Annotated in this window: 184 protein-coding genes, 2 tRNA genes and 1 riboswitch (2 of these 187 only partly in view); of the genes, 58 read left to right on the top strand and 128 right to left on the bottom strand. The window is 52.0% G+C overall.

Features of this window, described 5'->3' with window-relative positions; translation table 11 throughout:
- A protein-coding gene (locus tag ACJJIB_RS03165; RefSeq protein WP_444887849.1) for an alkaline phosphatase D family protein crosses the window boundary here: on the top strand, positions 1-465 show its final stretch. The gene continues 1,197 nt to the left of window position 1, outside the view; the window shows 465 of its 1,662 coding nt (coding positions 1,198-1,662); the start codon falls outside the window, past its left edge; the stop codon is at positions 463-465.
- A gap of 66 nt (positions 466-531) precedes the next feature.
- Here ACJJIB_RS03165 and ACJJIB_RS03160 read toward each other — a convergent pair whose 3' ends face one another.
- Both ACJJIB_RS03160 and epmB read right to left on the bottom strand, forming a co-directional pair.
- Positions 532-2,619 (bottom strand): EAL domain-containing protein, encoded by a 2,088-nt coding sequence (locus tag ACJJIB_RS03160; RefSeq protein WP_444887848.1) that lies wholly within the window; start codon positions 2,617-2,619, stop codon positions 532-534.
- A gap of 312 nt (positions 2,620-2,931) precedes the next feature.
- On the bottom strand, positions 2,932-3,954 hold the full coding sequence (epmB, locus tag ACJJIB_RS03155) for an EF-P beta-lysylation protein EpmB (protein ID WP_444888897.1): 1,023 nt from the start codon (positions 3,952-3,954) through the stop codon (positions 2,932-2,934).
- A 722-nt stretch (positions 3,955-4,676) separates the two neighbouring features.
- On the opposite strand from epmB, the gene ACJJIB_RS03150 reads away from it, so the two are divergent.
- The 4 genes from ACJJIB_RS03150 to epmA all read left to right on the top strand — a co-directional run bounded on the left by ACJJIB_RS03150 (position 4,677) and on the right by epmA (position 8,267).
- Entirely contained in the window at positions 4,677-5,387 is a 711-nt protein-coding gene (locus ACJJIB_RS03150; protein WP_444883566.1) for an iron-containing redox enzyme family protein, read from the top strand.
- 173 nt (positions 5,388-5,560) lie between these two features.
- Positions 5,561-6,355: an aldolase gene (locus ACJJIB_RS03145; protein ID WP_444883565.1), complete on the top strand. Its 795-nt coding sequence runs from the start codon at positions 5,561-5,563 to the stop codon at positions 6,353-6,355.
- Positions 6,356-6,688: 333 nt separating this feature from the next.
- A complete protein-coding gene (gene efp / locus ACJJIB_RS03140) occupies positions 6,689-7,261 on the top strand; it encodes an elongation factor P (protein WP_252084272.1) in 573 nt (190 codons plus the stop codon).
- A 52-nt stretch (positions 7,262-7,313) separates the two neighbouring features.
- The gene (gene epmA / locus ACJJIB_RS03135) at positions 7,314-8,267 is read left to right on the top strand and encodes an EF-P lysine aminoacylase EpmA (RefSeq protein ID WP_444887847.1); all 954 of its coding nucleotides are present in this window, start codon (positions 7,314-7,316) and stop codon (positions 8,265-8,267) included.
- Between the two features lie 41 nt (positions 8,268-8,308).
- On the opposite strand, the gene ACJJIB_RS03130 is transcribed toward epmA, so the two are convergent.
- From ACJJIB_RS03130 to ACJJIB_RS03080, 11 genes are all read right to left on the bottom strand, one after another.
- Positions 8,309-9,103 (bottom strand): GNAT family N-acetyltransferase, encoded by a 795-nt coding sequence (locus tag ACJJIB_RS03130; protein ID WP_444887846.1) that lies wholly within the window; start codon positions 9,101-9,103, stop codon positions 8,309-8,311.
- Positions 9,104-9,176: 73 nt separating this feature from the next.
- Positions 9,177-10,004, bottom strand: coding sequence for a serine O-acetyltransferase (gene cysE / locus ACJJIB_RS03125; protein ID WP_444887845.1), 828 nt, complete (start codon positions 10,002-10,004; stop codon positions 9,177-9,179).
- A gap of 1 nt (position 10,005) precedes the next feature.
- Positions 10,006-10,992, bottom strand: coding sequence for an SrkA family protein kinase (locus tag ACJJIB_RS03120; protein WP_444887844.1), 987 nt, complete (start codon positions 10,990-10,992; stop codon positions 10,006-10,008).
- 160 nt (positions 10,993-11,152) lie between these two features.
- Positions 11,153-11,635 carry an ankyrin repeat domain-containing protein gene (locus ACJJIB_RS03115; protein ID WP_444883560.1) on the bottom strand — a complete coding sequence of 161 codons (483 nt, stop codon included), beginning with the start codon at positions 11,633-11,635 and terminating at the stop codon, positions 11,153-11,155.
- Positions 11,636-11,690: 55 nt separating this feature from the next.
- The gene (locus tag ACJJIB_RS03110; RefSeq protein ID WP_444887843.1) at positions 11,691-13,190 is read right to left on the bottom strand and encodes a catalase; all 1,500 of its coding nucleotides are present in this window, start codon (positions 13,188-13,190) and stop codon (positions 11,691-11,693) included.
- A 134-nt stretch (positions 13,191-13,324) separates the two neighbouring features.
- Positions 13,325-13,723 carry a DUF6632 domain-containing protein gene (locus ACJJIB_RS03105; RefSeq protein WP_252084265.1) on the bottom strand — a complete coding sequence of 133 codons (399 nt, stop codon included), beginning with the start codon at positions 13,721-13,723 and terminating at the stop codon, positions 13,325-13,327.
- A gap of 39 nt (positions 13,724-13,762) precedes the next feature.
- On the bottom strand, positions 13,763-14,140 hold the full coding sequence (locus ACJJIB_RS03100) for a VOC family protein (RefSeq protein WP_444887842.1): 378 nt from the start codon (positions 14,138-14,140) through the stop codon (positions 13,763-13,765).
- Positions 14,141-14,333: 193 nt separating this feature from the next.
- Positions 14,334-14,750, bottom strand: coding sequence for a RipA family octameric membrane protein (locus ACJJIB_RS03095; protein ID WP_444887841.1), 417 nt, complete (start codon positions 14,748-14,750; stop codon positions 14,334-14,336).
- A 143-nt stretch (positions 14,751-14,893) separates the two neighbouring features.
- Positions 14,894-16,831, bottom strand: a complete 1,938-nt coding sequence (gene acs, locus ACJJIB_RS03090) for an acetate--CoA ligase (protein WP_444887840.1) — start codon at positions 16,829-16,831, stop codon at positions 14,894-14,896.
- 260 nt (positions 16,832-17,091) lie between these two features.
- The gene (locus ACJJIB_RS03085) at positions 17,092-17,457 is read right to left on the bottom strand and encodes a cupin domain-containing protein (protein ID WP_444887839.1); all 366 of its coding nucleotides are present in this window, start codon (positions 17,455-17,457) and stop codon (positions 17,092-17,094) included.
- A 45-nt stretch (positions 17,458-17,502) separates the two neighbouring features.
- Complete coding sequence (locus ACJJIB_RS03080) at positions 17,503-17,997, bottom strand: 2-thiouracil desulfurase family protein (protein ID WP_444887838.1); 495 nt, start codon at positions 17,995-17,997, stop codon at positions 17,503-17,505.
- Positions 17,998-18,170: 173 nt separating this feature from the next.
- On the opposite strand from ACJJIB_RS03080, the gene ACJJIB_RS03075 reads away from it, so the two are divergent.
- Entirely contained in the window at positions 18,171-19,088 is a 918-nt protein-coding gene (locus ACJJIB_RS03075; protein ID WP_444887837.1) for a polysaccharide deacetylase family protein, read from the top strand.
- A 44-nt stretch (positions 19,089-19,132) separates the two neighbouring features.
- Here the strand turns inward: ACJJIB_RS03075 and panD are convergent, their stop codons facing one another.
- Both panD and panC read right to left on the bottom strand, forming a co-directional pair.
- On the bottom strand, positions 19,133-19,519 hold the full coding sequence (gene panD / locus ACJJIB_RS03070) for an aspartate 1-decarboxylase (protein WP_252084259.1): 387 nt from the start codon (positions 19,517-19,519) through the stop codon (positions 19,133-19,135).
- Positions 19,520-19,532: 13 nt separating this feature from the next.
- The gene (panC, locus tag ACJJIB_RS03065; protein WP_444888896.1) at positions 19,533-20,381 is read right to left on the bottom strand and encodes a pantoate--beta-alanine ligase; all 849 of its coding nucleotides are present in this window, start codon (positions 20,379-20,381) and stop codon (positions 19,533-19,535) included.
- A gap of 304 nt (positions 20,382-20,685) precedes the next feature.
- On the opposite strand from panC, the gene ACJJIB_RS03060 reads away from it, so the two are divergent.
- From ACJJIB_RS03060 to ACJJIB_RS03035, 6 genes are all read left to right on the top strand, one after another.
- Positions 20,686-21,372 (top strand): DUF6515 family protein, encoded by a 687-nt coding sequence (locus ACJJIB_RS03060; RefSeq protein ID WP_444883554.1) that lies wholly within the window; start codon positions 20,686-20,688, stop codon positions 21,370-21,372.
- A 232-nt stretch (positions 21,373-21,604) separates the two neighbouring features.
- Positions 21,605-23,527, top strand: coding sequence for a biosynthetic arginine decarboxylase (gene speA / locus ACJJIB_RS03055; protein WP_444888895.1), 1,923 nt, complete (start codon positions 21,605-21,607; stop codon positions 23,525-23,527).
- 70 nt (positions 23,528-23,597) lie between these two features.
- Positions 23,598-24,791, top strand: a complete 1,194-nt coding sequence (locus ACJJIB_RS03050) for a saccharopine dehydrogenase family protein (RefSeq protein ID WP_444887836.1) — start codon at positions 23,598-23,600, stop codon at positions 24,789-24,791.
- Between the two features lie 72 nt (positions 24,792-24,863).
- Positions 24,864-26,057 (top strand): carboxynorspermidine decarboxylase, encoded by a 1,194-nt coding sequence (nspC, locus tag ACJJIB_RS03045; RefSeq protein WP_444887835.1) that lies wholly within the window; start codon positions 24,864-24,866, stop codon positions 26,055-26,057.
- A 61-nt stretch (positions 26,058-26,118) separates the two neighbouring features.
- Positions 26,119-26,991 carry an agmatinase gene (speB, locus tag ACJJIB_RS03040; RefSeq protein WP_444887834.1) on the top strand — a complete coding sequence of 291 codons (873 nt, stop codon included), beginning with the start codon at positions 26,119-26,121 and terminating at the stop codon, positions 26,989-26,991.
- A 109-nt stretch (positions 26,992-27,100) separates the two neighbouring features.
- A complete protein-coding gene (locus ACJJIB_RS03035; protein ID WP_444887833.1) occupies positions 27,101-27,805 on the top strand; it encodes a DUF6515 family protein in 705 nt (234 codons plus the stop codon).
- On the opposite strand, the gene ACJJIB_RS03030 is transcribed toward ACJJIB_RS03035, so the two are convergent.
- The 6 genes from ACJJIB_RS03030 to rpsF all read right to left on the bottom strand — a co-directional run bounded on the left by ACJJIB_RS03030 (position 27,795) and on the right by rpsF (position 32,563).
- Positions 27,795-28,886 (bottom strand): winged helix-turn-helix domain-containing protein, encoded by a 1,092-nt coding sequence (locus tag ACJJIB_RS03030; RefSeq protein WP_444887832.1) that lies wholly within the window; start codon positions 28,884-28,886, stop codon positions 27,795-27,797. The genes ACJJIB_RS03035 and ACJJIB_RS03030 overlap by 11 nt on opposite strands.
- Before the next feature lie 69 nt (positions 28,887-28,955).
- Entirely contained in the window at positions 28,956-30,398 is a 1,443-nt protein-coding gene (dnaB, locus tag ACJJIB_RS03025) for a replicative DNA helicase (RefSeq protein WP_444887831.1), read from the bottom strand.
- Between the two features lie 108 nt (positions 30,399-30,506).
- Positions 30,507-30,953, bottom strand: a complete 447-nt coding sequence (gene rplI, locus ACJJIB_RS03020; protein ID WP_152450807.1) for a 50S ribosomal protein L9 — start codon at positions 30,951-30,953, stop codon at positions 30,507-30,509.
- A 37-nt stretch (positions 30,954-30,990) separates the two neighbouring features.
- Complete coding sequence (locus ACJJIB_RS03015) at positions 30,991-31,833, bottom strand: hypothetical protein (protein WP_252084251.1); 843 nt, start codon at positions 31,831-31,833, stop codon at positions 30,991-30,993.
- Between the two features lie 43 nt (positions 31,834-31,876).
- Positions 31,877-32,107 carry a 30S ribosomal protein S18 gene (rpsR, locus tag ACJJIB_RS03010; RefSeq protein ID WP_108731487.1) on the bottom strand — a complete coding sequence of 77 codons (231 nt, stop codon included), beginning with the start codon at positions 32,105-32,107 and terminating at the stop codon, positions 31,877-31,879.
- Between the two features lie 12 nt (positions 32,108-32,119).
- Positions 32,120-32,563, bottom strand: a complete 444-nt coding sequence (rpsF, locus tag ACJJIB_RS03005; RefSeq protein ID WP_252084250.1) for a 30S ribosomal protein S6 — start codon at positions 32,561-32,563, stop codon at positions 32,120-32,122.
- A 338-nt stretch (positions 32,564-32,901) separates the two neighbouring features.
- Here rpsF and ACJJIB_RS03000 point away from each other — a divergent pair, with 338 nt between their 5' ends.
- Both ACJJIB_RS03000 and ACJJIB_RS02995 read left to right on the top strand, forming a co-directional pair.
- A complete protein-coding gene (locus ACJJIB_RS03000) occupies positions 32,902-33,732 on the top strand; it encodes an alpha/beta fold hydrolase (RefSeq protein ID WP_444887830.1) in 831 nt (276 codons plus the stop codon).
- Positions 33,733-33,962: 230 nt separating this feature from the next.
- The gene (locus ACJJIB_RS02995) at positions 33,963-34,769 is read left to right on the top strand and encodes an isocitrate lyase/PEP mutase family protein (protein ID WP_444887829.1); all 807 of its coding nucleotides are present in this window, start codon (positions 33,963-33,965) and stop codon (positions 34,767-34,769) included.
- Between the two features lie 114 nt (positions 34,770-34,883).
- Here ACJJIB_RS02995 and ACJJIB_RS02990 read toward each other — a convergent pair whose 3' ends face one another.
- The 6 genes from ACJJIB_RS02990 to rnr form a co-directional block, all read right to left on the bottom strand.
- On the bottom strand, positions 34,884-36,194 hold the full coding sequence (locus ACJJIB_RS02990) for a tetratricopeptide repeat protein (protein ID WP_444887828.1): 1,311 nt from the start codon (positions 36,192-36,194) through the stop codon (positions 34,884-34,886).
- Positions 36,195-36,245: 51 nt separating this feature from the next.
- Positions 36,246-36,791, bottom strand: a complete 546-nt coding sequence (locus tag ACJJIB_RS02985; protein WP_444887827.1) for a hypothetical protein — start codon at positions 36,789-36,791, stop codon at positions 36,246-36,248.
- Between the two features lie 60 nt (positions 36,792-36,851).
- Entirely contained in the window at positions 36,852-37,424 is a 573-nt protein-coding gene (locus tag ACJJIB_RS02980) for a hypothetical protein (protein WP_444887826.1), read from the bottom strand.
- A gap of 18 nt (positions 37,425-37,442) precedes the next feature.
- Entirely contained in the window at positions 37,443-37,997 is a 555-nt protein-coding gene (locus tag ACJJIB_RS02975) for an RNA polymerase sigma factor (RefSeq protein ID WP_444887825.1), read from the bottom strand.
- A 227-nt stretch (positions 37,998-38,224) separates the two neighbouring features.
- Positions 38,225-38,980, bottom strand: a complete 756-nt coding sequence (gene rlmB, locus ACJJIB_RS02970) for a 23S rRNA (guanosine(2251)-2'-O)-methyltransferase RlmB (protein ID WP_444887824.1) — start codon at positions 38,978-38,980, stop codon at positions 38,225-38,227.
- 12 nt (positions 38,981-38,992) lie between these two features.
- Positions 38,993-41,722 carry a ribonuclease R gene (rnr, locus tag ACJJIB_RS02965; RefSeq protein ID WP_444887823.1) on the bottom strand — a complete coding sequence of 910 codons (2,730 nt, stop codon included), beginning with the start codon at positions 41,720-41,722 and terminating at the stop codon, positions 38,993-38,995.
- A 242-nt stretch (positions 41,723-41,964) separates the two neighbouring features.
- Between rnr and ACJJIB_RS02960 the strand changes: the two genes are divergently transcribed.
- Positions 41,965-42,051: transfer RNA gene (locus ACJJIB_RS02960), tRNA-Leu, on the top strand.
- Between the two features lie 155 nt (positions 42,052-42,206).
- Here ACJJIB_RS02960 and ACJJIB_RS02955 read toward each other — a convergent pair.
- From ACJJIB_RS02955 to ACJJIB_RS02945, 3 genes are all read right to left on the bottom strand, one after another.
- On the bottom strand, positions 42,207-64,244 hold the full coding sequence (locus tag ACJJIB_RS02955; protein WP_444887822.1) for a filamentous hemagglutinin N-terminal domain-containing protein: 22,038 nt from the start codon (positions 64,242-64,244) through the stop codon (positions 42,207-42,209).
- 59 nt (positions 64,245-64,303) lie between these two features.
- Positions 64,304-66,289, bottom strand: coding sequence for a ShlB/FhaC/HecB family hemolysin secretion/activation protein (locus ACJJIB_RS02950; protein WP_444887821.1), 1,986 nt, complete (start codon positions 66,287-66,289; stop codon positions 64,304-64,306).
- 73 nt (positions 66,290-66,362) lie between these two features.
- Positions 66,363-68,981 (bottom strand): bifunctional serine/threonine-protein kinase/formylglycine-generating enzyme family protein, encoded by a 2,619-nt coding sequence (locus ACJJIB_RS02945; RefSeq protein ID WP_444887820.1) that lies wholly within the window; start codon positions 68,979-68,981, stop codon positions 66,363-66,365.
- A 591-nt stretch (positions 68,982-69,572) separates the two neighbouring features.
- On the opposite strand from ACJJIB_RS02945, the gene ACJJIB_RS02940 reads away from it, so the two are divergent.
- From ACJJIB_RS02940 to ACJJIB_RS02915, 6 genes are all read left to right on the top strand, one after another.
- Positions 69,573-70,061, top strand: coding sequence for an Hcp family type VI secretion system effector (locus tag ACJJIB_RS02940; RefSeq protein WP_252084237.1), 489 nt, complete (start codon positions 69,573-69,575; stop codon positions 70,059-70,061).
- 156 nt (positions 70,062-70,217) lie between these two features.
- Positions 70,218-72,125 (top strand): type VI secretion system Vgr family protein, encoded by a 1,908-nt coding sequence (locus tag ACJJIB_RS02935; protein WP_444887819.1) that lies wholly within the window; start codon positions 70,218-70,220, stop codon positions 72,123-72,125.
- Between the two features lie 16 nt (positions 72,126-72,141).
- Positions 72,142-72,720, top strand: a complete 579-nt coding sequence (locus tag ACJJIB_RS02930) for a DUF6931 family protein (protein WP_444887818.1) — start codon at positions 72,142-72,144, stop codon at positions 72,718-72,720.
- A 3-nt stretch (positions 72,721-72,723) separates the two neighbouring features.
- Positions 72,724-73,017 carry a PAAR domain-containing contractile injection system baseplate protein gene (locus tag ACJJIB_RS02925; protein WP_444887817.1) on the top strand — a complete coding sequence of 98 codons (294 nt, stop codon included), beginning with the start codon at positions 72,724-72,726 and terminating at the stop codon, positions 73,015-73,017.
- 463 nt (positions 73,018-73,480) lie between these two features.
- A complete protein-coding gene (locus ACJJIB_RS02920; RefSeq protein ID WP_444887816.1) occupies positions 73,481-73,963 on the top strand; it encodes a DUF6795 domain-containing protein in 483 nt (160 codons plus the stop codon).
- Positions 73,964-73,981: 18 nt separating this feature from the next.
- Positions 73,982-75,136, top strand: coding sequence for a lipase family protein (locus ACJJIB_RS02915; RefSeq protein WP_444887815.1), 1,155 nt, complete (start codon positions 73,982-73,984; stop codon positions 75,134-75,136).
- 95 nt (positions 75,137-75,231) lie between these two features.
- On the opposite strand, the gene tssH is transcribed toward ACJJIB_RS02915, so the two are convergent.
- From tssH to ACJJIB_RS02825, 18 genes are all read right to left on the bottom strand, one after another.
- The gene (gene tssH, locus ACJJIB_RS02910; protein WP_444887814.1) at positions 75,232-77,895 is read right to left on the bottom strand and encodes a type VI secretion system ATPase TssH; all 2,664 of its coding nucleotides are present in this window, start codon (positions 77,893-77,895) and stop codon (positions 75,232-75,234) included.
- A 39-nt stretch (positions 77,896-77,934) separates the two neighbouring features.
- Entirely contained in the window at positions 77,935-78,960 is a 1,026-nt protein-coding gene (tssG, locus tag ACJJIB_RS02905) for a type VI secretion system baseplate subunit TssG (protein WP_444887813.1), read from the bottom strand.
- A gap of 68 nt (positions 78,961-79,028) precedes the next feature.
- Positions 79,029-80,858: a type VI secretion system baseplate subunit TssF gene (tssF, locus tag ACJJIB_RS02900; protein WP_444887812.1), complete on the bottom strand. Its 1,830-nt coding sequence runs from the start codon at positions 80,856-80,858 to the stop codon at positions 79,029-79,031.
- Positions 80,858-81,331, bottom strand: a complete 474-nt coding sequence (tssE, locus tag ACJJIB_RS02895; protein ID WP_252084230.1) for a type VI secretion system baseplate subunit TssE — start codon at positions 81,329-81,331, stop codon at positions 80,858-80,860. The genes tssF and tssE overlap by 1 nt, the downstream gene beginning before the upstream one ends.
- 4 nt (positions 81,332-81,335) lie before the next feature.
- Positions 81,336-82,850 (bottom strand): type VI secretion system contractile sheath large subunit, encoded by a 1,515-nt coding sequence (gene tssC / locus ACJJIB_RS02890; protein ID WP_444887811.1) that lies wholly within the window; start codon positions 82,848-82,850, stop codon positions 81,336-81,338.
- A gap of 105 nt (positions 82,851-82,955) precedes the next feature.
- Positions 82,956-84,443 carry a type VI secretion system contractile sheath large subunit gene (gene tssC, locus ACJJIB_RS02885; RefSeq protein ID WP_252084228.1) on the bottom strand — a complete coding sequence of 496 codons (1,488 nt, stop codon included), beginning with the start codon at positions 84,441-84,443 and terminating at the stop codon, positions 82,956-82,958.
- Positions 84,440-84,961 carry a type VI secretion system contractile sheath small subunit gene (tssB, locus tag ACJJIB_RS02880; protein WP_252084227.1) on the bottom strand — a complete coding sequence of 174 codons (522 nt, stop codon included), beginning with the start codon at positions 84,959-84,961 and terminating at the stop codon, positions 84,440-84,442. Before tssB ends, tssC (ACJJIB_RS02885) begins: the two co-directional genes overlap by 4 nt.
- A gap of 44 nt (positions 84,962-85,005) precedes the next feature.
- Entirely contained in the window at positions 85,006-86,301 is a 1,296-nt protein-coding gene (gene tssA, locus ACJJIB_RS02875) for a type VI secretion system protein TssA (RefSeq protein WP_444883478.1), read from the bottom strand.
- 186 nt (positions 86,302-86,487) lie between these two features.
- Complete coding sequence (locus ACJJIB_RS02870; RefSeq protein ID WP_444887810.1) at positions 86,488-87,270, bottom strand: hypothetical protein; 783 nt, start codon at positions 87,268-87,270, stop codon at positions 86,488-86,490.
- Positions 87,271-87,482: 212 nt separating this feature from the next.
- Complete coding sequence (locus ACJJIB_RS02865; RefSeq protein ID WP_444887809.1) at positions 87,483-88,211, bottom strand: SapC family protein; 729 nt, start codon at positions 88,209-88,211, stop codon at positions 87,483-87,485.
- A 24-nt stretch (positions 88,212-88,235) separates the two neighbouring features.
- Positions 88,236-88,907 carry a type VI secretion system-associated protein TagF gene (gene tagF, locus ACJJIB_RS02860; protein WP_444887808.1) on the bottom strand — a complete coding sequence of 224 codons (672 nt, stop codon included), beginning with the start codon at positions 88,905-88,907 and terminating at the stop codon, positions 88,236-88,238.
- A gap of 15 nt (positions 88,908-88,922) precedes the next feature.
- Entirely contained in the window at positions 88,923-92,462 is a 3,540-nt protein-coding gene (gene tssM, locus ACJJIB_RS02855) for a type VI secretion system membrane subunit TssM (protein WP_444887807.1), read from the bottom strand.
- Between the two features lie 53 nt (positions 92,463-92,515).
- Complete coding sequence (icmH, locus tag ACJJIB_RS02850) at positions 92,516-93,382, bottom strand: type IVB secretion system protein IcmH/DotU (protein WP_252084221.1); 867 nt, start codon at positions 93,380-93,382, stop codon at positions 92,516-92,518.
- Position 93,383: 1 nt separating this feature from the next.
- A complete protein-coding gene (tssK, locus tag ACJJIB_RS02845; protein WP_444883473.1) occupies positions 93,384-94,721 on the bottom strand; it encodes a type VI secretion system baseplate subunit TssK in 1,338 nt (445 codons plus the stop codon).
- Between the two features lie 66 nt (positions 94,722-94,787).
- Entirely contained in the window at positions 94,788-95,405 is a 618-nt protein-coding gene (gene tssJ / locus ACJJIB_RS02840; RefSeq protein WP_444887806.1) for a type VI secretion system lipoprotein TssJ, read from the bottom strand.
- Positions 95,406-95,428: 23 nt separating this feature from the next.
- Positions 95,429-97,207, bottom strand: a complete 1,779-nt coding sequence (tagH, locus tag ACJJIB_RS02835; protein WP_444887805.1) for a type VI secretion system-associated FHA domain protein TagH — start codon at positions 97,205-97,207, stop codon at positions 95,429-95,431.
- A gap of 133 nt (positions 97,208-97,340) precedes the next feature.
- Entirely contained in the window at positions 97,341-98,840 is a 1,500-nt protein-coding gene (locus ACJJIB_RS02830; RefSeq protein WP_444883470.1) for a type VI secretion system contractile sheath domain-containing protein, read from the bottom strand.
- A gap of 70 nt (positions 98,841-98,910) precedes the next feature.
- Positions 98,911-99,630 (bottom strand): transposase, encoded by a 720-nt coding sequence (locus ACJJIB_RS02825; protein ID WP_252084216.1) that lies wholly within the window; start codon positions 99,628-99,630, stop codon positions 98,911-98,913.
- A gap of 190 nt (positions 99,631-99,820) precedes the next feature.
- Here ACJJIB_RS02825 and ACJJIB_RS02820 point away from each other — a divergent pair, with 190 nt between their 5' ends.
- From ACJJIB_RS02820 to ACJJIB_RS02810, 3 genes are all read left to right on the top strand, one after another.
- Entirely contained in the window at positions 99,821-100,684 is an 864-nt protein-coding gene (locus ACJJIB_RS02820) for a Stp1/IreP family PP2C-type Ser/Thr phosphatase (RefSeq protein WP_252084215.1), read from the top strand.
- A gap of 23 nt (positions 100,685-100,707) precedes the next feature.
- Positions 100,708-103,788 (top strand): DUF6531 domain-containing protein, encoded by a 3,081-nt coding sequence (locus ACJJIB_RS02815; RefSeq protein WP_444887804.1) that lies wholly within the window; start codon positions 100,708-100,710, stop codon positions 103,786-103,788.
- A gap of 82 nt (positions 103,789-103,870) precedes the next feature.
- Positions 103,871-104,893, top strand: coding sequence for a succinylglutamate desuccinylase/aspartoacylase family protein (locus ACJJIB_RS02810; protein ID WP_444887803.1), 1,023 nt, complete (start codon positions 103,871-103,873; stop codon positions 104,891-104,893).
- A 7-nt stretch (positions 104,894-104,900) separates the two neighbouring features.
- Here the strand turns inward: ACJJIB_RS02810 and ACJJIB_RS02805 are convergent, their stop codons facing one another.
- The 13 genes from ACJJIB_RS02805 to ACJJIB_RS02745 form a co-directional block, all read right to left on the bottom strand.
- Positions 104,901-106,121: a lytic murein transglycosylase gene (locus ACJJIB_RS02805; protein ID WP_444887802.1), complete on the bottom strand. Its 1,221-nt coding sequence runs from the start codon at positions 106,119-106,121 to the stop codon at positions 104,901-104,903.
- Between the two features lie 170 nt (positions 106,122-106,291).
- On the bottom strand, positions 106,292-106,945 hold the full coding sequence (gene trhA / locus ACJJIB_RS02800) for a PAQR family membrane homeostasis protein TrhA (RefSeq protein WP_252084211.1): 654 nt from the start codon (positions 106,943-106,945) through the stop codon (positions 106,292-106,294).
- 142 nt (positions 106,946-107,087) lie between these two features.
- On the bottom strand, positions 107,088-108,410 hold the full coding sequence (locus ACJJIB_RS02795) for an adenylosuccinate synthase (RefSeq protein ID WP_444887801.1): 1,323 nt from the start codon (positions 108,408-108,410) through the stop codon (positions 107,088-107,090).
- Positions 108,411-108,537: 127 nt separating this feature from the next.
- Positions 108,538-109,731 carry an ATP phosphoribosyltransferase regulatory subunit gene (locus tag ACJJIB_RS02790; RefSeq protein ID WP_444887800.1) on the bottom strand — a complete coding sequence of 398 codons (1,194 nt, stop codon included), beginning with the start codon at positions 109,729-109,731 and terminating at the stop codon, positions 108,538-108,540.
- Between the two features lie 188 nt (positions 109,732-109,919).
- On the bottom strand, positions 109,920-110,792 hold the full coding sequence (gene hflC, locus ACJJIB_RS02785) for a protease modulator HflC (RefSeq protein WP_252084208.1): 873 nt from the start codon (positions 110,790-110,792) through the stop codon (positions 109,920-109,922).
- An 11-nt stretch (positions 110,793-110,803) separates the two neighbouring features.
- On the bottom strand, positions 110,804-111,946 hold the full coding sequence (hflK, locus tag ACJJIB_RS02780) for an FtsH protease activity modulator HflK (RefSeq protein ID WP_444887799.1): 1,143 nt from the start codon (positions 111,944-111,946) through the stop codon (positions 110,804-110,806).
- 145 nt (positions 111,947-112,091) lie between these two features.
- The gene (hflX, locus tag ACJJIB_RS02775; RefSeq protein WP_444887798.1) at positions 112,092-113,423 is read right to left on the bottom strand and encodes a ribosome rescue GTPase HflX; all 1,332 of its coding nucleotides are present in this window, start codon (positions 113,421-113,423) and stop codon (positions 112,092-112,094) included.
- Between the two features lie 136 nt (positions 113,424-113,559).
- On the bottom strand, positions 113,560-113,844 hold the full coding sequence (gene hfq, locus ACJJIB_RS02770) for an RNA chaperone Hfq (protein ID WP_020413623.1): 285 nt from the start codon (positions 113,842-113,844) through the stop codon (positions 113,560-113,562).
- A gap of 191 nt (positions 113,845-114,035) precedes the next feature.
- Positions 114,036-114,959 (bottom strand): tRNA (adenosine(37)-N6)-dimethylallyltransferase MiaA, encoded by a 924-nt coding sequence (miaA, locus tag ACJJIB_RS02765; RefSeq protein ID WP_444888894.1) that lies wholly within the window; start codon positions 114,957-114,959, stop codon positions 114,036-114,038.
- A 70-nt stretch (positions 114,960-115,029) separates the two neighbouring features.
- Positions 115,030-116,925: a DNA mismatch repair endonuclease MutL gene (gene mutL, locus ACJJIB_RS02760; protein WP_444887797.1), complete on the bottom strand. Its 1,896-nt coding sequence runs from the start codon at positions 116,923-116,925 to the stop codon at positions 115,030-115,032.
- A gap of 54 nt (positions 116,926-116,979) precedes the next feature.
- Entirely contained in the window at positions 116,980-118,290 is a 1,311-nt protein-coding gene (locus tag ACJJIB_RS02755; protein WP_444887796.1) for an N-acetylmuramoyl-L-alanine amidase, read from the bottom strand.
- A 56-nt stretch (positions 118,291-118,346) separates the two neighbouring features.
- Positions 118,347-118,835, bottom strand: coding sequence for a tRNA (adenosine(37)-N6)-threonylcarbamoyltransferase complex ATPase subunit type 1 TsaE (tsaE, locus tag ACJJIB_RS02750; protein WP_444887795.1), 489 nt, complete (start codon positions 118,833-118,835; stop codon positions 118,347-118,349).
- Between the two features lie 2 nt (positions 118,836-118,837).
- Positions 118,838-120,319: an NAD(P)H-hydrate dehydratase gene (locus tag ACJJIB_RS02745; RefSeq protein ID WP_444887794.1), complete on the bottom strand. Its 1,482-nt coding sequence runs from the start codon at positions 120,317-120,319 to the stop codon at positions 118,838-118,840.
- A gap of 134 nt (positions 120,320-120,453) precedes the next feature.
- On the opposite strand from ACJJIB_RS02745, the gene queG reads away from it, so the two are divergent.
- Positions 120,454-121,557 carry a tRNA epoxyqueuosine(34) reductase QueG gene (queG, locus tag ACJJIB_RS02740; protein WP_252084201.1) on the top strand — a complete coding sequence of 368 codons (1,104 nt, stop codon included), beginning with the start codon at positions 120,454-120,456 and terminating at the stop codon, positions 121,555-121,557.
- Positions 121,558-121,638: 81 nt separating this feature from the next.
- Here the strand turns inward: queG and orn are convergent, their stop codons facing one another.
- Positions 121,639-122,181 (bottom strand): oligoribonuclease, encoded by a 543-nt coding sequence (orn, locus tag ACJJIB_RS02735; protein ID WP_444883459.1) that lies wholly within the window; start codon positions 122,179-122,181, stop codon positions 121,639-121,641.
- Positions 122,182-122,267: 86 nt separating this feature from the next.
- Here orn and rsgA point away from each other — a divergent pair, with 86 nt between their 5' ends.
- The 3 genes from rsgA to asd are packed head-to-tail and all read left to right on the top strand — an operon-like array spanning position 122,268 to position 124,989.
- Complete coding sequence (gene rsgA, locus ACJJIB_RS02730; protein ID WP_444887793.1) at positions 122,268-123,308, top strand: small ribosomal subunit biogenesis GTPase RsgA; 1,041 nt, start codon at positions 122,268-122,270, stop codon at positions 123,306-123,308.
- On the top strand, positions 123,305-124,099 hold the full coding sequence (locus ACJJIB_RS02725; protein ID WP_444883457.1) for a sulfurtransferase: 795 nt from the start codon (positions 123,305-123,307) through the stop codon (positions 124,097-124,099). The genes rsgA and ACJJIB_RS02725 overlap by 4 nt, the downstream gene beginning before the upstream one ends.
- Positions 124,100-124,125: 26 nt before the next feature.
- Positions 124,126-124,989 carry an archaetidylserine decarboxylase gene (gene asd, locus ACJJIB_RS02720; protein WP_444887792.1) on the top strand — a complete coding sequence of 288 codons (864 nt, stop codon included), beginning with the start codon at positions 124,126-124,128 and terminating at the stop codon, positions 124,987-124,989.
- 54 nt (positions 124,990-125,043) lie between these two features.
- On the opposite strand, the gene ACJJIB_RS02715 is transcribed toward asd, so the two are convergent.
- The 11 genes from ACJJIB_RS02715 to ACJJIB_RS02665 all read right to left on the bottom strand — a co-directional run bounded on the left by ACJJIB_RS02715 (position 125,044) and on the right by ACJJIB_RS02665 (position 140,746).
- On the bottom strand, positions 125,044-126,399 hold the full coding sequence (locus ACJJIB_RS02715; protein ID WP_444887791.1) for a cyclic di-GMP phosphodiesterase: 1,356 nt from the start codon (positions 126,397-126,399) through the stop codon (positions 125,044-125,046).
- Between the two features lie 172 nt (positions 126,400-126,571).
- A complete protein-coding gene (gene hemE / locus ACJJIB_RS02710) occupies positions 126,572-127,651 on the bottom strand; it encodes a uroporphyrinogen decarboxylase (RefSeq protein WP_444887790.1) in 1,080 nt (359 codons plus the stop codon).
- Positions 127,652-127,810: 159 nt separating this feature from the next.
- Complete coding sequence (locus ACJJIB_RS02705) at positions 127,811-129,229, bottom strand: glutamate synthase small subunit GltD family protein (RefSeq protein ID WP_444883453.1); 1,419 nt, start codon at positions 129,227-129,229, stop codon at positions 127,811-127,813.
- A gap of 20 nt (positions 129,230-129,249) precedes the next feature.
- Complete coding sequence (gene gltB, locus ACJJIB_RS02700) at positions 129,250-133,698, bottom strand: glutamate synthase large subunit (protein WP_444883452.1); 4,449 nt, start codon at positions 133,696-133,698, stop codon at positions 129,250-129,252.
- Between the two features lie 344 nt (positions 133,699-134,042).
- Complete coding sequence (aroB, locus tag ACJJIB_RS02695) at positions 134,043-135,128, bottom strand: 3-dehydroquinate synthase (RefSeq protein ID WP_252084192.1); 1,086 nt, start codon at positions 135,126-135,128, stop codon at positions 134,043-134,045.
- Positions 135,129-135,207: 79 nt separating this feature from the next.
- Positions 135,208-135,729 (bottom strand): shikimate kinase AroK, encoded by a 522-nt coding sequence (gene aroK / locus ACJJIB_RS02690; RefSeq protein ID WP_252085944.1) that lies wholly within the window; start codon positions 135,727-135,729, stop codon positions 135,208-135,210.
- Complete coding sequence (locus tag ACJJIB_RS02685; protein ID WP_252084191.1) at positions 135,729-137,918, bottom strand: type IV pilus secretin PilQ; 2,190 nt, start codon at positions 137,916-137,918, stop codon at positions 135,729-135,731. The genes aroK and ACJJIB_RS02685 overlap by 1 nt, the downstream gene beginning before the upstream one ends.
- The gene (locus ACJJIB_RS02680; protein ID WP_252085943.1) at positions 137,918-138,361 is read right to left on the bottom strand and encodes a pilus assembly protein PilP; all 444 of its coding nucleotides are present in this window, start codon (positions 138,359-138,361) and stop codon (positions 137,918-137,920) included. Before ACJJIB_RS02680 ends, ACJJIB_RS02685 begins: the two co-directional genes overlap by 1 nt.
- A gap of 83 nt (positions 138,362-138,444) precedes the next feature.
- The gene (locus tag ACJJIB_RS02675; RefSeq protein WP_252084190.1) at positions 138,445-139,065 is read right to left on the bottom strand and encodes a type IV pilus inner membrane component PilO; all 621 of its coding nucleotides are present in this window, start codon (positions 139,063-139,065) and stop codon (positions 138,445-138,447) included.
- A 12-nt stretch (positions 139,066-139,077) separates the two neighbouring features.
- On the bottom strand, positions 139,078-139,668 hold the full coding sequence (locus tag ACJJIB_RS02670) for a PilN domain-containing protein (RefSeq protein ID WP_252084189.1): 591 nt from the start codon (positions 139,666-139,668) through the stop codon (positions 139,078-139,080).
- Between the two features lies 1 nt (position 139,669).
- Complete coding sequence (locus ACJJIB_RS02665; protein ID WP_252084188.1) at positions 139,670-140,746, bottom strand: pilus assembly protein PilM; 1,077 nt, start codon at positions 140,744-140,746, stop codon at positions 139,670-139,672.
- Between the two features lie 147 nt (positions 140,747-140,893).
- Between ACJJIB_RS02665 and ACJJIB_RS02660 the strand changes: the two genes are divergently transcribed.
- Positions 140,894-143,578 (top strand): penicillin-binding protein 1A, encoded by a 2,685-nt coding sequence (locus ACJJIB_RS02660; protein WP_444887789.1) that lies wholly within the window; start codon positions 140,894-140,896, stop codon positions 143,576-143,578.
- Between the two features lie 140 nt (positions 143,579-143,718).
- Here ACJJIB_RS02660 and ACJJIB_RS02655 read toward each other — a convergent pair whose 3' ends face one another.
- From ACJJIB_RS02655 to pilG, 6 genes are all read right to left on the bottom strand, one after another.
- Complete coding sequence (locus ACJJIB_RS02655) at positions 143,719-144,201, bottom strand: chemotaxis protein CheW (protein WP_444887788.1); 483 nt, start codon at positions 144,199-144,201, stop codon at positions 143,719-143,721.
- Positions 144,202-144,243: 42 nt separating this feature from the next.
- Entirely contained in the window at positions 144,244-150,660 is a 6,417-nt protein-coding gene (locus ACJJIB_RS02650; RefSeq protein WP_444888893.1) for a hybrid sensor histidine kinase/response regulator, read from the bottom strand.
- Positions 150,661-150,819: 159 nt separating this feature from the next.
- Positions 150,820-152,961, bottom strand: a complete 2,142-nt coding sequence (locus ACJJIB_RS02645; RefSeq protein ID WP_252084184.1) for a methyl-accepting chemotaxis protein — start codon at positions 152,959-152,961, stop codon at positions 150,820-150,822.
- Between the two features lie 160 nt (positions 152,962-153,121).
- A complete protein-coding gene (locus ACJJIB_RS02640; RefSeq protein ID WP_444883443.1) occupies positions 153,122-153,661 on the bottom strand; it encodes a chemotaxis protein CheW in 540 nt (179 codons plus the stop codon).
- 16 nt (positions 153,662-153,677) lie between these two features.
- Positions 153,678-154,040: a twitching motility response regulator PilH gene (gene pilH / locus ACJJIB_RS02635; RefSeq protein ID WP_252084182.1), complete on the bottom strand. Its 363-nt coding sequence runs from the start codon at positions 154,038-154,040 to the stop codon at positions 153,678-153,680.
- Positions 154,041-154,275: 235 nt separating this feature from the next.
- On the bottom strand, positions 154,276-154,671 hold the full coding sequence (pilG, locus tag ACJJIB_RS02630) for a twitching motility response regulator PilG (RefSeq protein ID WP_020413651.1): 396 nt from the start codon (positions 154,669-154,671) through the stop codon (positions 154,276-154,278).
- A gap of 354 nt (positions 154,672-155,025) precedes the next feature.
- Here pilG and gshB point away from each other — a divergent pair, with 354 nt between their 5' ends.
- The 9 genes from gshB to ACJJIB_RS02585 all read left to right on the top strand — a co-directional run bounded on the left by gshB (position 155,026) and on the right by ACJJIB_RS02585 (position 163,750).
- Positions 155,026-155,982: a glutathione synthase gene (gshB, locus tag ACJJIB_RS02625; RefSeq protein ID WP_444888892.1), complete on the top strand. Its 957-nt coding sequence runs from the start codon at positions 155,026-155,028 to the stop codon at positions 155,980-155,982.
- A 100-nt stretch (positions 155,983-156,082) separates the two neighbouring features.
- Positions 156,083-156,991: an energy transducer TonB gene (locus ACJJIB_RS02620; protein ID WP_444887787.1), complete on the top strand. Its 909-nt coding sequence runs from the start codon at positions 156,083-156,085 to the stop codon at positions 156,989-156,991.
- Positions 156,992-157,026: 35 nt separating this feature from the next.
- Complete coding sequence (locus ACJJIB_RS02615; RefSeq protein ID WP_252084180.1) at positions 157,027-157,611, top strand: YqgE/AlgH family protein; 585 nt, start codon at positions 157,027-157,029, stop codon at positions 157,609-157,611.
- Positions 157,612-157,670: 59 nt separating this feature from the next.
- Entirely contained in the window at positions 157,671-158,093 is a 423-nt protein-coding gene (gene ruvX, locus ACJJIB_RS02610) for a Holliday junction resolvase RuvX (protein ID WP_444887786.1), read from the top strand.
- A gap of 89 nt (positions 158,094-158,182) precedes the next feature.
- On the top strand, positions 158,183-159,100 hold the full coding sequence (gene hemC, locus ACJJIB_RS02605; protein ID WP_444887785.1) for a hydroxymethylbilane synthase: 918 nt from the start codon (positions 158,183-158,185) through the stop codon (positions 159,098-159,100).
- Between the two features lie 17 nt (positions 159,101-159,117).
- Positions 159,118-159,888: a uroporphyrinogen-III synthase gene (locus ACJJIB_RS02600; RefSeq protein ID WP_444887784.1), complete on the top strand. Its 771-nt coding sequence runs from the start codon at positions 159,118-159,120 to the stop codon at positions 159,886-159,888.
- Positions 159,889-160,007: 119 nt separating this feature from the next.
- A complete protein-coding gene (locus tag ACJJIB_RS02595; protein ID WP_444887783.1) occupies positions 160,008-161,366 on the top strand; it encodes a uroporphyrinogen-III C-methyltransferase in 1,359 nt (452 codons plus the stop codon).
- Positions 161,363-162,613, top strand: a complete 1,251-nt coding sequence (locus ACJJIB_RS02590) for a heme biosynthesis HemY N-terminal domain-containing protein (RefSeq protein ID WP_444883436.1) — start codon at positions 161,363-161,365, stop codon at positions 162,611-162,613. The genes ACJJIB_RS02595 and ACJJIB_RS02590 overlap by 4 nt, the downstream gene beginning before the upstream one ends.
- 96 nt (positions 162,614-162,709) lie before the next feature.
- Positions 162,710-163,750, top strand: a complete 1,041-nt coding sequence (locus ACJJIB_RS02585; RefSeq protein WP_252084174.1) for an alpha/beta fold hydrolase — start codon at positions 162,710-162,712, stop codon at positions 163,748-163,750.
- Positions 163,751-164,038: 288 nt separating this feature from the next.
- On the opposite strand, the gene ACJJIB_RS02580 is transcribed toward ACJJIB_RS02585, so the two are convergent.
- The 15 genes from ACJJIB_RS02580 to proC all read right to left on the bottom strand — a co-directional run bounded on the left by ACJJIB_RS02580 (position 164,039) and on the right by proC (position 179,024).
- Entirely contained in the window at positions 164,039-164,368 is a 330-nt protein-coding gene (locus tag ACJJIB_RS02580) for a hypothetical protein (RefSeq protein ID WP_252084173.1), read from the bottom strand.
- 287 nt (positions 164,369-164,655) lie between these two features.
- Positions 164,656-165,168 (bottom strand): hypothetical protein, encoded by a 513-nt coding sequence (locus tag ACJJIB_RS02575; protein WP_444887782.1) that lies wholly within the window; start codon positions 165,166-165,168, stop codon positions 164,656-164,658.
- Between the two features lie 140 nt (positions 165,169-165,308).
- A complete protein-coding gene (locus ACJJIB_RS02570; protein WP_444887781.1) occupies positions 165,309-166,529 on the bottom strand; it encodes a serine hydrolase domain-containing protein in 1,221 nt (406 codons plus the stop codon).
- Between the two features lie 179 nt (positions 166,530-166,708).
- Entirely contained in the window at positions 166,709-168,175 is a 1,467-nt protein-coding gene (gene ubiD, locus ACJJIB_RS02565) for a 4-hydroxy-3-polyprenylbenzoate decarboxylase (protein WP_252084170.1), read from the bottom strand.
- A gap of 155 nt (positions 168,176-168,330) precedes the next feature.
- Positions 168,331-168,600, bottom strand: coding sequence for an RNA-binding regulator (rbp, locus tag ACJJIB_RS02560; protein WP_020413665.1), 270 nt, complete (start codon positions 168,598-168,600; stop codon positions 168,331-168,333).
- Between the two features lie 269 nt (positions 168,601-168,869).
- Positions 168,870-170,129 (bottom strand): transcription termination factor Rho, encoded by a 1,260-nt coding sequence (rho, locus tag ACJJIB_RS02555; protein ID WP_108731406.1) that lies wholly within the window; start codon positions 170,127-170,129, stop codon positions 168,870-168,872.
- A 372-nt stretch (positions 170,130-170,501) separates the two neighbouring features.
- Positions 170,502-170,831: a thioredoxin TrxA gene (gene trxA / locus ACJJIB_RS02550; RefSeq protein WP_252084169.1), complete on the bottom strand. Its 330-nt coding sequence runs from the start codon at positions 170,829-170,831 to the stop codon at positions 170,502-170,504.
- A 144-nt stretch (positions 170,832-170,975) separates the two neighbouring features.
- Positions 170,976-172,190: a radical SAM family heme chaperone HemW gene (hemW, locus tag ACJJIB_RS02545; protein ID WP_444887780.1), complete on the bottom strand. Its 1,215-nt coding sequence runs from the start codon at positions 172,188-172,190 to the stop codon at positions 170,976-170,978.
- Entirely contained in the window at positions 172,180-172,800 is a 621-nt protein-coding gene (gene rdgB / locus ACJJIB_RS02540; RefSeq protein ID WP_444887779.1) for an RdgB/HAM1 family non-canonical purine NTP pyrophosphatase, read from the bottom strand. The genes hemW and rdgB overlap by 11 nt, the downstream gene beginning before the upstream one ends.
- Positions 172,801-172,930: 130 nt before the next feature.
- Entirely contained in the window at positions 172,931-173,374 is a 444-nt protein-coding gene (locus ACJJIB_RS02535; RefSeq protein WP_444883429.1) for a DUF4426 domain-containing protein, read from the bottom strand.
- 136 nt (positions 173,375-173,510) lie between these two features.
- Positions 173,511-174,101: a methionine biosynthesis protein MetW gene (gene metW, locus ACJJIB_RS02530; RefSeq protein ID WP_252084166.1), complete on the bottom strand. Its 591-nt coding sequence runs from the start codon at positions 174,099-174,101 to the stop codon at positions 173,511-173,513.
- Positions 174,092-175,297: a homoserine O-succinyltransferase MetX gene (gene metX / locus ACJJIB_RS02525; protein WP_444887778.1), complete on the bottom strand. Its 1,206-nt coding sequence runs from the start codon at positions 175,295-175,297 to the stop codon at positions 174,092-174,094. Before metX ends, metW begins: the two co-directional genes overlap by 10 nt.
- Before the next feature lie 103 nt (positions 175,298-175,400).
- On the bottom strand, positions 175,401-177,368 hold the full coding sequence (locus tag ACJJIB_RS02520; protein WP_444887777.1) for a dynamin family protein: 1,968 nt from the start codon (positions 177,366-177,368) through the stop codon (positions 175,401-175,403).
- A gap of 150 nt (positions 177,369-177,518) precedes the next feature.
- The gene (locus tag ACJJIB_RS02515; RefSeq protein ID WP_252084163.1) at positions 177,519-178,127 is read right to left on the bottom strand and encodes a YggT family protein; all 609 of its coding nucleotides are present in this window, start codon (positions 178,125-178,127) and stop codon (positions 177,519-177,521) included.
- A gap of 63 nt (positions 178,128-178,190) precedes the next feature.
- Entirely contained in the window at positions 178,191-179,024 is an 834-nt protein-coding gene (proC, locus tag ACJJIB_RS02510; RefSeq protein ID WP_444887776.1) for a pyrroline-5-carboxylate reductase, read from the bottom strand.
- Positions 179,025-179,166: 142 nt separating this feature from the next.
- Between proC and ACJJIB_RS02505 the strand changes: the two genes are divergently transcribed.
- A complete protein-coding gene (locus ACJJIB_RS02505; protein ID WP_444887775.1) occupies positions 179,167-181,170 on the top strand; it encodes a S9 family peptidase in 2,004 nt (667 codons plus the stop codon).
- Positions 181,171-181,229: 59 nt separating this feature from the next.
- On the opposite strand, the gene ACJJIB_RS02500 is transcribed toward ACJJIB_RS02505, so the two are convergent.
- Both ACJJIB_RS02500 and ACJJIB_RS02495 read right to left on the bottom strand, forming a co-directional pair.
- The gene (locus ACJJIB_RS02500) at positions 181,230-181,514 is read right to left on the bottom strand and encodes a hypothetical protein (protein ID WP_252084160.1); all 285 of its coding nucleotides are present in this window, start codon (positions 181,512-181,514) and stop codon (positions 181,230-181,232) included.
- 72 nt (positions 181,515-181,586) lie between these two features.
- On the bottom strand, positions 181,587-182,291 hold the full coding sequence (locus tag ACJJIB_RS02495; RefSeq protein WP_444887774.1) for a YggS family pyridoxal phosphate-dependent enzyme: 705 nt from the start codon (positions 182,289-182,291) through the stop codon (positions 181,587-181,589).
- A 69-nt stretch (positions 182,292-182,360) separates the two neighbouring features.
- On the opposite strand from ACJJIB_RS02495, the gene ACJJIB_RS02490 reads away from it, so the two are divergent.
- The 4 genes from ACJJIB_RS02490 (at position 182,361) to ACJJIB_RS02475 (ending at position 186,211) form a co-directional block, all read left to right on the top strand.
- Positions 182,361-183,395: a type IV pilus twitching motility protein PilT gene (locus tag ACJJIB_RS02490; protein ID WP_252084158.1), complete on the top strand. Its 1,035-nt coding sequence runs from the start codon at positions 182,361-182,363 to the stop codon at positions 183,393-183,395.
- Positions 183,396-183,442: 47 nt separating this feature from the next.
- On the top strand, positions 183,443-184,594 hold the full coding sequence (locus ACJJIB_RS02485) for a PilT/PilU family type 4a pilus ATPase (RefSeq protein WP_152450611.1): 1,152 nt from the start codon (positions 183,443-183,445) through the stop codon (positions 184,592-184,594).
- Positions 184,595-184,841: 247 nt separating this feature from the next.
- Positions 184,842-185,591 (top strand): SDR family oxidoreductase, encoded by a 750-nt coding sequence (locus tag ACJJIB_RS02480; RefSeq protein ID WP_444887773.1) that lies wholly within the window; start codon positions 184,842-184,844, stop codon positions 185,589-185,591.
- A gap of 11 nt (positions 185,592-185,602) precedes the next feature.
- The gene (locus ACJJIB_RS02475) at positions 185,603-186,211 is read left to right on the top strand and encodes a LysE family translocator (RefSeq protein ID WP_444887772.1); all 609 of its coding nucleotides are present in this window, start codon (positions 185,603-185,605) and stop codon (positions 186,209-186,211) included.
- 3 nt (positions 186,212-186,214) lie between these two features.
- Here ACJJIB_RS02475 and ACJJIB_RS02470 read toward each other — a convergent pair whose 3' ends face one another.
- Together ACJJIB_RS02470 and ACJJIB_RS02465 are read right to left on the bottom strand one after the other, a co-directional pair.
- On the bottom strand, positions 186,215-186,955 hold the full coding sequence (locus tag ACJJIB_RS02470; protein WP_444887771.1) for a LytR/AlgR family response regulator transcription factor: 741 nt from the start codon (positions 186,953-186,955) through the stop codon (positions 186,215-186,217).
- Positions 186,952-188,109, bottom strand: a complete 1,158-nt coding sequence (locus ACJJIB_RS02465; protein WP_444887770.1) for a sensor histidine kinase — start codon at positions 188,107-188,109, stop codon at positions 186,952-186,954. Before ACJJIB_RS02465 ends, ACJJIB_RS02470 begins: the two co-directional genes overlap by 4 nt.
- Before the next feature lie 89 nt (positions 188,110-188,198).
- On the opposite strand from ACJJIB_RS02465, the gene argH reads away from it, so the two are divergent.
- Positions 188,199-189,617: an argininosuccinate lyase gene (gene argH, locus ACJJIB_RS02460; protein ID WP_444887769.1), complete on the top strand. Its 1,419-nt coding sequence runs from the start codon at positions 188,199-188,201 to the stop codon at positions 189,615-189,617.
- A 75-nt stretch (positions 189,618-189,692) separates the two neighbouring features.
- On the opposite strand, the gene cyaY is transcribed toward argH, so the two are convergent.
- On the bottom strand, positions 189,693-190,019 hold the full coding sequence (gene cyaY / locus ACJJIB_RS02455) for an iron donor protein CyaY (protein ID WP_444887768.1): 327 nt from the start codon (positions 190,017-190,019) through the stop codon (positions 189,693-189,695).
- Between the two features lie 105 nt (positions 190,020-190,124).
- Between cyaY and lptM the strand changes: the two genes are divergently transcribed.
- The 4 genes from lptM to ACJJIB_RS02435 all read left to right on the top strand — a co-directional run bounded on the left by lptM (position 190,125) and on the right by ACJJIB_RS02435 (position 193,472).
- Entirely contained in the window at positions 190,125-190,445 is a 321-nt protein-coding gene (lptM, locus tag ACJJIB_RS02450) for an LPS translocon maturation chaperone LptM (RefSeq protein WP_252084151.1), read from the top strand.
- On the top strand, positions 190,442-191,695 hold the full coding sequence (lysA, locus tag ACJJIB_RS02445; RefSeq protein WP_444887767.1) for a diaminopimelate decarboxylase: 1,254 nt from the start codon (positions 190,442-190,444) through the stop codon (positions 191,693-191,695). The genes lptM and lysA overlap by 4 nt, the downstream gene beginning before the upstream one ends.
- Before the next feature lie 125 nt (positions 191,696-191,820).
- On the top strand, positions 191,821-192,651 hold the full coding sequence (gene dapF / locus ACJJIB_RS02440; RefSeq protein WP_444883415.1) for a diaminopimelate epimerase: 831 nt from the start codon (positions 191,821-191,823) through the stop codon (positions 192,649-192,651).
- Positions 192,652-192,734: 83 nt separating this feature from the next.
- Entirely contained in the window at positions 192,735-193,472 is a 738-nt protein-coding gene (locus ACJJIB_RS02435; protein WP_252084148.1) for a DUF484 family protein, read from the top strand.
- A 77-nt stretch (positions 193,473-193,549) separates the two neighbouring features.
- Here the strand turns inward: ACJJIB_RS02435 and ACJJIB_RS02430 are convergent, their stop codons facing one another.
- From ACJJIB_RS02430 to ACJJIB_RS02410, 5 genes are all read right to left on the bottom strand, one after another.
- Positions 193,550-193,774, bottom strand: coding sequence for a hypothetical protein (locus ACJJIB_RS02430; RefSeq protein ID WP_252084147.1), 225 nt, complete (start codon positions 193,772-193,774; stop codon positions 193,550-193,552).
- A gap of 371 nt (positions 193,775-194,145) precedes the next feature.
- Positions 194,146-194,484 (bottom strand): P-II family nitrogen regulator, encoded by a 339-nt coding sequence (locus tag ACJJIB_RS02425; RefSeq protein WP_152450594.1) that lies wholly within the window; start codon positions 194,482-194,484, stop codon positions 194,146-194,148.
- Positions 194,485-194,570: 86 nt separating this feature from the next.
- Positions 194,571-195,830 (bottom strand): ammonium transporter AmtB, encoded by a 1,260-nt coding sequence (gene amtB, locus ACJJIB_RS02420; protein WP_444887766.1) that lies wholly within the window; start codon positions 195,828-195,830, stop codon positions 194,571-194,573.
- Between the two features lie 54 nt (positions 195,831-195,884).
- The gene (locus ACJJIB_RS02415; protein ID WP_252084145.1) at positions 195,885-196,223 is read right to left on the bottom strand and encodes a P-II family nitrogen regulator; all 339 of its coding nucleotides are present in this window, start codon (positions 196,221-196,223) and stop codon (positions 195,885-195,887) included.
- 49 nt (positions 196,224-196,272) lie between these two features.
- Positions 196,273-197,028 (bottom strand): TorF family putative porin, encoded by a 756-nt coding sequence (locus ACJJIB_RS02410; protein ID WP_444887765.1) that lies wholly within the window; start codon positions 197,026-197,028, stop codon positions 196,273-196,275.
- 422 nt (positions 197,029-197,450) lie between these two features.
- Between ACJJIB_RS02410 and ACJJIB_RS02405 the strand changes: the two genes are divergently transcribed.
- From ACJJIB_RS02405 to ACJJIB_RS20940, 5 genes are all read left to right on the top strand, one after another.
- Positions 197,451-197,693 (top strand): accessory factor UbiK family protein, encoded by a 243-nt coding sequence (locus ACJJIB_RS02405; RefSeq protein WP_252084143.1) that lies wholly within the window; start codon positions 197,451-197,453, stop codon positions 197,691-197,693.
- 34 nt (positions 197,694-197,727) lie between these two features.
- Complete coding sequence (locus ACJJIB_RS02400; protein ID WP_444887764.1) at positions 197,728-199,224, top strand: YifB family Mg chelatase-like AAA ATPase; 1,497 nt, start codon at positions 197,728-197,730, stop codon at positions 199,222-199,224.
- Positions 199,225-199,373: 149 nt separating this feature from the next.
- Positions 199,374-199,661, top strand: coding sequence for a putative quinol monooxygenase (locus ACJJIB_RS02395; RefSeq protein WP_444887763.1), 288 nt, complete (start codon positions 199,374-199,376; stop codon positions 199,659-199,661).
- Positions 199,661-200,104 carry a MarR family winged helix-turn-helix transcriptional regulator gene (locus ACJJIB_RS02390; RefSeq protein WP_444887762.1) on the top strand — a complete coding sequence of 148 codons (444 nt, stop codon included), beginning with the start codon at positions 199,661-199,663 and terminating at the stop codon, positions 200,102-200,104. The genes ACJJIB_RS02395 and ACJJIB_RS02390 overlap by 1 nt, the downstream gene beginning before the upstream one ends.
- Complete coding sequence (locus ACJJIB_RS20940; RefSeq protein ID WP_507011916.1) at positions 200,101-200,298, top strand: putative antibiotic biosynthesis monooxygenase; 198 nt, start codon at positions 200,101-200,103, stop codon at positions 200,296-200,298. Before ACJJIB_RS02390 ends, ACJJIB_RS20940 begins: the two co-directional genes overlap by 4 nt.
- Before the next feature lie 118 nt (positions 200,299-200,416).
- Here ACJJIB_RS20940 and ACJJIB_RS02385 read toward each other — a convergent pair whose 3' ends face one another.
- From ACJJIB_RS02385 to ACJJIB_RS02345, 9 genes are all read right to left on the bottom strand, one after another.
- Positions 200,417-201,700: an amidohydrolase family protein gene (locus ACJJIB_RS02385; protein WP_444887761.1), complete on the bottom strand. Its 1,284-nt coding sequence runs from the start codon at positions 201,698-201,700 to the stop codon at positions 200,417-200,419.
- A 94-nt stretch (positions 201,701-201,794) separates the two neighbouring features.
- Entirely contained in the window at positions 201,795-202,643 is an 849-nt protein-coding gene (gene bla / locus ACJJIB_RS02380; RefSeq protein ID WP_444888891.1) for a subclass B3 metallo-beta-lactamase, read from the bottom strand.
- Between the two features lie 5 nt (positions 202,644-202,648).
- On the bottom strand, positions 202,649-203,617 hold the full coding sequence (locus tag ACJJIB_RS02375) for an alpha/beta hydrolase family protein (protein ID WP_444887760.1): 969 nt from the start codon (positions 203,615-203,617) through the stop codon (positions 202,649-202,651).
- A gap of 98 nt (positions 203,618-203,715) precedes the next feature.
- A complete protein-coding gene (locus tag ACJJIB_RS02370) occupies positions 203,716-204,312 on the bottom strand; it encodes a GNAT family N-acetyltransferase (protein WP_444887759.1) in 597 nt (198 codons plus the stop codon).
- A gap of 449 nt (positions 204,313-204,761) precedes the next feature.
- Positions 204,762-205,331: a GNAT family N-acetyltransferase gene (locus ACJJIB_RS02365; RefSeq protein WP_444887758.1), complete on the bottom strand. Its 570-nt coding sequence runs from the start codon at positions 205,329-205,331 to the stop codon at positions 204,762-204,764.
- 30 nt (positions 205,332-205,361) lie between these two features.
- Positions 205,362-205,847, bottom strand: a complete 486-nt coding sequence (locus tag ACJJIB_RS02360; protein WP_444887757.1) for a GNAT family N-acetyltransferase — start codon at positions 205,845-205,847, stop codon at positions 205,362-205,364.
- Between the two features lie 17 nt (positions 205,848-205,864).
- A complete protein-coding gene (locus tag ACJJIB_RS02355) occupies positions 205,865-206,317 on the bottom strand; it encodes a YaiI/YqxD family protein (protein ID WP_152450565.1) in 453 nt (150 codons plus the stop codon).
- Complete coding sequence (locus ACJJIB_RS02350; protein WP_444887756.1) at positions 206,314-206,583, bottom strand: DUF3565 domain-containing protein; 270 nt, start codon at positions 206,581-206,583, stop codon at positions 206,314-206,316. Before ACJJIB_RS02350 ends, ACJJIB_RS02355 begins: the two co-directional genes overlap by 4 nt.
- A gap of 270 nt (positions 206,584-206,853) precedes the next feature.
- Complete coding sequence (locus ACJJIB_RS02345; RefSeq protein ID WP_444887755.1) at positions 206,854-207,660, bottom strand: hypothetical protein; 807 nt, start codon at positions 207,658-207,660, stop codon at positions 206,854-206,856.
- Between the two features lie 692 nt (positions 207,661-208,352).
- On the opposite strand from ACJJIB_RS02345, the gene rep reads away from it, so the two are divergent.
- Complete coding sequence (gene rep / locus ACJJIB_RS02340; protein WP_444887754.1) at positions 208,353-210,386, top strand: DNA helicase Rep; 2,034 nt, start codon at positions 208,353-208,355, stop codon at positions 210,384-210,386.
- Positions 210,387-210,563: 177 nt separating this feature from the next.
- On the opposite strand, the gene ACJJIB_RS02335 is transcribed toward rep, so the two are convergent.
- Entirely contained in the window at positions 210,564-212,519 is a 1,956-nt protein-coding gene (locus ACJJIB_RS02335) for a hypothetical protein (protein ID WP_444887753.1), read from the bottom strand.
- Between the two features lie 326 nt (positions 212,520-212,845).
- Entirely contained in the window at positions 212,846-213,262 is a 417-nt protein-coding gene (locus ACJJIB_RS02330; protein WP_444887752.1) for a c-type cytochrome, read from the bottom strand.
- 187 nt (positions 213,263-213,449) lie between these two features.
- On the opposite strand from ACJJIB_RS02330, the gene ACJJIB_RS02325 reads away from it, so the two are divergent.
- Positions 213,450-213,526 (top strand) — tRNA-Arg (locus ACJJIB_RS02325).
- Between the two features lie 733 nt (positions 213,527-214,259).
- Here the strand turns inward: ACJJIB_RS02325 and moeA are convergent.
- Together moeA and narL are read right to left on the bottom strand one after the other, a co-directional pair.
- Entirely contained in the window at positions 214,260-215,501 is a 1,242-nt protein-coding gene (gene moeA, locus ACJJIB_RS02320; protein WP_444883398.1) for a molybdopterin molybdotransferase MoeA, read from the bottom strand.
- A gap of 45 nt (positions 215,502-215,546) precedes the next feature.
- Positions 215,547-216,212: a two-component system response regulator NarL gene (narL, locus tag ACJJIB_RS02315; protein WP_252084129.1), complete on the bottom strand. Its 666-nt coding sequence runs from the start codon at positions 216,210-216,212 to the stop codon at positions 215,547-215,549.
- Positions 216,213-216,407: 195 nt separating this feature from the next.
- On the opposite strand from narL, the gene ACJJIB_RS02310 reads away from it, so the two are divergent.
- Entirely contained in the window at positions 216,408-218,021 is a 1,614-nt protein-coding gene (locus ACJJIB_RS02310; RefSeq protein WP_444887751.1) for an MFS transporter, read from the top strand.
- A 174-nt stretch (positions 218,022-218,195) separates the two neighbouring features.
- Here ACJJIB_RS02310 and ACJJIB_RS02305 read toward each other — a convergent pair whose 3' ends face one another.
- From ACJJIB_RS02305 to ACJJIB_RS02255, 11 genes are all read right to left on the bottom strand, one after another.
- Complete coding sequence (locus tag ACJJIB_RS02305) at positions 218,196-219,314, bottom strand: ATP-binding cassette domain-containing protein (protein ID WP_444887750.1); 1,119 nt, start codon at positions 219,312-219,314, stop codon at positions 218,196-218,198.
- On the bottom strand, positions 219,314-220,036 hold the full coding sequence (gene modB / locus ACJJIB_RS02300) for a molybdate ABC transporter permease subunit (RefSeq protein WP_444887749.1): 723 nt from the start codon (positions 220,034-220,036) through the stop codon (positions 219,314-219,316). The genes ACJJIB_RS02305 and modB overlap by 1 nt, the downstream gene beginning before the upstream one ends.
- Complete coding sequence (modA, locus tag ACJJIB_RS02295; RefSeq protein WP_444887748.1) at positions 220,033-220,815, bottom strand: molybdate ABC transporter substrate-binding protein; 783 nt, start codon at positions 220,813-220,815, stop codon at positions 220,033-220,035. The genes modB and modA overlap by 4 nt, the downstream gene beginning before the upstream one ends.
- Positions 220,800-221,279, bottom strand: a complete 480-nt coding sequence (moaE, locus tag ACJJIB_RS02290; protein ID WP_444887747.1) for a molybdopterin synthase catalytic subunit MoaE — start codon at positions 221,277-221,279, stop codon at positions 220,800-220,802. The genes modA and moaE overlap by 16 nt, the downstream gene beginning before the upstream one ends.
- A gap of 10 nt (positions 221,280-221,289) precedes the next feature.
- Positions 221,290-221,535, bottom strand: coding sequence for a molybdopterin converting factor subunit 1 (moaD, locus tag ACJJIB_RS02285; protein ID WP_444887746.1), 246 nt, complete (start codon positions 221,533-221,535; stop codon positions 221,290-221,292).
- Positions 221,536-221,556: 21 nt separating this feature from the next.
- Positions 221,557-222,048: a cyclic pyranopterin monophosphate synthase MoaC gene (gene moaC, locus ACJJIB_RS02280; protein ID WP_444887745.1), complete on the bottom strand. Its 492-nt coding sequence runs from the start codon at positions 222,046-222,048 to the stop codon at positions 221,557-221,559.
- A 3-nt stretch (positions 222,049-222,051) separates the two neighbouring features.
- Complete coding sequence (gene moaB, locus ACJJIB_RS02275; RefSeq protein ID WP_444887744.1) at positions 222,052-222,594, bottom strand: molybdenum cofactor biosynthesis protein B; 543 nt, start codon at positions 222,592-222,594, stop codon at positions 222,052-222,054.
- A 2-nt stretch (positions 222,595-222,596) separates the two neighbouring features.
- The gene (gene mobA / locus ACJJIB_RS02270; RefSeq protein WP_444887743.1) at positions 222,597-223,196 is read right to left on the bottom strand and encodes a molybdenum cofactor guanylyltransferase; all 600 of its coding nucleotides are present in this window, start codon (positions 223,194-223,196) and stop codon (positions 222,597-222,599) included.
- A gap of 4 nt (positions 223,197-223,200) precedes the next feature.
- Positions 223,201-224,178 carry a GTP 3',8-cyclase MoaA gene (gene moaA, locus ACJJIB_RS02265; protein WP_444887742.1) on the bottom strand — a complete coding sequence of 326 codons (978 nt, stop codon included), beginning with the start codon at positions 224,176-224,178 and terminating at the stop codon, positions 223,201-223,203.
- A riboswitch (molybdenum cofactor riboswitch) is annotated at positions 224,167-224,317 on the bottom strand. (Overlaps the previous gene by 12 nt.)
- A gap of 217 nt (positions 224,318-224,534) precedes the next feature.
- Complete coding sequence (locus ACJJIB_RS02260; RefSeq protein ID WP_444887741.1) at positions 224,535-225,758, bottom strand: alginate export family protein; 1,224 nt, start codon at positions 225,756-225,758, stop codon at positions 224,535-224,537.
- A 141-nt stretch (positions 225,759-225,899) separates the two neighbouring features.
- A complete protein-coding gene (locus ACJJIB_RS02255) occupies positions 225,900-227,201 on the bottom strand; it encodes an MFS transporter (RefSeq protein WP_444887740.1) in 1,302 nt (433 codons plus the stop codon).
- Between the two features lie 408 nt (positions 227,202-227,609).
- Here ACJJIB_RS02255 and ACJJIB_RS02250 point away from each other — a divergent pair, with 408 nt between their 5' ends.
- A complete protein-coding gene (locus ACJJIB_RS02250) occupies positions 227,610-229,085 on the top strand; it encodes a NarK family nitrate/nitrite MFS transporter (RefSeq protein WP_444887739.1) in 1,476 nt (491 codons plus the stop codon).
- 101 nt (positions 229,086-229,186) lie between these two features.
- A protein-coding gene (locus tag ACJJIB_RS02245) for a bifunctional protein-serine/threonine kinase/phosphatase (protein WP_444887738.1) crosses the window boundary here: on the top strand, positions 229,187-230,686 show its 5' portion. It continues 273 nt past the right edge of the window; the window shows 1,500 of its 1,773 coding nt (coding positions 1-1,500); the start codon lies at positions 229,187-229,189; the stop codon falls past the right edge of the window.

Raw genomic sequence — 230,686 nt, 5'->3', positions numbered from 1 at the left:
ACCGGAGATATCCACAGTTCCTGGGCCTGGGACCTGGCCAGCAATCCATTCAATATTCTCGAGTACGGCCGCCTAACCGGCCGCGGTGCCCTGGGCGGCGAGTTTGTCACCCCGGGAGTGACCTCCAGCTTCCTGGACAAGTCCCATTTAACTGATGTAGCCGCCATCGCCATGGATGGACTGATTCCTCATCTGAAGTGGGTTGACGTAACCCAGCGCGGCTACCTGCTGATGGATGTATCCCACTCTCGCACCAAAGCCCACTGGTACCATGTGGATACTGTCACCAGTAAGAGTTACAACACCAACCTGGCGCGAATCTATAAGCAAAAGGCCGGCGCCAACCACATACAAAGAGCCTGGAGTGAGAGTAATGCTCCCGCTGAAGTGCCTGCACCGGCTCCAGGCTATGCCACTCTGGCGCGCAACGCCATTGCCGCCCTGCGCAGCCGCTATCAGGTTTAAGCGGCATAAAAAAACCGCGCGGCCCACCGAGCCGCGCGGGTTTTCTCTCGCCAATTAAGAGCCGGATCAATCCAGGCTAAAGTCGAAATTCATCTCATCTGCCGGAGCCTGCACATAGTAACCCTGGATATAGTCAGTGCCGGTTTGCCAAAGAGTGGGCAACATGCTGGCCTGCTCGATATGGGGCACGATCACCTTGGTATTCGCCTCACCCAGGCGCTGTACCAACCCTGCAAGGGTATCGCTGCTCTCGCCCTCGTCCTGCACTTCGCGCACAAATGACGGGTCGATCTTGGCGATATCCACCTTCACATGTTCCAGTGCCTTAAACGGGTTCAGGCCGGTACCGAAGTGACAGACTGAAACACGACAGCCGATCTGCTGTACCTGGGTAGTGAAGTCCCGCGCAGCGTGTAAGTTGCTGGTGATATCCTCCTGGCGCAACTGAAATACCACCGAAGCGGGTATCAACTTGGCGGCCTTGAAGGCCACCCCCAGCCAGGCCGGCAGGCTGTTGTCGAGTAGTGAAGCGGTAGTGAGATGCAACAACAGCGACACCTCCTTGCCCTCGGCCCTGGCGGCGGCCGCGGCCTTGATCGCGGTAAGGATCACCCAGCGATCCATCTTTGCCGACAGCCCCGCATCACCCAGATCCTGCAGAAAAGCCAGCGGCGCCAGTTCCTCTTTTTCATCAAGCATACGCACTAAAACCTCGTACATCTGCTCGCCGGTGCCCTGCAAACTCAGGATCGGCTGGTACAGTAGCTTGAGGTTGCCCGCTTCCAGCGCCTGCACCACACGGGCGCGGTGATAGGTACCGGCATCGGCACTGTTTTCGGTATCCGGCTCATAAAGGGCAAAAGCACCGCCCTGAGCGTCTTCGCCGAGGGCCCGTTTATGGGCCGTTTGTGCCTGCTCCAGCACTTGCTGGGAGCCACTGGAAGCCTCGCTCAGTAATGAAATCCCAATCGAGGCGGTCACCTGCTGGGTCTTGCCGGCGGCATCGAAAATGGTGTCAGCAATTCGCTTGAGTATGTCTTTAGCGCGCAGCTCGATACTATCCGGCGTTGTATCGGAACTCAGCAGGCAGAAACTGTCATCACTGTAACGTGCCAGGGTGTCACCGCTGCGCTGGCAGCCCTGTAATAATTCTGCCATGGCTTTCTGCAGTGCGTCGGCACCAGCCACACCCACAACTTTTTGCACCTCCTCAGCAAAGCGATCCACCTGAATAAACATTAAGCCACCGGTGCGATGTGAATCCGCCGAAGCCTTGATGGTGGAGTCCAGTAGCTGCAAAAAATGCTGGCGGTTATATAGGCCAGTGAGAGGGTCGCGATTTTTAATATCGCTGAGCTGAGCTTCCAGCTGTTCAGTATCGCCGCGACGACTGGCAATGCGCACTTGCAAACAGCGCTCATCCTCGTAAGTCGTACTGAGTACCTCTGCACGGGTGGGCAGTGGATCGCCGCTCACAGTTCTGGCAGTAAACTGCCACTCCTTGGCTTCAACTTCATTGTTGTCGATAGCGCAGCGCTTGAGAAATTCCCGTGCGCCCTCCTGCTCATTTTCCGCCAACATATCGATCAGCGGTTGGTATTCGATATCCTCACCAGTTTCATAGCCGAAACGCTCGGCAAAGGAATCGTTGGCATATACCAGTAGGCCGTCGGAGACATAGGCTATGGCATCTTTGGAGCTGTCGAGTAATTCTTTAGCCCGCTTGAGTGTGGCGTGATAGCGACGGTCGTGTAGCCGCGCCTGGCGGCGGTTTTCGAGAGCCGACATCTCGCGCTGGATCACCAACAATAGGTGTTGATCTTCATCCACCGTCACCACGTCCCTGGCGCCCAGTTTCAGCCCTTCAACTACCGGCTGAGAGCCACTGCGCTCACTCAGCAGAATCACCGGAATATCTTTTTGCAGTTTACTGATAGTGCGTAGAGTTACTGCAGGAGGAACCTGAGTACTACCTTCTGAGGCGATCACTAGGTCCCAGGTTTTATCTTGCAGCAAGCGGGTAAAAACCGCTTCATTAGCGACATGCTGGGCACGATTGGGCCTGCCTGCATTGTGCAACATGCTCACCAGGCGCTGTGCCTCTGAAGGCATATCGTGAATCAGAAGGAGTCGGATAGTGTCGTTGCTATTCATTATTTGCTCTATTTATTCAGGGCAGCGCACCGCAACCCCATGCGGTAGTTTAGGGGGCCCCTGTGGTGGCATACAAGAGCACATCTGGGTGGTACGCGTGATTCAAGTCACACTATTCTTCCTGCCAAAAACAAGCCCGAGAGTATTTTTTTGCGAAATAAGTAATCACTCAGCAGGCCGGCAGCTGCTTTTCTGGCCCGCGGGCTGTGCGGCGCAATTGATCGGCAGCCACTCTATAGATAGGCTCTGCCGTGTATTTAGCACAGATCAATTTGGCGCCATTTTTCTATCCTCTACGCCTCAGGATTTTTATTAATCGACGTTAGAAGGTTTGACGCAAGCCTCTATTGGCGACTTGGAAGCGACACCCGGCACTTCTCGCACCAGCTTCGGCACCAAATAACCCGGAAGGCGCCGGCGCAATTGCTCAACGATTTCCACTGCCACGCTATCACTCACTTCGAAGTGGGCCGCACCGTTAACCCTGTCCAACTGATGTAGGTAATAGGGCAACACACTCGCATCAAACAGAGTTTCGCTGAGGGCCTCCAGGGCTTCGCAGCTATCATTGACACCGCGCAGCAGCACCGCTTGATTTAACAGAGTCACTCCCGCTTCGCGTAGTCTGAGCAGGGCCCCACGCACCTCAGCATCAATTTCGTTAGCGTGATTACAGTGCAAAACCAGCACTGGCTTCAGGCGCGACTGGCTGAACCAGGACAGCATCTCATCAGTAATGCGGCTCGGCGCCACAATGGGTACACGACTGTGCACGCGCAATTTATTTAGATGGGGGATCTGTGCCAGCTCACCGGCGAGCCAACCGAGTTGGCGATCATTCAATACCAGTGGATCACCACCGCTCAAAATCACCTCGCGCAACTCTGTGTGTGCGCGCACATAATCAAGCGCTGCAGACCACTGTTTGCGATTCAAATGATTATCGCCATAGGGAAATTCCCGGCGAAAGCAGTAACGACAATTTACCGCGCACTGTCCCGCTGTAATAAACAGCAGGCGACCGTGATATTTATGTACCACCCCCGGCAGTGGATTCGCCTCAGCTTCTTTTAGCGGGTCTGCACTATAACCCGCTACTACTTCCAACTCTGCAGCGCCGGGCAAAACCTGCAACAACAGCGGATCATTTGGATCGGCAGGGCGTATACGACGGAGAAACGGGCGCGGTACCCGCAAGGCAAACTTGTCATTGGCCCGTTGCGCCCAAGGCAGCTGCGCCGGGTCAAGCTGCAGCAACCGGATCAACTCTTCGGGATCAGTGATCAGGTCTGAAAGTTCATCCTGCCAGCGGCGGGCTTCGGAGATGTCGATCATTTCGCTGTCGACGGCTGGGGATTTCACCATAGGAATACGCACGGAAGGGAGCAACACTAAAGAAGCCATTGTACCAGAAGCTGCCCCCAGCACAGACGCTCCAGGTATTCGGCCTACAAAGCCTGATAGCGGTACCCAAAAGGTGGAAAACTGCCGATCAAAGTTACCGAGCCAAAACCAATAAAACCATACAGTCACAATGGCTTTAAAGCCAATTAATATCGGGTTCAGTCAGGCCCACACCCTGACTTTCAGTAACAAGGAGTGTAAACCAAGCCTGTGCAAAATATTTTTTTTCTCACAATTATTCAACTTTGTCACATAAACAACGAAAAAAAATCGACAAAAAAATAAACGCCACACTGACCTTGAGATTAGAAAATCTCAATATCGCCCTTTCAACATAGGCGCACAGCCTGCGCTGCAAGCGAAGTAACGACTTCACTACCACCAAAGTAAAAAATCACTCCGAATCAATAAAAGTTGTTACTAACAAAAAAATAACTACCAGCATAAAAATATTACTACTCATACAAATTTCCTTAGGAAAATCTTCACAATTCCCCCATTCACAACAGGGTTAATACGGTGTTAATTTAACCAAAGACAAAGCGATAACAACCTTGTCTTTCTTGAATTCAGTGCACTCGAATTTCAATAAAAAAATAAACCGGACATCTTCCTCGTCCAATAAAAATGGAATTACATAAAGGAATAATTCGATGGAAATGCAGCTTGAATTACTTGAGGCAAATAAAGATTTACTGATTGAGCAAACTCGTGCTCACCCATTCCTCAAGCGCTGCCGCGATGGCTCTATAACCATGGAAGAGCTGAAAATTTTCCTGGTCCAACAGGGAATTTACAGCAGCTACTTCGTGCGTTACCTGTGTGCGATGATGGCCAACCTCCCCAGTAATCAAGAAGTACATGAGCTGGCTGAAAACCTGATGGAAGAACTGGGTTTGGAACCCGACAGCCCCAAGCCCCACGCTGAGATTTACCGCGAGACTCTCGAGCATTTTGGTCTGAGCTTGGAAAATGCAGAAATTCTGCCGGGCACCCAGCATCTGATCGACACTATGTTCCAACACTGCCGCGACCTGCGTGCCAGCTCGGGACTGGGCGCACTATGCCTGGGCGCAGAGGCACTGGTACCGGACCTTTATAGCGATATCGTAGCCGGCTTCCGCGCCCGCGGCGTGGCAGACGAACAGTTAACTTTCTTTCTGCTGCATATCGAATGCGACGACGGCCATGCTGAAACCATCCGCGATATTATGGTCGATATCGGCAGTAAAGATGCCTCCCAGCTTGATGTCATGCTCGATGCGGGACGCCGTCTGGTGCAGGCCCGCCAACAGTTCTTCGATTCTATCGAAACTGCCTACCGCACCTCGAACCAGAGTCAGCCCCAAGCGATCCCCGCCTAAACCGTGTTTGCCCGGCCATTTATTGTGGCTGGGCACAATACAGGGATGTATTTACCACAGTGAAACCACTGTGCTTGCTATAAAAAATTAAAAAGATTGAACGGCACTTTCCCAGAGTTCCACCGCGCACGGCGACCGGTGAACATTCTGTGCCGTAAATATTGGAGTTAAAAATGGCTGAAACACTATCAATGAATAAAAGCGAGCTGATTGAGCGCGCCAGCGAATCCATGAAGCAGCATCTAGGCGTGCCCGATTGGACTCTGCGTGAAAAACTTGCGCTCACCTGCCGTATTCTTTTTGCCCACGGACACGACTCCGGTCTGGCCGGACAGATCACTGCCCGAGCAGAAACACCAGGAAATTATTACACCCAGCGCCTGGGCCTGGGCTTTGATGAAATTACCGCGTCCAATTTGCTGGAAGTGAACGAAGATCTCGAAGTCCTTTCCGGCGACGGCATGGCCAACCCTGCCAACCGCTTCCATACTTGGATTTACCGTGCACGTCCGGATGTTAAGTGCATAGTGCACAGCCATCCAATTCATATCTCTGCACTGTCCATGCTGGAGCGCCCACTGAAAATTTCCCACATGGACGCCTGCATGCTGTACGACGACATCGCCTTCCTCAAGGAGTGGCCAGGCGTGCCGGTGGGCAACAGCGAGGGCGAGTTGATTGCTGAAGCGATCGGTGACAAGCGCGCTATTCTGCTCGCCCATCACGGCCTGATCATTGCCTGTCGCTCCGTCGAGGAAGCCTGCTCCATGGCCCTCCAGTGCGAGCGCGCCGCCCAGTTGCAAATGCTGGCGGAGTCCTCTGGCACCATTCAGGATATAAAACCGGAACTCGGCCGCGAAGCCCACGACTGGATCCTGCAGGAAAAACGCAGTCAGGCTACCTTCGCTTACTATGCCAGACGCCTGCTGCGAGATATCGACAAAAGCAGCGATAATCCGCTTGGCTAATACACAGCCACCGCTACTTTTTTCAGTCCGCGGGCCCAACACCTGCGGGCTCGCAAGCAGCTCCAGCCAAGATCTGTACAAGCGGCCATAACAACTCTTCAAATCGCCGCACGGAGTCGTTCAAGCCGCCGCCCTCCTGTATAATCTCGCCCCAACATTTCAGGGCCGCAGGTAAAGTCTCTGCGCCGCGGCCTAACGAGTCGCCTGCAGCTACCATTTTTGGCGGGAGCGCACGGGATTCCCAGGGCTGGAGCGGGCCGCGGCCGGGCTTTTGTGAGGGGAAAACTCGTTAAAAATCATAGAGATACATGACTTATAAGGGCTCTAATTGCTATGGCTAATTACTCTACCAACGAATTCAAGGGCGGCCTCAAGGTAATGCTCGACGGCGATCCCTGCTCGATTGTAGAAAACGAGTTCGTCAAACCTGGCAAGGGCCAGGCATTCAACCGCGTTAAACTGCGCAACCTGAAAACCGGCCGAGTTTGGGAGCGCACCTTCCGCTCCGGCGAAAGCTTGGAAGGCGCAGATGTTATGGACCGCGAGATGGAATACCTCTACAACGATGGAGAGTTCTTCCACTTTATGGAGCCCGAAACCTTCGAACAGCACCAGGCCAGCACCGACGCAGTGGGCGACGCATCCAAATGGCTGAAAGAGCAGGATATCTGCACTGTAACCCTGTACAACGGTTCTCCGCTGGCAGTCACTCCGCCCAACCACGTCATTCTGGAAATCACTGACACCGATCCCGGCCTGCGCGGCGATACCGCCCAGGGCGGCACCAAGCCGGCTACCCTGGCTACCGGCGCTGTGGTTAAAGTGCCGTTGTTCCTGGAAATCGGCGAGACCATCAAAGTAGATACCCGCACCGGTGAATACCTGGGCCGCGCCAAAGAAGATTAATTTCCCACCTCTCGCGGGCGGCCACCGGCCGTCCGCCGCCTGAGCCAATCCCATGACCTCTAACCTCTGGCGTCCTAGCGCCACCATTGAAGCCCTGCGCCATCGCGCCGCGTTACTGGCTGAAATTCGCCAATTTTTTACTGTCCGCAAGGTGCTGGAAACCGAAGTGCCAGTGCTTTCACGCCGCGCTACCAGCGACCCACATATCGATTCCATTCCCACCCAATGCGGTGGTGACAACGCCTACCTAGCCACCAGCCCAGAGTTTGGGCTGAAGCGCTTGCTGGCCGCCGGTTTCGGCGACTGCTACTACCTGGGCAAGGCGTTTCGCCAAGGTGAAGCAGGCAGCCGCCACAACCCGGAATTCACCATGTTGGAATGGTATCGCTGCGGCTGGGATGATCGACGCCTGATGGACGAAGTGGCCGATCTACTAAGCGAAGTACTAGAAATCCAACAAGTGCAGTTACTCAGCTATCGGGAGTTGTTCCAGCGCGAATTACAGCTGGACCCCCATAACGCCAGCGATAGTGACTTACACCGCTGTGTCGAGCAGGAGATGGACCTGGCCTTCAGCCCCGCTGATCGCAGCGAATGTCTGGACTTGCTGATGAGCCATCGCCTGGAGCCCACCATGGGTGAGGGTATTACGCTGCTGTACGACTTCCCCGCAGACCAAGCGGCGCTTGCCAAGGTGCTTCCCGACGAAGGTGGCACCCCAGTGGCAAGGCGCTTCGAAGCCTATGTGGGCGGACTGGAGCTAGCCAACGGTTATTGGGAATTGACCGATAGTGCGGAACAGCTGCGCCGTTTCCAAGTGGACCATGCCTATCGCCAAAAGCACGGCCTCAATCTCTATCCCTATGAGGAGCGATTAGTGGAGGCATTGCGGGCGGGGATGCCGGAGTGTGCCGGTGTGGCACTTGGTGTGGATCGTTTATTGATGTTGGCCGGTGGTTACAAAACCATCGAAGAAGTGATCGCCTTTCCTATTGAACGCGCTTGACCCTCGTTAGACTCTATAGAACAACAAACTGATCAGCCCCCTCAAGGCGTGTAAACATAGCGCGCCACCTCGCCCACAGCAAAAAAGCCGCAATCCAATGGCAACTGCTGACGTTCCGCAGGTACCAGCGCCACTAGACTGCGGTGATGACTGCTCTGAGCCTGCTCCAGCAGATAGTGAAACAGAGCCCGACCAATCCCCTGCCCTCGGTAGTCTTGCAGAGTCACCAGATCGTAGAGTCCCAGAGCATCAGCGGAGGCAAACAGGCAGCCCGCCGCCACCGGAGTATCCTGCAACCGTGCCAAAAAGAACCTGAGCCGCGCTCGGCGCTGTTCGGGAATCTCCGCCAGTGCCGTGTAAAATTTTTTTAGCTCCGCGGCTTCCAGGGCACTGCCGCACTCCGCCGCCTGTACTTCTGCATATTCGGGCAGAGCCTCTTTTTTTACCGGGGACAACACCAACCCATCCACTTTCTGTGCGGCCCCCTGCACTGCCAGGCGTTCAATCTCTGCGGCCATCGCCACCTGCGATTGCTTGCGCTGTAATCCCAGCTGCGCCAGAGCCTCGTCATCGAGCGGCTTGGAGGCGCTGTGCCACAAGGTAAATGCGCTGTGGCGCTCGGCAAAATAGTCCAGCGCGAAGCGCTGCAGTATGCGTGGCTGCATCACTGTATTGGAAACCGCCTGGTTGAGGCGGCCCGATAAAAGACCAGTATCACTGCGCACAATACCGGTGATCTCTTTGGTGTGATTGGGATTGAGCAAAGCCGCGCAATAACTGGCGTGAGCCTCTAGATTGCGGCAGACAAGGTTTTTGGCGCTGAGACTGTATTTCATGGGTACAAGGATAGTTCCGTTTATCCAACTCCCTAAAGAACGAAAAACCCCGCACAAGGCGGGGTTGCGATCACTACTTTTCCACTTGCGAAAGCGCACACTGATCCATAGACATTGCCGGCTGGGCACAAGTCGCCGGCCCCACCACTTTGGCCGGCACACCGGCCACCAGGGTTTTTGCCGGTACCGGCTTTAAGACCACACTGCCAGAGGCCACCTGGGCGCATTCGCCCACTTCAATATTGCCCAGTACCTTGCTGCCGGCGCCAATCAAAACCCCACAGCGAATCTTGGGGTGGCGGTCGCCACTCTCCTTACCGGTCCCCCCCAGGGTTACCGACTGCATGATGGAAACATTGTCCTCCACTACCGCAGTCTCACCAATCACAATACCGGTAGCGTGGTCCAGCAGGATACCCTCCCCCACTTTTGCCGCGGGGTGAATATCCACACTGAACACCACCGAGACCCGGTGCTGTAAAAACATGGCCAACGAACGGCGCTGCTGCCGCCACAACCAATGCGCCACCCGGTGCACCTGCAGGGCGTGAAACCCTTTGAAGTAGAGGAAGGGCTCGTGCATGGAATTGCAGGCGGAATCCCGTAGATAAGTGGCATTCAGATCCGCGCGCGCCGCACGACCTATTTCCGGGTCGGCCGCCAGGGCTTCATCGATCACCTCGCGGATCAGCAATGCCGGCGCCACGGCATTGTCCAACTTGTTGGCCAGGTGAAAACTGAGGGCCGCCTCCAGGGAGCTGTGATTGAGAATAGTGGCGTGCAGAAAACTGGCCAGGATCGGTTCGCGTTCGACCTGCTGTGCCACTTCGATGCGAATTCGCTCCCATAGTAAATCCGAATTTGTCTCGGTGCATGAGGCATTCACAGTGGACTCTTCCATATCAAACCGCTCCCAGTGTCAGAGGTGGCTCCAGTAGTGCCGATTGCTGCTCGCGCAGTGCCAGTATATGTTCCGCCCAATAACGAGGCGTGTTAAACCAGGGAAATGCCTGGGGAAAAGCCGGATCCTGCCAGCGGCGCGCCAGCCAGGCAGCGTGGTGCATCTGGCGCAAACAGCGCAATGGTTCCACCAGCTGCAACTGCTGGGGATCAAAACTATAGAAGGTTTCATAACCTTCGAGTACCGCATCAAGGTAGGCGGTTTGCTCGGCGCGATTGCCAGAGATCAGCATCCAGATATCCTGGATGGCCGGGCCCATCAGGCAGTCATCCAGATCCACAAACCAGGGCGTCTCATCGCGCCACAGGAAGTTACCACTGTGACAGTCACCGTGCAGACGCAGTAAGTCCCAATCGCGCTCAAACAACGGGGCGACCTGTTCAATAATATGCCCGGTTACCGAGGCGTAGGCCTCACGGTTTTCCCGCGGTAAAAAATCACCGCCCAGGATAAATTCGCGGCTATCAACGGCAAAGTGCTTTAGAGTCAGAGTCGGGCGATGAATAAAGGGCTTAGCGCCACCCACTGCGTGGATACGCCCGAGCATAGTGCCCACCTGCTCCAGATGATCGAAATTATCCAGCTCCAGCTGGCGCCCCCCGCGGCGGGGAAACAAGGCAAAGCGAAAGCCTGCCGACTCCAGCAGGGTATGCCCATCAAACTGCATCGGCGCCACCACCGGAATCTCCGCTTCGGCCAATTCCAGAGTGAAACGATGCTCTTCCTGAATCTGCTCATCACTCCAGCGGCCGGGGCGGTAAAATTTGGCGATCAATGGCTCCGCGCCCTCAATGCCCACTTGGTAGACCCGGTTTTCATAACTGTTTAAGGGAAAAATGCGCGCATCGGAAATCAGCCCGGTGCTCTCGACACAGTCAATCACCACGTCCGGCGTAAGGGCTTCATAGGGATGGTGGCTCTGGGTCATAGCGGGTACCAACTGAATATCGGTTGGCTATGCTAACGCGCTCGCGGGGGCGGGGACAAACACAGAATAGCCCCGCAGCTTTAGCGACACCCAAAGAGGCTGCAGAAGGGGAAGTGGCGTGCAATAGCACTAACCAGAACCACTCTCTGAATTGCAGTGACTAACCGCCACTTGACCGCTGTTGCTGCAATAGCTGAACCATTTGGTCACGACCAAAGACCTCGGCAAAATCCTCTGCCGAATGGCCGGCCCTATTGACCTGTTGCGAATCACAGTCCTGCTTTAACAAGGTTCTTGCCAAGGCAAACTCACCACGAAAAATTGCCGCCATCAACGCGGTATTGCCGCGACGATCCTGTGCACAGGCGTCCGCACCCCTTTGCAACAAATAATCCACAGCTTCCCTGCGGCCGTTATAGGTGGCAATCATCAGTGCCGTATAGCCTTTTGAATTGCGGGTATTTAGGGGAAATCCGGCTTGCGAGAATTCACGCAGCACCTCGGTATCACCAATCCTGGCAGCGGCAAAAAAATACTGGGAGAGTTCGGTAAAGTCAGAGTCATTTTTTTCCGGCTCCACTGCCTGAGCCATTAGAGTTAGCCCCTGGGCGAGAAAGACGATTGCAAATAGAATTGATCTCATGAGTTCACCTAAACATTTTGGTGGGCGGCAACTGCCGCCCACCAATGGGTCAATATTACTGGGCCAGTTTTTTCACTCGGCTCAGGTTGCCACCAACCGCTTTGGTCAGGCGCTGGCCATAGTCTTTATCGGCGTGGTAGAAATAGCTCAGCATAATGTGTTTGGTGTTGTCATCGCGCACCTTACCCAGATCACCAGCTAGGTTTTCTATCAGGTTCTGACGCTCTTTCAAACTCAAGCTGCGATAGAAAACACCGGCCTGGGCAAATGGCAGTTTCTTCTCAATCGCCTTTTGCTGGGTACTGCCAGTGAGCAGCTTATTGCTGTACAGGCCTTTGGGATCTTCGCTGCGGGCATCAATACGGCTCGGCTGATAGTTCACATCGGAAGTCTGCTGCCCGTAATTTGCGGCTCCATCTTGGTTCCAGTTATTCACTACTGCGCGGGGACGATTGATCGGCAGCTGCTGATGATTCGCCCCCAAGCGATACATTTGAGTATCGGAGTAGGAGAAAACACGGCCCTGCAGCAGACGGTCTTCAGACGGTTCAATGCCGGGCACAATATTGGCTGGCGCAAATGCGGCTTGCTCAGTTTCCTGGAAAAAATTAGTGGGCACACGGTTGAGCGTCATGGTGCCGACTTTGGTTTCCTCCACATCCAGCCACATTTTAGTCGCGTCGAGTGGGTTGTAATTAAAGCCATCAAGCTGAGAAGGTTTCAGTACCTTGATATACAAATCCCACTGGGGGTAGTCGCCTTTCTCAATGGCCGCGTACATATCTCGCGTCGCATGACTGAAATCTTTCGACTGGATTTCCGCCGCTTCCTCCGCACTTAGGTTTTTAATACCCTGGCGGGTTTTCCAGTGGAATTTCACATAATGTACTTCGCCCTTATCATTGATAAGTTTATAGGCGTGCACACCCCAACCATCCATTTGACGCAAGTTTGCCGGGGTGCCGTAGTCAGAATAAACCCAGCTGAGCATATGGGTGGCTTCTGGTACATGGCTAAAGAAATCGAAAAAGCGATTCGGATCCTGCTGATTGGTTACCGGAGAGGGTTTCAGGGAATGCACCATATCCGGAAATTTAATCGCATCGCGAATAAAAAATACCGGCAGATTATTGCCTACGAGATCCCAGTTGCCCTCATCGGTATAAAACTTGGTGGCGAAGCCACGGGGATCGCGCAGAGTCTCCGGCGAACCTTTGGAATGAATTACGGTTGAGAAGCGCACGAAAACTGGTGTCTTGCTACCGGGCTCAAATACCACCGCTCGGGTCAGGTCACCAATATCCTTTGTAGCGACAAATTCACCGTGTACTCCTGTGCCGCGCGCATGTACAACCCGCTCTGGAATACGCTCGCGGGCAAAGCGCTGTAATTTCTGGATCAGGTGCACATCCTGCAGCAAATTCCCACCATTTTCTCCCGCAGTTTGTGAGTTCTGATTGTCACCTATCGGTGCGCCATTATCGCGAGTTAATGTCTCAGCATTGGCACCGCCTATCAGGCCGATAGTTAATGCAAATAAAGGAAGATATTTCATCGGCAAGTCCGTCCCTAAAATTGTTTCTATTACAGGGACAGAGCTTATAAGCGAGTATATTTAGTGGGAAATTAGACCTTATTATCGTTCTTATAGTTGGGATTAATAAGCTGCACTGACTATAAAATTCCCCCTCAAGTTTTATCACTTTTTTTAAAGTGACGCTTTGGCATCAGATACCAAAGCACAATTGCCACCAAAAAAAGCGCAGGAATATCTCCCAACAAATTCGCTCGCTCAGTGCGATCGTACAATGCCTGAAACAGCATAATGGTGGCATGCACCAAGCTGGACCAAACGGTAAACCAAATTAAGCTGGCATTGGCTGCGGGATCTTTTGCCGCGCGAATAAGAAAAACACCCAAAGTTGCATAGATCCCCATAATCATCTGCTCATATTCCGGCTGTCGTGGGGTCCACCCCCACCCAGATGGCCAAACCCACATCATCATCGGATAAATAGCAAATATAAAGATCAGGCCTACGACTACCAGTGCAATAGGTAGGTACTTGGCGCGGACAGCATCATCCATAACAAAGTCTCTATTTTATTAGCTAAGCAACTGCCTGAATTATTCCTGCAAATCGCCGGGCAAATGACAAACCACCTCAAGATTGTTGCCATCCGGGTCTAATACATAGGCTGCGTAGTAATCCGGGTGATACTCTTCATAGATATCCGGTACACCATTATCGGTACCACCCGCTGCCAATGCGGCTCGATAGAAATCACGCACCACCTCACGTTCCTCGGCCCGAAAGGCAATATGAAGCTGAGAGCTGCTGACTTCCTCGCCGCGAATCCAAAATTCCGGCTTATCCGCCCAACCAAAACCAGCTGAATTATCAAACTCCATCACCAGTTCATACCCCAAACACGCCAGGGCCTGGCGATAAAATTCACGGGAGCGAGTAAAATCTTCGACCGGTATTCTGATGTGATCCAACATTGATTTACTTTCCCTTTCTTAGGCTGGCTTCACCGCCAATCTGCAAGATAGTCCAGGGAAGGGAGTTAGACCTTGCTTGGAATGGAATCGTGACGGGCTTTACTGCGTGAAAAGAACCATTACAGTGTCGAGGCTGATGACAACCCAGCAAATTCTGTCGCCAAGTTGCCATGCCAAAATTTGAGGGGTCGGGTTAAGGAGTGATATACCAGTGATACAACCCATATGCTGCCACACCAAATCCAAAGATAAGCTGGCCGACCAAAAGTACTCGATAGGCAAAGGTGTAACGCGCAATTTCCCCACGGCGGATAGCGTCATTGGAAAAAATTCTGGCCTCTTCGGGATACTGTTTCTCGAGATTTTGCAGGGCGGGTACCGCTAACCTAAGTAGCTCGCGGCTGCGTACATCCATCAACCAAAATACCGTTACCAGGATCATCACAAAACCACCGAGCAGGGCCAATATAAGCGGGTGAAAATTTTTCTCCACCGCAGTAAAAATCCCACCCTCCACAAACATGGTCAGTACAACAAAAAAATTAAAAACCTTGAGGCGCTGGTCAGCTGCAAAGCGATAGTGCTCACAAAGGTACTTTACCTGCTCCAAACTCTTTCTCCTTGAGTCAATTTACTGGCCTTGAACCACCGCGCGATGGCACCGATAAGAGCAAAAAAGCCGGGCGATGCCCGGCTTTTCTACAGTCCCCAACAGCCGCGCCGCCAGGGAATAGTACTTGCGCTAAATTCAGGTCAGCGATTTTCGCGATGTGCCAGTAGATCGTCAACTACTGCAGGGTCCGCCAGGGTGGAGGTATCTCCAAGGTTATCCAACTCATTACAGGCTATCTTGCGCAGAATACGCCGCATAATTTTTCCCGAGCGGGTTTTAGGCAGGCCCGGCGCCCATTGAATAACATCAGGCTTGGCAATAGGCCCTATCTCTTTGGAGCAGAGTTCAATTAACGCCTGCCGCAAGGCTTCACTGGGTTCCCGCCCTGATTTCAGGGTAACAAACGCATAGATACCCTGCCCCTTAATATCATGTGGATAACCCACCACCGCGGCCTCTGCGGTGTCCGGGTGCAATACCAGAGCACTCTCGATCTCAGCGGTGCCTAGGCGGTGGCCGGAAACATTCAACACATCGTCGATACGCCCAGTGATCCAGTAGTAACCATCCGCATCCCTGCGCGCACCATCGCCAGTAAAGTAATAACCGGGATAAGTGGAAAAGTAGGTATCGATCATACGTTGGCGATCGCCATATACTCCGCGAATCATCGAGGGCCAGCTTTTTTTAATCGCCAGAGCACCCTCTCCTGCTCCTTCGATTTCTTTGCCGTCCCCATCCAACAACACCGGCTGCACACCAAAGAAAGGCTTTGTGGCAGAACCCGGTTTAAGCGCCATAGCACCGGGTAGCGGTGTGATCATATGAGCGCCGGTTTCCGTCTGCCACCAGGTATCCACAATAGGGCAGCGCTCATCACCGACTACCTTGTAATACCACTCCCAGGCCTCTGGATTAATTGGCTCACCCACTGTCCCCAATAGTCGCAAGGAGCTGCGTTCTGTACTGGTGACAAACGCATCCCCCGCTCCCATTAGTGCACGGATCGCTGTAGGCGCAGTGTAAAAGCTGTTGACCTGATGTTTATCCACAACCTGCCAAAAACGTGAGGCATCCGGATAGGTGGGCACGCCTTCAAACATTAACGTGGTGGCTCCGGCAGCCAGGGGACCGTAAACGATATAGCTGTGGCCGGTAACCCAACCGACATCTGCGGTACACCAGAAAACCTCACCCTCGCGGTAATCGAACACATACTTGAAAGTCATGGTGGCCATCAGCAGGTAGCCTGCTGTGGTATGCAGTACACCCTTGGGCTTGCCGGTGGAACCGGAGGTGTAAAGGATAAATAGTGGGTCCTCGGCGTTGACGATTTCCGGTTTACATTCGCCATCCATTTCCGCAATGGAATCCGCATACCAGATATCGCGCTTACTATCCCAGTCCACCGGAGCACCGATATGTTTCACCACAATGGCCGTGTGTACGTTGGGACACTCGGACAGGGCCTTGTCCACATTGGCTTTGAGAGGGATATGCTTACCCCCTCGAATCGCTTCATCGGCGGTAATCACCAAGCGACAATCAGAGTCGAGTATGCGATCCCTTAGCGAAACCGGCGAGAAACCGCCAAACACCACCGAGTGCACCGCACCAATACGGGCACAGGCGAGCATGGCATAGGCCGCCTCGGGAATCATGGGCATATAAATGCAAACCCGATCTCCTTTCTTCACTCCACGAGACTTCAACAGGTTCGCCAGGCGGCACACATTGTCATACAGAGTGCGATAGGTAATCGCCACACTATCGGCAGGGTCGTCTCCCTCCCACAAAATGGCGGTTTGCTCACTGCGGCTAGCTAAGTGTCTGTCGATGCAATTCACCGTGACATTGAGTTGACCATCGGCAAACCAAGCCGTATGCCCTCGGTGCATATCCTCCTCCAGCACCTGGGTAAAAGATTTTTCCCACTGCAGAAAATCCTTGGCCTGCTGAGCCCAGAATGCCTCTGGATCTTGCACCGATTGTCGATACATTTTTTCGTAGTCTTCAGCGCCAATCAGAGCATTGGCGGCAAACTTGGCAGGTATGGGGCGGGTATGCACATCTGACATCATCTTCTCCCTTATTATTAGCGTGGCACTTTGGCCTAGAGAAATCTGAATTTATTGGGTCTTATTCGACTCACTTTATAGCATTGCCTGGGTGAAACAATCCCCCCACCGCTGGCAGAGTTGAAAAGTAGGAAACGTTCACACGGTACAAGAAAATTCGCCCATTCCTCACCCACCGGGGACGGCTAAAACAACAAGGGGCCAGAGGGTTGACTAACAACAGAAAATTATCGATTAAGCCCTAGGCAATTTACCGGATATTAAATCCAGATATTATTATCCGCGGTCAGTTCACCTCCGGCATCACCAGTATTCACAACGCCTCTGGGCTCAACCAGTAAAATCTCGCACTCCTGTTCAGCCCTTGGCTTGTGCTCCACGCCTTTGGGCACCACAGTCATCTCCCCAGGGCCCAAACAGATAGTATTATCGCGAAACTCAATTTCCATTTGTCCTGAAACAACGATAAAAACCTCATCCGTATCGGGGTGATCATGCCAGGTAAACTCTCCTTGTATCTTTACCAGCTTGAACTGGTAATCATTCATCTCCGCGATGACCTTAGGAGACCAATGGTCCGAGAACTTTGCTAGCTTTTCTCTAAAATTAATGACTTTATAGCGCATTTCTAATCCTTTCCTCCTAAGCAAGAAAGCACTTACTAATTAAAACTATATCGAACGTGAGGTCTCAACTAAGTCTCTGAGGCTTCCAACAGTATGCTGACTAAAAACCAACAACCCCGATTCACTTAGACGGGCAGCCACTATTCCAATCCCTTTTTTCTTCACTCCTGAAAAACTGCCATCGTAAATAAATTTCGAACCACAGGATGAGCTGTTTTCTGTAAGCACCGCAAACTTGATATCCTGATTTCGACACAAGCTCAGGGCTACGTCCGCTCCCCATATCAATTGATCTGTCAGATCCTTATGATCAATTCCTATAACTCTGGCCGTGCCCGCTAAAACCTCAGATCCACTACCGCCGAAAATCTCTGCCGGAGCCCTGGGTATAGGCAATCCGGCTGCAACTTCCGGACACAGAGGAACGATATCCTGGGTTTCTATAAGCCAATCAAAATCGTTGTTATGGACCCCAACATCACTACCGTTATAACGCACGGCACACCCCAGGAGACAAGCACTCACTAGTATTTTGTTCATATACACCTGCGGTCAAAATGTACACAATAGAAAATAATGCTTAAAGATCACTTAGATTACACGAGCATAAAGGTTGCCCAGCAAGTAAATTAAGATAGAAAGCCGGAAAAGTAAGACAAATAAATCCAGGTTAAGCAAAGGCCCCCTAAACAAATCCATTAGAGAAATAAATCATGCTGCGCTCTATACCGATTTTGATTATCAGCCTGTTAACAATCCCTGTAGCTAATGCCAAACAATTGGCGATTACGCTTGACGATGCCCCCCGCAAAGCCGATGGCTACTTTGACGGACCAACTCGAGCAAAAACACTAATTGAGAACCTGGAAAAGCACAAAATTGGACAAGTAGCCTTCTTTGCCACCACGCAATCACTGAATCAGGAAGGCCTAGAGAGAATAGGCACATACAACAAGGCCGGGCATATTATTGGCAATCACACCCATAGCCATCCCAACTTTCTTGAGACAGAGCTATCCGTCTATCAGTCGGATTTTTTACAAGCCCATCATCTACTGCAACAATTTGACAATTTTAAACCCTATTTCCGCTTTCCCTACCTGCGCGAGGGAGAAACTATCGAAAAACGGGATGGCATGCGAAATCTATTACAGAAAAATAATTACCAAAATGCCTATATCACCTTAAATAATTACGACTGGTATATCGAAGAGCTTTTCCAAGCGGCAGTGAAAGTCGGGAAACCGGTTGATATGGAGAGACTCTCAAAGTTTTATGTCGACGTACTTATGGCGAGTATTAATTACTACGACGATATGGCAAGCAAATATCTTGGGCGTTCACCCAAGCACGTCCTACTGTTACACGAAATGGACATTACGGCGTTGTTTATTGGCGATTTAGCTCGTCGCCTGCAGCGGGAAGGCTGGGAAATAATTTCTTTGCAGGAGGCCTATCAAGATCCCATCGCCAAATACCAACTCGACCAACCGATTAAATACAATCCTGGCAGAATCGGCGAAATCGCCCTTGCTAAAGGGCAAAAGAAAAATCTCTGGCATTACACCCTGGATGAGTCCTACCTGGAAAAGAGATTCAATCAGGAAGTGTTATTGATGTCTAATCACTAAATGGCAGGGGTGCTACAGGGCACAAAGCCCTGTAACGGAGAGAATCAGGCTTCAGCGAGCTGAACCGGAATGGTATTAGTGCTGCGCTCTACCTTGTTGCTTTCATCCAGGTAGACCAGCTTGGGCTTGTGGCTATCGGCCTCTGCCTCTGTCATCTGGGCATAGGAAGCGATAATAATACGATCGCCAACTTGTACACGGCGGGCAGCGGCACCATTCATGGAGATAATACCCGAGCCGCGCTCGGCCAGAATCACATAGGTGTGAAAGCGCTCACCGTTGCTCACGTTGTAAATATCGATTTTTTCGAATTCGCGCAGACCGGCCAGCTCTACCAGATCTTCATCAATTGCGCAGGAGCCGTCATACCAGAGTTCGGCCTGGGTCACCGCGGCCATATGCAGTTTGCACTTCAACATTTCAATTTGCATGGTTGGATGCCCCTCAGAGTTCCAGGGATACGTTGTCGATCAGGCGCGCGGCACTGGTGTACATCGCCCCCAGAATCGTAATTTGTTTATCGTCATCAGCTGCCGGCTGTAAGTCCTTGCTGTAACAGATGGAGAAATAGTCGACGCGGAAGCCAGTGTCTTCGATACGCTGGCGCGCCTCTTTTTCCAGGTCGGCAAAATCCCGGCGCCCACCCACGATTTCATCTTTAACCCAATTCAGTGACTGGTTGAGCACCGCCACCTTGGGGCGCTCATCTGCAGTGATATAGCCATTGCGCGAGCTCAGAGCCAGACCGTCGCTCTCGCGGTGAACCGGCGCAGCAACGATTTCCACCGGAATACACAGATCCTCGGCCATACGGCGAATCACCGCCAATTGCTGAAAATCCTTGATGCCAAATACAGCCTTGTCCGGCTGCACAATATTAAACAGCTTGGAGACTACCGTCGTCACCCCTTCAAAGTGACCGGGGCGACTCGCGCCACAGAGCACATCGGTCATGGCCGGGCAAACCACGCGGGTCTGCTGGTCCATACCGTTGGGATAAATCTCGTTCTCATCCGGGTGGAACAAGAAATCGCACTCGGCTTCGCGCAACCGGGCCATATCCCGCTCCATAGTGCGCGGATATTTGTCCCAATCCTCATTCAGGCCAAACTGCAGGCGGTTGACGAAGATCGATACCACTACTAGGTCGCAGTGCTGCTGGGCCAACTTGACCAGCTCGATATGGGCGTCGTGCAGATTGCCCATGGTGGGCACGAAGCCCACGGTCTTGCCGTCTGCTCGGGCTTTGGCCAGCGCCTCGCGCAGGCTGGCTACGTGGTGGAAGACTTGCATCTCTCTACCGCTCACTATGTATCAGCGCGGCATCATACTCGCTGAGACGAGGCGTCTCAACTTAGCAAAAGTGCCGCTATCCCCAGGTTTTCCCCACGACATCTCTGATAGCTCACAGACTACTGTCTAGGTCATATCAGCCGGATTCCAAGTCACTTACAAATTATCCCACCACACCTCCCCCGCCTCAGATTATCGAGCAGAGTTCAGGAAGTGTTCATACCCGCCAGGGCAAACTGCCCGCCAAGATCCACAAACGACTTTAAACGACATCAAAGAGCCATCCGTGCTCGGGAGCGCTGCCATGAGACACCTCACTACTGCCATCGCCGCCGCGGGCCTATTGCTCCTGGCAACCCCTGCCATATCCGAAGTACATAGGGGACACCAGCGGGCAATGGACCAGGATCACCACGGACAGGGAAGAGCCCATCGCGAGCAGCGTCACATGGAACGCGACAGACATCATAATCGCAAGCACGAGAGAGAACATCGTAGAGAAGAGCGCAGACAGCGCAAGGAAGCACGCAGAGAGCGTAGAGAGGAGCGCAGACATCGCCGAGAAGTCCGCCACGCATACAAAGATGGTTACTCCGATGGCTATAGCCGCGGCCACCGCACAGGCCACCGGCACGAGCACCGCGCGGTGCACAGACCCCATTATCGCCGTGGCCACCATGGGCATCGTCCTCGCTGGCGCCCAGCACATTACGGCTACGGCTACAGCTGGCGCCACCTACCGCAAAATTTTGTCAGTATCAGCATCGGCGCCACCGGCTTCTACTATAGCGAAGGTATTTTCTACCGCCCGGCTTCTCACGGCTATGTGGTAACCCGCCCGCCCCACGGCGCCATCGTGCATAGCTTACCGGCCTCGGCCCTGACAGTGGTTGTCGGTGGTTACAACTACTACGTAGCCTACGACACCTATTACCGCTGGGATGACCGACGACGCGGCTACCGCGTTGTGCCCAATCCCGGACTGTTTTAACCGCCCTATTCCATCCCCCCAAGCTTCAGCGGTCTTCGGACCGCTTTTTTATTTCGCGGCTAAATTTCCACAACAATTCCTCATCGTAAAGCGCGCTGAAGCCAGAAAAAAACCGAATAAATATTTAGTTTTTTACAGGGAAAAAAATCAACGTTTTTTTATCTATAGTTATTGCTTTCCAGCACTGCTGGGCCCAAGATTCGCGCCCGCCACAGATCAACGGAAAGGCGCCATGAAACAGCAACAAGTAAAAAACTGGACCTGCGACGATTCTGCCGAACTTTACGGCATCCGCAACTGGGGCGCCGGCTATTTCGATTTAAATCAAGACGGTGAAGTTTCGGTCCTGGTCGAGGGTCCCAACGGGGAATCCCAAAGTGTCTCTCTGATGGAGATCGCCCGCGGCGCCACCGAGCGCGGCCTGGGCATGCCCTTACTACTGCGCATTGAAAATCTGCTCGATGCACAGATCGCCCGCATTAATGAATCCTTTGCCCGCGCCATCGAAGACTGTGGCTACGGCAATGTTTTTCGCGGGGTCTTCCCGATCAAAGTCAACCAGCAATGCCAGGTGATCGAGGAGATCGCCAGCGCCGGCCGCCGTTTTAACCACGGCCTGGAGGCTGGCAGCAAGGCGGAGCTGATCGCTGCACTGTCCATTCTGGACAACACCGAATCTCTGATCATCTGTAACGGCTACAAGGACGAGGAATTTATCAACCTCGGCCTGCAGGCGCAGCGCCTGGGTGTACAGATTTTCTTCGTGGTAGAAACGCCCTCGGAAGTGGAAACCATCATCCGCTGCGCAGAGCGCGAGCAGGTGCGCCCCAATATCGGCGCGCGGGTGAAACTCGCCTCCAAGGTCGGCGGCTACTGGAACGCCACCAGTGGCGACCGCAGCATTTTCGGCCTGGGCAGTAACGACCTGATTGCCATGGTTGACCAGCTGCGCAGCCACAATATGCTCGACTGCCTCAAGCTGCTGCACTACCACCTGGGCTCGCAGGTACCGAATATTCGCGATATTCGCACCGGAGTGCTGGAAGCTTGCCGCTACTACGCCGATCTGGTGGAAGAAGGCGCTCCCATGGGCTATCTGGACTTGGGCGGTGGCCTGGCGGTGGACTACGACGGCACCAAGACCAACTACACCCACTCCAAGAACTATTCCCTCGACGAGTACTGCGTGGATGTCGTGGAAGCCATTATGGGGACTCTCGACAGTGAAGGGGTTGCCCACCCGGTGATTATCACCGAGTCCGGCCGCGCTACCGTGGCCTACTCCTCCGTGCTTTTGTTCGATGTGCTCGACACCACCCGCTTCGAACCGGTGGAACTGGAGCACACCAAGATCAGCGATAGCGACCACCAGATGTTGCTCAATCTGCAGGATGCGGTGAGTAGTATCACCCCCAAAAACCTGCAGGAGAGCTACAACGACGCCCTTTATTATCGCGACGAAGTGCGCTCTTTGTACCTGCACGGCCAGGTGAGCCTGCGCGAGCGCGCCAATGCGGAGAACCTGTTCCTGCAGGGTGCCCAGGAAATTCGCGCACTCCTCGACGAAGCCGAAGTAATACCCGCTGACCTGCAGGCCCTGCCAGAGGTGCTGTCGGATATCTACTACGCCAATGTGAGCGTCTTCCAGTCGATCCCGGATATGTGGGCCATCGACCAGGTATTCCCGCTACTGCCGATCCATCGCCTGGATGAGGCGCCGACCCGCTCGGGTATCATCGCCGACATCACTTGCGACTGCGACGGGAAGATCGACCGCTTTATCGGTCGCGAGAAGGAGCAGAAAACCCTGCCCCTGCACGAACTGAAAGACGGCGAGGACTATATCCTCGGCACCTTCCTGGTGGGGGCCTACCAGGAAACTCTGGGCGATTTGCACAACCTGTTTGGCGATACCAACGTGGTGAGTGTACGTATCCAGGAGGACGGCAGTATTGACTTCAGCCATGAGATTCACGGCGACAGTATTTCCGACGTGCTGAGTTACGTAGAATATCAACCCAAAGAACTGTTCGAGCGTTTCCGCCGCCTGGCGGAGCGCGCTGTGAAACAGGGGTTGATCACCGCTGCCCAGCGCAAGCAGATTCTGCATACCTATACCGCCAGCATGAGCGGTTACACCTACTTCGAAAAGTAAGTTTAAAAAATAAGGCGGCAAGCCTTTAAGAAGATAGCGGCGGCCAAAGCCGCAGACTAAGGAGATCTTTATGGCCAACGTACTGATCATCGGCGCCGGCGGCGTCGGCCAGGTAGTTGCGCATAAGTGCGCACAAGTTCCTGAAGTATTTGAAAACATCACCCTCGCTAGCCGCACCAAGAGCAAGTGCGACAAGATCGCGGAGATGTTGCCGCGGAAAATTGATACCGCCGAAGTCGATGCGGATAACGTACCCGAACTGGTCAAGCTGATCGAAAAAGTGAAGCCGGACATGATCATCAATGTGGCCCTGCCCTACCAGGACCTGCACATCATGGATGCCTGCCTGGAAACCGGCGTGCACTACCTGGACACCGCCAACTACGAGCCGCCGGAAGAGGCCAAGTTCGAGTACAAGTGGCAGTGGGCCTACCAGGAGAAGTTCGAGAAAGCCGGCCTGATGGCCCTGCTCGGCAGCGGTTTTGACCCCGGTGTGACCAGCGTATTTACCGCCTACGCCAAGAAGCACCACTTCGATCGTATCCACACCCTGGATATTCTCGACTGCAACGCCGGCGACCACGGCCTGCCTTTCGCCACCAACTTCAACCCGGAAATCAATATCCGCGAGATTACCGCCAACGGCCGCTATTGGGAAAATGGCCAGTGGGTAACCACCAAGCCGATGGAAGAGAAGCGTGTCTTCAACTTCCCCGAAGGCATCGGCGACAAAGACATCTACCTGCTGTACCACGAAGAGCTGGAGTCCCTGTCCAAGCACTTCCCTGAAATCGAGCGCGCGCGCTTCTGGATGACTTTTGGTGAAAGCTACCTGAAGCATCTCGAAGTACTGCAAAACGTCGGTATGACCGGCATCGAACCGGTGCAGTTCCAAGGCCAGGAAATTGTGCCCATTCAGTTCCTCAAGGCGATGCTGCCAGACCCCGCCAGCCTGGGCCCGCTGACCAAAGGCAAGACCTGCATCGGCAACATTATCCGCGGCAGCAAAGACGGCGAAGAGAAGATCTACTACGTCTATAACACCTGCGATCACCAGGATTGCTACAAAGAGGTACAGTCCCAAGCCATCTCCTACACCACTGGAGTACCGGCAATGATCGGCGCCAAGATGATGCTGGAAGGCAAGTGGATGAAGCCCGGCGTGTGGAACATGGAGCAGATGGACCCGGATCCCTTTATGGACGACCTGAACAAGTACGGCCTGCCCTGGCAGGAAACCTGGTTGGATAAGCCCTTCCAGTAATTCCGCACTTTTCCATACCCTTCGGGATGGGCCCCGGCGCCCATCCCGCGCAGCAGGATAAAGAAGCTCCCTATGGATCTCACTCCCCGCCTAGACTACTTCGGACACTTTGACCCCTACCGCGTACCCTCTCCCTGTTTCGTGGTCGATGAAATCGCCTTGCGCGACAACCTGGCACTACTGGCCGATGTGCAGAAACGCAGTGGCGCCAAAGTATTGGCCGCATTGAAAGCGTTCTCCATGTTCAGCACCGGTCCAATTGTTGCTGAATATCTGTCGGGCACCTGTGCCAGTGGCCTATTTGAAGCGAAACTCGGCTTTGAAGAGTACGGCGGGCGCGATCAGGGCAAGGAAGTCCATGTTTTCAGTGCCGGCTATAAAGAAGATGAACTACGCGAAATTCTGCAGTTCGCCCACCACGTGATCTTCAACTCCTTTTCCCAGTGGAAACGCTACCGGGAACTATGCCTGGATATGCAGAAGCAGCGCCCGGAGCTGCGCTTCGGCCTGCGAATCAATCCCGAGCACTCCGAAGGCCACACCGACCTCTACGACCCCTGCGCGCCCTGCTCACGGCTCGGTATCGTGCGTTCACTGTTTGACGATGAGTCGCTGGAGGGCATTAGCGGCCTGCACTTCCACACCTTGTGCGAACAGGACTTTAAACCTCTGGAGCGCACCATCGCTGCCGTGGAAGAGAGATTTGGCGACCTGATCCCGCAGATGGAGTGGATCAATTTTGGCGGTGGCCACCATATCACCCGCCGCGATTACCAGGTCGACGAGCTGATTGCCGCCGTGCGCAATTTTTCTGAAAAATATGATGTGCAGGTTTACCTGGAGCCCGGTGAGGCCATTTCCCTGTTCGCTGGTATCCTGGTGACAGAAGTGGTGGATACCGCCTGGAATGGTCAGAACCAGGCCATACTCGACGCCTCCGCCACCTGCCATATGCCGGATGTTCTGGAGATGCCCTACCGCCCGGGAATCACCGGTGCCGCGCGCCCCGGCGAGCTGCCCCACACCTACCGCCTGGGCGGGCAGAGCTGTCTGGCCGGGGACAGCATTGGCGAATACAGCTTCCACAACCCCCTCAAGGTAGGTGAGCGCTTGGTATTCGAGGAGATGGCTTACTACACCATGGTGAAAACCAACACCTTCAATGGCATCCCCCTGCCCTCCATCGCCCTGTGGAACTCAGAGACCGACGACCTGAAAATCATCAAGAGCTTTGGTTACGACGACTTCAAAGAGCGCCTCTCCTGATAGCCCCAACAAGATAGTGATGCGGCGGGCAGTACAATCCCCGCCGCCAGAGGATACGTAGATGCAGCCAGAAAACGATTACCCGATCTTCCTGGGCTCCGAAATTGAGCAACCCAAGCCCGAGGACGCCTTCTTTCATATCATCCCCATCCCCTATGAGGAGACTGTTTCCTACGGTGGCGGCACTGGCAAGGGCCCGGCCTCCATCCTCGAGGCCTCCTGGCAGCTGGAAACTTTCGACAACTTCTCCTCACCCTGCGAGCTAGGTATCTACACCCGCCCGCCGGTTGAAATGGGTGGTGCCGCAGAACAGGTAATGGACAATATCGCCGCAGCGACCCAAGAGGTGCTGGCACTGGGTAAGATGCCCGTGGGCATCGGCGGCGAACACTCGGTGACCTGGGGTATTATCAAAGGCCTGCTGGATGCCGGTGAAACCGACTTCGGTGTGGTTCAGATCGACGCCCATGCCGACCTGCGCGACCGCTATGAAGGCCACAAGCACAGTCACGCCAGCGTGATGCGCCTGGTGGTAGAGGCCGGTGTGCCCCTGTTCCAGCTGGGGATTCGCGCCTACTGCGAAGAAGAGATGCTGGCGCGCAAGGATTACAACGTCGGCTATCTGGACGCCCATCAGCTAGTGCCCAACAACGTGCAGGAATTCCAGCTGCCGGAAAACTTCCCCAAGAAAGTCTTCTTTACTCTGGATGTAGATGGCATGGACCCCTCGGTGTTTCCCTCTACCGGCACTCCAGTACCCGGCGGTCTGGGCTGGTACCAGACCCTCAACCTGTTCGAATCCGTGGCGCGCCAACGCCAGATTATCGGTTTTGACGTACTGGAATTCGCACCGATTGACGGCTTCCACGCCTATGATTTTGCCGCTGCCCAGCTAATGTACAAGCTGATGGGGATTATTCAGCGCAACCGCTGAGGCAGCCTCGCTTTCCAGCACTTTGACAATTCTTAACCAATTAACCTGTCATTGCTGTCAGATTAAGGGTTAGTATGTCGATGTGAGTAATCACTTCGCTGGAGAGACCGTGAATAAGCTGAATATCGTTCTTGGCGCCAGTGCCTTCATTGCACTGGCGGCTTTTGCCTTTAGTCCATCTGCAGACGCCCGTGGCTACGATCGCTGGGGGGAGCACCGCCATCATCATCGCCACGGTCACTACCATGGCGGCAGCCGCATTTCCATTGGCTTTGTCGCCCCGATACTACCCACCAATCATGTACGGGTTGCCGTTGGCGGGCGTCCCTATTACTACCACGGCGGACACTTCTACCGTCATGGCCCAAGGGGTTACGTCGTCGTGAATGCGCCGCTGGGCGCTTCAGTGGTAACACTGCCAAGCCGAGCCGTGCCGGTACAAGTGGGCGGTGTCACTTACTACCAGTATGCCGATGCCTATTACCAGTGGGTACCGGCTACCCGCACTTATGTGGTAGTAGCGCCTCCAGCATCGGTAGCGGTCGTTCCAGCTCCGGCACCAGTGGTTACGGTTCCAGCACCAGTCGCTGCAACTCCGGCGCCTGCACAAGCTCCAACCACGGCACCGGCGACAGTCCCCGCAACACCAGATCCTGGCCCAGAAGGTTTCCAGCCCGGTCAGGTCTTAGAGACGCTGCCCAAAGGCTACACGGCTGAAGTGATCAATGGTATCCAGTACTACCGCTATGGCGGCAACTACTTCATGCCGACCCAACGCGATGGCCAGGAAGTCTATGTGGTGGTCAAGCTGTAAGCGCCGCCGCACTTTCCAGCCCGTGAAAGCGGGCGAACTGACCCAAGGCCCGGTGAAAGCTCGCCTCCAGCGAGACACCGGGCTTTTCCAACCAGTGCAGAGTCTCGATACGCAGTGCTCCCGCATCCCGATCGGCCTTCAAGTCCACCAACCCCACAAAACGATCGCCGTATAAAATCGGCAGACAGAAGTAGCCATAGCGGCGCTTGGCTGCAGGGACATAGCACTCCAACTGGTAATCAAATTCAAATAGCCGGCTCAGGCGCTTGCGCTGTAGTATTAGTGGATCGAAAGGCGATAACAGCCGCACCTTGCGCGCTGGCCGCGCCGAACTCAGCTCCAGCTGCTCTGTCAGCATCAATTCTTTGCCATGAGAAGTCAGCTCACCAGTGGCAAGCATATTTTCGATGGCCCGTTGAATCAGGGGCTTGTCTTCACGACGTAGATAGGCGACTTCCTCAGGGCGGCCAATGCCCTGGCAGCCGAGAAAAGTGCGTACCAGGTGACTGCCGTATTCCAGTTCGGTAGCGGCGCTGATCGACGTATTTGCCGGCAATACCCGCTCTGGGAGATCAAAGACCTTTTGAAAACCCACTCGGTGGCTGACCATCAGCTCACCCTCGTGAAATAGCTGCTCCAGCGCTTTCTTTTCATCGGACCACTCCCACCAACCGCTTTTGGTGCGTACGAAATCACTGGCCCGCAATGGTCCCTCAGCGCCTACCCGATCCAGCACATAGCGGCACAGTTTGGCATTCTTCTCATACCAGTGGCGCTGCCCAGAGCGGATACGATCCATACGCACCCGAGCATAGGGGTAGTGTTCCATCGACATATAGGCGGCAGCGTGGGACCAGTATTCAAAAATTTCGCGGCGCTGTTCTGCTTCGGCTAAGTCTGGCTCACGGTAACGGGGCAGACGGTTGTACAGCTGGTGGTGGTGCGCACGGGTAATGCGCTGGATGGCATCCAGTTGCAGCGCGCCGAGATGCGCTATTAAGGCGGGGAGCCCCTCCTTCCAGGGGCTGTGGATAAACTGACGCTCCAGCACCAGTGCGCGGACCTGTTGCTCTGACAACATGGTGTCACCCTCCTTGTATTTGCTGAGCAGCAGTTACCAGTCAGGTTTCAGAGACTGGCACCTAGCGATCTACTCGCCCTGATAATATTCCGGTGCCAGGTTATCGAAGCGCGTATATTTACCGATAAATGCCGCGCGACAGGTGCCTATCTCACCGTTACGCTGTTTGCCGATAATCAGCTCTGCCAGCCCCTTATCCGGGCTGTCCTCGTTGTAGTACTCATCGCGATAGATAAACAAAATCACGTCGGCATCCTGCTCGATCGCCCCGGATTCCCGCAGGTCCGAGTTCATCGGCCGCTTATTGGGGCGCTGCTCCACACCGCGGTTGAGCTGCGACAGGGCGACTACCGGGCAGTCGTACTCTTTCGCCAATGCCTTGAGAGAGCGCGAGATTTCGGAAATTTCCTGGGTGCGGCCCTCGGTAGAGCCCTTCACCTGCATCAGCTGCAGGTAGTCCACCATAATCATCGCCGGCAGGCTCTTGGCCTCAGCATCTTCACGACTTATACGCGGATTTTCGCGCATCAACTTATTGGTGTGATCGCGCACGGTGCGCTTTGTGCGCGCGCGCACCTCACTGGGGCTGAGCGCAGGCGTATCGTCGATATACAGGGCTTTGCCCTTCATTTTTTGTACGGCGCTGGAGAGTTTGGGCCAATCCTCTTCCTGCAGCTTGCCGTTGCGGATACGGCCCTGGTCGATACGACCGATTGAAGACAACATCCGCATTACCAGGCTGTCAGACGGCATTTCCATACTGAAAACCAGGGTCGGGCGCTCCTGACTGAGCATGGCACTCTCGATAAAATTCAGTGCCAGCGCGGTCTTGCCCATGGAAGGACGCGCGGCGAGGATTACCAGCTCGCCCGGCTGCCAGCCGGAGGTGCGCTGATCCAATTCGGTCAGGCCGGTACTGAGGCCGGTGATATCGCCTTCAGTTTTAAACAGCTCATCGATGCGCTCGACGGTTTTCTTCAGCAGGCTATCCACACCAACGAAACCGCCCTCTTTGGCGCGTCCCTCGGCAATTTCCGCCACACGGCGCTCAGCCATCTGCAGCAGATCGGCGGAGGCCAGGCCTCCGGGATTGAAACTGGTGCGGCTGATTTCACCGGCGGCGGCAATCAGCTGGCGCAACATGGAGCGCTCGCGCACTATCTTGGCATAGGCGACAATATTCGCCGCAGAGGGAGTGTTCTCGGCCAGTTCCGCCAGATAGGCCGGACCGCCCACCTCGCCGAGGAGGTCGCGACTGGCGAGGCCTTCGGCGAGAGTAACGATATCCAGCGGCTGCTCACCATTGCTCAGCTCGCCCATTACCGCGAAGATCTTGCGGTGGCTGGCGGTAAAGAAGTCCTCTTCACTCAGCTGCTCGGCAACCGCATCGATGCGGCCCGGATCCAGCATCAGGCCCCCCAGCACCGATTGCTCCGCCTCTACCGAGTGTGGCAGCGGTGAACTCTCTTCACTGTGGATTTCTTCTTCGGGGGTAGCGTATTCGTCGATCATGGGACTTTACTGGATACCAGAAACAAAACAGGCGCTGACCCGGTAGGGTACAGCGCCCGATTGTAGCGCGGCTGGCGCCTGTGGCACCAACTGCTTGTCGGCAAAACCTTACTCGGCTTCGATAACGACTTTAACTACAGCAGTCACGTCGGAGTGCAGCTGTACGTCTACTTCGTACTCGCCCACTTCGCGAAGAGCGCCTTCCGGCAGCTTCACTTCAGCCTTGGCTACTTCAACACCGCCAGCAGTGATTGCGTCTGCGATATCGCGAGTGCCGATAGAACCGAACAGTTTGCCTTCGTCACCAGCGTTGGCAGCAATGGTTACAACCAGGTCGGCCAGCTTGGTAGCGCGGCTCTCAGCTTCTGCCATTTTGGCAGCTGCAGCGGCTTCCAGTTCAGCGCGCTTGGCTTCGAACTCAGCAACATTGGCTGCGGTAGCCGGAATTGCCTTACCAGTCGGCAGCAGGAAGTTGCGGCCGAAACCGGCTTTAACTTCAACGCGATCACCCACGTTGCCCAGTTTGCCTACTTTATCGAGCAGAATAACTTCCATCTCGGTTTCCTCAATTTCTGTATTGTGCAGAGCGCGCCTACTTTGCGGAGCGCCCGCGAATATCTATCCAGCTATCTACCAGAGCCAAACCACACAGGAATCCAGCCAGGGGCAAGCCACCAATCACCAGCATCACGTACATCGCCACCAGGGGACCAATCCCCCAACCGCGACTGGCGACCAGCCAGTGAATAAGGGCGATACCTGCAACCACCATGGGGAAGGCAATCACTGCACCCCAGAAGGCGTAACCCGGGGTCACCAGGCTCACCACCCACAGCAGCATACTCAGTGCCGCCAGCCATACCGGCATACGCAACTGATGAAACTCCTGGCGGAAACCGCCGGGGTTATACAGTAGCGCCTGCCAGTAGCGCCCCAGAACCAAAGCCAGTGTGGCGCTCATCGCCGATATCAGGCTCAGATATCCAGTGATCTGCAATTCGCCTGAGAACACCTGCTTCAGTTCTTCCATCGGAACCGTATTGGGCTGCTCTGCCGCTCTTTCGAGCGCTTGCATAAAGCCCTGGAGCAAACCGCCGCTGAAGGCAGAGGTGAGCAAAATACCCACCGCCGAGGCCGCTGTTACAGTGAACAATGCGGCGACCCATGAACGGCTACTGCGCAGTGCCACGGCGCCGCAGAACACTGCGGCAAAGTGGCCGGCGGAAATACCGGTCACCAGTGGTGGTACATGACCGCTCATGCCCATAACAACGATCGGCAACAGTGCCCAGGCCAAAACCATCAGGCCTTCACTGCTGCCGCGGCGCAAACTCACTAGAGCGAGGATTGCCGGGCTTATCAGCGGTATCCCCACCATAGTGAGGATCACCGCCCGCACGCGCCCGCGCATAATAAACTCAGCTACGGCGCGCATAGTTAGATAGCTTCTCTATTAATGAGTCTAAGCAAACTGCGGCTTAGGCTTCGTGGCTGTCCGTGTACGGCAGCAGGGCCAGGTAACGCGCGCGCTTGACCGCAGAGGCCAGCTGACGCTGATACTTGGCTTTGGTACCGGTGATACGGCTTGGAACAATCTTGCCAGTCTCAGAGATGTAGGCTTTCAGGGTATCGAGATCTTTGTAGTCGATACGCTTAACACCTTCGGCGGTGAAACGGCAGAACTTGCGACGACGGAAAAAACGTGCCATCTGATAATCCCCTTACTCTTCGCTTTCAGCATTATCGGAAGAAGCTTCTGCGGCGTCAGAAGAGGACTGCTCTTCTTCAGCGCGCTCGCGACGCTCGGTGCGCTCTGCACGGGCAGCTTTGCGCTCACGGCTTTCTTTTTCCGCTTTCATGATCGGGCTCTCGTCGGTGATCGCCTCGTCTTCACGGATTACCAGATTACGGATAACCGCATCGTTGTAACGGAAGTTGGTGGTCAGCTCCTCCAGAGCTTCTTCGGTGCACTCAACATTCATCAGAATGTAGTGGGCTTTGTGGATCTTGTTGATCGGGTAAGCCAGACGGCGACGGCCCCAGTCTTCCAGACGGTGTACTTCACCGCCAGTGTCCTTGATGGCAGCGGTATAACGCTCCACCATGCCGGGTACCTGCTCGCTCTGGTCCGGGTGAACCAGGAATACAATTTCGTAATGACGCATTTTAGCTCCTTACGGGTTAATCAGCCTTCCGGACAGTCCGGTAAGGCAAGGAGTACAACGGGCGCGGATAGACCGAGCCCATTGCGGGCGGCGTATTCTAGGCAGTTGCGGGATTGCTTGCAAGTTGATCAATTATTTGTGGGCTGTGTCTTCTCCAGCTCGGGGACAAGTGAACTAATTATTCCAACTGTTCCCTCAGAGACCACCCGTTCCACCCTGGGCCTTAGCCCAGCGAACCCCTGCCTTTGTGTAGATTCAGCCACTGAACTGCGCGTTCTGGTCATGGGTTTGTGGCGGCGAGCTGGCATATAGTGCCTCCCTCTGTAGGGAGAAGTACCATGCCCCAAGAAACGCACAACCTTAGCTTTGGCGCCTTCCAGGTGCCCGTCACCACCGTTCGCAACGGCGAAGGCCCACTAGTCCTGGTGATTCCCGCCATGGGCGTTCCCGCCAATCGCTACCATCTTTTGTTGAAGGAATTACAGCGACTCGGCTACAGCACCGCCATCACCGAACTGCCGGGAACCGGCGAAAGCCTGCCGAGACCTAACCGCAATGCCGACTACGGCTACGATGACCTGGTATTTGCCTTTATCCCGCAACTACTGGCACTGCTGGAAGAGTCCTTCCCCGCAGGCCCGGCCCTGATTCTCGGCCACAGTATCGGCGGCCAAACTAGCACTCTGGCGGCCCGTGCCGGCCTGACCGGCAATGCCAGGGTTGTCACCATCGCCTCCGGCCATGTAGACCACCGCAGCTGGAGCGGACTGCACAGGTACGCCATTTTACTTTTTGCCTCAATAGTGAGTGTCACCTCGAGTCTGCTCGGCTATTTCCCTGGCGCACGCATGGGTTTTGGCTGGCGTGAAGCGCGCAAACTGATGAAAGACTGGGCCCGCTCTATTTTCAGTGGGCGCTTCGCTCCAGAAAAACGCTTTGGAAAACACAAGCCCAACAACCAACCCACTCTTCATATCGCCCTGGCCGGCGATCCCTTTGCACCAGTAAAGGCTGCGCGCAAACTGGCTGCTATCGTAGATGGCGAGACCCGTGAGATGGCCGCCACCTATCCGAAAGGCAACCCCCACCTAAGCTGGATAAAAAATCCACGCCCGATTATCGCCGAGGTGGACAACTGGTTGACTCAGCACCCGGCCGGCTCTTACTGAGTGGATACAGGTCTTGGCGCCATCCAAAGTATGGCGCCAAGGCAGCGGATATCTTCAAGTGCTCAACCCCTAGTTTTCTACTAATCCTTTTAATTTCTGCCGCAGTAATACCCCCATATACAGTAACGTCTACTCTGTTCACTTCCGTTTTTGGCCAGAAGTTAGAAAAGGCTCGAAGTAATTTTCTACCCCAATTACTCGATCAATAAATCGTCGCATGGGGAAATTTAATGGCCATTAATTACTTCGAACAATTCAACGCTTTGCATGAAGGCAGCCGACTCTTAGTCCTTCCAAATATCTGGGATGCCGCTAGCGCACAGCTCTGCCAAGCAGCCGGCGCTCCCGCCTTAGCTACCAGTAGCGCCGCTGTGGCCTGGTCACTGGGTTATGCCGATGGCAGCAGCATGCCAATATCGGAACACCTGAGCGCCATTAAGCGCATTTTGCGGGTTTCCCGTGTCCCGATATCCATTGATATTGAGGATGGCTACAGCTCTGATCCCAGGCAGGTCGCCGAGCTAGTTAAAACTTTATGTGATCTCGGCATAGTCGGTATCAATATCGAAGATGGCAGGGAAAGCCCACAACTACTGTGTGAAAAAATCCTGGCTATTCGCTCCACGTTAAAGGCGCGACCCTTTTTTATTAATGCGCGAACCGATATTTACCTGAACAGTACGGAGAACAGCCAGGATTCACTGAAACAGGTGATGCAAAGGTTGTCCGATTATCAGGATGCCGGTGCCAGCGGAGGATTTATTCCTGGTTTAACCTCCCTGGCGGACGCACAAAAGCTAACACAAGAAATCAGTATGCCACTCAATTTAATGCTGCTAGCCGGTATGGAAGAGCCCGCCCATTTCTGGAGAGCCGGAATTCGTAGGCTAAGCTGGGGACCTGCTTTATTTCAATCGAGTTATGCGCTTTATAGCAACATGGCCACTAAGTTATTCCAAGGAAAACATCCAAAACAAATCTTTGAACACAGTTTGGACTATAACTATCTAAATAACCTGGGCGCCAATATCCAATAAAAAAGATCAATAATCTCGAAAAGGAATAACTTAAACTTCTCAATACCCATTATAAATTTACAGATGCGCTTGGGGGAGCCATCCTTGCCCCCAAGCGATTTAATAGTTCAGCTATCAAAAATTATAACCGACCCCTAAACTATATTCACTTTTGTCGTAAGTATAGAATTCCCGATTCTCCTCATTTTCAATATATTGGTACTTCCCATTAACATGGAGATTAGGGGTAATACGAAGCTTTGCTCCTAACCAGGATCTTATTCGATCAGATTCTCTAAAATAGAGATCCACATCACCTTGGCTATCGGTAATACGATTGCTCTCGTTATAGAGGCTACTGCGATACTCCACCCCTGTGGAGATATTCCATCTTGGTGAAGGTATCCAAACCAGGGTGCCTCCAAGAGTATGACGAGCCGGTGAGTAGCTATAATAATCCCCCTCTGCTTTCTCCTGCCCTTCACGATCGTTGTAATCGAATCGATAAAACAACTTCGCCTCGGTCGAAAATAATGAACGCTGCCAACTCAAGTCAAAGTACTGGCGCCAGCCATCCAAATAAGCATAATCATCGCCACCAAAGTAGTAACCTGGACTATAGGAAAAAACAATTCTGGAGCGCCCCCAATTCCCTGAAACTTTACCCAACAGCCGTGCTTGCTGTGTGACAGGCTCCCCCCCCAAGGTCACCATTTCGACGGCAAATCCCATCTCTGCAGTCCAACCAAACAGGCGGCGATCATGGAATAATCCCGCCCTGGCGCTGGCTAGATCGAGATTGTCATATTCCTTGTATTTGCGCCCAAATCCGTAACCTTGCACCCGCCAGCCACTCCCAGCAGTTCCCTTGAGGCGGTATTGACCCCAGGCAAACAACTCGGCGTAATTGTCATCCCCAATCGAGGCCTCTTCCAGTAGTTCATTTTGCAACGCATAGGCATTGTCATCATTGCCCACCGTCAGGCTGACAGTGGCCAGCCAGGGTTTCTCACGCTCGCCGCGATGATCCTCTGCCAATAAGCGCAGACGGCGCGCAGCCATGTCCCGCAGCTTTTCTGTAGCCGCCCCTGCTCGCACAATACGGTAATGTTTAAGTGCGACCAATTCTCGATCACTTCGCTCTGCGGCAATGGCCAAGTTATAACGGGCCAAATCCTTCCAGCGGGCATTATTCAGGAGGCCGAGAAAATATATCGTGGCCTCCGAATAACGCTCTAGTTTCATCAAGGTAACGCCAATGTTATACCTGAGCTTTGCAGAGTTATTGCCAGACTCACGCTCAATTTCAAAGTACTTAAGCGCCCTACGGTATTTTCCCTGCTTGAAAGCCTCCGTAGCCTCACTGAAGAACTCTGCAGCTATTGATACTGGTGATATCAACACCAACAGCGTAATTAGCACTATTCCGATTCGCCCATTTCGCACTGTGGATTACCTCTAAACATTCCCTGTCATAATTTTTGCAATGCCAATTAATTAGGCATCTGGCCCATCGGGTAAATTGTCCTGAGCCTGCTCAAACATTCCATCAAGCTCCAGAGAAATCTGGTCGCGAATATCCGCAGGTAGACTAGAAAGAATATCCTGCATCACTTGCTCGATAACGCCTTGTATATCTGCACCGTTCATCGCACTCTTAACGGCCTCTTCGATACTTTCCCTGGCAACTTCAGCGGTGCGCAGAGCTTCCTCCCTGGCCGCTTCTGCTGAGAGACGCGCATTGACAATCAACTCCTGGTGGCGTGTGAGGGCCTCACGCATCCTTGCTTCAATTTCCTCACTATGTTCAGCACCCTGCCCAGTAGCCGCTACTGCTTCCATTACCGCCGCGATGGTTTCCTCAGCCACCTCCTGCATATCCGGCGGAAGCTCTATGTTGTTCACCACATCTTGCGCATCCTGCCCCTCCTCAACCACAGTGAGAGTGACATCCAGGTCTTCTGGTGCCTCCTGCGCGAATAAAGGGCCGCTATACATAACTGCTGCAGCGACACCCGCCGCCAATAATCCCTGTTTCCACATCGCTTGGTTACCTCTAGGTTGTGACAAAAATTGCTATCGAACCCTACATTGCGGCCGGCTTCACAAGTGCGTTAATCGTTGACGCAGTCGCTTGCTCACCCCACCGTATTCCACTTCGATCAATATCTCCCCCGTGCTATTTTCACCGAGGATTTTCACCGGCAACGACAAGCGATTACTTCCTGCAGCAATATCCGTTTGCCATTGCAACACCTGACTGCTCGCATAACCATCAAGTTGCATGTTTTTCGGTAAGACGACCCTGATTAGTGCCCCCGGCATCCGGCGACTGCTGTGCAGTAAAAGGTGCACTGGCCGCCTGATAGTGCCTTCGGCATCTTGCTGCGTATAACCAGCCCAAACATTCATCGGGGTATCTTTTAAAAATGTCAGTATCACTCCCAATGTCACGACCACGAAAAAACCCGCAGCTACAGCCAACTGTCCCACTCGCCGATATTCGTCAAAAAATAACTTTGATAAAGAAGGCGATTGACTGCTTTCCTGCCCAGTGAAGACAGACTTTAAGATACGCTCTTCCAAGTCATCGCCAGGGTTCTCAACCGGCAGGGCGCGGAGCTGGTGACGTAACAACATCTCACTGGAAAAATCTTCAGCGTCATATTTCAGCATTGGCTTTTCCTCTGATTACTAACACGGATGACCCTCGCTAATAGTTCCCTCACTGAGCAATTTTTTTAATTTTTTATGTGCGCGATGTAGACTTGATTTCACCGTGCCCACACTTATGCCCAAAATATCTGCCACCTCTAGTAGGGAGTACCCCTCTACATCGTGCAGCAATACCGTATCGCGCCAGTTGACCTCTAGTTTCGATAGTGCCTGCAGTAAAATGCACTGCATTTCCACCTGAGAAGAAAGTCCCTTCTCTGGCGTGCCGCTTGCCACCGTCTCCCAATCAACCTCTTCATCAATGGGGGAGCTTCGGCGTCGGCGGTAGAGGTCCACATAGCGGTGATAGAGCACCTTGATTAACCAGGGACCTAAGCGCTGAATTTTTTCCAATGCTACAGATCGCGTCAGCAGGCTTGCCAAAACATCCTGTACCAGGTCCTCAGCCTCCTCGCGATTCCCTGTCCAGCGAAAGGCCATACGATAAAGTTGGCGAATATGTGGATGTATCAACTCAGCAAAACGAGCATTACGCGATCGTCGTCGCAGTAATTTTTGGGGCCAGGCGTACAAACCGCTACTCCCGGATATCAAAGGAAAGTTACCCGCAAATTTTTCACCTGCGGCGTGAAATAGAAAGCTGCACAGTAAAATTGCTGTGTGACAGTGGAAAAAATCTAGCAGTGAATAGTAGAAATAGAGGGGAAAAAGAGGTTTGCGTGTGAAGCGCTACGCCGAGATGCTGCAAGTCCCGGTATCAGTAATCACCAGGACTTACAGATCAAAAAAAAAGGAATAAATCAGGCGCTGCGCTGGCGCACCGCTTCAAATAGACAAACACCGGTGGCAACAGACACATTCAGGCTGCTGACTTCACCGGCCATAGGAATTTTAATTAAATGATCACAGTGCTCCCGGGTTAATCGGCGCAGGCCACTGCCTTCGGCACCCATCACTAAAGCCATAGGACCCGTCAACTGAGACTGGTAGACATCCTGGGTAGCCTCTCCTGCCGCACCAAAAATCCACACTCCAGCCTGCTGTAACTGCTGTAGGGTACGTGCGAGGTTGGTCACCGTAACAAAGGGTAAAACCTCAGCCGCACCACAGGCCACCTTGCGGGCTGTCGGGGTTAAACCTGCGGATTTATCCTTGGGAGCAATCACCGCGTGTACACCGGCAGCCTCCGCTGAGCGCAAGCAGGCACCCAAATTATGGGGATCGGTCACGCCATCCAGGACCAAGAGAAATGGCGACTCACCTTTCTGGTCCAGCTTTTCGAGCATGCCAAACAGAAATTTCTCATCCAGAACCTGGGTTTTACTCGCACAAAGAGCGATTACCCCCTGGTGATTAGCGCCCTCTTCCACCTTATCATCCAGAGTGCGACGGTCGACAAAACGCAGTGCGATATCATTTTTTTCCGCCTGCTGAATAATTTTTTGCAAGCGCTGGTCTTTGCGCCCACGCAATAGCATCAACTCCTGCACATTTTGTGGGGAACCCTTTAACAAAGCCTGCACCGCGTGCAGGCCATATACCAATTCTTGGCTCAACTTATGCCTCGATCACTTTTTCTTTTTACTGGTAGAAGAAGCTTTCTTCTTCTTTTTAACTTTGCCGCTACGCGTTTTGGCCTTTTCTGCTTTCTGTGCAGCCTTGCGCGCAGCTACCGCTGGGCGTTTACCGCCTTTGCGCGTGGGAGTGCGCTTGCTTCCGCGACGCTTTGCCGGCGCCTCAGTTTTTTGCTTGTCGGCATCCTCGCTTGATTTTTTCTTGCTCGTACTGGGCTTATCCTTCGTCAGCTCTCCCACAGGTACCGCTTCTTTGGAGCCGACCTTACGTTTGCGAATAGGCGCTACTTCCGCTGAGGTTTCTGCGCGCTTTCCCCAGGGGCTGGCATGTAATTTACGGCTGCTGTCTTTTTTCTGCTTGCTGCGTCGCTCCCGCTCCAATTGATGCTCTACAGCCATTTCCATCGCGCGGGCACTGACCTTAGTCGTTTCTTTCTTAGCACGGGAGGCCTTTTGACGCGGCACCAATTCCTCGAGAATAAAGTCTACTTTGCGCTCTTCAAGATCGACCCGCGCCACCTGAACGCTAACTGAGTCACCTAGATGGTAGCGTTTGCCACTGCGTTCGCCGATTAAACGCTGGTGCGCCTGCTCAAAGCGGTAATAATCTTTTGGCAGCGCGGTCACGTGGATCAACCCCTCAACAAAAAGATCATTGAGCTCGACAAATAAGCCAAACCCCGTTACCGCACTAATTACGCCGGAATAAACTTCACCCACATGATCCTGCAAATATTCGCACTTGAGCCAGCTAACCACATCACGGGTAGCATCGTCTGCACGGCGTTCAGTCATGGAACACTGTTCGCCGAGCTGTAACATCGCCGGCATATCGTAGGGCAGTATCTGCTGTCGATCGATGGGCCTGGCACCCGGCACGCTGTATACCTTCTGCACCACTGCCACTTCATTGGCACTACCGTTGCGAATTAGCCAGCGCAGGGCACGGTGCAACAGCAAATCGGGATAGCGGCGAATGGGTGAGGTGAAATGGGCATAGGCGCGATAATCCAAGCCAAAGTGGCCGCGATTTTCCGGTTGATAGACCGCCTGATTCATGGAACGCAGTAACATCACTTGAATTATATGGGCATCCGCACGGCCCTCGACCTGCTCCAGTAACGCCTGAAAATCCGCGGGCTGTGGCTCCGAGCCACCGGGCAGTCGCAATCCCAGCTCACCAAGGTACTCGCGCAAGTTGCTGAGTTTTTCTTCTTTCGGGGCATCGTGCACGCGATAGAGAGCCGGTAATTCCGACAGCTCCATTAAATCCGCCGCACAAACATTGGCCGCCAACATACACTCTTCGATCAGTTTGTGCGCATCATTGCGAGTAACCGGCACTATGCGCTCAATTTTGCGTTCGCTGTCAAACAGAATACGGGTTTCGGTGGTTTCAAAATCTATCGCCCCACGCCGATCGCGAGCACTGCGCAACGCCAGGTACAAATCGTGCAAATTATCCAGATGTGGAACCAGTGCGGCGAACTGCTTACGCAGACCACTATCGCGATTGTCCCGTTCTTCTAATACCTGCCCTACCTGGGTATAAGTCAGACGCGCATGACTGCGCATCAAACCTTCAAAGAAACGGTAATCGGTAATTTCACCGCTGCGATCAATGTGCATCTCGCACACCATACAAAGGCGGTCGACCTCCGGATTTAATGAGCAGAGCCCATTAGACAATTTCTCCGGCAGCATAGGCACGACAAAGTCGGGAAAATAAACCGAGTTGCCACGGCTGTGGGCCTCCTCATCGAGTACCGAGCCGGGGCGCACATAGTGAGAGACATCGGCAATGGCTACCAGCAGCTTCCAACTATTGTCGGGCAAAAGCTCACAGTAAACTGCATCATCAAAATCGCGGGCATCCTCACCATCAATAGTGACCAGGGGTAATTGGCGCAAGTCAACCCGCGCTTTTTTATCCTCTTCCAGCACTTCATCGGCAATGGCATCCACTTCCTCCTGTAAGGCCGCGGGCCAGATATGGGGGATGCCATAGTTGCGGATCGCGACATCGATCTCCATCCCCGGTGCCAAATGGTCGCCGAGCACTTCCAGCACTTCCCCCTGGGGTACGCGGTCACGCCCAGGTTGTGTGACAATTTTTACCACGACATATTGGCCGTGTTCGGCACCGGCGGCATCTTCTGCCGCTACCATCACATCGAGGTTCACGCGGGGGTTATCGGGCCGCACAAAACAGATACCATTTTCCCGGTAAAGGCGCCCAGCCAGCTGTTCGGTATTGTGCTTAATTACCCGAACCACGGCACCTTCACGCTTGCCGCGAAAGCCGCCGGGAGTCTCCCGCACCAGCACCTCATCGCCGTCAAAGACTTTGCGCATTTGTCGATGGGACAAAAATAAATCGCCGTCACCATCCGTGGGCACAACGAAACCAAAACCGTCGCGGTGGCCAATCACGCGGCCACGAACCAGGCTCATTTTGTCCAGTACGCCAAAATCACCAGAGCGATTGCTGGCAATCTGGCCATCTCGGGACATGGCGATTAGACGCCGGCGCACCCCTTCACGCCGGTCCTCATCTTCTAATTCAAGAAGGTCGGCAACAAATTCCCAGGGCACCGGTTCCGCCTGCTGCTCCAAAAGTTGCAGCAAATATTCTCGGCTGGGGATAGGCTTTTCATATTTTTCCGCCTCTCGCTGGGCATGAGGGTCAGCGTTGAGGGGGCCTGAAGTATTTTTGTGTGTCAAAACAGCATCCGTTGTTGAGATAACCGCCCATTGAGGCGGCTTCCGGAGGTTATCCGGTCAAAGGCAGGCGGCGGAGGTAGAGAGTTTTTGTTCAATGTTTCGCCGCTGTTGAACGCATTATAAGCGATTTCAGCACATTTCCAGACCTTTGGGTAAAATGTTGAAATAAGCGCTAAGAAACCGTTGACACTCCCCCTGCAGATCTCTATAGTTCGCGTCCTCAACGGAGCACACGTTGATTTGCCCAGGTGGCGGAATTGGTAGACGCGCTAGCTTCAGGTGCTAGTGACCTAACGGTCGTGGAGGTTCAAGTCCTCTCCTGGGCACCAATTCCAAAAAGGCTGACTCGAAAGAGTCGGCCTTTTTTCGTTGCGGCTTATGTAAATCTTACCCACGAAAAGTCCCCAGATATTTCCAATACAAACGCCCATAAAAAAACCGGCCACTGGGGCCGGTTCGGTATTTTAAAGTCTTCTAGGGGTCATCAGCCCCCTGAATTAATGGAGGCCAAGGTCTCCTGCTCACGGTAGTCGACAGTAACATCCTGGCTCTCTTCCAGCCTGGCGTCGAATTCCGGATCTTCCTCATCGGTTCCGGAAAGTCCTGCTGCAGGTAACAACTCACCGGATCTCAAACGCATTTCCGGGGAATTCACCGCATCCACTCCACTACTGTAAGGTTTCACCGCACTGAAAATCGCCGGGTCAACCTGGGTGAAGTCCTCAACACCATTTTGGATTGCGGAGCGCAATCCCTGGGATGCCTGAGCACCAGCGATAGACTGCAGCTCGTCACCCTTACTAGTGAAGTTAGGCACCTGCCCAATAAATTCAGGCTCGTAATAGGAGACAGAAACAATTGCCACATTGGTAAGCGCATCCATACGCAGCGGCACCAACTCGCTACCGATAATACTCCAGAGCTGAGTATCGGTACCCAGAGTGATATTGCCCGCTGTGATATGCGTATCGCCGTAGGTTTCAGCGGTGAGCATACCAAAGCCCTCACTCGCCAACTGAACGTTACCGCGACCGGCATTGATTTCATCAATCAGTAGGTTGTCTTTCGCCAGCACCGTAATATCGACATCCGGCCCGGAAGTAGAGATAGCAAGGACATCGACATCGGACTCAATGTTGACATCTCCGCTGACCACCAAATCTGCACGCTTAGCTTTGAGGCTACCGCCAATAGTACCCGTGGCACTGCTAAGTACATTAATATCCCCTGATCCATCGTAACCGAGACGCATACCACTGCCAGCAAATCGCAAACCTACGCCGCTTTTGTTAAAGCTGCCGGAATTAACACCGCCATTTTCAAAATCAAAAGCAAAGTCTGTTTCCAAAGTGAGATTACTGGAAGTGTTATCAAGGAACTCAAAATCAGAGAAGCTAAAGTTGCCTACTTTGTTGCCAGAGGATTTCACCTGCCAGGTATCACCAGCAAGGTTGTACTGGAAGGAATCACTTCCGCTGCCACCAGAGAGTGCTACTGTGTCAGAGCTATTCTCATTCACTTCCACGTAGTCATCCCCCTCTCCCAGGGAAATACTATCGATGGTGGTTGCAGAGAGTATGACCGTGTCATTACCTGCACCGGTATCTATTGAAGCAAGCTCACCGCCATTTAAATTAAAAGTATCCTGGCCACTACCCGCATTTATCGCTTCAATACCGCTAAACACAAGCTTTTTGTTATTGCCGCTTACGGTACTCTGCGCATCGTTAATATCCCAAACCGCATCGATATTGGCCCCCTGGATAGTATCGTTTCCACTACCCGCACTCAGGCTCTCCAGATCCGCAAAAGTGACCCCGGCAACTGTCATGCTGTTGAGGCTATCGAAGACATAGTTACTGCCGATGTCCTGGCCAATATATGTACCCACGCCCTGGACCATCTCAAGATTATCAAACAGAACAGTCAGGCCATTCACCCTGGCTTGAGCCGCTCCGTTTTCTAGGGAGCTGCCATTACTGGAAGATGTCCAGCTAGCGCCACTACCGGCTGCATTAACAGTGTCCTCACCCTCACCAGTATCCACACTTTCAAGCCCGGTAAAGAGAATGCCCGCAGCAGTAATATCACCATTGGAAGCCAGGACAAAGGTATCCTTGCCAGAGGTACCTATAAGATGGTCAGTACCTCCCTCACTGCTGACTTTAGTAATGCCTGTAAATGCTATTCCGGCCGTGGCGATTCCAGACTCAGTTAGGGCTAAGACATCATCAGCGTCAGTACCGTATAACTGTGCATTATTAGTTTCTACATGATCAATACCGCTAAATTGAACACCATTCACCTCAAGGGCATTTGCAGTACCAGCTAACTGCCAACTTCCCGCATCGCTCTGAATCGTATCGCTATCATCGTTACCACTTCCCGCAGAAACGCTGGCAACAGACGAGAACTCAATACCCCGCGCTTTGAGCGATTTCCCAGTTTTGGCAAGTTCGAAAGTGTCTGCCTGATTATTTGTTGATGCGTCCAGCGACACGTTGTCTGCATCAACCTGCTCAATGCCCTCAAAGCTCACACCTGCAACAGCAAGAGCACCGCGGCCTAATCCCAATACCCAGGTTTCTCCAGCTATATCACTTGTAGCCACAATAGTGTCTGAGCCTTCGCCTGCATCCACAGAATCAAGTTCCATAAATGTCATGTTGTCGACTCGCACTATGGCATCCGCTCCGGACTTACTTAAGGAGAAAGTGTCCGTATGTTCTCCACCCACCAGCGTGCTGATGCCGCCGCTGATAAACTCGGCGTTCTGGATGGTGATCGCGCCGTGCTCTACTTCATTCTCATTGTCGGTCAGGGCCCAACCTTGGCCCGCCTGGCCGATCACGGTGTCATCACCACCGGCGGCGGCGACCGTGCTGAGGCCGGCGAACTGCATATTGTCCACCTTCACCAACTGACCCTGGCTGCCGCCGTCGAGGAAGGTGTAGGTGTCAGCGAAGTCTCCCCCCATCAGGGTGCTGATGCCGCCGCTGATAAACTCGGCGTTCTGGATGGTGATCGCGCCGTGCTCTACTTCATTCTCATTGTCGGTCAGGGCCCAACCTTGGCCCGCCTGACCGATCACGGTGTCATCACCACCGGCGGCGGCGACCGTGCTGAGGCCGGCGAACTGCATATTGTCCACCTTCACCAACTGACCCTGGCTGCCGCCGTCGAGGAAGGTGTAGGTGTCAGCGAAGTCTCCCCCCATCAGGGTGCTGATGCCGCCGCTGATAAACTCGGCGTTCTGGATGGTGATCGCGCCATGCTCTACTTCATTCTCATTGTCGGTCAGGGCCCAACCTTGGCCCGCCTGACCGATCACGGTGTCATCACCACCGGCGGCGGCGACCGTGCTGAGGCCGGCGAACTGCATATTGTCCACCTTCACCAACTGACCCTGGCTGCCGCCGTCGAGGAAGGTGTAGGTGTCAGCGAAGTCTCCCCCCATCAGGGTGCTGATGCCGCCGCTGATAAACTCGGCGTTCTGGATGGTGATCGCGCCGTGCTCTACTTCATTCTCATTGTCGGTCAGGGCCCAACCTTGGCCCGCCTGGCCGATCACGGTGTCATCACCACCGGCGGCGGCGACCGTGCTGAGGCCGGCGAACTGCATATTGTCCACCTTCACCAACTGACCCTGGCTGCCGCCGTCGAGGAAGGTGTAGGTGTCAGCGAAGTCTCCCCCCATCAGGGTGCTGATGCCGCCGCTGATAAACTCGGCGTTCTGGATGGTGATCGCGCCGTGCTCTACTTCATTCTCATTGTCGGTCAGGGCCCAACCTTGGCCCGCCTGGCCGATCACGGTGTCATCACCACCGGCGGCGGCGACCGTGCTGAGGCCGGCGAACTGCATATTGTCCACCTTCACCAACTGACCCTGGCTGCCGCCGTCGAGGAAGGTGTAGGTGTCAGCGAAGTCTCCCCCCATCAGGGTGCTGATGCCGCCGCTGATAAACTCGGCGTTCTGGATGGTGATCGCGCCGTGCTCTACTTCATTCTCATTGTCGGTCAGGGCCCAACCTTGGCCCGCCTGGCCGATCACGGTGTCATCACCACCGGCGGCGGCGACCGTGCTGAGGCCGGCGAACTGCATATTGTCCACCTTCACCAACTGACCCTGGCTGCCGCCGTCGAGGAAGGTGTAGGTGTCAGCGAAGTCTCCCCCCATCAGGGTGCTGATGCCGCCGCTGATAAACTCGGCGTTCTGGATGGTGATCGCGCCGTGCTCTACTTCATTCTCATTGTCGGTCAGGGCCCAACCTTGGCCCGCCTGACCGATCACGGTGTCATCACCACCGGCGGCGGCGACCGTGCTGAGGCCGGCGAACTGCATATTGTCCACCTTCACCAACTGACCCTGGCTGCCGCCGTCGAGGAAGGTGTAGGTGTCAGCGAAGTCTCCCCCCATCAGGGTGCTGATGCCGCCGCTGATAAACTCGGCGTTCTGGATGGTGATCGCGCCGTGCTCTACTTCATTCTCATTGTCGGTCAGGGCCCAACCTTGGCCCGCCTGACCGATCACGGTGTCATCACCACCGGCGGCGGCGACCGTGCTGAGGCCGGCGAACTGCATATTGTCCACCTTCACCAACTGACCCTGGCTGCCGCCGTCGAGGAAGGTGTAGGTGTCAGCGAAGTCTCCCCCCATCAGGGTGCTGATGCCGCCGCTGATAAACTCGGCGTTCTGGATGGTGATTATGCCGTGCTCTACTTCATTCTCATTGTCGGTCAGGGCCCAACCTTGGCCCGCCTGACCGATCACGGTGTCATCACCACCGGCGGCGGCGACCGTGCTGAGGCCGGCAAACTGCATATTGTCCACCTTCACCAACTGACCCTGGCTGCCGCCGTCGAGGAAGGTGTAGGTGTCAGCGAAGTCTCCCCCCATCAGGGTGCTGATGCCGCCGCTGATAAACTCGGCGTTCTGGATGGTGATCGCGCCGTGCTCTACTTCATTCTCATTGTCGGTCAGGGCCCAACCTTGGCCCGCCTGACCGATCACGGTGTCATCACCACCGGCGGCGGCGACCGTGCTGAGGCCGGCGAACTGCATATTGTCCACCTTCACCAACTGACCCTGGCTGCCGCCGTCGAGGAAGGTGTAGGTGTCAGCGAAGTCTCCCCCCATCAGGGTGCTGATGCCGCCGCTGATAAACTCGGCGTTCTGGATGGTGATTATGCCGTGCTCTACTTCATTCTCATTGTCGGTCAGGGCCCAACCTTGGCCCGCCTGACCGATCACGGTGTCATCACCACCGGCGGCGGCGACCGTGCTGAGGCCGGCAAACTGCATATTGTCCACCTTCACCAACTGACCCTGGCTGCCGCCGTCGAGGAAGGTGTAGGTGTCAGCGAAGTCTCCCCCCATCAGGGTGCTGATGCCGCCGCTGATAAACTCGGCGTTCTGGATGGTGATCGCGCCGTGCTCTACTTCATTCTCATTGTCGGTCAGGGCCCAACCTTGGCCCGCCTGACCGATCACGGTGTCATCACCACCGGCGGCGGCGACCGTGCTGAGGCCGGCGAACTGCATATTGTCCACCTTCACCAACTGACCCTGGCTGCCGCCGTCGAGGAAGGTGTAGGTGTCAGCGAAGTCTCCCCCCATCAGGGTGCTGATGCCGCCGCTGATAAACTCGGCGTTCTGGATGGTGATCGCGCCGTGCTCTACTTCATTCTCATTGTCGGTCAGGGCCCAACCTTGGCCCGCCTGGCCAATCACGGTGTCATCACCACCGGCGGCGGCGACCGTGCTGAGGCCGGCGAACTGCATATTGTCCACCTTCACCAACTGACCCTGGCTACCGCCGTCGAGGAAGGTGTAGGTGTCAGCGAAGTCTCCCCCCATCAGGGTGCTGATGCCGCCGCTGATAAACTCGGCGTTCTGGATGGTGATCGCGCCATGCTCTACTTCATTCTCATTGTCGGTCAGGGCCCAACCTTGGCCCGCCTGACCGATCACGGTGTCATCACCACCGGCGGCGGCGACCGTGCTGAGGCCGGCGAACTGCATATTGTCCACCTTCACCAACTGACCCTGGCTGCCGCCGTCGAGGAAGGTGTAGGTGTCAGCGAAGTCTCCCCCCATCAGGGTGCTGATGCCGCCGCTGATAAACTCGGCGTTCTGGATGGTGATCGCGCCATGCTCTACTTCATTCTCATTGTCGGTCAGGGCCCAACCTTGGCCCGCCTGGCCGATCACGGTGTCATCACCACCGGCGGCGGCGACCGTGCTGAGGCCGGCGAACTGCATATTGTCCACCTTCACCAACTGACCCTGGCTGCCGCCGTCGAGGAAGGTGTAGGTGTCAGCGAAGTCTCCCCCCATCAGGGTGCTGATGCCGCCGCTGATAAACTCGGCGTTCTGGATGGTGATCGCGCCGTGCTCTACTTCATTCTCATTGTCGGTCAGGGCCCAACCTTGGCCCGCCTGGCCGATCACGGTGTCATCACCACCGGCGGCGGCGACCGTGCTGAGGCCGGCGAACTGCATATTGTCCACCTTCACCAACTGACCCTGGCTGCCGCCGTCGAGGAAGGTGTAGGTGTCAGCGAAGTCTCCCCCCATCAGGGTGCTGATGCCGCCGCTGATAAACTCGGCGTTCTGGATGGTGATCGCGCCATGCTCTACTTCATTCTCATTGTCGGTCAGGGCCCAACCTTGGCCCGCCTGACCGATCACGGTGTCATCACCACCGGCGGCGGCGACCGTGCTGAGGCCGGCGAACTGCATATTGTCCACCTTCACCAACTGACCCTGGCTGCCGCCGTCGAGGAAGGTGTAGGTGTCAGCGAAGTCTCCCCCCATCAGGGTGCTGATGCCGCCGCTGATAAACTCGGCGTTCTGGATGGTGATCGCGCCATGCTCTACTTCATTCTCATTGTCGGTCAGGGCCCAACCTTGGCCCGCCTGACCGATCACGGTGTCATCACCACCGGCGGCGGCGACCGTGCTGAGGCCGGCGAACTGCATATTGTCCACCTTCACCAACTGACCCTGGCTGCCGCCGTCGAGGAAGGTGTAGGTGTCAGCGAAGTCTCCCCCCATCAGGGTGCTGATGCCGCCGCTGATAAACTCGGCGTTCTGGATGGTGATCGCGCCGTGCTCTACTTCATTCTCATTGTCGGTCAGGGCCCAACCTTGGCCCGCCTGGCCGATCACGGTGTCATCACCACCGGCGGCGGCGACCGTGCTGAGGCCGGCGAACTGCATATTGTCCACCTTCACCAACTGACCCTGGCTGCCGCCGTCGAGGAAGGTGTAGGTGTCAGCGAAGTCTCCCCCCATCAGGGTGCTGATGCCGCCGCTGATAAACTCGGCGTTCTGGATGGTGATCGCGCCGTGCTCTACTTCATTCTCATTGTCGGTCAGGGCCCAACCTTGGCCCGCCTGACCGATCACGGTGTCATCACCACCGGCGGCGGCGACCGTGCTGAGGCCGGCGAACTGCATATTGTCCACCTTCACCAACTGACCCTGGCTGCCGCCGTCGAGGAAGGTGTAGGTGTCAGCGAAGTCTCCCCCCATCAGGGTGCTGATGCCGCCGCTGATAAACTCGGCGTTCTGGATGGTGATCGCGCCGTGCTCTACTTCATTCTCATTGTCGGTCAGGGCCCAACCTTGGCCCGCCTGGCCAATCACGGTGTCATCACCACCGGCGGCGGCGACCGTGCTGAGGCCGGCGAACTGCATATTGTCCACCTTCACCAACTGACCCTGGCTGCCGCCGTCGAGGAAGGTGTAGGTGTCAGCGAAGTCTCCCCCCATCAGGGTGCTGATGCCGCCGCTGATAAACTCGGCGTTCTGGATGGTGATTGTGCCGTGCTCTACTTCATTCTCATTGTCGGTCAGGGCCCAACCTTGGCCCGCCTGACCGATCACGGTGTCATCACCACCGGCGGCGGCGACCGTGCTGAGACCGGCAAACTGCATATTGTCCACCTTCACCAACTGACCCTGGCTGCCGCCGTCGAGGAAGGTGTAGGTGTCAGCGAAGTCTCCCCCCATCAGGGTGCTGATGCCGCCGCTGATAAACTCGGCGTTCTGGATGGTGATCGCGCCATGCTCTACTTCATTCTCATTGTCGGTCAGGGCCCAACCTTGGCCCGCCTGGCCAATCACGGTGTCACCTCCATCACCGGCGGCGACAGTGCTGAGACCGGCGAACTGCATATCGTCCACCTTCACTAACTGCCCTTGGCTGCCGCCGTCTAGGAAGGTGTAGGTGTCAGCAAAGCCTTCTTTGCCCGTCAGCGTGCTACCGCCTCCACTAATTAAATTCGCATTTTTTATAATAATTCCTGCATGACTTACTTCATTATCATTAGCAGTCAAAGCCCAGCCTAAATTTGAGTACCCTTCTAAACCTGCATTCTTTGCAATTAAGTAAGAGACATCAAAAAATGTAATGCCATTATTCGTCGCAGTGTTAGCGTTATTAATTATCCAGTTGTGGCCAAGTAAACCAGTTACAGTTCTTGCATAGCCATTTGTTTTAACACTTGTTACACCAGTGAAATTAAATTCATATCCAGGATTTTGCGAATCAGTATCAGATGAAACCAACCCATCCCCTAATACATAAAAATCTCCTTCTTGGGACGCCCCAATAACAATGCTACTGGAGATAATGTCACTGAGATTAACGAATTGGATCCCGTTGATTTTTCCATTTTCTAGATTTGCCTCATCGACGGATAAGGTGTCCTGGCCTCCCAATGCATCAACAATTGTCACCCCAGTAAAATCGATCGCTGAGGCAACAACAAGGTTGTCATTTCCGTTTTCAATTATGCTGAAAGCATCAACATTATCGGTGCCATAGAGAGTTGTCGTGTAAGCGTCTTCAATATCCTGGAAAAGTAACCCCTGAGAGTAAAGACGTAACTCTCCAGCAATACCTGTTAGCTCCAGACCATTAGAGTAATTTTCGGCATCTACATAATCATCGCCGCCCAAAGCATTGACAGACTCAAGACCAGTAAACGTTAAGCCATTAACCTGTAGCTCAGCACTGTCATTAAAAGTAAATATTTCTTTATCATTGGTGCCTAGTAAAATATCCGATGTATTAACACCAGCATGTGCTCCGGCTTCCACTCGGGTAAGCCCATTGAAGTGCATTCCATCAACTTGGATCGCCGTTGTGCTATCAGCATTTTTTACAATTTGGTAGCTATCATTGCTATTGGACGCACCCTGCAGTATTCCATTGCCGCCACTGAATATATCAGCATCATTGATGATGACATCGGCATGCTCTACCTGGTTATCACTCGCTGTGAGCGCCCAGTTTCTATTGTTAACACTACTGTTAATCGTGTCTGTAAAAGAGCTTGAGTCCCCAGCGCTTAAAATATCAATACCGGTAAAGGCCATGCCTTTAGTATCAATCTGGGTCTTTTGCTGTCCATTATCTGTGTAAGCAGAAAGCGTAAAGATTTCATCTTGGTCATTTCTACCAACCAGCTCACCAATATCTGCCTGGATAGTTTCTACATTACTGAAGGCAATGTTGTAGCCTGTGACCTCTTTATTTCCGGATCCCAAAATCCACTGGCTGCCGGTTTGCCCAGTACCGTCAATAATACTGTCTGTACCCGCACCGGTATTGAGGCTTGCAATACCGGTAAAGGCTATCTCATTGGCTTTGAAGGCCTTGTCTCCAGTAATTTCGATCGTATCGTCCGAATCTGAGCCGACAAGATTTTCGCCACCCGCACCCGCAATCTCAATCTGTTTAAATAAGATATTGCTGGTAATCAGTTCTTTTGCGATTCCGGTGAGCGCAACCGTTTCTCCAGCCTTTGCATTCACGGTGTCGGCAATATTAGTATCGTTGCCGGCTAATACAGAGCTCACATCCGAGAACTGGATGCCTTTGCTGCGCAGCTTATTATCACCCTCAACGGTGAAGGTGTCTGCACCCGTGGTGCCGGTTAAAATTCCTGTATTAGTAACCGCATCAATGCCACTGAAGTTGATGTCATAGCTGCTACCATTAGGATCGATGGTTACACCAAAGGCATTATTACCTTGAAGAGTAACTGCACCGGTTGCATCTACCGTGTCCGTATAATTAGTATCATCCGTATTCGCATTCACATTGCGAATACCTTTAAAGATCATGGAGTCAACGGTGATATCGCCTGTCAGGGAAAGCTGATAGCTATCTCCGTTATCAGCGGCACCAACGAGGGTGTTATTACCACCCGTCAGACTGCGCATTCCTGCAAAAGTAATGCCTGAGTGCTTAACTTCATTATCCGCAGAAACGAGTTCCCACTGGTCGCTGGTCTCAGAGGTAACAGCTCCACTAGAGCCAGTATCAACAATACGATCAACACTGGAGAAGGTGATCGCTTTAGCGAAAACTTTGTTGGTATCTTTTACCGTATAAGCGATATCCGCACCCAGCAGATTACTCGCTACCGCTTCATTAATACCGGATATCGTAATATCGATAATGTTGCCATCGGTAAAATCTGCTTTTACGTTGTTGTCATCTAGCAAAAGAAGATTGCCACTAATAGCACTGGCATCTAGTGACGCAGTACCGTTACCCTCAATTGTGGTAAATCCAGTAAAGCGAATAGCATCAGCATCAATACGTCCATCACTAGTCAGGGCAAATTCATTATCATCGTTCTTACTTTCCAGTGTGCCCTGATTATCTGAAGCGGTGACTTTTTCTATATTGGTAAAGGTAATTCCGCTGCTTGTGGCTTCTTTATCTGTATTCGAGAGACTCCATGTACTGTTGGCTACAAGCGTGCTAACAGTATCACTACCCTCGCCGGTATCAATCGTTTTATTGAAGCCAGTAAAGTCAATACTATTGGCTGTGATTTTGTCAGCGGTACTGGCAATGATAAAGCTGTCATCTATAGCCGATCCGACAATCTTGCCGTTTGAGTTGTTAATAAAAGCGACCTGTTCAATATCTTTGAACAGGATATTGGCATTGCGCAGCTCTTCTTGATTTCCAGTGAGATTTACATCAGTTTCTGTATTCAGTTGATCAGAAATGCCATCATTACTTGTGCCTCCGGCATTAACTTCTTCAATACCGGTGAAGCTGATACCGTAAGTATGTAGTTCGCCACTAAGGAAACCAAACGTATCGGCCTCGTCGGTACCGATCAAAATATCTGTTGTGTTAACATCAGCATGTGCTCCGGCTTCCACTCGGGTAAGCCCATTAAAGTGCATCCCATCAACTTGGATCGCCGTTGTGCTATCAGCATTTTTTACAATTTGGTAGCTATCATTGCTATTGGACGCACCCTGCAGTATTCCATTGCCGCCACTGAATATATCAGCATCGTTGATAATGACATCGGCATGCTCTACCTGGTTATCACTCGCTGTGAGCGCCCAGTTTCTATTGTTAACACTACTGTTAATCGTGTCTGTAAAAGAGCTTGAGTCCCCAGCGCTTAAAATATCAATACCGGTAAAGGCCATGCCTTTAGTATCAATCTGGGTCTTTTGCTGTCCATTATCTGTGTAAGCAGAAAGCGTAAAGATTTCATCTTGGTCATTTCTACCAACCAGCTCACCAATATCTGCCTGGATAGTTTCTACATTACTGAAGGCAATGTTGTAGCCTGTGACCTCTTTATTTCCGGATCCCAAAATCCACTGGCTGCCGGTTTGCCCAGTACCGTCAATAATACTGTCTGTACCCGCACCGGTATTGAGGCTTGCAATACCGGTAAAGGCTATCTCATTGGCTTTGAAGGCCTTGTCTCCAGTAATTTCGATCGTATCGTCCGAATCTGAGCCGACAAGATTTTCGCCACCCGCACCCGCAATCTCAATCTGTTTAAATAAGATATTGCTGGTAATCAGTTCTTTTGCGATTCCGGTGAGCGCAACCGTTTCTCCAGCCTTTGCATTCACGGTGTCGGCAATATTAGTATCGTTGCCGGCTAATACAGAGCTCACATCCGAGAACTGGATGCCTTTGCTGTGCAGCTTATTATCACCCTCAACGGTGAAGGTGTCTGCACCCGTGGTGCCGGTTAAAATCCCTGTATTAGTAACCGCATCAATGCCACTGAAGTTGATGTCATAGCTGCTACCATTAGGATCGATGGTTACACCAAAGGCATTATTACCTTGAAGAGTAACTGCACCGGTTGCATCTACCGTGTCCGTATAATTAGTATCATCCGTATTCGCATTCACATTGCGAATACCTTTAAAGATCATGGAGTCAACGGTGATATCGCCTGTCAGGGAAAGCTGATAGCTATCTCCGTTATCAGCGGCACCAACGAGGGTGTTATTACCACCCGTCAGACTGCGCATTCCTGCAAAAGTAATGCCTGAGTGCTTAACTTCATTATCCGCAGAAACGAGTTCCCACTGGTCGCTGGTCTCAGAGGTAACAGCTCCACTAGAGCCAGTATCAACAATACGATCAACACTGGAGAAGGTGATCGCTTTAGCGAAAACTTTGTTGGTATCTTTTACCGTATAAGCGATATCCGCACCCAGCAGATTACTCGCTACCGCTTCATTAATACCGGATATCGTAATATCGATAATGTTGCCATCGGTAAAATCTGCTTTTACGTTGTTGTCATCTAGCAAAAGAAGATTGCCACTAATAGCACTGGCATCTAGTGACGCAGTACCGTTACCCTCAATTGTGGTAAATCCAGTAAAGCGAATAGCATCAGCATCAATACGTCCATCACTAGTCAGGGCAAATTCATTATCATCGTTCTTACTTTCCAGTGTGCCCTGATTATCTGAAGCGGTGACTTTTTCTATATTGGTAAAGGTAATTCCGCTGCTTGTGGCTTCTTTATCTGTATTCGAGAGACTCCATGTACTGTTGGCTACAAGCGTGCTAACAGTATCACTACCCTCGCCGGTATCAATCGTTTTATTGAAGCCAGTAAAGTCAATACTATTGGCTGTGATTTTGTCAGCGGTACTGGCAATGATAAAGCTGTCATCTATAGCCGATCCGACAATCTTGCCGTTTGAGTTGTTAATAAAAGCGACCTGTTCAATATCTTTGAACAGGATATTGGCATTGCGCAGCTCTTCTTGATTTCCAGTGAGATTTACATCAGTTTCTGTATTCAGTTGATCAGAAATGCCATCATTACTTGTGCCTCCGGCATTAACTTCTTCAATACCGGTGAAGCTGATACCGTAAGTATGTAGTTCGCCACTAAGGAAACCAAACGTATCGGCCTCGTCGGTACCGATCAAAATATCTGTTGTGTTAACATCAGCATGTGCTCCGGCTTCCACTCGGGTAAGCCCATTAAAGTGCATCCCATCAACTTGGATCGCCGTTGTGCTATCAGCATTTTTTACAATTTGGTAGCTATCATTGCTATTGGACGCACCCTGCAGTATTCCATTGCCGCCACTGAATATATCAGCATCATTGATGATGACATCGGCATGCTCTACCTGATTATCACTCGCTGTGAGCGCCCAGTTTCTATTGTTAACACTACTGTTAATCGTGTCTGTAAAAGAGCTTGAGTCCCCAGCGCTTAAAATATCAATACCGGTAAAGGCCATGCCTTTAGTATCAATCTGGGTCTTTTGCTGTCCATTATCTGTGTAAGCAGAAAGCGTAAAGATTTCATCTTGGTCATTTCTACCAACCAGCTCACCAATATCTGCCTGGATAGTTTCTACATTACTGAAGGCAATGTTGTAGCCTGTGACCTCTTTATTTCCGGATCCCAAAATCCACTGGCTGCCGGTTTGCCCAGTACCGTCAATAATACTGTCTGTACCCGCACCGGTATTGAGGCTTGCAATACCGGTAAAGGCTATCTCATTGGCTTTGAAGGCCTTGTCTCCAGTAATTTCGATCGTATCGTCCGAATCTGAGCCGACAAGATTTTCGCCACCCGCACCCGCAATCTCAATCTGTTTAAATAAGATATTGCTGGTAATCAGTTCTTTTGCGATTCCGGTGAGCGCAACCGTTTCTCCAGCCTTTGCATTCACGGTGTCGGCAATATTAGTATCGTTGCCGGCTAATACAGAGCTCACATCCGAGAACTGGATGCCTTTGCTGCGCAGCTTATTATCACCCTCAACGGTGAAGGTGTCTGCACCCGTGGTGCCGGTTAAAATTCCTGTATTAGTAACCGCATCAATGCCACTGAAGTTGATGTCATAGCTGCTACCATTAGGATCGATGGTTACACCAAAGGCATTATTACCTTGAAGAGTAACTGCACCGGTTGCATCTACCGTGTCCGTATAATTAGTATCATCCGTATTCGCATTCACATTGCGAATACCTTTAAAGATCATGGAGTCAACGGTGATATCGCCTGTCAGGGAAAGCTGATAGCTATCTCCGTTATCAGCGGCACCAACGAGGGTGTTATTACCACCCGTCAGACTGCGCATTCCTGCAAAAGTAATGCCTGAGTGCTTAACTTCATTATCCGCAGAAACGAGTTCCCACTGGTCGCTGGTCTCAGAGGTAACAGCTCCACTAGAGCCAGTATCAACAATACGATCAACACCGGAGAAGGTGATCGCTTTAGCGAAAACTTTGTTGGTATCTTTTACTGTATAAGCGATATCCGCACCCAGCAGATTACTCGCTACCGCTTCATTAATACCGGATATCGTAATATCGATAATGTTGCCATCGGTAAAATCTGCTTTTACGTTGTTGTCATCTAGCAAAAGAAGATTGCCACTAATAGCACTGGCATCTAGTGACGCAGTACCGTTACCCTCAATTGTGGTAAATCCAGTAAAGCGAATAGCATCAGCATCAATACGTCCATCACTAGTCAGGGCAAATTCATTATCATCGTTCTTACTTTCCAGTGTGCCCTGATTATCTGAAGCGGTGACTTTTTCTATATTGGTAAAGGTAATTCCGCTGCTTGTGGCTTCTTTATCTGTATTCGAGAGACTCCATGTACTGTTGGCTACAAGCGTGCTAACAGTATCACTACCCTCGCCGGTATCAATCGTTTTATTGAAGCCAGTAAAGTCGATATTATTAGCCGTGAGCTTGTCACCGGTACTGGCTATGATAAAGCTGTCATCTATAGCCGATCCGACAATCTTGCCGTTCGAGTTGTTAATAAAGGCGACCTGTTCAATATCTTTGAACAGGATATTGGCATTGCGCAGCTCTTCTTGATTTCCGGTGAGATTTACATCAGTTTCTGTATTCAGTTGATCAGAAATTCCATCATTACTTGTGCCTCCGGCATTAACTTCTTCAATACCGGTGAAGCTGATACCGTAAGTATGTAGTTCGCCACTAAGGAAACCAAACGTATCGGCCTCGTCGGTACCGATCAAAATATCTGTTGTGTTAACACCAGCATGTGCTCCGGCTTCCACTCGGGTAAGCCCATTGAAGTGCATTCCATCAACTTGGATCGCCGTTGTGCTATCAGCATTTTTTACAATTTGGTAGCTATCATTGCTATTAGACGCACCCTGCAGTATTCCATTGCCGCCACTGAATATATCAGCATCATTGATGATGACATCGGCATGCTCTACCTGATTATCACTCGCTGTGAGCGCCCAGTTTCTATTGTTAACACTACTGTTAATCGTGTCTGTAAAAGAGCTTGAGTCCCCAGCGCTTAAAATATCAATACCGGTAAAGGCCATGCCTTTAGTATCAATCTGGGTCTTTTGCTGTCCATTATCTGTGTAAGCAGAAAGCGTAAAGATTTCATCTTGGTCATTTCTACCAACCAGCTCACCAATATCTGCCTGGATAGTTTCTACATTACTGAAGGCAATGTTGTAGCCTGTGACCTCTTTATTTCCGGATCCCAAAATCCACTGGCTGCCGGTTTGCCCAGTACCGTCAATAATACTGTCTGTACCCGCACCGGTATTGAGGCTTGCAATACCGGTAAAGGCTATCTCATTGGCTTTGAAGGCCTTGTCTCCAGTAATTTCGATCGTATCGTCCGAATCTGAGCCGACAAGATTTTCGCCACCCGCACCCGCAATCTCAATCTGTTTAAATAAGATATTGCTGGTAATCAGTTCTTTTGCGATTCCGGTGAGCGCAACCGTTTCTCCAGCCTTTGCATTCACGGTGTCGGCAATATTAGTATCGTTGCCGGCTAATACAGAGCTCACATCCGAGAACTGGATGCCTTTGCTGTGCAGCTTATTATCACCCTCAACGGTGAAGGTGTCTGCACCCGTGGTGCCGGTTAAAATCCCTGTATTAGTAACCGCATCAATGCCACTGAAGTTGATGTCATAGCTGCTACCATTAGGATCGATGGTTACACCAAAGGCATTATTACCTTGAAGAGTAACTGCACCGGTTGCATCTACCGTGTCCGTATAATTAGTATCATCCGTATTCGCATTCACATTGCGAATACCTTTAAAGATCATGGAGTCAACGGTGATATCGCCTGTCAGGGAAAGCTGATAGCTATCTCCGTTATCAGCGGCACCAACGAGGGTGTTATTACCACCCGTCAGACTGCGCATTCCTGCAAAAGTAATGCCTGAGTGCTTAACTTCATTATCCGCAGAAACGAGTTCCCACTGGTCGCTGGTCTCAGAGGTAACAGCTCCACTAGAGCCAGTATCAACAATACGATCAACACTGGAGAAGGTGATCGCTTTAGCGAAAACTTTGTTGGTATCTTTTACCGTATAAGCGATATCCGCACCCAGCAGATTACTCGCTACCGCTTCATTAATACCGGATATCGTAATATCGATAATGTTGCCATCGGTAAAATCTGCTTTTACGTTGTTGTCATCTAGCAAAAGAAGATTGCCACTAATAGCACTGGCATCTAGTGACGCAGTACCGTTACCCTCAATTGTGGTAAATCCAGTAAAGCGAATAGCATCAGCATCAATACGTCCATCACTAGTCAGGGCAAATTCATTATCATCGTTCTTACTTTCCAGTGTGCCCTGATTATCTGAAGCGGTGACTTTTTCTATATTGGTAAAGGTAATTCCGCTGCTTGTGGCTTCTTTATCTGTATTCGAGAGACTCCATGTACTGTTGGCTACAAGCGTGCTAACAGTATCACTACCCTCGCCGGTATCAATCGTTTTATTGAAGCCAGTAAAGTCAATACTATTGGCTGTGATTTTGTCAGCGGTACTGGCAATGATAAAGCTGTCATCTATAGCCGATCCGACAATCTTGCCGTTTGAGTTGTTAATAAAAGCGACCTGTTCAATATCTTTGAACAGGATATTGGCATTGCGCAGCTCTTCTTGATTTCCAGTGAGATTTACATCAGTTTCTGTATTCAGTTGATCAGAAATGCCATCATTACTTGTGCCTCCGGCATTAACTTCTTCAATACCGGTGAAGCTGATACCGTAAGTATGTAGTTCGCCACTAAGGAAACCAAACGTATCGGCCTCGTCGGTACCGATCAAAATATCTGTTGTGTTAACATCAGCATGTGCTCCGGCTTCCACTCGGGTAAGCTCATTGAAGTGCATTCCATCAACTTGGATCGCCGTTGTGCTATCAGCATTTTTTACAATTTGGTAGCTATCATTGCTATTAGACGCACCCTGCAGTATTCCATTGCCGCCACTGAATATATCAGCATCATTGATGATGACATCGGCATGCTCTACCTGATTATCACTCGCTGTGAGCGCCCAGTTTCTATTGTTAACACTACTGTTAATCGTGTCTGTAAAAGAGCTTGAGTCCCCAGCGCTTAAAATATCAATACCGGTAAAGGCCATGCCTTTAGTATCAATCTGGGTCTTTTGCTGTCCATTATCTGTATAAGCAGAAAGCGTAAAGATTTCATCTTGGTCATTTCTACCAACCAGCTCACCAATATCTGCCTGGATAGTTTCTACATTACTGAAGGCAATGTTGTAGCCTGTGACCTCTTTATTTCCGGATCCCAAAATCCACTGGCTGCCGGTTTGCCCAGTACCGTCAATAATACTGTCTGTACCCGCACCGGTATTGAGGCTTGCAATACCGGTAAAGGCTATCTCATTGGCTTTGAAGGCCTTGTCTCCAGTAATTTCGATCGTATCGTCCGAATCTGAGCCGACAAGATTTTCGCCACCCGCACCCGCAATCTCAATCTGTTTAAATAAGATATTGCTGGTAATCAGTTCTTTTGCGATTCCGGTGAGCGCAACCGTTTCTCCAGCCTTTGCATTCACGGTGTCGGCAATATTAGTATCGTTGCCGGCTAATACAGAGCTCACATCCGAGAACTGGATGCCTTTGCTGCGCAGCTTATTATCACCCTCAACGGTGAAGGTGTCTGCACCCGTGGTGCCGGTTAAAATCCCTGTATTAGTAACCGCATCAATGCCACTGAAGTTGATGTCATAGCTGCTACCATTAGGATCGATGGTTACACCAAAGGCATTATTACCTTGAAGAGTAACTGCACCGGTTGCATCTACCGTGTCCGTATAATTAGTATCATCCGTATTCGCATTCACATTGCGAATACCTTTAAAGATCATGGAGTCAACGGTGATATCGCCTGTCAGGGAAAGCTGATAGCTATCTCCGTTATCAGCGGCACCAACGAGGGTGTTATTACCACCCGTCAGACTACGCATTCCTGCAAAAGTAATGCCTGAGTGCTTAACTTCATTATCCGCAGAAACGAGTTCCCACTGGTCGCTGGTCTCAGAGGTAACAGCTCCACTAGAGCCAGTATCAACAATACGATCAACACCGGAGAAGGTGATCGCTTTAGCGAAAACTTTGTTGGTATCTTTTACTGTATAAGCGATATCCGCACCCAGCAGATTACTCGCTACCGCTTCATTAATACCGGATATCGTAATATCGATAATGTTGCCATCAGTAAAATCTGCTTTTACGTTGTTGTCATCTAGCAAAAGAAGATTGCCACTAATAGCACTAGCATCTAGTGACGCAGTACCGTTACCCTCAATTGTGGTAAATCCAGTAAAGCGAATAGCATCAGCATCAATACGTCCATCACTAGTCAGGGCAAATTCATTATCATCGTTCTTACTTTCCAGTGTGCCCTGATTATCTGAAGCGGTGACTTTTTCTATATTGGTAAAGGTAATTCCGCTGCTTGTGGCTTCTTTATCTGTATTCGAGAGACTCCATGTACTGTTGGCTACAAGCGTACTAACGGTGTCAGTGCCCTCGCCGGTATCAATCGTTTTATTGAAGCCAGTAAAGTCGATATTATTAGCCGTGAGCTTGTCACCGGTACTGGCTATGATAAAGCTGTCATCTATAGCCGATCCGACAATCTTGCCGTTCGAGTTGTTAATAAAGGCGACCTGTTCAATATCTTTGAACAGGATATTGGCATTGCGCAGCTCTTCTTGATTTCCGGTGAGATTTACATCAGTTTCTGTATTCAGTTGATCAGAAATTCCATCATTACTTGTGCCTCCGGCATTAACTTCTTCAATACCGGTGAAGCTGATACCGTAAGTATGTAGTTCGCCACTAAGGAAACCAAACGTATCGGCCTCGTCGGTACCGATCAAAATATCTGTTGTGTTAACACCAGCATGTGCTCCGGCTTCCACTCGGGTAAGCTCATTGAAGTGCATTCCATCAACTTGGATCGCCGTTGTGCTATCAGCATTTTTTACAATTTGGTAGCTATCATTGCTATTAGACGCACCCTGCAGTATTCCATTGCCGCCACTGAATATATCAGCATCGTTGATAATGACATCGGCATGCTCTACCTGGTTATCACTTGTTGTGAGCGCCCAGTTTCTATTGTTAACACTACTGTTAATCGTGTCTGTAAAAGAGCTTGAGTCCCCAGCGCTTAAAATATCAATACCGGTAAAGGCCATGCCTTTAGTATCAATCTGGGTCTTTTGCTGTCCATCATCTGTGTAAGCAGAAAGCGTAAAGATTTCATCTTGGTCATTTCTACCAACCAGCTCACCAATATCTGCCTGGATAGTTTCTACATTACTGAAGGCAATGTTGTAGCCTGTGACCTCTTTATTTCCGGATCCCAAAATCCACTGGCTGCCGGTTTGCCCAGTACCGTCAATAATACTGTCTGTACCCGCACCGGTATTGAGGCTTGCAATACCGGTAAAGGCTATCTCATTGGCTTTGAAGGCCTTGTCTCCAGTAATTTCGATCGTATCGTCCGAATCTGAGCCGACAAGATTTTCGCCACCCGCACCCGCAATCTCAATCTGTTTAAATAAGATATTGCTGGTAATCAGTTCTTTTGCGATTCCGGTGAGCGCAACCGTTTCTCCAGCCTTTGCATGTATCGTATCTTCACCAGCACCGGTATTAAGAGTTTCGATGCTAGAAAAGGACAATTTTAGATGATTTACATTGGTCTCATCAGGGTTTGTTGAGGTTGATACCAGATCAAATGCATTATTCCCAGTGATGAATACTTCATCTTGCCAATCACTAAGAACAAATATATCAGAACCACTGCCACCTAAAACGTTGAAAGTAGCTTGCGATGCACCATCAAAATAAATCTTACCAAGATAATTAGTTGAGCCCTCACCTTTTTGACCAACCTTTAATTCGAAGCTACCCCCTTCAAAAGCACCCTGATCATCTAAAGTATCTGAAAAATTTATCTTGCCGTAATTATTAAAAGAGCCACCAGCAGATAAATTAATCTTATTAGCAACTATTTCTGCTGCCTTATCTCCATCCAGATTATTTTCGATATCCCCTTGAGCTATAATCTGAATGTTCTCAGCAGTTATGGAACCAAAATAACTATCATTCAATACGGCCGATGCGGCATTAATGAAACTACCATCTGTTGCCACAGAAAAGTTTACTAGGCCTTGAATAGTTCCGTTATTAATTACATCTGTTTTGGCAAGGATAGAGAGGCTACCAGCTCCACCAGCATTTACAGTTGCATCTTGGTGTATCATTACTCCAGCATGGGAATCTAGAGTTAATGTAGTATTACTGCTCCAACTCAAGTTATTTCGAATACGTATTCCATAAGTAAAATCACCAGAATAACTTTCATTACCACTATTCCAAGCAGCATTTGCAGTATTATCGGAAGTTGTTTTTACAGTTACACTATTATTAGTTAAAGCGTCCTGTAATGTACCCACACTCATGCAGTTACTTATGCAATCAGGAACATCCTCTGAACTATCATCTAGGATATCGAACCAACCTGGATCTAATAGCCATTCTCCTGTAATTCCTTTGCCATGGCTTAATGTAGAAACATACATGCCATCTTCACCAAGGTTAAGATAAACCTTACCTGAAGTTTCGACAAAACCACCATCACCACCTTGCTTACCTGACTCGGCTAAAATAGTTCCGGCAAAATTCGTAGTGTGGTCGGCCCAAACAATAACCTCACCACCATCGCTTTCGCCTAAACCACTCGCGTCAATATGAGCATCTTCAGTGACTGTTGTTTTTTTGGCATTACGAATCCGGGAATTTTTTCCTTGATAATCTCCACCGATTAATGCTTCACCACCTGCCGCCGTGCCACGGGCATCTATGGTGCCGCTGACCAGCACTTCATCGCCGAGAACCATGGCCTGACCGCCCCGGCCAGCGCTACCACGAACATCAATCGCACCACTGTGTTCTGCAGTATCACCCTCGAGCACCACCTGACCGCCCGTGGAACCAGCGGCTTGTAACGCGCCACTATTGATGACACTGGAACCCGAACCAAATAAACGGATTTTGCCTCCGCTGGTGTCGATTCCCTGGGCTTTAATCGTGCCTTCGTTATTTACTGCAGCAGTAAATAAGTCACCAGATACACTCGCTTCCAGGAGAACCTGGGCACCATCGATATTACCTTTATTTAAAACAGCGCTATCAACACCGAGGTCGTTTTCCATCACCTCTTTAGTGACTTGCACACCGATCATGCCGTCGGCATCGAAGGTAAGGATCGCTTCATCTGCAGCGGCCAAACTGACCAGCTCTGCACTAATCAGACCTGACGAGGCGTTGGTGACCTGTTTACCTACCAATACAGCACTGGCTGCATTGATAACACCTTTGTTGACAACAAAGCCCGCGGAGCCGTCCTCCCCCTTAAAGGTAAAGTTGCCATTCATAAAATCCTCTGGGCTCATATCGAGCCCAGAGGCGGTAATGGCACCAACATTAATAGTGGCACTTTCGGTAAAGAGTACCCCGCGCGGGTTTACTAGAATAACGTGGCCATTGGCTTCAATGGAGCCATGAATCGTACTAGCACTTTGATCCAAAATTCGGTTGAGTACGACTGAGGAGGTATTTGGCTGAAGAAACTTAACCAACTCTTCAGCACTTAGATTAAAAGAATCCCAATCTATCGAGAGCAGATCGGTATTTTGATCGATTGTGGTGGTCGTACCATTCACATCGATTGTGCCACTACCACCGGTTACCACACCGCCTTCCGGGCCTGCATGCGTCAGAGGGCTTAGTAAGCCTGCAAACATGCCAGCATACGCTAAGCGGGATACCTTGATTGCAGAAGTCAGTTTTTTCAGTTCAAGAGTATTTTTTTTGGCTTTCATACCGGTACCTTGCATAGAGCGGTCAGGTCAGCTTCAGCTATCGATGATATTCTGAATTATTAGTTATAAAAAATGGAAAAATCGGCATAGACCATAGGCTGATCTATATCTTCACCAGTACCTTCGATGGAAGAGGCTTTTTCAATAGGCCAACCGACTGATACTTTGCTGGAGAAGATTTCATTCCAGGTAAACTTAAACAGCAGACCACCTCCGGCAAGCCTGGCCCAGTCATCCTCTTTCCCTGATTTATAGTTATTCACAATGCCGTAACCCACATCGGCAAATAACGCAATTTGCATCATATCGTTTAGGCGCTGACCAAATAAGATAGGGTTCACCACTTCGGGGAAACTGGGATACCATTCGGCAGATAAAAGTCCGGCCCTATCAGCAGAAAAGTCTCGTACATCAAAGGCTCTAACTCCATTAGCCCCCCCCAAGGACATCTGCTCAAACGCAGGCAGGGGATTATCGCTTTGCTGTATACGGCTTTTAATTATTAGGCGAGACTGATCATTAGTGAACGGCATCGGCAAAAATAGTAGTGAGCTACTATTTAAAGACACTTTGGTAAAATGGTCACCGCGCGCTGCTTGCAATTTACCTTCAAGTTCCCTTTGATGCTCCCCATATTGAATATTGGTACTCAATATATTAAGCATGGAAATAGCACCACTGGAGAGGTGGTCCATGTAAAAACCTAGTTCACCGCCGTATACATGATCTCCAGGCTCATCAAATTTGGTAATTGCACGTAGATTGGACTTTTTATCAGTGAGTCCAAAAGAGCCCGTCAAGTTGAAACCCCTAGAACGACGAAATTTATGATCCACTGTAAGCGCGTAACTGGTATTGTCACCATGAATATCGAGCACATTTACAGGGTTATCTGGATCCTCAACATCACGCAATACAAAGTCATTGTAATCTGCTGTTAACTCAAGCCTAGTGCGCGGTCCAAATAGTGGAAGGCTGTATCTTAACTGGCCAAGATCAGAACCGAAGTCCGAATCAAAATCGGAAACATTAGTCGATTTCAAATAGCCAATGGTAAGTGCATCTCCAATACCCAAAGGGTTTAACCAGTCTACGGTTGTATAAAATCTCTGGTCACCAGTATAAGCTGATCCGTGGTTATCCACCCTAAATGAAGTTTTCCAGCTAGACGCATCGCGTACTTTCAAGTTGAGCTTAGTTTCACCAGGATTTTCACCTGCACTAAAATAGCCGGTAACATTTAAGCCTGGCAGATCATTTAGAAGGTAAAGACCCTCTTCTATATTATCGTGATTAACTAGCTTACCTTTTTGTTTCTCAAAGGGCTTAGCCAGCTGTTCTAGAGCATATTCTTTATTATCCTCAGCAGCGACCTGCCCCAACAATCCCTCTTGAACCGTCAGAGTTACAACGCCATCCTCAACATCTTGGGCAGGAATTTGTACCTGAGCGAGAAAAAGTCCTTGGCGACGATAAAAATTAGTCAGTTCCGCAGCAATTTCTTCCAGATCAGCGTAACTCAAACCACGCTCTTTATTCTGCTTCTCAATGACACTGACGAGTTTTTTGAGTTCAGCAGGCCCCAAACCACCTGGATTAAATTGGGCTTGCATATTACCCAATAAAACTGCTAACTCCTCTAGGTTATCAACCGTATAACCGCTAGCGAGGATTTTATCCTCTTTCATAAATTTGACGCGAAGTTTTTCTGCCATCTCTTCGACAATTTCACGTTCAATACCAAAATCTGGGTATTCTTCTAACCTATGAAACTTAAACTCTTTTACAGTAATTCTTGGGCCTTGATTACGTTGAGAGATATCTGGAATCTCAGTATTCAAATTTGGATCTTCCGCTTCATAGGTGCGCTGCAGGAAGTCCTTGGTTACGTCCGCCTCATTAACTGTTGGCGTATCCTGGTCAAAAGCCTGCTTTACACGACTGCGAAAACTGGAACCCTCGTCTTGAGCATAAACAGGCAAATTTGATAGCAGGAAGCCTGCGCCCACAAATAGCGCCAGCTTACTTTTTCCAAGCCCAAGCATAACTCCCCCAAATTACTCATATTTATTTGGCCGAATCCAGCCTTCACATGGCTAGAAAAGGCGTATTTTTTTATTAATTCACATCTCTAACGATGCGAAAGCCTGTTAATTCATCTGCGAGTCCTGCATGCAACCTTTTGGATGTAGCGAGACAACGGCTCATGGGGTCTTGTCGATTACCGCCAAGCGCAAGTAACTCCCCGTCAGTACCTTTCGCCCACTCTTGAACATTGCCCACAGCATTCACTAGGCCAAATCTGTTTGTCGATCCGTCCTGGGCTGGTACCAACTCGACCCCTTTCTCAATACCGCCATACTTTAAATGGCAGTTGCGATCTGCAACCTCTTCCTCGCCATTAGCACTGGCAGCCGCAAACCACTCTTGCTCTGATGGGAGGCGATAACGGTACCCCGTCTCATCGGATAACCAGCTGATATACGCTTCTGCATCTTGAAGAGTTAAGTTATTGGCTGGCAGATCGCCCGCGGCGATATCGATGGCTGCACATTGCTTGGTTGCACTACAATAGTGCTCGAGGTCTCGGTTACTTACTTCATACTTTCCAACTGCCAAGGGCCGACCACTCACACCTCGAACCACTACCATTGCTGGCCCCTTGGTACCATCTGCAAGACGATCGCGACAGCTGTAGCGATCTCCCCTGCCACCGCTACCTGGGATTAGGTGTCCACAAAAATCCAGCTTGAATTCTTTGAGGGGCTGATAACCAGGCAGGAGCGCCCTGAACTCATCGACTAGAGCCTCTGTCCTTAGTGGGTCTTCAGCACCCAATTTGGTGGCACAGTTATTAAGCTCTTCACCAACAACCGGACGAATCTGTCTGGCTTTAACACTATCTAGCCCTGCCAGCTGAGATAACTGCGCTCCCACAGCGGCGACATTCATATCAAAGCCACAGGTAAGTGTGGATTCCATATTGGCCAGAACAGTGTCGATTTGCCTGTTTTTAATAGAGGCCAAGCGTCGGCGTTCAGCGCGTTCTTCCGCAAGACGAATGCGCTCAGCCTCACGCTCTGCCTCTAGGCGCTCAGCCTCCAAGCGAGCTCGCAGGTTCTCTCTATCCGTAGCCAGCTGGGATTTGATCGCAACAGCCTGGCTGGATACGCCATACCAGCTGGCAGCGCTTTCCAGCATGGAATCCGCTTGATCCAGATTACCCAGGTTTAACTGACCGGTAGCCGCGGCGAGAAACAGCTCCGAAATTTCACGGCGTTTATTATCGAGAAATTCTTCATCGCTGGGGTTAAGCTCAGAATACTCATGAAGCTCCAAGCGAAGGTCCTTTTCCCAGGCTGGAGTAAGGATACTCAGTGACACCAAACGATTAATCGCTTCTTTTTTATCACTGATTCGCCGCTGTAGTAGCTCTTCCTGGAGCTTCTTTTCAAGCTCAATCTTTACTCTTTCTTGCTCAGCTGTATTCTGCTGTTCCAAGTGGCTATAGCCCACCCCAGCACCTACAAGCACCATGGTGAAAGCCCCACCTAATACCCACTTCCAGGTATTGCTGACAAAAAATGCCTGAACAAATTTTTCTACTGTGTCAGTACGATCTTCTCGTTTTAGCTGCAGAGCGGCCTCAAGAGCACGCCACTCCCGTCGATTTAATCCCCTGATACGTTTCGGGCGTAGCTTCTTTTCTAAGGCCTTGTCGGCGGGAACCTTGTCATAAGGATGCCGGCCACAAAATAGCTCGTAGGCCACACAACCCAGGGCATAGACATCATCAGATGGAGCGGGCTCCCCCCCTTTCAGCATCTCGTAACTGGCATAGGCGGGCGTCAAAGCTCCCAGACTGCCGGCATCAAAAACCGTAGTCTCGCCAGTTTTATTGGCGATCCCCCCTTCAGATACGGCTCGAGCAATACCGAAGTCAAAAACCTTCGCACCTTTCTTACTGGTAACAAAGATATTGCCAGGCTTAAAGTCGGAATGGACGATCTTATGGGAATGGGCGTAAATGAGGGCCTGGGAAATATCAGAAAAAACAGAGCGCGCCTTTTCGGGTTCCAGCCCAACATCCGCATGCTCTCGCAGGAGTTTGTCAAGCGGTGCACCCTCGAGAAACTCCATGGTCATAAAGACCCGATCACCATCGCGGTCAAAATCGTAAACCGTTACGATGTTGGGGTGGGCCAGCGTTTGTGACTTACGCGCTTCGCGCTGTAAGGAAATAAAGGCATCAGGATGTTTCTGGAAATCATCATTTAACAGCTTGATTGCTACATAAGGCTCGCTGTCATTCGCTTCCAGCTTACGGCGATCAAGTGCCTTATAAACAGCTCCCATACCGCCAACCCCAAGGAGCTTATCTAGCTCAAATCGCCCCTTGATCACTGTTTTGGTTACAGCGCCAGATGGCAATGGCTCAAAAGAGTCAGAAGTATCAATAGGGTTTGCAGAAATTCCACCAGAAAGTTGGCCCAGCTCTTTCTTTTGGCCGGTATTCTTTCGAGGTGCAGGGCTAAAAACTGTTGCATCTGGATTAAACCCAGATGCAGCAGAGGGCAGTATTGCCTGCGCACCCCGCACCGGAGGGTGATCATTTTTCCCAGTGGAGTCCTGATTAACAACGACGGTTACGTCGCCATCATCTGTCAGTCCCTTTTTAGATTGATCCGGTCCGGGCAGATTGCCGTTCGGCCGAACAACACGTGTCTTATCGTTCAATTCCGCCTCCATGGGAAAGCTTTTCGACACATCCAAAGACCGTAACAAAATATTGCTACGGGCAGGTTGTCAAGCTAAATAAGGGGCAAAGTATATCGAACAGCCTTTTAGGCAACAATGAACAGGTAAGCAAATATATTTGACTATATACCGTTTTGAAAAAACTACTCGACAATTACAGACTCAGAAGAGAAACTGATACTGAAGACAAATAATTACACCTTCTTACAAGCTCACCTGACAAAAGAAAATCCCTAACTTAAAATATTTTATTAACGTGATTCCGTTAACAATTCTTAATATTTTTTCCTCAAATATTCATTTTTTTTGACATCAAGCTTTTCTGTTCAATAGAAAATTAATTAGTGTCAGAGTCGAATAAGCGCAGACGGCATACCTCCAGCAATCAATATACTCCCCTGGATAATTAGTGCCAGAGTCGATTTTATAAGCTGAAATTTCGGTTTTTTTTTGTATTTCACTCTGTTTAAATCACCTCAGTTGTCATTGCGACACCATCTGAGTTACCGCACTAATTCGGTAGCAAGGAACTAACCACCAATATCTCAAGCCAACAAAGAGGGATTTCCCATGGCTATTTACATGAACTTCAACAGCCTCGCCACTAAGGGTAACGTTACTGCCAAGGGCTACGAAGACTGGATCGAAGTTGACAGCTTCAACTTTGGTGTTGGTCGCGGTATCACTATGGAAGCCGGCGCTACCTCCAACCGTGAAGCTTCTCGTCCGAGCCTGAGCGAAGTTACCTTCACCAAGCGTATTGACGCTGCATCTGGTGGCCTGTTTAAGGCTTCCGTAACTGGTGACGAAGGCGTACCTGTTGAGATCCACGTTGTACAAACTGGCGCTAACTCTGTAGAAAAGTACGCTGTGTATAAGCTGGAAAACGTACTGATCTCCTCTTACAGCATCGGCGCTTCTGCTGGCGGCGCACCTCAGGAATCCATCTCCCTGAGCTTTGCCAAGATTGAGGCTGACCTCAATCACGCAGACAAATCCAACAAGAACCCCAAAAACATGCGTGTTGGATACGACCTCACTACCGCTACTCCGCTGTAATAGGTCTATACCCTTTTGGGATAAGATGGCCTGCAGAATCTCTGCGGGCTGTCTACAGGTCTTTAGCTGAATGCTCATTGAGTTTTCAGCTAAAGATCTGCAAATCTGCTAGTTTCTCATTTCTTTCAGGCACCGTAGGGATAGTTGGGGCTGCCCATGGCTACACTCAATCAAGATAAAAGAATGATTACGGTCGATAGCCCGGTTGGCACAGATGCGCTAATTGCTACGACCCTGCAAGGCGAAGAGCATATATCTAAGCTTTTCCGCTATGAAGTGCAATTGCTTTCTGATGACCATGCTATTGAACAAAAGGATATTGTTGGCAAACCGGTAACAGTTTCCATTCACCACTCTGAAACACCTCGCCATATCAATGGTTACGTTACCCAGTTCTCTCTACATGATGTTAATGCTGAGGGTGTACGCAGTTATAGCGCCATTTTGCAACCGGGTCTGTGGTTTACCAGTTTGGCCGGCAGCAACCGAGTCTTTGAAAACAAATCTGCCAAGCAGATTCTAGAAGAGGTTCTGGGAGAATATAGCCGAGTAATAAAACTCACGTTAAAGTTAAATGCTGAGTACATTACCCGTGAATATTGTGTTCAGTTTGACGAGAGCGACTTTGATTTTATCAATCGCCTGATGGCTGAAGAAGGCATATCCTACTATTTCAAGCATTCCACAGGACAGCACGAACTCGTTCTTTGCGATGATTCTCAAGACTTTTATGATTGTGAAAGCGCTGACATTGAGTATGACGGTGGAGGCAGCCATCCAACCAAAAATACCGTAAGTAGCTGGAGAAGAAACTTCAACTATCACGGTGGTGGGTTTGAGCTTAAAGATTATAGCGAGTACACAGCAACTAAAGACAACAAGCAGCAGGTAAAAACGACCAGCCAGCTTAATGATGTTGCAAATTATATGCGCGGCCTCTATGGCTTAAACCATTTCCAGGTTGATGGTGAGCACAAGCACAAATTTACAGACAGCTATCACAAAGCACTTGCCGAACGGGCAATGGAAGCGCAAGAAGCACTTTTTGATGTAAGCCACGGTCGCAGTGATTGCCCCTCCTTTACTGCAGGCGGTCGTTTCAATTTCGATCACTCATTATCTTCTGAAAAAGGCAAATATCTTATTACCTCAGTGCATACTTCTGCAGCAGATGGAAATGGTATTGATACCCACTTCCACAACACCTTTAGCTGTATACCTTCTACGGTAATGCCACGCCCGCAGCCCAATGTATGTGCGAAAAAAATCCATTCACCACAGGTAGCACGAGTTTTAGAGGTCAAGGCTACAGCTTCAGACAGCTCACAGGATCCCTATACACAGCTCAAAGTTAAATTCCCCTGGAACTCTCAACAGAACAGCTGTTGGGTAAGGGTAATGCAGTCCTTTGCCGGTAAGAACTGGGGCGCGAATTTTGTTCCAAGAGTTAACCAAGAAGTCGTTGTTACCTATATCAATGGCGATCCGGATCGGCCATTGATTACCGGGGCGGTTTATAACGGTGATAACCCTGGGCCCAACTACACAGCGACTCAAAGTGGTTGGAAAACCGAGTACGAGGGCAGCACTTTCAATGAGCTTAGGTTTGATGACAAGGGTGGCAATGAAGAAATTTATATGGAAGCTGGCAAGGATCATAACTTTGTGATCCATAACGATCAAACCGGAAAAATTGAAAACCAGCAAACACTAGAAATCAAACAGGATCGTAGTATTACCGTCACGGATGGTAGCGAAGTTGTCACCATTGCCAAAGGTGACCAAAAACTCAATATCAATAAGGGCAACCAGGTTGTCACTATCGGTTCAGGCAACCATACCCTTAAAGTGAGTAAAGGCACCCAAACAACCGATGCCATGGGTGCTATCAAGATATCCTCCAAGGCTTCAATTGAGTTAAAGGTTGGCGGCAGCAGTATCAAGCTAACGCCGGCAGGTATTACCATCAAAGGAACAATGCTCTCCTGCAAAGGAGACGCGACGGCTGAAGTTAAAGGCGGTGGTATGCTTACCTTAAAAGGTGGCGTTACCATGATCAATTGATGAGATTAAACAGCAGATGACTGACCTGATCAAAGTACAAGCGTTAACTGCAGCTGAGCTCCTTGAGAACTTTGAGGTTAGTGAGGAGGCGGAAGAGCATCTGGTGCCAGATACCGCACCTGAAGTTAGCATTAACCAACTGATAGAAGCTGGCCTCTATCCGGATGCAATAAAACTACTAGCCCACGGACTGCCAAAACGAGAAGCGGTATGGTGGGCCTGCCTTGCGGCACGCGATATACAAAGTCCTGAGACTGACGAAGACAACGTTAGTGCATTGATCGCAGCAGAAACCTGGGCTAAAAAACCCAATGAGGAGTCGCGATTAAATTGTAAAACACTGGGTGATAAAACCAAACACAAGACGCCCGCAAGCTGGGCAGCAACCGCTGCCAGCTGGTGTCACGGCAGCCTCGCAGCCGAAGGCGAGCCTGTGGTTGAACCGCCAGAACACCTCTATGCGCACGCAGTGGCTGGCAGTATTACATTAGCAGCAGTCTTATCTGACCCAGTAGACCCCGCCAAACGCTTTGACCGCTATATGAAACAGGGTCTGGATCTGGCCCGCGGCGGCAATGGAAGAGTGAAGGATTAAGTTATGGGCAAGCCAGCTTCACGTATCACCGATATGCATGTATGCCCCATGGTTACTGGTACGGTACCTCATGTAGGTGGCCCTATTCTCAGCCCAGGTGCTCCAACAGTAATCATCGGCGGCATGCCATCCGCCACTGTTGGCAGCACTTGTACTTGTGTGGGACCACCAGATACTGTTGCTATGGGTAGCACTACCGTAATACTACAAAAAAAACCAGCTGCCCGTATGGGGGATACAACTGGACATGGAGGGAAGATTGTTATTGGGTGCCCTACAGTTTTAATTGGTGGCTAATTTATCCTTCCTGAAAGACACTTGTATTAAATATTAGGAATGCAGATCAATTAACAATAATAATACCTAGCCGCATCCAATTAAGACTGAATTTTTACAGTGAAGTATAAAACGCGAAATCTATAAAGATAATTTTAGAGAATGTATTTATTAACAATCTCTACAAATTCATTATAGGTAACAATGCTTTTAAAGATCACTTAACATAGTTACACCTCACGATTAATAAGCAACTCTATTAAGACCAATGAGACTTATTAATAGCCAAAAATTCTGTACAGCCAAACCCCAGAACTTTTAGGCTCACCGATAATCAATATCAGCAATTGAGCAACATCAGGGTAATATTAACTCTAAAAAACTGAAATTCAGATTAAAAATCTCTCCATATTAAACAGCCAAATACTTGGCAAAGAAACGATATATTTAGATATAGACTGATTGCAGGGCCTATACCATCGTTATGAAAAAACTCAACTCACAAATATATATTGTATTAATCACATTTCTTCTTCCACTAATATCTGGAGGCGCTAACGCAATGGCTTTCCTCAACCCGCTTAAAGCATGCACATTTTCGGAAATGAAAATTCGACTTACCCTTGACGGCAAACCAGCAGTGGGCGCAAAAATCACTCGCAGCGTCGACTGGAAGGACGAAAAAATTGACTTTTTTACATCAGACGGAGAAGGCAACGTTAAACTCCCTGCAAAATTTGAAAGCTCAGTCACTCAGGTTTTGCCTGTAGAGTTTATATCCTCACAAAGTATAAACGTAGAATACGAAAATAAAAATTATTTAATTTGGATTTATGCAAAAAGAAACCCAGGGGAAAATTCTGAAATGAATGGAAACCCTATAAATCTATCATGCGAGCTCACCGATGAACCCAAAACAGAAAGAAAATTTAAATCTGCACTGAAAACATCATGTAAATTTTTATAAAAAAGGAATATCATCACAATGCTAACCCCACAATATAGTGCGCAACTTGCCGCTGATATATATCTGATCAAAAAACCAAACGATCAAGAGATATTTTTCGACTTATACAAAGATGACTTTGATATAAAAGAAAACCTTCCCAATAAGATTGAAGGAAAAACAGGCGCATTCACCCTAATTAAAAGTGCTCATGCAATGGGAGTTGCCACATGTGGCAAGGACAAATTTAAAGGACAGGCATTTGTAGCTCTAAAGGGTACAGCTAGCGGTTATGATCTGTTAACCGATTTAAACGCTGGGATTAAACGATTTCACACTGGTGGATCTGTACATCAAGGTTTTTACTATACCTTTGATAGTTTCTTCCCTCAACTAGAAAGCTTTTCACATAACCTTCCATCTCATGTACATACAATACATTGTGTTGGACACAGTCTTGGAGGCGCATTAGCAACACTGGCTGCCGACTGGCTCTCTGCTAATACAGGAAGAACTATAAAACTCTACACTTATGGTAGCCCAAGAGTTGGTCTTGACCAATTTTCTAGTAATTGTAAACGCCGGTTGACACCACAAAATATATATCGTGTTTATCATCGCGCCGATGCAGTTCCCATGGTACCCACTTGGCCATTTATCCATGTGCCTGACGGTGGCATGGGAGATTTTGAGTTACCTACCCCCAGCTATAACCCCTTGACCAATCACAGCAGTGAAACATACGTAGAATCCGTCGCCCCAAATGAAACAAGTCTTGACTGGGATACAGTTAGACAAAAAAAACCAAAAGATAATTTGGACAAGAGTGTCGAAGCTTGGTTAAGATCTGATGGTATTCTATCTTTATCTATGAATACTGCTTGGATAGCAGGTGAGGCACTACTGTGGGTTCTAAAAAAGGTTAGTCACCTAGCCGGAATATCCTTAGTTGTAGCAGGCAGTACAACATTTACGATTTTAGACCGGCTGGCAATTTTTCTACATAACGCCTACCAAATCAGCAAAGATATTTCTTTCTGGGTGATGCGACTTGTACGCAGACTTGCCCAATTAATTGGAATGGTTGTTGTTGAGGGTGTTGATATAACAGTTTCATTTATCCGCATGGTATTCCTACGCATGCACCGAGCCATCTCTGACTTAGTCATGAGAGCGGGAAGAATGATTCATTAATATAACCTAGAGAAGTTGCAATAACGCATGGTGTTAAGTTGTACCTAGCCCAGTAATGAAATAAAGTTGGCTTCACTACTGGGCTAGATTCCAGGTTATTCTACCTTATAAGCGAAATCACCCTCTTCAGTCGCAGACACTTTAATTGCCTTAACTTCTTCACCTTTCGCCATTTTATCTAAGCATTCACTGGCTAATTCTGGTAGTAAAGTTTTATTTAGAATTACCTCAATGTTGCGGGCTCCAGTATCTGCTTCATGGCAACGCGCCACAATATTGATAAGTACATCCTCATCATATGAGAAAGAAGCGCCATAGTGCTCACGAACACGCTTCTCAATCTTACGCATATTGATTTTACAAATTTCAACCAGATTCTCATCATCCAGCGGATAGTAGGCAACCACATTAGCACGGCCAAGAAACGCCGGTTTGAACTTCTGTAGTAATTGGGGGCGTATATTATCTAGCAGTACATCTGGTTCTGGCTTTTCCTCTACCTGGCTGAATATAGCCCTAATAGCATCCTCACCAGCATTAGAGGTCATAATGATAACGGTATTCTTAAAGTCGATATCACGCCCTTCACCATCTTTGATGGTACCTTTATCGAACAGGTTGTAGAAAATATCCTGTACGCCGGGATGGGCCTTCTCCATCTCATCCAGTAGGATTACGGAGTAAGGTTTACGCCTAGCAGCTTCGGTAAGAACTCCTCCTTCCCCATACCCTACATATCCGGGAGGAGACCCTAGCAGCATAGATACTTTGTGTTCCTCTTTAAATTCAGCCATGTTTATCGTAGTGATATTTTGCTCACCACCAAACAACTCATCGGCTAAAGCCAATGCAGTCTCAGTTTTACCTACGCCACTAGTGCCGCAAAACATAAATACACCAACTGGCTTGCGTGGATCAGTCAATCCTGCCCGTGAAGTACGAATTGCCTGAGCAACGGCCTCGATGGCATGGGGTTGACCAATCACGCGCTTGTTCAGTCGCCCAGCCAGAGTTTTAACAGCTACGATTTCATCACTGACCATTTTCCCAACGGGAATACCCGTCCAGTTGGCAACCACCGCAGCGATAGCCTGCTCATCAACAGATGGCTGCATCAAAGGTGTATCACCTTGTATTACTTCAAGTTCTGCAGACAGGCTTTTCAATTGTTGCTGATAGTCAGCTAAAAGCGCTGAATCGGGCTCCAGATTTTCACTCTTTCCTTTCATAAATTCGGAGTCAATTTGATCTCGAATTTTTTGTATCTGTTCAATCAGCTCATTTTCTTGAACAAGCTGTTGTTTTAATGAGGATAATCGCTGCTCTTCAGTCTGCTTGAATTCTTTCAGTTCTGTCAGCTGTTCTTCGTGCTCACCCATAGCTGCATTTTCACGTTCCAACTTGGCAAGTGTTGTGTTAGTCCGTTCAATATTAATTTGAGCATCTTCAATAGCGCCAGGAGTAGCCGACTGGCTCAGGGCTACGCGGGCACAGGCGGTGTCAAGCAAGCTTACAGATTTATCAGGTAGCTGACGCCCAGGAATATAGCGGTGGGATAACTTAACCGAAGCAATAACTGCCTCGTCAAGGATGCGTACTTTATGGTGTGCTTCAAGAGTAGTGGCAATACCACGCATCATATCAATGGCATTTGCTTCACTGGGCTCTTCAACTTTTACAACCTGAAAACGTCGAGTCAAAGCAGGGTCACGCTCAAAGTATTTCTTATATTCAGCCCAGGTCGTGGCTGCCAATGTTCTCAGCTCACCTCGTGCTAAAGCAGGTTTAAGTAGGTTGGCCGCATCCCCCTGCCCTTCCTTACCTCCTGCACCAATCATGGTGTGAGCTTCATCAATAAACAAAATAATAGGCGTTGGGGAGGATTTGACCTCTTGAATCACAGATTTAAGACGATTCTCAAACTCGCCCTTTACGCTAGCACCGGCCTGAAGTAAGCCCAGGTCCAGCGTCCGAACTGCTACACCACGTAGAGGCTCAGGTACATCTCCACTGGCAATTCGTAAGGCAAAGCCTTCAACTACGGCTGTTTTACCAACACCTGCCTCACCAGTGAGAATCGGGTTGTTTTGTCGACGACGAGTGAGGATATCAATACACTGCCGAATCTCTTCATCTCTACCTAGAACTGGGTCAATCTCACCCTTCTTCGCTCTTTCAGTCAGGTTGACGGTATACTTATCGAGAGCTGGCGCTTTACTAGCGGCGGCCGCTACGGCAGCAGCGCCATCATCAGTTGCGCTGGCAGCAGCAATATGACTCGACTCACCACTTTGCCCAAACATCGCCCGGGCAGTTTCACGAATAGATTCAGGCGCTATATTTTTAAGCTCTGGACAAGATTCTTGAATTTGTCGACGTGAAGTCTCTTCCAACAGCAGAGCTGCGAGGAAGTGTCCAGAACTGATTGCACGGTGCCCATAGTCGATAGACGCCAGCATCCAGGCATTCTTTGCCGCTTCGACAATTGTCGGAGATAGTGCAGGAGGTCGGCTACTTCCCGAGCGGAATCCAGCTATAGAGGAGGCAAGCTGTTTAGCAAAATTTGCTGGATTACAGTCATGTTTTTCCAGTAGGTGATAAAGGTCTGTATCTGATTGATCTAATAATTTAAGCAGCCAGTGCTCAAGTTCAACATTGTATTGATTTTGAGATAAACAAAGGCCGGCTGCGCCTTCAAGAGAATCACGCATATGCGGTGTCATGGTATCAACAAGCCGCTTCAAATCGATATTTATCACAGTAAAAAGATCCTTTTAAAAATTATTGTTAATGAACAATTATGCTGCTGGCAAGGCTTCATCAGGCGACATATTTTCAGCACTTAAGGTAATCTGTATGAGTTCTGCTGATTCCTGTTCACTGGCCATATGTGTATTCCACCCTAAAAGAGGTTCATGATCAGATTTTTTGTTTAACTGAACAGGCGAAACTTGTTGCGCAGGTAAAGATACTGATAGCTCGAAGTCCAACTCAATCCCAGCACTTAGTTTGATAAAGGCTTTAAGGGATTCCAGTTTCTGAGTTCCCGGGGCAATAGTCATAAATTGCTCATAAGCCATTGGTTCGATGACTATCCGAAATTTATTTTGAGCTTGGAAACAGTGCGTACCCAGAATTGTGTTTACCCCTAGACAGTTATTTACTCCACTGGGAGCTTCATCACAAGGCAGGCGACAGAGAATGTCTTTCGGTAATTCATCCCACTGCCCCTGAAATTGCTCTATAGCGACATCCAAACCAAAGAAATGCTTAATCATGCTGGTCAGCGCAGCTGCAGAGCAACGTCCCTGCCCCAAATGGCCTGCCATACCCAAAAGAGCTTCATCGGGAACTGGCAATCGATAGCGCATCTCGCTAGTACCCAGGCCCGCCAAAGAGGCAATCGCCTGTGTAAAAATATCTGGAACCCTTTCATTGCGTAAACGCTGGCGTTCATAGTTCACAGGCAATTGGTATTTATGCCATGCTTTATAAAGTAGCGAAGTATGACGGTGATTAAACATATCGAGAAAATCCCGCAGAGCGGTATTATTTTCTCTGAGCTCTTTTTGAACTATTTCTGTCAGGTAGTAGGGCATTACACCCTGACTCCCTATAAGACCAGTAAAGCCAACCTCCATATGCCATTGACTAACTTCTTTATCTTGTATTTCTACATTATTACTGGTCTTTTTTTCCAAACGTAAAACGTCTGAGCCAATAAAAGATAAACCGGTCTGGGCGCTGAAGCGAACTATTTCCTTCGCTGGTGGAGCCGCACTGGCAATAGGTTCATCGCAAAATCCGCCATCCGCCAAAGACACAGCACGCTCCAGGATACGCACCGCCTGATAGAATTCGAAATGATAGGGCTCTCGACGCAGCCGCTCTATTACAGTAAAGCTTTTTCGCCGGCGCGAGGTGGCCATCTTTTAAGTTCTCCATCTCTGCCACTCATGGTAGCAATCAATTTAGTAAATGAATTAATAGAACAATATAAGCCAAGAAAACGTTCAATGATGCTGGCAAATAATAAAGGGCTAGTGCCAGTGAGCATCATCGAGTCGAGCTCAATTTCTACCTCAGTTCCCCGACAAAGAACGACGCTTTGATCAATCTGGATAGGAGCAGTAATGGGTTTCGTATTCAGCTTTAATAAAGATTCAATCAAATTACGAGTACTGGCTGAATCCCTAAAATCATACAGTCTGAAAATTTCTTTGAGGGCATCACATCCCTGACTTCCAGATAAGGATAGATGATTCAAGTTCAGGTGTGATATCAGCTTCCAGTAGCCTCGCTCTCTTCTCGGAGGCCTCAATGTCGCTGTTGGTGCCACAACACAGCTAATTCGTTTCGCTGGGACATCACCATCAACTACTTCAAGATAAGGTTGAGAGTTGCCACTGGGTAACTTCTTAGGCAGATTCCGATTACAGCAAGTTAATTTAATATCGAGTGTTTGATCATTAATCCTGTGCGGATTGAAATCTAAATCGACGAGACTCAAATCAACTTCGGAAGCCTGCTCATTGCGATGCTCCCCTTCTATAACTTCACGACGCCGACTGAACCAAAATGCTGACTGTTCCGCGTGGTGTTGGCTATGCTTAATCCCGTAGAAAGGTCTATATTTAGTGGTTTCACCATCACCGTCTGTCGCCGCCACTTCATCAATAGAATATATTTCCAGTCCATCGCTACGACGAGCATCTGCTATAACATGATATTCATACTGGGTATGGGTGAGCGGTATAGGATCTGCACTCTGCTTAAATAAATTAATAACAGGCGTACAGCCGAGTGCAAACATACTTGGAACCAATTGTTTTTCCAGTTCCTCATGCGTCTCTGAAAGATAAAAATACAGGTTCAATGTGTCTGCATAACTATCATTCAAAGCCCCCTGTAGATTTTCAATATCCAAGAAGAGAAATTTTTCTGGGAAAGCAAAATATTCGGTAAGCAACCTGTAACCGATGAATGCTGTATCTGGATAGGGTAATAAGCCTTCTTCTGCATTCATCCCAACCTGGCAAATATCCTCTGGGGATAGAAAAGTCGGTTTTGGATCACTCTCTCCATTTGCCACAACCAGCTTTACACATTTGGTTAAAAGCAGATCATAGAGGCTATACACATGTGTCGCTTGACCACGCAAGAAGAATCTTATTTTTTCCGGATTCATCTCCGCAAAGCTCAAATCAGGACTCAAAGCTTTAAGGGAGAGCTTAAGAACAGCGTTTGCTCCCTGAATCTCATTACAACCAGGAGCAATAAACGGGCGTGGCATTAAGCTTGCGCTGACCGGTTGAAACGGATTAATTTCCACCGGATAACAAGTTGTAAACCTGCAAGTTTGTCCTTGAAAGCTGTCACTTTCCAATAACGTTTTTGCATCAACCTGCGTAATTGCATCAAGGTCTGAATCCGGTTCAAATTGAACGATCGCACATGATGGAATGGGTCGTAAATAATGTGGATACAATGTTTCCAGCATTGCATCTGTAAGTTCAGGGAAATCATCACTAAGTTTTTGTTGAACCCTGGCATTCATATATGCAAAACCAGACAACAAACGCCCCACAAGCGGATCATCTACGGTATCTGCATCTAACTGCAGTCGTGATGCAGCTGCAGGGTGCATACGTGCAAACTCAGCGGATGTTTGCTGAATAAATGCGAGCTCACGCTCATAGAGATCTATTAATTTTTCACTCATTACATAATCTCAGACACGTCTACCATTTGTGTTACCGGGTTTAAGGCAGAGTCAAATACGATAACCTCAGATGCAGGATTAACATGCAATACTGCTTCTACACGAAAACGTATGCTGGGATCTTCCACATCTACCTTATCTTGAGTGGTAACTTTTACAGAGCGAATTCTTGGTTCAAAATGTAAAATTGTCTTCTCAATATCCCGGCAGAATTGTTTTCGACTGTCTAATGAAGATAAATTGACAGTAGACAGATCTGGCAGACCATAATTTATATTTGACTCGTCCAAGTGCCGCAGTTCAGATGGTGGTGAAATACAGCGATAACGTGTATTAAATAAATATTCGAGGTCGCGCCTAACCCCCTCACGTAGCTGGCGTAAAATCTGATGGGATTGGTGAACATTTACTTTACTAGATGATTCAAGTAGTCGATCTAGCACTGGAGCTAACAGTCTTTTTTCTCTTGCCATAATTCTATGAAGCCCCAACACCTATCGTTGCCAGAGCCGTAGTGAGCTTGAGCTCGGAGACCAAATGATCGACCGTATAGTGGCTTTTAAGATGAATTACGCTTTGATAACTACCTACTTTGCCAGGCTCATCCGCCACACGAACTCGAGCTTCACGCAGGGGGTAACGTGCCAACATTTCCCAAGATAAATCATCTCGCCCAGTAGTATACTGGTCCAACCAATGCTGAAGCTGGCGCTCACAATCAGCAGCATTCATATAGGCACCCACCTTATCCCTAATCATCACCTTGATATAGTGAGCAAAGCGTGAGGCGCAAAGAATTTGTTGCAGCATAGAACTAATACGCGCATTCGCCGTAGCCGCTTTCGATGTATATTGTTTAGCTTTCTGAAGAGAGGGCACACTATTAAAAGCACTATATGGCGTGTCATAACAGTGGCTCAAGCATGCAAAACCCAGTTCTGATAGGTCCCTTTCTACAAAATCTGTAACCAGAATCGAAGTGGTCATCTTAACCATACCGGGGCGGCTGTCCGGCTTATAGGCCAGGGTGGGCAGCTGAGTCACCAATCCACCGCCAAGATGATCCCGTGCAACACCGCGAATATGGGAAAACCAACCAACTTCACTGAATTCGCGTAACAGTACTGCCCCCATAGCAAAGCAGGAATTCCCCCAAAGATATCGCCGGTTGTGAGATCCGCTAACCTGTTCCTCAAATCTCAACCCACGATATTCTGAAAACTCTAGGCTATAGGGCTCGCGCATAAGCACTTGAGGTAAAGTAATGGCTATAAAGCGACTATCCTCTAAATCTCTCAGGCTATTCCAGCGTATATATTCTTTTTGGCGAAAAACCTCAGAGAAGCGAATTGGCTTGGCCAAATCATCAAAATGATCGACGCCAAAAAGTTGAGGTGTTGCAGCACAGATAAATGGCGCGAAAGCGGCGGCGGCTGTATGGGCTATGCCTTGCAGGGTAAAAATATCATCGTAAGGGTGATCTGCCATCGGCCGATGCGAGATATAATAATCTCCCATTAACAAACCAAAGGGCTCTCCACCTGGAGTACCAAACTCTTCGTTATAAACTAAATGAAAAAGTCCAGACTGATCGAAATCTGGGGCCCTCTCCATATCTTTGCTCAAGTCTTTCCAGCTGGCATCTAGCAGTTTTATCTTAATATTGTCTGAATGTGGTGTATCAAATACCAGCATTGATAGACCACGCCAACTTGCCTCTAGACGCTGAAAACGAGGGTTATGAAGAATCCGATTAACTTGATCGCATATAAGCTCATCAAGCTCAACAATAATACGACTCAAATATTGGCGAACAGAAAAATTCTCCTTTTTTGGACAAGGACATATTTCTGTTAACCAGTATTCAAAAGAGAATAGTTCGTCTGGTTCGCGTAAAAAACGCTTTAATTCACCCTGATCTCCACTCGCTAAATTTTCCGGCAAAATATCTAAATAATCTTCTGTAAATTCTTTTTTTGTTGCGCAGGGCACCGGAAAACTCCCATTAGCATTTCTTACAGTTTCAAGTAATTTAAAGCTTTGATGAAGGCTTTTCAAAAAATAGCCCGCCCCTTATTCCGAGGCGGGCACATGTTTTTATCCAGCAGATGGGATATTGGCAACCATACGCATGGAGGTGGTCAACTCCTCCATTTGTAACCAGGGCTTCAGGTAGGCAACAGCACTGTAGCACCCAGGTTGACCTGGAATTTCCTTCACTTCAACTCGAGCTTCTGAAAGCGGATACTTTGCCTTCATCTCTGGGCTTGCGTCCGGATTTGAGTTGGTGTATTGGGTAATCCACTTATTCAACCAGCGTTCACAATCACTAGCCTCCATAAAGGAGCCAACTTTGTCCCGCGCCATTACTTTCAGGTAATGGGCAATTCTTGAAGTAGCCATCAGATAGGGAAGACGTGCAGAAATCGCCGCATTCGCGGTAGCATCCGGGTCGTCATAGGCTTTTGGTTTTTGCGCACTTTGAGCACCAAAAAATACAGAGTAATCGGTATTCTTGTAGTGACATAACGGCAAGAATCCTTGAGCGCTCAATTCGGCTTCACGGCGATCAGTAATACCGATCTCTGTTGGACATTTCTGGTCCATATCGCCGTCATCACTCTTGAATATATGTGAGGGCAGACCTTCCACTTTACCACCACCCTCGGCACCACGAATGGCTGTACACCAGGAATTCTCAGCAAAGGCCTTGGTCATGGTGGTGCCCATTACATAAGAGGCATTCATCCAGCAGTACTGGTCGTGGTCCGCAGGGCGTGAAACTCCAGATTCATCAACTTCAAACTCTTCAAAGTCAAAAGCTTCGATTGGCTTGGTATTTGCGCCATAGGGAGTTCTGGCCAGAGTCCGTGGCATAACCAGAGTAACGAAACGAGAATCTTCACTATCTCGGAAACTACGCCACTTAATATATTCAGCTGACTCAAAGATTCCACCGAGGTCACGGGGTTTCGACAGTTCGGTAAAGTTATCAAATCCAAACATACCGGAACCGGCTGCAGCAATAAACGGACAGAAACCCGCTGCCGCAACATTGGACATTTTACTCAGAAGCTCGATATCTTCAGGGTGACTGGTGAATTCGAAATCACCTATCATGCATCCGTATGGCTCACCACCTGCAATACCAAATTCTTCTTCATAAATCTTTTTGAAGGTCTGGCTCTGATCAAATTCAACTGCTTTATCCAGGTCTCGGAACAATTCGCGTTTGCTCAAATTGAGCATGCGAATCTTCATGGTTGCACCTGTTTCAGAATTCATCACCAGGTGATTCAGTCCGCGCCAGGAACCTTCAAGCTTCTGGAATTTTTCATCGTGCAGAATAGCGGCCATTTGCTTAGACATAGCCTGGTCAATTGCACTGACTGCTTTTTTGATTGTCTGGGTAAGGTTACGGTCCCAGGTTACGGTTCCTTTTAAAACCTGCTCTGTCAGGTTTGCGATCAGATCCTGGGCTTCCTGCGGTTCTGTTTGTTTGGTCGCGGCAATAGCCTGCTCCAGTAGGTTGACCGATTGTTCCTCAGCTTCACCTTCCGCAACATTTTCTACTTCTGTGCTCATTCTGAGTCCTCTCCTTTATCCTTGTTCAACCCCAACTGCTCGGAAATAGCACCGACATTTTCCGTACTTTTCAGGATGTCTTCTAAAACTTTTTCTAGTTCTTCAGAGCGGTCTGCCTTACTGAGAAGGTCACGTAATTTACTGCGTGCTTCCAAGAGTTGTTTCAGCGGCTCAACCTGATCGACGATTTTCTCTGGAGAAAAGTCATCCATATGATTGAAATCTAGATCAATACCAATTTTGCTGCCATCACCAGATAAGGTATTTTCCACCTGAAGATTCAGTTTTGGATTAACCTTGGTCATTACATCGTTAAAATTATCGCGATCAATTTGAACAAACTTACGATCTTTCAATGCTTTGCGATTTTCGGTGTTATCCCCTGAGTAGTCGCCCATTACACCAGCAACAAAGGGAAGTTCCTTTTTAACTTCCGCACCATTGGTTTCAACATCATAAGTTATATGTACACGTGGTTTGCGCACACGCTTAAGTTTATTGTGGATACTCTCAGACATCTCAGGTCTCCTTCCTAGATTTAGGGACTGCTGTTCTTAATTAATTACCAACCCGAGCTGGCTTCTTCTTGTGCTTGCCCACCCCAGCTATCCTCAGCTGCAGATGCAGCTTCAGTGGCTGTTGATGCTGGCTCAGATGCAGCTGGAATTGGTGATGGGGTATTACTCGTTACCGGCGGAGCTACATAACGTTGGGTATCCGTTCCATCGAGACGAACACCTGTCAACTGGGAATATAGGGCTCGGGACTGCTCATCTGGTAGTAACTCAGTCATCAATTCAGAGACTGTCATACGACCCCAGCCTATTAATCGCTCCAACCCTGGAGCCAAAGGAGTATGTGGCTCGTAGGTACGGAAATATTTCGCGGCCTGTTCTAGTAATTTAAGAGCATCCTCTCGGGAGCTAACCGGTCCGGTGGGTGCTGCAATAGCATTCGCAACTATTGTTGATGCCACATTGGGAACAGCTTCCTCAATGGGGGAGTTACTCTGTGTGTCTTCAGTTACTTCCGGTGCCTCATTCTGTGCTAGCGCATCAAGCTGACTCTTATAAATGAATCTCGCTGTACGCAATACTTCATCCAGTAGAGAGGAAATATTAGTTGATGGCGGTGCATCGTGACCGCAACTAGAGCGCAAAGCATCATTGATATTTTTATAGCTGCTAATAGTAGCTTCTATAGTTTCTATCAGATTCTTAGCCCATTCATTAGTCGCGCTGTTCACACATTGATCTACATCTTCCAGGCTATATCCCAGAGTCTCAATGCGGGCCGCTTTAGCATCTTCATCTGCGATACGATCTGCATCCCGGGCTTGCTGATGCTGGAAAAAAGAGAAATCTCCGTAATCCCCCTCCGGGGTTACTGGTGCACTACGGATCGGCATCATTAGCGTACCGTCACCGCCATCACCATTAAGGCCCGTCAGTGGTGCAACCGTAGTTTCAATACCATCCTCATCAGGAACTGGGTATAGGCCATCCCAAAAATTGGTAACCAGCTGCTCAATTAATAGAAAGCCATCTCTGAGGCCACTAAAGCCATGGAGACGAATTAGGGCCTCTGTATACCAGCTGGCCACTTCCAGATCTTTACTTTTCTTTGTCAGAATCTTTTCTGCGGCCTTTGCCACATCACGCCAAGGGGCCAGCAGATCAGAATCTGTGTCATCAAACATGGCCGAGCGCTCTGCGGCCCTAGCACTATTTCGCGCATCTTTGATGGAGTAGTAATCAGAGGTCGGTGATCGATCCTCCCGAATATCCTCACCGACAGGGCTCTCTGAAGAAATAGGAGCCGTGAGTTCTTCGATATTTATTGTATTTGGGAATGCCATGAAAAAAGTCCCTTCTACCCAATCAATTCCTTCAAGAAGATTTCCGAGAAGAGTACACGTTGTAAAGATCTAATCAAGGCAAATGACACAATGTAATCGCAATACCTTAAAAAAAGTGCACAGCGCACAATATTAAACAAATAATTTTTGTTATTTTTTTAGATTTTACAGCCGCTGACAAGCCGATTACACAGCAATTACAGCTGAGGCCTTACTTTCTGCGGTAGTCTCACTTTCCGGAGAGCATTGAAAACTTGCCACTATCTGAATAAATTCTGTTTTTGCTTGTGCAAAGCTTTGCAAAGAGGTCCATAGAAAAATGGTATAGAAACTCTCTTTGCCGCGAAAAAAAACAACCATATATTGAACCGAATCTTTGCCGACATTAGCACTCATCTCGTACAACAAACCCATTTGCCAATCGCGCTCTAGCACTTGTGGGCCACTTAGAAGGTTGCCATTAGATACTTTGCTCAAACACTGCTGCATCTGAGCCTCGGCATAGTCCGTGAGGCTTAGCTCTTCGGGAAGTTCAGTTCGCTTTTGCTCCAATACAATCAGGTACCGGTTTAATTCGGTATCACCAGCCTGAATTTCAGCGTTTGGATTCAAATTATTACAAACTACCCAATTACGCGGTGCGCACAGTTGCAGCTGCGAGCCTTCACAGTGGAGTTTTCCCATAACCACAGGTAAATGAGAAGCACCACGCTCAACGGATTCTTTAGTAGAGTGCAACAAGTCAGAGTCCAAAAATAATTTGGAGTGCCAACCGGCCACCCATAATTTCTGAACAAAACGACAGGCTTCTGCACGATCTGCAGTTTTTCTAAGCTGTGAGCGGCTGCTAGCCATAAGCGCTTTAATTTGTGTAAAACTAAATCCAAACTCGCTACCCAGGGCTGATATTGCCTTTCGCCGCTCAAAAAGTGCTCTAATCTCCCCAGTAAATACCACGATATATGACATACCTTAACCCTTGCTTCCTGCAGTTATAGATAGGTTGGCGGATATTTGGACAACCAAAGAGCCCTGTACACTGGTAGCTTTTTCCTAAATGGGCTACTCAATTAATTTCACTTATGCCATGAGCTTTAATGCACCTGGAGTAAGTTGCCATTGCTTCACCAAGCTCAAATGGTTTAAAAACAATAGGGTTTTTATTGTTTAGCCTTAACCCTCTAGTGAAGTAGCCTCGCTTGATACTTTTTGAATAGCCGGCTTAAATTTGTTGACTGATGTAAAGACAGCATATGAGCGTATATTGGAGCTAAATAGCCACGCTCTTTTAAGCGTAAGAAGTCATTATCATCCAATGCATTCATACGCTCTGAAGTAACACAAAATACACCGGTTAATCGATGTTTGGTATTACCAGGTAAATCGACTACCACTACCTGCTCCTGAAAGAGTTCCATCTCAGTGAGGCAACGAATAAACTCTTTATTATTTGATTTCTGCTGATGAATTCCACTCAGTAAGTTTCTGGCCTGCAATAATGCATTTGTCGCTTGCCCCTCATCATCGAATAGCCTACTTCTATTTCCATCTAAGCTACCAAGTGAGAGAGAGGATGAATCCACACAAATTATTGGATTTGTTTCCAGTTGATCTTTGTAATGCAAGTAAAATGGATAAGCTCTCAATGTTGCCGGGATATAACCACCCAACCATTTATCCTGCTGAATAAAAAGATTCTGCCCCGGTTTTATTCCTAATAAAGCACAACTTTCCAGGGCATTCTCTTCTTTAGACTTTAAAAATATGATCGGACATTCTCCAGCCAGGGCCATGAACTCGGGTAGGTACACTTGACAGATATGTCGAGTTTCACTGTGTGAAATATCACCGGTTAACACACTATGCCGCCGATGCTTATTACTATTTAAAGCCACTATTATTTGCTTCACACTAGATATCCTTTACCTATTTATTCACTGTCTTTGCTGACTGGCACCCAACATAGAGCAGTAAAATTCAGGGCTGGGTAAAGAGGGGCAAAGCACGCTGGTTGGGGCTAGATGCTGTGATCCTTCGCAAGACCACAGACTGTAACTGGCGAACTGCTTACGACATACCTGTCCGAGTAACCCCGCGTAGCGCTTTTCGTTACCCGAGGCATCATTACTCGCGACAAAGAACTCACTCTGTGCTGCAGCTGTAGCAAGCTGCCCCAGTTCTACCGGCACCTCACTAAAGGCCTCGAACAACTGATCTGCATGGAGCATATTTTGCAGTGCGCTGACAGCCAATTCTGTAAGTTCCCGATACCACCTACCTGCATCTGACATAAAGTTAATTATGTCCATAGAAGAGGGTAACGGTGCGGCGATAGTCAAAGGAAAATAACGCCCCACACTATCCACACTAGGCACTAGAACCCCTACCCAGGGGGTCTCATCAATGATTCCTTTACTGTGGGCAAAGCGCCAGACCGGACTGGTCAAATAGTAGTCCAGCCAGTTTTCACCCATTATTTCTCGGGAACCATGCACTGCACGCTGCAGCCATTCATCCCACACCCTGACGAAACTCGCTGGAAGCTGACGCTGGATAAAATCCCCATGCCCAGGAAGCTTGCCAAAAATACCTATGCTGCTTTGCAAGTCACTCACTCCCTACTACAGAGTCTCCGGGCACCGATAACCACGCAGTAAACTGCGATCGAAAGGATTATTTACATTCGAAGCCACTAGTTTGAATTGTGCTTTCCGCCCTTCTTCAGAGAAGGTCACCAAACGCTCCGCATTGCTTCGCCCTGTCTCAAGATCTGAGCTTGCAAGAAGTCGATACCAAGCCCAATCTCCTTCGAAATGTTTACGGTGTACGGTTTCATTGAGATCTTCAAAGATAATCCGCACCCGATTACTCTCACCACCGCGCCATGTAAGTTTTTTACTGGTTTTGGGGCCATGCGAATAGGGAACACGCTGATCTCCCAGCTCAAGTTCAAACAGGCGCACACTGGAATCCAGCTTGGTTGGCTCTATACGGAAAGAATAAGCTGCGCTTTCTCCCGATTTAAAGAAGGTCTTACGAATCTTCTCCGCTCTACGCAGCTGGGACAGCGTTTCAGTTGAAAGGCTCATACCCTGCCCTTCCACATACTTCACTTTCCAATTTCTTGTATCGACGAAAGGCTTTAAGTATTCAGTAACAAACTTTTGCTCAATCCCCCCAGGCTTGAAGTATTGATTAAATTCAATAACTGGTACTTCCTGGTCCCGGTCACTGCGCAGCGGATAGCGATTTGCCAGGCTGCTGGCGTAGCTTTGATAAACTTGCTCACGCCATACCCGGTTTAGATGCCCCTTGGCTTTCGACATAACCAGAGCCCAAGTGCTGTCAGCAATTTCGGTCAGCCATTTATCAAAAGGCGCCGGCGCATTGGCCGCTTTGACTCTTAGCTGCTTAATCGCATCGCCGCCCCCAGCAAAACGGGCTTTGGCACTAGCGAACGCCGCTTCATTGGAGTCTGGAGCACTGTCAATTTCAGTTAGATATTCCTGAATCTTATTGATCGTCTGGAGATACTCCTGAACCCGTGCGGGTCTGCCTTTCTCGCTTTGTGTAATGCGCTGTATTTCCTCAAAGCGCACATCGACAATATTAGGCTTGTAACGGTCCTTCAACGCCCCTGCCGCGCTATCCAGTGCCGCACCACCGAGTCGGCGAGTTGTACTGGATACCGGTAATGGCACCCCCTTGGCATCCACCGACAGCTCCGGTCGCAATGTCAGGCGTGTGTTATCCGAAGTAATTTCCGTGATTGCCAGTAATGGGGAATAAATGGGGTCTGACAGGGTTGAGAGAACCTCAAGCGCCTGGGAAGTGCTGTTGAATCTGCGAATGCTGAAACCGCCAAGGAAGGATTGCCAGTGCTGAAGATACTCCCCCAGATAAATACGCTTTACATCCTCGCCAAGTTTCGTCCGGTCGGCTTCGGTAAAGTCCTCACCACTGAGTTCCCCACCGTAGATCCAGCGCTCATCCGCCATAGTGGTCATCAACTGGGAATCTGCACCAAAGTCCACGTCCTTATAACCCGCCTTGGTATATAGGAAGGGGATGCTAAAGCGTGAATCGCCAGCTCTCACACCAAACACCTGTTGGGTATCACCGCCGATTTCCTGATACAAGTCGACAGAGGTCTGCCCAAGATCGCTATTTTGCAATTGCGCAAACAGCCTTTGCGGCACAGGGATACGTCGCAGCTGTTGGCGGGCTCGAGCCACTACACGCTCATTTTGTTGAACACTTTCAGGTATTGGACGCGCCAACAATTGATCGAGGTGGTAGCGTAAATTATCTTGCTCCTGAGCTTCGCCGGGTAATTGGCGTTCCCAGCGGGCACTGTAGTAGCCCTCAACGGTCGTGATGTCCAATTTGTCCGGGTTGAAGAACATCAGATAGGTTTTGAGGGTACTGACCAGTGCAGGGTCATCACTCCCCAAGCGGCTGAGGTTACTTTCAATATCTCGCAATAGCGCCGGTAAAAAGATCTCTTCAAGCTTTTGCCGGTAGAGGTTATCCAGCGTCTGGTCTATACGGGTGTCATACAAGCCCAGATTGGAGATCCAGGGGTGCTCCTCGCGGTCATACACCGAAGTCGCCTGCCGCAAGGGTTCGAGCATCTGCAAAACATTCGCCGGTGTAGGCCTCTTGCCCTTAAGCTTTTCCTCGGCTTGCTCATAGGCCGCCAGGTGGTCATTGACTTCACCCATGGACAATTTGTTGGATGCGAGACTGCCACTCCAGAGAAAGATCGAACCCACAAATGCCGCAGCTAAAGTGACATATACCCCTCTGCGCAACCACAGGTTAGCGCTCTCTACCTTGCGATTGACCCCCACCAATTCAGCTTCGGGGAATACCACATCCTTGAGCAGGCGATTCAGGAAGAAACTTTTTCCAACCCCCTGGAATTTGGGCCCAACACTGCGCTCCAGGCCGAAATCCGCTGTTACCGAAGCCATCATACGGTCTACCGGGCTGCCCTCCTGGGTACCACTGGTAAAATATATACCGCGAACCATAGGCACAGTTTCATAGCGGTTTGGCTCGAAGGTCTGCTTGATAAAGTCCGCTAAAATATCTGACAAACTCTCCATGCGGGCGGGAAATCCCTGCAGCAGCGCGCGCTTCTCAACATTGCGCTCCTGGTGCACACGCCACAATACCCTCTGATTTAAGCGCTCAATCAGCTGGTTAAACTCGGCCCTGAAGTTATCCAACGGCGCGCCGACAGCGGCATTGGCTTCACGGGGAAAACTCATACCCCAGACCTGCTCGCGCTCCGCCTGTGAAAGGTTGTCAAAAAATTCACTAAAGCCCGCTACCAAATCACACTTGGTAAAGGTGAGGTAAATAGGGAAACGTATACCCAGCTCCTGCTGGAGTTCATTCACTCGCGAACGAATCGTCTTGGCCTGATGTTGGCGCTGTTCATCGGTCTGTACCATCAGGTCCTGCAAACTGATGGCAACCAGGGCACCATTAATCGGCCTGCGACGACGATAGCGTTTCAATAGCCCGAGGAATGCTCGCCAGGCACTGTTGTCGTAAACCCGGTGGCTGTCCTGAGTGGTATAACGGCCGGCGGTATCGATCAAAACTGCATCGTTGGTAAACCACCAATCGCAATTTCTCGTGCCACCAACTCCCCCCAGGGCTTCTTTACCGTGGCTTTGCGCCAGGGGAAACTCCAATCCTGAATTTACCAGCGCAGTAGTTTTGCCGCAGCCGGGTGGACCAATAATGACGTACCAGGGCAACTGGTACAGGGACACCTTGCCCTTCTCTGACTTAAAGCGGGCGTTGCGCAATACATCCATGGCCTCGCGGAAGCGCCCCGATAGAGCCTCAAGCTCCTCGAGGGAATGCTCTTCATCCGGATCCTGGGTATCTTCCTGAGACTCTTCAATGCCCTTAATCAGAGCCTGGTTTTGGCGCCGTTCAACCAGCCACTGGCTCAGGTTCCACACCAACCAAATTGCGAAAATAAAAACAATGATGGTAATGCGAACTGTATGGGACAGTGTGGCGTTATCACTGCCAAACTTGATGTAGTCCGCCCCAAACCAAATCAGAACAGACAGGGCTGCGAGGCCGATAATGCCAAGCACCCATTTATTGGTAAAAAAGTCGCGCAAGCGTTTCATGAATAGCTCCATCTCCCGGGCTCAATCGGCACCGGATCAATTCGGTCCGAGTGTCACCCTTCCCCTTGCGGGGGCTCACTGTCACTGCCTGTTAATTCCACTACTCGGTCAGCCACAGGGGTAGTCGTTTCGTAAAGCCACCAGCGATAGCCGCTGTAGGTGGCAACCAACAACCCCAGTGCGACGCTCATAATCACCCACAAAGGCATGTAGTGAATCAGGCCTGACTTGCGCTCGACACAGCCCTGCCAGTGGGGAGAGAGATCGCGGTCCATTGCCGATTTGTGCTGCTCTATGGTCCGATAAAGCTCATCGCGAATCTGCTCAATCTGCTCGTGGCCCCGCTGCACCAAGCGATACTTGCCTTGAAAACCGAGACTGAGGCAAAGATAAAAGAGCTCTAACAACTCCAGGTGAGACGCAGGGGTTTCCAGCATACGCTGCAGAATGGAAAAACATTTCTCACCACCAAACGTCTCCTTGTGGAACAGGCTGAGCAACGAGTGCTGACTCCAACCACTCGCCGTACCCCAGGGCGTAGTCAGCACCACTTCATCCACAACGGTACACAGCAGATAGCGCGCGGTAAGCACTGCCTCAGGGGCCAGGCCCAGCTGTTTGGATTCCCGCTCAAATGCCTGAATTTCCTTGGTCAGCCGCTTGTGCAGATCCGGCACATTGGAGTGATTCATGGTAGTGCGCAGCTTGATAATCACCCCCAGCAGCTTGGAGGCTGCGGAGACCAGGGGATTCAAACTATTGCGAATCTGCATATCCGCTGAACTGCCGGGATTGGCAAAGAACTGCGGCTGTGCAGATGAACCGGGCTGCACCGGAGCTGCGGCACCTGGAGTGGGAATCATTACGGTCCTGTCACCTGCATTGGGCGACGGTGGAGTGCTGAAGCTGTCGTTGCTCATATCAATTATTCCTTATGGCCCAGAGCTCCATGGTCAGCCCCGGAAATTCCGCGCCGAGATGCACCGCAAAGCCTCCAGATCTCTGCATGGCCTGCCAAAGCTCACCGCTGCGCTCCATTTCGAAATAGGTAAAACCCGCGTGATAGGGAATTTGTCTCGGCGCCACAGGCAAGGGGCGCAATGACAATCCCGGCAGCTGGGCGGAAATCAACTCACGGATAGCTTCCACTGGCGCCACTTTGGCCTGTGTGGGGAAACGACTGCGCAACAGGTCGCCGGGCATATCGGCTTTAGCAGCCATCACGAAGCTGGCCGTTTTCAGTAGCGAGGGATCGGAAACCGGGGCCACATAAATACCAAACTTTCTCTGCACCAACTCCATGGCAATAGCTGTCTGCTCCAGAACTGTAGAGAGCGACTGGCGCAGGGCTGAAAACAACCCAGCAAAGCTGAGTTGTAGGTTTTCGTGCGAGTAACTGGGGATTTCCGGTGGGCGCTTGGTCGATGAAGTAAATGTCGACAGCTCACCAGCCAATTGCAGCAACTCCACAAACAAACTGTGCGGGTGCAGGCGTGGCTGAGCAGTAATTTGTTTTAGCAGGGGTTCAAAACGATTAATAACCTGCAGCAACAGGTAATCGGCAATCTCTGCTGAGCCGCTGCGGCCACTATCACTCAGGCGGTGTCCCAGCGCGGAGCCGCGGTGATCCAACAGGCCTTTAACCTCTTCGATATAGGCTTTGATTACCGCTGAAGTCTCTGCATTCAATAGCGGTGGAATATAGTCAGAATCCAACTCGACCGGTTTCTCCGGCTGGCGCTCACGTATTCTGGCGATACCAATAGACGCGTATCCGCTGAGATCATCGCTCTCAAGCTTGAGACACACTCGCAGTTTGCCCACCTGGATACGGGCAGACTCCCCGGAGGCTGCGGCACTATTGCGCGCATCGAAGTTTGCGGTCTGGTAGCGCGCCTGGGGAAAATCTTCCTGGTCTCGGATGGATTCCTGACTGCCGGGACGCTTCATCGGTACACACAGATAGACGATCTCATCGCGGGTGTTAACCGGCACATCCAGGACATCCGGTAGGATTTCATTTTCCGGTGCAAGAATTGGCGTACCATCGGGAAATATCGCACGTACACGGGATAGCGATATCTTCCCCATAGAGAGCGGTTCACTATCGATCGCCAGCTCCAGCACACCCCAGGTATAGGGCCCCAGCGAAGCTGTGCGAGCCTCAACTAACTGTTCGAGATAGCGGTCCTGCTGCTGGAAATGTTGAGGGCGTAAAAACATGCCCTCACTCCAGATCACCTTGTTGTTAACCGACATATGTCTTCCTTGTAAAACCCAATTCCACTTGAAGTGGGCTTAATTAAACCTGTGCTGAGCGACGCTCTATTTAGATTTTTCCGCTTCCTGAAGACGCTTCTTCATCAAGTCATAGTCTTCACTGGAGATTGTCACCGTGTCGCCCTTCTTCCCACTGGTATCGTTGCGAGATAGCGGTGAAACAATGCCTCGGCGTCGCTTGGCGATATTATCGGGTGTGCCGATACGCGTGTCGGCCAAGGCAATCTGATAACTATTCTTTTTGTGGTCGGTTATCGGCAGCACCATGAGTGCATCGGCTTTTTGATACTGCACAAATTCTGCCAATAAACCGATGTACTTCACTTCTGGAGTCAAAGGCAGCTCTTCCACACGCTGCTCACCAGGTGCGAACTCCTTCAGGATAACGGTATCAAGGAGATCCTTGCCGAGACGGGATTCCGCATTTTCATAAAGATTAAGGAAATCCTCTCGGGCAAACTGGCGGTCGTCTGCCAGCATAAACACGCGCACTACCACCGGCGATGCACGACCATCATCATCCGGATTGACGTCATTGCGGATGTTGACCGAGAGCTCGACACTGGTATCCAGATTCAGGGTGCGCCTAGTTGTTTGGCACGCTGCCAGACTGACTACCAGTATTCCGAGTAGGGTGAATTTCAGTAACTTTGTTATGGACACGACCAATTCCCTCTTCCGATCTATTAATTTTTCAGCTGTCTGGCATTCTTCAGCTCAGACAACTGGTTTTCATAAGTCACAGCAAACTCATCACCGAAAAGCTTGCGGTAACAAGCATCCGGATCGCCCACTAATTCCCGATACATCGCGCTGAAGCCCTCCCATTTCTTTGCATTCTTATTGCCGAATACACCAGAGGTATTCCCCAGGCGACGTTCAATATTGTCCGGGCTGAAATACTGCAACATCGCACTGTAACCAGCGCGCATCCCCGCCAGCACCGCGACCTGGTGATCGGAGAGATCATCGAAACTATCCTGCACCGCCTCCTTCGGCTGTAAAAAAGCACCATTACCGGCGAACATCGCCTCCAGCGCATCTCTCTCCGTGGCACTGAATTTCAGTGGGTTATTCGCCTCTGTCTGGATCATAGTGCGCTGTACACGCAGCTCATTCTTGATACTGCTGCGCGCACGTAGGAGGTCGATCAGGCGGGAAACCGTTTCGCGGACGATCTCCGCGGCCTGTTGATCGGCTATTTGTTGTTGCCCAGGATTCATATTCAGGCCCAGCGTTGCCGCCAGCACACTGGATACCGGAGGAACCGGGGCCGGCTGCACCGGTGCTACCGGTACTTCAGGCGCCGGGCTCTGCTGAACAGGAGCCGGTTGTTGCAATTGGGAAAAGCTCTGCCCCTGAGAGGCAAAACCCATAGGGCTTGCAGGAGGCGCCTGTGCAGTATCAAAGCCCGGTGCGCCCGCTACCTGTTGTCCCTGTATTGCCGCAAAAGAATCCGCAAAAGGATTATCCTGTGGAGCCTGCGGGGCTTGTGGCTGCATTTGTACCGGAGGTGGTGACACTGGCGCTGGGGCGAACTGGGGCTGCTGTTGGGCAACTGGCTGTGATGGGGGCGCAAGCGGAGGCTGAGGAGCTACCTGGGGTTGCGGAGCTGGCGCCTGGAAAGATTGCGGCTGAGGTGCTTGAGGCTGTGTGGAGGGAGGAGCCTCAAATGATTGGGCCGGAGTTTGTGGAGCAATTTGCATAGAGTGTTGATCTGCCGGCACATGGTCCTGGGCACTGCCATCTTTCCACCACTCATCATCGGACCATTGCCCTGGCGCCGCCTGCCCTTGGGGTTCGCTACCAAATGAACCGAGTCCCTGCACATCTGACGATCCGAAAGACTGTGGCTGCTCAAAAGCCGACATAGGGTCCAGTGGACCCGGATCTGCAGCCAGTAAATCATCCTGCGCGGGAGCACTCTGACTACTCTGTGGGACGTAACCCCATTCGCCAGACTGGGAAATATCGTTGCTGCCACCGGGTTCCAACCAGTTATCCAGCTGCTTTGCCTCCGCTTGGCTCTGCATCTTGGCCATAGCACTGGCATTGAAGGTGGTGCGATCGGAAGTATCGAGAAAATCGGCACTGCCCAATCCCTTTGGCAGGTCACTTTCGGCCTGAGGCTGTCGCAACGTCACCTTGAGGCGATATTCACCCACATTGATGATATCCCCCTCGCTCAGAGGGAGTTTATTGCCTTTACCCAGCGGGTTATCGCCATCGTTATGATAGGTACCGTTAGTGCTGGTATCTGTCAGGAAAAATTGCCCATCACTGAAAGAAATTTGCGCGTGCTGAGATGAGACAACACGTTCGGGATCGGGTAGCACCCAGTAATTATCAGCAGAGCGCCCCAGACTACCCCCATCTTTAGTGAACAGCTTGGTGTGCTTGAGCATATTGGCCCCTGCGGGGTCGGCCAATACTGAGAGAATTAGATCCATGTCTTCCTGACTCACACAGTTGTTGTACTTCGCTCATCCGCTGGGACACAAACTACCAAGGAGAGCGAAAATGATTCGGGCACAATGGCCTTCCACACAAGAAATTCAAACCCGGCCTACAGAGAATGCCGTGACCGGGAAATACTTTTTAACTCCAGGGCCCTTTTAATTCTCCACCGGCGAGAGATCTTAAACTGGGGAGGACAATCTGATCGCGGCCCTGTACCGAGCGCATAGTACTCAGCCCCGCCTGACTAAACTCTGCTGCTGCACGATCGGTAAGCAACGCTTCAGCACAGGGGGTGATCCACTGTCCCTGGGGCAGTTTACGCAGATGCAAAGGCAGGCTTTCATAGGTTGCAGAGGTGGGAGCCTGGAATCTGCCGGTTGTGGAAAAACCCTGGCAGATAGCCAAGGCGAGCAGATAGGCACTATTACCCCACTGGTAGTATTGATGGCCCTGATCGGGGGTTAGTTCTTCAAAATCAAAATGCTCAGTGGTGGAGGTCTCACGGCCAAATGGCAGCCGTAACATAAAGCGTGGGGAGGCCAGTGCAACATACTCACTGGCGGAGTAATCCCGTACCGCCTGCCAGCTTTCGGCAAAGCGCTCACTCAAGGGATAATACCAATCATCTGGATCAACTGATCCTGCCAAGCTGGGACAGCCGGCCAGTTTGGTGTCCCCTCCGAGAAGCAGAGTACTTCCAGCCGCTTCCGCAATAGTGGAGAGATCGATCAACAGATGCAGATCCCTCTCCTCGTCCGTAATAAAGAAGTCACCCAACACGAGGTTGTAGGGACGATCACCGGCGACTGTTTCACGCTCAACCAGTAATTTAAAAACCTGAGACTTTTCCAGATCGCTCTCAGCACTGGCAAAATCGGCAAGCAGCTCTTCCTTGCTGACATCAATCAGGTGCAGCTGCAAATTTGGGTGTTCGTCTAGTCGCCTCATTAAGAAATGCAGACTGAGCCAGCTCGCCTCCAACTGGCGGAAATCACTATGATGCATCACCTTGCGCATAGTGTCAGAGGTCGCCTCGGCCAAGGCGTTTAAATACTCCCCTTGCATGGGATCCACGCTTTTTTGTACATAGGGGGCAACAATGTCCCTAATCAGTTGATCCACCTGGAAAGCACTGCCATTTTCCCTAGCCAGGCGCTCGCGACCCGCCGCGAGAATCTCATCGAGGATTGACTGCTCAGATGAATAATCCGCAGCCTCTTGGCCCGTTTCAGTCAGCTCCGGTTTCCACTGACGAATCTCCTCTGCGGCTTGCTGGAATTGGCCAGGATCACGCAGGCGTTGACCGAGCGCTATAAAATGTTTGAAAAGCGGTAGACGGCTGTAGAGGTAATCCGGGTGTAAATCATCGAAACAAGGTAATTGCAGCGGCTCATCCATCACCGGCAACTGCAGGCTCACCCTAAGATCACTGAATACTCCTTCAAAAGTATCCCGGTTCAGCACATATACCCTGCGCTGAGCAATAGTCTCAGGCTCGCACTGACGACGGCTGGAGCGACCACTAAAATCGCCCAAGATTGCGACTTTTAGAATATCACTGCCATGGTCCATGGTTTCTTCCTTTTTATTTTTATCGCCGTGGATTTGAAATCCGGCAGCTATAGTGGCTTTGCTCACAGTTAATTATCCACAGGTAAAAAAAATACGCAGCACAACGAAACCTCTTGTACTCATCATGCGTTTTTATCTATTTGGTTTCCACTACTTGTTTTTCGATTTTATTCGACTTTCTTGGTCGTCCCCTTTTCAGCGGACGAACCCTCTGATTGGCGATTTGTTCAATCTTATCTTTAAAAGCATCTCCACCCAGAACATGCCCCAACTTAATGGTTTCAGCGATGTAATCCAGTAGCCGGCTATCAAAGCTATAGCGAAAAAGCTGGCGATAAGCCTGTGCACGTTGCCCGGCATTTTCACCCAAGTCGGTATATAAACGATGATCTTTAATCAAATTATCATGCTTAGTGTTTACATGATGATTGAAACTTGACCACTGATAATTTCCCAGTGAGTCAGCAAGTCCCAAATAAAGAGGGCGCAGTTCCACATAGCGGTAGCAGGTCAGCAAGTAGGCATCGGAGTCAATCAAGCTGGATTTATAACGCCCTCGCCAAATGGTGCCGGAACGCTTGTAACGGTGATTGACAAACTGTACGTAACGACGCCCTAGAGATTGCATCATTGAAGGTATGCCATCTGGAACCCTCGGGGTGGCAATAATCTGAATCATATTGGGCAGTAGGACGTATGCATGCACATCCACATGGTACTGATCAGCAGCATTGCGCAAACTAATCAAATAATATTGATAATCCTCCTCATCAAAGAAGCACGGCAAATTATTGTGACCAACTTGCACAATATGCTGAGGGATATCTATTAGATTGAGCCTGGGCAAACGAGGCATTTTGCCAGCAAATCCTTTTTTATAAGGCGCAATGCCTTTCTAGTGATGAATAAAGGTTTTATTATCGCAAATCAGGGAAAAAAATTTCAAACTTAGTCTACTGCCAAGTTAACATGAACTCTGGTTAGTGGTTGTAATCATGTTACGCTGCATTTTGTTGCTATTTAAATAAAGGGGAGTTGCACCAGACATGGATCAGATAAGTCTGGCGGTCAACGGACGCACTGACATTGGTCAAGTTCGCGAGGAAAACGAGGATAGTATTCGCTGGTATGCCAGCGCCGACCAACCTTTCGCCTATATCGTGATAGCGGATGGTATGGGGGGATACACAGGCGGTGCCACAGCTAGCAAAATAGCGGCAGAAACCGTTCAATTCCATTTAGAAGATCTTTTAAAACATACCTTTCTCTCCTGCACACCCGAGCAACAACAATTGATTTTACGCGCGACTTTGATCGACGCTATCAACAGTGCCAACAACGCCCTCCTAAACACAAAAAATACCAACCCGCATTTTGCAAAAATGGGAACAACAATTGTTGTCGCTGTTATGTGGCACGATTTTCTGATCGTCGCGCATATTGGTGATTCTCGCGCTTATCTATGGAATAACTTCGGCTTACAGCGCCTTACACGCGATCACAGTGTTGTTCAGGAAATGATAGACAGTGGTCAAATAAGCGAGGAGCAGGCACAGCAATCCAGTGTGCGAAATCACATAACCCGCGCTTTGGGCGTTTCCAATTCTGTAGAAGCAGAAATTAATAGCTGGAAATTAACAGAGAACGCTTTGCTATTACTCTGCACCGATGGCTTAACTGAATATCTGGACGATCATGCGATTGAGCGAGTGCTTGCCACTCACCGCCCCGCTCTGGAATGTGTTTATCGCTTTATTGATGATGCCAACAGAATGGGAGGGCGCGACAATATCAGTGCGGGTATTCTTGAATACTCCTCCCAACCCGCAGCGCAGATACTCGCACAAGAGCAGAGCGCAACCCAAAGACCAAAATCACCAGATGTAACTATCAGAAAAGCGCAACGATAAAACTGTTTGCCGGAAGCTGAAGAATGACACCGGAACGTCTCACCCAGCTGGTCCCCAACCTGCTCAAAGTCTTAAGCCCCTCCACAGCCACCTTCCCCCAGGGAAATCCTGCGGCAGCCTATCGCTGGGTGGAGGCTATTGAAGAACTTCCCGAGGCCCAAATTACTGACGGCCACCACCGACCTCTGTGGCCAGAACCACCTACTGTCGAGGTCAACACCTATACAATTTCAGCTGCACCTGAAGTCGAGCTGTTACCCGGAGTCAATGAGGGCCCAGTTCAATTTATTAATACTCCCGGTACCAACCCACTGGGGACTCATGTCCCCGCTCTTAGCCGGTGCCGTCGGGTACACGAACAGGTAATCATTGCAACCGGCGAACTGAATTTCGAATGTGTGGACCTCACAATACCGGGGCCACTGCCATTTTCTTGGAAACGATACTACCGCTCTAGTATCGATGAAGACAGTGGAATTGGAGCTGGCTGGCGTCATTCGCTGAGCGAACAGTTACTGGTGCAGGATAACCAAGTAGAACTGTTTAATGCCGAAGGCCGCAAGATTCAGTTCCAGTTACCCGCGATTGGGCACGGCTGTTATAACCGCTTCGAACGACTGCTGCTATTCCGGCAGAGTCTGCACAGCTATCGACTCTCCACCTTTAATGAGCCCGATAAAATTTTTCGCGCAGATGGAGTCAACAGTGCACTCCCGCTTACCGAGATTCGAGATCAGTTCGGCAATTCCCTAACCATTGATTACAGCGAAGGGTTACCCAGAAAAATTGTCAGCTCCTGGGGGCGGGTACTCGACTTCGAAAGCCGCGGCGGGCGCCTTACCAAACTGCTGAATAACCACGCTCCCGATGATCAGCGCAATCTGTGCAGCTATGAATTCCAGGGCGGTCTACTAACCGAAGTCCACAGTAATCACGATCTGGAGAGCTATCACTATCACGATTTATTGCTTGTGCAAGCGCACAGCGGTGTGAGTGGCAAGCGTCAATTTGAATACGACCTGCAAGGGCACTGCCACAGGCTGATACAAGAGGAATCGGAAACATTATTAACCTGGCAACACAACCGTGGGAATTGCCAGGTAGAAAATACTGAGCGAACTCCACAACAGCTGCACTTCAACCAGTTCGGCCAGCTCACCAAAGAGCGTCAAGGGCAGCGGCAAAAAAGCTGGCTCTACGACTGTTACGGGAATCTCTGCCAGCAGATTAATGCCGATGGACAGCGTACCTTCTTCCGCTACGATGAATTTGGCCGCTTGCGGCGCATCACCGAAGGGAGCAACAGCAAGCGTTATTTATACAGTGAAGACGGCTACCCACAGGCAGTACAGTTAAGTGAACAACAATCATGGCTGTTCTCTTACAGCGACAAGGGACGGCCACAGGCAATTATCGACCCGGAACAGCAAGAGTGGAAATTGCTCTATAGCGATCGCGGTTTGCTCTCGCAAATTACAGATCCCGAGGGCGGCTGCATTGAGTTTACCTGGGATGGCCAGGGGCAGTTACAAACGGTGCGCCGAGGGGAAAAGCAGTGGGGTTTCGAATACGATCACTGGCAGCGCATGACCACGCTGGTCGTCAATGGGGAAACTTGGCGTGAGTGGCGCTATGGCCCCACCGGCGAATTACGCGAGTCCCACATAGGCAGCTACCAATATGGAATCGATTACTGCGAGCGTGGCCAACCCCACGCCATCCATGCCAGTAACAGCCAAAGCTTGCAGTGGGACTACGATAGCTGCGGCCGTATTTGCCAGATACATTTCGCCGATGGCAATCAATGGGCTTTACACCACAATACCCAGGGCCAGTTGACCCAACTGCAAACCCCCACCGGAGATTACTGCTGGCAATATGATGGACTCGGCCAACTGATCAGCCACCGCACCCCGGACGAGCGCCAACTCACTTGGAACTACAGCGTTGATGGCAGCCTAAGTGAATACTGTGATAACGACTGCCGTTGGTACTTCCACTATTACGACAGAGGCACCCTCGCCAGCATACGCAATAATAATGGCCAAATTAATGAGTTCCATTACGATACTGAAAAACGCCTGATTCAAGCTAACAATTTACATTCATCTGTCCGTTTTAAATACGACCGACGCAACCGGGTTATCGCCGAGAACCACGACAGCAGTGACGTGCGCGATTTCAGCCTGAGGTATCAGTACGATTCACGCGGCTGGTTGAGAAGCGCCAGCTCCGACAACCTCGACTTGGCCTACACGCTCACACCCTGTGGTGCGCTTTACGGTGTGGATGGCAATGGCGAGCCGGTGCTGCGCAGTGAGTTCAAAGAGCAAAACACTATTCATATCCAGGGAGAGGTGCGCAGTACAGTCAAACATCGGTTTGGAAGCCCTTTTAGCCTGGAAAGTGGACTCGCCCTCGCTTGGCAATTTGATAAGTGCCCCCCGCTACAGCTCACTACTCCAATACGCCAGACCGGGTTTCCCCAGGCACAAATTGACAGGGATAAGCGCGGCAACGTGGTCGCCGAGCGGCAAATTCCCGGGCGCAGAGATTATCAATACCAGTACGACGGTTGGGGGCTGATGAGCACCGCAGAATGCGGCGATTTTAAAACTCATTTCCGCTATGACCCGTTCGGGCGCCGCCTGAGTAAAACCTGCACCCATCGGAAATCGTCACGCCAGCGCCGGGTCACCAGCAGTTGGAGTGGCCTGGGCATCTGGGCTGAAGCACACCAGATCGATGGTAAATCCCGCGGCATCGGCCATTGGATAACACACCCCTTAAACGGATCCGTACTCTGCCACTGGAGCTCCGGCCGCTGTGAGTACTATCACACTGACTCACAGGGAAAACCGCTGGCTATTTTCGACGCACAGGGCACGGTGCAATGGTCTCAGGGAAAAGATGCCGAGGACAGAAATGGCCGAGCTTTTGGACAAACTCCTGGCCCCTGGCGCGGTATCGGCTTGATCGCCGATATTGAGACTGGCCTGTGGTACACCACTTCCGGATATTGGAATCCCGCCCTGCAAATGTGGCTGAACGGCTCAAGGATTTTCTCTCACACTACGTCCAATATGCCGCTAATCAGGCTCTAAAATCCTACTGGCGCCCCTCATCGGGGCCCACCCTCGCCTGCTCTATTCCCTAAACTTAGAGCTCTCAATTGTGAACGTAACCATGCAAGAATCCCCGAACTTTGAAATTGGCGGTATCGCAGTGGCCAAGGGGGAATCCCGCCATATAGACCTGCCTGTAGTCAGCCTCTACACCAATACAGAAATGGCCATACCCGTTTATGTACAGCGCGGTAAACGGGAGGGGCCCACGATTTTTGTCTGTGCGGCCGTGCACGGCGATGAGCTGAACGGCATCGAAATCATCAGCCGTTTGATTCAGAGCCGCAGTCTAAAATCCCTTCGCGGTAACCTGATTGCCGTACCTATGGTCAATGTCTACGGTGTGCTCCAGCACACCCGCTACCTACCCGATCGCCGCGACCTCAATCGCAGCTTTCCCGGTTCAGCCAAAGGCTCCCTGGCTGCGCGAATGGCCCATGTGTTTCTACGTGAGATAGTGGCCAAATGCGATTACGGCATCGATCTACATACCGGGGCCGCCCACCGCAGTAACCTTCCCCAGGTACGCGCCAATCTCGACGACGATGTGACCCGTGCCATGGCCAAGGCTTTCGGTGTACCGGTATTGCTGAATGCATCGATTCGCGATGGCTCCCTACGCCAGGCGGCCGCAGATCGGGGAGTGAGAATCCTCCTTTATGAGGCAGGAGAAGCCCTGCGCTTTGATGAGTTGTGCATTCGCGCTGGGCTGAAAGGAGTGACTAACGTTCTCAGGCATCTGGGTATGCTCCCGGTAAGGCGCAGACGCAGCTTAATAGAACCCTTTATCGCTCGTAGCAGTGGCTGGCTAAGAGCTGGCGACAGCGGCATAGCCACCCACCTTAAAGCGCTTGGTGATCAAGTGTACGAAGGTGACCTGCTCGCCACTGTTGCCGACCCCTATGGCAATGAACTAGACCAGGTACGCAGTAATGGCGAGGGAATCATAATCGGCAAGCAGAACATCCCACTGGTGCAGGAGGGCGAGGCGATGTATCACATCGCCTATTTCCACGAACCCCAGGAGGTAGTTGAAAACCTCGAGTTATTGCAGGACAGCCTACTACCGGATGAGAACTTTTAGAGGCGCCCTACTGTTTCTGAAGCAACTCCAATACCTCTTTACTGGGAAAGCCCTTCTCCTCCACACCGGCGCTCTTCTCGAAAGCCTTTATCGCTTTTCGGGTTCCCGGACCAGCTTTACCATCAATTTCACCACTGTAGAAACCCTTCTGCTTCAGCAGTTTTTGCAACTGTTCAACTTGACTGCCGTCGAGGGGAGTAAATGGGCGGTTCCAGTCTTTCACCAGCGGCGCGCCGCCGCCAATACGATCCGAAAGTAAACCGATGGCTATAGCATAACGATCGGAGTTGTTGTAACGCTTGAGTACAAAGAAATTCTTAAATACTAGAAATGCCGGACCATTGCGCCCATCAGGCAGCTTCAGCTCCGCCACAGCTTTCTTACTTGGAAAGGGCTCACCATTGGCGCGCTTGACTCCGAGCTTTTCCCACTCCGCAACTGTCAATTTACCGCCCGGCATTTTCTTGGCGGGAATGGTGACTTCATAGCCCCAGGGCTTACCTTTCTGCCAGCCATTACTGGAAAGCAAATTGGCTGCGGTAGCCAGTGCATCCGGCACCGAATTCCAGATATCACGCTTGCCGTCGCCGTCGATGTCTACAGCATAAGCCTGGTAACTGGTGGGGATAAACTGCGTATGCCCCATAGCTCCTGCCCAAGATCCAAGCAGGTGTTGACCTTCAACATCACCGGCCTGCAGGATTTTCAGTGCCGCCAACAACTGCTGCCGACCAAACTTCTTGCGCTGGGGATCTGCATAGGCCAGGGTCGCGAGGGAGCGGATTACACTGCGCATTACCGTCTCATTGCCAAGAATGCCTCCGAAGCTCGATTCCACCGACCAGATTGCCAGTAGGATATTGGGGTCCACACCGAAGCGCTTCTCGATTTTATCGAGCCAGGGCTGCATCTTCTCTTTTTCCCGCTTGCCCCGCTCGATAGCGCGCTTTTGCACACGGTTGTCGAAGTACTGCCACACCGGCGCCTTGAATTCCGGCTGGTAACTGGCTCTATCCAGTACCCACTGGTCAGGAGAGGTAATGCCTTTAAAGGCCTGGTCGTAAACCTGAGGGGAAATCCCATTCTTAACGGCCGTTTGGCGGAACTCCTTTACCCACTTTTCAAAAGCCGGGTCCGGCTTATCGGCAGCCTGAGCCTGTAGAGTGAATAACGCCAAACAGAGGGTAAGAACATAGAGCAGTGCGGGGAACCGTTGCAATTTGGGCATGGGAGTACCTTTGACACGACATTTCGCTCGCACAAGGTTAGAACGAGCCTCTCTCTTCCGGAAGGCGGATTTCTCCAATGGTGTCATCCGCTTGATCCGTCATTAATGGGGACAGTGGAGTCGAAAGGAAGTTCTGGTGATGGCGAGGCCCTGTGACCAGGGCCACAAAATCAGGGAATGACGTAAAAGAGTACGGCGAAGAAATGCAAAATACCGCCAGCCAGCACAAATAGGTGCCAAATAGCGTGGTGAAAACGCAGGCTGCGCCACAAATAAAAGGCAATACCGCCGGTATAACAGAGCCCCCCCAGCACCAACAGCCATAGACCACCGGTCTCAAGACTATTCGCCAGGGGCTTGATTGCAGCGATAACCACCCAGCCCATCAGGGCGCTGAGGGTGATCGACAGTGCACGGATCTTTTTCAAGGGAGTGAACTGGATAATCAAGCCCAGCAGTGCCAAGCCCCAGATAATGCCAAACAACCACCAACCCCAGGGCCCGCGTAGAGTCACTAGGGTAAAGGGCGTATAGGTGCCGGCAATCAGCAGAAAAATTGAGGAGTGATCCAGAGTTCGTAATATCGCCTTGGCGCCTATATGGCTGACGGCGTGATAAAGAGTCGAAGCGAGGAAACAAAGAATCAGGGTAGAGGCATAGACACTGGAGCTGACGATATGCCAGGCATCCCCACGCAGTGCGGCGAAACCAGTGAGAACACCCAAACCAGCAATAGCCAGAACGGCTCCGATACCGTGGGTTACGCTATTGGCAATCTCTTCAGCAAAGCTATAGCGGCTGGCAACGGAAACGGAAGAGGTCATAAATTGGCCCGATTGAATTCTGGTAGCGAGTGGCTTCAAAACCACTCGACCGATAACTTGAATCAGGTCTAATGATCAAAGGCCTCACTAAAAATAGCAAGGCCAGGGTTTGACCGTAGATTCACAAGCAGGCTTTAGAGGCTTATACGCTCGCGTTATGGATTCCCATTTCACATAGAGCGGAAGAGGCGCGAACGATCGTCTCGTTGCGGTCGGGACCTGTAGAAACAATATCTACCGGCGCACCCACCAGCTCTTCGATACGGGAGATATAAGCCTTGGCATTGGCCGGCAGGTCCGCCTCACGACGTACACCGAAGGTATTCTCTGTCCAGCCAGGCATGCTTTCGTATACAGGCTCTACCCCTTCCCAACCGGCAGCGTCGAAAGGTACCGGTACTTCTTCTCCGGCACTGTTGCGGTAACCGACACAGATCTTCACTTCCTCGAGACCATCGAGTACATCCAGCTTGGTCAGACACAAGCCGGAGATACTGTTAATACGAATAGCATGACGTACGGCAACGGCATCGAACCAGCCGGTGCGACGCTGGCGCCCGGTAGTAGCACCAAATTCATGTCCCTTCTCACCCAGGTGACGCCCTACTTCACAGTCGAGTTCGGTGGGGAAAGGGCCACTACCAACGCGGGTGGTGTAGGCCTTGGTGATACCCAGTACGTAATCCAGGTAGAGGGGGCCAAAACCAGAACCAGTGGCGGTGCCGCCAGCAGTGGTATTGGAGGAGGTCACAAACGGATAGGTACCGTGGTCAATATCCAGCAGGGAACCCTGGGCCCCCTCAAATAGGATGTGCTCACCCTGTTCTCGGGCCTTATGCAGCTGGTCGGCCACATCGATGATCATCGGCACCAGTTGCTCACGCCAGATCTTAGCCTGCTCGAGAGTATCCTCGTAGCTCACCGGATCGACTTTGTAGTATTCGGTCAGGGCAAAATTGTGGTAGTCAATCAGCTCCTTGAGCTGATTGCAGAAGTTCTCCCAGTTACACAGGTCACCGAGGCGCAGACCGCGGCGGGCAACTTTGTCTTCATAGGCGGGACCGATACCGCGACCGGTGGTACCGATTGCTTTGGCACCGCGCGCCTTTTCACGGGCCTGATCCAGTGCCACATGCACCGGCAGAATCAGAGGACAGGCCGGAGACAGGCGCAAGCGCTTGCGCACTGGAACACCGCGCTCTTCCAACTCAGACATTTCCTTGAGTAATGCTTCCGGTGACAGCACCACACCGTTGCCGATCAGGCAGGTCACGCTGGGGCGCAGGATACCGGAGGGGATCAGGTGCAGTACAGTTTTCTCACCGTCGATCACCAGGGTATGGCCGGCGTTGTGTCCGCCCTGAAAGCGCACCACCAGGGAGACCTGTTCTGTCAGCAAATCGACAATTTTACCCTTGCCTTCATCGCCCCACTGGGTACCCAGCACTACTACATTCTTGCCCATCTGTATCAATCTCTAACTCAGGTTTCGTTCTGCAGGAGGCCGAGAGGCCCCTACATCAATGAATCTTGCGGGGTTCACCGCACCAATATAGGCACATTATTGGCACATCCGCTGCGCCCGCCTTTGTTCAATCCCGGGGCTTTACCACCCAGGAGTTGCCCTCGAATACCAGCTCGCGATCACAACGCGAATGAAGATCGCTCTCTGCGCTATCGGAAAGAGTGGCAATGACCACCTCTCCCCGCTCGCGCAGCTCATCAATTGCGCGCCACAGCCCGGCGCCCTGGGAACCACTTACCTCCGGCGCGAGTATGGCGCCCTCAGCGGGTATCGCGCTGGTACCCAGCGTGTTGAGAGCCACTAAATCACTACTAAAGCCCGTTGCCGGGCGGTCCCGGCCAAATACTGCACCGATACCGTTGTAGCGGCCACCATTGGCGAGTGCCTGCCCGTGGCCCGGTGTGTAAGCGGCGAATACCAAGCCGGTTTCATAGTCGTATCCACGCACTTCACTCAAATCGAAGAACAGGGTCACCGCCGGGTAGCGCTGCCCCAGAGCCTCGGCGACCTGCTGCAGATCAGACAAAGCATCCAACAGAGCCTGCGGCGCTCCCGCCAACTGAGTGGCGGCTCGTTCCAGGCAGTCGAGCCCGCCGGCAAGACTGGGGAGAGCTTGCAGCCAGCCCGATACCTGTGAATCACTAATATTCTCAGACACCCAGCTGTAAACATCGGCACTGGCCTTGTTCTGCAGCAGCGCGGAAAGTTCTTCACGCTCACTGTCACCGAGCCCGGCTGCCTCGGCGAGACTTCGGTAAATCGCTACATGGCCGAGGTCCAAATAAATATCTTCTACCCCGGCAACCTGCAGGCTCTCCAGCATCAGGGAGATCACTTCGATATCTCCACTGAGGCTGTCCACGCCAAACAATTCCGCACCTATCTGGATCGGCGCACGCGAGCCCATCGCGGTACGTGGCCGGGTGTGCAGGACCTGACCCGCGTAGCACAGGCGGTTAGCCCCCGCACGAGGAAAACTATGCGCATCGATACGCGCGGTCTGCGGGGTAATATCGGCGCGAATACCGAGTGTGCGGCCGGAAATCTGGTCTGTGACCTTGAAGGTGCTCAGGTCGAGATCACGCCCCATACCAACCAGCAGGGACTCGGTGAATTCCAACATTGGCGGTATCACCAACTCGTACCCCCAGCAATGGTAGAGGTCCAACAGTCGGCGGCGCAGGGTTTCAACTTGAACAGCTCCCGCGGGCAAAATCTCCGCGATGCCATCCGGCAGCATCCAACGATCGGCTTGAGTCATGGTGAAACGGACTTTTCAGAGTTAATGAGGCGCGTCGGCTTCCACAAAAAAACCGGGCGAGGCCCGGTTTGCGTGATTTTAGCACCAACTGCCGGCAGGAAGGTAGGGCTGTCGCAAGGACAGCCACGACCTCGGGCAAACAGCTGGGGGTTAGGGATAATCCGCTGCCATTTGCCCCGCAAGTTGGTTTATTGCCCTTTAGGGTCCTTCAGATAGCGGAAAAACTCACTATCCGGATCCACCAGCAACATATCGGATTTGCTGCGGAAAGATTCCCTATAAGCCTGTAGGCTGCGCGTGAAGCGGTAGAACTCGGGGTTCTTGGTATAGGCTGCGGCATAAATCGATGCCGCCTCCGCATCCCCAGCACCACGCAGTTCTTCGGCCTGGCGGTAGGCCTCGGACTCAATCACCACCTTTTGGCGATCGGCATTGGCTTTGATCCGCTCACTGGCCTCCTGCCCTTTGGCTCGGTGATCCCTTGCCTCCAGCTCACGGCCTGCACGCATACGCTGGAACACGGACTCGGAGACTTCTGGTGGCAGGTCGATGCGCTTGACGCGCACATCGATCACCTCCACACCCAAGTCGCCCTGAGCAACCTTATTCAGGTTTTTGGTGATCTCCGCCATCAGCTCATCGCGCTCACCACTGACTACCTCATGCAGGTCACGCACACCGAACTGGTTACGCAGCTGATCGTTGATCCGCTCAGACAGTAGACGCACCGCATTGCGCTCATCGCCACGGGTAGCGATGTAGAACTTACTCACATCGGAGATACGGTATTTAGCGTACGAGTCCACCATCATGAACTTGTTTTCGCTATTGAGCATACGCACCGGGCTTGAATCCACAGTTTGGATACGAGCATCAAACTTACGCAGCTTCTCCGCAAACGGAATCTTGAAGTAGAGCCCCGGCTCGGTATAGGTGCGCACCAGCTCACCAAAGCGCAGCAACACGGCCTTTTCCGTTTCCTTCACCACGAAGGCGCTGGAGGAAACCAACAGGACGACGAGCAGCAGTGCAACAATAATTCCCAAAGATTTGTTGTTCATTCCATCACCTCCTAGCGAACAGTCTGGCTGCGGCGGCTGCTGGCGGCATCCTGACGCAGGCGCTCGACGATACGCTGGTAGACCTCTTCGATTACGATCGGGGAGGTGTCTTTACGTTGGGCCGCCTGGGATGAGCTCTCCTGTGCCAGCTTATCCAGCGGCAGGTACATCATGTTGTTGCCACCCTCGACATCCACCATGACTTTCGAAGTACTGGACATTACATCCTGCACCGCATCCAGGTACAGACGCTCGCGAGTCACTTCCGGCGCACGCTCATACTCTGTGAGCAGCTTCTCGAAGCGTACCGCCTCACCGCGGGCACTCTCGACTACACGGGCCTTGTAGGCTTCCGCCTCTTCGATAATGCGCTGGGCCTGACCGCGGGCAACAGGGATCACCTGGTTGGCGTAAGCCTGGGCTTCATTTTGCAGACGCACCTCATCCTCGCGGGCCTTGGTTACATCGTCAAAGGCATCCTGCACTTCGCGGGGCGCCTTGGCGTCAGTCAAGTTCACCACATCGATACGGATACCCGTTTGGTACAAATCCAGGTACTCCTGCAGGCGCTGTTGGGTGTCGGTGGATACCTGGGTCCGGTTTTGCGAAATCACACCGTTCAGAGTGAGAGAGCCCACTACGTGGCGCAGGGCACTGTCAGTGGCCTCCTGTAAACTCTTCACAGGTTCGCGTACACGCAGTACAAAAGACTCCGCATCACTTACCTGCCATTGCACGGTCAATACCACTTCAACGATATTGGCATCTTCGGTCAGCATCTGTCCGGTGGTGCGCTCGGTACGCACCTCAGTCATATTGACCTTGGTTACACTGTCGATCAGCGGTGGATTCCAGTGCAGGCCGGCCGATTCGGTCGAGTGGTATTTACCAAGGCGCAATACCACCGCCTGTTCGTTGGCATTGACCTGATAAATACCAAGCCCTGCATAAATCAATACGGCAACAACAATCACCAGCATCCAGGGAAAGTTGCCCGTTCCAGTACTGGGACTGCCACCAAACAACCCACCGAGTTTCTGCTGGACTTTGCGGAACAGTTCGTCGAGATCCGGTGGGCCATCGTTATTGCGGTTACCACCGCCGCCACCCCAAGGGTCTTTGCCGTTGTTACCACCCGGTTCATTCCAGGCCATCTAAATTACTCCAACTCTGATCATTTAAGCTTTGACTCCGGCGGATTCTAGCATTCCCCGCCGGCAAAATATTGCCGCCAGACCTCTGCTGAAGGCAAGTTTGTCGCAATTGGGGCCGCATCGGCCACACGAAAATGTGCTGGCGCTAGTGTTCTTGCGCCTCATTATCATCGGGAAGTGCCTCTTGTGGCAGCCACTCCGGCTCTTCACCACCATCTGTAAATGGGGCCAGTAAACGCTGGAAATCACTGCGAGGAAGCAACAACTGCAATTCGCAATCGCCATTATCCCGATAGTGTTCGCTCTGCACCGCGTTGATCTGGTAGAGCTGTGCGCGCAGGCGGGATTGCTGTGGTTTTACCACCAGCAGCCCCTGTACCATCTGCTCTCCCAGGCGCTCTGCAATCGCCTCCACCAGCAGGTCACAACCAGCACCGGTCACCGCAGAGAACCAAACCGCACGCGGTACCCCCTCTTCATCGCGGTCAATGCGGGGCTCACTGTCGGCGAGCAGGTCGATTTTGTTGTACACCAGCAGCTGCGGAATATCCGCAGCACCAATTTCTTCCAGTACGGTCTGAACCTCTTCCATCAGGTGCAGACGATCTTCTGCGGCGGCATCCACCACATGTAGAAGCAGCGTTGCCTGCGCAGCCTCTTCCAGGGTCGCGCGGAACGCCTCCACCAGTTTGTGTGGCAGGTGCGAAACAAAACCTACCGTATCAGCAAGGATCATGGCGCCGACATTGGGTAATTCAACCCTTCGCATAGTAGGGTCTAGGGTCGCGAACAGTTGATCGCGCACATACACGTCGGCATCAGTAAGCCTGTTAAACAGTGTCGACTTACCGGCGTTCGTGTAACCCACCAGGGAAACCGTAGCCACTTCGGCACGGGAGCGCGCACGCCGGCCCTGCTCTCGCTGGCGGCGAACTTTTTCCAGGCGCTTCTCAATGGAATCGATACGCGCACGCAATAAACGCCGATCCGTTTCCAGCTGGGTCTCGCCCGGTCCGCGTAAACCGATACCGCCTTTCTGCCGTTCCAGATGGGTCCATCCTCGCACCAGGCGGGTGGTCATATGGCGCAATTGCGCCAGCTCCACCTGCAACTTACCTTCATGGGTGCGCGCACGCTGGGCGAAGATATCCAGAATCAGGCCGGTGCGATCCAGCACCCGGCACTTGAGTTCACGCTCAATATTGCGCTCTTGGCTGGGTGAGAGGGTGTGATCAAAGATCACCAGCTCGGCACCCTGCTCTTTCACTTCCTGGCGAATCTCTTCCAGCTTACCTCGACCAACAAAGGTTTTAGGGTCTGGAGTGGCACGTTGTCCAAAAATAAAACTGACCGGATCGGCTCCGGCAGAGAGGGCCAGCTCCTCAAATTCGCGAGGATCATCGGGGCTGTCTATAGCGGAGAGTTCAAGGTGTACCAGTACTGCCAGTTCACCAGATTCCGGTCGATCGAAAAACAATGGGAAATCTCTATATGAGGAAATGGGCGCCTATCTGGCTCCCTAGATTGAAATGGCAGCCGCAAGTCCAACTCCGGATTCACTCGGCTGCTTGCGCCCCGGTAACGGGGCGCGAGTCTCGTTAAGCGCAACTCAATCAGCTGAAAGATTCGCGCTCACCGCCTTCACCATTGCCCTCGCCGCCATGCTGTGCGGCTGGGTTCAACAGGGGGACGCGCACTGCGCGGGACGGTACAACAGTAGAAATAGCGTGCTTGTAAACCATTTGGCTGACGGTATTTTTCAGCAACACCACAAACTGGTCGAAAGATTCAATTTGCCCTTGGAGCTTGATGCCGTTTACCAGATAGATAGAAACCGGGATACGCTCTTTGCGCAATACGTTGAGGTAAGGGTCTTGTAAGCTGTGCCCTTTTGACATCTTTTTTCTCCTTGTCAAAAAGCTGAATGCGGTATGCAGGCCGCAATCGTATCCGCGAAGTGCGCGGATCAAAAAACGACTGAGGTCGAATACGCGTAATAAGTAGTGTAGTTGCGAGCCGGAAAAGGCCGACCCTGTGAAAACTGACTGACTGAGCTTGTCGTTTTATAGCCCAACCACGTTATGGATGCTCAAGCGAGAAATTTCAAGGCTTCGGCCAATATTTCATCATTCTCACGCACCCTACCCTCGCTGTCCTGAGTGTACAAAATTTCCAACTCGGGCCAGCGCCGCAACCACGTCAGCTGTCGTTTGGCCAACTGGCGGGTGGCGGCAATTCCCGCAGCAACCATCTCATCATAATCGCAGTGCCCTTCCAGATACTGCCACACTTGACGATAGCCCACCGCACGAATCGCCGGTAGATCCTCATGCAGATCGCCACGATCAAATAAACCGCGCACTTCCTGCACAAACCCAGCTTCGAGCATCCGCTTAAAGCGCAGTTCGATACGCCGATGTAGCAGCGACCTGTCCCGGGGCATTATCGCCAACTGAGTCAAGTGGTAGCATTCCTGTACCCCGCCACCAGATTGTTCTCGACGCAACTGGGAAAGAGGCACACCGGTAAGCCGATAAACCTCCAGCCCCCGCTCTATACGTACCGAGTGATTAGGATGCAGTTCCGCGGCTAATTGCGGGTCGACTTGTGCGAGTTCCGCATGCAATGCCGGCCAGCCTTCACGTTCGGCACGCACTTCAATCTCAGCGCGTAGCTTCAGGTCGGCCTCTGGCAACTTTGCCATTCCTTCCAGGAGAGCACGGAAATACAACATAGTTCCGCCAACCAGTAAAGGGATCTTACCGGCTGCGCTGATTTCGTCCATAGCTTCGAGAGCATCTTTGCGAAATCGGCCGGCAGAAAAAGACTCGCTGGGATCACAGATATCGATCAAGCGATGGGGATAGCGGGCCAGCTCCTCCCCGCTGGGCTTGGCCGAGCCCACGTCGAGGCCCCGATAAACGAGAGCCGAATCCACACTAATTAATTCCACCGGCAGGCGATCGGCCAAAGCCATGGCCAAATCCGTCTTGCCCGATGCCGTGGGACCCATCAAAAAAATTGCGCGGGGTTTATCGTCCAGAGTGCGCTCGCTCAAATCACCACCTACTTCCAAAACGCGATTATTGACCGCGCATAAACCACTTATCCATATCCGCCAGTTTAACCTGGGTCCAGGTCGGACGGCCGTGATTGCACTGGCCGCTGCGCTCAGTGCGTTCCATATCCCGCAGCAGCGCGTTCATTTCCGGAATCGTCAAGCGGCGGTTGGCACGTACAGACCCGTGACAGGCCATGGTGGCGAGCACTTCGTTGATTTGCTCGCCTATACGCTCGCTGTCACCCTGCCCAAGTAAATCTGACAATACATCGCGCACCAGTTGCTCCACCTGAGCACCGTGCAACATGGTCGGCACCTGCCGTACCAGTAAAGTTTCCGGGCCTGCGCGCTGTAGCACGAATCCGAGAGCCGTAAACACTTCGCTGCGCTCCTCGAAGCAATCCGCCTCGCGCTGGCTGACCGCCAGGCTCACTGGTACCAGCAATGGCTGTGCCTGAATACCGCCCGCAGCATGGGCCACTTTCATCTGTTCATAGACAATACGCTCGTGGGCGGCATGCATGTCCACCACGATCATGCCCTGCTCGTTCTGCGCGAGGATATATATGCCATGCAGCTGAGCGATGGCAAAACCCAACGGCGGAACATCTTCTCCATTAGCACTCTCGTTAATCGTGGGTGCCTGCGCAGCCATTGGTGCAACAGGAGCGCCAGCCGGAAGCGCATCTGGAGAAGGTACCGCAGGCTCAGCAACAGCCGCCGGCTCCCGATAGGGTTGATGCAAGGCACCGTAGGCATTCATTTGCTGCTGTAAGCTCGCCGGTGAGGGGCGATTGGAGAGCGGCATTTTTTGTTGGCCGGAAAACTCTCCTGCCTGAATACCACTGACTCTTTCAGCAGCACCATTTTCTTGCCCATCAGCCTCTTCAGCTTGCTCATCTTTCTGCCCTGGGCGCACATCCGCCAGAGCCCGATGCAAACTGCCAAACAAAAAGTCGTGTACCAAGCGACCATCGCGGAAACGCACCTCGTGCTTGGTTGGGTGTACATTTACATCTACCGATGCCGGGTCCAGCTCCAGATAGAGCACAAACGCCGGATGGCGGCCGTGATAGAGCACATCCGCAAAGGCACGGCGCACCGCATGACTCACCACCTTATCGCGGATAGCACGCCCATTGACGTAAAAGAATTGCAGATCGGCCTGGGAGCGGGAGAAAGCCGGCTCGGCCACCCAACCCCATAGGCGCAAACCACTGCGCTCCACATCGATATGCAGGGCGTTCTGCATAAACGCCGGACCGCATACCTGCGCCACGCGGCGCTCCATCTCCACACGGCCGTTGCCGGCGCGCAGATTGTGCACGCCCTTGCCGTTGTGGCGCAGAGTGATAGACACATCGAAGCGGGACAGCGCGAGGCGCTTGATGGTGTCATCGATACGGTTAAATTCAGTCTTCTCGGTTCGCAGAAACTTACGCCTCGCCGGCGTATTGAAAAATAGATCACGCACATCCACGGTGGTGCCGCGGGGGTGGGCCGCTGGGGCCAGCTGCGCCTGCATATCACGGCCCTCGGCACTCACTTGCCAGCCCTTGCCGCTCTCATCGCGGCTACTGATCAGATTCAATCGCGCGACAGAGGAAATACTGGCCAGGGCCTCACCACGGAAACCCAGGGTGGCCACCGCTTCCAGATCTTCCAGCACATGGATTTTCGATGTGGCATGGCGCGCCAACGCCATGGGCAAATCCTCTTTCTCGATACCCTTACCGTTATCCCGCACTTTCATGCGCTTGATACCGCCATTATCGATATCCACTTCCAGCCGCGTGGCGCCAGCATCCAAACTGTTTTCCAGCAGCTCCTTGATTACAGAGGCGGGGCGTTCGACCACCTCACCGGCAGCGATCTGGTTGGCGAGACGCGGAGATAATTGCTGGATACGTTCGTGCATAACTCTGTCTTGTTAACGCTAATTTGAAGGGCCGATAAGGCGGTAACTTTGCGGCTAACCCGAGGGGATACTCAGAGTCTGCCCCACGCGGATCACTGAGTTTTTAATACCGTTGGCTTTCTTCAGGGAGGCCACGGAAATCCGGTAACGCGCGGCAATTCCGGACAGTGTCTCGCCGCGGCTAATCACATGGCGACGCGACTTGGCAGGCTTATTGGTTGCCAACCAGGTACCCGCCGGAGGGTTAGCGCGGAAGTAAGCCACTATACCCTCACTGAGCTTTTCTGCCATACGCTGCTGAAACTTGGGATCACTCAATCGCCGTGACTCGTAGGGGTTAGTGATAAAGCCTGTTTCCACCAAAATTGAGGGTACATCCGGGTTGCGCAACTCCGAAAAATTCGCCTGCTCCACTTTCTTTTTGTGCAAGTGTGTAAAGCTGGCCAGTGAATTCAGTACACTGGCGCCAATATTCAGGCTGGCATTCATGGTGGCGGTCATCGACAAATCCAGTAATACCCCGGCCAGGGTGTCATCCTTGTCATCCAGGCTCAAGTCACCGACACCGCCTATCAGATCGGATTCATTTTCCCGCTGGGCCAGGAAACGTGCAGTCTCACTGGTAGCGCCACGCGAGGAAACTGCATAGACACCGGCACCGCGGGCCTCCTTGCGGGTAAAGGCATCGGCGTGAATCGAAATGTACAGATCCGCGCGCATTTTGCGCCCCTTCTTCACCCTCTGACGCAGAGGAATAAAGTAATCGCCGGTTCTGACCAATTTTGCGCTGAAACCCCGCTCGCGATCGAGTTCTTTGTGTAGTTTTCGCGCAATAGCCAGCACCACATCCTTCTCGCGCAGACCTCTGGGACCCAGTGCACCCGGATCCTCACCGCCGTGACCAGCATTCACGGCAATAACGATGTCGCGTTCAGTACTTACCTGCTGCAGGGTCTTCTCTTGATTTTCCACTTTGTCGTAAAGATCAAGCACCAGGCGATCCGGCAGTAATTCATGACGGCGCAGGGAAAAACTGCGCGGATTGATCTGCTGCTTCAGATCGAGGACAACGCGCAGGTCTTTCTTGTTGTGGCGGGCGTGGCGTACTTGGGCGATGGGAGTACCCTTCAGGTCCAGAGTATCTAACTGCGCCTTCAATTGGGTATCGGCAATATCCACCACAACACGATGTGGCCCGCTCAAGGTGAACAACTTGTGCTCCGCCGGGCCGCTCAAGTCGAAGACCAGGCGCGTGTGGTCCGGCGCCCGCCACAGGCGCACGCCCTCCACTTCAGCCGCCATCAGCGGCAGTGCAATTACCAGCCCAGTTACCAGGGCCACCAGCGAGCGCCACATCCTACTCATTACTTCCCAACCCTTTCACTTATTGTTTTTACACATCCCTGAATCCCGGCCAATTGCTATTTATTTAGCATCTTTGCCAGAGTATCGAGTACCGCTTCTCCCTGTTTGGAATGGGTATTCAATAGCAGCTGGCGGCCGCTGTCCGGTACTTGCAGAGTCAACTCCAAGTCCGGTTCAGGTAAAACGCCAGCGCCACGTTCCGGCCATTCCACCAGGCTCAGGCTATGCGTGGCGAAGTAGTCCCGCACCCCCATAAACTCCAACTCTTCGGCATCTCCCAGGCGATATAGGTCGAAGTGATATACCCGCTGGGGTCCAAGTTCGTAGGGCTCAACCAGGGTGTAAGTGGGGCTCTTCACCGCACCCTGATGCCCAAAGGCTCTAAGCACGCCGCGACAAAAGGTGGTCTTGCCGGCACCCAATTGGCCATTCAGGTACAGAGTGAGCCCCTGCTGGAGACCACTGGCCAGGCAGGCGCGGCCCAGCGCTTCGCCGCCTGCCACCGTTGCCTCTTCGTCCGCTAAATGCAATTTCAGTTCACTCACTATCAGTCCACCAACCGTCGAATCCAGGGCAATAAATCTGTGGCCAGTAAGCCGCGCTGACCATCCTCCGCGGCGCGGTTACCCGCTTCGCCATGCAGCCAAACTGCCAGGCGCGCCGCATCTACCAAAGGCAGGTGCTGACCGATCAAGGCCGCCACTATTCCGGTAAGCAGGTCCCCCATGCCTCCCGAGGCCATACCCGGATTACCGCTGTTGATCAGATCGACACCGCCTTCGTGGGCAATCAGAGTGCCGGCGCCTTTTAGTATCACCACACCACTGAATTTCTGCTGAACTGCCACCGCCGCCGCGCGGGGGTCTGCCAGTACCTCGGCGGTATCGCAGCCGAGCAGGCGCGCCGACTCGCCGACATGGGGCGTTAGCACCCAATCATCGCGTTTTACACCTGCGAGTACCCGCCCGGCGGCGAGGATATTCAGTGCATCCGCATCCACCACCAGCGGCACCTGAGCGCGGCCGGCGCGGGCCAGCAGCTGTTCGCTCCAGGGAGAGCGGCCAAGACCCGGGCCCACTGCGATGACATCGGGCCCCTCTAAAAGTGGCTCCAGTTCCTGGCCAGAAATAACCGGATGGGCCATGACCTCTGGGCAGCGGGTCAAAGCGGCAATTAAGTGTTCCGGGCGGGTTGCCAGGGAGATCAGACCGGCACCACTGCGTGCAGAGGACTGCGCCGCCATCAGCGCTGCGCCACCGAAACCGCTGTCGCCACCAACCACCAGAATATGGCCAAACATATTTTTGTAGCTGTCCGCAGCACGCGTGGGCAGGCGCCTCAGGCTGGAGCCCTCAAACCGTTGCGCCAGGGGCTCTACTGCTTGATAAACCGGTGCGGGGGCGCCGAGATCGGCAAAGATCACCTCGCCACAAAGCGCCGGGCCACGCCCACAGTAGAGGCCCAGCTTGCGACCGATAAAGGTCACGGTCATATCGGCCTGAACGGCCAGATCAGCGCTGCCACTATCGGCACTCAGGCCCGAAGGAATATCCACAGAAAAAACCGGACCGGGACTCTTGCGAATTCGCTCAATGGCATGAGCAACATCCTGACGCAACTCACCGCTAAACCCTGTCCCCAGCAGTGCATCCACGATCAGGGTGTTACCATCGGTACTGTCCAGCTCGGTCAGGGAGGTCAGCACCTGAACGCCTTCGCGAACGGCGTAGGCATGGGCCTCGCGGGCATCGCCCTTCAAGAGTTCGGGGTCGCTACAGGCAAACACCGTCACCGGTATCTTCTTCTGCGCGGCCAGAGCCGCAATCACATAGCCATCACCGCCGTTGTTGCCACCGCCACAAAATACCTGGATGCGGCCGATATCCGTCCAGCGGGCGCGCAAATGGGTGAAAGCTGCGCGGGCCGCGCGCTTCATCAGCTGTATCGAAGGAATTTCCAGCGCGGCGATTGTTTGTCGGTCGAGTTCCCGTACCGATTCGGCACTGTACAAAGGTTGTGGCGTATCCATGCGGCTCCCGCAATGTGGTGAAGATGTCATCTGTGGCAAAATGGGCAATTGTATTGCTGGCACTTGCACTGACAGCAAAGTATACCGCCCCGGCCAGTCATTGTGCTTGCATGGGATATCGAGCCGCTTTATCTATGACCGAATCACTGCTCGCCGAATTAGCCGACCTGATCAAACTCTGGGGACGGGAGCTGGGCTTCCAGCAAGTTGGTATCACCGACTGCCAGCTGGAGGAGGACGGTGAGCGCCTGCGCGCTTGGATCGATAAGGGCTACCACGCGGATATGGAGTGGATGGGCGCCCACGGGGAAAAGCGCTGGCGCCCGGCACTACTGGAAGAGGGAACCGTGCGCGCCATCAGTGTGCGCCTGGACTACCTGCCACCGGATACCCAGCCGATCAAAGTGCTCAAGGATTCCAGTAAGGCCTATGTCTCCCGTTACGCCAATGGTCGCGACTACCACAAGCTGATTCGCAAGCGCCTGGCCAGCCTGGCCAAGAAGATCGATGCCTTCTGTGCCGAACAGGGTATCGATTCCAAGGGGCGCGCCTTTACCGACAGCGCACCGGTAATGGAACGCGCTCTGGCGCGCAAGGCCGGCCTCGGCTGGGTCGGCAAGAACTGCCTGCTGATCAATTCCAAAGCTGGCTCTTTTTTCTTCCTCGGCGAGATCTATACCAATCTGCCCTTGCCTGTCGATGAGGGAGATTTTGCCGACGAGTGCGGCGATTGCGTGGCCTGCCTTAAAGTCTGCCCAACCGATGCCTTTATCGGCCCGCGCACCTTAGATGCCGGGCGCTGTATCTCTTACCTAACCATCGAAAACAAGGGGCCGATTCCGGAGGAATTCCGCGAGCCAATCGGCAACCGGGTTTTCGGCTGCGACGATTGCCAGACAATCTGCCCCTGGAACAAGTTCGCCAAACCCACCGCAGAGCAGGACTTCCACCCGCGCCACGGCCTCGACAACGGCGAGCTGCTGGCGCTGTTCAACTGGAGCGAGGAGGAGTTTTTGCGCAAGACCGAGGGCTCGCCAATCCGCCGTATCGGCTATGAGCGCTGGCAGCGCAACCTAGCGGTGGCGCTCGGCAATGGCGCGGCCAGCGAGGAGGTATTCGAAAGCCTGGAACAATCGCGGCAAACGGCCACGCCTCTGGTGCTGGAGCATATCGATTGGGCCCTGGCGCGGCTACGCAGTGGACGCAAACGCAAACGCAAGATCAAACGCGTAACCTGAGCCCCTTATCGAGGCATAGAAAAGAGTCGGGGCAGCAGAAAAGAGGCTCTAATCTGCCGAGAGCTCCGCTAAGTCGGAAGCTTAACTGAGGCGAAAGAAGGTCTCGCGGTAGTGGCGCAACTCTTCGATGGAATCGCGAATGTCGTCTAGAGCCAAGTGGCTACTGTGTTTTTTCACCCCATCCAACACATCCGGACGCCAGCGCCTGGCCAGCTCTTTCACCGAACTCACATCCAGATTGCGGTAGTGGAAGTAGGATTCCAGCTGCGGCATATATTTGACCAAGAAGCGACGGTCCTGGCCGATAGAGTTACCGCACATGGGCGAGGCACCCTCCGGCACCCAGTGGCGTAAGAACTCCAGGGTCTCTCGCTCCGCTTCCCGCTCGGATATATTCGATTCCTTTACTTTTGCCACCAAACCAGAACCGCCGTGTTGCTCGGTATTCCAGTCATCCATGGCATCCAGCAGGGCTTTGCTCTGGTGAATCACCATCGCCGGGCCTTCGGCGAGCACATTCAGCCGCGAATCGGTCACAATGGTGGCGATTTCGATAATGCGCTCTTTTTCCGGATCGAGGCCGGTCATCTCCAGATCTATCCAGATCAGGTTGTTCTGATCCACAGCGGGTCTCCTCAAACTTTCCGCGCAAGTTACCGCAACTACCCGGCAATGGCTATAATCCGCCGCTAATCTCCAGGTGCCAGTGCATGAGTAAACGCAAATTAAACCGCCGCCAACAGTGGCGCGTCGCCAAGATCCAGCAGGAGCGTGAGGCCCGCGCGCGCAAGCGCGAAGAGTCCGCAGAACAAGCTCTGGACGACGGTCAACTGGGCCAGGAACAGACCGGTCTTGTCATCGCCAACTATGGCACCCAAATTTTGGTGGAAAGTGAGAGCGATGCTTCCCTGCGCCAACGCTGCCACATGCGTGCCAATATCGATACCCTGGTAACCGGCGATCGCGTCGCTTGGCGTCCCGCCACTAGTGATAGCGATGGCGGCTATGGGGTTGTGGGTGCGCGGTTGCCGCGCAACTCAGAGCTGCAGCGCCCTGATCGCTACGGCGACCTGAAAACCGTAGCAGCCAATATCGACCGCATTGTGATTGTTATAGCCCCCTACCCGGAGCCCTTCGCTAATGCCATCGACCGCTACCTGGTCGCCGCAGAGACCACCGGTATAGCGCCAATCCTGCTGCTGAACAAGATCGACCTGATCGACGATGGCAACCGCCAGGCACTGGATACCCTACTGGCCCCCTACCCCGACCTCGGCTACCCAGTACTGCGCCTTTCCACTAAAACCGGCGAGGGCCTGCCACAACTACTCGAGACCCTGGCCAAGGGCAGCAGCGTCTTTGTCGGGCAGTCCGGCGTGGGTAAATCTTCACTGGTCAACGCCCTGCTACCGAGTGCCGGCGCCCGTACCGGCGCCCTGTCCGAGGCAACCCTGAAGGGCACCCACACCACCACCGCAGCGGAACTGTTTCACCTGCCCAGCGGAGGCGATCTGATAGACTCTCCCGGCATCCGCGAGTTTGGCCTCTGGCATATGGAGGAGGCCGCGCTACTGGAGGGGTTTGTGGAATTCCGCCCCTTTATCGGCCACTGCCGCTTTCGCGACTGCAACCATCAGGGCGAACCCGGCTGTGCCATTCACGAGGCACTGGCCAACGGCGACATCAGTGAGCGCCGTATGAACAGTTTTTTACACCTGCGCAACAGCCTGGAATCGGAGAATAAATTTTGAACCTGATTATTGAGGCGGAAGAGCTCGCCGCCGAGCTGGAGCATGAAGAGCTATTGGTTGTCGACCTCAGCTCCCTGCAAAATTACTTGAACGGACACATCCCCGGCGCCCTGCACCTACCATTTCAGGCACTGATGGCGGGTACTGCCCCTGCGCCGGGTAAACTCCCCAGCTCCGAGCAGCTGACCCGAGTTTTTCGCGCTATTGGCCTGCGCCCGGAAACCCATGTAGTGGCCTGTGATGATGAAGGCGGCGGCTGGGCCGGACGCCTCCTGTGGACCCTGGAGAGTATTGGCCACCGCAATTACAGCTACTTAAACGGTGGTATGCACGCTTGGCGCGGTGCCGGGTTACCACTGACCACTGAAGAACCACAGGTTACCCCAAGCGATATCGAAGTCTCGATCGATACCGATGCTGCCATGAGTGCCCGAGAAATCCAGGAGCATCTTGGCAACCCCGACTTCCTCGTTTGGGATGCCCGTTCCCCCCAGGAGTACAGTGGAGAAAGGGTCTTGGCTACCAAGGGCGGTCATATTCCCGGCGCAATCAACTGCGAGTGGACCCAGCTGATGGACCCTCAGCGCGACCTGCGTATCCGCACCGATGCGCGCGAGCTACTCGCCAAGCTCGGCATCAATGAAAAACATAAAATCGTCACCCACTGCCAAAGTCATCACCGCTCTGGTTTTACCTGGTTGGTGGGTAAGTCCCTGGGTTTTGATATTCGCGCCTACCCAGGCTCCTGGAGTGAGTGGGGCAACCTGCCCAATACGCCCGTCGAACAGTAAGTATTACCGGAAAACGTTGTACCCGTATGAATCCAAAACTCTTTACCACCCTGCAATACCTGACTCCGCAACACGCTCTTTCCCGCGCTGCGGGCTGGCTGGCGAACACCGAGATCAAGTCGATCAAAGACCCTTTCACCCGCTGGTTTGTCGAAAAGTACGGTGTCGATATGCAGGAGGCCAAAGAGACCGATTGCACCGCCTATCGTACTTTCAACGACTTTTTTACCCGTGAACTCAAAGAGGGCGCACGCCCGATTGTCAGTAGCGAGGGTAGCCTGGCCTGTCCCGCAGATGGTGCCATCAGTCAGCTCGGTGCTATCCACAATGGCCGTGTGTTCCAGGCCAAGGGGCACGACTACAGCTTGCTGGAATTGGTGGGTGGTGATCCGGAATTGGCGGCCCAGTTTGACGATGGCCACTTCGCCACCGTGTACCTGTCACCCAAGGATTACCACCGGGTACATATGCCTATCGACGGCACACTGCGCAGCATGACTTATGTGCCGGGCCAGCTATTCTCGGTCAACACCGTAACCGCCGAAAACGTACCGCGCCTGTTCGCCCGCAACGAGCGCCTGGTGTGTGTATTCGATACTGAAGCCGGACCCATGGCCATGATTTTGGTTGGTGCCATGGTCGTTGCCGGAATCGAGACTGTTTGGGCGGGCCAGGTGGCGCCCCATACTCGCGATGTGCGCACCACCAACTATCTTGAGAATGCACCGATTCACCTGCGAAAAGGCGAGGAGATGGGGCGCTTTAAATTGGGCTCCACAGTCATCATGTTGTTTGGGGCGGATCAAGTGCGCTGGCTGGACAGCCTTGAGGCGGAAACCCCTGTGCGTATGGGTGAGTATTTCGGCAGCATGATAGCTGACGCCGGCTGATTCTTCGGGAGAGCGGTAAGTTACGCCGCTCTCAAGGCTTCCCCCGGGAATAAACTATCTCGCCAGGCGCGAGAAAAAGCGGGACAGCTGCCCACCACTATTGAAAAGGTAATCGTCTCGCACCGCCGAGGTATTCACCTCCGGATAAGCCCCTGGCTCTATATCCCGCACTATGCTGATCTTTTCCTCCGGGCGCATCTTGCCACGCTCAATCAGCTTTTCTGCACGATCCTCGGCAGCCGCCAGGTCAAACAGGCGCGGTTTACTCAGCTGGCGCTTGTGCGCATCCAGCACAATCATCACCTTGGGCCGCAAACGCCGGTCGTAGGTCTGCTCCACCACTACACCCACTTCACCACTGGAGAGCTCTACCTGGGTACCGGTGGGGTAGAGTCCTATCGCCTGAATAAATTCGACGACCAGCTGTTCCTGGTAGGCGATGCCACGCAGGTCATAGAGTTCGGCCACGGCCTTTGAAGGCGCTATGGGCTGGCTGGCGCCGCGGGGGTTCGTCGCTTCATCATAAAAAGTAACGATGCCGCACATGCGCGCCAATACGGGAATCTTGTCACCGCGCAAGCCACCTGGATAACCACCACCGTCGTGGCGCTCGCGATGACCGCGCACAATATCAATCACCTGGGGGTCGACCTGGGCATCTGCCGATAGCATCTGCACGCTGTGTTGCACAAATTTACGATACTCCAGCTCGCTGCGCGGGTCGCGCTTGGGCATCTGCAGCACTTCTGCGGGAATCGATAACTTGCCCACATCCTTTAACAGGGTGGCCACCCCCAGCTGCAACAACTCATGTCGCGCCAAGCCGATATGCCGGCCAAACAGCACCGCCCAAATACTGGCGCGTACCGAGTGACTGTAAGTATGTTCATCCCTGTCTCGCACTCGCGCCAACCAGGCGAAAGCATCCGGGCTGCGCAGCACACTCTCAACCAGATCCTCTACCACCCGGTTCATCTGTGGCACCGGCAGTGGTCGATTGCTCGCTACCAACCCCATAACTTCACCCATGCCGCGCAATATCTGGCCGTGCAACTTGCGCGCATTACCTGCCTCGCGCTGGGCGGGCTGAGGGGGGGGGTAAGTCTTGTGAGAGACCGCAACTGGGCGGCAGGGAATGGTGACGCGCACGACGGCTCGGCCATGCCCTTTAGCACTTGCACCACTAGCGCCGATCAAACGGCGCAAGGTAACACCGGCACTGCCTACGGTCTTGTGCACATCGACATAAACAAAACGGCAGTACTTCTGTAGTTGGCGAATCTCCTCCAAATCGCGGATATAAAAGCCCTGCAGGGCAAATGGAGTCTGTGTCCAGGGTTTGTCTAGCCTGGACACAAACATGCCGCGCTGGAGATCACCGACGGAAATTTTTGCCTGTTCGAGTGCCACTTGGGGAGGTACCGACCACTGTAGTAAATGCTTGGAGACCGCCCTCAGCAAGGGCCCCGTTTCTAAATCCGGGCCCCCTCGGGCAAGCGCACATTTATATCACGGACAGATATTGGCGAGCACCTATACAAAGTGAGACTGCATTCACAGACTCAGACACTAGTTGCCACAGTTAGACGTGATATTTTGCGGAAAGCTCTACCACTGCCTCGATCATGGCGCCGGCATGGGCCGGATCTACTTTCGGAGTAATACCGTGGCCAAGGTTGAAAACATGGCCACTACCCTGGCCGTAGGACTGCAGCACAGCTTCCACTTCTTGGCGGATGCGTTCAGGATTGGCGTAGAGTACGGAAGGATCCAGATTACCCTGCAGGGCAACGCGATCCCCAACACGGGCACGGGCACTGCCGATATCAGTGGTCCAATCGAGCCCGAGAGCATCAGCACCGGTATCCGCCATCGCCTCCAACCACTGACCACCCCCTTTGGTGAACAGAATAGCGGGCACCCGGCGACCATCGGCTTCTTTAATCAGACCGCTGAGAATACGCTGCATATATTGCAGGGAGAACTCGCGGTAGGCGCTGTGACTCAAGGCGCCGCCCCAGGTATCAAAAATTTGTACCGCCTGGGCACCGGCGCGAATCTGTGCATTCAGGTAGTCGGTCACCGAATCGGCGAGTACGGTCAGTAGCTGGTGCATCAGCTCGGGGCGGTTGTAGAGCATTTCTTTGCTGCGAGCAAAGTCCTTGCTGGAGCCACCCTCAATCATATAGGTGGCCAGGGTCCAGGGGCTGCCAGAGAAGCCGATCAGCGGCACGCGACCATTTAGCTCGCGGCGAATGGTGGACACAGCATTCATCACATAGTCCAGATCCCGTTCGCTGTTCACCACTTCCAATGCCTCGATATCAGCGGCAGTGCGCAGCGGCTTATGGAATTTGGGCCCCTCGCCCTCGGCAAAATAGAGCCCAAGGCCCATAGCATCTGGGATGGTGAGGATATCGGAGAATAAAATCGCCGCATCGAGTGGGTAGCGTTCCAACGGCTGCAGAGTGACCTCGCACGCCAATTCGGTATTACGGCATAGATCCATAAAACTACCAGCCTCGGCGCGGCTGGCGCGGTACTCGGGTAGGTAGCGACCCGCCTGGCGCATCATCCACACTGGTGTTCGATCCACGGGCTGGCGCAACAAGGCGCGGAGAAAGCGGTCGTTTTTCAATTCGGACGGTTTGGTATCAGACATAGGTACACCGAGCGGGCTAAAAAAACGGCCATTGTACAGGGGGCGGGGCCACTAGATACAGCTTGGCAACAATATCATCCAGGCAGGTTGAGGGCTGGTGCCGCTCTACAAAGATATAAAAATGGGAGGCTTAAAGCCTCCCATCCGCAACCGGGAAAATCAGATATCCAGATAATCGAGAATACCCTCACCGGCCTGGCGCCCTTCCCAAATAGCTGTTACCACCAGGTCGGAACCGCGTACCATATCGCCACCGGCAAAGACCTTCTCGTTGGAGGTCTGAAACTTGTATTTCTGTTCTTCCGGGGCAACGACACCACCCCAGTCCGCTACTTCAATGCTGTGCTCGGCAAACCATTCCGCCGGGCTTGGGCGGAAACCGAAGGCGACCAGCACGATATCTGCCGGGATGACTTCTTCGGAACCGGGCACTACCTGCGGACGGCGACGCCCGTTTTCATCGGGCTCACCCAACTCGGTAGTGACTACTTTCACTCCAGAGACCCTGCCGTCGCCGACAATTTCTACTGGCTGGCGGTTAAACAGGAACTGCACCCCTTCTTCTCTGGCATTGACCACTTCGCGGCGGGAGCCTGGCATATTTTCCTCATCGCGACGATAGGCACAGGTCACGCTCTTGGCCCCCAGTCGAATAGAGCTGCGGTTACAGTCCATGGCGGTATCACCGCCACCAAGCACCACTACGCGCTTGCCCTCCACCGAGACAAATTCCGCAGGGTCCTTCTCCCAACCCATATTGCGATTGACGTTGGCCACTAAGAACGGCAAAGCGTCGTGCACGCCGGGCAGGTCCTCACCAGGGAAGCCGCCCTTCATGTAGTTGTAAGTGCCCATCCCCAGGAATACGGCATCATAGTCATTGAGCAACTGCTTGAAACTGATGTCCTTGCCCACCTCGGTGTTGAGGCAGAACTCCACCCCCATCTCAACAAACACCTCGCGGCGCTTTTCCATCACCGATTTTTCCAACTTGAATTCCGGAATACCGAAAGTGATCAGGCCGCCGATCTCCGGATGCTTGTCGAAGACCACCGGCTGTACGCCGTTGCGTATCAGGATATCGGCGCAGCCCAGTCCGGCTGGGCCCGCGCCCACAATCGCGACTTTTTTACCTGTCTTTTCCACATGGCTGAGATCCGGACGCCAACCCAGGGCAAAGGCGGTATCAGTGATGTACTTTTCAGCATTGCCGATGGTCACAGCGCCGAAACCGTCGTTGAGGGTGCAGGCGCCTTCGCACAGGCGGTCCTGGGGACAAACGCGCCCGCAAACTTCCGGCAGGGTGTTGGTCTCGTGGCAGAGTTCCGCCGCCTCGATCACATTCCCCTCGCTGATCAATTTCAACCAGTTGGGAATATAGTTGTGCACCGGGCACTTCCACTCACAGTAGGGGTTGCCGCAATCCAGGCAGCGGTGTGCCTGGCTCGCTACCTGGTTTTCACTGGATGGCTGGTAAATCTCCACAAATTCACTGGTGCGCGCGATGATATCTTTCTTCGGCGGATCTATACGGGCCACGTCGATAAACTGGAAATCGTTGTTCAGTCTGTCTTTCATACTGTCTCTCCACCCCAGCCTTATTCGCCGCGCTTGCGCACATCAGAAAGAAGATCCGCAAGGCTGGCTGCCTTGGGTTTCACCAGCCAGAATCGGCTCAGGTAATCGTCGAAGTTATCCAGCAGCTCTTCACCCCAGGCGCTGCCGGTCTCCGCGACATAGGTTTCGATCACCTCGCGCAGGTGACTCTGGTGCGGCTCGAGAATTTCACTACTGATACGGCGCAGCTCGATCAACTCATGATTGCAGCGGTCGAAGAAATCGCGCTCCAGATCCAGCACATAGGCAAAACCGCCGGTCATACCGGCACCAAAGTTGTAGCCGGTGCGCCCTAGCACCGCGACCATTCCACCGGTCATGTATTCACAGCAATGATCGCCGGCCCCTTCCACTACGGCGAAGGCGCCGGAATTGCGCACAGCAAAGCGCTCACCGGCACGGCCAGCGGCAAATAACTTACCTCCAGTAGCACCGTACAGGCAGGTATTACCGACGATGCTGGTGTCTTGGGAAGCAAACTCACTACCCTCAGGCGGTCGAATAACCAGCTTACCGCCGGCCATGCCCTTACCGACATAATCGTTGGCATCCCCTTCGAGATACATCTCCAGCCCTCCGGCGTTCCACACACCGAAAGACTGCCCGGCAACTCCATTGAGGTTGAGTTTTATTGGCGCCTCCACCATGCCCTGGTTGCCGTGGCGCTTGGCGATCTCGCCAGAAAGACGCGCCCCCAGAGAGCGATCGCAGTTGGTCACCTCGAAGCTGAATTCACCACCAGTCAGGTTCTCAATGGCGGGTAGAATTTCTTCCACCATGCGCTCGGCCAACTCGCCCTTATCCCAGGGCTCATTTGTGGCCTGCTGGCAGGTTTGCGGTTTGCTATCGAGTAGTGCATCGGTATGCAACAGCGGCGACAGATCCAGTTTCTTCTGCTTGTCGGTTTCTCCCTCGAGGATACGAAGTAGGTCTACACGGCCGACCAGCTCTTCCATGGTGCGCACACCAATGCTCGCCATCCATTCGCGGGTTTCCTCGGCAACAAAGCGGAAGAAGTTCATCGCCATTTCTGCGGTGCCGATATAGTGCGCATCGCGCAAGTTCTTGCGCTGGGTCGCGATACCCGTGGCACAGTTATTCAGGTGACAGATACGCAGGTATTTACAGCCAATCGCCACCATTGGCGCAGTACCAAAGCCGAAGCTCTCCGCACCGAGAATCGCCGCCTTGACTACATCCAAGCCAGTTTTAAGGCCCCCATCGGTCTGCACACGAACTTTGCCGCGCAAGTCATTGGCTCGCAGGGTCTGATGTGTTTCCGCCAGGCCCAACTCCCAAGGTGAGCCAGCATAGCGAATAGAGGTAATAGGGCTCGCCGCAGTACCACCGTCGTAACCGGAAATCGTAATCAAATCCGCATAGGCCTTGGCCACACCGGCGGCGATAGTGCCAACTCCTGGACGGGACACCAGCTTCACGGACACCAGTGCATCCGGGTTGACCTGTTTGAGGTCGTAGATCAGCTGGGCCAGATCCTCGATGGAGTAGATATCGTGGTGCGGTGGCGGTGAAATCAGGGTGACACCGGGCACCGAGTAGCGCAGCCGAGCAATCAGGTCATTCACCTTGCCGCCGGGCAACTGACCACCCTCACCGGGCTTGGCGCCCTGAGCCACCTTGATCTGCAGCACTTCGGCATTGACCAGATAGTGCGGCGTCACGCCGAAACGGCCGGAGGCGATCTGTTTGATTTTGGAGACTTTGTCGGTGCCAAAACGGGCCGGATCTTCACCGCCCTCTCCGCTGTTGGAGCGTCCACCCAGGCGGTTCATGGCCTGAGCCAGGGATTCGTGCGCCTCGGGAGACAGAGCTCCCAGGGACATAGCTGCGGAGTCAAAGCGACGCACAATCTGCTCGACCGGCTCCACTTCCTCCAATGGCACAGGCTCGAGGTTTTCCTTGAAGGCCAGCATATCCCGCAAGGTTGCCACTGGGCGCTGGTTGACCAGTTCCGAGTAATCACGCCAGGCGGAGTAATCCCCAGTACTGGCCGCTCGGCGCAGGGCCGTCACCACATCCGGGTTAAAGGTATGGTATTCGGTGCCATGCACATATTTGTGCAGGCCGCCGGGGGACACCGGCTTACGCGCTTTCCAGGCGATATCCGCTCGCGCGGCCATATCTGCCTGCAACTCGGCAAAGCCGGCGCCTTCGATACGAGTGGGTGCACCGGGGAAACACAGGTCCACCACCTCTTTGGAAAGACCGACCAACTCAAACAACAGCGCACCTCGGTAAGAGGCCACCGTGGAGATACCCATTTTTGACAGGATCTTCAACAGGCCCTTGATAATACCGTTGCGGTAATTCTTCTGCGCTTCTGCCGCATCCAACAGCAGCTCACCTCTATCGATCAGGTGATTGATAATGCTGTAGGAGAAATAGGGATGTACTGCCGTCGCTCCCACACCTACCAGGCAGGCGAGCTGGTGCGCATCCCGTGCACTGGCGGTATCCACCACCACATTGGAATCACAGCGCAGGCCCGCATGCACCAAATGATGGTGCACGGCCCCGGTGGCGAGCAGCGCATCTATGGGCAGATGGCCCTGGCGAATATCGCGGTCGGACAGCACCACAATCACGGTGCCTGCACGAACAGAAGCCTCTACCTTGGCACACAGACGTTCAATTGCACTATGAAGATCCAGATTTGCCGGATCGTAGTTCAGGTCGAAAATCTCCGCGTCGAAGCCTGGGCGATCCAGCGACAGTAACGCGGTGTATTTCATATGGGAGAGCACCGGCGAGGACAGAATCACGCGGTCGGCGTGCTCTGGCGTCTCCTCAAACACGGATTTCTCACGGCCCAAACAGGTTTCCAGGGACATCACCACCGTTTCCCGCAACGGGTCTATAGGCGGATTGGTCACTTGGGCAAACTGCTGGCGGAAGTAATCGTAGAGCGAGCGGTTGTAGCGGGACAGCACCGCCATCGGCGTATCGTCGCCCATGGAACCCACCGCTTCCTGGCCGGCTTCCGCCATCGGACGCACTACCTTATCGCGCTCCTCCAGAGAGGAACTGAACAGTTTCTGGTAGACCTTAAACTGTTGGTGGGAAAAATTATTGTCAACCGGCGCAGTCACTAAGGTGGAGCGAATACGGCGCGCCTTCTCTTTCAGCCAGCGTTTATAAGGCTGGGCGCGCTTGAGCATATTGTCGATATCGGCAGTGTGGTACAGCTTGCCTTCCTGGGTATCCACAGAAAGCATCTGCCCGGGCCCGAGACGCCCTTTAGCTACTACATCTTCCGGTGCATAGTTATAAACACCGACTTCCGAAGCCACGGTAATAATATCGTCTTTGGTAATCACCCAGCGGGACGGGCGCAGGCCGTTGCGGTCGAGAGTACATACCGCGTGACGGCCATCGGTCATCACCAAGCCGGCGGGGCCATCCCAGGGCTCCATATGCATGGAGATATATTCATAGAAAGCGCGCAGGTCTGCATCCATGCCCTCAACATTTTGCCAGGCCGGCGGCACCAGCATACGCACCGCACGGTGTAGCTCCATACCACCCGCCAACAGCATCTCCAGCATATTATCCAAACTGGAGGAGTCGGAGCCCTCGCGGTTCACCAGCGGTACCAGCGCATTCAGCTCGGGAATCAGCTCGGTAACAAATTTGTTGGTGCGCGCCACCGACCAATTGCGGTTGCCGGTAATGGTATTAATTTCACCATTGTGCGCCAGCAGGCGGAAAGGCTGGGCCAGAGGCCAGCGCGGCATGGTATTGGTAGAGAAGCGCTGGTGGAAAACACAGATAGCGGTTTCCAGGCGCGGATCCGCCAACTCAGGGAAGAATTTTGGCAGATCCGCCGGGATCATCAGTCCTTTGTAGGAGAGCACACTAGTAGATAGGCTGGCGATATAAACATCACCACTCAGCTGCAACTCGGCCTTACGCCGGGCCACATACAGCCGAGCATTAAAACGGGCTTCACCCAGTGGCTCTTGGGCATCATTAATCAGCAGTTGTTCGAAGCGAGGTTGGCAGTCCCTGGCGATGGGGCCAAGACACTCGGGGTTAGTGGGCACTGTGCGCCAACCAACAATCCGCATTCCTTGCGCCTGCAGCTCAGACTCAAAGATTTGGCGAGCGCTCTGCGCCTCACCGTCATCCAGAGGCAACATCACCGAACCTACGGCATAGGTCTCAGTGAGCTCCAGACCGAACAACTTTAGCGCTTTCTCACGCAGGAATTTATCGGGCTTCTGCAGCAGTAAGCCACAGCCATCGCCAGTTTTACCATCGGCGGCAATACCGCCGCGGTGAGTCATACAGGTGAGGGACTCAATGGCCGTCTGTACTAACTTATGGCTCGCCACACCCTGTAAATGAGCGATCAGACCAAAACCACAGTTGTCCTTAAACTCATCCAACTGATACAGACTGCTACCCATAGAATTCCTCGTCACTATCGATTGGGGGACCACAGGCACTGCCGATAGCGGCCTGATATGGGCAAAAATGGCTTAACGCTCGCGCTACGCTCTCCTGCGGTCCCTAAGTAAAAGATCCCGAGATAAAAAAAGCCCTCTAATGGGGCTTTCTTTATTGTTCTTATTGGCGGTTATTTTGCCCCGCCATTATTTCCGGGGGGCGCGCAATATTACTTGCTCACCACTACATTTTCAATAATTCACAGTTTTTTTAACTGCCAAACAAAAATAAGACAGATTTATTTCCTGTCAACTTGGTTTTATGTGACCGTACTCTCTAATAAGCGCAGTTCGCGAATCCCCTGTCACCTGGCACCACAGTTCCTTAGCGCATCTATAACTTTTTCCTGAGGCGTATCATCGACAACTTTTGCGTCCCCCAAAGATCTCAGCAATACTAAACGCAACTTGCCATCCAGCACTTTCTTATCTAACTGCATAGCTTGCAGAAAATCATCGACACTCATATCCGCGGGAGACTGCTGCGGCAACTGGGCTTTTTGCAGCAACTGACGAACACGCTGTACCAATTCACCGTCCACGTCTCCCAGTAAATGCGAGAGCTCCAGGGCCATCACCATTCCTGCGGCCACCGCCTCACCATGCAACCAACGCCCGTAGCCCTGCACAGTCTCAATTGCATGTCCAAAGGTATGACCAAAGTTTAATATGGCACGGCGGCCTGCCTCACGCTCATCACTAGCCACAACCTCTGCCTTATCACGACAGCAACGATCCACGGCATAAGCCAAAGCCTTGGGATCTCGCGATAAGAGTGCATCGATATTGGTCTCTATCCAGTGGAAAAATGGTGCATCACAGATCAGGCCATACTTGATTACTTCAGCTATGCCTGCTGAGAATTCACGATCTGGCAGGGTCGTCAATGTATCCATATCGGCAAGTACTAGCCGGGGCTGGTAAAAAGCCCCAATCATGTTTTTACCTAGCGGGTGATTGACGCCAGTCTTACCTCCCACAGAGGAGTCCACCTGGGCAAGGAGTGTAGTGGGCACCTGAATAAAATCGACGCCGCGCTGATAACAGGCAGCGGCAAATCCACACATATCTCCCACAACACCACCCCCTAGGGCAATTAGCGTAGTCGTGCGGTTGTGACGCTGTTCCAATAGAGCGTCAAAAATTCGATTGACGGTATCCAGAGTCTTGAAGGCTTCCCCGTCGGGTAGTTCGACAACATCAACCTTATCGAAATCAGAGAGCCCATCCAGTAAGCGGGACAAATACAGGGGAGCCACTGTCTCATTTGTAACCACACAGATCTGGCGCCCACGTAAATAGGGCAGTAAATATTGTGAGTCGGCTAATAACTTGGACCCAATGACAATGGGGTAACTGCGCTCCCCCAGTTCCACATTAAAACAGTGCACAATGCTCTCCTTCCCACTAGCGCCAATATGTAGCGCATTGAGTTAATGAGACGCACTTTAGCACAGAGTGAAAAAGGGGTTATTGGGAGAGGCTTTCCATAAGGCGCTCAGCTACCAGGGCTGATGCTTGCTTGGGGGTCAGGTCATCAGTGTCGCAGATAACATCCGCAACTTCGCGATAAAGAGGGGCGCGTTCTTGTAAAATTTCTTCAATACGCGCGCGTGGATTGGGCACTCGTAAAAGAGGGCGGTTACTGTTCTTGGAAGTGCGTTCCAGCAACTGCTCTACCCCGGCCTGTAAATAAATCACATGACCAAACTTTTGCAGCAACCGCCGGTTTTCCTCCAGTAGAACGATGCCACCACCGGTGCCGATAACTTGGTGGGGACCCAGACAAAGTTCTTCGAGCACTTCACTCTCGCGTCGACGAAAGCCGGCTTCGCCTTCTACATCAAATATCCAGGGGATATCTGCCCCTGTGCGCTCTTCCAGGACTTTATCGGTATCAGCAAAAGGCAGCTGCAATTGTGCCGCTAACAACCTGCCAATCGTGGATTTGCCGGCCCCCATGGGGCCGACTAAAAAGATGGAGCGGTTAATCACTTAGATAAAAAAGTCTCACTTTCGATAATACGCGGGGTGATAAACATCAATATCTCACGTTTATCATCTGTGCGTACAGTTTTCTTAAACAAGTTACCTATGTACGGAATGTCTCCAAGTAAGGGTACCTTAGTCTCCCCCTCAAGAACATTGCTCTCAAACACACCGCCTAAAACAATTGTTTCGCCATTACTGACTAGTACTTTTGTCGCTAGGGTGTTCACATTAATTGTAGGAACAGCCGTATTAGCACTAACACTAAACAAATCCCCAACACTATTCTGCTCGATATTAAGCGTCATTATTATGTTGTTATCTGGAGTTATCTGAGGTGTTACATTTAACTCAAGAACGGCTTCTCGAAATGTCACAGAAGCTGCACCAGAAGAGGTAGCCTCCAAGTAAGGTATTTCCACTCCCGATTGGATATTCGCCTCTTGTTTATCACCAGTTACTACTTTGGGCTGGGATACAATCTCAAGCATGCCCACATCTTCCATCGCAGACAGCTCCAAACCCAAATAAAAATTGTCCTTTAATATCGCATAAGCTAGTTGCCCAGCAGGTGTTCCAACACCTAAGTCCACCAGCAAAGGATCATGGGTGCTGGCCGGTGAAGAGACACTGGGTCCAAATCCAGATCCACCAACACTAGCGCTATTTTGCCCTCCAGAACCAATGACTACAGAGTCATCGTTAATATCATGAGTACCTGTATAGTTCCACTGGACACCGAGCTCGCGCTCGAACTCACTATTTGCAGTGACGATCCTGGCCTCAATCATCACCTGACGAATAGGCACATCTATAACTTCTATCAGTTCCCGAAACTGTGCGATTTTTTCTTCTGTATCTGTAAGGATAATTGTATTGGTTCGCTCATCTACAATTGCACTACCACGGGCTGACAAAATACTTGCTTGATTAGCGTCTTGTTTACCCCCAGCAAAATTGCCCTTTCCTTGATCATCCGTCTGCTGACCAGAAAATAATGTAAACAGCTCTCCGGCATCAGCATAGCGCACACTAATATATTCAGTTCTTAGTGGAGCCAGCTCCTGCAATTGCCTACGGCTCTCCAATTCCTGGCGCTCTCTTTCTGCAATCTCAGCAGCTGGAGCTACCATAATGACGCTACCTTCCTGGCGCTTATCCAAGCCCTTGGCCTTAAGAATCAAATTCAAGGCCTGATCCCAAGGCACTCCATCAAGCCGTAATGTGATTCGCCCCTGTACGGTGTCACTTGCCACCAGATTGAGATCAGTAAAGTCAGCAATAATTTGGAGCACGGAACGAACTTCAATATCTTGGAAGTTTAACGAAAGCTTTTTCCCTGTGAATTGAAACTCTTTCTCCTTCTCGCGAATTTCCGCTGCGGACAGAGGTTTTACGCTCAACACGTACTGATTATCGGCTTGATAAGCGAGATAATCATAATCTGCATCTGTCGGATCCACAGCTATTACGGTATTGCGGCCATCAGAGTCTACCGTAATGGCATTCACAGGGGTTGCAAAGTCAGTTACGTCAAGCTTCTGGCGAAGAGATTCGGGCAATTCTGCGCCCAGAAAAGTCAAATAGATTTTGCCTTTGGTGCGTTCCACATCAATATTTACTGCCGGATCAGAAAGGCTAACAATGACTTTACCTTCGCCCTCTTCACCGCGCCGGAAGTCAACCCCGTTAACAGCAATAGCACCCAAGGCATTGAACTGCTTGTTTCCACCAAGATTAAGGCCGCTGTCATGGGTGGGGGATTGTGGAGATGAAGCCGTCGCAACTACAGATTCACCAATCTCCATCACGAGCTGGCTACCATGGCGTTCACTGGTGTATACCGGCAGTTGATCCAGATTAACAATTAGGCGAGTTCTCCCCTCACTGGAAACTACCACAGCGCTGCGAGCGGCACCTATTCCCAGTGAATATTTCTTTTGTGGTAGCACACTTTCAACACCGGCAAAATCCATCACAATCCGAGCCGGTTGCTCAATTGTGTATCCAGTGGGCTCTGGAGGCTCCTCAGTGAAAGTTAAACGCAGCTGAACCCGGCCACCGGGAAGCTCTGAAAACTGTATATCGTTCAGTTGATTCACCTGCGCTTGTAACGCCGCAGGAACCATCAATACAGCGAGCAGTAAAATCTGAAACGGTGCCAAACACTTAGCAAACTGCTTATTAATCATTATCCGTTGTCCTTCTCTTCCAGCGCGAGTGCACGTGGCCTCTCAATCCAGCCCCCGGTACCATCCGGTATAATTTCCAACACATCGAGTTGCGTGGGTGTAGCGCTCACAACTCGCCCGTGATTTTTCCCCAAGTAGTTCCCCACAGTTACTCTGTGAATTCCACCATTGCCATCATCAATCAGGGCCCATAACTGGCCATCACGGGAAATTGTGCCCACCATTGCCAAAGCATCAAAGTTAATACTTTCAAGCAACTCTCTACGCCTACTTAGATCAGGTGCTATTTCAAGTCTTCTACCAACTAATCGCTGATCAGACTCCAAAACAGGGCGAGTAAATGGACTCCTTTGAGCAGCGGCACTATAAATATATGGGCTATATGGCGTAAACGTTGGGATAGGCTCAATTTGACCTTTAGGCCTCCGCTCAACCTCGGCCATTCTTTGATGTAAATCATTTTGATCTACATTCATACTGCAAGCAGAAACCGCTAAAAGTGTAGCTACGATGGCTGTTTTTTTTGTCACTCCTCATCCTCCTGATCTTTATAGCGGTAGGTTTTTGCATTGATAACCATATCAAGCAGCCCACCACTATCTCGGTTGGTTGAGATAGTAAAATCATGAAGAGTTACAATCCTAGGCATTCCAGCAATACCACTCACGAAAGAACCAAATTCATGGTACCCCCCTTGAACCTCTATACGAATTGGCAGCTCAACATAAAACTCTCCAACCAACTCACTTTCCAGAGCAACTTTTTCGATCGTTAGGCCGCTACCTCTTCCATACTCATCAATATCCTCTAACAATCCTGGAACTTCTGTATCTTTTGGTAGTTGCTTTAGCAGTGCGCCAAAGGTGCCCTCCATCTCCCTTAGTTGCTCACGATACGCATCAAGATTTGCAGCCTCAAATTGCTTGTTTTCAAACTGCAAAAACAGCTCTTTCTCTTTATTCTGCGCACGTTCCAGGCTGTTATAAAGATCACCTATCCAGAGGTAATACCCAATAAAAACCAAAACTGCTGAAACAATGATTAAGAGAGTAATACGACCAGCTATCGGCCAGACCCCAACTCTTGAAAAGTCGATGTCATTAATATCTACATCTTGGAGTTGCTTAAGAGTTTCTGCGAATGCCATTATATAATTCCTTTACTCAACGCCAGTGGTAGTTAAATCACTATCGTTAGCATCGTCACTCTTACGACCACTCAAATTTACTGTTAACTGAAAAGCACTCGCTTGCTCCCCATACTCAGGGCTAGCAGTAACATCCGTTAAGTTTGGAGATTCATACCAGTCGGACTGGTCCAAATTGCGCATAAAAGATGATACACGGTTGTTGGATTCTGCTATTCCTGACAACTCCAATTGAGAACCTTTGCGGGTAAGTTCAAGGAGCCAAAGCCCCTCAGGAGTTGCCTGTACCAGCTCATCAAAATAACGAACAGCTAGAGGACGGTTCCCCTGGAGCTCCTGAATCACCCGCATTCGATCAATCAGTTCCTGGCGGCGCTTTTTCAGGTCCTTAATCTCACTTACCTGTTTATCTAGAGCATTAATCTTGACCTGCAGTATCTGATTGCGCTCATTCTGGGTAGCGACTTGCCGATCAACCGTTTTCATCCAAAGAAAAACCGACGCCGCAGCAGCAATAATCACCAACACTAATACTTGCTGAAACTCTTTCTGCTTTTGTGCGCGATATTCCTGGCGCCAGGGGAGTAGATTAATCTTGGCCATCTCAGTACTCCTTCTCCCGCATGGCGAGCCCTGCCGCGATCATCAGCCCTGGAGCCTCTTTGGCTAATATCTGTTGGTTTACCCGAGAAGAGGTAGCCATTTTGTAAAAAGGATTGGCAATCACTGTGGGTTTGCCCAGTTTTTCACCGACCAAATCAGACAAACCTTCCATTGCGGCAACACCACCACTGAGCAATATGTAATCCACATCGCTATAGGAAGTCGAAGAGTAAAAGAACTGCAGCGCGCGGGTGACTTGCTGAATCACCGCATCCCGAAACGGCTCCAGAACCTCGGCATAATAGTCATCGGGCAATCCGCTGCCACCCTGGTGCTTCGCCAGGGAGGCCTCTTCGGCGGAGAGGCCGTAGCGCCGCTGAATCTCATCGGTGAGCTGGCGGCCACCGAATAGCTGCTCCCGTGTATAAACTGTCTTGCCATCAACCAGTACAGACAGTGCACTCATAGTCGCACCGATATCCACTACCGCAACAACCAACTGCTCTTGGGGAGGAAACTGATCTTCCAGTAGAGTGTAAGTGCGCTCAATAGCGTAAGCTTCCACATCCACGACACCCGCCTCCAACTCAGCCTCACCGAGGGCGGAAACCCGCTGTTCGATATTTTCGCTGCGGCATGCTGCCAGTAACACTTCCACCTGGTCATCCCCTCTTTCGGATGGCCCCTGTACCTCAAAATCGAGACTAACTTCTTCGAGGGGATAGGGAATGTACTGATCTGCTTCCAAGGCAATACGCGCTTCCAGATCCTCATCGGAGAGATCAGCGGGCATTTCCAGGGTCTTAGTGATCACTGCGGAGCCGGATACGGCGACAGCCGCACGGCGCAGTCGGGTTTTGGAACGGCGCACTACCTTGCGGATAGCTTCCGCCGTGGCGCCAACATCATTGATGTTCTTATCCACTACCGCATTCGGCGGCAGGGGTTCCACGGCGTAACTTTCGACCCGATATTTGTCACCATTGCGACTTAGCTCCAGCAACTTTACTGCGGTCGAGCTAATATCGAGTCCCAACATGGCCTTCGGGCCTTTATCCAGAAAAGGGAAAATCCCCATTTTTCTTATCTTTTCCGTGGGTTATGAAAGTTTGATGTTATAGCACTTTAAATTACCGCTTCAACCGGCATTTGCATAGGTAATAGCGCACAATATTCGTATAATTATTCACCGAATCACTCAAATGAAGTACACAGAAGCAGTTTCATGACAGTAAAAGCCCGAAATCGTCTACTAGCGCTGCTCTGGCTCTGTCTCGCCGGCGCAGCCGGCGCAGCCATGGTTTTCGCCAGCATTTACCTCTACCTGAAACCCGGGCTGCCCTCAGTCGAAAGCCTGCGGGATATTCGCCTACAGACCCCACTGCGCGTCTATTCACAAGACATGAAACTGATAGGCGAGTTTGGTGAGAAACGCCGCAACCCTATCACCATCGAACAAACGCCAGAACCATTTATCAAGGCAATACTGGCAGCAGAGGATGCGAGCTTCTACTCACACAGTGGGGTTTCGATTAAGGGTTTGATGCGGGCAGCCTCGCAGCTCGTGCAGACCGGCTCAATCCAGTCTGGTGGTAGTACCTTAACCATGCAGGTGGCGCGCAATTTCTTCCTGAGCCGTGAGCAGCGTTTTATCCGCAAGTTCAATGAGATCCTCTTATCACTGCAAATTGAGCGCGAACTCAGCAAAGATGAGATTCTAGAACTCTATATCAACAAAATATTCCTGGGTAACCGCGCCTATGGCTTTCAGGCTGCCGCACATGTTTACTACGGTCGCGACATCAAGGACCTGAGCATGGCACAATGGGCAATGATGGCGGGGTTGCCCAAGGCCCCCTCCACTTTCAACCCCATCGCCAACCCCACTCGGGCCCTGGTGCGCCGCAACTGGATCTTGAAGCGCATGCTCGACCTGGGATATATCGATCAGGATGAGTACAAGCACTCCATTACCGCACCGGTGACCGCCAGCTACCATAGCCGAGATCTGGATCTGGATGCCCCTTATATCGCCGAAATGGCGCGCAAAGAAGCTGTTGAGCTTTTTGGCGACAGTGCCTACACCGATGGCTATCAGGTCATCACCACCGTCAACAGCCGCCTGCAGGACCAGGCGCGCAGGGCACTGCAACACGGCCTCGAAACCTATGATTCTCGCCACGGTTATCGTGGCCCGGAGCAGCGACTGCCACCGGAACTGCTGCATGACAGTGACCAACTGATTGATCTGCTCAATGAAATCCCTGTGCTAGGTGGGCTTGAGCCTGGGGTAGTCACTGCGGTGGAGCCAAAGCTGTTGCAAGTACAGCTGCGCGACCGCCGTGTGGTCGAGGTTCCCTGGGAGAATGGGCTCGATTCCATTCGTCCCTATATTACTGAAAGTTCACGAGGGCCACGCTTACAATCTGCTGAGAAGATGTTTGCACCTGGTGATGTGGTGCGCCTGCGCCGCATTGAGATTAAGCACACTGAGGTTATCGGCTCCCAGGGCGAACCTACCAGCGCAGGTGGGGCAGCCCAACTTGCTAGCGCCTTTGAAGACACACCCAACCCCGATCCATTTGCAGAGCCCGAAGAAGTTTCTTCCAGCCCCCTGGAGCCACAAATTACTGAGGAATGGGAGCTAACCCAAGTGCCATCGGCCCAGGGAGCCCTAGTCTCCATTGACCCCCAAGACGGCGCCATACGCGCCTTAGTAGGTGGTTATGACTTCCGCCAGAGCCACTTCAATCGCGTCACACAGGCGGCGCGACAACCGGGCTCCAGTTTCAAGCCATTTATCTACGCTTCGGCTATCGAGCGCGGCTATACCGCCGCCAGTGTGATTAACGATGCCCCAATAATCTTCGAGGAAACCAACCTGCAGGACGTGTGGCGCCCGGAGAATGATGGTGGCACCTTCCTTGGCCCCACCCGCTTGCGTATGGCTCTGTATAAGTCACGTAACATGGTCTCCATTCGCCTGCTGCAGGCACTGGGGCTCGATTACGCTCTCGGCTTTGTCGAGGGCTTCGGCTTTGACCGCAGTAAATTGGCGCGCAACCTAACCATCGCACTGGGCAGCTCTGCCCTGACGCCCCTGGAAATGGTACGGGGCTATGCAGCTTTCGCCAATGGTGGTTATCGAGTGGAACCCTATCTTGTAGACCGGGTTTTAGATGTAAACGGCGAAACCCTCTACCAGGCCCTACCACTCACTGTGTGCAATGACTGTCCTGAGCCTGGCAGTGAGTCCCAAGGATTCAATAATCAGGAGCCACTCGACCTAGCGGCAATTCAACCCGGTGAAGAGGGCCCGGACCAGGGCAAAGAGCCTCCCGAGCTGAAAGTACTCCCGGTTGGCCCACTGGATTCATCCAGGCCCCAGGCACGCCCCCTGGCACCGCGCGCCATGACCCCGGAGACGGCTTACATCATGGATTCCATTCTCAAGGATGTGATCAAAAAAGGCACCGGCCGACGCGCCCTCGCTATGAAGCGCGGTGATATTGCTGGCAAGACGGGAACAACCAACGGCCCGCGCGACGCATGGTTCTCAGGTTATAGCCCCTACCTAGCCACCAGTGCTTGGGTGGGTTTCGACTCTTACGGCGAACTCGGTAAAAATGAGTACGGTGGCTCTGCGGCACTGCCTATCTGGATAGATTTTATGAGTACTGCCCTGGAGGGCTTGCCCGAGCGTCACCTGCCCCAGCCAGACAGCATAACGACCGTGCGTATCAACCCCAAGAACGGCCTTCGCACCTCCTATGGCGGCATGTTTGAGATCTTCCGCACCAATAGAGTACCCGGGCGCGAGGCCTACAACCCCTATCGCTCCAGATACTCCGACGATGAGATGCCCGGCCGGGACCGATCGAGTGAGCCACCACCCGAAGAGCTTTTCTAAGATACGGCACCCCTGCCATAAGCCCACTTAATGAGTGGGCATAGCAATAAAAGCAAAGGGGCCCATGGCCCCTTTTCTTTCATTGGTTGTTATTTACTTTCTTATCACCTGTCACACAAGAGACACGCGCTATTACGCCACTATTCTGACTCTCTATACCTAAGGCAGGCACGCTCTACGCTCTGCAGATCGGGAATGACGGCCTCTTCACCTAAAAGTGCCACGTGCATTAGCTCCCCTGGGCTCAGGGTTTGCTCCCGCAGCACTAGTTCTTCCTGGGTCACCCTTACTAAACGCGGTGTCCCCTGCAATATAAGAGCAAAATAGGGCAGGTCTCCATCAGGGTTTCCGCTACTCAGTACCGCGATACGGGCATTATCTGAGGTTCCGCCCAGTGCTTCGCCACGCATCACATCAAAAGACAACAGCGGCAGGCGTTGCTCACGCCAAATGAGGTCTCCCAGATACCACTCAGGCACATCGTATACCGCCATAGGTACCTGCATAGCGATCACCTCGGAAAGGCTTTCTACAGGAACCAACATCTGGCCCTGTTGTAGCGGCAACAGCAGGCTGCTCACCTCCTGGGGAACATCTAGCGGCAGCGCTTCAACTTCACTCATTGCCCACCTCTTGCATGCAATATTTCATTTCTTGGTATTCGTTCAACTGCCGACGGCCGAAGTGCCGGCATATTCTCGAATAGCCTCCAGCAATACGTCTTCCTGGTAGGGCTTACCCAGGTAGTGATTGACTCCGAGAGACATAGCGTGATCACGGTGCTTACTACCGGTACGGGAAGTAATCATCACAATGGGGATATCTCGCAAGCGACTACTGGAGCGAATATGCCGCGCCACTTCAAAGCCATCCATACGGGGCATCTCGATATCCAGAAGTATCAGATCTGGAACCTTATCTTGCAGCTGAATCACCGCATCCTGACCATCTTTGGCGGTACTGACCAGATACCCCTCGCGCTCCAGGAAGCGTGTGGTTACCTTGCGTACCGTTACGGAATCGTCCACCACCATTACAGTCTGCTGGCGTTCTTCTCGCTCGGGCTGCTCTTCTACCTGCAACTGCAGCTGTGGAATATCCGGGCGTGCTAACTGGGTTGCCTGACGCCGCAGCAGGGCATGGGCATCGAGAATCACCACCACACTGCCATCACCAGTTACCGTTGCCCCAGAAACTCCTTGTACCCCAGAAAACTGTGGACCAAGACTCTTCACAACAATCTCGCGGCTGCCGCGGATAGCATCCACTTGCAGGGCCATAGCGTGACCCTCGGAGCGCACTAACAATACTGGTAATTGCATATCATCAACACTGAGCTTCGGTTGGGCACCAGACTTCAGCAGGGTGCCAAAGTAGTTCACCTCATACAGCTCGCCTGCATATTCAAAGCGGGCATCGCTAGAGCGGTAGTAATGCTCCAGCTCAAAGGGGCTCAGGCGTACGATACCTTCAATAGTGTTGAGCGGCAGAGCAAACAGGTCTTCGCCAATCTTCACCATCAGTGCGCGGTTGACCGATACTGTAAACGGCAGGCGCACTACAAATTCCGTGCCGGCACCCGCCTCGGAATTGATATGCACGCTGCCACCGATCTGTTTGAGTTCGGCGGAAACCACGTCCATACCGACCCCACGGCCGGAAATTTGGGTAACTTTTTCCGCAGTGGTAAAACCTGCCTGGAGAATAAACTGCAATATCTCGCTATTGGAGAGCTCCGCATCCGGGCGCATCAGGCCATTTTCCACAGCCTTTTCTCGCACGCGGATCAGGTTCACCCCTGCTCCATCGTCGCGAATGGTCAGCACCACCTCACTGCCTTCTCGAGCCAGAGCCACATCGATGCGACCGCGTTCGGCCTTGCCTGCCGCGCGGCGTGCATCAGGCATTTCAATGCCGTGGTCTACCGCGTTGCGCAGCATATGCTCCAGAGGTGCCACCATACGTTCCAGCATGGACCTGTCCAGTTCCCCCTCGACGTTGGAGAACACCAGCTCCACCTGTTTTCCGAGCTCCGCACTCACCTGGCGCACAATACGACGCAGCCTGGGCACCAAGCGTGAGAAAGGTACCATGCGACTGCGCATCAACCCCTCTTGCAATTCGGTATTAACACGGGATTGCTGCAGTAATAGTGTCTCGGTATCGCGGGCTTTGTTATCCAGGGTGGAGCGCAGCTCCATCAAGTCAGAAGTGGACTCAAGCAGGGAACGGGACAGCTGCTGAATAGATGAGTAGCGGTCCATCTCTAGCGGGTCAAAATCACCATCCTGCTCGGCCAGCTGCTCCTGGCGGAACAAGATTTGTGCCTCGGTCTCACGATCCAGACGACGCAGCTGCTCATTGAGGCGCAACAGGGTTGAATCCATCTCATCGAGGGCCAGGCCAAACTCGCTCATCTGCTCTTCGAGACGACCTCTGGAAATTGCGGTTTCACCAGCGAGGTTCACCAGCTCTTCCAAAAGCTCAGCGGCAACCCGAACCATTTCCTGTGGTTGGTTCCTGGTGGGAGCCGCCACCTCATTTTCCACACCCTCGGGCTTGCGGATAAATGGCAGAACATTGCCGGCATCAGAAGATTGTACTGGCTGCGGCAATGACCCAGAGGGCTCTAGTCCCTGCTCAGGTTCAGGACGTTCCTCGCTTTCTGTGGACAGTGGCTCCTGTTTATCGACAACGATGGACTCATCAGCAACAGTCACAAGCTCAGCATCAACACTTGGAGGTACTTCCTCCGTGATAGCTTGAGTGACAGGATCAGACACATTGCCAAGCGGGTTTTGAATGTCAGCCCAATCGGTAGTGATCAGCTGAACAAAGGCCTCCAACTGCTCACCTGCCATCCAGGCGCGAACGGTTTCTACTCCCTCAGCAATACGGTCATGTGTGAAATGCGCCTCGCTAAAGAATTGTGCGGAGGGTTTCACAATATCGCGCATGCCCTCAATCGCTGTTTCAAAGCGGTGAGCAACTTCACCAAGCCCCATAAGGCCGGCCATGCGGGCGCCGCCCTTGAAGGTATGCAGCACCCGTTTGAGCGCCTCAGCCTGCTCACCACTCTCTGGTGTGTCTTCCCAAGCCTGAATCAGCTCTTCCAGCTCGTCGGTAAGATCGCCAGCTTCCTCCATAAAGACATCGACCACATCGGGATCAATATCCGCCAACAGGCGCTGTTGTTCGGCAATACTCAGCCCAGCTTGTGACTCTGATACCACTTCCACAGTAGGCGCTTGGTGAACAGGCTCCACAGCCTCAATAGCAGGCCCTACTGCACTCTGTTCAGATTCAGCTGTCTTGTCAGCGCAGATGTCTGTAGTCTCGGCCACCTCGAACAGCGCGTCATAGAGGTCATCCAAGACTGGCTCGGGTGAGACGTCCACGGATTCCACAGCGCTCTCGTCTACCATCTCCACCATTGGAGCATCGACAGTTTCAACTTCCGTTGATTGCGCGGACTCTAACTCTACCTCAGGCAAAGTCGCAGAAACGGACTCAGCGGTGGGGGCAAAAATCGGCTCCAGTACGGAGGCTTGCACCTCGTCGACAGAAACTGAGTGCTCTTCAATATTTTCAGTTTCTAGACCAGAAACCTCTGCAACCTCTCCAGCTTCAGGGTCGAGAGTTTGTGCCTCGATACCCAGTTCGCTCAGGTCGTAGTCATCCTCTGGTACATCTTCGCTCACTTCGCCTTCGGCCAGATAGCGCAGAGCTTCCTCTACCGCCTCACTAACCTCAGGTAAGTCCTGGGCAGCGGCGACAGCATCCACTAGATCAAGTAACTCGTTGTGCCCCTGCTCAAGGGAGGCCCATAAGGCGGGTTCTTCCTCTAGCTGATCGGCCAATACTTTGCGATAAACTTCCAACAGTAACTGTGCCAGCTCTGCCAGGGTCGGTAGCTGAGCGCGACTGGCAGCCTCCTGCAGGGTATTGAGCTCTTCGGCAACTTCACTCACCTGAGATTTATCGGCAGGATTTGCACGCCACTGATTGAGCATCTGATCCGCATCCAGCAGGACACGCATACCGTCTGCCATCAACACTTCAAGAAGTTGAGGATCTACTGCTCTTGGCTCATTCGCTTCGCGCTCGCGGATCAGGTGGCCTACGGAACGTTCCTGCAACTCGGCAACACGGGCAAGGAATTGCTCGGCCCTCTCAACCTCAATGGCCTCTGCAGCGCGGATCTGGGCCAAAACCTGACGCACGTAATTTGCGCCATCGCCAATCAACTCGAAGATATCCGCATCGATGGGCACCTGGTAAATACGCAGCTCTTTGGCGAAGCGCTCCAGCGGCGCCATCATTTCGGCCACCACCTTGACCTCTGCCATATGCGCAGAGCCCTTCAGGGTATGCAGGGCTCGGTGCAGGGGGTCACTGGGTACACCGTAAACCGGAGCCGCAGCACGCATGTCTGCAAGGTAGTCATCAACGACACCCAGATGGGTTTCGGCCTCTTGGGCAAAGATCTCCCACAACTGTGCCCGCTCGTCGCTGCATTCTTCTTCCTCAACGATTGCAGTAGCTGCGGTATTGGCATCTTCGACCAGCAGTTCCGAGGGGATATGCCCCTGGCTGAGCTGCTCCGCCCAGGCTTGTAACTGCAGGGTAAGGGATTTGTCCGGATCGCTCTTGCGGAGACGGAATGCCTCGATCATCGATGGCAGCTTCTGATATACCCGCTCAATTAACAGCACATGGGCGCGCTCAGGCTTTATGCTGTCATCGATTACCCGATTAAGCATATTTTCCACGGACCAGGCCAACTCACCAATATCCAGCGCCTCGACCATACGGCCGGAGCCTTTCAGGGTATGGAAGCCACGGCGGAACTCCACCAGGGCGTCTGAGTTGGCAAAATTAGCGGCCCATTCCGGAAAATAATTGCCGATATGCGCGAGTACTTCGCTGGCTTCTTCGAGGAAAATTTCGATGATCTCATCATCGATCAAGCTCTCGCTATCATCGACTAACTCTTGCGATTCGCTCTCAACAGGCTCTGAGGTTGACCCAGTTTCTGCAAGCGGCTCCACTTCGTTAGGTGACAACACATCTTCGCTGTCTGCTGCCATTGCTACAGAAATTTCTTCTTCTGCAGCTACCGCCGGGGCCTCGGAAAGAGTCTCAGGCTCGACAGTACTTTCAACTGTTGAGAACCAGTTGTCTTCATGCTCATTAGCTTCTTCCGCAGCAGGGACTTCCACTTGCTGCAGATCCAGTGTTTTCTCCACTGGCTGTTCAACATAAGGGACGGATTCGATCTCAAGCTCAGCCGTTGCAGAGACAACATTGAGAAGTTGCTCTTCACGATTATCTTTGTCGGTGTCTGCGCTATCGAAAAACTCCGGTGAAAATAGCTCAAGTCCAGCGTTATCCTCTTCAATCACCACGCTTTCGTGGACGGACTCAGCCTCCTCCGCAGATACCTCAGCATCAGTAAAGGCAATGCCGAGGTTCGCGACACTGTCTTCCGCCAGAGCCAGCAACATCTCGGTATCATCCAGGCCTTCAACTCGGCGTTCCAGATAGTATTCGACACTCGTAATCGCGTCGGCCAGGGTATCGAGCATTCGCCATTCCGGCTGCTCTGCCCGGTCGATCAGTGCATCGCTGATAAAGTGATTACAAGCGGCAATAATTTTGCTCGCACGCTGGTAGCCCACCATTTCAAGGCCACCACATACCTCTTGCAGGCGCTGGGGTACGCGGCTTAGATAGCTGATATCCCAGTGGCTGGCCACATACTCCATGACCGCCTCTTTAACCGCCTCCAGGCCCAGGCGCGCTTCGCGCAGCACCGAATCTGTAGCATCCCCCATAATCGGCTGTTCATTATCACCGCGCTTATTGCGGTCGACAGCAGCCGATAGAGCTGAGTCAAGCTGCACCAGCTCACCTGCGGCGCGCATCAGGTACTCTTCGACATCAGTGCCGCGCGAAGCATCGCGTAGGTACTCATAAATGCCGCGGGCACGACCTCTCGGCGCTTCGAGACCCAAAACGCCGAGGGTGTCTGCAATCCGCTTGGCGATAGCAGCAGTCTCACTGAGGGGAGGAAGTTCGGAGGCTGCGCCACTGGGTTCCAGCGCCTCACGCACCAGCTGCAACTCTTCACGCAGTGCAGTTATTGCAGTACCCAATGCTTCAGGCCCCATGGCCAAGACATCTTCTGTATCTGGGCGGGGCGTGCCCGGCACTGCCCTATCCAGGGCAAAGCGTTGGTACAGTTCCTGGCAACGGCTACCATTTGGACCGGCCAGATAAACGTAGAAGAGTAGGTTGCTCAGGAAGTCTGCATCCAGCTCGGCATCCAGTACTCTGGCACCGCGACCCTGCAGCAGGCGGAACTCTACATCGACTCGGCGCAGCAGATGGCGCAATGCTGGTTGCACATTGATACGGTGCTCTGCCAGGGCTTCCAGGATACCCAGTAATACTTCCCACAGAGACTGCCGCCGACTACCGCTGTAGAGCAGCTGCAACTTCTCGACAATTTTCACCAGGTAAGAGAGGCTCTCACCACTGTTTACATCGCGGATTAGCCCCGCTGCGGCAACGTGATACATCTTGCGCAACTTGCCCACCAGCTCCTGCAGGCGCACATTGTCTGCAGTCAAAGGTTGGCGCTTTCCGGTGATGCGATTCGATGAAGTGAGGTCCGGGGAAAAGAGTGCGCCCTCGGTAATCAGGCGCTCGCGGCGCACCGCGCGCAAATCATTGAGGAGGGGCAGCAACAGCACCGCATTATCACGGCGCTGAAAAGAAACCTTCTCTAAATAGAGAGGTAATTCCAGCAGGGCGCGCATCATGAATTCGCGCGTCTCATCGGTATTTTCAACGGTGCCACCGGCCAGTGACTGAAGCAATTGCTCCATTTCCTCAGCCAGCATCGCCGCACCATTGAGTTGCGCCATATGCAGGCTACCGTGTACCTGGTGCACCAGGGACAAGCTGTTCTGCAGCAGGGTCTCACCGGCTTGCGGATCCGTTGCGAAAGTCTCGAGGAACTGGCGTGCCTGTGCCAGAGTCTCGTTAATTTCGCCTATCAGCCAGTCCAGGGCCATGAAGTTCGGATTGTCGTGACTCACGCCAAGTCCCCAATAATTCATTCTCTATGCAGGCGCTCTACCCGAAGCGATCCAGGGTTCGCAATCTTGCGGAAATTGCTCCGTGCGCCCTCTCCGCCCGGCAGCCAACGAAGGCGCCGGGCTTTATTTTGTGGGTTAGGCCAGAGCCCGGTCTTCACGGGACTCCAAGGAGTTGCTTTCCTCACTGTCGAGCGTGAAAGTTTCCGCATCCATCTCCGGCAACTCTACGTCGTACATTTCACTATTGGTTTCCACGCTCTCCTCTTGCGGCAGTTTGAAGCCGGCAACAGATTCACGCAGGGCACTGGCGGTCTGCGCCAGATTACCAATGGACTGAGCAGTAGCCTGTGTACCGGCAGAGGTCTGCGAAGTAATCTCCTGAATCACGTTCATGGTGTTGGAGATGTGGCCAGCAGAGGAAGCCTGCTGGCGGGCGGCGTTGGAGATGTTTTGAATCAAAGAGGCCAGGTTGCTGGATACATTCTCGATCTCTTCCAGCGCAACACCGGCGTCCTGTGCCAAACGTGCACCACGTACCACCTCTGTGGTGGTCTGCTCCATGGAGATTACCGCCTCGTTGGTGTCAGACTGAATCGCTTTTACCAGGCCTTCAATCTGTTTGGTTGCCGCGGCAGAGCGTTCCGCCAGTCGCTGAACCTCGTCCGCAACCACGGCAAAGCCTCGACCGGCGTCACCCGCCATGCTCGCCTGAATGGCAGCATTCAGTGCGAGGATGTTGGTCTGGTCGGCAATGTCATTAATCAGACTTACGATATCGCCGATCTCCTGGGAAGATTCACCCAGGCGCTTGATCCGCTTGGAGGTGTCCTGAATCTGCTCCCGGATATTATCCATGCCCTTAATGGTGTTCTGTACCACTTTGGAACCATTGCTGGCGATCTGTACCGAGCGCTCGGCAACCTGAGCAGATTCGGAGGCGTTAGCAGATACCTGGTCAATGGTGACCGCCATTTCGTTCACCGCGGCAGAGGCCCCGGCAATCTCCTGAGCCTGATGCTCGGAAGCCTCGGCAAGATGCAGGGCTGTCTGCTGGGTTTCTTGAGAAAGCCCGGATACTTCCTGTGCGGTGCCGTTAATTCGAGATACCAGCACACGCAACTGGTCGATGGTGAAGTTGATAGAGTCTGCAATCGCACCGGTAAAGGCCTCGGTTACCGTTGCGGAGGTGGTCAAGTCACCATCGGCGAGATCAGCAAGCTCATCCAGCAGCTGCATAATCGCCTGCTGGTTGCGCTCATTGGTCTCGGCTTCTTCCATCAGGCTGCGGCGGGTACCGGAGAAGGCCATTCCCATCATGGCAAAAATTAACAGCACGAATGCTGCAGCCAAAATGGTAATAGTCATATTGTTTGGCTGACGTTCATCGGCAAGGTTCACAATACGGTCGTTCAGAGTACTGAGAGCCTCAAGCAGCTGTGGCGAGGATGCAATAATGCCGTTGGTTGCCTGACGTGATGCAAACAGTGCCGGGGTTGCTTCGAAGATCTCGCGAACAGACGAACTTACAAATTCAAACAGTTCGGTAATTTCATCGAGCGAGCGGCGCGCTTCCTCATCGGTAATGCGGGAGATACCCATCACTACATCACCGCTCTTCATGCCATCTACCACTTTACCGAACAAGCTAGCATCGGTATTAAACTGGTCGGCTGCGCCTTCGGCATCGTCATCACCCTGCAGCATCTTGTCGATGTTTCGACCGATTCGCTCAGCCCGCCATACCTGTAACTGAGCCTGTTCAACCTGATTAGCGGGGGCATTATTAGCTAGCAGAATTTCCACAATATTGTTGTGCTCAGCCTGCAATTCCGGCAGGGAGTCACTCAAAGTGGTGGCAACATCGTTCAGGAAGATAATCGTTTCTTTGTTACCGGTAATCGTTTCTACCTGCTCGCGCAACTTACGCCAAACGGTACCGTAAGTCGCTAGCTCAGCGTCCAGCGCCCTGCGGCTGCCTTTATCCATTCCCTGCAGCTGATTCCAGGCGTTAGCCATCTGCCCGGAAACTTTTTCCAGCTCGGCAAACGCTTCGTCGTCTCCGGAAGTGGCCGCCGGTGCATAGGAGACCAGCTGATAGGAAAGTGCTCGAAGTTCAGCAACTTGCTGTAGGTACTCTTTATCGCGATCACTGCGGGTCTGCACCAAATAGATACTGACAATCAGCCCCGCCAGTACGGCGAGTACCAGCAGACCCAAACCCAGCGCAGCAGGGTTACTGCGAAACGCGGAAAAGGAGCTCTGGGAGCCTGTTTTCATAGTTTACTCCTAGCGGGCCCAAGCATTAGGCCGGTTTAATACCACTGAATATTTAACGCTTTAATGACAATGGCCCTCAGCCAGTGCGAATATCCCTGCACCGCTTTAGGGTCCCCCCAACATCTCAAAAGCTGCGAGATGCCGAAAATTCAATCGGACCTTAACGAGTGGCAGCATCCATGAAATGAGGGTCTTTGAGCAGAGCCCGCATGTCGAACACCAGCCACCGGTCCTTTTGTAAAATAAACTGGCCATGCACCATCGGCGCAAATGGCTCAATTAAATCTGTTGGTGCTTCACGGGCATATTCAAATGCCAAATGCTGCATTCCGTGCAACCTGTCGACAATCAACCCCACGTAGGTTTTTTCCCGCTCCAACACCAGAACCCTGCGCTGTTGGCGCTGGCCCGAGAGGTGGCCGCCGTAAAAGGCTGCGAGATCAATCAGGGGTAACAGGCGGCCGCGAACATTAGAAACACCTTTTACCCAGGGCTGAACGCCGGGAATAAAGGTGTGCTGCGGCACTTCGAGCAATTCCACAACATCATCCATTGAGGCGACGAAGTTGTGGCCGAGTAAAGAGAAACCGATTCCGGTCCAATAGGGTTTGATTTCTCGGCGGCCGGGCAGGCCGGTGGCCTGCGCTTTAGCTCGCCGAGCGATATCAACAAGTGCTAGATAGGGGGTTTGTGACTGCACGCTGAGCAGCTGGCCGTCAGGCCAACACCTCCCCAATTGCACTCAACAATTTGCCCTCATCAACGGGCTTGGTGAGATAAGCTTTTGCGCCCTGGCGCATACCCCAAACCCGGTCGGTATCCTGATCTTTGGTAGTCACCATAATGATCGGTATCCCCGCGGTATTGCCATCCTTACTCAGCTGGCGTGTGGCCTGGAATCCATTTAACCCAGGCATCACAATATCCATCAAAATCAGATCTGGTCGCTGACTGCGTGCAACATCCACACCATTTTCACCATTGGGCGCGGTAATTACCGAATGGCCATGCTTTTCAAGTATTGTGGTCAGCTTGTGTGTTTCGGTAGGAGAGTCATCAACTATTAATACTCTTGCCATCATTTCCCCCATGACTTCTTCGAATTGGCAACTGCTCAATAAATGACAGTGCTTGGCGATTTGTTGTATTTATTTTGATGGCATGTGCCAAGTCTGCACTTACTGCCAATGCACTGCCAGACTACAGAACCTTCCACCACAGGCAGATGTGGTGAACGGTATGTCTGTTAATTCATCCCCCCCAAAGAGCGAAGGGGTTGGCCCAAAAAATCAGACCCTTTTTGTTAGTGATTACTTAGGCTGCGTGGTGCGGCTTTGCGTGAGCGGAAATTGCTCCCAGCAGCTCGCTTTTACTAAATGGCTTTGTCAGATATTGATCACAACCAACAACGCGGCCTTTCGCTTTGTCGAACAAACCATCTTTGCTCGACAACATCACTACTGGAGTGGAGCGGAATTCACTGTTGTTTTTAATCAGCGCACAAGTCTGATAGCCATCCAGGCGCGGCATCATGATATCGACAAAAATAACATCGGGACGGGAGTCCGCGATTTTCGCCAACGCATCAAAACCATCTGTAGCAGTGACGACCGTGCAACCTGCTTTTTGTAGCAGAGTCTCGGCAGTGCGGCGAATTGTCTTACTGTCGTCAATCACCATTACAGTCAGACTTTCCCAGTTAAGCTCCATAGTCTTTATTGAATCCCCTGTTTACTTATTTTCGGGCACGCGAAAATTTTTTATCTGCACCCTTTTTTGAGCCGCTTGCGGGGCCTGGGTGTCTCTCTTTGCCAAGATCGCACACTGGGTGGAACTTTTATCACAGAACCCCAGGTGAATCTAGCCGCGCTGAAGCACCGCAGACCTTATGGTGCAAATAATCACCACTTTTTATTGCCAATCCAGACAACTTATCTAATTAAGTTGCACCTAGACGAAGCTGCTCTTACCTTATCCACCCTACAAGTTGGCAGTGGCAACATTTCAATCAGCCACAACCACCGCGGCGCGGGATCAAAAATCCCTTCAACTACGGAAGCTAAGATGAATTACTCCCTCGGTGTGGTGATGGACCCCATCGCCCAGATCAATTTTAAGAAAGATACGACACTCGCACTGTTACAGGCCGCACAAGACAGCGGTTTCCAGCTGTTTTATTTTGAGCAAAGCGACCTGTATCTGGACAATGGTCGCGCCATTGGTAAGGGCAGACCACTGAGGGTATTTGACGATGCCGAGCGTTGGTTTAGCCTGGAAGAAGCCAGGGAGATGCCCCTTGGAGAACTCGATACCATTTTAATGCGTATCGACCCCCCCTTCGATAATGAGTACATTTACTCCACTTACATCCTTGAAGCGGCTGAACGCGAAGGTGCATTAGTCGTTAACAAACCGCAGTCTCTGCGGGACTGTAATGAAAAAATTTTTGCAACGACTTTTCCCCAGTGCTGCCCGCCTGTATTGGTCAGCAAGGATATGCAGCGCCTGAGGGAGTTTCATAAAACCCATCGGGATGTCATTTTCAAACCCCTCGATGGCATGGGTGGCGCAGGTATTTTTCACTGCAAACCGGACGGCGCTAATTTAGGCGCCATTCTGGAGATGCTCACCCAGCACGGCCGCCAGCAAATCATGGCGCAGCGTTATATTCCCGAAATTAAAGATGGCGATAAGCGCATTCTGGTTGTCGATGGTGTAGCCGTACCCTACTGCCTAGCCAGAATTCCCGAGGCGGGTGAAACTCGCGGCAACTTAGCCGCCGGTGGCCGTGGTGAAGCGCGGCCACTGACTGATCGAGATCGATGGATCGTAGAACAAGTCGCCCCCACCCTGAAGGATAAAGGGCTACTTTTCGTCGGTCTGGATGTTATCGGTGATTACCTCACGGAAATTAATGTCACCAGTCCAACCTGTGTGCGTGAGATTGATGCGGCCTACGACACTTATATCGGTGCGCGACTAATGAGCGCCATCACACATCGTTTGGCACAAAAGCGCTAAACTGCGCCTTCAACTTGAATGACTCCCACCAGTGAACGGGCCGGATGGGAATGCCGAGCGTAACGCTCGGCAAGATATAAGCAGTAACTGATAATAGATAATGAATTCCACCGCCAACACGACGCCAAATTATGCAGTTCAGCGCGAGCGTTTTGCGTTCTCGCTGTTTCTCGCTGGCGCCATTCACGCGCTTTTGATTTTTGGTGTGGCTTTTGCCGAGCCTGAAGGGCGGCAAGCCGCACCAACCCTGGAAGTTACTCTGTCGCAATATAACTCGCCACAAGCACCGGAAGATGCCGACTACCTGGCCCAACACAACCAGCAGGCCAGCGGCACGGCAGATACCCCAAAGGAGCTGTCCAGCAATCGTCGCGCCGAATTTGCCGATACGCAAATTCACGATGTAAATCCTCTACCACAGCAGCAAGCCGCACGGCCTGCTGACCAGCGCCGCCAGTTGATCACCACCATCGGCGATAGCCCTCTGCAGGCCCCGGAACTACCCGCCGAAGACAAGTTTTCCGAAGAGAAACGCGGCGATGCCCCAAATGATCTAGCCAGGACAAATCCAAAGATTGCCAGCCTGCAAGCACGCCTGGATAAAATTCGCCAAACTATTGCCCAACGCCCGCGAGTGCGACGCCTGACCTCAGTGGCAACCAAGGCCTCTGCAGATGCCGCTTATCTGCACGAATGGCGCCAGAAGGTGGAAGCAATAGGTAGCGACAACTTCCCCGCGGAAGCCCTGCAGCAGAAAATCACTGGCAGCCTGCGCATGATGGTGCGCTTGCTGCCCACAGGCGCGGTGGAGGAAGTCATGATTCTGGACTCTTCGGGAGAGCGAATCCTCGACGATGCCGCCCAACAGATTGTACGCCTGGCAGCCCCCTTTGCACCTTTCCCAGCGGAGATTCGCAAGGAGGCTGACCGCCTCGAAATTATCCGCACCTGGCGCTTCGATTTAACTGGCTTCTCCACTACCGCAGGTGAGCTGCCCGAGCGCGGCTAAACTTGCCTTGCACGCAAGCGACCTAGAATCCAACTATGCCCAATTCGAACATTGACAGCGACCTAACCCATGGCAGCTTGCGCGGCCAATTCCTACTGGCCATGCCCGGCATGGAGGACCCGCGCTTCAAGCACAGCATCGCTCTAATTGTTGAGCACAGCCAAGAGGGGGCTATGGGCATAGTGATCAACGCCCCCAGCAAAGTGCACTGGCGAGAGGTTTTCGAGCAGCTGTCGCTGAAGGACTCCAGCCAACGTGGCGATGAAACTGTCCTGCTGGGCGGGCCTATTTCTCCCGAGCAGGGCTTTGTCCTGCACGGTGCCGGTGTACATTTCGACTCGACGAGCGAAATCAATATGGAAATCAGTCTTACCGCTTCCAGGGATATTCTCGAGTCACTGGCCTCAGGTCATGGCCCCGACGATGTGCTGCTAGCTCTGGGCTACGCCGGCTGGGGGCCAGGACAATTGGAGCAGGAACTGGCAGAAAACGCCTGGCTGACTCTACCGGCAGAACCCGAAATCCTGTTTGCCACCCCAGTGCAAAAACGTTGGCAAAGTGCTGCCGCTCGACACGGTATCGACCTCTCAGGGCTCGGCTCACAGGCCGGACACGCCTAGCCCTTCCCGGTTATCATTCGGCCCAAGATTGATCCCTCTAATACCGGATGTTCCCTCTGATGAGTAAACCCATTACCGCCCTCGCCTTCGATTTTGGCACCCGTTCCATTGGCCTCGCCTTTGGCCAGAGCCTGACCGGCAGCGCCAAAGAGCTGCCACCACTGCCGGCAAAGGATGGCAAACCCGACTGGGACAAGGTCCAGCGACTAATCGACGAGTGGAAGCCACATTATTTGCTTGTGGGTTTACCACTGAATATGGATGGCAGTGAGAGTGAATTTGGTGCTCGTGCGCGTAAATTTGGCCAGCGCCTGCACGGGCGCACCGGGCTACCGGTAGAAATGATTGATGAGCGCCTCAGTACCCGCGCAGCCAAAGAAGAGGCTGCCGAGCGCGGCCACCGCGGTAGCTATGCCGATAATCCAGTGGATTCCATTGCCGCGCGTATCATTCTCGAGGACTGGCTGCGCACACGCGCCTGATATCCGCTCCCAGAATCTGTGCAAGCTGAGCCATAGCTGCCGGCGCTCTGATAGAATTACCCGCCCACACAAATGAGTGATCGAGCCCAATGCCCATTTCCCGTATCCGCATCGCTACGCGCGAGAGCGCCCTGGCCCTATGGCAAGCCAATTATGTTAAGGATCGCCTGCTGCAGGAGCACCCTCAGCTGGAGGTAGAGTTGCTGCCAATGACCAGTCGTGGCGATCAGGTGCTGGATATCCCCCTAACCAAGGTGGGCGGCAAAGGGCTCTTTGTCAAAGAGCTGGAAGTGGCCATGCTGGAGGGACGCGCGGAGATCGCCGTACATTCTATGAAGGATGTGCCGATGGAATTTCCCGAAGGCCTCTACCTGCCAGTTATTTGCGAGCGCGAGGACCCGCGTGATGCCTTCGTCAGCAACCGCTTTGCCAATTTGGAGGAACTGCCACAAGGCGCGATTGTGGGCACTTCGAGCCTGCGCCGCCAGTGCCAACTTCTGGCGCAGCGCCCCGATCTGGAGGTCAAGTTCCTACGCGGTAACGTAAACACTCGCCTAGCCAAACTGGATGCGGGAGAGTACGACGCCATTATTCTCGCTGCCGCCGGGCTGCTGCGCCTGGAGATGCGCGAACGCATCCGCAGCTTTCTCCCCGCCACTGTATTGCTACCCGCCGGCGGCCAGGGCGCTGTCGGTATCGAAGCCCGCAAAGACAGCGAGCTGGAAGCCCTACTGCAACCACTGCACTGCCATGAAACCGCCGCGCGACTCAGTGCAGAACGCGCACTGGTTAAGCGCCTGAACGGCGGCTGTCAGGTTCCCATCGGCTGTTATGCCGAGCTGGAAGGCGACGCTCTGTGGCTACGCGGCCTGGTCGGCAGTCCCGATGGCACCAGCATGATCCGCGCCGAAATCCGTGGTGCAGCCATTGATGGCGAAGCTCTGGGCGTTCAACTCGCTGAACAGTTGCTGGAGCAGGGTGCCGACAAAATTCTCGACGCGATTTAAGCCCAGGACAGATCCATATGGCCAAGCGCCTGCAAGGCAAACGCGTACTGACCACGCGCCCCGCCCATCAAGCCGACACCTGGGGTACGCTATTGCGCGCTACGGGCGCGGAAGTTGACACTATCCCTATGTTGGCTATTGAGCCCCTCATTGATGAGGCGGCTCAGCAGGCCATTAAAAAACGGATTCTCGATTTCGACCAAGTGGATTTTGCTATTTTCGTCTCCCAGAATGCGGTGCGCTACGCCGTCGACTGGCTGGAGGATTACTGGCCACAATTACCCCAGGGGCCACGCTACCTCGCTATTGGCGCGGCCACGGCTAAAGCATTACTGATGCGTGGTATAACCTGCGAGCACAGCGGCGAACACATGACTTCCGAGGACTTGCTCGCCCTACCCACCCTACAAGAGGTTTCAGGACTTCGGGTACTGATCTTCCGCGGCACTGGCGGACGCACTCTTATTGGCGACACCTTGCGCGCACGGGGTGGGCGTGTGGATTACTGTGAACTCTACCGTAGGTCCCTACCTGCAGGTGCCCCAGCGGATTTGGCGGGGTATTCTTTCACCCCGGATGCCATCACGGTCCACAGTGGCGAGACTCTCGCGAACCTACACAGCTGCATTGAGCGTGCAAATTGCGCACACCTCCTCCAGGCTGCCCTTATCTGTCCCAGCGCGCGCGTCGCGGAGCAAGCCCGTGCTCTGGGTTTTATCTATACCAGCAGTGCTCAGAATGCCGGAGACAGCGCTATGCTAGAGGCACTGCTCAGGGCGCTAAACTGAATTGCTCTCGAATTTGCTGCCCTATTGGGTTAAAAATCTCAAAACGACGCCACCGGCGCTATTATGGTCGGTGCCACTCGCTATAATTCGACGACAATTACCAGCTGCGCCCCAAGCCCATGACCAACGAAAAACCCAAGGACAATCCTTCCACCCCGGCTAACGAACTCACTTCCGATGCACTGGACAAGGGGGGGAGCAAGAGCAATTTTGCCAAAGCAGCAGAAGGCAAAACTGATAAGGCCGCTAAAAATGTGATGCCTAAAAAGGGCGGTGGGCATTGGTGGTGGCTGGTCTTTATTCTGCTGCTTATCGCTTTGATCGCTTTTGCCTGGTACAGCTGGCCCCAACTGCGCAACCGCATCGCACAGCTGGACTTTTTCCCTGCCAAACAAACTGTGTCCACACAGAAAGCCGAATCAAAAGGTGAAGTCACATCGCCAAATATTTCTACCGGACCTGATACTTCCAGCCAAGCCCGCGAAGGGATAACTTCTACTGCACCCGCTGCACAATCTACTGCCGAACCTCCTTCCATAGAACCCCAGCAGGCAGAAGCGCCGAGCGTCTCCCCACAGAACCAGCAGCTTGATCAACTTCAACAGACAGATACTGAGTTGCGCAATCAAATACAATCGCAAACGCGCACTATTTTGCAGCTACAGCAACAGCTAGCGGCTCTTCAGCGCAGCCTCACCGCCCAGGGCAACCGGCTCAGTGAGCTCGGTAATGTGAGCCGGGAGGACTGGCAGCTGGCCGAGGCCGACTACCTGTTGCGAATGGCCAATCAACGGCTGATGCTTGAAGATAATAGCCGCGCCGCTCTGGGCCTTGTTGAAAAGGTCGACACCATTTTGCGCCAAGTAAATCTTCCCGATCTCTACGGAGTGCGCCAACAGTTGGCACGGGATATCACCGCTTTGAAACTCGTGGAAAATATCGATCGAGAAGGCCTCTATTTACGCTTGCGCGCCCTGGAAGAGCAGTTGATCCGCGCCTCTATACAGCCGCAATTCGATATGACCCAAACTCCAAGGGAGGTGGCAAAAGCAGAGCCCACGCAGGATAACCAATCTGCATGGGAGCGCAGCTGGAAAAATTTTACCAACTTCCTACGCGACTCTGTTCGCCCCATCGATGGCGATATCAACCCGGTAATGCTCTCCCCTCAAAGCGAGGCACGCTTTCGCCAAACCCTGCGTCTAAATATGGAGCAGGCACAACTGGCTCTATTGCGCGGCGATAGCACCATTTACAAGGACGCTCTTGATAGCGCCCGCGAGCTGCTTCTGACTTATGGCACAGCCAATTCCCAGCGCAACACACTCGCGCAACAACTGGCAGAACTCAGCAAACAGCCCATTCAGGCGCAAATGCCAGACCTGAATGCCTCACAGGTGGCTCTCTACAATTACATTGAGCGGCTGCACAAAACGTCAGGGTATGGCACCGGCACCACCGAGGAGGTCAGCCAGTGAGAAAGGTCCTTTTTGCTGCTGTCGCCCTATTACTTCTCGGCGCCTTACTGCCGCAGATAAATCAGAATTACCCCGGGTATTTGGTAATCGGCTTCGGTGGCGAACTCAACAAAGGCTATGAGATGAATCTCTGGTTCGCCATAGTCGCGCTAGTTGCCCTTTTGCTCGCCCTGTTTCTTCTCACCTGGATAAGCCGCAGTCTCTTTCGCGCTGTGCGCGGCAGCGTCGATCGCCTGCGCTTTGGTCGCCAGCGGGTCGCCCGCAGACGTCTCACTAGTGGCCTGGTGGAGTTTATGGAGGGCAACTGGTCACGTGCCCGACGACAACTTTTAAAAAGTGCGCCGCGCTCCGAGGCGCCACTGATTAATTACCTGGCTGCCGCGCGCAGCGCTCATGAGCTTGGATTTCGCGAAGAAGCCAATGAGTTGCTGGCAAAAGCCGAAGCCTGTGGCGATGACACTGGCTTGGCAGTGGCTTTGAGCCAGGCCCGTATGCAGCTACAGGATAAACACTACGAACAGTGTATCGCCAGCCTCAAGCGAGCCAAGCAATTAGAACCTAAGCACCCGGCTCTGCTACAGATGCTCAAGCAGGCCTATTACGCTTTGGGGGACTGGAGCAACCTGAGAGAACTTCTCCCTGAATTAGAAAAACACGCCAATATGTCCGAAGAAGACCGACAAAAACTAGAGCGGGAAGTCTACGAACATCAACTCATCGAAGCCGCAAACCGAAACGACAGAGAGAAACTACATGACATCTGGCACGGCCTGAATGGCCGCTGGCAACGCAACGTAGAGCTTCGCAGTCTCTTTGCCCGTCTGCTGCACCAAAGCGGTGATGACAGCGCCGCGGAAAAACACCTGCGTTGGCTACTAAACCGAGAGTGGGCTCCCAAGCTGGCCGATCTATACGGCCGCCTTACCGGTGCCGACGCAGCGGCTCAGCTCTCTGCTGCAGAGGGCTGGCTCAAGGAATATGGTGAGAGTGCCGACCTACTCACCTGTCTCGGGCGCCTGAGCTTACGCAACGAGCTGTGGGGAAAGGCACAACAGTATTTTGAGAAGAGCCTGTTGTTACGTCAGGACCCCGCAACCTCTGCAGAACTGGCACGGCTATTTAAAGCACTCGGCGAGAAGGACAAAGCCTCGCGCTTGTTTGAGGAAGGGCTGATGCAAGCTGTTCCAAACTTACCTCCTGTATCCATGCCCAGTCAGGACAAACCCCTGCTCGGGGTACACGCCTAACCGTTTCTCCAAGGGTCCAGATAATCTGGGCCCTTTTCCTGTTATACTATTTGCCCCATAGTAGTAAGCCTCCGCATCCTTTTTGAGGCTTGCTCCATGACACCGTCACAGCAATATCTCTCATCCTTCGCTATTTTATTTTCCATTCTCTTATCACAGGTGACGCTGGCTGCTGACAACCCAATCCAGCCACAAGATAAGCTGCTGAGTGACTACGAGTACCCCTATCCGGTTAAGACTCTAGAGCTATCCAAATTAAGCCAGCCTGTGGCCATGGCCTATATGGATATTTCTGCGAACAAGCTTGTACCCTCTAAGGGAACAGTACTGCTTCTGCACGGTAAAAATTTTTCCGGCGCCTACTGGAAAGATAGTATCGCCGCGCTCACAGAACAGGGCTACCGTGTTATTGCTCCAGACCAAATTGGCTTCGGAAAGTCCAGTAAGCCATTGATGCAATACAACCTGCACGGTATGGCTACAGATACCAAATTTCTGCTCGACAAACTCAAAGTGGATCAGGTTTCTGTCGTTGGTCACTCCATGGGAGGCATGCTGGCTACACGCTTTTCTTTAATGTACCCGGGGATGGTGAGAAAGCTCGCCTTGGTAAACCCAATCGGCTTGGAGGACTGGAAGCGCGTCGTACCATACGAACCCCTGGAACAAGCCATCCTTAGAGAGCAGGCACAAACACCCGAAGGGATTAAGAGCTATATGTCCAGGGCCTATTTTGATGGGAAATGGAGGAAGTCCTACGATTCCCTACTCGATATTCAGGCCGGCTGGTCACTGGGCCCTGATTCTAAGCATATAGCCAAGATTGATGCCCTCACTTCAGAAATGGTTTTCACACAGCCGGTTATCTATGAATTCGCAGATCTCACTGTACCTACCTTACTGATTATCGGTACCCGGGATCGCACCGCGATTGGCCGCGCCCGCGCTGCCGAACCCATTAAAAAGGCTCTGGGGCGTTATGACCTATTGGGTAAAAAAGCGGCTGCCATTATTCCAGATGCGAAGTTAACAGAACTTGATGGGGTCGGGCACATACCGCAGTTCGAGGCCTTCAACGATTATTTCGAATCCCTGAGCCAGTTCCTTAAGGAGGAGACTCAGCGGGATTCCGATTGAAAAATTTCTTTCAACCTAAATCAGCCCCACTTGACTGAAATAGCCTCAATGGAAAAACAAAAGCTTTCCAGGCGGCAATAAAATTCTCTAGCTTGGGGATTTTCACTAAATCTATATCGTAAAGCGGCGAAGCTTCTGTTCACCTTTACACCAGAAAAAAAGAAAAATTTATAAAACAGCGCCACTTAAAGGGAGATCTAACTTGGATCAGGAACAGAAGGCATCCGTAAAAAAGCTATTTGAAAGCTACCTGACCAAGCTGAATAAGAAAAAAATTGCCCGAAGCTATTAGATATTTGCGAACATACCAGCAAAAAGAAGCATCGCTAGGAAAGTAATTATTCCCTGCAGAATCGCAATAATTATTGCTTTCAAAAATCCAGTACCCAATACCAACATATAGGCAATAGCCGCCAGTGGAATAGTCAAGAGAACCCCGGCGCTGTCACTCACACCGGGCAACATGCCGCCCACTATTCTCTGTACAATTAATGCCAACAATAAAGCAAAAAGACAGTGGAAAACTCCTGTATTTCTCGCCCCCATCATGGCAGCAGCCATTTTTAATGGCAGGACTAAGACTGCCACCATAATGATTACAAAAAGAATCAATTCCATTTATCACCCCTCCCTCATATTGTAATTATTTGCCCTAATCCCCAGGACCATCATGATGTAATTTGTTTATCGACCACTAAAAGCCAGACAAGAATGTCGTCAAATGTTAAATATATTGGTCGACTGCATAATTAACATGCAATATAGCATCGAAGTATAGAAGAGATTACATCATACTACCTAAGTCACATTTGGTTGAATTAGACGCACAAAAAAAGCTGGCAGAAAAATCATTACCAGCTTTATTGCAAGAAAGAGTGATATACAGAATTGATTGATTTGACAGTTTACTTACGTACTAGGCGCATACTCGAAGGCTTTAGAGCTCCATTTTCCATATAGCTCTCTGTACGGATAATCCCTTCACTCTCTAACCACTCAAAGCCCAAACTATGTTGGTGATTGGCTTCTAAATCCAAAAGATTGGTAGCATCTTTGAAAGAAAATAACAGCTGTCTTCTTTCACCACTTGAACTAAGCTGCAAACGGGGCTGATTTCCTTGAGGGCAATAGTGGGTTGCCAATAAATTGCCATTATCCATATGATAGATAGTGAGCGAATGAGATTTACCCTTATACAGCCAATTCTCTACCAAAACAGAGGCTCCGGCAGTCTGGGAAAATTTAATATAAAAATCCCCCCCAGTATCGCCTTCCTTTTTCCAGTCTCCACTAAGTGATTTTATTCGTTCGAAAGCTTCCTTACTCTTCAGGTTAGTCTCTCCTGCATTCACCATAAGTGGAAAACAACACAGGGCGACTGAAAGAATTTTAATTATATCCTCTTTGGCTCTAATCATAATTGGTACTCCTTTTCCTATAGTGAGAGAGCTCAACCCAATGATACCCATTGGAACTTCCTCAATCACCGAAAAAACCTATTAATGGATTTTCAGAAATTTCAGATACAACCTTAATCACTTTATCTTATTTATGATTATTATATTTGCACTAAGCGTCTGGCAATATGCCTCATCGCCTCGGCTGACTTACTATCCATACCACGGTTCATTAGTATAATAAAGCCATCCTTACGGTCTGGGTCAAAATACATAGCAGTAAAAACCCCCAGATCTGACCCCATATGCCCCACAAACCCATCGCGATCTCTCCAAAAAAAGCGTTGCGAATCAGAAACCGATTTGGGCAACTGCAAACGAAACATTTCTTCATACATGGCATCAGACAAGAGTTTCGCCCCTGATTTATCCCGGTTATGAAGGACTGCCAGTAGGAAATCACTAAGGTCTGCAATACTTACGCGAACACCACCATCCGGATACTGTGGATTACCATTGTGAGGATATGGATGAAATTTTTTATATTCGAAAGGTGGCTTAATTAACCTTCCCACAAAATAATTTATTTTGCTCGATTCATCATCAGTACACAGGCCGACAAATGGTACACATTGCTCTACTTTATAAGGCACAGCTATAGAATTCAGATCCATTCCATTAAGTTTCCAGCTTGCACTTTCCATTTCCAAACGGTGAAAAAGGGTATCCTTGCTATAGTCAGCGAGGGTTTGGCCTATTGCAGACTCCACTAGAAGCCCCGCCAAACCTGCAGATAAGTTGCTGTATTGCCGTCTTTTCCCTGGCATAGATTTCAGATAATGGTCTCCATTATTGTACAGACTACCTTCCTTAGTAAGGAGAGCACGGAGATGTTGCTCAAGACTAATTTCTGGGTCGCGGTTTTCAGAATAAGTGGCATAGTCATAGTAATCCGCAATACCTGCAGTGTGACTTGCCAGATTTCTTAAAGTAATTTTTTCACCTCTTGTATGTGGATTATCCACCTTAAATGGTAAATAGGTATTGATATCCCGATCGAGTTCCAAATTTCCATTATCGACCAATTGCAATAGCGTTACGCCCATAATAGGTTTGCTAATTGATGCGATATTAAAGGGAGTATTCTGGGTAACTGCCTCACCAGATTCCACATCCGCCATTCCGTAGACTTGCTGAAAAACAAGCTTACCGTCTTTTACTCTTGAGACGGCCATACCAGGAATAGCCGCCTCTGTCATAATTGCGGGCAGAAATTCTTCAATATTGGTAATCTCGGCGCTTCTCTCCTGCTGGCTTGGCAATATAGCCCAAAATCCGAAAACGCCAACAATCATTAAGCTGACAGCATAAAGTACTCTCATTTAAATATTCCCCACAATTAATCAAAGACGGCCATAAAGCTGATACCGAGATTTGACGTTATCAGCTTTATCTATAGATGCGGGAATATGGAAAATGGTTAAATGCTAAGAAATTAGCAACTAGAGCGCCTCTTGGGACGCCCTATGGAAGGACAACTAAAATAAAGTAGGACCAGTAATTATTCAAAACCTAATTTGGACCAGATTTCATCGACTCTCTGGACCACCTGTGGATCTTTCTCGATAGGATTACCCCACTCTCTATTGGTTTCTCCCTGCCATTTATTAGTAGCATCAAAACCAATCTTCGAACCCAAGCCAGAAACTGGTGAGGCAAAATCCAGATAATCAATCGGGGTGTTTTCCACCATCACCGTATCACGCGCGGGGTCCATACGGGTTGTCATAGCCCAAATTACATCTTTCCAATCTCTTGCATTCACATCATCATCGGTAACGATAACAAACTTGGTATACATAAACTGGCGCAGGAAAGACCAGACTCCCATCATTACCCTTTTGGCATGTCCGGGATACTGCTTTTTCATAGTTACTACAGCTAGCCGATAGGAGCAGCCTTCAGGTGGCAGGTAAAAATCGACAATTTCAGGAAATTGTTTCTGCAAAATAGGCACAAATACTTCATTGAGCGCCTCGCCCAGGATCGCGGGTTCATCCGGCGGACGGCCAGTGTAAGTACTGTGATATATGGGGTTTTTCCGGTGGGTGATTTTCTCCACCGTAAACACCGGGAAACGGTCCACCTCATTGTAATAGCCCGTATGATCCCCATAGGGGCCTTCATCGGCCATGTCATCGGGGTAGATAAAACCTTCCAACACATACTCAGCACTGGCGGGAACCTGCAGATCACTGAGCAATGCACCAGTTACTTCGGTTTTATCTCCACGCAATAGCCCGGCAAAGGCGTATTCCGACAGGCTATCAGGTACCGGGGTCACTGCTCCCAGTATTGTGGCCGGATCTGCACCAAGTGCTACAGCTACAGGATAGGGTTCCCCGGGGTGCTTCCGGCACCAATCACGGTAATCCAACGCACCTCCCCGGTGGCTGAGCCAACGCATTATCAGTCGGTTTTTACCGATTAACTGCATGCGATAAATACCCAGGTTTTGGCGCTTCTTCTCTGGCCCACGAGTGATCACCAATGGCCAGGTTACCAATGGAGCCGCATCTCCCGGCCAGCAGGTCTGAATTGGCAATTTGGTGAGGTCTAATTGAGCTTTATCTACTACCACCTGCTGACAGGCTGCACCCTTGACCACCTTCGGCCCCATATTGAGCACTTGCTTGAAAACCGGCAGTTTTTCCCAGGCATCGCGCAAATTCTCAGGCGGTTGAGGTTCCTTGAGGAAGGCGAGTAATTCACCCACCTCACGTAGGTCATCAATGCTCTCACGCCCCATCCCAAGCGCTACTCGCTCAGTGGTGCCAAACAGATTGGCGAGCACCGGCGTATCAAAACCGATAGGATTTTCAAAAAGTAATGCAGGACCTCCCGAGCGCAGAACGCGATCAGAGATTTCTGTCATTTCCAGATTGGGGTCTACAGGGAATTTAATCCGTTTGAGCTGGCCACGCTTTTCCAACAATTGGATAAAATCACGCAGGTCTTTGTATTTCATGGGCTGCCGGTCAAGAAGAAAAATCCAGCGCGCAGTGTAAAACAGAAATTACAAAATGGGGAACAGCCCCCAGGATAGGGTGCCAATTGAGAAAAGGAAGAAACGACCCGCAAACAAAATGCTGCGGGTCGCAAAAAACTTAAGCTAGCCGTAGCTTAGAAGCGAGGGCGACGCGGACGATCTTCGCGAGGCTTAGCTTCGTTCACGCGGATGTTACGGCCAGACAGAGGCTGGTCGTTCATCTCTTCGATCGCTTTGCGCGCTTCGTCGTCGTTAGGCATTTCTACGAAACCGAAGCCCTTAGAGCGGCCAGTCTCACGGTCAGTAATAACAGTAGCCCGAGAGATTTCTCCGAATGCGCCGAAAGCTTCGTGCAGGTCGTCAGAGGTTACCGCGTAGGCCAGATTTCCAATATAGATATTCACAAAAGGTTCTCACTAGATGTGTGGGCTGTCGTGCAGTCACAAATGAATAACCAGCTCCACCAGATTATCCATTTGAGATTGGCCCTTTGCGGGGTTATCCCTGGGCCAATTCGGTCGGGCGCCAAACTATAAATTACATACCCAGCGCCACGATGTGGAACTTTATATGCCTTATAGCTCGCCTTTTCAACATTAATTCGCGCAAATAATCACTTTGTGCAAACCAGAATATAAAAGGCGCCGATATGGGCGCCTTTTATATAAAAAAATTATTTCCGTTTCATGGACAGGAAGAATTCGTCATTTGTCTTGAAGTCTTTCAGCTTGTCCACCAGGAATTCAGTTGAGGCTACATCTTCCATATCATGTAGTAACTTGCGCAGGATCCATACCCGCTGCAGCTCGCCCTCAGGCATCAGCAGCTCTTCTCGACGTGTTCCCGAGCGTCGAACATTAATTGCCGGATAAACACGTTTTTCCGCGATCTTACGATCCAACTGCAACTCCATATTACCCGTGCCTTTAAACTCCTCGAAAATCACCTCGTCCATCTTCGAGCCAGTATCAATCAGTGCAGTAGCAATAATAGACAGACTTCCGCCTTCTTCAATATTCCGTGCGGCGCCGAAGAAACGCTTAGGTCTCTCGAGGGCGTGGGCATCCACACCACCAGTCAATACCTTACCGGAACTGGGTACCGTGGTGTTATAGGCACGCGCCAGACGGGTAATAGAGTCCAACAGAATGACCACGTCTTTCTTGTGCTCTACCAGGCGCTTGGCCTTTTCGATAACCATCTCGGCAACCTGTACGTGACGTGCCGGAGGCTCATCAAATGTAGAGGCAACCACTTCTCCGCGCACCGAGCGCTGCATTTCGGTAACTTCTTCCGGGCGCTCATCGATCAGCAGGACAATAAGGTGGCACTCCGGATTGTTGCGCGTGATAGCCTGAGCCATATTCTGCAACATAATCGTTTTACCGGCTTTTGGCGGCGCCACGATCAAACCCCTCTGGCCCTTACCAATCGGCGCAACCAGATCAATAATGCGGCCAATCAGGTCTTCGGAAGAGCCATTTCCACATTCCAGGGTTAAGCGATCGTTGGGGAAAAGCGGGGTGAGGTTTTCAAAAAGAATCTTATTGCGGGCATTTTCCGGTTTATCGAAATTAATTTCGTTAACCTTTAATAGAGCGAAATATCTCTCACCCTCTTTTGGTGGGCGAATTTTTCCGGAAATTGAGTCACCCGTGCGCAAATTAAATCGACGAATTTGGCTGGGGGAAACATAGATATCATCCGGACCCGCAAGATAGGAGGAATCAGCGGAACGCAAAAATCCAAAACCATCCTGAAGGATTTCCAATACGCCATCACCGTAAATATCTTCACCGCTTTTGGCGTGGCGTTTGAGAATATTAAAAATAATATCCTGTTTACGCGACCGGGCCAGGTTTTCCAGGCCCATGCCTTTGGCTATTTCAATCAACTCTTCAATGGGTTTGGTTTTTAATTCGGAGAGATTCATACCAATTGCTTATTAAGGTTTCTGTTGTCATTGGCGCGGACACGCCGGAAATAATTTGAGGAGGGGTTTGAAAATCAGAGATTTGCTCGTTTATTTGCCCGGTACTCCAGGACTCCATGCCTTTCAAAAGCGTAATACTCATTGGCTTTAGCTTTCCAACACTAAACGTTATAGGGAAAGCCGTCTCAATTAAGCTCAATTCGAGGAATAAATACGCCGGGAATAGTCAGGGACCTATGGGGGGGCGTTTTCTTCAGCTGGTCGTCACTGGATTCACAGCTGACTGAACTATTACAGAATTACAGCCAGTATAACGGGTGTTTCCCATCCTGCAAAGAAATTTGCCTTCTTTGCAGGATGAATTAACCGGGATTAAAGCTGGCTATCGATAAACTCGGTCAACTGGGCGCGAGACAGGGCGCCAACCTTAGTGCCTTCCACATTGCCACCTTTAAACAGCAGCAGGGTAGGAATACCGCGTACATTGTACTTTGCCGGGGTTTCTTTGTTGGCATCCACGTCAACTTTGACGATTTTCAATTTTTCGCCATAGTGACCAGAGAGGTCTTCCAGGACCGGAGCGATCATTTTGCACGGACCGCACCATTGCGCCCAGAAGTCCACCAGCACCGGACCTTCAGCCTTGAGAACCTCGGCTTCAAACTCAGCGTCGGTTACGTTGATGATTGCGTGCTCGCTCATAATGCTTTCCTGTTCTTTAGTTACTCGATGCGGGGACACCGCAGGCGCATCATCTCACGATGCCGGCTGTGGTAATACAGCTGTATTGCGCCGATCAGCCCAGAGTTTGGGGCATTAATTCCGTTTTCAAGCCCTGCTCAGATATCAGGCCTGCTCCAAAAACCGCTGAAGAATTTCATCAAGATAGTCAAAGCCAAAGGCACTGGCAGCAATACGGCGCTCCAGCGGCTGTACCAGATCCATAGCCATCAGCCCCGGCCAATGTCGCTGCAGAGCCTCCAATGATAGGCCGGTATAGCGCTCAAAAGTATCTACCGGTACACCCTCGACTAGGCGCAGGGCGTTCATCAAGAACTCAAGGGGCAAATCGCTGAACTCTATTGAATCAATATGGGGCTCAGCCAGTGCGCGCTGCAACAGCTCCCCTCCCTGGGGTGCAATGGATAGGTAGTCTCTTGGAGTTCGCGTACGGCGACTGCGCAATATCTTCCCCTCTGCGGGCAAGCTGACCTTGCCATGGGCTCCGGCACCAATGCCCAGGTAATCGCCAAAGCCCCAATAGTTGAGGTTGTGGCGCGACTCCAGTCCCCTGCCACTGTAGGCGGACACCTCGTAGCGAAAGTATCCCTCCGAGGCAAGGAACTCGCGCCCGTGGCTCTGCATACTGGCGATCAGCTGTGAACCCGGTGTCGAGGGGGGAGCGCTGTAGAACGCTGTATTGGGTTCAATGGTTAATTGGTACCAGGAGATATGTTCAGGCGCCAGGGAGACAGCGCGCTGCAGGTCTTCCAGAGCCTCAGCCTCTGTCTGTCCAGGCAGGCCATGCATCAGATCGAGATTGATATTATCGAAGCCGGCCTTCCGCGCCATCCCTAGGGCCTCACTGGCCTCTTCACCGCTGTGGATACGGCCCAGATTGTGCAACTGGCTACTGCTAAAACTCTGCACGCCAATCGAGAGTCTATTAACCCCTGCGGCCCGATAGCCGGTGAATTTAGCCTGCTCGAAAGTACCCGGATTGGCTTCCAAAGTTATTTCAATATTCTCACTGAAGCCAACCAGCTCCTCAGCCATTATCAGGATCTGGCCGATTGCTTCGGGAGAAAACAGGCTCGGGGTACCACCACCAAAGAAAATCGAGCGCAGCTTGCGTCCCTGCACCCAAGGCAGCTGGCTGATCAAATCACGGCGCAGTTGCGCCACATAGTCCGCCTGTGGGAGAGCATACTCCGTATCCGTATGATCTCTGCTCGCCTGGTGGGAGTTGAAATCACAGTAGGGACATTTGCGCACACACCAGGGGATATGTACGTAAAGGCTAAGCGGCGGTAACTGCAAACTATGGTTTCTATCCTGCAAGATCGGTACCCAGCATAGTTTCCTGCCACATCGTTTCAAATGCCACCACTGCCTGGGCGCGGTGGCTAATGCGGTTTTTCAGCTCTCTCGGCATCTGCGCAGAGGTCATCCCTTCCGCATCCACAAAGAACAGGGGGTCGTAGCCAAAGCCCTGCTCACCGGCAGGCTCAGTGAGTATATGGCCACGCCACTGGGCACTACATACTAGGGGGACAGGGTCATCAAAACTGCGTACAAAGGCTAGTGCACAATGAAAACTGGCACCACGACGCACCTCTTCGATCCCTTGCAAGGCCTCAAGCAGCTTGTTGTTATTGCGTGCATCCGTAGCACCCTCGCCGGAATATCGCGCCGAATAGATTCCCGGCGCACCACCGAGCACATCCACTGCCAACCCAGAGTCATCGGCTAGCGCCGGGAGGCCGCTAATGCGGCTGGCGTGACGTGCTTTGATCAGGGCATTTTCAATAAAGCTGAGCCCCGTCTCCTCTGTATCACTCACACCGAATTCCGACTGTGGCAGAACCTCGATGTCCCAGCTGTTGAAGAGTTGGGAAAATTCTCGCAATTTGCCGGCGTTACCGCTGGCCAAAACAATTCTTTTTAACATGCCGTATCAAATAAAAAACGGGCTCTGGGCCCGCAAAGGATTCAGTTTAATTGAGAAGTCTTTCTTGATCACACAGCTTGCAGCCGTATAAACAGAGAGAATCGCTCACTCAGATCATTCACCATTGCCGCTAGAGCTTGCGACGGAAGGAAATTGTCTGTTTCTTGCCATTGGGCAGGGTCACATCCACATTGAAGGTGAGAGTTTCCTCTTTTTCAAAGCGCAAGGGTGCCAGATAGTAAACCGCGTCGCCTTCCCGAATTTCTTTAAACTTCAGCGGTCGCGACTGCTGAATCAGGTTTGTCGCATTGCCGGACATCTCCGCACTGAGGCCCTTGGTACCACCATCTTTTTTCACCACAGAGACATTCACGTAGGCGCGGTCTTTAGCCCTCACCAGTTGGTACTGTTGGGCAATGTCCGGCTGGATAAAGTCACTGTTGAACACCGAGAAAATCACCCGGTAATCTCCGAAGTCCTCGTAATTCTTAATAACACGGGCCTGTTGTGCCATGGCACTAGCGGTCAGGAAGAGCAGCGTAAGAGCGGCAGCGACATTAAAGATGCGGTTCACGGGTCACCTCCAATTGTTATGAGCGCCCTTTCAACTGAATAACCGGGCAGACCCGGCGGTTTGGCCAGAGCGATAATCACCCATATCAGCAGTTTGCCCCAGAGACCCGGAACAAAAACTTGGCGCAGATATTAGTTTAGCGAGTCAGGTGGTATATCGCGGTCTCACCGAATAAATTTGGCAAAAAGTCTTTAAAGACCACCCCTAATTTCGACTCAGATACTACCTGGCGGTGCAAAATAGTCCAATCGTTCTGCCCGCACAGCACCTCGAAGTCTCGAAAAGTACAAAAATGAATATTGGGTGTGTCATACCATTCAAATGGTAATAAATCGGAAACCGGCATACGCCCAGAAAAAGCCAGGTGCCAGCGGGCCTTCCACTGGCCAAAGTTGGGGAAGGTAATAATACAGTCGCGCCCAACTCGTAACATTTCACCCACCACCAGATGCGGGTGCCTCAACGTTTGCAGGGCCTGGGTCATTACCACGGTATCGAAACTGGCATCGGCGAAATTGGTAAGCCCCGCATCGAGGTTTTGCTCGACGACATTGACCCCACGCTGCACACAGCGATGTATCTGCTGCGCATCTATTTCCAGTCCGTAACCGACAACGTCTTTGTTCTTCTGCAACTGTTCCAACAGTTCACCATCACCACAGCCCAGATCGAGTACTCGGCTTGCGGGTGCTATCCATTCCTGGATTACATTGAGATCTATACGCATGCGAGCTGCCCTGCTTTGTGCTCCAGCGCTACACGCTGCATGTAGGCACGAAAGACGCCCTCGTAGCGCTTATTTGGCAACAGGAAGGCATCGTGTCCCATGGCGGACTCTATTTCTGCATAACTCACCGCCCGATTGGCGTGCATCAACGCATCGGCGATTTCCCGCGAGCGGCTGGGGGCGAAGCGCCAGTCCGAAGTGAAGGAGATCAACAGGAAGCGGCAACGCGCATGGGCAAAAGCCGCTACTGGGTCGTCGTTGTACTCCCGTGCGAGATCAAAAATATCCAGCGCTCGTGTCATAAGGATGTAGGTATTTGGATCGAAACTGCTGGAAAAGCTATCACCCTGGTAGCGCAAATAACTCTGAATCTGGAACTCCACCTCTTCGTCAACGCCCTGCTGGAAGCTGCCGGAACGCAGTTCACGACCAAATTTATGCGCCAAACCATCATCGGAAAGATAGGTAATGTGGCCAATCATGCGCGCGACGGCCAAACCTCCACGTGGCAGTTTCCCCTCCTCCAGATAGCGCCCTGCACAGAAATCCGGATCCGAGGTTATCGCCTGACGTGCGGTCTCATTGAAAGCAATATTCTGCGCCGAGAGTTTCATCGCCGAAGCAATCACCACGCAATGGCGCAAGCGTTCCGGGTACTCCAGAGACCAACGCATGGCCTGCATTCCTCCCAGGCTGCCACCAATCACTGCGGCCCACTGCTCTATGCCAAGAATATCTGCCAAGCGCGCCTGGCTGTGTACCCAATCGCGCACTCGCAAGGAGGGAAAATCCGGGCCCCAGGGTTTACCCGTGGCGGGATTGTTAGAGACGGGCCCGGTAGAACCATGGCAGCCGCCCAAGTTATTGACCGCCACCACAAAAAACCTATTGGTATCGATGGGCTTGCCGGGACCGATATAGTGGTCCCACCACCCTGGGCGCTTGTCCTCGGGGCTGTGTCTGCCCGCAGCATGGTGGTGACCGGATAACGCATGGCAAATCAACACCGCGTTACTTTTATCGGCATTCATTTCGCCATAGGTTTCATAGACTAGGGTGTAGTCCTGTAAAACACGCCCGCAGGCCAACTGCAGAGGTTCACAAAACTTGTGGCTCTTTGCTGTTACAAGACCTACAAAGCCGTGATCTGCTGTACTGGGTGCCTCGCGGGAGGGGCTGGAGTTTTCCGTGGACAAAGTAATTATATCTGTCGGGTTATTTGGCGGTTGGTTATTGTCTCTCCAGCAAGTGTACGGGAGTGCTGCAACTTATGACAATTAGCAACCGCCGGCGAGAGCGTTAAGTCGTCAGAGCTGGTTTCAGTGGGGTGACATTGTGCGCGCGCGGCGCTGGCGCCAAAGGCTGTGGTGCCGAAGTACTGTGGCGCAGTAAGTCCTCCAGGGCCGACAGGGCCCGATCATTGCGCAGTACTTCATCCTCTAGGGTACGCAAATCGGTGTGCCGACTTCGGGTTTTCTGCTTCAGCTCGGTCAATTTAATCAAGTGCCGATTCAAAAGATGTTTTTGGTATTGTGTATGTTGCTTGAGTGGTTCCAGCGCCTGCTCAAGCCAGTTTTCTGCCGCGGCACCCATTTCGCTATAAAGGCGCCCTACCTCACTGGCCAGGGTCGTAACAAAACGCTCGCTCAAACGGTTGCGCCGCGCCAGTAAAAGCTGTGGGGAGCGTCGCAGCTGGGCCGCCTGGCGGTGTAGGCCGCGCAGGGTGATACGGAATTGGCGAATGGTGAAGTACTGTTCGGCACTGTCCACCTTCTTCAGGCTGGAACGCTCAAAAATCGCATCCAACAGCCGATTCGCCTGATCCACTTCCCGCTCTAAGGTGGCTAATTGGCAATCGACTCCTTCCATAAAAGTATCAATGGCCTTGGCAAGTCCCATGGGTGTCCAACGCTTATGCAGCGCCTTACTGGTTTCATCAACCAACCGTTGCAGCTGCTGTATGGTAATAGGCGCGAGTAGGGCCGTACTCTGCCGCATTAGCATGCGCTGGCTGGACTTCAGGGTGAGTAACTCCTGATGACAGAGCTTATGTTGCTCACGTACAGTCTGCTGCAACTGGCCCAACTCGGTCAGTTGCTCCTCTGTGCTGGCACTATTGCGCTGCAAATGCATCAGCGCGGCACGGCCGCTGTTGAGCCTGCGCTTGAGCAGATCGCGGGTATCCGCCATCAACGTCAGGGCCTGGTGCAGAGAGCGGTGTTCCGCCACTTTTTGGCGGTGCTCCAGCAAACGTTGAACCAACAGCTTTTCAAAATCAGTAAAACAGCTGTTGCGCAAAAGATCGACATCCTGCTGTTGACGCGCCAACAGAGCCATTTTTGCCGAGACTCCGGTGACACTCTCCTGTGGCAGGGACAGTAATTTTGCGACCTGAGAACGCATGCGCCGCAACAGTTGCTGCGCATCTTCATCTGGATCATCCCAAAGCACATCCACTTTATTCAGCAGCGCCATAACCGGAGTGCCGCGATGTTCACGCAGAGGAGCCAGGTGGGTCTCCCACATATTCATATCAGTGCCACTGACACCGGCATCGGCGGCCAGCAGAAATGCGACGGCCTGGGCGCCAGGCAATGTGCTCAGAGTCAGTTCCGGCTCATTGCCCAGAGCGTTGAGTCCCGGTGTGTCAATAATCCGCAGGCCTTGATCTAGCAGTGGATGTGGCAGGCAGATCAGCGCATAGCGCCAGGCGGGAATTTCCACCAAATTGCCTTTGTCATCCAGGTGGCGGCGATCGAAGCCATAACGCGCAGCCTCCTCCGGCAACACCGATTTGGTGGCGGCCACTTTTAGTAAAGCTTCGCGGGTCGCATCGGGATTATTGGCATCGAACTCGTGCGTGACCCACTTCTGTGGAATTCGCCGGAAACTCTCAAGGCTGGTATTGGTCGCCAGGGTCTCAATGGGCAACAGGCGCAGGCTGGCGCGCTCTCCGCCATCGCTAAAGATCTCCGTTGGGCACATGGTGGTGCGGCCGGGTTTGGAGGGTAGCAGCCGCTGACCGTAGGTCTGTGCCAAGAGGGCATTGATCAGCTCGGTTTTGCCACGGGAAAATTCTCCCACAAACACCAAGGTGAACTGATCATCGCTGAGAAGCGCACGGGCCTGCTGTACAACTTGGCAGGCGCCGGCAGAGTTGGGGAAATGCTGCTGTAACCACTGACTGAACTGGGCGAATTGTCGATCCAGATTCTTTTTCCAGCGATCGTATTCAGAGATATGTTGGCGTAGGAGTGCGTCTTCCATTTCACAGTATTCTTGTAATTTATACTCTGTGGGCTACCGACCCAAAGCACTCAAAGCTGAGTTGGTCCGGTAGCCGTTAGTATAAAAGTCTAACACTGCGCCAAATGCGATCCAGTGCGCGCGGTGGAAGAAAAGCGCACAGTAGTCAATTTAAAAACCGGGGATATGCCAGAAAAGGCTGTAAACAAAGCGCGGCATATTGGCCATACTGGCAAAGCCTAATAGCAACTTATCCGCCACAGTAAGCAGAATAAACACGAAGATAGGGCTGATATCGATCACCCCCAAAGGCGGAATCAAGCGGCGTACCGGTGCGCAGAAGGGCTCTAGCAACTGGCGCAGTAGCATCAGTGCTGGGTGGCTGCTCTGCGGAGCGATCCAGCTGAACACAATGGAGATCAGCATTCCCACAAACACGACCGCAATCACGGTAGCGACACAGCCGATTAGAGACCACAGCAGTGCACTCAGGGGATTGAAAAGACCAAATCCGGCAAACGCACCGCAAACCAGTATCATCACTAGCCCCACCAGCAAGGCCAGCACTACCGAGGCCATATCCACGCCGAAGAGACCCGGCACCACCTTGCGCAGTGGCAGTAGTAGCGGATTGGTAACTTTAACGATGCCCTGAGAAATCGGGTTATAGAAGTCTGCCCGGGCCAACTGCAGCAAAAAACGCATCAATACCGCAAATAGGTAGAGGATACCCAGGGTAGCCACCAGGAAAACACCGATGTTGCTGAAGGTACTTGTCATTGAAAATCCCTAAAGAGTGATCAACTCGCGGCGCAGCCTGCACCATTTATTGTGTTGATAAGTTTATTGGTCCAGTTCGCGAGCCATCTCTGCAGCGCGCTCGGCACAATCGCGCATGGCATCGGCCACCAACTGCGGCAGGCCGCCCTGCTCAAAGCGCTGCACAGCGCGCTCGGTGGTACCACCCGGCGACATCACATTGCGCTTCAACTGGGCTACATCTACATCACTGGTCATGGCCAGTTTGGCGGCGCCCAGGGCAGTTTGCAACACGAGGCGCTCGGCATCGGCGCGGGCAAAGCCACTGGCTGCGGAGGCGTCGATCATCGCCTCCATAAACTGAAAGAAGTACGCCGGCGCCGACCCTGCCACAGCGATCACCTGGTCGATGCCCTCTTCTTTATCCACCCATAGGGAGATACCTACTGCGTTGACTATGCGCGCAGTAATGGCGCGGTGCTCCGCAGTTACCGCCTCATCTGCAAACAACCCGGTCACCCCACTCTGCACTAGAGCCGGCGTATTGGGCATAGCGCGTACAATCGGCAGATGCTCCCCCAGCCAGCGCTGGTAGGCAGCCAAGGGAATACCTGCGGCCAAAGTAATAATCAGCGGCTTGCGTCCTTTCAGGTGGGGGCGCAAATCCATGCACAGATCGCGCATCACCTGGGGTTTTACCGACAAAACGATAACATCGGCCCCATCGATTGCGACGATATTGTCACTGTGCACCACGGTATTGTGGCGCTTGGCAAACGCCTCAAGTTTGAGGGGATCACGCCCGGTAGCCACAATTCTATCGGCCGGGTATCCCGCCGCCAGCAGGCCACCGATTACCGCACCGGCCATATTTCCAGCACCGCCGATAAAAACAATTTTGGGATTTGTTGCAGTCACTTGGGTTACCTCGGCGAGCATTCGCCTCATTCTCTGTGAGTTTTACTGGCTGTTATACCCCGCAGGGATTCCGATAATATGTGGTCGCTCAATTCCAATAACAAGAGAAGCGCGCCCGAGTGCGCTAGCCAAGGAGAACACGATGTTGAAATGGCGCTATTTGGTGACCGCCGCAATGCTCAGCGCGGCTGCTGTTGCCCATGGGGTGGAGACCCGCACAGAGAATAATGGCCAGCTGCAGTTACAGGACATCCCCCCAATCCCAGCGAGCCTGGTGGAAGAGCTCGACCGCTACCAGAATGTGCGCTCAGCCAGTTTTCGCGGCTGGGATATGCAAGGCAGCGGTATGTATATCAGTACCCGCTTTGGCGAGGTAAACCAGCTGCACAAGGTAGAGCGCGCTGGAGGAGCCCGCCGCCAGCTGACTTTTTTTGACGAACCCATTGGGGAAGTACTTACCCGCCCCCAGCACCGACAGCTGGCCTACACCATGGACGCCGGCGGCAACGAATATGCGCAGATTTTCCTATTTGACAGTGCCAACGGTAAGAGCAAGATGCTCAGCGATGGCGAATCTCGCAATGGTGCCATTCTTTGGAATAAGCAGGGCTCGGCCCTGGCTTACCAAAGCACCCGCCGCGATGGTAGGGCCAACGATATCTGGCTGACTATGATTGGCGACAAGAAAAATGAAGATCGCCTGATACTAAAATCGGAGGATGGTAGCTGGTGGGGACCCAGTGACTTCTCTCAATCCGGCAGCCAGCTACTGGTTCTGCAATATATTTCTTCCACCCGCTCTAAAGTTCACCTGTTGGACCTGGACAGCGGCGAAATAACATTGCTCTCCGGTGATGATGAAAAAGACTCTCGCAACTTTCCCGCCGGCTTTAGCTACGACGACCGCTCCATATACCTGGTTAGCGATAAAAATGGCGAGTTCACCCAACTGATCCGCAAAGATCTAGCCAGCGGCGATGAGAAAATTATTAGCGCCGGTATTCCCTGGGATATCAGCAGCTTTGTCCTTAGTGAGGACGGCCGCCGCGGTGCTTTCGTGTCCAACGAGAACGGCATGTCGGCACTGTACTTGTACGATCCGCGCAATGATCGCTACCGCAAAGTCGACACACTACCTATTGGTGTGATCGGCGGTATCGAGTTCAACCCCAGCGGAGACAAGTTAGCGTTATCACTGAACACCCCCAAAACCCCCACCGATACCTTTGTTTTGGATCTGGGCCGGCGCCCCCTATCCAGTGGCGATCTGAACCGCTGGACATTTAGTGAGGTGGGCGGCCTGGATACCGAGCAATTTATCGAGCCCAAGCTGGTGCACTACCCCACTTTCGATAAGGTAAATGGCGAGCCACGCAAGATTCCCGCCTTCGTCTACAAACCACGCGATATAAAGGCGCCTGTGCCGGTCATTATTTCCATTCATGGTGGCCCCGAAGCTCAGTACCGCCCACTGTTTTCCAGCAAGTACCAACTGTGGTTGAAGAAATTGGGGGCTGCAGTGATCGCTCCTAATGTGCGCGGCTCCGCCGGCTACGGAAAAAGTTACCTGGCCATGGACAACGGCTACAAGCGTGAAGATTCGGTGAAAGACATTGGCGCGCTATTAGACTGGATCGCCACCCAGCCGGACCTGGATGCCAAGCGGGTTGCCGTCTTCGGTGGTAGCTACGGCGGCTATATGGTACTGGCCAGCAGCGTTCACTATTCGGATCGTTTAAAAGCGGCTGTGGATATTGTCGGTATCTCCAATTTTGTCACCTTTCTCACCAATACCAAGAGTTATCGCCGGGACCTGCGCCGTGTGGAATACGGTGACGAGCGCGATCCGCAAATGCGCGAATTCCTGGAAGGTATCAGCCCTAACAACCATGTGGAGAAAATCCAGGTACCCATGTTTGTGGTGCAGGGACAAAACGACCCTCGCGTCCCCGTCACAGAAGCGGAACAGATCGTGACGGCACTGCGAGCAAGCGGTAACCAGGTTTGGTACATGAATGCGTTAAATGAGGGGCACGGCTACCGTAAAAAGGAAAACAATGATGTCTTCACCCAGGCTACCGCATTGTTTTTTGCCGAACACTTGCTCGACGAAACACAGAAGGAAAAACTGACTTTAGTTGAGTAGTGCCAAAGGCTCTTATAAATCGTAATGCTTAATACACGGCCCAGTGGGCCGTTTAGTTTTTAAGGCCTTAAACTCAATGTTTCCACAACAGCGATCAAGTTGAGCGCTATGGCAAGTATCCATAACCAGTGCCGGCTCTCAGGCCACAGGGCCTGGGAGACGGTGCGGTCTAAGAAATTGGTGATCAGTGTGACCTTAGGTAGCGCAAAGGAAAGCAGGCAAAGAAAAGCCAGCCATTCCAAGGCCATCCAGGTCACCAGCAGGGTGTGTGCCATAGACAGGGAAATCACTGCGCATAGCGTCAACCCCAGCAATATCACTTCGAGAGTCCCTGAGCGTTTCATTGGTCTCTTACACTTTCCCCACGAACTCAGCCCTAGAACTTCGGGCAAGCGTTCGGATAAAAATAGGATCTTTCATTCAGAGTAATTGCGCGCGCCAAAAATATCTGTGCCGATGCGCACAATGGTCGCACCGCAGGCAATCGCCGCCTCCATATCGGCAGACATACCCATGGAAAGTGTATCCAGCTCCTCGTTGGGAAATAACTCTTGCAGAGAATGCAGCAGGCGCGCCATCTCTAAAAAAGGTTGGTGTTGCGCCTGTACTGTCTGTCGCGCCGCCGGGATCGCCATCAAACCACGCAGGCGCAGTCCCGGCAATTGCACTACTTCCCACGCCAGTGCCTTCAAATCCTGTGGAGCTATGCCAGACTTGCTCTGCTCATTATCGATATTGACCTGCAGACAGATATTGAGGGGAGCCAAATTAGTTGGCCGCTGGGATGACAGACGCTGGGCGATCTTCAGACGATCCACCGTATGCATCCAATCAAAGTGCTCGGCTACCGCGCGAGACTTATTCGACTGCAATGGCCCGATAAAATGCCAGTGGATATCCAGATCTTGTAGGGCATTCTGTTTTTCCAGGGCTTCCTGCAAATAGTTTTCGCCAAAGTGTCGCTGGCCAGCCGCATAGGCGATACGCAAATCCTCCGCCGGGCGGGTCTTGGAAACCGCTAGCAAGGTAATTTCTGCAGGATCGCGATCGCAGTTGTTGCAGCAGGTCACAATCCGCTCACCTACTGCATTCAGGTTTTCGACGATTGTCTCTTTGCGCATATACTGAGGCCCTTACCGAAATGAGTGGCGATTTTACCTGAGCCCAAACAAGAACCATAAGGTAGCAGTATGGATATCACTGAACTCCTCGCCTTCAGCGCCAAACAAAACGCTTCGGATCTGCACCTCTCCGCAGGCCTTCCGCCGATGATCCGTGTGGATGGCGACGTGCGCCGCATCAACCTGCCGGCCATGGAACACAAGCAGGTGCACGGCCTGATCTACGAGATCATGAACGACAAGCAACGTAAGGACTACGAAGAATTTCTCGAGACCGACTTCTCTTTCGAGGTACCTGGTGTAGCCCGCTTTCGTGTGAACGCCTTTAACCACAACCGCGGTGCCGGTGCCGTATTCCGGACCATTCCCTCCAAGGTTTTAACCATGGAGGATCTGGGCATGGGCCAAGTTTTCAAACAAATCTCCGATACTCCGCGCGGCCTGGTCTTGGTCACAGGGCCCACCGGCTCCGGTAAGTCCACCACCCTCGCCGCGATGATGGACTATATCAACGACAACAAATACGAGCATATCCTCACCATTGAGGACCCCATCGAATTCGTTCACGAATCCAAAAAATGCCTGGTGAACCAGCGCGAAGTGCATAGAGATACCCACGGCTTCGCAGAAGCATTGCGCTCGGCCCTGCGTGAAGACCCGGATATCATTCTGGTGGGCGAGATGCGCGACCTGGAAACTATTCGCCTGGCATTAACCGCAGCGGAAACCGGCCATTTGGTATTCGGCACCCTGCATACCACCTCCGCCGCCAAGACTATCGACCGGGTAGTGGATGTGTTCCCGGCACAGGAAAAAGCCATGGTGCGCTCCATGCTATCGGAATCTCTGCAAGCGGTAATCTCGCAGACACTGCTGAAGAAAAACGGCGGTGGCCGTGTCGCTGCCCACGAGATCATGCGCGGCACTCCCGCAATCCGCAACTTGATCCGCGAAGACAAAATCGCGCAGATGTACTCCGCCATCCAGACTGGTGCCAGCGTTGGTATGCAGACCATGGACCAGTGTCTGGAAGACCTAGTGGCGCGACGTATCGTCAGCCGCGAAGTCGCGCGGGAAAAAGCCAAGATGCCAGAAAACTTCTAAGCATTAACGGCCCCTCTTCAGTCAAAAAATAATACGCGGTAACAATCATGGATATAGAAAGACTCCTACAGCTGGTAGTAGAGAAAGGTGCATCGGATCTGTTTATCACCGCCGGCGTACCGCCTTCCATCAAACTGCACGGCCGCGTGGTGCCTTGCAGTAGCAGTGCCCTCACCCCAGAAAAAGCCCGCGAGCTAGTAGTGGGCACCATGAATGAGAAACAGCGCCGTGAGTTCGCCGAGAAGAAGGAATTAAACTTCGCCATTGCGGTACGCAACGTGGGCCGTTTCCGGGTGTCGGCTTTCTTCCAGCGCAACTTGGTGGGTATGGTGCTGCGACGCATCGAAACAAAAATCCCCACCATTGACGGCCTCGGCCTGCCGGATGTACTCAAAGATCTGGCCATGACCAAGCGCGGGCTGATTATTTTTGTAGGTGCCACCGGTACCGGTAAGTCCACCTCCCTGGCCTCGATGATCGGCCACCGCAATGAGAACACCAAGGGTCATATCATCACCATTGAGGACCCGATCGAATTTATCCACCAGCACCGCGGCTGTATTGTGACCCAGCGCGAAGTGGGTCTAGATACCGACTCCTTCGAAATCGCCTTGAAGAACACTCTGCGTCAAGCGCCAGATGTCATCCTGATTGGTGAGGTGCGCTCCCGCGAAACGATGGAGCACGCCATTGCTTTCGCCGAAACTGGTCACCTGTGCCTGTGTACACTGCACGCCAACAATGCCAACCAAGCCCTCGACCGGATCATTCACTTCTTCCCGGCAGACCGTCACCAACAGCTGTTTATGGATCTATCCCTGAACCTTAAGGCCATGGTTGCCCAGCAGCTGGTACCAACACCGGATGGCGATGGCCGCCGCGCCTGTCTGGAAATTATGATCAACACGCCGTTGATGTCAGACCTGGTGCGCAAAGGCCAGGTGCACAAGATGAAGGAGTTGATGAAACGCTCCGGCGAACAGGGCATGCAGACCTTCGACCAGGCGCTGTATGAACTCTACGATCGCGGCGAAATTACTTACGAGGACGCCCTCGCCCACGCCGACTCCGCCAACGACTTGCGCCTGATGATCAAGCTTAAGTCTGAATCCGATGCGGAGTATTTAAACAGCGCCGCCGGTGAGTTGAGTCTACAAAATGACTCTGAGTACGGCGATGGTGGGCCGCAACTTTACTAAGGTTGCCACTTAGCTATCCAAGAACCGTTTACAGAAAAATCAACGCCCTAACACCTGTAAACGGTTCTCATCTGAAAAAACCGCTTTTAATTTCCCGATAAGTCCACTGCAAGCTGCGCTCAATAATTTACGAGCTGCTTTATTCCAAGATACTCAGGGCCCCAACCTACTATTTGACTTGGGGAACAATATTTCCTTACCCTTCTCCTCCCCTCACCGAATTACTCACTTCATCGCGGCCATAGAAATGAAAAATAAAGTTGCCTTGATAACCGGAGGCAGCCGGGGAATCGGTGCCGCCACAGCAAAACTACTGGCTCAACGTGGATATCAGATTGCCATCAGCTATCGGGAACGAAGGAAGCAAGCGGAAGACCTAGTAAATGAACTTCAATCTTTGGGCGTTACTGCAATAGCGGCACGTGCCGATATCACTTCAGAAGATGAGATTGTCCGTCTATTCAAAAAGGTTGACCAAAATCTCGGCCCGATTAACAGCTTGGTAAACAATGCCGCAATCATTAAACCGCAGATGCGTGTTGAATTAATGGATTCTCAGCGTATCAACGAGATCCTTCGGACCAATATCACCGGTACATTGCTCTGCTGTCGCGAGGCGATTAAGAGGATGTCAACAAAAAGCGGGGGCAGCGGAGGAACCATTGTCAATATCTCATCCGCCGCCAGCCGTTCAGGGTCACCTAACGAATATATCGATTACGCGGCTAGCAAAGGTGCTGTAGATACTCTAACCATCGGACTCAGCCAAGAAGTCGCCGGTGAGGGAATTCGAGTGAACGGTGTAAGACCGGGTTTTATTTACACGGAAATGCATGCTGATGGCGGCGAACCAGATAGAATTGAGCGAGTAAAGTCTGCAATTCCACTCAAACGTGGCGGGCAAGCAGAAGAAGTGGCTAAGGCTGTGGCCTGGCTTCTCAGTGACGAATCAACCTTTACAACCGGCTCATTTATTGATGTCGCAGGTGGAAAATAAGATAAGAATATATGTTGGAAGCACTTTTTTCCCTTGTTGCGGCAACAGCTCTGCTACTTGGCTCCCCCGGTCCCGCACCACTTGCGCTGGCCGCTTCTGGGGCAACTTTTGGGATCAGGAAAAGTAGCCATTTTCTTATCGGTATCCTACTGGGGCTAAGCGTTGCAATTATGGGCGCAACCGCCGGGATAGCGGCCCTGCTGGCAACCTGGCCCGAGGCGCGCTTTGCCGTACAACTTTGCGGGGCTTTGTATATTGGCTATATCGCCATAAAAATTGCCACAGCCCCGGTAATAGAGAAAAACCCATCAGCGGAAACTCAAGCGCCATCACTGTTGGATGGGTTTATTTTTAATCTACTCAACCCAAAAGCTTATGCCGCCTTCTTTGCCATCTTTTCCCAATTTTTACTGCCAATTGAAGAAAGCAACTTAAGTTACATTGCTACTGGAATGGTCTGTTTGATAGTCGCGGCTGTGGTCGATTTTATCTGGCTATGTTTGGGAGGAAGTTTGCGACCGGTTTTTCATAAACCTAAACAGGCACGAATAATCAGAGTTTGCTTTGCCCTTCTGATGGTAGCAGCTGTGCTAATCGTGTTCCTGCGCGGAATGGTTTAACTACTAGCAAATCTCCGTGATCAGGTTTTTTACCGAAGACAACATACGCCGGCTTACCAATGGGGCTTGTGTTACCCCTTCCAGCTCCACCCGATAATTCGCTCCGTCTCTGCGTAAGCCTGTAATAAATGCTACTGCCACCAGTGCACTGCGGTGCACTCGAACAAAGCGCTCGGCAAATTCGCTTTCCAACTCTTTTAATGACTCATCAAGGATCGTCTCACCGGCAGGGTGATGGGCCACCACATATTTGCTGTCAGCAACCAAACAACGAATGCTGTCCACTTCCAATAGCTCGACCCCCATACGGCTCACCGCTTTGATACGGCTGCGACCGCGATCCTTCTCGTCACCACTAACAAGTTTTTGTTGGGGTTTATTGAGGCACTGCACCTTTGCCAGCGCTTGGCGCAGCTGCTCCACGCTGACAGGCTTGAGTAGATAACCCACCGCAGCGGTGGCGAAGGCCGGCAGGGCGAACTCATCGTGGGCGGTGCAAAAAATTATCGCGGGTGGGCACTCGCGTGTGGAAAGCTGCTGGGCCAATTCCAAGCCACTGCCGCCGGGCATTTCTATGTCGAGTAAGACCAGATCTGGGTCCAGTATCTGCACCTGCATCAGCGCGGATTCAATGTCCGCCGCTTCACCGATAGGAATGCAATTTTCGACTGTAGACAACTGCCGCTGCAGCCGCGCGCGGGCCAGGGGTTCATCATCGACAATCAGGACTCGCAACTGGGTCACTCCATCACCTCAGTATCTCTACTGGAATTTATGGTCGGTTTTGTTTCACGCTGAACCACCTCCCGGGGAAACAAGGGTAGTTGTAGCTGCACTCGGTAGTGGTCCTCCACCCGACCGGCGGTAAACTTGAAGCGATCACCGTAATAGGCGGCAAGGCGCTGACGAATATTCTCCACTGCCATCCCGTTGCTTTCCCTGGTGAAATGCACAGTTTCTGCCGGAAGTGGGTTTTCAATATCAATGTACAGAACACCGCCTTCGGTTTTCACGGCCACAGTAATTGTGCCGCCCTCACGCCGCTGTGCCACACCGTGTAAAACGGCATTCTCAAGCAATGGTTGCAACAACATGCTGGGTACTTGTATATCCTCCAAAGTACCCTGCTGCTGCCATAGCTGATGCAAACGCTCGCCCAGGCGCAGAGCCTCAATCTCCAGATAACGTTGGGACAATTGTATTTCCTGCGACAGCGGCACCAGCTTTGGGTCGGCGAGGCTGGCCCGAAACAACACGCACAAATCTTCCACCAAACGCTCAGCGCGATCTGGGTCTACCGCGATCAGGCTGGCCAGGCTATTCATGCTGTTAAACAAAAAATGCGGTCGTATGCGCGATTGCAACGCCTCAATACGCGCGCCCAGTTCCGCCTGTTGCTGGTTGTATAACTGCTGTTGTAAATAGGCGTAGCGCAATACCACTCCAGCGCAGATAGCCCCAAGGAGACAATCACTAGCCAGTCCCCACCAGTCGAAATCCGCCTGCAGCAATAGAGCACGCACATAGCGCTGAATCCCCATTACTAATCCAAGCACGCCCAACACCGCAATAAAGCTGATAGCGCCGGCATGTTTGTGGGGTAACTTGGCTAGATAGGGGCGCAGCCGGCAAAGCACGGCGGCACAAGGCAATATTACCCACTGAATCACCAGGGACACCAAGCCAAGGCGCTGCCAACTGAAGTCGCTCAGCCCGTCCAAGGCGAGCACCAGAACCAGGGCCAGCAATTCCCCCATCAACACCAATGCGGCCAGGGCGGTGACACTGCATAAATCCGGAAGAAAAGGCACCTGCCCGCAAAGCGCAGAATCCTTGCTATCAGTGTCAGTTTTTCGAATTTTCTGCGATATAATGCCCGACGGCCTGGGAAATGACATGCAGTTGTTATTCTTGATTGTCCCTATATTCAAAGCGCACGATACCACCAAGCTCCCCGGCCTTTCACCTCACTGCAGCCAGGAAAACCATGAGCAACGACAAACCCGACTCCGCCACTAATCCCGCCGCCAAACTCTGGGGCGGCCGTTTCAGCGAAGCCACCGACGCTTTCGTAGAGCGATTCACTGCCTCTGTCACCTTCGATCAGCGCATGGCGCTGGAAGATATTCAGGGTTCCCTCGCTCATGCACAGATGCTATCCGAGGTTGGGGTATTGAGCGGTGATGAATATCACCAGATTGCCAATGGCCTGAAAGAGATCGCAGTAGAAATTGAGGCGGGTGACTTTCCCTGGTCGGTGCAGATGGAAGATGTGCATATGAATATCGAGGCGCGCCTGACCGAACGCATCGGTGCCACCGGTAAAAAACTGCACACTGGCCGCTCCCGCAACGACCAGGTCGCCACCGATATCCGCCTGTGGCTGCGCGGCCGCATCGACCGGATCGGCGCCGAATTAACCCGACTGCAAACCGGGTTGGTAGACCTGGCCGAACGCGAAGCCGATACCATTATGCCCGGCTTTACCCACCTGCAGAGTGCGCAGCCAGTGACCTTCGGCCACCACCTGCTGGCCTGGAATGCCATGCTCAGCAGGGATTTCGAGCGCCTGATGGATTGCCGCAAACGAGTCAATCGCTCGCCCCTGGGTGCCGCAGCACTGGCCGGCACCAGCTACCCAATCGACCGCGCGCGCACTGCCGAACTGCTGGGCTTCGATGCTCCGACCGAGAACTCCCTGGACTCGGTGAGCGACCGGGATTTCGCCATTGAATTCTGCGCCTTCACCGCCCTACTGCTCACCCATCTTTCCCGCGCCAGCGAGGAACTGGTGCTCTGGGCTTCTAGCCAGTTCGACTTTATCGACCTACCGGATCGTTTCTGCACCGGCTCATCAATTATGCCGCAGAAAAAAAACCCGGATGTGCCCGAACTGGTGCGTGGCAAAACCGGCCGTGTGAACGGCCACCTAATTGCACTGCTAACCCTGATGAAAAGCCAGCCCCTGGCTTACAACAAAGACAACCAGGAAGACAAAGAGCCTTTATTCGACGCTGCCGATACCGCACTGGACTGCCTGCGCGCCTTTGCGGATATGGTGCCCGCACTCAAGGCAAAAAAAGAAAACATGCTGGCGGCAGCCGCCAAGGGTTTCTCCACTGCCACCGACCTGGCAGATTATCTGGTGCGCAAAGGCATTGCCTTCCGCGATGCCCACGAGATCGTCGGCCAGTCGGTTTCCTTTGCCATTGAACAGCAGAAAGACCTAGCGGAGCTGAGCTTAGAGCAGCTGCAGCAATTCTCTGCTGATATCGGTGCGGATGTCTTTGAAGTGCTCACCCTGGAAGGCTCGGTAGCCGCTCGTAACCATATCGGCGGCACCGCTCCCGATCAGGTTCGCGCTGCCTGTGCACAAGCACGAGTGCAAATTAAAGGGCGTCATTAAGGCAGGCCCCAGCAGGACTAGGAGCCCGTTTTTTGCATCCGGGCGCCTGGGGTACGGCCGATCAGTAAACCGGGATTACTGTGGTAATCCCAGTTCGACCGATTCACCCTGCTGCTCGCTCAGCACGCGATTGAGCAGGGTCGGTAGATTTTCCTCGGTGGTACTGCATTTCCAGCCGGGCGCGATAAAAGTGAGGTGGTAACCGCCAGACTTGGCAGCTACCCAAAGTTCCTGATTGGCAGATTGCCGGGAGAGAATAACCTGACTGCCATTATCCTCCAGGGTCAGAGTGAGCACGGCACCACTGCGCTCGTAATCGATATCCCAGTCACAATCGTCCAGGGCATCCTCAATCGCCATCAGGGTATGCTCAATGGCCGCTTCATATTCCGTTTGGCTCATCTTTTATTACTTCTGTTACCGTCTACTGTGTTCAATCTATTGGCTCGCTATACTATCAGGCTTTTGCCGAACACCGCTCTAAAGCCCGAGTGCAGGATGTCACCCATGCCAAAGAAAATGCTCTACCCCCTTTGCGCCCTGCTGAGTGCATCCGCACTCCTCAGTGGCTGCGGTCAGAAAGGACCGCTGTACCTGCCTCAGGCGCCGGCCGAACCCGCGCCAGCTATCACCACAGGCCCGCCCACTACGGTGCCCACTAGTAGCACGGCGGTGGAGCCGGATGAGCCGGTACTTGTTCCAGCCGGAGAAACTGTTGTACCGGAAGGGTACTCCGAACCAAACGACTATTCAGAACCCGGGGATTACTCTACGCCAGAAGACTACCCGGAAGAGGGCTACCCAGAGGAGCAAGCACCGCAGAAATGAGTGAGTTCAGTTATCGCCAAGGCAGCCTGTGGGCAGAACAGGTATCACTGGAAGAGGTCGCCGAGCGTTTCGGAACCCCCACCTACGTCTATAGCCGCGCCCACTTCGAGCGCCAATATCAAGCCTATGCCGAAGCACTGGGCAGCCACCCCGGCCTGATCTGCTATGCGGTGAAGGCCAACAGCAATCTGGGTATCCTGTCGCTTTTGGCCCAGCTTGGCGCTGGGTTTGATATCGTCTCCGGGGGCGAACTCGAAAGGGTATTGCTGGCGGGAGGAGATCCCTCGCGAATAGTATTTTCCGGTGTGGGTAAAACCGCAGACGAGATACGCCGTGGCCTGGAAGTGGGTGTGCACTGCTTCAATATCGAATCGGAGGCCGAAATGCGCCGCCTCGAGCAAGTAGCGGCGGAGTGCGAAGCTGTTGCCCCAATCTCACTGCGGGTCAACCCAGATGTAGACGCACAAACCCACCCCTATATTTCCACCGGCCTCAAAGAAAATAAATTCGGCGTCGCCATCAGCAGTGCTCTGGATGTGTATTTATACGCAGCGCGCTCGCCTCACCTGAGAGTGACCGGGGTGGATTGCCATATCGGCTCCCAGCTCACCGAGGTGGCCCCCTTCCTAGATGCCCTCGACCGGCTGTTGATGCTGGTGGACACCCTCTCCGCCGAAGGCATCCAGCTAGAACACCTGGATCTCGGCGGCGGTCTCGGGGTCCGCTACCGGGGTGAAGAGCCCCCAGTAGTTGCAGACTATCTGCAAGCGGTTCTGGAACGTATCGGCGAACGCCAGCTGGGCCTGATACTGGAACCCGGTCGTTCGATTGCCGCTAACGGCGGCGTTCTGTTAACTCGGGTTGAATACCTGAAGCACACCGAAGGACACAACTTCGCCATTGTCGATGCCGCCATGAACGACAACCTACGCCCTGCCCTTTATCAGGCCTGGCAGGATATAGTGCCGGTTACTCCGGGCGACGGTGAGGACACACTCTGGGATATCGTTGGCCCCGTTTGCGAAACCGGTGACTTCCTCGGCAAGAACCGCGCCCTGGCTCTGCGCGAGGGGCAATTACTGGCCATGCTGTCCGCCGGCGCCTACGGCTTTACCATGAGTTCCAACTACAATAGCCGCCCGCGTGCAGCGGAAGTGCTGGTGGATGGCGAGAATAGCTATTTAGTGCGCACACGGGAAACTTTCGACGACCTGGTTCGGGGTGAGACCCCGGTGCCTGAAAAGGTCTAACGGTTTGTGTCACCCTTGCCTCTTAATTACCAACCAACAGAATTCCGGGACGCCAGCAATGCCGGCGTCACCGGTGGCGAGCACCCCTAGGATGGCCCGCTCAATCAGTTTTACAGAGAAATGGAATGCGCGTTAAATTCAGCAAGATGCATGGGCTCGGCAATGATTTTGTAATGCTCGATGGCATCAGCCAGAGACTCAAGCTGTCACCAGATAAAATTCGCCGAATCGCCGATCGGCGCCTAGGCATCGGCTGTGATCAAGTACTACTGGCAGAGCCGCCACGGGGGCCAGAGGCAGATTTTCGCTATCGCATCTTTAATGCCGATGGCGGTGAGGTGGAGAACTGCGGTAATGGTGCACGCTGTTTCGCCCGCTTTGTACGCGAACGCCGCCTGACGGGTAAAAAACGGCTCAAGGTCGAAACTGCTGCGGGTATGCTGCACCTGCGTGTACTCGATAACGACCAGGTCAGTGTCGATATGGGCGCCCCCGTTTTAGAGCCGGAGAAGATTCCATTCAATGCCGATCGCCGTGCGGATAGCTACCTGCTGGAAGCCAGTGACGAGACCTTTACCATAGGCGCAGTCTCCATGGGTAACCCCCACGCCATACTGTTGGTCGACGACATTCACAGCGCCCCAGTAGTGACCCTCGGCCCTTTAATCGAGGCACATCCCCGCTTCCCCCAGAAGGTGAATGTGGGTTTTCTGCAAGTCGAATCCCGCAGCCAGGCACAGTTGCGTGTATTTGAGCGCGGCGTAGGTGAAACTCACGCCTGTGGCACCGGTGCCTGCGCAGCCATGGTGTATGCCCACCTGCGCGACCTGGTGGATGAGCAGGTGGAAATCCGCCTTCCCGGCGGGTCCCTGACAATCCACTGGAGTGGGCCGAATCAGCCGGTTACTATGACCGGGCCCGCGACTACAGTTTTCCACGGGCAAATCATTGTTTAAATAATTTAGCGGGCGAGCCTCAGCTCTAATTCCGATAGAGCACAGGATTCACCACGCGCCCGCGCCAATGTGAACAGAACACAATGGAACACACAGACGCCAATCAAACTTCTGATGAGATTGTCGCCGGCAACCACAGGGAAACCCAGCGCGATGACAAGTTGCTCGCGCGCCAGGTAGCTCGCTACCTAATGCAAAACCCTGAGTTTTTTGTCGAGCGTATGGACCTGCTCGAAACCATCAAACTGCCGCGGGAAAATGGCAAGACCGTGTCGCTGATGACACATCAGACCAATCTGCTACGCGAGCGCAATATTGAGATGCGGCAACGCCTCGACCAGTTACTGCACAATGCACGCGATAACGATCAGTTGTTTTTTAATAGCCGCCGTCTGATCCTCGCCCTACTGGAAGCACAGACCATTGGTGAGGCCACCACGGCTCTGTACAATAGCTTTTCCCATGACTTCAATGTGGAATTTACCAGCCTAACTCTATTTGGGCCGCTAGGCGTGTCAGCCGACAAGCTCGGTGAAGTGCGAACCAGCACACTCTCCAGCGCAGAGACGGCTATTGGCGCCATATTGCGTAATGGCCGCCCAATATGTGGAATTTTGCGCCCCGGGGAAAGAGAGTATTTATTCGGAGACCAATGGCAGGAAATTGCCTCCGCCGCAGTGGTCCCGCTCGGCAATCAGCTCGGCATGCTGGCAGTTGGATCATCCGACCCCCAATACTACCGCTCCAGCCTCGGCACTCTGTTTCTCTCTTACATTGGCGAAGTTTTGGAGCGCCTGTTGCCCAGGCTACTGAATCCCTGAGGCCAACAGGCTTCGGGGTTTCCTGCAGAAAAGATTTTGCCGCCGACCTGATCTCAGGGGCGGCAACGTTGAAAGCACTAAATAGGTCGACTACCGTATTTTGGCTGCGGTTTCCGTGGCGGGTCGGCGGTGACGTCTGGATCGACTTCATTAATCGCCCCGCCACCGGCTAGAAATTCCTCAACATCAGAACTCAGCTGGCTTCTGGCGCGTTCACGGGAGGTAATGGAGCGCTCTTCGGCAAATTCCTCTGTATCCTTGCTGCGAGCGTTCTTACCCTGATCTTCATAACTATCTTTCATAGCAAAACCCTGTAACCCTTACTCCTGTTACAGAGGGAGTACCTCTGTGCCGCCCCTTCCCGCGGCGCCAATGAAATTGAAAGCCACCGGAGTAGCAATCGCCCACCGCATCAAAAGCGGCGATTAATATATAGGCACTTACAATCTACGCTGCCAGCTGCAGGCACCGGAGCCCGTAGAGTTTTTTGTTGGGAAAAAATCGAGGAGATATTGCAGTTTGTTATGGAGATTTAAGTGACAGGTAGGGAGAAACCTTCTAGTAGGAGACGACAGGGATCATTTTTAGGGGATAAAGAAAAGCAAAAGCCCCTTACGGGGCCTTAAACATACTGGGCATTATTAATAGAAGTACCCTGATTAATCGGCAAACATTACACCGCTTCGCTACCGGTTTCCCCAGTACGGATTCGGATTACTTCCTCGAGCGCGGTGATAAAGATTTTTCCATCACCGATTTTTCCGGTTTGCGCCGCTTTGGTGATAGCTTCTACAGCCGCATCCACCATGCTGTCATCGACGGCCAGCTCCAGTTTAACCTTGGGCAGAAAGTCCACCACATACTCCGCACCACGGTAGAGTTCGGTGTGGCCCTTCTGGCGGCCAAAGCCTTTCACCTCTGTTACCGTCATTCCCTGGACACCGACCTCAGAAAGGGCAGTGCGCACATCGTCCAGCTTGAAGGGCTTCACTACGGCCGTTATTAATTTCATCTTGTGTTTTCCCCTGGTTTATCTTCTTTGCGGGAACCTCAATGCGGCGGCCACCCCAATATTAAGGCGACGCCACTACCGAGCGACTATTTGCTCATAAATTCCGGGTAAGCTTCCATTCCACACTCGGCCAAGTCAACACCCTCCATCTCTTCATCCTCACTGACACGGATACCGGTTGCCAGCTTGAGCAGGTACCAAACCGCCAGGGAGCTTACGAAGACCCACAGGAAGATAGTCAAGGCGCCAACCAACTGACCCACAAAGGTGGATTCCTCGTTGGTTATGGGGACCAGCAACAGACCAAGCAGACCTACTACACCATGCACGGAAATAGCGCCGACCGGATCATCAATTCTGAGTTTATCCAGAGTAATGATGGAGAAGACCACCAGAACACCGGCAAACATACCGAACACAGTCGCCTGCAGCGCGGTAGGAGTAGAGGGCTCAGCAGTAATTGCCACCAAGCCCGCCAGCGCGCCATTGAGCAGCATCGTGAGATCGGCCTTGCCGAACAGCAAACGGGCGGTAATCAGTGCGGCAATAGCACCACCGGCTGCAGCGGCATTGGTATTAACAAATACCATGGCGACTGAGTGCGCACTGGCGGCATCGCCCAGTTTTAATACGGAACCACCATTGAAGCCGAACCACCCCATCCACAGGATAAAGGTACCGAGTGTGGCCAGCGGCAAGTTGGCACCGGGAATCGCATAAACCTGGCCATTGGGTCCGTATTTACCCTTACGTGCGCCCAGCAACAGCACGCCTGCCAAAGCGGCGGCGGCGCCAGCCATATGTACGATACCGGAGCCGGCAAAATCGGAGAAACCGAGGTCTCCCAGGCTAAATAGACCAAAGACATCCTGGCTACCCCAGGTCCAGGAACCTTCCATAGGGTAAATAAAGCCAGTCAATACCACCGCGAAAGCAAGGAAGCTCCACAGCTTCATGCGCTCAGCCACGGCACCGGACACGATGGACATAGCGGTGGCGACAAATACGACTTGGAAGAAAAAGTCAGAAGCACTCGAATAAACGGAATCGCCTTCAAATCCATTACTGGAGGAATCGGCCAGTACAGTGTCGAGGCTAAATGCCTCAATGCCAGATAGCATCCAGTTGCCATCATACATAATGGCGTATCCAGTAAGCAGATACATAATGCAGGCTATTGCAAACAGCGCAACATTTTTGGTGAGAATTTCTGTAGTGTTCTTTGAGCGCACCAGGCCAGCTTCCAGCATGGCAAAACCCGCAGCCATCCACATCACCAGGGCACCGCACATCAGGAAATAAAAAGTATCAATTGCATACTGCAACTGAAATATCTGGTTTTCCATGTTTCTCTCCGTTCAAGTCTGTATATTTTTAAAATTATGTTTGTTGCTATCGAGTTAGATCGCGTCTCTGCCGGTTTCGCCGGTGCGTATGCGCACTACCTGCTCCAGGTTGGCAACAAATATTTTTCCATCACCGATTTTTCCGCTGTGAGCACTGGAGCCCAGTGCCTCCAAAACTTTGTCTAACTCAGAATCCTCTACGGCAATCTGCAGCATGGTTTTCGGCAAAAAATCCACGACATACTCAGCGCCCCGATACAATTCGGTATGGCCCTTTTGCCGACCAAACCCTTTTACCTCAGTAACAGTCACGCCATTAACACCCACTTCTCTGAGGGCATCGCGCACGGCATCCAACTTAAAAGGCTTGATAATTGCGGTGATTAATTTCATGGATTCCCCCCCCAAAAAAAATGCCTGCGAAATATCGCGGGCGAACTGATTACCAAGTATAAGTAGCACCAACTACCAGGGTTGGCTCACACCAATCGGTATCCCAACATTCCTCTTTACTGACATCGGTACCAACGTAAGCCGCACTCAGGTTCAAACCACCGAAGCCTCTGCTGAGCGTTACGGAGTAATCGATATAATCATCGTCCTCATAAAGGAACTCACTACGCTCCATAAAAATGTTGTAACCAACATGCAAATCCAGGCTCAGATCTGCTGGCAGTGAGAAACTGTACTCCGCAAAGGTATAATAAAATTCGTCGCTCTGCGCCCAATAGTCGGGAGAGTAAGCAACTCCGAGGGTCAGGTCTGAAATGCTGAGGTTGCCGTAAATTTCCCAGTAATCTTCATCCTGGTCACTACCGTGATAGGCGTAATAGATATAGCCGACGTCGTAACTAATGGAGTCATTAATATCTGCGGAGAAACCACCGTAAAAATCCTGCTCGTAATCGGTTTCATCAAATCCATAGGCAAAATCCACCTGCGAAGCCCAGGTACCCACGTAAAAGCCATTGCCAAAATCCAGATCCAGACCACCCTGAATTGCAGGATTTCTATCCTTTTGTGAAATGCCTCGGAAGCGATAATCTGAAACCATACCCAGGTTGGCGCTGAAACTGATGCCCTCTTCCTGAGAGCTGCTGGAAGAGGTATTTTCTTCAGCATTTGTTAGATTGGCAGTGCCCAGCGCCAGTAAAGCGCCAGCGAAAATAGTGGCAATTTTATGCTTTTTAACTTCCACTTTATTTCTCCTAAATTTCTATAGGCTGTATTTCAAGAGCTGTAATGGCGCCGCCTGCAATCGGTCCTGCACTGTCGGGTATGACAGAGGGTCTCTTGCGTCTTGTGAACCGCTACTTTCCCAGACTCCCAGTGATCGTAAATGGCACACCTGCCTTTTCATTGCAGACTTGATGCCAGGACAGCAATATCCAATAAAATCAATAAGTTAACGGGAAAGCAGACAACCGGAATAAATACGAACAATGAGCCCGCAAAGTCTCACGCACCAAGATGGAACTGTTTGTCATCGCGTGCACAGAAGTGGGGAATCTTGCAGAGGCAGTGATCAGAATAGTGCACAAAGAGTCAGCTTTTGTGGCTATAGGGTGTGGGTTACAATCTGGTGCCATTAAATAAGATTTTGACAGCAAGGAGTTGCCCGTGGCTGCGGACAAACTGCAACAACTCTTAAAAGAACTGCAACAGCAAGGCACAGTAGTTACCAATGACCTGCGCAGTGCGCTGGAGGTTTCACTGGATAAATTGCCGCTGGTCTCCCAGCGCGAGTTCGATACTCAAGTGGAGATACTGAGGCGCACCAGAGAAAAATTGGCTCGCCTGGAAGACAAGGTGGAAATACTGGAGCAGGCTCTCGCACAGAGAGAACACAAACCCGAGGATTAGTTCTTCCACAAGCCGCCGCATCAAGGATGAAAATGTGAGCCTGTCAGTTAGCTACACCCGTGCTCAGCTGGGTGTTAACGCCCCATTGGTCACCGTTGAGACCCACCTGGCCAACGGGCTCCCCGCCTTTCATATCGTCGGCCTGCCCGAAGCTGCCGTGCGCGAGAGCCGCGACCGGGTACGCAGTGCCCTAATTAACAGCCACTTTGAATTCCCCCAGCGGCGTATCACCGTTAATTTGGCCCCCGCGGACCTACCCAAAGACGGCGGGCGATACGATCTCGCCATCGCTATAGGCATACTCGCCGCCTCCGGCCAAGTGCCTAGTGAGCCCTTGGAAAGCTACGAATTTATCGGAGAGCTCGCCCTTACCGGCGGAATACGCCAGGTCAGCGGCGCACTTCCTGCAGCCATCGCCAGTGCTGCCGCTCAACGCCTATTAGTAGTACCGAAAGAAAACGGCAGCGAAGCCGCCCTGGCTGGCAGCGAAATCGCTAACGCCAACTCGCTTCTTGAAGTGTGTGCAGAACTGCATGGCCGGGAAAAATTACCCCGCGCCGAGCAGCAATTAGAGCGAGTAATTACACACACTGCAGACCTCGCTGATGTTCGTGGCCAGCTCAAGGCGAGACGGGCGTTGGAAGTCGCTGCAGCAGGAGGCCACAACCTTTTGTTCTATGGACCACCGGGTACAGGCAAGACCATGTTAGCCAGCCGTTTGCCCGGTATATTGCCACCTCTGACCAGCCGTGAATCTATAGAAGTGGCGGCTGTGTACTCCAGCGCTGGATTACCCCATCAGAGTCACAGGCCCTTCCGCGCCCCCCACCACAGCGCCTCCCCAACCGCACTGGTGGGTGGCGGCAGCACACCGCGCCCAGGGGAGATTTCCCTGGCCCACCGTGGGGTCTTATTTCTGGATGAAATGCCAGAGTTTCCCCGCCATGCCCTAGAGATATTGCGTGAGCCGCTGGAGAATGGCGAGGTGCGTATTTCTCGCGCCAGAGCGCAAGTCACCTTCCCCGCCCACTTCCAATTGGTGGCCGCGATGAATCCCTGCCCCTGTGGTTATTTGGGGGAAACTCGTTGCCGCTGTACACCGGACCAGATAGACCGCTACCGCAACAAGCTTTCCGGACCACTGTTGGACCGTATTGATATGCAGGTGGAAGTTGGCGCAATGAGTGCAATACAGTTACAGGACTCTCCTCCCGGTGAGTCATCTGAGAGTGTGCGTGAGCGAGTCTGTAATGCCCGCCAACAGCAGTTACAGCGACAAGGAACAATCAATAGCTTATTAAAAGGGGCATCGCTGGAAAACCACTGCGCCCTAGGCGATACCGAAAAACTACTACTGCGACAGTCAGTAGAAAAACTTGGGCTTTCCGCACGCAGCTATCATCGAGTGCTTAAAGTCGCCCGCACGCTGGCGGACCTAGCCAAACAGGAAAGAATTGGTACGGCACAAATTGCCGAAGCGTTGGCTTACCGGAATCTAGACAGACGCCAGGCAAGCGTTCCTACACACTAAAAGCTCTTTACGCCCTCTAAATCCCGAATTTACCGCCTGAGTGGATTCTCATTGCTACAGCGCCATCAGCTGTGTATTGCACTGGTATTTGACAGGCCAAAAACTATAGTTATCATGGTAACTATATTATACACTGCTGAGTTAACCTTATGAATAATCACCTATTCATTATTGCCAGAATTTTCCCCAAGACAGAATTCTTTGCGCAAGCCAAACAGGCCATCTTATCCATAGTGCCAAATACTCTCGAAGAGGAGGGCTGCCTGCAGTTCGCAGTGCACCAGGATGGGGAATGCCTATTTTTATACGAGGAGTGGCGCAGCCAGGAAGACTTAGAAAAGCATTACACCATGCCCTATATCGCTCCGATATTCGAAGCCTATCAAGAGTGGCTAAAAGAGCCGGTGGAGATCAATAAGCTCAAGAGACTGGCCTAATGTTTTTCCTCAAAGATCTTCCCTCGCAACAAATGATTGAGGGATATGCCAAACGTTTTTCAGTAAAAGATCCCACAGCCGTTCAGGGCGCACTTACCATGATGCGGGATGCAAGCCTACTTTTACGAGAGCTGGAGAGCTATTTTACTGAGCACGGAACCTCCCAGCTGCGTTTCCTAGTAATGATTGTTATCGACCGGGAGCCACAAAGAGACAGCTTACTAGCTTCAGAAATTGCAGAACGAATTGATGTTTCTCGGCCGGTAATGACACGAACCTTGAAAAGTATGGTGGAAGATGAGCTTATCGCTATGGAAGCAGATTCCAGTGATGGCCGAGCAAAATGTATAACACTCACTAAGAATGGAAAAAAATTTTTACAGAAAATTTTGCCTGGGTATTTTAAGACAATTTCCAAATTTATGGAGGAACTGAAAAAATGAAGGGACCGATAGTACACGCCCTGTGCATATGGGCATTGGTTTATCCCATTGTTACTCTATTACTTCTGGGGATACAGGCACTGGAATTGCAAATTGCAATTGGTTTAAAGGCTTTAATAATGACCGCCATTCTGGTCCCACTAATGTATTTCTATCTTGTACCAAAGGTACATCGCTTGTTAGAAGCAAATTAAAAAAAAGGGCATATTAAAATGGAGAAAACATACCCCAGCTTGGCAATCAAGCTGGGTATTTTTTAACAAATCTAGAACCCCAAAAATATTACACCCGAATAAAATTTATTACCTATCATTAATTGGAATCATTGACTAACATTTTCCCCTGCTTCACGCCAATGTAAATCTTATCGAGAAAACCTAAATCCTCTAGAGGATTGCCCTCCAACACTAAGAAGCTACCCTCAGCACCTTCGGCAAAGGTGCCTAAATTTCGCTCCGGAAACATCCACTTCGGAGTATCCATGGTCAAGGATTTAAGTAATACTTCTCTCGGTGTAATATCTAGAGAGTCCAAGTAGCGCATTTCACGAAGTACCGTACCGGAAAAATTATCACTCCCCATTAATAAAGATACGCCAGCATTACGTAAACGGGTAAGATTATCTCTCTGAATCTTCTGTATCTCACTCAATTCACCTTCTGAGTATTTGTGTCCAGTGGGCACACTAGCTGTTGCAATCAACTTTGTACCCTGCTCAGCAGCTAAAGCTATAGCAGTATCGCTCAAAACATAGTCCTGAATATCGAAGCCTTCGTTTCTGGCAATTCTATATCCGGGCAAATGACCCAAAACATCGACACCGGCTTTTATCGCTACCATAGCATCGTGGGCTGTATCTACATGGGCTACCACTGGAATTCCAGATTGGTGAGCACGCTCGACAATAATCGGCACCAATTTCGGATTTAGGCCATTAACGCCAAGATACTTCTTATCTCCGTGGCGCTCTTCGAAATTCTCACTGCCAACGAGAACAATTTTGAGAAATCTTGGCGATTTTTTTATAATTCCAGGCCAAACTCGGTCAAGATCTGACAAACTGTCAACGATTAGCAAGCTACTTCTACCATCCTGAATCTCTTTCTCAGTGGGGTTTGATCGATCCTTAAAATAAAAAGCAATCGGGTGACCATCCGAAGCAGTCATGCAATCTGACGCATACAAAACATCCATGGTATCTATACTACTGAACTGCGCCTTAATTTTCTCACCAAAGCTGCACATCTGCACGCTATAAAAAACTCCAGATTTGATCTGCAGAGGCCCAAAATTCTTGATACCCCAAGGGTTTTGTAGATTGTGATTATGTCCTTCAGCATAAGGCGGCACTACATACTTTCCACTGGCATCAAAGGTATAATCAACTTTTTGTGGTTTGGTCTTAGTCAAAGAGCCATTCTCGTCAACAAACCAAGTAGCTTCCTTAAAATCCGTCCCATCAAACCATTTACCTCCCACCACGGCATATGTAGTTTCACAAAAAGCTTTCTGAGAAAAAATAATTAAAAACACCCCATATAAAAAACGACCAATAAAATTTACTGAAACACCTTCAAATGATTTTGCTTTAAACATTATTAACTGCTAACTCTATTCATATGAGAACAATTCGAATTAATTTATTTTAAATAACTCATATTATTTACAACAAAAAAATCATTACTTCTAACTATTTACGTAGTTGTTGTTCAAATTTTTCCGAAGCTGCATCGGAATATCCTTTACAGCCCACTCTTACTTTTCTGGTAATAGTATCCTGGAATACCCACCCACTTGCAGCCGGGTGAGGCGTAATGAGTAAATCACAAGGTAAATCGCGCACACGGGCGAAGCTTGTGCGGAAGTCCTCTACGATATTGGGGTAGCGGCTATTATCAATCAGTTGATAACCCGGCGCTGTAAGGCTATCCACATAAGCGATATCTGTAGCTTTACCATCAGCTACATCTTCCCAGGTCCAGGCCATACTGCCCGGTGTATGGCCTGGGATAAAATGTACGCGTAAACGCAAATTTCCCAGCACCACTTGCTCGCCATCATGAAGAATACGATCTGCCTTTACTGGGGGATATAAAAGTTCGTCGGCAAAGTGAATATCATTGGCACCACCGCGAGCCATCAGCACTGCCGACTCGGCATTGGTTACTACCTGTGCACCAGTCACGCGTTTTAACTCAGCTAAGGAACCTACGTGGTCTGCATGGGCCTGACTGTGCAAGATTAGCTTGAGATCCGAGGGGGCGACTCCCAACCTGCGCATATTCTCCAATAAATGCTCAGCCGTCTGCTCCATCCCACCGTCAATTAGAATCGATCCCTCTTTGCCTTTTAATAACAGTGAGGTAATTCCCTCTGTACCTATTTGCCAGGTATTATCTGCTATTTTAAGAGGCGCTACTGGCTGGCGCCAGGATTCTGGCACTTTGTAGTTTTCCAGTTGCGGCAATACGGAGAAATTTTCAGCCATTGTAGTGCTGGAGTAAACTGTCATTACTATCGCGGCTAGCTTGGTTCTTATATTCATCAATTGCTCTCTATTTTCTTTACACCGGATATACATCTGGGTGCTCCATTAAGTAAGGTATTTTCTATCCATCTAGCAACTCGTTCAAAAACCTCTCTTCGGTGATTCACACCATCGGTATCTGTCATATAGTGATCGTAACCGGGATACTCCCAATAAGATAATTCACATCGCCCCGCATTTGTATAAGCATCACGCGCTGCACGGCCGGAGCTGACGGGAGAGGACTTATCTTCTGTACCCTGAATCAATAAGACAGGGACATGGCTATCTAATAAGTCATTGACTGGTACCCGATCTACAACATCGGCCCACCAGCGCATAGAATTCCCCCCCCAGACTTCTACACTTTCAGGATTCGTCCGTGCGTAAGCGAGTTTGGCATCGACTTCTGTCGCTACGTGAGGAGGAACCAAGGACTTAAGTACCTCAGCAAAAGATTGCCCGAGGCCACTAGAGAAAACTACAGCCGCATCTGGATTTAATTTGGGGGCCAAACGGGCAACAACATCACCGCCCTCTGAGCCACCAAAGAGAACCAGCTTACCATTCCACCAGTCGGCTCCCTTTAACTCTTCGACTATTTGCACGATATCCCGGGTGCGCTGCTCAACGGTATGGTTCGTCACATAAGCCTGTGAGCAATCTTTAAATTGGTCATTGGGGCCATCCGCATGGGTAACCCCGTATTTCTCTACCAATAGCACGGCAAATTTTGGGACAACCTTCTTAACTTGTTGTACTGCCTTATTCTTAATGGCAGGAAGACAACCTGAGCCCTGAGCGATCAATAACAAGCCGTGAGACTCGCTGTGGGCAGGAAATTCTAGAGACCAGTAAAGAGTTGAGGTATCCGGACGTTTACTCGTATTTTTTATGAACTCCGCATGAGCCATTGGCAAACTGAATAACAGCAGAATATTTATAAGGACAGCTTTTATTGCCTTTAAACGAAACAGATTCATCATAAAACACCTCCATTTGCTTTTGTTTCTTATGTTTATTGAGAGTGCTGTTTATGACGCAAGTACATTAAATAGGTTCCATTGAATAGCTTAAAGACTATCTATAATTTTAATTTAAACCGCTTAATAGGATTTCCGCCTATCTGCTCCCACCAGGTATCAAACGAGAGCCGATACAAACAGTGAGGCCGCAGGGGGCTATTTTCCGGTACCAGTGGATGATCAAAGATTGAGGCGTCACGACTCATACCCAAACCATGCATCATTCTTTGTGAAGGAAGGTTTTGTAATGCAGTACACCCCACTACCTCAGTAAGATTTAACTGTTCGAATGCTACTGCAAAGACAGCCTTGGCCGCTTCACTGGCATACCCCCGCCCCCAGAAATCCCTGATGAAGCGGCAACCAAGTACCACATTTGGAGAGAAAGGCAACTCAGCCGAAGCATGTTTAATACCAGCGAAACCAATAAATTGTCCATTCTCTTTCAATTCCACCGCCCAGTACCCCCACCCGTATTCATCGATATGTTCCTTAAGGGTATTAAGTAGCTTATTACTTTTAGTTCGGTTCAGAGTGCAGGGAAAGAACCGCATAACCCGAGTATCTGCATTTAAATGAGCAAAATCACCACGATCCTCTTCTCGCCATTGGCGAAGGACTAATCGCTTTGAATCAGGCTGAATCAATCTGGCCATTGTCTGGGTAGCTACGCGCTGAGAAAATTCCTGGTAACACCTATACCCTTAAGACCATTTTGAAGTAATGAAAGTCCAGTCAACTAAAAAACGATTAACTTAAATTTGGCGAACTTTTTCTGCCTTCATAAAGCATCAAATGGACTAAAAGAAATGCAAACCGTTCTATAGGTGTATGTATTCCTTTCCAGCAGAACATACACACACTACGAAACATCAGATTGTGGGAAAAATTACCAGGGAATCACTCAATATTCATGATGCCCTTGGCTTTCAGAATGGTTCTCGATAAGGCGCGGCTTCGCAGGAATGTGTAAGCCTTTCAAGATGTAGCAATACAGAGTGTGAGTCACATAGTAAGCTGCGCAGGGAGGACCTTGAGGCCGCAAATGAATACGAAACTAATCAGGGGCCCCTTTTTCAGCAAAAGAGCACCCAGAGTTGACAAATTATTTGATTGAATGCTCTCTAGACCATTCATCAGCATTGATACGATATAAACAATGTTTTAACAAAGGGCTTTCGGTTGGAACCTGCGGATGTTCAAAGACGAGAGAATCCCGCCGCATACCCAGCCGCTCCATCACTCGCTGGGAGCGAAGATTCTGTAACGGTGTAAAAGAAACGACTTCGCTGAGATTCAGGGTATTAAAAGCTACATCCAAAGAGGCTTTTGCGGCTTCACTGGCATAGCCTTTTCCCCAATAAGGGAAGGCTAAACGCCAGCCAATCTCTACCGCCGGTGCGAAAGGCAAATCTTCAGTCACATTTTTCATGCCGACAAATCCGAGAAACTCTTCGGTCTCTCTCAGCTCCAAGGCCCAAAAGCCCCAGCCGTACTTCTCAATATGGGCAATACTGCGATCCACACCGGCATCACTCTGCTGTCGCGTCAGCAATGAGGGGAAAAACTCCATCACCCTTGGGTCGGCATTCATTTCGGCGAATACAGGCTTATCTTCCGCTCGCCACTGGCGCAGCTGTAAGCGTTCGGTCGTGGGTTGTATTAATTCAGGCATGAAATATTCGCGCTATTCAATATTTTGTTTCTACTGAAAATCTACAGACGGTGCGACCATAAAATCGCAATGATCTAGCCATTTTTGCTGCCCTGGATAAGCCGCTTCCTCAAAACCCAATTTCTGGTAGAGAGTCCGTGCCGCTAGATTAGTACGCAGGACAAATAAAGAGCACTCGATTGCATCCAGGGCTCTGGCTCCTGTTTGTGCAAGCTGTACTACCAGCACACGCCCTAATCCGGCTCCGCGATGATTGGGAGAGACAATTAAGCGACTTAGGTGGCAGCGGCCCAGGTGTTGGTAATACTGCCCAAAAGCCAGCACATCACCGCTGCTGTCCTGAAGTGCGTAGCTGGGTAACTCCGGCCAACGGCAATCCTCCAAGAAGGACCTCCCCTCGAACGGAAACCTGAAATCAGGACCACCCCACTGTTGGCACTGCTCCCTATCAGGTAGCCAAGACATCAATGTTGGGAATTGCCACTCTTCCATTGGCTTCAGCCTCAAATTCTCCACGGCAATTCTCCTTAAAGTTACTTGCGACTCTTTGCCAGCCATCGATCTAACTGATCGGCAAAAGCTTTGCGGTCCGCCTGGCTAAGGGCCGGTGGTCCGCCGGTATGCACGCCGCTGGAGCGCAGGGTATCCATAAAGTCCCGCATATTCAGACGCGCGCGGATATTGGCTTTGGTATAGCGCTCCCCACGGGGATTAAGGGCTTCAGCACCCTTGTCGATCACCTCTGCTGCCAGTGGGATATCGCTAGTAATAATCAGGTCCCCTGCCTCACAGCGCTGCACTATCTCGTTATCCGCCACATCAAAACCGGCTGTCACTTGCACGGAGCGAATATAGCGCGACGGCGGCACCCGTACCGCTTGGTTGGCCACCAACGTCAGTTCTGTGGCTGTGCGCTCAGCGGCGCGAAACAGGATTTCCTTGATAGCGACCGGACAGGCGTCGGCATCAACCCAGAGTTTTGTCATGGCTCTACAACCTTTTCGAGTGTATCGGGCGGTGCGCCCTCATCGCATTTCTTGCAATTGAGCTGGAATCCCAGCATGGACTCGCGCCCTTGTTCAGTGATCACCCAGGGCCGGTTGGTCCAGGGAGGATTGTGGCGTACATGCTGGAAGTGGCCACAGGCGAGCTCCGCCACCCAGTGATCCTCTTCATCCAGATGGTAGCCGGCGATGGGTTGTTGCATGGGGTTACACAGGCAGGGAAAAGGTGCAGTTATAGCTAATCCCATTGGCAAAGTACACTGTAGCTAAAGGTTTTTGCTATCAAAGGGGATTATAAGCCAAACTAGTGGAACCCCCTGTTAGTACAAACTGAAAAGGTCAACACCCATATTGCTTAAAAATAGCTTGGAAGAAAAATATACTACTTAGTAGCCTGAATTTCCTTTACCCATTGAGTCTGAATTTTAAAGTATTTCCAAGCCTAAATGTTTAAGGCAACGAACTTCTTATATTTCAAATAAAAAATTATCAATTTCTTATCTGTAAAGCCGAAAGACCTATTCTTGTTTAACTTCACAAACAGAAGCCACCTTTTCATATTTATATTCATATTCATACATGAAGTAATTTCCAGAATCACTATATGTACGCTCGATTAAATACACACTGCCAAAATCATCGTAATACTCTTTAAAAACCCTATCACTACATCCCGAAAAACCTGAATAGTCACCATAGATTATCGTATCCTCCACAACCTTATAGATCTCTTCAAAAGCTCTATCATCTTCCTTGTAGACAAATTCAATTGATAGTTTTTCACATAAAACATGGCCATCATCAATATAAGAATAAACCCCCTTTATAGGTCTACCCTGCTCATCATGTTCTTCCCAATGATACACATGTTCAGCAGAATAATGATCAATTACATAAATATTTGTTAAGCTTATAACTTCATCATCAAATGTATTAACAACATCTGCCCCGACGCCACCAATCAAGTCAAGATGGTGTGACTTTAAGTAATTAACAGGGAAGAAATCTTTATGATTCAATATAAAACTTCTGGGGGAATCATATGTATCAACATAAATAAAGCTATCATCTATTGCTTCGACGGTATGAGTATTTAGACTGGAATTCCAGCTAGCGCTAAACTGCTCTACAATAGGATTTTCAACCTCACCATTATGATTTGAAATTAATTTTTTATATATTCTTTTTGGATATTTCCTACACAACAATTCAGGCAAGGGCGAAGGCCTATATCCGCTCGAAAAATCCGAATCCGAGCAAGAGTTAAACCCAAACAATGCAGACGAGGCAATAAATACTAATCCAATTCCATGGAGATTTTTCATGAGGCACCAGAATATAAAACAAAAATAGTTAGCCGATATAACAACATAGCACTACAAGCCCCTCAACTCGGGGTAGCAAAGCCCTCTCCTTATGGAGTGATTAGGGCTGCTAAATCCTGACCAAAACTCAGTAAAAATCAAAAAGATACCGTAGCTGTATTGCGAAATACCTATACAACAAATAAAGTGGCCTCGAGTCCGCTCAGTCATTTAAATAAATTATTAATTTAATCACATAGTGCTGACCAAGGAAGTATAAAAGACCTAACTTTATATCGTTCAAATAATCAAATAGGCGAATCCGAACCAAACTTTTAAGTTGGTATTCGAAGTAGAATAGACTCTGCGTCTCAAAGCTACAAAGAGTAAGATAGATCAATAATATTCAATAATTAGTTTTTTATAGGGCGCTTTAAACAGAATAAAATCGATTTACCTTAATCCTGCCACTTACTAAAGATATCTGTATTTTCTCTATTAAAGCATACCCATTAGTTAACTTAGTCTTCTAAATAAAAGGCTGTGATGAATTATTCTATTGAGCAATAGATTTAGTGCGCAGGACCCTGCTATAGCCAACTCCTAGGGCAAAGGAGAAAACTGTCCAGGCATTCGCACTCATGCCGGGTGGATCCGGGCTAAGGCTGTTAGAATCCACCATTTTCTCGTCACGCGAAGATACAACTCTATCTATGACCCAGCTCAACCCCCGCCAATCCGAAGCCGTGAAGTATGTCGATGGCCCCTGCCTGGTGCTGGCCGGTGCCGGCTCCGGCAAGACCAGCGTAATCACCCGCAAGATCGCCTACCTGATCGAGCAGTGTGGCTACGCCGCGCGCAATATCGCCGCCCTCACCTTCACCAACAAGGCGGCACGGGAGATGAAAGAGCGGGTCAGCAAACTGCTGGCGGGCCCGGATGGCAAGCGCTCCAAGGCGAGTCACGGTCTCACCGTATCCACCTTTCACAACCTTGGGCTGAATATCCTGCGTAAGGAATACCGCGCCGCCGGCTTCAAGCCCGGCTTCTCCATCTTCGATGCGGAAGACGCCCGCGCCCTGATCAAGGAGCTGATGCTCAGGGATGGCGACCTGGATACAGACCTGTTGGATCGGGTACAGAACCAGATCTCCAATTGGAAGAACGATATGCTCACCCCGCGCCGTGCCCTGGAGCAGGCACAGAGCCCCGGTGAGCAGGCCATCGCGGTTGCCTACGATCGCTACTGTGAAGCCCTCAAGGCCTACAATGCCGTCGACTTCGACGACCTGATCCTGCTGCCGGTACAGTTGTTCGACAAAGATCCAGAGTTGCTGCAACGCTGGCGCAAAAAGATTCGCTACCTGCTGGTGGACGAATATCAGGACACCAACAACTCCCAGTACCTGCTGGTGAAGCTGCTAGTGGGCGGGCGCGGCGGCCTCACAGTGGTGGGAGACGATGACCAGTCTATCTACGCCTGGCGCGGCGCGCGCCCAGAGAATATGAGTGCGCTGAAGACCGACTTCCCCAACCTTCGCCTGATCAAACTGGAGCAAAACTACCGCTCCACCAGCCGCATCCTCAAAGTGGCCAACCACCTGATCGCCCACAATCCTCACGAATTCGACAAAGCATTGTGGTCCGATCGCGGTATGGGTGAGGAGATCCGCGTGCTCAAGGTGGCCAATGAAAACGAGGAAGCGGAGCGGGTCGCCAACGAGATATTTCTGCAGAAGAGCCGTCGCGGCTGCAAGTTTATGGATTTTGCCGTGCTCTATCGCGGCAACCACCAAGCGCGCCTGATCGAAATGAAACTGCAGGAACACCAGGTTCCCTACCAGATGTCCGGCGGTACTTCCTTCTTCGCCCGCGCTGAAATCAAGGATGTGATGGCCTACCTGCGCCTGTTGGTGAATCCGGATGATGACAACGCATTCCTGCGCATTATCAATACCCCGCGTCGCCAAATAGGCACCAGCAGCCTGGAAGCCCTGGGCAACTACGCCAAGGGCCGCGAGATCTCCATGTTCAAAGCCTGTTCGGAACTGGGCTTTAAGGAGCATATCAACGAGCAGGGCTACGAGCGCCTGAACCGCTTCGCCCTGTGGCTCGAAGGGGTACAGCGCAACTGTCGCGATACTACCGCCAATGGCGCCTTGCGTGAAATGCTGGAAGATATCGACTACGCCGGCTGGCTCTCACAAAACGCCAGCAGCGAGAAGGTGGCCGAGAAGCGCATGGAGAATGTGTTCTGGCTTCTGGAGAGCCTCAACAAGATTATGGAGGGCACGGACGATGAGCTAGAGCAGGATATTCGCCTGGAACAGGCCATCTCCAAACTGATCCTGCGGGATATGCTGGAACGCCAGGAAGAAGAGGAAGCCACCGATAAGGTCAGCCTTATGACCCTGCACGCCGCCAAGGGCCTGGAATTCCCCCACGTGTTTATGATCGGTATGGAAGAGAATTTACTTCCCCACCGCAACAGTATTGAGGACGACAATATCGAAGAGGAGCGCCGTCTCACCTACGTGGGCATTACCCGCGCCCAGCGCACCCTCACCATGACCCTAGCGGGCAAGCGCAAACAGTTCGGCGAAACCCAGGACACCACACCCAGCCGCTTTATCGACGAGCTGCCGGAAGAGGATGTGTTGCTGGAAGGATTTGGCAAGGCGACGCCGGAGCAGAATCAGGCAAAGGGGGAGGAAACTTTGGGGTCTTTGTTGAGTATGTTTGACTAGGGGGATTAGACCACTCAATCAACTCCACAAAAAGGCCGCTTAATAAGCGGCCTTTTTACTTCAGATAATCAGCTGGCTAGAGAACTATATTTTTTATTGCCACCAATATCTTACATACACTCGTTCAAATTCCTCTAAACCTGCCATTTCACTTAAACAGCTAGAAGCGTTAACAAATTATTGTATTGCAGACACCTTCCAGCGATCAATATAACCGGAGGCATCCACACAAGAGCCTCTGCCATTCAATTTACAATTATCAATTTCCTGATAAACACGAAGATAATAAAAGGTACCATCAAAAAATAGTGGCTCGACTTCTCGATAACGCCACTCAACACAATTCATGTTACCTTCAGGACAACTACTATATTTTTCACGAGTAACAGAGTCTACAAAGTATCTTTGTTCTCGAAAATTTTCTTTATCAGACCAACCAAAACGAGTCCACTCAGCCTCAGTTATGTATTCTGGCCCTTTATACACTTGATAACCACTACCATCCTCATAGTACCGAAATCCAAATTGGTCATAATAATTGGGAAATTCCGGATCAAATAAATCAAAGATTCCACCGTAATTGAAAATATCTGAACCGACAGGCATCTCCGTACCGCGCACAACCGGCGTAGCATAGTGGCCCCCAACCGAAACTATAGAACCATCATCTCGACGTAATACACCCAAAGTTCGCATAGCTACACCATCGGCACCAAAAGTATAATATTCAACTTTACTCCCTCGATTACTTTCGATAACCATATTCCCAGTATCATTAAATGACAGTATTCCATCATCTACATAGCCAGATCGATGATCAAATCTTTGGTTAACTGTACCCTTTGTATTTGGATCAATAATGGATGGCTCCCAGGAACCGGCCCTTGAAAGGCTATCGTCATTCGATCTATCTCTGAAACCTGAGATAGAAAACGCATCTGAAGATATCTCTTCTAAACTTCCTGTTCGCTGGGTATTCACTTGGGCAAAACTACTCACCACAAAGGAATCAGCAGACACTTCGTTTCCGCCTAACTGTTGACAAGAATAATCATAATCAACTTTATAGGCTGAATAAAATGCAGCATCGTAATATTTTTTCAACCGAACACTATTCAGCCTGGCTCCAGAGCTTCCATTTTCTCCCCAGCATTCACTAAAATAAAAATTTACTCGATCTGAGCCAGACATTTCCAAAGTTATCAAATTGTCTTTTTTTACATAACTCACAGAATTATTTAACTGGTCTGAATAATTACTATCAGCGAAATACCCAGTACCCGACTCCCTCCCGGTCAAATTCATAGCAAATCCATATATACGTGCTATTGTGGGATTCACTGCGACAAATATCAAATCCTCTCCAGAGTAATTTTCAACAGATAAAATCTGTTCTTTATTATTTACAAGCTGATCAAAAAACTGCTCATATTTTTTAACACCCGAAGAAGATATATTTTTTAACTCTAATGCTACTTTTGCAGCCACGGGATAATCCCGAATAAAGTCATAAGTATTTTCATGAGAAAATAACGGCGACTCACCACCACTAACAATATAACGAAGCCCAACAGCACTCTCTAACAATATTTCCTGCGGTAAAACCTGTGAAGCACTTAACAACTCATTAGATGTAGTGATATCACCTTCATTCACTTTTTCCAAAAAAGCAGCCGAAGCGGTAGACAAGGCATTAACATAAAGTGTTGGCAATTCAGAAACAGAAACAGAGCCTTCATTCTCTAGTTCCTCGATCTGTGAATAATTTCCCACATAAGATTTTAGGACAACTTCTTTACGCTCTTCGGTGGCGGGATAACGGACAACTACACTGATTAATTCATCAGAAGCTGCATTTTTGATTTCTGCAGAGAAAGTTTTCCCATCAACGGTTGCATCGTAATCAATATCGCCTACCTTGACTTCCACTGAAGCAGAGCCGTCAATATTTTCTCCAATTAAACCTTGAATAATGAGCCGGGGTTGTTGTGAACCACTTCCTTCAGATGTTTCCGGTAATTCATCAGACGTTTCCGGTATTTCGCCATTAGCGCTATCGCTCCCACCACCACCGCTACAAGCGGCCAATACAAACGATAGAGCAGCAAAAGAGAAGAGTTTCCCCAGCTTCATGCGTAATTTCCTTGAGTTGTTGTATACATCTAACTTACAGGCAGGCGCGGATAATACAGAGTTATTACGTTAGTAGGGATTAAATGCCTAATTACGGTTTATTACAGTTACTGTTGCAGCTTATCTGACATTGAATTTTCTTATAATCACTAAAAACAAGTTATATCATTTGGCTTTTTACGACATTCGGTAAGCTTATTTGAAGGTCCAGGTGTTAGCTGGAAATTATCGCAAGAAAAAAGCCGATTAGAGGAAGGTGAGTTTTGCTTAAGAGAGAAACAAAAAAGGCCGCTCAATAAGCGGCCTTTTTCCAATAGTGAAACAGCTTACTTACTGTTATCCACCATATAATCAACCGCTGCCTTCACTTCGTCATCGCTACAATCCATACACAGGCCCTTGGGCGGCATGGCATTGATACCATTGATGGCATTGGTGTAAAGAGTGTCCATGCCCTTGGCAATACGCGGTGCCCAGGCAGCGGCATCACCAAACTTAGGCGCGCCCGCTATACCCGCCGCGTGACAGGTAGTACAGCTCTTGTTGTAGATATCTTCACCACTGCGGGCACCGCCACTGGCAGCTTCCGGAGCAGCCGCTACTGCCGCCGCACACTCCTCGCCCTTCATACAGGTCTCACCCGCCGGAGCGATACGCTGTTCAATGTCCTGGTCAACAGACTGGGCTACTGCCGCAGCCGCACTGACGGCCAGTGCCGCCACAATACCCAAAATGCTCTTCATGCTATTCCCCCAAAGGGCCGAAGTGAGTTGGCCCGTAGACTATCGATTTACTGCCGCAAACTTCCACGCCGCGCATTATAAGCACTGTGCCGCCCCCTGCCAAAGCCTGCGTAGAAGCGCCATAAGTCCTTTCACCCGCCCCCACCCTTCTGTATAATCCGCCTCCCATTGGCGCAGATAGCCAAAACCGCCCGTAGCTCAGCTGGATAGAGCGTCGCCCTCCGGAGGCGAAGGTCAGAGGTTCGAATCCTCTCGGGCGGGCCATATACAAAGAAGCCCGCTTATGCGGGCTTCTTTGTATATGGCTCACTCCCAGGTTTTGTTCGAACTCAGGTTCGACTCGAAGGCAGCATAGCTGCCGCAGAGCAGCGAGCCCAAAGGGCGAAGCTCATCCTCTCGCACACTCCCCGCATAAGCGGGCTTCTTTGTATATGGCTCACTCCCAGATTTTGTTCGAACTCAGGTTCGACTCGGAGGCAGCAAAGCTGCCGTAGAGCAGCGAGCCCAAAGGGCGAAGCTCATCCTCACGCACACCACCCGCTTATACGGGCTTTCTTGTATATGGCTCACTCCCAGGCTTTGTTCGAACTCAGGTTCGACTCGGAGGCAGCAAAGCTGCCGCAGAGCAGCGAGCCCAAAGGGCGAATCTCATCCTCTCGCACACTCCCCGCTTTTACGGGCTTTCTTGTATATGGCCCACTCCCAGGCTTTGTTCGAACTCAGGTTCGACTCGGAGGCAGCATAGCTGCCGCAGAGCAGCGAGCCCAAAGGGCGAAGCTAATCCTCACGCACACCAGCCTCTTATGCGGGCTTCTTTGTATATGGCTCACTCCCAGGCTTCGTTCGAACTCAGATTCGACTCGGAGGCAGCAAAGCTGCCGTAGAGCAGCGAGCCCAAAGGGCGAAGCTAATCCTCTCTGATTACATCAGCTTCAGACAAATTTTCTTAGATAGACATATATCGGCTCAGGCCAGCCACAAAAGTCTATTAGCAGCCCTACCCCAACGGCACCCCCAATGGCTCAATCACCACCTGTTCCCCAGCCTCTACGCTGCCGCTATCTCGCGCTAAAACGATAAAGCAGTTAGCAACAGCCAGGCCGGAAAGAATATGGCTCCCTTGGGTGCCAACCGGCTCCACCACCAAAGTCCCATTCTCATCAGTGCCATAAACACCACGTTGGAAATCGGTACGGCCGGGCTTTTTCTTTAGGGGTTTTAACAGTTTTGCCTGTAAGGCCTGCGGGCCAGTCCACTGATCGCCTTTCATCACACTCAGGGCCGGCACGGCCAGCTGGTAGAAAGTAACCAAAGCGGAAACCGGATTGCCGGGTAGGCCGAAGAAAGGGGTTCCCTGTAGGAAACCAAAGGCAAAAGGTTTGCCTGGCTTCATCGCCACTTTCCAGAAGCCGATCTCTCCCAGTTCTTCCAACACTTCGCGGGTGTAATCCGCTTCGCCAACGGAGACACCACCGGAAGTAATAATGGCATCGGCCTCTTGGGAAGCGCGTTGCAAGGCATTGGTAATGGCCTGTTTGTTATCTGGCAAAATACCCAAGTCCAAAATTTCCAGATCCAACTGATCGAGAGCAGCCAATAGAGCGATGCGGTTGCTATCGTAGATATCGCCTTTACCCAGGGCTTCGCCGGGCTGACGCAGTTCATCGCCAGTAGAGAAAAGGGCAATGACTGGTTTGCGCACTACTGCCACTGTGCCAACACCGGCAGCGGCGAGTAGGGCGATATGGGGAACGCTGATACACTCTCCGGCCTTAAGCAGGCCAGCTCCTTCGGCCACATCTTCACCGCAGCGGCGAATATGATCTCCAGGGCGAACTTCACCGTTTATACGTATCGACTCTTCCTGGGCATCGACATTTTCCTGCATCACCACCGTATCCGCACCGGCGGGTACTGCGGCTCCCGTCATAATGCGCACGCAAGTGCCCGGGTTCACCACACCGTCAAAAGGTGCACCGGCAAAAGATTTGCCGATCAGCTCTAACGGTAAGCCACTGGCCAAGTCTTCAAAGCGCAGGGCGTAACCGTCCATCGCAGAGTTGTCGCAGGGGGGCAGGTTTACTGTGGAGATAACATCCTCAACCAATACTCGACCGGCGGCTTGTGCCAGAGGCAAAGTCTCAGTGCCACTGATTGGACTCAGTGCTTCGAGAAGTTTTTCGCGGGCACTTTCTATGGGCATCAGACCCGGTTGGCTACAGCAGTCGATAGTGGGCATAGAGAAATTCTCTTACTTCAGTCCTTTGCGGTTGGGGCAGAGTGATTAGTGGTTTCGATCCTGGAAATCAGGGCGCCTTTGATTGACCATCCACACAGCGGCTTCCACACGGGAGCGCATCCCCAATTTCTTCAATAAGTGTTTAACGTGCACCTTCACTGTTGCATCACTAATATCTAATTCGCGAGCAATTAATTTGTTACTCAGGCCATCGGCGATTAACTGCAGTATTTGGTATTCACGACTTGTGAGAGAGGAGAGAATATCCGCTCCGGAGTTATCCGGTTTGCGCAGTGCCGAGGCGAGAATTTCCGTGAGGCGCTGGCTGATTGCAAGTTTACCATGAGTAGCCAGAATGACTTGTTCAAGAATATCCTCGGGCTCCATATCCTTGAGCAGATAGCCATCGGCACCGGCGCGGATACAAGACACCACGTCGGCATTATTATCAGAAACGGTGAGTATCACGATACGCGAGGAAACATCTGCAGCACGCATTGCGCGCAGTGTATCCAGCCCATCCATACCGCGCATATTCAGGTCCAGCAGAATAAGGTCCGGCTCGTGTTGCTTGGCCAGCACCAGCGCTTCCTCTCCACTACTGGCCTCGGCCACCAGCTCCAGGCCGGGCTCCATTGCAAATAATTGTTTAAGGCCTTTGCGAAATAGCGGGTGGTCATCGACCATCATTACCGTAGCAGAAGAAATCATAGAGAGCCCCGCTTCAATTTGAAAATTGGTTTAAATCTGTACAGTGACTTTACCATAGCGTCCCACCTCGGCACTTACCCCCTAAGAGGTAGCTATTACTCCAGGGCAAAAGGGTTACTTCCTGTTGGTAATTGAGTAGGCTCAAACCCCGGCCCATAGTGGCTGTACGAATCATTTCGAGGAGGAGTGGCCGCCGTGTCTGACATCTACGAGTGGGCCCCGGAGGACAGCAAATTCTGGCAGTCCAAGGGCAAGAAAATCGCAAACCGGAATTTGTGGATATCCATTCCCAGTTTGCTGTGCGGCTTCGCCGTGTGGCTCTACTGGGGCATTATTACCGTTCAAATGCTCAACCTTGGCTTTCCCATTGCCAAAGCCGATCTGTTTACCCTAATGGCCATCGCCGGCCTCACCGGCGCTACCCTTCGAATACCCAGTAGTTTCTTTATTCGATTGTTCGGTGGGCGCAACACCATTGTATTTACCACAGCCCTGTTGATGATCCCCGCACTCGGCACCGGTATCGCCCTGCAGAGCAAGGAGACTCCACTGTGGGTATTCCAATTACTGGCGCTGCTGTCTGGTATCGGCGGTGGTAACTTCGCCTCTTCCATGTCCAATATCAGCTTCTTTTTCCCCAAGGAAAAACAAGGATTAGCGCTTGGCCTGAATGCAGGCCTGGGTAACTTCGGTGTTACCACTATGCAGATCCTGGTACCGCTATTTATGACCTTCGGTGCCTTCGGCGCTGCTGGCGGCGACCCCATGACCCTGGTGAGCAGCTCTGGCTCCCTGATTGGCAAGGTACCGGCCGGTTCTGAAGCGTGGATTCAAAATGCCGGTTTTGTATGGTTGCTGTTCCTGATTCCACTGGCCTTTGTGGGTTGGTTCGGCATGAATAACCTGCGCACCGACGAAGTCACCCCGGATGTGGGCAGCTCTATCGGCGCGATGATGAAGATGACCATGATGTTGGGAATCGGCCTCTTCACCGCAATCACAGGCCTGTGGCTGTTGCTTCCCGAAGCGGCCAATGGTTCAGGCTGGGGCGTGCCCAAGGAAATTGTGCTGGTGCTGGTAATCACTGCCACCGTGTTCGGTTTGAAACTGCTGCCCGGTGAGATCAGAACTAGCCTGCAACGCCAATACCGTATCTTCAACAACAAGCACACCTGGGTAATGAGTGTGATTTACACCATGACCTTCGGCAGCTTTATCGGTTTCGCGGCAGCCTTCCCCCTGGCTATCAAAGTGATCTTCGGGTACAGCCACGTGATGGTGGACGGGGTTATGACTCACGATACCATCAACAACAATGGCCCCAGCGCCCTGATGTACGCCTGGATGGGTCCGTTTATCGGCGCCCTGATTCGCCCGGTAGGTGGTTGGATCTCCGACCGTATCGGCGGAGCCCTGGTTACCCAAATCTGTGCTGCAATCATGGTGGCTAGTGCCCTGGGTGTGGCTTACTACATGAAGGCCGCCTACGGCTCAGCCACGCCGGAAGAGTTCTTCCTGCCCTTCTTCCTGCTGTTCCTGGTGCTGTTCGCCGCTACCGGTATCGGCAATGGTTCTACCTTCCGCACCATCGCCATGGTGTTCCCGAAAGAGCAGGCAGGTCCGGTATTGGGATGGACCTCAGCAGTTGCCGCCTACGGCGCCTTCTATATTCCCAAGGTCTTCGGCGAGCAGATCAAAGCCACTACCCCGGAATACGCCCTGGCAGGCATTGCCATCTTCTACGCGGTTTGCCTGGTGGTTAACTACTGGTTCTACCTGCGTAAAAACGGGGAGTTCTATAACCCTTAATTCAGTTTCACTCACGGGATACCGTTGCTTCGGGGAGGTTTTTACCTCCCCTTTTTTATGATGCACTGGTGGAGAAGCGATACCTTTTTCTACAGCCATTTCCCTCAGCCATTTTAAACCTCCATATTCCGCAGAAGTTTTCAGTGCAAGATTATTCAAAGAGAAATAAGAGGCTTACAAACCAGCAAGACTACCGGCCTTAAACTGGGCAAAGTAGGTAGTGCCTTCACGCAGTTCTAGGCGCTCGCAGGAGAGACGGGAAATATCTGCGTAGAACACCTGATCAGCAGCGGCTAACTGCAGGCGAATGCGGCCATCGGTAAGGTTCTGCTTAGCAACTAAAGTTACCGGCAGGCAATTGAGGATACTGGACAGGCCCGGCTTCTCTACACTAAGGCTGATATCTCCAGCTTCCAACAGAAAAGCGGCGGTATCGCCTTTACAATAATGGCCTGCCACCCTATCTGCAAAGATAGAAATCCCCCCTAAATTCAAAGTCAGCAGACCATCATTTAGAGATTCCACTCGCGCTTCTATCCGGCTGCGACAACTATCCCCTACGCCGTGGCTATCCAGGCGCTGGGCGACTTCAGGTAAAGAAAGTGGTACAGACAAATTAGCAGAATCCATCCACAAACAGCGCTGGGCCAGCAACTGGATTTCATCAAAGTCGTGACTGGTCCAGATTACCAGCGCCGGATATCGAGCCCAGAAATCCCGTAGGGTCGGCAATAGGCGCCGCAGTACCTGGGCGCGGTCAACCGCTGAAAGCGGCTCATCAAATAATTGCAGCGGCGCATTGTTAAAAAGCTGGCGTAATACAGCCACACGCTGCGCTTCTCCGCCAGACAATAGCTCTACCGGCTGATGGAGTAGCGGTTCAATACCAAAAGCCTTTAGCAGCCGATCACACTCTTCCTCGGGCAGTGGCTTGCGGCTGTAACGGCGGGCCAGTGCCAGGTTATCTGCCACCGACTGGCCGGCAAACAGTCGGCTATCCTGAAAGCCCAAAGAAAGCGTTCTCTTGTGGGTAGCCAGGGCGCGGCGTCCGCGCTGCCAGACTGTATTGGCAAAAGTGATATTGCCACGGCAATGGCGCTGTCCAGCCAGGGCTGCCAACAATGTACTCTTGCCGCTGCCGGAGGGGCCGGTAAGGCCAAAAATCCCAGAGGCAGGCAGCTCTAATTGCCAGGGAGCCGCAGCGTTAAGTGAAGTCACCAGCCCTGCAACACTCAGTCCGGTGGAATCAGAAGTGGTAGACGCAGTACCGAATAGGGGTAAGGTGATTTCCATTAACCCAGCACCCCCATTACCGGTTTAGCCTGCTCGTTGTTTGATCCGCGCGGGGCCAAGCTATGTCCCAGCCAACGGGCAGCGAGTAGCAGTACCGTAGTAATTCCCATCAACATCAAAGCCAGCCGGTGCGCCGCACCGTATTCCATCGCCTCCACATGTTGATAAAGAGCGATAGAAACCACCTGGGTCTCACCGGGAATAGCGCCACCAATCATCAGCACTACCCCGAACTCACCCAGGGTATGGGCAAACGTTAAAGCACAGGCACTCACAATAGCGGCGCGACTCGCCGGTAAAAGAACTTTTAATAATGCTGCCCAGGGCGGTATACCCAGTGCTGCGGCAGCCTGGGTCAGGCGCTGGCCATTGGCATTAAACGCGGCCAACAGCGGCTGCACCATAAACGGCAGGGAATAAATTACTGACGCAAACACCAGGCCGGTAAAGGAAAACACCAAAGGGCCATCAAAAATGTGTGACAGCCACTGCCCGGGGGCATAGTTAGGGGAAAATAAAAGCAGTAAATAAAAACCCAACACCGTGGGTGGCAGTACCAACGGCAGAGTAATTAATACCTCTATGCCATGGCGCCAGCGGCTCTGCCATTGGCTCAATTTCCAGGCCAGGGGCACGCCGATAATAAACAGGAGTAAGGTGGTTAAGCCGGCCAATTTTAAAGTTAACCACAGGGCCTGCCAGTCGGCAGCGGCGATATTCATAAGCCACTCCCTCCATCTCTACTTCGATCTTGAGTTGGCAAAACACCGTAACCCAGGTGGTGCAGTTGCGCCTGCACTTCCCCTGAACGCAAATACTCAGCGAGGGATTGTGCCTCTTTAGGTCGGCGACTCTGGATGGGAATCAGCAGCTGCTGTTCAATGGGTTTGTACAAATGCTGCGGCAGCAACCAGTAGTTGTCACGTCCGGCTGCTTGCATCTGGCTGGCGGCGACAAAGCCCAGCTGCGCATTGCCGGAATCCAGCATTAAATAGGCTTGGCCGGCATTGTGGGCCCGGGCTAATTGAGTTTGTTTTTTCTTCCACAAGTCCAAGCTTTGCAACGCTTGCCGGGCGGCACTGCCGAAGGGCGCTACTTTGGGGTCGGCTAATACAATTTTATCGGGCCAGGTTTGCAGTAACTGCTCGATATGTGATTCCGATTTTGGGTGCCAGAGAGCCAGTAAACCCAGGACGTAAGTCTGTCGACTGTTGCCCAGTGCCCCACCCTGCTTTTCCAACCGTTCGGGGCGCTCGCGATCGGCAGACAGGAATAAATCGAAGGGCGCGCGGTGCGCTATTTGTTGGTAGAGCACCCCGGAACTGCCACTGCTGATTTGCACCACACAGGCATGGCGACGCTCAAATTCTGGCAGTACCTGTTCCAGTGCCGGGCGGAAACTGGCCGCTACCGCCACCCGCAAAGTGCAGTTATCCGCATTAACCGGCAGCGCGATGGCCACCAGTAAAGTGGATAGCAGCAGGCTCAGCCGGCGGACCACTTTTCCATCTCCGCAGCATCGCTGGCCCGAGCTTCGACCCAGCGCTCTGAAGGCTTACCGAATTTATCCGCAACCGCTTCGCGCTTCCAGAAAGGCGCTTCGGTTTTGAGGCGATCCATGATGTATTGGCAGGCGGCAAAGGCGGCCTGACGGTGGGGGCTGGTGACGCCGACAAAAACGATCTCATCGTTGATCTGCATGGGGCCAACCCGGTGGACGATGGTCACGCGGCCCAGGGACCAGCGATCGCGGGCATCATTGATAATCCGTTGCAGGCTTTTTTCGGTCATGCCCGGATAGTGTTCCAGGGCCAGGCCGCAGATATCACTACCGGCATTGAAGTCCCGCACCGAACCCACAAACAAGGCGCAGGCACCATCACCACTGTTGCCTTGCAGCGCAGTATATTCAGCCGCTACATCGAGGGGCGTTTCACAGACTTCAATACGATCAACGGCTGTCATATTGGCACCACTAACCGCCGGTAACCGGCGGGAAAAATGCAACTTCATCCCCAGCCTTCACCTGGGCTCCGGTTTCTGCCAGCTCCTGGTTCAGGGCCATACGAATATCATCCCTTTGCAGGTGCGGGCTCCAACCCGGGTGCTGTTCACATAGGGTTTTGCGCAACTCGCTGAGACTGCCGGAAAAGTCCGCCAGGGTAGTCTCGCCCATGCCCAATTGCTGGCGCAGACGCGCGAAAAACAGAACCTTTACCATCGCTTTACACCCCTGAAATTTTTACGCCTTGTCCGCAGCATCGCCGCGCCAGTGGCCGCGCTTACCGCCGGTTTTTTGCAGCAGGCGGGTCGGGCCGATTTCCATCGCCGGGTCCACGGCTTTGCACATATCGTAAATGGTCAGCGCCGCTACCGAAGCTGCGGTTAACGCTTCCATCTCTACCCCAGTGCGCCCAGCCAGGCGGCAGAAAGCGGTGATATACACACTGTGTTTTTCCGGCTGTAATTCGAAATCCACCGCGACTTTGGTCAACGCCAGCGGATGGCACAGGGGGATTAAATCCGAGGTTTTCTTCGCGGCCTGGATGCCGGCGATACGAGCTACAGAAAGCACATCGCCTTTTTTGTGCGCCCCTTGGCTAAGCAGTGCAAAAGCCTCTGCACTCATACAGATGCTGCTCTCGGCCAGGGCGCTGCGGTCAGTGATGTCCTTCTCGGTAACATCCACCATGCTGGCTTCGCCGCGCTGGTTTAAATGGGTTAATTGGCTCACAAATTACCCCCGGCTCTCGCAGGGCGCGCTGGCAAAGCGCACATGGGGGATAAAGTTACAGGGCTTGTGCCGGGCATCCAGCTGCTCCAGCAATATGCCTTCCCAAGCCGTGCGGCAGGCTCCGGTGGAACCGGGCATACAACATATCAGCGTGCGATTAGCCAGGCCGGCGAGCGCGCGGGATTGCACGGTAGAGCTGCCGATATCCCCCAGGGAAATATGGCGGAACAGCTCGCCGAAGCCGTCGACGGTTTTGTCGAACAGCGGGCTCAGGGCTTCCGGCGTGGAGTCGCGATCGGTAAAACCAGTACCACCGGTCACCAATACCACCTGCACTTTGGGATCGGCAATCCAGGCGGAGACCACCGCGCGCATCTGGTAAACATCGTCCGAGGTAATGCGCTTATCTGCGAGCTGATGGCCGGCAGTTTTGAGGGCTTCCACCAGATACTGGCCAGAGGTATCAGTCTGCTCGTTGCGGGTATCGGATACGGTAAGTACCGCGATATTGAGCGGTACAAATTCTTTGCTTGCGTGTGCGGACATAATCAGTGGTCTCTCAAAAAACTGTTTTCTGGAGTTTTATCCGGCATACTCAAGCCGAGATAATCTGCCGGCGTATTGATATTGCGATGCCAATCGCCAGCACTTTTTATGGGTATGGATTTGGCCCCCAGGTGACGCAGCAGCGCGCCGACAGAATTGCGCGCACTGCCTTCGACGGCACGGCGCAAATAATCCAGGCAGTCGCCATTTAAAGGCAGCCACAGGGGAAAAAAGAAGTTTTCAAAATAACAGGGCCGGCCACTTGCCCGCCCCTCTGCCAATAACTCTGCGAGGTGCTCCCGCCCGAGCAGGGGCATATCTACCGGAATCACCAGGGCCGCATCGGCACCGATTGTCAGGGCTACCGAATAAAGGCCGCCCAGTGGACCCCGCTCTGGCACCAGGTCTTCAATCGCTCCGGGGCGAGCGCCGCTGGTGACGACTTTTTCCAGCGGAAGCTCACTCAGCAATGCCTCGGCATGCTGCAAAAAATTGCCCCGTTGGGGGTGGGCCAGCAGGGCCTTGTCTCGGCCCATCCGGCTGGAGCGGCCACCGGCCAGCACCACGCCGATTGTCGATTTGCCAACGAAAGCCCTGGCCATAATCCTAGCCCCCCAGCATCGCCAGGTTGCGGGTAGCGCCGGTGAAACCTTCGTGCAGCTGGTGGCCTGCGGTCTTATCCACAATCAACTCGCGGATATGGGCCGCCAGTGCCTCGCTATCGCCAGCGGCAATGATTTCGCGCATATCAAAACCCTGGTCCGCAAACAGGCATAGGTGCAACTTGCCCTGGGCCGATACCCGCAGGCGGTTGCAGCTTGCACAGAAGTCTTTGCCGTAAGGGGTAATCAGGCCGATACGACCGGCGTAATCCGGGTGGAAATACTCCCGCGCCGGACCGGCATCGCGGGTGCGGATAACCTGCTCCCAGCCTTCCCGCAGCAACAGGGTTTCTATATCGCCACCGGAGACATGGTTGCTGGCGAAGAACTCGCGGTTATCGCCGGTGCGCATCAATTCAATAAAGCGCAGGGTCACCGGAGTCTCACGAACCCAGGCGAGGAAATTATCCAGCTCGGCCAGGTTGTACTGGCGCATCAGCACTGCGTTGACCTTGGTATCGATACCCAAGGCCAGGGCGCGGTCCAGGCCTGCTAAGGCTTTATCCAGGCGATTGTGGCCGGTGATATGGTGGAATTGAGCCGGGTCGAGGCTGTCGATACTGACATTCACCTGATCCAAGCCGGCGCGGTGCCAGTCGTCAATCTGACTGGGCAGGCGGTAACCGTTGGTGGTGATGGCTAAACGGCGAATCTTATCGCTAGCGCGCACGGCTTCGAGCAGCGGCACCAGGTCTTTGCGCAGGGAGGGCTCTCCGCCAGTAAGGCGTACCTTTTCCGTACCCAGGGAAGCGAAAGCGCGCACTAATGTGCCCACCTCAGCGACTGAGAGAGGATTTTCCCCTTCCAGGGAACGTCCGCAACCGATGCCCTCGGGCAGGCAGTAGTTGCAGCGGTAGTTGCAGATGTCCGTCACGGACAGGCGCAGGTAGTAAAACCTACGGCCAAAATTGTCTTGTAACATTAAACGCCTTTCCAATGTCGGGAGGCCGCGCAGTTTCCCGCTAGACCCTGGTGGCCGGTACGGCCACGGTCCCGGCACCTTGCAACGTCAATAAAAAACGGCGCTGTTTAGGTAGCGGGACTCGGTGTTTAAACTGATGTCAGTGTATCAAGCTGGTTAATTTATGCTTGGGGCAAAGGTGGTACTCCCTAGGTACTCACAGTGATGCCAACCGTTAAGGGAAATAACATCACAAAATAGAAATTCAGTAGGCAGAATTGCTAAAAACCGAAAAATTCCCCTAAAGAAATTCGTCGGTTTTTATAAGTAAAACCCCGGCCAGAGCCGGGGCCTCGCTATGGAGCGGCTTTATTTAATTAAAAATTGGCGGTAACCATTAACCAGAACTTGTCGGTATCCACGTTGTGATCGTCAGCCTGGTAAGAGGCGTATTTCACCAGTGCAGAAATTTCCTCTGTCAGCTTGCGGCCGTAGCTGATATTCCACTCATGGCCATAATTTGCGGAACCTTCATTCGCATCAAAATTGTGATAGGCCATATTCAACTTGCCACCCACAAGTTTCATAGCACCGCTGATATACATATCTTCAATGCCTTCACCTGGAGTCACCAAGAACTGGTCGGTGAAACCTTGGAATTTATGCAGTGTAGCCAGCGGCGTTTTGAAACCAACGCCATTATCAGAACCCAGTACTTCATAACCGAGTTTTGCGGTTACCGGGCCCAGGTCTGCGCCAACTTCCGCCAGATAGTAGTCGGCATTGTAGTCGAAGGGGTTGTCCCCGGTATCGTCCTGGCGCGCGTAGCTTAGATTAGCTTTTACAGGGCCAAAACTTCCTTTGTAATCCACCCCATAGGTGCGGCTGGAATTATTCACGAAATTTTCTAAATCCAGGCTGTAAACAAAACCGCTGACTTTATGGTTTTCGGCCACCGGGTAGCTGGCATGGAGTAGCTGGATATTGCCTTCAAATTCGGCGCCGGCGCTATCTTCACCAAAAACCCGGTTTACGTTGTATACGTAGCTGTAATCCAGCTGCAGGCTGTCGGCGCTGCCATACTGATAGCGAATGCCGTCGTAAGTCTGCTCGTTCTGCCTCCAGCCAACACCGCCAACAAAGCGCTGGCCATCAAGGTTAATACGCTGGCGACCAGCAGTAATTATGGAATTTTCTCCGTTATAGCGGATATAGGCCTGGTTAACCTCGGTGCCATCTGGATCGGCCACTACCGGGTAATTAGTTTTACCATTGACGGTGGAGTTGTAATTGTCGTTACCGACTGCAGTAACATCGTCCATCTCAAGAAAACCGCTGAAGCCGCGATAGCTGCCACTGCGCCAGTTGAGGCGGGTTCTCAGAGTGGACGCGAGTGCATCCCCATTAATACCATCCTGGTCATAATCTTCCTGGTCGACGATCTCTACGCGATAACGCAGATTCAACCCGACTTCACCGGATTTAAGCGCGTCGACAAGAGTGGCATTTTCACCATCCTGCGCAGCGGCCTGCAATGCGACTGTGCTGCAGGCCCCCAACAGTAAAGCACCGAAAATTTTGGGAAATCTGGAAATGGTCATTACGCTTTTCCTTTGCAACAACGGAGTGACAGTGACAAATTACAATTTTTCAGACGTGGTTGAAACCACAGTTTTTCTCGGTAGAAAAAATAAATACTTCCTACCCTTTACACACACATAATTCCATTTTGGTAGTGGGCGCTACCTATCTGGCAAAGCCGCAGAGTTACTCGCATCCTCATGCAAAAAATTATTTTGCCTGGCGAAGGCCAAACGCTGTTGGTATTGCTCCCTCTGGATTGCCAGATACATTACCAACATACAAACTGCCAGCACGCCGTACAGCAACATAAATGCCGCACTGTGAATACCCACTAAATCCTGTGCGATACCAAACAGGACCGGCAGAGTAAAACCACCCAGCGCACCGATTGTGGCTACAGTGCCACCGACACTGCCCATATGTGCCGGAAAATTATCGTGTAGCGCCTTGTAAACCGAAGCGCGACCAAACCCCTGGGCAATACCAATTACCAGCAATAGCAGGGTAAACAACTCAATGCCCACCTCGATATTTAGATGCACATCCCGTTCCACCCCGTGAATCGTCATACTGGTTGGGGGGTAACTGAGAAAAAACAGGCATACCAAGCAGGTCCAGAACACACTCCAATTCACCGTGCGCGCACCATAGCGATCTGCAAACCAGCCACCCAGCGCACGCAGCGAACTGGACAGGGCCACAAACAGCAGGGTCAGCGCCATCGCCACCTGGGTGCTGACTTCATACACCGCCAGGTAGTAATTTGGCAACCACAGTAAAAGTGCGAGAAAGCTGCCGAAGACAAAATAATAATAGAGCCCATAACGCCACACCTTGATCTGCATCAGTGGCCTTAGATGGTGCTGAATTTTTGCCTTGTTGCGACTGCGCATATAGCGGGTTTCTTCAGGTGCACAAAATTCGAATAACACCACCATAAGCAAAATACCAACCGCATAAATCGGCCCAATCCATTCTCGCCCCAGCCAATTCTGGATCGCTGGCGCCAGGGCCAGGGTGATAGCCGCCCCGGCATTGCCTGCACCAAAAATGCCCATTGCGGTGCCCTGCTGCCTCCTTTCGAACCACGGATTGATATAGCGAATACCCAACACGAAGGAGACCCCGGAAATCCCCAACCACAAACCGGCCAGTAGGTGCTCACCGTAACTCTCGATATAGGGCAAGAATAAAAGTACCGGCAGCAGCAATAGCATTTGCAGGAGGATAAGTTTTTTTGCCGAGAAATATTCCACCAACAATCCGGCGGGAAAACGCAGTAGCGCACCGCTCAGGATCGGTGCGGCCAGTAAGATGCCGTATTCTGTGGCTGAGAGGTCTAATTGCTCGCGGACTTCCACTCCAAGCACCGCATAGAGTGTCCACACGGAAAAGTTCGCAGCAAACATGGCCGAGGCAAATATCAGCACACGCCCGGCGAGTTGCTGGGTATATTGCACGGCGGGCTTCTCCTATTTTTTCAGTTTTCGGGAAAATGATTTGGTCACCACATCGGCTGCCCGATCAATACGTATCTGTTGCGCCGCCACGAACGGATTAAAAACAGCAGTATTGGTAAAGGCCACCTGCCAGCAAGATGCATAAAAACCCCGGCAATCACAATTACTCCCAAAAACTCTCCGCTCATAAGACGATTTTTTATGACTACTCAACAAGGGGTAAACCTTATTCAATAGGCAGCAGCTCCCCTTAAAAGGCACTACCCCAAATGGGCTAACACCAAGCACCAAAGCCTTTATTCAGTACCCAACTACCCCCTTTGTGTACTTTCCCTATAGCGCTGCTCAAATACTATCGGCCATGACCCTATCCACCTCTAAGTTGCTGTGAAGCCGGAGAAAATAGTCATGAGTCAATCCAGCGGCCTCAATTTATTTAATTGGGGCGATCCCAAAATAAAGACGCTGCACGTTACTTGGTTTGCGTTTTTCCTGACTTTCGTGGTGTGGTTCTCCCACGCTCCGCTGATGGTCTTTATCAAGGAAGCGTTCGACCTCACCAGCCAGCAAGTAAAAGCCCTGTTAATCCTCAACGTGGCACTCACCATCCCCGCCCGTATCATTATCGGTATGCTGGTGGATAAATTGGGGCCGCGCCTGGTGTACAGCGGGCTGCTGATGACCTCATCTTTAATCTGTTTGGGCTTCGCCACCGCAGACAGTTATGAATCCCTGGCCCTGTTCCGCTTCCTGCTGGGATTTGTGGGTGCCGGCTTTGTAATTGGTATCCGCATGGTGGGTGAATGGTTCCCAGCCAAACAAGTCGGCCTGGCAGAAGGTGTTTACGGCGGCTGGGGGAATTTCGGTTCTGCTGCCGGTGCCATGACCCTACCCACCATCGCCCTGCTGTTCGGCGGTGAAGACGGCTGGCGCTATGCCCTGGGCCTCACCGGCATCATCGCCGGCCTGTACGGCATCATCTACTACCGCGTTGCCCGCAACACCCCTAAGGGCTCCACTTACTTCAAGCCGAAGAAAAGCGGCGGCCTGGAAGTGACCAGCAAGCGGGATTTCTACTTCTACCTGCTGATGAATGTGCCCATGTACCTGGCACTGGCAGCGCTGGCTTACAAACTGTCTCCCAGTGGCGTAGCCCTGCTGAGCCAGAATGCCACCTACGTAATGTGGGGACTGCTGGTAGCACTGTTCGCCTTCCAGACCCGTATGATCTGGAATGTAAACAAAGACCACCTGCGCGAAGGTGTGCCCGAGCTGGAGAAATACAACTTCAAGCAGGTAGCCATCCTCGACCTGGCCTACTTCGTCACCTTCGGCTCAGAGCTGGCCGTGGTTTCTATGCTGCCTCTGTTCTTCCTGGAAACCTTTGAAGGATTGAGCCCGGTGAAGGCCGGCCTGCTCGCCTCTGGCTTCGCCTTTATGAACCTGGTGGCCCGCCCAACCGGTGGATACTTCTCTGACAAACTGGGACGCCGCCGCAGCCTGATGTTCCTGATCGGCGGCCTGGCAGTGGGTTACTTTGTACTGAGCCAGATCAACGGCGGCTGGTGGATTCCCGCTGCGGTAATTGCCACCATGTGCTGCTCTTTCTTCGTGCAGGCCGGTGAGGGTGCCGTATTCGCCGTCGTACCCCTGGTGAAGCGTCGCATGACCGGGCAGATCGCCGGTATGGCCGGAGCCTACGGCAACGTGGGTGCGGTTACTTTCCTTACCGCCCTGTCCTATGTCAGCTACAGCCAGTTCTTCCTGATTATCTGCGGCGCAGCAGCGGTGATCTTCTTCGCCTGCCTGTTCCTGGAGGAGCCCAAAGGCAATATCGCCGAAGTGCTACCGGATGGCACGGTGCAGCTGATCAGCGTGGAGTGATCGGAAAGCTGTTATCCAGCAACAAACGCAAAGGAGGGCCAATGGCCCTTCTTTGTTTTTCGCCGTCGGTCTGAGGGGACGAAAAGAGAGTGGAGAAAGCTGTGAGCGAAACCAATTCCGGGGTGCAAACAGAAACCGAGGTAAACCCCGAAGCCCAGACACCGCGATTGAGCCACGGCCTCTGCACCAGTGCCGGCATCAAACCGCAGAACGAAGATGCCGCAATCTATCACTGGCCAGCCAGCCCACACTTACAGGAATACCTGGGCGCAGTCGCCGCACTGGCAGACGGCGTCAGCTCTGCCGAAGCTGGTGCCCAAGCCAGCCACACCGCCACCGAGCAGTTTGTGCGGGACTATTACAAGGTGCCGGATACCTGGTCTGTGGCCCACGCCGGACAGAAAATCCTCGCCTCCATTAACAGCAAGCTATACCGCAAGAGCCACGACTTCCCCCAACAGGAAAAGGGCTTCCTGTGTACCTTCTCAGCCCTGATTTTTAAATCCCGCACTGCCCACTACTTTCATATCGGCGACAGCCGTATCTATCACCTGCGCGGTGACAACCTTAAATGCCTCACCCGAGATCACAACATCACCCTGGCCCACCGCCAACAGATGCTATCCCGCGCGCTAGGAATGGATACCGGCCTGCAAGTGGATTACGGCCAGCTCAGCCTGGCTAAGGACGATGTACTGCTAATTACCAGCGACGGCGTGCACGACTTTATCAAACAGGACCTGCTGCGCAAGCTGCTGGCAGAGTCCCAACTAAGCGAACAGGAAATAGCGGAAACCCTGGTGCGCCTCGCCAAGGAAAACGGCAGCGACGATAACCTCTCCGCATTAGTGGTAAAGGTAAAAGCATTGCCACAAACCACCCTGGACGACTACAGCCGTCAGCTCACCCGCCTGCCCTTTCCACCGGAGTTGGAACCGGGCATGGTATTGGATGGCTACCAGGTTGAACGGGAACTGTTCTCCTCTCAGCGCAGCCAACTGTACCTGGTGCGCGACAGTGCCACCGGGGAAATCCTGGTAATGAAAACCCCCTCGGTAAATTACGAGGACGATATCCACTATATCGACCGCTTTATTCAGGAGGAGTGGACAGGCCTGCGTATTCGCAGCCCCCAGGTAGTGCGCCTGCACCGGCAGACCCGCCCGCGCACCGCGCTCTATTACCTGATGGAGTATGTGCAGGGCAGCACCCTGGAACGGTGGATCACCAACAACCGCTTTCCCAAACCGGCGGAGGCGTTTCGTATCCTTAAGGAGATTGCTACCGGACTACAGGCCTTCCACGATCAGGAAACCATCCACCAGGATTTACGCCCGGCCAATATCATGATTGACGGCGACGGGCGGGTAAAAATTATCGACTTCGGCTCAGTTTATGTCGCTGGCAGTGCCGAGATTTTTCGCCCCCTGGAGCACCCGGAAGCGCTGGGCACCGCCAGCTACTCTGACCCCCACTATATCCTTGGGCACAACAGCGGTATTCGCGGCGATATCTATGCCCTCGCCACCATTGCCTACGAAATGTTTACCGGCGAACTGCCCTACGGTGAGGAAATCGAGAACTGCCGCTCCCACGCCGAC

It is taken from the genome of Microbulbifer mixtoriginis (SeqCode) (genome assembly GCF_052467705.1).
This window is presented reverse-complemented; position numbering and strand designations above follow the sequence as displayed.

Excerpts from the sequence above, each read along its gene's own strand:
- ACJJIB_RS03160 (WP_444887848.1), bottom strand. The coding sequence starts at position 2,619 with ATGAATAGCAACGACACTATCCGACTCCTTCTGATTCACGATATGCCT.
- epmB (WP_444888897.1), bottom strand. The coding sequence starts at position 3,954 with ATGATCGACATCTCCGAAGCCCGCCGCTGGCAGGATGAACTTTCAGAC.
- ACJJIB_RS03150 (WP_444883566.1), top strand. The coding sequence starts at position 4,677 with ATGGAAATGCAGCTTGAATTACTTGAGGCAAATAAAGATTTACTGATT.
- ACJJIB_RS03145 (WP_444883565.1), top strand. The coding sequence starts at position 5,561 with ATGGCTGAAACACTATCAATGAATAAAAGCGAGCTGATTGAGCGCGCC.
- efp (WP_252084272.1), top strand. The coding sequence starts at position 6,689 with ATGGCTAATTACTCTACCAACGAATTCAAGGGCGGCCTCAAGGTAATG.
- epmA (WP_444887847.1), top strand. The coding sequence starts at position 7,314 with ATGACCTCTAACCTCTGGCGTCCTAGCGCCACCATTGAAGCCCTGCGC.
- ACJJIB_RS03130 (WP_444887846.1), bottom strand. The coding sequence starts at position 9,103 with ATGAAATACAGTCTCAGCGCCAAAAACCTTGTCTGCCGCAATCTAGAG.
- cysE (WP_444887845.1), bottom strand. The coding sequence starts at position 10,004 with ATGGAAGAGTCCACTGTGAATGCCTCATGCACCGAGACAAATTCGGAT.
- ACJJIB_RS03120 (WP_444887844.1), bottom strand. The coding sequence starts at position 10,992 with ATGACCCAGAGCCACCATCCCTATGAAGCCCTTACGCCGGACGTGGTG.
- ACJJIB_RS03115 (WP_444883560.1), bottom strand. The coding sequence starts at position 11,635 with ATGAGATCAATTCTATTTGCAATCGTCTTTCTCGCCCAGGGGCTAACT.
- ACJJIB_RS03110 (WP_444887843.1), bottom strand. The coding sequence starts at position 13,190 with ATGAAATATCTTCCTTTATTTGCATTAACTATCGGCCTGATAGGCGGT.
- ACJJIB_RS03105 (WP_252084265.1), bottom strand. The coding sequence starts at position 13,723 with ATGGATGATGCTGTCCGCGCCAAGTACCTACCTATTGCACTGGTAGTC.
- ACJJIB_RS03100 (WP_444887842.1), bottom strand. The coding sequence starts at position 14,140 with ATGTTGGATCACATCAGAATACCGGTCGAAGATTTTACTCGCTCCCGT.
- acs (WP_444887840.1), bottom strand. The coding sequence starts at position 16,831 with ATGTCAGATGTGCATACCCGCCCCATACCTGCCAAGTTTGCCGCCAAT.
- ACJJIB_RS03085 (WP_444887839.1), bottom strand. The coding sequence starts at position 17,457 with ATGCGCTATAAAGTCATTAATTTTAGAGAAAAGCTAGCAAAGTTCTCG.
- ACJJIB_RS03080 (WP_444887838.1), bottom strand. The coding sequence starts at position 17,997 with ATGAACAAAATACTAGTGAGTGCTTGTCTCCTGGGGTGTGCCGTGCGT.
- ACJJIB_RS03075 (WP_444887837.1), top strand. The coding sequence starts at position 18,171 with ATGCTGCGCTCTATACCGATTTTGATTATCAGCCTGTTAACAATCCCT.
- panD (WP_252084259.1), bottom strand. The coding sequence starts at position 19,519 with ATGCAAATTGAAATGTTGAAGTGCAAACTGCATATGGCCGCGGTGACC.
- panC (WP_444888896.1), bottom strand. The coding sequence starts at position 20,381 with ATGCAAGTCTTCCACCACGTAGCCAGCCTGCGCGAGGCGCTGGCCAAA.
- ACJJIB_RS03060 (WP_444883554.1), top strand. The coding sequence starts at position 20,686 with ATGAGACACCTCACTACTGCCATCGCCGCCGCGGGCCTATTGCTCCTG.
- speA (WP_444888895.1), top strand. The coding sequence starts at position 21,605 with ATGAAACAGCAACAAGTAAAAAACTGGACCTGCGACGATTCTGCCGAA.
- ACJJIB_RS03050 (WP_444887836.1), top strand. The coding sequence starts at position 23,598 with ATGGCCAACGTACTGATCATCGGCGCCGGCGGCGTCGGCCAGGTAGTT.
- nspC (WP_444887835.1), top strand. The coding sequence starts at position 24,864 with ATGGATCTCACTCCCCGCCTAGACTACTTCGGACACTTTGACCCCTAC.
- speB (WP_444887834.1), top strand. The coding sequence starts at position 26,119 with ATGCAGCCAGAAAACGATTACCCGATCTTCCTGGGCTCCGAAATTGAG.
- ACJJIB_RS03030 (WP_444887832.1), bottom strand. The coding sequence starts at position 28,886 with ATGTTGTCAGAGCAACAGGTCCGCGCACTGGTGCTGGAGCGTCAGTTT.
- dnaB (WP_444887831.1), bottom strand. The coding sequence starts at position 30,398 with ATGATCGACGAATACGCTACCCCCGAAGAAGAAATCCACAGTGAAGAG.
- rplI (WP_152450807.1), bottom strand. The coding sequence starts at position 30,953 with ATGGAAGTTATTCTGCTCGATAAAGTAGGCAAACTGGGCAACGTGGGT.
- ACJJIB_RS03015 (WP_252084251.1), bottom strand. The coding sequence starts at position 31,833 with ATGCGCGCCGTAGCTGAGTTTATTATGCGCGGGCGCGTGCGGGCGGTG.
- rpsR (WP_108731487.1), bottom strand. The coding sequence starts at position 32,107 with ATGGCACGTTTTTTCCGTCGTCGCAAGTTCTGCCGTTTCACCGCCGAA.
- rpsF (WP_252084250.1), bottom strand. The coding sequence starts at position 32,563 with ATGCGTCATTACGAAATTGTATTCCTGGTTCACCCGGACCAGAGCGAG.
- ACJJIB_RS03000 (WP_444887830.1), top strand. The coding sequence starts at position 32,902 with ATGCCCCAAGAAACGCACAACCTTAGCTTTGGCGCCTTCCAGGTGCCC.
- ACJJIB_RS02995 (WP_444887829.1), top strand. The coding sequence starts at position 33,963 with ATGGCCATTAATTACTTCGAACAATTCAACGCTTTGCATGAAGGCAGC.
- ACJJIB_RS02985 (WP_444887827.1), bottom strand. The coding sequence starts at position 36,791 with ATGTGGAAACAGGGATTATTGGCGGCGGGTGTCGCTGCAGCAGTTATG.
- ACJJIB_RS02980 (WP_444887826.1), bottom strand. The coding sequence starts at position 37,424 with ATGCTGAAATATGACGCTGAAGATTTTTCCAGTGAGATGTTGTTACGT.
- ACJJIB_RS02955 (WP_444887822.1), bottom strand. The coding sequence starts at position 64,244 with ATGAAAGCCAAAAAAAATACTCTTGAACTGAAAAAACTGACTTCTGCA.
- ACJJIB_RS02950 (WP_444887821.1), bottom strand. The coding sequence starts at position 66,289 with ATGCTTGGGCTTGGAAAAAGTAAGCTGGCGCTATTTGTGGGCGCAGGC.
- ACJJIB_RS02940 (WP_252084237.1), top strand. The coding sequence starts at position 69,573 with ATGGCTATTTACATGAACTTCAACAGCCTCGCCACTAAGGGTAACGTT.
- ACJJIB_RS02935 (WP_444887819.1), top strand. The coding sequence starts at position 70,218 with ATGGCTACACTCAATCAAGATAAAAGAATGATTACGGTCGATAGCCCG.
- ACJJIB_RS02930 (WP_444887818.1), top strand. The coding sequence starts at position 72,142 with ATGACTGACCTGATCAAAGTACAAGCGTTAACTGCAGCTGAGCTCCTT.
- ACJJIB_RS02925 (WP_444887817.1), top strand. The coding sequence starts at position 72,724 with ATGGGCAAGCCAGCTTCACGTATCACCGATATGCATGTATGCCCCATG.
- ACJJIB_RS02920 (WP_444887816.1), top strand. The coding sequence starts at position 73,481 with ATGAAAAAACTCAACTCACAAATATATATTGTATTAATCACATTTCTT.
- ACJJIB_RS02915 (WP_444887815.1), top strand. The coding sequence starts at position 73,982 with ATGCTAACCCCACAATATAGTGCGCAACTTGCCGCTGATATATATCTG.
- tssF (WP_444887812.1), bottom strand. The coding sequence starts at position 80,858 with ATGAGTGAAAAATTAATAGATCTCTATGAGCGTGAGCTCGCATTTATT.
- tssE (WP_252084230.1), bottom strand. The coding sequence starts at position 81,331 with ATGGCAAGAGAAAAAAGACTGTTAGCTCCAGTGCTAGATCGACTACTT.
- tssC (WP_252084228.1), bottom strand. The coding sequence starts at position 84,443 with ATGAGCACAGAAGTAGAAAATGTTGCGGAAGGTGAAGCTGAGGAACAA.
- tssB (WP_252084227.1), bottom strand. The coding sequence starts at position 84,961 with ATGTCTGAGAGTATCCACAATAAACTTAAGCGTGTGCGCAAACCACGT.
- tssA (WP_444883478.1), bottom strand. The coding sequence starts at position 86,301 with ATGGCATTCCCAAATACAATAAATATCGAAGAACTCACGGCTCCTATT.
- ACJJIB_RS02870 (WP_444887810.1), bottom strand. The coding sequence starts at position 87,270 with ATGTCATATATCGTGGTATTTACTGGGGAGATTAGAGCACTTTTTGAG.
- tssM (WP_444887807.1), bottom strand. The coding sequence starts at position 92,462 with ATGAAACGCTTGCGCGACTTTTTTACCAATAAATGGGTGCTTGGCATT.
- icmH (WP_252084221.1), bottom strand. The coding sequence starts at position 93,382 with ATGAGCAACGACAGCTTCAGCACTCCACCGTCGCCCAATGCAGGTGAC.
- tssK (WP_444883473.1), bottom strand. The coding sequence starts at position 94,721 with ATGTCGGTTAACAACAAGGTGATCTGGAGTGAGGGCATGTTTTTACGC.
- ACJJIB_RS02825 (WP_252084216.1), bottom strand. The coding sequence starts at position 99,630 with ATGCCTCGTTTGCCCAGGCTCAATCTAATAGATATCCCTCAGCATATT.
- ACJJIB_RS02820 (WP_252084215.1), top strand. The coding sequence starts at position 99,821 with ATGGATCAGATAAGTCTGGCGGTCAACGGACGCACTGACATTGGTCAA.
- ACJJIB_RS02815 (WP_444887804.1), top strand. The coding sequence starts at position 100,708 with ATGACACCGGAACGTCTCACCCAGCTGGTCCCCAACCTGCTCAAAGTC.
- ACJJIB_RS02810 (WP_444887803.1), top strand. The coding sequence starts at position 103,871 with ATGCAAGAATCCCCGAACTTTGAAATTGGCGGTATCGCAGTGGCCAAG.
- ACJJIB_RS02805 (WP_444887802.1), bottom strand. The coding sequence starts at position 106,121 with ATGCCCAAATTGCAACGGTTCCCCGCACTGCTCTATGTTCTTACCCTC.
- trhA (WP_252084211.1), bottom strand. The coding sequence starts at position 106,945 with ATGACCTCTTCCGTTTCCGTTGCCAGCCGCTATAGCTTTGCTGAAGAG.
- ACJJIB_RS02795 (WP_444887801.1), bottom strand. The coding sequence starts at position 108,410 with ATGGGCAAGAATGTAGTAGTGCTGGGTACCCAGTGGGGCGATGAAGGC.
- ACJJIB_RS02790 (WP_444887800.1), bottom strand. The coding sequence starts at position 109,731 with ATGACTCAAGCCGATCGTTGGATGCTGCCGGATGGCATCGCGGAGATT.
- hflC (WP_252084208.1), bottom strand. The coding sequence starts at position 110,792 with ATGAACAACAAATCTTTGGGAATTATTGTTGCACTGCTGCTCGTCGTC.
- hflK (WP_444887799.1), bottom strand. The coding sequence starts at position 111,946 with ATGGCCTGGAATGAACCGGGTGGTAACAACGGCAAAGACCCTTGGGGT.
- hfq (WP_020413623.1), bottom strand. The coding sequence starts at position 113,844 with ATGTCAAAAGGGCACAGCTTACAAGACCCTTACCTCAACGTATTGCGC.
- miaA (WP_444888894.1), bottom strand. The coding sequence starts at position 114,959 with ATGGGTCCCACGGCATCGGGCAAGACGGATTTGGCCATGGCTTTGGCC.
- mutL (WP_444887797.1), bottom strand. The coding sequence starts at position 116,925 with ATGCACGAACGTATCCAGCAATTATCTCCGCGTCTCGCCAACCAGATC.
- ACJJIB_RS02755 (WP_444887796.1), bottom strand. The coding sequence starts at position 118,290 with ATGAGTAGGATGTGGCGCTCGCTGGTGGCCCTGGTAACTGGGCTGGTA.
- ACJJIB_RS02745 (WP_444887794.1), bottom strand. The coding sequence starts at position 120,319 with ATGGATACGCCACAACCTTTGTACAGTGCCGAATCGGTACGGGAACTC.
- queG (WP_252084201.1), top strand. The coding sequence starts at position 120,454 with ATGACCGAATCACTGCTCGCCGAATTAGCCGACCTGATCAAACTCTGG.
- rsgA (WP_444887793.1), top strand. The coding sequence starts at position 122,268 with ATGAGTAAACGCAAATTAAACCGCCGCCAACAGTGGCGCGTCGCCAAG.
- asd (WP_444887792.1), top strand. The coding sequence starts at position 124,126 with ATGAATCCAAAACTCTTTACCACCCTGCAATACCTGACTCCGCAACAC.
- hemE (WP_444887790.1), bottom strand. The coding sequence starts at position 127,651 with ATGTCTGATACCAAACCGTCCGAATTGAAAAACGACCGCTTTCTCCGC.
- ACJJIB_RS02705 (WP_444883453.1), bottom strand. The coding sequence starts at position 129,229 with ATGAAAGACAGACTGAACAACGATTTCCAGTTTATCGACGTGGCCCGT.
- gltB (WP_444883452.1), bottom strand. The coding sequence starts at position 133,698 with ATGGGTAGCAGTCTGTATCAGTTGGATGAGTTTAAGGACAACTGTGGT.
- ACJJIB_RS02685 (WP_252084191.1), bottom strand. The coding sequence starts at position 137,918 with ATGATTAATAAGCAGTTTGCTAAGTGTTTGGCACCGTTTCAGATTTTA.
- ACJJIB_RS02680 (WP_252085943.1), bottom strand. The coding sequence starts at position 138,361 with ATGGCCGAGGTTGAGCGGAGGCCTAAAGGTCAAATTGAGCCTATCCCA.
- ACJJIB_RS02675 (WP_252084190.1), bottom strand. The coding sequence starts at position 139,065 with ATGGCATTCGCAGAAACTCTTAAGCAACTCCAAGATGTAGATATTAAT.
- ACJJIB_RS02670 (WP_252084189.1), bottom strand. The coding sequence starts at position 139,668 with ATGGCCAAGATTAATCTACTCCCCTGGCGCCAGGAATATCGCGCACAA.
- ACJJIB_RS02665 (WP_252084188.1), bottom strand. The coding sequence starts at position 140,746 with ATGGGGATTTTCCCTTTTCTGGATAAAGGCCCGAAGGCCATGTTGGGA.
- ACJJIB_RS02660 (WP_444887789.1), top strand. The coding sequence starts at position 140,894 with ATGACAGTAAAAGCCCGAAATCGTCTACTAGCGCTGCTCTGGCTCTGT.
- ACJJIB_RS02655 (WP_444887788.1), bottom strand. The coding sequence starts at position 144,201 with ATGAGTGAAGTTGAAGCGCTGCCGCTAGATGTTCCCCAGGAGGTGAGC.
- ACJJIB_RS02650 (WP_444888893.1), bottom strand. The coding sequence starts at position 150,660 with ATGGCCCTGGACTGGCTGATAGGCGAAATTAACGAGACTCTGGCACAG.
- ACJJIB_RS02645 (WP_252084184.1), bottom strand. The coding sequence starts at position 152,961 with ATGAAAACAGGCTCCCAGAGCTCCTTTTCCGCGTTTCGCAGTAACCCT.
- pilH (WP_252084182.1), bottom strand. The coding sequence starts at position 154,040 with ATGGCAAGAGTATTAATAGTTGATGACTCTCCTACCGAAACACACAAG.
- pilG (WP_020413651.1), bottom strand. The coding sequence starts at position 154,671 with ATGGAGCTTAACTGGGAAAGTCTGACTGTAATGGTGATTGACGACAGT.
- gshB (WP_444888892.1), top strand. The coding sequence starts at position 155,026 with ATGAATTACTCCCTCGGTGTGGTGATGGACCCCATCGCCCAGATCAAT.
- ACJJIB_RS02620 (WP_444887787.1), top strand. The coding sequence starts at position 156,083 with ATGAATTCCACCGCCAACACGACGCCAAATTATGCAGTTCAGCGCGAG.
- ACJJIB_RS02615 (WP_252084180.1), top strand. The coding sequence starts at position 157,027 with ATGCCCAATTCGAACATTGACAGCGACCTAACCCATGGCAGCTTGCGC.
- ruvX (WP_444887786.1), top strand. The coding sequence starts at position 157,671 with ATGAGTAAACCCATTACCGCCCTCGCCTTCGATTTTGGCACCCGTTCC.
- hemC (WP_444887785.1), top strand. The coding sequence starts at position 158,183 with ATGCCCATTTCCCGTATCCGCATCGCTACGCGCGAGAGCGCCCTGGCC.
- ACJJIB_RS02600 (WP_444887784.1), top strand. The coding sequence starts at position 159,118 with ATGGCCAAGCGCCTGCAAGGCAAACGCGTACTGACCACGCGCCCCGCC.
- ACJJIB_RS02595 (WP_444887783.1), top strand. The coding sequence starts at position 160,008 with ATGACCAACGAAAAACCCAAGGACAATCCTTCCACCCCGGCTAACGAA.
- ACJJIB_RS02585 (WP_252084174.1), top strand. The coding sequence starts at position 162,710 with ATGACACCGTCACAGCAATATCTCTCATCCTTCGCTATTTTATTTTCC.
- ACJJIB_RS02580 (WP_252084173.1), bottom strand. The coding sequence starts at position 164,368 with ATGGAATTGATTCTTTTTGTAATCATTATGGTGGCAGTCTTAGTCCTG.
- ACJJIB_RS02575 (WP_444887782.1), bottom strand. The coding sequence starts at position 165,168 with ATGATTAGAGCCAAAGAGGATATAATTAAAATTCTTTCAGTCGCCCTG.
- ACJJIB_RS02570 (WP_444887781.1), bottom strand. The coding sequence starts at position 166,529 with ATGAGAGTACTTTATGCTGTCAGCTTAATGATTGTTGGCGTTTTCGGA.
- ubiD (WP_252084170.1), bottom strand. The coding sequence starts at position 168,175 with ATGAAATACAAAGACCTGCGTGATTTTATCCAATTGTTGGAAAAGCGT.
- rho (WP_108731406.1), bottom strand. The coding sequence starts at position 170,129 with ATGAATCTCTCCGAATTAAAAACCAAACCCATTGAAGAGTTGATTGAA.
- trxA (WP_252084169.1), bottom strand. The coding sequence starts at position 170,831 with ATGAGCGAGCACGCAATCATCAACGTAACCGACGCTGAGTTTGAAGCC.
- rdgB (WP_444887779.1), bottom strand. The coding sequence starts at position 172,800 with ATGTTAAAAAGAATTGTTTTGGCCAGCGGTAACGCCGGCAAATTGCGA.
- metW (WP_252084166.1), bottom strand. The coding sequence starts at position 174,101 with ATGCGTATAGATCTCAATGTAATCCAGGAATGGATAGCACCCGCAAGC.
- ACJJIB_RS02520 (WP_444887777.1), bottom strand. The coding sequence starts at position 177,368 with ATGGAAGACGCACTCCTACGCCAACATATCTCTGAATACGATCGCTGG.
- ACJJIB_RS02515 (WP_252084163.1), bottom strand. The coding sequence starts at position 178,127 with ATGACAAGTACCTTCAGCAACATCGGTGTTTTCCTGGTGGCTACCCTG.
- ACJJIB_RS02505 (WP_444887775.1), top strand. The coding sequence starts at position 179,167 with ATGTTGAAATGGCGCTATTTGGTGACCGCCGCAATGCTCAGCGCGGCT.
- ACJJIB_RS02500 (WP_252084160.1), bottom strand. The coding sequence starts at position 181,514 with ATGAAACGCTCAGGGACTCTCGAAGTGATATTGCTGGGGTTGACGCTA.
- ACJJIB_RS02495 (WP_444887774.1), bottom strand. The coding sequence starts at position 182,291 with ATGCGCAAAGAGACAATCGTCGAAAACCTGAATGCAGTAGGTGAGCGG.
- ACJJIB_RS02490 (WP_252084158.1), top strand. The coding sequence starts at position 182,361 with ATGGATATCACTGAACTCCTCGCCTTCAGCGCCAAACAAAACGCTTCG.
- ACJJIB_RS02485 (WP_152450611.1), top strand. The coding sequence starts at position 183,443 with ATGGATATAGAAAGACTCCTACAGCTGGTAGTAGAGAAAGGTGCATCG.
- ACJJIB_RS02480 (WP_444887773.1), top strand. The coding sequence starts at position 184,842 with ATGAAAAATAAAGTTGCCTTGATAACCGGAGGCAGCCGGGGAATCGGT.
- ACJJIB_RS02475 (WP_444887772.1), top strand. The coding sequence starts at position 185,603 with ATGTTGGAAGCACTTTTTTCCCTTGTTGCGGCAACAGCTCTGCTACTT.
- ACJJIB_RS02465 (WP_444887770.1), bottom strand. The coding sequence starts at position 188,109 with ATGTCATTTCCCAGGCCGTCGGGCATTATATCGCAGAAAATTCGAAAA.
- argH (WP_444887769.1), top strand. The coding sequence starts at position 188,199 with ATGAGCAACGACAAACCCGACTCCGCCACTAATCCCGCCGCCAAACTC.
- cyaY (WP_444887768.1), bottom strand. The coding sequence starts at position 190,019 with ATGAGCCAAACGGAATATGAAGCGGCCATTGAGCATACCCTGATGGCG.
- lptM (WP_252084151.1), top strand. The coding sequence starts at position 190,125 with ATGCCAAAGAAAATGCTCTACCCCCTTTGCGCCCTGCTGAGTGCATCC.
- lysA (WP_444887767.1), top strand. The coding sequence starts at position 190,442 with ATGAGTGAGTTCAGTTATCGCCAAGGCAGCCTGTGGGCAGAACAGGTA.
- dapF (WP_444883415.1), top strand. The coding sequence starts at position 191,821 with ATGCGCGTTAAATTCAGCAAGATGCATGGGCTCGGCAATGATTTTGTA.
- ACJJIB_RS02435 (WP_252084148.1), top strand. The coding sequence starts at position 192,735 with ATGGAACACACAGACGCCAATCAAACTTCTGATGAGATTGTCGCCGGC.
- ACJJIB_RS02430 (WP_252084147.1), bottom strand. The coding sequence starts at position 193,774 with ATGAAAGATAGTTATGAAGATCAGGGTAAGAACGCTCGCAGCAAGGAT.
- ACJJIB_RS02425 (WP_152450594.1), bottom strand. The coding sequence starts at position 194,484 with ATGAAATTAATAACGGCCGTAGTGAAGCCCTTCAAGCTGGACGATGTG.
- amtB (WP_444887766.1), bottom strand. The coding sequence starts at position 195,830 with ATGGAAAACCAGATATTTCAGTTGCAGTATGCAATTGATACTTTTTAT.
- ACJJIB_RS02415 (WP_252084145.1), bottom strand. The coding sequence starts at position 196,223 with ATGAAATTAATCACCGCAATTATCAAGCCTTTTAAGTTGGATGCCGTG.
- ACJJIB_RS02395 (WP_444887763.1), top strand. The coding sequence starts at position 199,374 with ATGAATAATCACCTATTCATTATTGCCAGAATTTTCCCCAAGACAGAA.
- ACJJIB_RS02390 (WP_444887762.1), top strand. The coding sequence starts at position 199,661 with ATGTTTTTCCTCAAAGATCTTCCCTCGCAACAAATGATTGAGGGATAT.
- ACJJIB_RS20940 (WP_507011916.1), top strand. The coding sequence starts at position 200,101 with ATGAAGGGACCGATAGTACACGCCCTGTGCATATGGGCATTGGTTTAT.
- ACJJIB_RS02385 (WP_444887761.1), bottom strand. The coding sequence starts at position 201,700 with ATGTTTAAAGCAAAATCATTTGAAGGTGTTTCAGTAAATTTTATTGGT.
- ACJJIB_RS02375 (WP_444887760.1), bottom strand. The coding sequence starts at position 203,617 with ATGATGAATCTGTTTCGTTTAAAGGCAATAAAAGCTGTCCTTATAAAT.
- ACJJIB_RS02370 (WP_444887759.1), bottom strand. The coding sequence starts at position 204,312 with ATGGCCAGATTGATTCAGCCTGATTCAAAGCGATTAGTCCTTCGCCAA.
- ACJJIB_RS02365 (WP_444887758.1), bottom strand. The coding sequence starts at position 205,331 with ATGCCTGAATTAATACAACCCACGACCGAACGCTTACAGCTGCGCCAG.
- ACJJIB_RS02355 (WP_152450565.1), bottom strand. The coding sequence starts at position 206,317 with ATGACAAAACTCTGGGTTGATGCCGACGCCTGTCCGGTCGCTATCAAG.
- ACJJIB_RS02350 (WP_444887756.1), bottom strand. The coding sequence starts at position 206,583 with ATGGGATTAGCTATAACTGCACCTTTTCCCTGCCTGTGTAACCCCATG.
- ACJJIB_RS02345 (WP_444887755.1), bottom strand. The coding sequence starts at position 207,660 with ATGAAAAATCTCCATGGAATTGGATTAGTATTTATTGCCTCGTCTGCA.
- rep (WP_444887754.1), top strand. The coding sequence starts at position 208,353 with ATGACCCAGCTCAACCCCCGCCAATCCGAAGCCGTGAAGTATGTCGAT.
- ACJJIB_RS02335 (WP_444887753.1), bottom strand. The coding sequence starts at position 212,519 with ATGAAGCTGGGGAAACTCTTCTCTTTTGCTGCTCTATCGTTTGTATTG.
- ACJJIB_RS02330 (WP_444887752.1), bottom strand. The coding sequence starts at position 213,262 with ATGAAGAGCATTTTGGGTATTGTGGCGGCACTGGCCGTCAGTGCGGCT.
- moeA (WP_444883398.1), bottom strand. The coding sequence starts at position 215,501 with ATGCCCACTATCGACTGCTGTAGCCAACCGGGTCTGATGCCCATAGAA.
- narL (WP_252084129.1), bottom strand. The coding sequence starts at position 216,212 with ATGATTTCTTCTGCTACGGTAATGATGGTCGATGACCACCCGCTATTT.
- ACJJIB_RS02305 (WP_444887750.1), bottom strand. The coding sequence starts at position 219,314 with ATGGAAATCACCTTACCCCTATTCGGTACTGCGTCTACCACTTCTGAT.
- modB (WP_444887749.1), bottom strand. The coding sequence starts at position 220,036 with ATGAATATCGCCGCTGCCGACTGGCAGGCCCTGTGGTTAACTTTAAAA.
- moaE (WP_444887747.1), bottom strand. The coding sequence starts at position 221,279 with ATGACAGCCGTTGATCGTATTGAAGTCTGTGAAACGCCCCTCGATGTA.
- moaD (WP_444887746.1), bottom strand. The coding sequence starts at position 221,535 with ATGGTAAAGGTTCTGTTTTTCGCGCGTCTGCGCCAGCAATTGGGCATG.
- moaB (WP_444887744.1), bottom strand. The coding sequence starts at position 222,594 with ATGTCCGCACACGCAAGCAAAGAATTTGTACCGCTCAATATCGCGGTA.
- mobA (WP_444887743.1), bottom strand. The coding sequence starts at position 223,196 with ATGGCCAGGGCTTTCGTTGGCAAATCGACAATCGGCGTGGTGCTGGCC.
- moaA (WP_444887742.1), bottom strand. The coding sequence starts at position 224,178 with ATGTTACAAGACAATTTTGGCCGTAGGTTTTACTACCTGCGCCTGTCC.
- ACJJIB_RS02260 (WP_444887741.1), bottom strand. The coding sequence starts at position 225,758 with ATGACCATTTCCAGATTTCCCAAAATTTTCGGTGCTTTACTGTTGGGG.
- ACJJIB_RS02250 (WP_444887739.1), top strand. The coding sequence starts at position 227,610 with ATGAGTCAATCCAGCGGCCTCAATTTATTTAATTGGGGCGATCCCAAA.